Origin of the sequence: Exiguobacterium sp. s40 (genome assembly GCF_018617905.1) — a bacterium.
Classification (GTDB): domain Bacteria; phylum Bacillota; class Bacilli; order Exiguobacteriales; family Exiguobacteriaceae; genus Exiguobacterium; species Exiguobacterium mexicanum_A.
In genome coordinates, this window is sequence record NZ_JACSLC010000001.1 from 56,490 (window position 1) to 287,175 (window position 230,686).

The 230,686-nt window shown below is 52.5% G+C and carries 224 protein-coding genes, 2 tRNA genes, 2 pseudogenes, 1 riboswitch and 2 other annotated features (2 of these 231 only partly in view); of the genes and pseudogenes, 47 read left to right on the forward strand and 181 right to left on the reverse strand.

All coding sequences use genetic code 11. The annotated features are described in order from the left end of the window. The 9 genes in view from KNP02_RS00305 to KNP02_RS00345 are tightly spaced (at most 58 nt apart) and all read right to left on the reverse strand, a layout consistent with a single transcriptional unit that may run on beyond the window. On the reverse strand, positions 1 to 19 hold the start of the coding sequence (locus KNP02_RS00305; RefSeq protein ID WP_233004372.1) for a shikimate kinase. It extends 467 nt beyond the left edge of the window; only the first 19 of its 486 coding nucleotides appear in the window; its start codon is at positions 17 to 19; its stop codon lies beyond the left edge, outside the window. Then, a complete protein-coding gene (locus KNP02_RS00310) occupies positions 12 to 290 on the reverse strand; it encodes a hypothetical protein (protein WP_034778012.1) in 279 nt (92 codons plus the stop codon). Before KNP02_RS00310 ends, KNP02_RS00305 begins: the two co-directional genes overlap by 8 nt. Further along, on the reverse strand, positions 290 to 772 hold the full coding sequence (locus KNP02_RS00315) for a prepilin-type N-terminal cleavage/methylation domain-containing protein (protein ID WP_138859261.1): 483 nt from the start codon (positions 770 to 772) through the stop codon (positions 290 to 292). The genes KNP02_RS00310 and KNP02_RS00315 overlap by 1 nt, the downstream gene beginning before the upstream one ends. After that, a complete protein-coding gene (locus KNP02_RS00320; protein ID WP_214706160.1) occupies positions 708 to 944 on the reverse strand; it encodes a hypothetical protein in 237 nt (78 codons plus the stop codon). The genes KNP02_RS00315 and KNP02_RS00320 overlap by 65 nt, the downstream gene beginning before the upstream one ends. Beyond that, complete coding sequence (locus tag KNP02_RS00325; protein WP_138859259.1) at positions 931 to 1,368, reverse strand: prepilin-type N-terminal cleavage/methylation domain-containing protein; 438 nt, start codon at positions 1,366 to 1,368, stop codon at positions 931 to 933. Before KNP02_RS00325 ends, KNP02_RS00320 begins: the two co-directional genes overlap by 14 nt. Then, positions 1,365 to 1,676 (reverse strand): prepilin-type N-terminal cleavage/methylation domain-containing protein, encoded by a 312-nt coding sequence (locus tag KNP02_RS00330; RefSeq protein ID WP_034778021.1) that lies wholly within the window; start codon positions 1,674 to 1,676, stop codon positions 1,365 to 1,367. Before KNP02_RS00330 ends, KNP02_RS00325 begins: the two co-directional genes overlap by 4 nt. A 17-nt stretch (positions 1,677 to 1,693) precedes the next feature. Further along, positions 1,694 to 2,671, reverse strand: coding sequence for a type II secretion system F family protein (locus tag KNP02_RS00335; protein ID WP_034778022.1), 978 nt, complete (start codon positions 2,669 to 2,671; stop codon positions 1,694 to 1,696). After that, positions 2,653 to 3,459, reverse strand: a complete 807-nt coding sequence (locus KNP02_RS00340; protein ID WP_214706164.1) for an ATPase, T2SS/T4P/T4SS family — start codon at positions 3,457 to 3,459, stop codon at positions 2,653 to 2,655. Before KNP02_RS00340 ends, KNP02_RS00335 begins: the two co-directional genes overlap by 19 nt. Positions 3,460 to 3,517: 58 nt before the next feature. Next, the gene (locus KNP02_RS00345; RefSeq protein WP_052090134.1) at positions 3,518 to 3,904 is read right to left on the reverse strand and encodes a Spx/MgsR family RNA polymerase-binding regulatory protein; all 387 of its coding nucleotides are present in this window, start codon (positions 3,902 to 3,904) and stop codon (positions 3,518 to 3,520) included. 249 nt (positions 3,905 to 4,153) lie between these two features. Between KNP02_RS00345 and KNP02_RS00350 the strand changes: the two genes are divergently transcribed. Continuing rightward, on the forward strand, positions 4,154 to 4,417 hold the full coding sequence (locus KNP02_RS00350; protein WP_021067727.1) for a DUF2626 domain-containing protein: 264 nt from the start codon (positions 4,154 to 4,156) through the stop codon (positions 4,415 to 4,417). Positions 4,418 to 4,455: 38 nt separating this feature from the next. Here KNP02_RS00350 and KNP02_RS00355 read toward each other — a convergent pair whose 3' ends face one another. After that, positions 4,456 to 5,076: an MBL fold metallo-hydrolase gene (locus KNP02_RS00355; RefSeq protein WP_034778027.1), complete on the reverse strand. Its 621-nt coding sequence runs from the start codon at positions 5,074 to 5,076 to the stop codon at positions 4,456 to 4,458. A 158-nt stretch (positions 5,077 to 5,234) separates the two neighbouring features. Here KNP02_RS00355 and KNP02_RS00360 point away from each other — a divergent pair, with 158 nt between their 5' ends. Continuing rightward, positions 5,235 to 5,414 (forward strand): DUF2759 domain-containing protein, encoded by a 180-nt coding sequence (locus tag KNP02_RS00360; RefSeq protein ID WP_029595254.1) that lies wholly within the window; start codon positions 5,235 to 5,237, stop codon positions 5,412 to 5,414. An 80-nt stretch (positions 5,415 to 5,494) separates the two neighbouring features. On the opposite strand, the gene KNP02_RS00365 is transcribed toward KNP02_RS00360, so the two are convergent. The 22 genes from KNP02_RS00365 to KNP02_RS00470 all read right to left on the reverse strand — a co-directional run bounded on the left by KNP02_RS00365 (position 5,495) and on the right by KNP02_RS00470 (position 27,969). After that, positions 5,495 to 7,411: an LTA synthase family protein gene (locus tag KNP02_RS00365; RefSeq protein ID WP_214706166.1), complete on the reverse strand. Its 1,917-nt coding sequence runs from the start codon at positions 7,409 to 7,411 to the stop codon at positions 5,495 to 5,497. Positions 7,412 to 7,653: 242 nt separating this feature from the next. Further along, positions 7,654 to 8,616, reverse strand: coding sequence for an ROK family glucokinase (locus tag KNP02_RS00370; RefSeq protein ID WP_214706168.1), 963 nt, complete (start codon positions 8,614 to 8,616; stop codon positions 7,654 to 7,656). A 93-nt stretch (positions 8,617 to 8,709) separates the two neighbouring features. Then, positions 8,710 to 8,904: a YqgQ family protein gene (locus KNP02_RS00375; protein ID WP_034778034.1), complete on the reverse strand. Its 195-nt coding sequence runs from the start codon at positions 8,902 to 8,904 to the stop codon at positions 8,710 to 8,712. Next, complete coding sequence (locus KNP02_RS00380; protein WP_214706170.1) at positions 8,901 to 9,923, reverse strand: M42 family metallopeptidase; 1,023 nt, start codon at positions 9,921 to 9,923, stop codon at positions 8,901 to 8,903. Before KNP02_RS00380 ends, KNP02_RS00375 begins: the two co-directional genes overlap by 4 nt. 15 nt (positions 9,924 to 9,938) lie before the next feature. Next, positions 9,939 to 10,991 carry a rhomboid family intramembrane serine protease gene (locus KNP02_RS00385; RefSeq protein ID WP_214706171.1) on the reverse strand — a complete coding sequence of 351 codons (1,053 nt, stop codon included), beginning with the start codon at positions 10,989 to 10,991 and terminating at the stop codon, positions 9,939 to 9,941. 151 nt (positions 10,992 to 11,142) lie between these two features. Further along, positions 11,143 to 12,099 (reverse strand): L-lactate dehydrogenase, encoded by a 957-nt coding sequence (locus KNP02_RS00390; RefSeq protein WP_034778040.1) that lies wholly within the window; start codon positions 12,097 to 12,099, stop codon positions 11,143 to 11,145. A gap of 169 nt (positions 12,100 to 12,268) precedes the next feature. Further along, the gene (locus KNP02_RS00395; RefSeq protein ID WP_214706172.1) at positions 12,269 to 13,039 is read right to left on the reverse strand and encodes a DUF92 domain-containing protein; all 771 of its coding nucleotides are present in this window, start codon (positions 13,037 to 13,039) and stop codon (positions 12,269 to 12,271) included. Continuing rightward, positions 13,018 to 13,572: a 5-formyltetrahydrofolate cyclo-ligase gene (locus tag KNP02_RS00400; RefSeq protein ID WP_214706174.1), complete on the reverse strand. Its 555-nt coding sequence runs from the start codon at positions 13,570 to 13,572 to the stop codon at positions 13,018 to 13,020. Before KNP02_RS00400 ends, KNP02_RS00395 begins: the two co-directional genes overlap by 22 nt. A 54-nt stretch (positions 13,573 to 13,626) precedes the next feature. After that, positions 13,627 to 13,791 (reverse strand): 50S ribosomal protein L33, encoded by a 165-nt coding sequence (gene rpmG, locus KNP02_RS00405; protein ID WP_255313299.1) that lies wholly within the window; start codon positions 13,789 to 13,791, stop codon positions 13,627 to 13,629. 84 nt (positions 13,792 to 13,875) lie between these two features. Next, positions 13,876 to 16,077 carry a 1,4-alpha-glucan branching protein domain-containing protein gene (locus KNP02_RS00410; protein WP_214706176.1) on the reverse strand — a complete coding sequence of 734 codons (2,202 nt, stop codon included), beginning with the start codon at positions 16,075 to 16,077 and terminating at the stop codon, positions 13,876 to 13,878. Positions 16,078 to 16,091: 14 nt separating this feature from the next. Then, entirely contained in the window at positions 16,092 to 16,859 is a 768-nt protein-coding gene (locus tag KNP02_RS00415; protein ID WP_214706178.1) for a DUF4912 domain-containing protein, read from the reverse strand. Positions 16,860 to 16,976: 117 nt separating this feature from the next. After that, positions 16,977 to 17,639: a phosphate signaling complex protein PhoU gene (gene phoU / locus KNP02_RS00420; RefSeq protein WP_034778050.1), complete on the reverse strand. Its 663-nt coding sequence runs from the start codon at positions 17,637 to 17,639 to the stop codon at positions 16,977 to 16,979. Between the two features lie 15 nt (positions 17,640 to 17,654). Further along, entirely contained in the window at positions 17,655 to 18,416 is a 762-nt protein-coding gene (gene pstB, locus KNP02_RS00425) for a phosphate ABC transporter ATP-binding protein PstB (protein ID WP_052090224.1), read from the reverse strand. A 103-nt stretch (positions 18,417 to 18,519) separates the two neighbouring features. Then, the gene (gene pstA / locus KNP02_RS00430) at positions 18,520 to 19,431 is read right to left on the reverse strand and encodes a phosphate ABC transporter permease PstA (protein ID WP_214706180.1); all 912 of its coding nucleotides are present in this window, start codon (positions 19,429 to 19,431) and stop codon (positions 18,520 to 18,522) included. 1 nt (position 19,432) lies between these two features. Beyond that, positions 19,433 to 20,377 carry a phosphate ABC transporter permease subunit PstC gene (gene pstC, locus KNP02_RS00435; protein ID WP_138859246.1) on the reverse strand — a complete coding sequence of 315 codons (945 nt, stop codon included), beginning with the start codon at positions 20,375 to 20,377 and terminating at the stop codon, positions 19,433 to 19,435. 83 nt (positions 20,378 to 20,460) lie between these two features. After that, on the reverse strand, positions 20,461 to 21,399 hold the full coding sequence (locus tag KNP02_RS00440; protein ID WP_214706183.1) for a PstS family phosphate ABC transporter substrate-binding protein: 939 nt from the start codon (positions 21,397 to 21,399) through the stop codon (positions 20,461 to 20,463). 152 nt (positions 21,400 to 21,551) lie between these two features. Further along, positions 21,552 to 23,609, reverse strand: coding sequence for a peptidoglycan D,D-transpeptidase FtsI family protein (locus tag KNP02_RS00445; RefSeq protein ID WP_214706184.1), 2,058 nt, complete (start codon positions 23,607 to 23,609; stop codon positions 21,552 to 21,554). 165 nt (positions 23,610 to 23,774) lie between these two features. After that, positions 23,775 to 24,383: a superoxide dismutase gene (locus tag KNP02_RS00450; protein ID WP_034778058.1), complete on the reverse strand. Its 609-nt coding sequence runs from the start codon at positions 24,381 to 24,383 to the stop codon at positions 23,775 to 23,777. Positions 24,384 to 24,467: 84 nt separating this feature from the next. Further along, positions 24,468 to 25,937 carry an alpha-amylase gene (locus tag KNP02_RS00455; RefSeq protein ID WP_214706185.1) on the reverse strand — a complete coding sequence of 490 codons (1,470 nt, stop codon included), beginning with the start codon at positions 25,935 to 25,937 and terminating at the stop codon, positions 24,468 to 24,470. Positions 25,938 to 26,062: 125 nt separating this feature from the next. Next, a tRNA-Ile gene (locus tag KNP02_RS00460) sits at positions 26,063 to 26,136 on the reverse strand. Between the two features lie 4 nt (positions 26,137 to 26,140). Further along, positions 26,141 to 26,217 (reverse strand) — tRNA-Met (locus tag KNP02_RS00465). 108 nt (positions 26,218 to 26,325) lie between these two features. Continuing rightward, positions 26,326 to 27,969, reverse strand: a complete 1,644-nt coding sequence (locus tag KNP02_RS00470; RefSeq protein WP_214706187.1) for a Na/Pi cotransporter family protein — start codon at positions 27,967 to 27,969, stop codon at positions 26,326 to 26,328. Positions 27,970 to 28,150: 181 nt separating this feature from the next. Here KNP02_RS00470 and KNP02_RS00475 point away from each other — a divergent pair, with 181 nt between their 5' ends. Continuing rightward, entirely contained in the window at positions 28,151 to 28,627 is a 477-nt protein-coding gene (locus KNP02_RS00475) for a hypothetical protein (protein ID WP_251129077.1), read from the forward strand. Between the two features lie 15 nt (positions 28,628 to 28,642). Here KNP02_RS00475 and KNP02_RS00480 read toward each other — a convergent pair whose 3' ends face one another. After that, positions 28,643 to 30,328, reverse strand: coding sequence for a methyl-accepting chemotaxis protein (locus KNP02_RS00480; RefSeq protein ID WP_214706189.1), 1,686 nt, complete (start codon positions 30,326 to 30,328; stop codon positions 28,643 to 28,645). 217 nt (positions 30,329 to 30,545) lie between these two features. Between KNP02_RS00480 and ispG the strand changes: the two genes are divergently transcribed. Both ispG and KNP02_RS00490 read left to right on the forward strand, forming a co-directional pair. Further along, on the forward strand, positions 30,546 to 31,667 hold the full coding sequence (gene ispG, locus KNP02_RS00485; protein ID WP_021065716.1) for a flavodoxin-dependent (E)-4-hydroxy-3-methylbut-2-enyl-diphosphate synthase: 1,122 nt from the start codon (positions 30,546 to 30,548) through the stop codon (positions 31,665 to 31,667). A 71-nt stretch (positions 31,668 to 31,738) separates the two neighbouring features. Beyond that, positions 31,739 to 32,320, forward strand: a complete 582-nt coding sequence (locus KNP02_RS00490; protein WP_233004382.1) for a hypothetical protein — start codon at positions 31,739 to 31,741, stop codon at positions 32,318 to 32,320. A 36-nt stretch (positions 32,321 to 32,356) separates the two neighbouring features. Here KNP02_RS00490 and KNP02_RS00495 read toward each other — a convergent pair whose 3' ends face one another. The 4 genes from KNP02_RS00495 to KNP02_RS00510 are packed head-to-tail and all read right to left on the reverse strand — an operon-like array spanning position 32,357 to position 35,829. Then, positions 32,357 to 33,754: an NAD(P)H-hydrate dehydratase gene (locus KNP02_RS00495; RefSeq protein ID WP_214706191.1), complete on the reverse strand. Its 1,398-nt coding sequence runs from the start codon at positions 33,752 to 33,754 to the stop codon at positions 32,357 to 32,359. Between the two features lie 59 nt (positions 33,755 to 33,813). Continuing rightward, complete coding sequence (locus tag KNP02_RS00500) at positions 33,814 to 34,224, reverse strand: Fur family transcriptional regulator (protein WP_034778069.1); 411 nt, start codon at positions 34,222 to 34,224, stop codon at positions 33,814 to 33,816. After that, a complete protein-coding gene (locus KNP02_RS00505) occupies positions 34,211 to 35,074 on the reverse strand; it encodes a metal ABC transporter permease (RefSeq protein WP_214706193.1) in 864 nt (287 codons plus the stop codon). The genes KNP02_RS00500 and KNP02_RS00505 overlap by 14 nt, the downstream gene beginning before the upstream one ends. Continuing rightward, on the reverse strand, positions 35,071 to 35,829 hold the full coding sequence (locus tag KNP02_RS00510) for a metal ABC transporter ATP-binding protein (RefSeq protein ID WP_034778073.1): 759 nt from the start codon (positions 35,827 to 35,829) through the stop codon (positions 35,071 to 35,073). Before KNP02_RS00510 ends, KNP02_RS00505 begins: the two co-directional genes overlap by 4 nt. Positions 35,830 to 36,018: 189 nt before the next feature. Between KNP02_RS00510 and KNP02_RS00515 the strand changes: the two genes are divergently transcribed. The 3 genes from KNP02_RS00515 (at position 36,019) to KNP02_RS00525 (ending at position 39,976) form a co-directional block, all read left to right on the forward strand. Further along, a complete protein-coding gene (locus tag KNP02_RS00515; protein ID WP_214706195.1) occupies positions 36,019 to 37,551 on the forward strand; it encodes a Ppx/GppA phosphatase family protein in 1,533 nt (510 codons plus the stop codon). Beyond that, entirely contained in the window at positions 37,548 to 39,713 is a 2,166-nt protein-coding gene (locus KNP02_RS00520) for an RNA degradosome polyphosphate kinase (protein WP_214706197.1), read from the forward strand. The genes KNP02_RS00515 and KNP02_RS00520 overlap by 4 nt, the downstream gene beginning before the upstream one ends. A 92-nt stretch (positions 39,714 to 39,805) precedes the next feature. Beyond that, positions 39,806 to 39,976 (forward strand): DUF1427 family protein, encoded by a 171-nt coding sequence (locus KNP02_RS00525; protein ID WP_021065708.1) that lies wholly within the window; start codon positions 39,806 to 39,808, stop codon positions 39,974 to 39,976. 33 nt (positions 39,977 to 40,009) lie between these two features. Here KNP02_RS00525 and KNP02_RS00530 read toward each other — a convergent pair whose 3' ends face one another. The 5 genes from KNP02_RS00530 to KNP02_RS00550 all read right to left on the reverse strand — a co-directional run bounded on the left by KNP02_RS00530 (position 40,010) and on the right by KNP02_RS00550 (position 45,662). Next, positions 40,010 to 40,615, reverse strand: a complete 606-nt coding sequence (locus tag KNP02_RS00530; RefSeq protein ID WP_251130725.1) for a hypothetical protein — start codon at positions 40,613 to 40,615, stop codon at positions 40,010 to 40,012. Further along, positions 40,575 to 41,477 carry a deoxyribonuclease IV gene (locus KNP02_RS00535; RefSeq protein WP_214706199.1) on the reverse strand — a complete coding sequence of 301 codons (903 nt, stop codon included), beginning with the start codon at positions 41,475 to 41,477 and terminating at the stop codon, positions 40,575 to 40,577. Before KNP02_RS00535 ends, KNP02_RS00530 begins: the two co-directional genes overlap by 41 nt. Before the next feature lie 81 nt (positions 41,478 to 41,558). Next, positions 41,559 to 42,911, reverse strand: coding sequence for a DEAD/DEAH box helicase (locus KNP02_RS00540; RefSeq protein WP_353047329.1), 1,353 nt, complete (start codon positions 42,909 to 42,911; stop codon positions 41,559 to 41,561). Between the two features lie 52 nt (positions 42,912 to 42,963). Next, entirely contained in the window at positions 42,964 to 43,902 is a 939-nt protein-coding gene (locus KNP02_RS00545) for a sugar ABC transporter substrate-binding protein (protein WP_214706206.1), read from the reverse strand. Continuing rightward, the gene (locus KNP02_RS00550) at positions 43,899 to 45,662 is read right to left on the reverse strand and encodes an ATP-binding protein (RefSeq protein ID WP_214706208.1); all 1,764 of its coding nucleotides are present in this window, start codon (positions 45,660 to 45,662) and stop codon (positions 43,899 to 43,901) included. The genes KNP02_RS00545 and KNP02_RS00550 overlap by 4 nt, the downstream gene beginning before the upstream one ends. A gap of 120 nt (positions 45,663 to 45,782) precedes the next feature. On the opposite strand from KNP02_RS00550, the gene KNP02_RS00555 reads away from it, so the two are divergent. Next, positions 45,783 to 46,736, forward strand: coding sequence for a 4-hydroxy-3-methylbut-2-enyl diphosphate reductase (locus tag KNP02_RS00555; protein WP_214706210.1), 954 nt, complete (start codon positions 45,783 to 45,785; stop codon positions 46,734 to 46,736). Positions 46,737 to 46,783: 47 nt separating this feature from the next. On the opposite strand, the gene KNP02_RS00560 is transcribed toward KNP02_RS00555, so the two are convergent. The 26 genes from KNP02_RS00560 to KNP02_RS00685 form a co-directional block, all read right to left on the reverse strand. Next, the gene (locus KNP02_RS00560; protein WP_214706222.1) at positions 46,784 to 47,896 is read right to left on the reverse strand and encodes a Nif3-like dinuclear metal center hexameric protein; all 1,113 of its coding nucleotides are present in this window, start codon (positions 47,894 to 47,896) and stop codon (positions 46,784 to 46,786) included. Next, the gene (locus tag KNP02_RS00565; RefSeq protein ID WP_034778092.1) at positions 47,896 to 48,612 is read right to left on the reverse strand and encodes a tRNA (adenine(22)-N(1))-methyltransferase; all 717 of its coding nucleotides are present in this window, start codon (positions 48,610 to 48,612) and stop codon (positions 47,896 to 47,898) included. Before KNP02_RS00565 ends, KNP02_RS00560 begins: the two co-directional genes overlap by 1 nt. 97 nt (positions 48,613 to 48,709) lie before the next feature. After that, the gene (gene cccA, locus KNP02_RS00570) at positions 48,710 to 49,048 is read right to left on the reverse strand and encodes a cytochrome c550 (RefSeq protein WP_021065699.1); all 339 of its coding nucleotides are present in this window, start codon (positions 49,046 to 49,048) and stop codon (positions 48,710 to 48,712) included. A gap of 132 nt (positions 49,049 to 49,180) precedes the next feature. Next, positions 49,181 to 50,275 carry an RNA polymerase sigma factor RpoD gene (gene rpoD / locus KNP02_RS00575; RefSeq protein ID WP_034778096.1) on the reverse strand — a complete coding sequence of 365 codons (1,095 nt, stop codon included), beginning with the start codon at positions 50,273 to 50,275 and terminating at the stop codon, positions 49,181 to 49,183. Positions 50,276 to 50,310: 35 nt separating this feature from the next. After that, the gene (gene dnaG, locus KNP02_RS00580; RefSeq protein ID WP_233004389.1) at positions 50,311 to 52,131 is read right to left on the reverse strand and encodes a DNA primase; all 1,821 of its coding nucleotides are present in this window, start codon (positions 52,129 to 52,131) and stop codon (positions 50,311 to 50,313) included. A 107-nt stretch (positions 52,132 to 52,238) separates the two neighbouring features. Further along, positions 52,239 to 53,087 (reverse strand): pyruvate, water dikinase regulatory protein, encoded by an 849-nt coding sequence (locus tag KNP02_RS00585; protein ID WP_052090136.1) that lies wholly within the window; start codon positions 53,085 to 53,087, stop codon positions 52,239 to 52,241. Beyond that, positions 53,074 to 53,703 (reverse strand): transcriptional regulator CcpN, encoded by a 630-nt coding sequence (gene ccpN, locus KNP02_RS00590; protein WP_214706224.1) that lies wholly within the window; start codon positions 53,701 to 53,703, stop codon positions 53,074 to 53,076. Before ccpN ends, KNP02_RS00585 begins: the two co-directional genes overlap by 14 nt. 21 nt (positions 53,704 to 53,724) lie before the next feature. Next, the gene (gene glyS / locus KNP02_RS00595) at positions 53,725 to 55,779 is read right to left on the reverse strand and encodes a glycine--tRNA ligase subunit beta (RefSeq protein WP_214706230.1); all 2,055 of its coding nucleotides are present in this window, start codon (positions 55,777 to 55,779) and stop codon (positions 53,725 to 53,727) included. Then, a complete protein-coding gene (glyQ, locus tag KNP02_RS00600; protein WP_371743415.1) occupies positions 55,772 to 56,665 on the reverse strand; it encodes a glycine--tRNA ligase subunit alpha in 894 nt (297 codons plus the stop codon). The genes glyS and glyQ overlap by 8 nt, the downstream gene beginning before the upstream one ends. A 287-nt stretch (positions 56,666 to 56,952) precedes the next feature. Further along, positions 56,953 to 57,702, reverse strand: coding sequence for a DNA repair protein RecO (recO, locus tag KNP02_RS00605; protein WP_034778111.1), 750 nt, complete (start codon positions 57,700 to 57,702; stop codon positions 56,953 to 56,955). 3 nt (positions 57,703 to 57,705) lie between these two features. Next, positions 57,706 to 58,614, reverse strand: coding sequence for a GTPase Era (era, locus tag KNP02_RS00610; protein WP_029595225.1), 909 nt, complete (start codon positions 58,612 to 58,614; stop codon positions 57,706 to 57,708). Positions 58,615 to 58,649: 35 nt separating this feature from the next. Next, positions 58,650 to 59,000, reverse strand: a complete 351-nt coding sequence (locus KNP02_RS00615; RefSeq protein WP_034778113.1) for a diacylglycerol kinase family protein — start codon at positions 58,998 to 59,000, stop codon at positions 58,650 to 58,652. Then, positions 58,997 to 59,473, reverse strand: a complete 477-nt coding sequence (gene ybeY, locus KNP02_RS00620) for an rRNA maturation RNase YbeY (protein ID WP_034778115.1) — start codon at positions 59,471 to 59,473, stop codon at positions 58,997 to 58,999. The genes KNP02_RS00615 and ybeY overlap by 4 nt, the downstream gene beginning before the upstream one ends. Beyond that, positions 59,451 to 61,532 (reverse strand): HD family phosphohydrolase, encoded by a 2,082-nt coding sequence (locus KNP02_RS00625; protein WP_214706238.1) that lies wholly within the window; start codon positions 61,530 to 61,532, stop codon positions 59,451 to 59,453. Before KNP02_RS00625 ends, ybeY begins: the two co-directional genes overlap by 23 nt. 18 nt (positions 61,533 to 61,550) lie before the next feature. Next, positions 61,551 to 62,507, reverse strand: a complete 957-nt coding sequence (locus KNP02_RS00630) for a PhoH family protein (RefSeq protein ID WP_034779973.1) — start codon at positions 62,505 to 62,507, stop codon at positions 61,551 to 61,553. Between the two features lie 134 nt (positions 62,508 to 62,641). Next, positions 62,642 to 63,082 carry a hypothetical protein gene (locus KNP02_RS00635; RefSeq protein ID WP_214706245.1) on the reverse strand — a complete coding sequence of 147 codons (441 nt, stop codon included), beginning with the start codon at positions 63,080 to 63,082 and terminating at the stop codon, positions 62,642 to 62,644. 5 nt (positions 63,083 to 63,087) lie between these two features. After that, positions 63,088 to 64,068 carry a flotillin-like protein FloA gene (gene floA, locus KNP02_RS00640; protein ID WP_034778121.1) on the reverse strand — a complete coding sequence of 327 codons (981 nt, stop codon included), beginning with the start codon at positions 64,066 to 64,068 and terminating at the stop codon, positions 63,088 to 63,090. Further along, positions 64,065 to 64,577, reverse strand: a complete 513-nt coding sequence (locus KNP02_RS00645) for an NfeD family protein (RefSeq protein WP_214706247.1) — start codon at positions 64,575 to 64,577, stop codon at positions 64,065 to 64,067. Before KNP02_RS00645 ends, floA begins: the two co-directional genes overlap by 4 nt. Positions 64,578 to 64,713: 136 nt before the next feature. Next, on the reverse strand, positions 64,714 to 65,163 hold the full coding sequence (locus KNP02_RS00650) for a GatB/YqeY domain-containing protein (protein ID WP_021065683.1): 450 nt from the start codon (positions 65,161 to 65,163) through the stop codon (positions 64,714 to 64,716). A 33-nt stretch (positions 65,164 to 65,196) separates the two neighbouring features. Then, the gene (gene rpsU / locus KNP02_RS00655) at positions 65,197 to 65,391 is read right to left on the reverse strand and encodes a 30S ribosomal protein S21 (RefSeq protein WP_029334745.1); all 195 of its coding nucleotides are present in this window, start codon (positions 65,389 to 65,391) and stop codon (positions 65,197 to 65,199) included. Positions 65,392 to 65,468: 77 nt separating this feature from the next. Continuing rightward, complete coding sequence (gene deoC, locus KNP02_RS00660) at positions 65,469 to 66,134, reverse strand: deoxyribose-phosphate aldolase (protein ID WP_029595219.1); 666 nt, start codon at positions 66,132 to 66,134, stop codon at positions 65,469 to 65,471. Positions 66,135 to 66,225: 91 nt separating this feature from the next. After that, positions 66,226 to 67,104 carry an EamA family transporter RarD gene (gene rarD / locus KNP02_RS00665; RefSeq protein ID WP_233004393.1) on the reverse strand — a complete coding sequence of 293 codons (879 nt, stop codon included), beginning with the start codon at positions 67,102 to 67,104 and terminating at the stop codon, positions 66,226 to 66,228. Between the two features lie 131 nt (positions 67,105 to 67,235). Next, the gene (locus KNP02_RS00670) at positions 67,236 to 68,393 is read right to left on the reverse strand and encodes a bifunctional cystathionine gamma-lyase/homocysteine desulfhydrase (protein ID WP_214706251.1); all 1,158 of its coding nucleotides are present in this window, start codon (positions 68,391 to 68,393) and stop codon (positions 67,236 to 67,238) included. Next, the gene (locus KNP02_RS00675) at positions 68,359 to 69,297 is read right to left on the reverse strand and encodes a PLP-dependent cysteine synthase family protein (protein ID WP_214706253.1); all 939 of its coding nucleotides are present in this window, start codon (positions 69,295 to 69,297) and stop codon (positions 68,359 to 68,361) included. The genes KNP02_RS00670 and KNP02_RS00675 overlap by 35 nt, the downstream gene beginning before the upstream one ends. Continuing rightward, entirely contained in the window at positions 69,298 to 69,765 is a 468-nt protein-coding gene (locus KNP02_RS00680) for an S-ribosylhomocysteine lyase (protein ID WP_021065678.1), read from the reverse strand. Continuing rightward, positions 69,762 to 70,406 (reverse strand): class I SAM-dependent methyltransferase, encoded by a 645-nt coding sequence (locus KNP02_RS00685; protein ID WP_034778130.1) that lies wholly within the window; start codon positions 70,404 to 70,406, stop codon positions 69,762 to 69,764. Before KNP02_RS00685 ends, KNP02_RS00680 begins: the two co-directional genes overlap by 4 nt. A gap of 329 nt (positions 70,407 to 70,735) precedes the next feature. On the opposite strand from KNP02_RS00685, the gene KNP02_RS00690 reads away from it, so the two are divergent. Then, a complete protein-coding gene (locus KNP02_RS00690; RefSeq protein ID WP_214706255.1) occupies positions 70,736 to 74,398 on the forward strand; it encodes a S8 family serine peptidase in 3,663 nt (1,220 codons plus the stop codon). Between the two features lie 87 nt (positions 74,399 to 74,485). On the opposite strand, the gene KNP02_RS00695 is transcribed toward KNP02_RS00690, so the two are convergent. The 6 genes from KNP02_RS00695 to hrcA all read right to left on the reverse strand — a co-directional run bounded on the left by KNP02_RS00695 (position 74,486) and on the right by hrcA (position 80,873). Further along, the gene (locus tag KNP02_RS00695) at positions 74,486 to 75,232 is read right to left on the reverse strand and encodes an RsmE family RNA methyltransferase (RefSeq protein ID WP_214706257.1); all 747 of its coding nucleotides are present in this window, start codon (positions 75,230 to 75,232) and stop codon (positions 74,486 to 74,488) included. Between the two features lie 3 nt (positions 75,233 to 75,235). Further along, on the reverse strand, positions 75,236 to 76,174 hold the full coding sequence (prmA, locus tag KNP02_RS00700) for a 50S ribosomal protein L11 methyltransferase (protein WP_214706264.1): 939 nt from the start codon (positions 76,172 to 76,174) through the stop codon (positions 75,236 to 75,238). A 17-nt stretch (positions 76,175 to 76,191) separates the two neighbouring features. Further along, a complete protein-coding gene (gene dnaJ / locus KNP02_RS00705) occupies positions 76,192 to 77,298 on the reverse strand; it encodes a molecular chaperone DnaJ (RefSeq protein WP_034778138.1) in 1,107 nt (368 codons plus the stop codon). Between the two features lie 109 nt (positions 77,299 to 77,407). Further along, complete coding sequence (dnaK, locus tag KNP02_RS00710) at positions 77,408 to 79,231, reverse strand: molecular chaperone DnaK (RefSeq protein ID WP_138859216.1); 1,824 nt, start codon at positions 79,229 to 79,231, stop codon at positions 77,408 to 77,410. 29 nt (positions 79,232 to 79,260) lie between these two features. Then, positions 79,261 to 79,833, reverse strand: a complete 573-nt coding sequence (gene grpE, locus KNP02_RS00715) for a nucleotide exchange factor GrpE (protein WP_214706271.1) — start codon at positions 79,831 to 79,833, stop codon at positions 79,261 to 79,263. A gap of 17 nt (positions 79,834 to 79,850) precedes the next feature. Further along, positions 79,851 to 80,873 (reverse strand): heat-inducible transcriptional repressor HrcA, encoded by a 1,023-nt coding sequence (hrcA, locus tag KNP02_RS00720; protein ID WP_034778141.1) that lies wholly within the window; start codon positions 80,871 to 80,873, stop codon positions 79,851 to 79,853. Between the two features lie 191 nt (positions 80,874 to 81,064). Here hrcA and KNP02_RS00725 point away from each other — a divergent pair, with 191 nt between their 5' ends. After that, a complete protein-coding gene (locus KNP02_RS00725) occupies positions 81,065 to 81,670 on the forward strand; it encodes a DUF1054 domain-containing protein (RefSeq protein ID WP_034778142.1) in 606 nt (201 codons plus the stop codon). 41 nt (positions 81,671 to 81,711) lie between these two features. On the opposite strand, the gene hemW is transcribed toward KNP02_RS00725, so the two are convergent. From hemW to lepA, 5 genes are all read right to left on the reverse strand, one after another. Next, entirely contained in the window at positions 81,712 to 82,881 is a 1,170-nt protein-coding gene (hemW, locus tag KNP02_RS00730; protein WP_214706278.1) for a radical SAM family heme chaperone HemW, read from the reverse strand. A 65-nt stretch (positions 82,882 to 82,946) separates the two neighbouring features. Then, positions 82,947 to 84,131 carry a DUF1015 domain-containing protein gene (locus KNP02_RS00735; protein WP_214706280.1) on the reverse strand — a complete coding sequence of 395 codons (1,185 nt, stop codon included), beginning with the start codon at positions 84,129 to 84,131 and terminating at the stop codon, positions 82,947 to 82,949. A gap of 12 nt (positions 84,132 to 84,143) precedes the next feature. Then, positions 84,144 to 85,307 (reverse strand): 3-phosphoglycerate dehydrogenase family protein, encoded by a 1,164-nt coding sequence (locus tag KNP02_RS00740; protein WP_214706282.1) that lies wholly within the window; start codon positions 85,305 to 85,307, stop codon positions 84,144 to 84,146. Further along, complete coding sequence (gene serC / locus KNP02_RS00745) at positions 85,285 to 86,358, reverse strand: 3-phosphoserine/phosphohydroxythreonine transaminase (protein ID WP_214706284.1); 1,074 nt, start codon at positions 86,356 to 86,358, stop codon at positions 85,285 to 85,287. The genes KNP02_RS00740 and serC overlap by 23 nt, the downstream gene beginning before the upstream one ends. 107 nt (positions 86,359 to 86,465) lie before the next feature. After that, positions 86,466 to 88,289: a translation elongation factor 4 gene (gene lepA / locus KNP02_RS00750; RefSeq protein WP_034778150.1), complete on the reverse strand. Its 1,824-nt coding sequence runs from the start codon at positions 88,287 to 88,289 to the stop codon at positions 86,466 to 86,468. 219 nt (positions 88,290 to 88,508) lie between these two features. On the opposite strand from lepA, the gene rpsT reads away from it, so the two are divergent. Further along, positions 88,509 to 88,769 (forward strand): 30S ribosomal protein S20, encoded by a 261-nt coding sequence (gene rpsT, locus KNP02_RS00755; protein ID WP_034778152.1) that lies wholly within the window; start codon positions 88,509 to 88,511, stop codon positions 88,767 to 88,769. 30 nt (positions 88,770 to 88,799) lie between these two features. On the opposite strand, the gene KNP02_RS00760 is transcribed toward rpsT, so the two are convergent. Both KNP02_RS00760 and holA read right to left on the reverse strand, forming a co-directional pair. Beyond that, a complete protein-coding gene (locus KNP02_RS00760; RefSeq protein ID WP_034778154.1) occupies positions 88,800 to 89,234 on the reverse strand; it encodes a GNAT family N-acetyltransferase in 435 nt (144 codons plus the stop codon). 9 nt (positions 89,235 to 89,243) lie between these two features. Then, on the reverse strand, positions 89,244 to 90,254 hold the full coding sequence (gene holA, locus KNP02_RS00765; RefSeq protein WP_353047330.1) for a DNA polymerase III subunit delta: 1,011 nt from the start codon (positions 90,252 to 90,254) through the stop codon (positions 89,244 to 89,246). Positions 90,255 to 90,344: 90 nt separating this feature from the next. On the opposite strand from holA, the gene KNP02_RS00770 reads away from it, so the two are divergent. After that, positions 90,345 to 90,509 (forward strand): YqzM family protein, encoded by a 165-nt coding sequence (locus KNP02_RS00770; protein ID WP_016508105.1) that lies wholly within the window; start codon positions 90,345 to 90,347, stop codon positions 90,507 to 90,509. A 58-nt stretch (positions 90,510 to 90,567) separates the two neighbouring features. Here KNP02_RS00770 and KNP02_RS00775 read toward each other — a convergent pair whose 3' ends face one another. The 7 genes from KNP02_RS00775 to KNP02_RS00805 all read right to left on the reverse strand — a co-directional run bounded on the left by KNP02_RS00775 (position 90,568) and on the right by KNP02_RS00805 (position 98,614). Beyond that, positions 90,568 to 92,700: a ComEC/Rec2 family competence protein gene (locus tag KNP02_RS00775; RefSeq protein ID WP_214706294.1), complete on the reverse strand. Its 2,133-nt coding sequence runs from the start codon at positions 92,698 to 92,700 to the stop codon at positions 90,568 to 90,570. 1 nt (position 92,701) lies between these two features. After that, positions 92,702 to 93,271 carry a helix-hairpin-helix domain-containing protein gene (locus KNP02_RS00780; RefSeq protein ID WP_034778163.1) on the reverse strand — a complete coding sequence of 190 codons (570 nt, stop codon included), beginning with the start codon at positions 93,269 to 93,271 and terminating at the stop codon, positions 92,702 to 92,704. 155 nt (positions 93,272 to 93,426) lie between these two features. Beyond that, positions 93,427 to 95,070 (reverse strand): methyl-accepting chemotaxis protein, encoded by a 1,644-nt coding sequence (locus KNP02_RS00785; protein ID WP_214706296.1) that lies wholly within the window; start codon positions 95,068 to 95,070, stop codon positions 93,427 to 93,429. Beyond that, the gene (locus KNP02_RS00790) at positions 95,067 to 96,038 is read right to left on the reverse strand and encodes a BMP family lipoprotein (RefSeq protein ID WP_214706304.1); all 972 of its coding nucleotides are present in this window, start codon (positions 96,036 to 96,038) and stop codon (positions 95,067 to 95,069) included. The genes KNP02_RS00785 and KNP02_RS00790 overlap by 4 nt, the downstream gene beginning before the upstream one ends. Before the next feature lie 135 nt (positions 96,039 to 96,173). Further along, complete coding sequence (locus KNP02_RS00795) at positions 96,174 to 97,688, reverse strand: flotillin lipid rafts scaffold protein FloT (protein WP_114166093.1); 1,515 nt, start codon at positions 97,686 to 97,688, stop codon at positions 96,174 to 96,176. A 3-nt stretch (positions 97,689 to 97,691) separates the two neighbouring features. After that, on the reverse strand, positions 97,692 to 98,213 hold the full coding sequence (locus KNP02_RS00800; protein WP_214706306.1) for an NfeD family membrane protein: 522 nt from the start codon (positions 98,211 to 98,213) through the stop codon (positions 97,692 to 97,694). Continuing rightward, a complete protein-coding gene (locus KNP02_RS00805) occupies positions 98,213 to 98,614 on the reverse strand; it encodes a hypothetical protein (RefSeq protein ID WP_034778175.1) in 402 nt (133 codons plus the stop codon). Before KNP02_RS00805 ends, KNP02_RS00800 begins: the two co-directional genes overlap by 1 nt. Before the next feature lie 123 nt (positions 98,615 to 98,737). On the opposite strand from KNP02_RS00805, the gene rnhC reads away from it, so the two are divergent. From rnhC to KNP02_RS00820, 3 genes are all read left to right on the forward strand, one after another. Continuing rightward, positions 98,738 to 99,649, forward strand: coding sequence for a ribonuclease HIII (gene rnhC / locus KNP02_RS00810; protein WP_214706308.1), 912 nt, complete (start codon positions 98,738 to 98,740; stop codon positions 99,647 to 99,649). A 72-nt stretch (positions 99,650 to 99,721) separates the two neighbouring features. Continuing rightward, the gene (locus tag KNP02_RS00815; RefSeq protein ID WP_214706310.1) at positions 99,722 to 100,534 is read left to right on the forward strand and encodes an alpha/beta fold hydrolase; all 813 of its coding nucleotides are present in this window, start codon (positions 99,722 to 99,724) and stop codon (positions 100,532 to 100,534) included. 326 nt (positions 100,535 to 100,860) lie between these two features. After that, positions 100,861 to 101,883 carry a PTS sugar transporter subunit IIC gene (locus tag KNP02_RS00820; RefSeq protein WP_214706312.1) on the forward strand — a complete coding sequence of 341 codons (1,023 nt, stop codon included), beginning with the start codon at positions 100,861 to 100,863 and terminating at the stop codon, positions 101,881 to 101,883. 42 nt (positions 101,884 to 101,925) lie between these two features. Here KNP02_RS00820 and pheT read toward each other — a convergent pair whose 3' ends face one another. The 9 genes from pheT to infC all read right to left on the reverse strand — a co-directional run bounded on the left by pheT (position 101,926) and on the right by infC (position 109,481). Further along, positions 101,926 to 104,301, reverse strand: coding sequence for a phenylalanine--tRNA ligase subunit beta (gene pheT, locus KNP02_RS00825; protein WP_214706314.1), 2,376 nt, complete (start codon positions 104,299 to 104,301; stop codon positions 101,926 to 101,928). Between the two features lie 12 nt (positions 104,302 to 104,313). Beyond that, entirely contained in the window at positions 104,314 to 105,336 is a 1,023-nt protein-coding gene (pheS, locus tag KNP02_RS00830) for a phenylalanine--tRNA ligase subunit alpha (protein ID WP_034778187.1), read from the reverse strand. A 301-nt stretch (positions 105,337 to 105,637) separates the two neighbouring features. Beyond that, complete coding sequence (locus KNP02_RS00835; RefSeq protein ID WP_034778188.1) at positions 105,638 to 106,384, reverse strand: TrmH family RNA methyltransferase; 747 nt, start codon at positions 106,382 to 106,384, stop codon at positions 105,638 to 105,640. Between the two features lies 1 nt (position 106,385). Next, complete coding sequence (locus tag KNP02_RS00840; protein WP_034778191.1) at positions 106,386 to 107,465, reverse strand: M42 family metallopeptidase; 1,080 nt, start codon at positions 107,463 to 107,465, stop codon at positions 106,386 to 106,388. Between the two features lie 25 nt (positions 107,466 to 107,490). Then, a complete protein-coding gene (locus tag KNP02_RS00845; protein ID WP_029595195.1) occupies positions 107,491 to 107,973 on the reverse strand; it encodes a dUTP diphosphatase in 483 nt (160 codons plus the stop codon). A gap of 23 nt (positions 107,974 to 107,996) precedes the next feature. After that, entirely contained in the window at positions 107,997 to 108,251 is a 255-nt protein-coding gene (locus tag KNP02_RS00850) for a hypothetical protein (protein WP_034778195.1), read from the reverse strand. 86 nt (positions 108,252 to 108,337) lie between these two features. Further along, positions 108,338 to 108,697 carry a 50S ribosomal protein L20 gene (gene rplT, locus KNP02_RS00855; protein ID WP_021065642.1) on the reverse strand — a complete coding sequence of 120 codons (360 nt, stop codon included), beginning with the start codon at positions 108,695 to 108,697 and terminating at the stop codon, positions 108,338 to 108,340. Positions 108,698 to 108,725: 28 nt separating this feature from the next. Next, complete coding sequence (gene rpmI, locus KNP02_RS00860; protein WP_021065641.1) at positions 108,726 to 108,920, reverse strand: 50S ribosomal protein L35; 195 nt, start codon at positions 108,918 to 108,920, stop codon at positions 108,726 to 108,728. A gap of 30 nt (positions 108,921 to 108,950) precedes the next feature. Next, positions 108,951 to 109,481 (reverse strand): translation initiation factor IF-3, encoded by a 531-nt coding sequence (gene infC / locus KNP02_RS00865; RefSeq protein WP_021065640.1) that lies wholly within the window; start codon positions 109,479 to 109,481, stop codon positions 108,951 to 108,953. A gap of 339 nt (positions 109,482 to 109,820) precedes the next feature. Between infC and KNP02_RS00870 the strand changes: the two genes are divergently transcribed. Beyond that, on the forward strand, positions 109,821 to 110,030 hold the full coding sequence (locus tag KNP02_RS00870; RefSeq protein WP_034778198.1) for a hypothetical protein: 210 nt from the start codon (positions 109,821 to 109,823) through the stop codon (positions 110,028 to 110,030). A gap of 53 nt (positions 110,031 to 110,083) precedes the next feature. On the opposite strand, the gene KNP02_RS00875 is transcribed toward KNP02_RS00870, so the two are convergent. The 8 genes from KNP02_RS00875 to KNP02_RS00910 form a co-directional block, all read right to left on the reverse strand. Beyond that, on the reverse strand, positions 110,084 to 110,947 hold the full coding sequence (locus KNP02_RS00875) for a DUF1002 domain-containing protein (protein ID WP_214706316.1): 864 nt from the start codon (positions 110,945 to 110,947) through the stop codon (positions 110,084 to 110,086). 113 nt (positions 110,948 to 111,060) lie between these two features. After that, on the reverse strand, positions 111,061 to 112,998 hold the full coding sequence (gene thrS, locus KNP02_RS00880; RefSeq protein WP_214706323.1) for a threonine--tRNA ligase: 1,938 nt from the start codon (positions 112,996 to 112,998) through the stop codon (positions 111,061 to 111,063). Between the two features lie 312 nt (positions 112,999 to 113,310). Beyond that, positions 113,311 to 114,225, reverse strand: a complete 915-nt coding sequence (gene dnaI / locus KNP02_RS00885) for a primosomal protein DnaI (RefSeq protein WP_029595191.1) — start codon at positions 114,223 to 114,225, stop codon at positions 113,311 to 113,313. A 5-nt stretch (positions 114,226 to 114,230) separates the two neighbouring features. Next, on the reverse strand, positions 114,231 to 115,583 hold the full coding sequence (locus KNP02_RS00890) for a DnaD domain protein (protein WP_034778203.1): 1,353 nt from the start codon (positions 115,581 to 115,583) through the stop codon (positions 114,231 to 114,233). A 42-nt stretch (positions 115,584 to 115,625) separates the two neighbouring features. Continuing rightward, positions 115,626 to 116,093, reverse strand: a complete 468-nt coding sequence (gene nrdR / locus KNP02_RS00895) for a transcriptional regulator NrdR (protein WP_021065634.1) — start codon at positions 116,091 to 116,093, stop codon at positions 115,626 to 115,628. Between the two features lie 12 nt (positions 116,094 to 116,105). Continuing rightward, positions 116,106 to 116,477 (reverse strand): hypothetical protein, encoded by a 372-nt coding sequence (locus KNP02_RS00900; protein ID WP_214706325.1) that lies wholly within the window; start codon positions 116,475 to 116,477, stop codon positions 116,106 to 116,108. Between the two features lie 111 nt (positions 116,478 to 116,588). Next, entirely contained in the window at positions 116,589 to 116,975 is a 387-nt protein-coding gene (speD, locus tag KNP02_RS00905; RefSeq protein WP_029595188.1) for an adenosylmethionine decarboxylase, read from the reverse strand. A 231-nt stretch (positions 116,976 to 117,206) separates the two neighbouring features. After that, on the reverse strand, positions 117,207 to 118,238 hold the full coding sequence (locus KNP02_RS00910) for a glyceraldehyde-3-phosphate dehydrogenase (protein ID WP_214706332.1): 1,032 nt from the start codon (positions 118,236 to 118,238) through the stop codon (positions 117,207 to 117,209). Positions 118,239 to 118,393: 155 nt separating this feature from the next. On the opposite strand from KNP02_RS00910, the gene KNP02_RS00915 reads away from it, so the two are divergent. Continuing rightward, positions 118,394 to 118,876, forward strand: coding sequence for a hypothetical protein (locus KNP02_RS00915; protein ID WP_214706334.1), 483 nt, complete (start codon positions 118,394 to 118,396; stop codon positions 118,874 to 118,876). 19 nt (positions 118,877 to 118,895) lie between these two features. Here the strand turns inward: KNP02_RS00915 and coaE are convergent, their stop codons facing one another. The 15 genes from coaE to dnaE form a co-directional block, all read right to left on the reverse strand. After that, positions 118,896 to 119,501 carry a dephospho-CoA kinase gene (coaE, locus tag KNP02_RS00920; RefSeq protein WP_214706342.1) on the reverse strand — a complete coding sequence of 202 codons (606 nt, stop codon included), beginning with the start codon at positions 119,499 to 119,501 and terminating at the stop codon, positions 118,896 to 118,898. Between the two features lie 12 nt (positions 119,502 to 119,513). After that, positions 119,514 to 120,338: a DNA-formamidopyrimidine glycosylase gene (gene mutM, locus KNP02_RS00925; RefSeq protein WP_138859199.1), complete on the reverse strand. Its 825-nt coding sequence runs from the start codon at positions 120,336 to 120,338 to the stop codon at positions 119,514 to 119,516. 20 nt (positions 120,339 to 120,358) lie between these two features. After that, positions 120,359 to 122,956 (reverse strand): DNA polymerase I, encoded by a 2,598-nt coding sequence (gene polA / locus KNP02_RS00930; protein ID WP_214706344.1) that lies wholly within the window; start codon positions 122,954 to 122,956, stop codon positions 120,359 to 120,361. Positions 122,957 to 123,163: 207 nt separating this feature from the next. Then, a complete protein-coding gene (gene pnpS, locus KNP02_RS00935; protein WP_214706346.1) occupies positions 123,164 to 124,891 on the reverse strand; it encodes a two-component system histidine kinase PnpS in 1,728 nt (575 codons plus the stop codon). Beyond that, positions 124,888 to 125,592, reverse strand: a complete 705-nt coding sequence (locus KNP02_RS00940) for a response regulator transcription factor (protein ID WP_214706348.1) — start codon at positions 125,590 to 125,592, stop codon at positions 124,888 to 124,890. Before KNP02_RS00940 ends, pnpS begins: the two co-directional genes overlap by 4 nt. Positions 125,593 to 125,787: 195 nt before the next feature. Beyond that, the gene (gene mdh / locus KNP02_RS00945) at positions 125,788 to 126,723 is read right to left on the reverse strand and encodes a malate dehydrogenase (RefSeq protein ID WP_214706350.1); all 936 of its coding nucleotides are present in this window, start codon (positions 126,721 to 126,723) and stop codon (positions 125,788 to 125,790) included. Positions 126,724 to 126,753: 30 nt separating this feature from the next. Then, positions 126,754 to 128,022 carry an NADP-dependent isocitrate dehydrogenase gene (icd, locus tag KNP02_RS00950; RefSeq protein ID WP_034779982.1) on the reverse strand — a complete coding sequence of 423 codons (1,269 nt, stop codon included), beginning with the start codon at positions 128,020 to 128,022 and terminating at the stop codon, positions 126,754 to 126,756. Between the two features lie 118 nt (positions 128,023 to 128,140). Continuing rightward, on the reverse strand, positions 128,141 to 129,253 hold the full coding sequence (gene citZ, locus KNP02_RS00955) for a citrate synthase (protein ID WP_214706352.1): 1,113 nt from the start codon (positions 129,251 to 129,253) through the stop codon (positions 128,141 to 128,143). A gap of 185 nt (positions 129,254 to 129,438) precedes the next feature. Then, positions 129,439 to 129,903 carry a DUF441 domain-containing protein gene (locus KNP02_RS00960; RefSeq protein ID WP_138859195.1) on the reverse strand — a complete coding sequence of 155 codons (465 nt, stop codon included), beginning with the start codon at positions 129,901 to 129,903 and terminating at the stop codon, positions 129,439 to 129,441. A gap of 66 nt (positions 129,904 to 129,969) precedes the next feature. Next, positions 129,970 to 131,712: a pyruvate kinase gene (gene pyk / locus KNP02_RS00965; RefSeq protein ID WP_214706354.1), complete on the reverse strand. Its 1,743-nt coding sequence runs from the start codon at positions 131,710 to 131,712 to the stop codon at positions 129,970 to 129,972. A gap of 95 nt (positions 131,713 to 131,807) precedes the next feature. Continuing rightward, positions 131,808 to 132,776, reverse strand: a complete 969-nt coding sequence (gene pfkA / locus KNP02_RS00970; protein ID WP_214706362.1) for a 6-phosphofructokinase — start codon at positions 132,774 to 132,776, stop codon at positions 131,808 to 131,810. Positions 132,777 to 132,936: 160 nt separating this feature from the next. Next, positions 132,937 to 133,872: an acetyl-CoA carboxylase carboxyltransferase subunit alpha gene (locus KNP02_RS00975; protein ID WP_034778229.1), complete on the reverse strand. Its 936-nt coding sequence runs from the start codon at positions 133,870 to 133,872 to the stop codon at positions 132,937 to 132,939. Next, positions 133,865 to 134,719, reverse strand: a complete 855-nt coding sequence (gene accD / locus KNP02_RS00980; protein ID WP_034779984.1) for an acetyl-CoA carboxylase, carboxyltransferase subunit beta — start codon at positions 134,717 to 134,719, stop codon at positions 133,865 to 133,867. Before accD ends, KNP02_RS00975 begins: the two co-directional genes overlap by 8 nt. 15 nt (positions 134,720 to 134,734) lie before the next feature. After that, a complete protein-coding gene (locus tag KNP02_RS00985; RefSeq protein ID WP_214706370.1) occupies positions 134,735 to 135,289 on the reverse strand; it encodes a FadR/GntR family transcriptional regulator in 555 nt (184 codons plus the stop codon). Between the two features lie 75 nt (positions 135,290 to 135,364). Beyond that, the gene (dnaE, locus tag KNP02_RS00990) at positions 135,365 to 138,535 is read right to left on the reverse strand and encodes a DNA polymerase III subunit alpha (RefSeq protein WP_214706372.1); all 3,171 of its coding nucleotides are present in this window, start codon (positions 138,533 to 138,535) and stop codon (positions 135,365 to 135,367) included. Between the two features lie 103 nt (positions 138,536 to 138,638). Here dnaE and KNP02_RS00995 point away from each other — a divergent pair, with 103 nt between their 5' ends. Then, complete coding sequence (locus KNP02_RS00995; protein ID WP_214706379.1) at positions 138,639 to 138,830, forward strand: YtzJ family protein; 192 nt, start codon at positions 138,639 to 138,641, stop codon at positions 138,828 to 138,830. An 18-nt stretch (positions 138,831 to 138,848) separates the two neighbouring features. On the opposite strand, the gene KNP02_RS01000 is transcribed toward KNP02_RS00995, so the two are convergent. Next, complete coding sequence (locus KNP02_RS01000) at positions 138,849 to 139,814, reverse strand: DHH family phosphoesterase (RefSeq protein ID WP_214706652.1); 966 nt, start codon at positions 139,812 to 139,814, stop codon at positions 138,849 to 138,851. 77 nt (positions 139,815 to 139,891) lie between these two features. Here KNP02_RS01000 and KNP02_RS01005 point away from each other — a divergent pair, with 77 nt between their 5' ends. Beyond that, complete coding sequence (locus tag KNP02_RS01005) at positions 139,892 to 140,206, forward strand: YtpI family protein (RefSeq protein WP_233004412.1); 315 nt, start codon at positions 139,892 to 139,894, stop codon at positions 140,204 to 140,206. A 45-nt stretch (positions 140,207 to 140,251) separates the two neighbouring features. Here the strand turns inward: KNP02_RS01005 and KNP02_RS01010 are convergent, their stop codons facing one another. Next, entirely contained in the window at positions 140,252 to 141,562 is a 1,311-nt protein-coding gene (locus tag KNP02_RS01010) for a DRTGG domain-containing protein (protein WP_034778238.1), read from the reverse strand. 161 nt (positions 141,563 to 141,723) lie between these two features. Here KNP02_RS01010 and KNP02_RS01015 point away from each other — a divergent pair, with 161 nt between their 5' ends. Next, on the forward strand, positions 141,724 to 142,821 hold the full coding sequence (locus KNP02_RS01015; RefSeq protein ID WP_214706381.1) for a M24 family metallopeptidase: 1,098 nt from the start codon (positions 141,724 to 141,726) through the stop codon (positions 142,819 to 142,821). A gap of 44 nt (positions 142,822 to 142,865) precedes the next feature. Here the strand turns inward: KNP02_RS01015 and KNP02_RS01020 are convergent, their stop codons facing one another. Together KNP02_RS01020 and KNP02_RS01025 are read right to left on the reverse strand one after the other, a co-directional pair. After that, positions 142,866 to 143,588: a metallophosphoesterase family protein gene (locus KNP02_RS01020; RefSeq protein ID WP_214706383.1), complete on the reverse strand. Its 723-nt coding sequence runs from the start codon at positions 143,586 to 143,588 to the stop codon at positions 142,866 to 142,868. A gap of 12 nt (positions 143,589 to 143,600) precedes the next feature. Then, entirely contained in the window at positions 143,601 to 144,326 is a 726-nt protein-coding gene (locus KNP02_RS01025; RefSeq protein ID WP_214706391.1) for an SDR family oxidoreductase, read from the reverse strand. Between the two features lie 183 nt (positions 144,327 to 144,509). Between KNP02_RS01025 and KNP02_RS01030 the strand changes: the two genes are divergently transcribed. After that, complete coding sequence (locus KNP02_RS01030) at positions 144,510 to 144,947, forward strand: universal stress protein (protein ID WP_021065608.1); 438 nt, start codon at positions 144,510 to 144,512, stop codon at positions 144,945 to 144,947. Between the two features lie 159 nt (positions 144,948 to 145,106). On the opposite strand, the gene KNP02_RS01035 is transcribed toward KNP02_RS01030, so the two are convergent. From KNP02_RS01035 to tpx, 4 genes are all read right to left on the reverse strand, one after another. Then, positions 145,107 to 145,715, reverse strand: coding sequence for a 3D domain-containing protein (locus KNP02_RS01035; RefSeq protein ID WP_214706393.1), 609 nt, complete (start codon positions 145,713 to 145,715; stop codon positions 145,107 to 145,109). A gap of 431 nt (positions 145,716 to 146,146) precedes the next feature. Next, positions 146,147 to 147,358 carry an acetate kinase gene (locus KNP02_RS01040; protein ID WP_214706401.1) on the reverse strand — a complete coding sequence of 404 codons (1,212 nt, stop codon included), beginning with the start codon at positions 147,356 to 147,358 and terminating at the stop codon, positions 146,147 to 146,149. 126 nt (positions 147,359 to 147,484) lie between these two features. After that, positions 147,485 to 148,372 (reverse strand): class I SAM-dependent methyltransferase, encoded by an 888-nt coding sequence (locus tag KNP02_RS01045; RefSeq protein WP_214706403.1) that lies wholly within the window; start codon positions 148,370 to 148,372, stop codon positions 147,485 to 147,487. 99 nt (positions 148,373 to 148,471) lie between these two features. Beyond that, entirely contained in the window at positions 148,472 to 148,960 is a 489-nt protein-coding gene (gene tpx, locus KNP02_RS01050; RefSeq protein WP_214706405.1) for a thiol peroxidase, read from the reverse strand. Between the two features lie 155 nt (positions 148,961 to 149,115). On the opposite strand from tpx, the gene KNP02_RS01055 reads away from it, so the two are divergent. Beyond that, complete coding sequence (locus KNP02_RS01055; protein ID WP_034778250.1) at positions 149,116 to 149,934, forward strand: NAD kinase; 819 nt, start codon at positions 149,116 to 149,118, stop codon at positions 149,932 to 149,934. A 48-nt stretch (positions 149,935 to 149,982) separates the two neighbouring features. Here KNP02_RS01055 and KNP02_RS01060 read toward each other — a convergent pair whose 3' ends face one another. Continuing rightward, positions 149,983 to 151,563 (reverse strand): amidohydrolase, encoded by a 1,581-nt coding sequence (locus tag KNP02_RS01060; protein ID WP_214706412.1) that lies wholly within the window; start codon positions 151,561 to 151,563, stop codon positions 149,983 to 149,985. A 74-nt stretch (positions 151,564 to 151,637) separates the two neighbouring features. Further along, entirely contained in the window at positions 151,638 to 153,368 is a 1,731-nt protein-coding gene (gene ezrA, locus KNP02_RS01065) for a septation ring formation regulator EzrA (RefSeq protein WP_214706414.1), read from the reverse strand. Between the two features lie 236 nt (positions 153,369 to 153,604). On the opposite strand from ezrA, the gene KNP02_RS01070 reads away from it, so the two are divergent. Together KNP02_RS01070 and rpsD are read left to right on the forward strand one after the other, a co-directional pair. Next, positions 153,605 to 154,087 (forward strand): GAF domain-containing protein, encoded by a 483-nt coding sequence (locus tag KNP02_RS01070; protein WP_138859180.1) that lies wholly within the window; start codon positions 153,605 to 153,607, stop codon positions 154,085 to 154,087. A 223-nt stretch (positions 154,088 to 154,310) separates the two neighbouring features. Further along, entirely contained in the window at positions 154,311 to 154,910 is a 600-nt protein-coding gene (gene rpsD / locus KNP02_RS01075; RefSeq protein ID WP_029595169.1) for a 30S ribosomal protein S4, read from the forward strand. Positions 154,911 to 154,954: 44 nt separating this feature from the next. Here rpsD and KNP02_RS01080 read toward each other — a convergent pair whose 3' ends face one another. Then, the gene (locus KNP02_RS01080; RefSeq protein WP_214706416.1) at positions 154,955 to 155,578 is read right to left on the reverse strand and encodes a GTP pyrophosphokinase; all 624 of its coding nucleotides are present in this window, start codon (positions 155,576 to 155,578) and stop codon (positions 154,955 to 154,957) included. Between the two features lie 106 nt (positions 155,579 to 155,684). Further along, on the reverse strand, positions 155,685 to 156,932 hold the full coding sequence (gene tyrS / locus KNP02_RS01085) for a tyrosine--tRNA ligase (RefSeq protein ID WP_214706418.1): 1,248 nt from the start codon (positions 156,930 to 156,932) through the stop codon (positions 155,685 to 155,687). 47 nt (positions 156,933 to 156,979) lie between these two features. Then, positions 156,980 to 157,177, reverse strand: a binding site (T-box leader). A gap of 169 nt (positions 157,178 to 157,346) precedes the next feature. On the opposite strand from tyrS, the gene KNP02_RS01090 reads away from it, so the two are divergent. Then, positions 157,347 to 159,845 (forward strand): transglycosylase domain-containing protein, encoded by a 2,499-nt coding sequence (locus KNP02_RS01090; protein ID WP_214706420.1) that lies wholly within the window; start codon positions 157,347 to 157,349, stop codon positions 159,843 to 159,845. Positions 159,846 to 159,889: 44 nt separating this feature from the next. Here KNP02_RS01090 and acsA read toward each other — a convergent pair whose 3' ends face one another. Continuing rightward, positions 159,890 to 161,596, reverse strand: coding sequence for an acetate--CoA ligase (gene acsA / locus KNP02_RS01095; protein WP_214706428.1), 1,707 nt, complete (start codon positions 161,594 to 161,596; stop codon positions 159,890 to 159,892). A gap of 155 nt (positions 161,597 to 161,751) precedes the next feature. Here acsA and KNP02_RS01100 point away from each other — a divergent pair, with 155 nt between their 5' ends. Genes KNP02_RS01100 through KNP02_RS01110 form a run of 3 tightly spaced genes read left to right on the forward strand, consistent with a single transcriptional unit; the run spans position 161,752 to position 164,192 of the window. Continuing rightward, entirely contained in the window at positions 161,752 to 162,381 is a 630-nt protein-coding gene (locus tag KNP02_RS01100) for a GNAT family N-acetyltransferase (protein ID WP_214706431.1), read from the forward strand. A 12-nt stretch (positions 162,382 to 162,393) separates the two neighbouring features. Continuing rightward, on the forward strand, positions 162,394 to 163,026 hold the full coding sequence (locus KNP02_RS01105) for an acetoin utilization AcuB family protein (protein WP_138859175.1): 633 nt from the start codon (positions 162,394 to 162,396) through the stop codon (positions 163,024 to 163,026). Continuing rightward, entirely contained in the window at positions 163,023 to 164,192 is a 1,170-nt protein-coding gene (locus KNP02_RS01110) for an acetoin utilization protein AcuC (protein WP_214706433.1), read from the forward strand. The genes KNP02_RS01105 and KNP02_RS01110 overlap by 4 nt, the downstream gene beginning before the upstream one ends. 50 nt (positions 164,193 to 164,242) lie before the next feature. Here KNP02_RS01110 and ccpA read toward each other — a convergent pair whose 3' ends face one another. The 4 genes from ccpA to KNP02_RS01130 all read right to left on the reverse strand — a co-directional run bounded on the left by ccpA (position 164,243) and on the right by KNP02_RS01130 (position 167,869). After that, positions 164,243 to 165,256, reverse strand: a complete 1,014-nt coding sequence (ccpA, locus tag KNP02_RS01115; RefSeq protein ID WP_034778263.1) for a catabolite control protein A — start codon at positions 165,254 to 165,256, stop codon at positions 164,243 to 164,245. Between the two features lie 126 nt (positions 165,257 to 165,382). Beyond that, positions 165,383 to 166,474, reverse strand: a complete 1,092-nt coding sequence (locus KNP02_RS01120; protein ID WP_034778264.1) for a bifunctional 3-deoxy-7-phosphoheptulonate synthase/chorismate mutase — start codon at positions 166,472 to 166,474, stop codon at positions 165,383 to 165,385. Between the two features lie 137 nt (positions 166,475 to 166,611). Further along, a complete protein-coding gene (locus tag KNP02_RS01125) occupies positions 166,612 to 167,322 on the reverse strand; it encodes a YtxH domain-containing protein (protein WP_214706435.1) in 711 nt (236 codons plus the stop codon). 22 nt (positions 167,323 to 167,344) lie between these two features. Next, positions 167,345 to 167,869: a DUF948 domain-containing protein gene (locus KNP02_RS01130; RefSeq protein ID WP_034778266.1), complete on the reverse strand. Its 525-nt coding sequence runs from the start codon at positions 167,867 to 167,869 to the stop codon at positions 167,345 to 167,347. Positions 167,870 to 168,041: 172 nt separating this feature from the next. On the opposite strand from KNP02_RS01130, the gene KNP02_RS01135 reads away from it, so the two are divergent. Further along, positions 168,042 to 169,154, forward strand: a complete 1,113-nt coding sequence (locus KNP02_RS01135; protein WP_214706437.1) for an aminopeptidase — start codon at positions 168,042 to 168,044, stop codon at positions 169,152 to 169,154. 39 nt (positions 169,155 to 169,193) lie between these two features. On the opposite strand, the gene KNP02_RS01140 is transcribed toward KNP02_RS01135, so the two are convergent. The 6 genes from KNP02_RS01140 to KNP02_RS01165 all read right to left on the reverse strand — a co-directional run bounded on the left by KNP02_RS01140 (position 169,194) and on the right by KNP02_RS01165 (position 173,902). Further along, on the reverse strand, positions 169,194 to 169,646 hold the full coding sequence (locus KNP02_RS01140) for a Dps family protein (protein ID WP_034778268.1): 453 nt from the start codon (positions 169,644 to 169,646) through the stop codon (positions 169,194 to 169,196). A 102-nt stretch (positions 169,647 to 169,748) separates the two neighbouring features. Continuing rightward, a complete protein-coding gene (gene murC / locus KNP02_RS01145) occupies positions 169,749 to 171,056 on the reverse strand; it encodes a UDP-N-acetylmuramate--L-alanine ligase (protein WP_214706440.1) in 1,308 nt (435 codons plus the stop codon). 88 nt (positions 171,057 to 171,144) lie between these two features. Further along, positions 171,145 to 172,071 carry a hypothetical protein gene (locus KNP02_RS01150; protein ID WP_214706442.1) on the reverse strand — a complete coding sequence of 309 codons (927 nt, stop codon included), beginning with the start codon at positions 172,069 to 172,071 and terminating at the stop codon, positions 171,145 to 171,147. A gap of 53 nt (positions 172,072 to 172,124) precedes the next feature. After that, positions 172,125 to 172,745 carry a YtpR family tRNA-binding protein gene (gene ytpR, locus KNP02_RS01155; protein ID WP_138859168.1) on the reverse strand — a complete coding sequence of 207 codons (621 nt, stop codon included), beginning with the start codon at positions 172,743 to 172,745 and terminating at the stop codon, positions 172,125 to 172,127. Between the two features lie 48 nt (positions 172,746 to 172,793). Further along, positions 172,794 to 173,585: a DUF1444 family protein gene (locus KNP02_RS01160; protein ID WP_214706444.1), complete on the reverse strand. Its 792-nt coding sequence runs from the start codon at positions 173,583 to 173,585 to the stop codon at positions 172,794 to 172,796. Between the two features lie 5 nt (positions 173,586 to 173,590). Continuing rightward, entirely contained in the window at positions 173,591 to 173,902 is a 312-nt protein-coding gene (locus tag KNP02_RS01165) for a thioredoxin family protein (RefSeq protein WP_034778277.1), read from the reverse strand. Positions 173,903 to 174,016: 114 nt separating this feature from the next. Here KNP02_RS01165 and KNP02_RS01170 point away from each other — a divergent pair, with 114 nt between their 5' ends. Next, positions 174,017 to 174,349, forward strand: coding sequence for a hypothetical protein (locus tag KNP02_RS01170; protein ID WP_138859166.1), 333 nt, complete (start codon positions 174,017 to 174,019; stop codon positions 174,347 to 174,349). A 50-nt stretch (positions 174,350 to 174,399) separates the two neighbouring features. On the opposite strand, the gene KNP02_RS01175 is transcribed toward KNP02_RS01170, so the two are convergent. Together KNP02_RS01175 and KNP02_RS01180 are read right to left on the reverse strand one after the other, a co-directional pair. Then, positions 174,400 to 175,416: a PTS sugar transporter subunit IIC gene (locus KNP02_RS01175; RefSeq protein WP_214706447.1), complete on the reverse strand. Its 1,017-nt coding sequence runs from the start codon at positions 175,414 to 175,416 to the stop codon at positions 174,400 to 174,402. A 125-nt stretch (positions 175,417 to 175,541) separates the two neighbouring features. Next, a complete protein-coding gene (locus KNP02_RS01180; RefSeq protein ID WP_034778279.1) occupies positions 175,542 to 176,615 on the reverse strand; it encodes a M42 family metallopeptidase in 1,074 nt (357 codons plus the stop codon). Between the two features lie 136 nt (positions 176,616 to 176,751). Here KNP02_RS01180 and KNP02_RS01185 point away from each other — a divergent pair, with 136 nt between their 5' ends. From KNP02_RS01185 to dhaM, 4 genes are all read left to right on the forward strand, one after another. Next, complete coding sequence (locus tag KNP02_RS01185; RefSeq protein ID WP_214706457.1) at positions 176,752 to 177,054, forward strand: PepSY domain-containing protein; 303 nt, start codon at positions 176,752 to 176,754, stop codon at positions 177,052 to 177,054. 104 nt (positions 177,055 to 177,158) lie between these two features. Next, on the forward strand, positions 177,159 to 178,136 hold the full coding sequence (gene dhaK, locus KNP02_RS01190; RefSeq protein WP_138859164.1) for a dihydroxyacetone kinase subunit DhaK: 978 nt from the start codon (positions 177,159 to 177,161) through the stop codon (positions 178,134 to 178,136). 24 nt (positions 178,137 to 178,160) lie between these two features. Then, positions 178,161 to 178,751: a dihydroxyacetone kinase subunit DhaL gene (gene dhaL, locus KNP02_RS01195; RefSeq protein WP_138859163.1), complete on the forward strand. Its 591-nt coding sequence runs from the start codon at positions 178,161 to 178,163 to the stop codon at positions 178,749 to 178,751. Then, a complete protein-coding gene (gene dhaM, locus KNP02_RS01200) occupies positions 178,744 to 179,112 on the forward strand; it encodes a dihydroxyacetone kinase phosphoryl donor subunit DhaM (protein ID WP_256440833.1) in 369 nt (122 codons plus the stop codon). The genes dhaL and dhaM overlap by 8 nt, the downstream gene beginning before the upstream one ends. A gap of 24 nt (positions 179,113 to 179,136) precedes the next feature. On the opposite strand, the gene KNP02_RS01205 is transcribed toward dhaM, so the two are convergent. Continuing rightward, positions 179,137 to 179,646 (reverse strand): hypothetical protein, encoded by a 510-nt coding sequence (locus tag KNP02_RS01205; RefSeq protein ID WP_233004420.1) that lies wholly within the window; start codon positions 179,644 to 179,646, stop codon positions 179,137 to 179,139. 105 nt (positions 179,647 to 179,751) lie between these two features. After that, positions 179,752 to 180,399, reverse strand: coding sequence for a tRNA (guanosine(46)-N7)-methyltransferase TrmB (gene trmB, locus KNP02_RS01210; RefSeq protein ID WP_138859161.1), 648 nt, complete (start codon positions 180,397 to 180,399; stop codon positions 179,752 to 179,754). Between the two features lie 135 nt (positions 180,400 to 180,534). On the opposite strand from trmB, the gene cydS reads away from it, so the two are divergent. Further along, the gene (gene cydS, locus KNP02_RS15025; RefSeq protein WP_021065570.1) at positions 180,535 to 180,645 is read left to right on the forward strand and encodes a cytochrome bd oxidase small subunit CydS family protein; all 111 of its coding nucleotides are present in this window, start codon (positions 180,535 to 180,537) and stop codon (positions 180,643 to 180,645) included. 45 nt (positions 180,646 to 180,690) lie between these two features. Here cydS and KNP02_RS01215 read toward each other — a convergent pair whose 3' ends face one another. From KNP02_RS01215 to pepV, 6 genes are read right to left on the reverse strand one after another with little or no spacing between them, the layout of a single operon-like run. Further along, positions 180,691 to 181,485 carry a phosphotransferase family protein gene (locus KNP02_RS01215; protein WP_034779996.1) on the reverse strand — a complete coding sequence of 265 codons (795 nt, stop codon included), beginning with the start codon at positions 181,483 to 181,485 and terminating at the stop codon, positions 180,691 to 180,693. A gap of 50 nt (positions 181,486 to 181,535) precedes the next feature. After that, complete coding sequence (gene pulA, locus KNP02_RS01220; protein ID WP_214706461.1) at positions 181,536 to 183,701, reverse strand: type I pullulanase; 2,166 nt, start codon at positions 183,699 to 183,701, stop codon at positions 181,536 to 181,538. 21 nt (positions 183,702 to 183,722) lie between these two features. Next, positions 183,723 to 184,562, reverse strand: a complete 840-nt coding sequence (locus KNP02_RS01225) for an NERD domain-containing protein (protein WP_214706463.1) — start codon at positions 184,560 to 184,562, stop codon at positions 183,723 to 183,725. Next, positions 184,532 to 185,107, reverse strand: coding sequence for an RNA 2',3'-cyclic phosphodiesterase (gene thpR / locus KNP02_RS01230; protein WP_214706465.1), 576 nt, complete (start codon positions 185,105 to 185,107; stop codon positions 184,532 to 184,534). Before thpR ends, KNP02_RS01225 begins: the two co-directional genes overlap by 31 nt. Before the next feature lie 5 nt (positions 185,108 to 185,112). After that, positions 185,113 to 186,264, reverse strand: a complete 1,152-nt coding sequence (locus tag KNP02_RS01235) for an MFS transporter (protein WP_084592834.1) — start codon at positions 186,262 to 186,264, stop codon at positions 185,113 to 185,115. Between the two features lie 59 nt (positions 186,265 to 186,323). Beyond that, entirely contained in the window at positions 186,324 to 187,709 is a 1,386-nt protein-coding gene (gene pepV / locus KNP02_RS01240) for a dipeptidase PepV (RefSeq protein ID WP_214706482.1), read from the reverse strand. 306 nt (positions 187,710 to 188,015) lie between these two features. On the opposite strand from pepV, the gene KNP02_RS01245 reads away from it, so the two are divergent. After that, a complete protein-coding gene (locus tag KNP02_RS01245) occupies positions 188,016 to 188,237 on the forward strand; it encodes a DeoR family transcriptional regulator (protein ID WP_081637897.1) in 222 nt (73 codons plus the stop codon). 83 nt (positions 188,238 to 188,320) lie between these two features. Here the strand turns inward: KNP02_RS01245 and KNP02_RS01250 are convergent, their stop codons facing one another. Continuing rightward, positions 188,321 to 189,031, reverse strand: a complete 711-nt coding sequence (locus tag KNP02_RS01250; RefSeq protein ID WP_034778298.1) for a pseudouridine synthase — start codon at positions 189,029 to 189,031, stop codon at positions 188,321 to 188,323. Continuing rightward, the gene (locus KNP02_RS01255; RefSeq protein ID WP_214706493.1) at positions 189,031 to 190,728 is read right to left on the reverse strand and encodes a putative polysaccharide biosynthesis protein; all 1,698 of its coding nucleotides are present in this window, start codon (positions 190,726 to 190,728) and stop codon (positions 189,031 to 189,033) included. The genes KNP02_RS01250 and KNP02_RS01255 overlap by 1 nt, the downstream gene beginning before the upstream one ends. Positions 190,729 to 190,866: 138 nt before the next feature. Here KNP02_RS01255 and KNP02_RS01260 point away from each other — a divergent pair, with 138 nt between their 5' ends. After that, the gene (locus KNP02_RS01260; RefSeq protein WP_034778302.1) at positions 190,867 to 192,141 is read left to right on the forward strand and encodes a BaiN/RdsA family NAD(P)/FAD-dependent oxidoreductase; all 1,275 of its coding nucleotides are present in this window, start codon (positions 190,867 to 190,869) and stop codon (positions 192,139 to 192,141) included. A gap of 41 nt (positions 192,142 to 192,182) precedes the next feature. Here KNP02_RS01260 and KNP02_RS01265 read toward each other — a convergent pair whose 3' ends face one another. From KNP02_RS01265 to KNP02_RS01280, 4 genes are all read right to left on the reverse strand, one after another. Then, entirely contained in the window at positions 192,183 to 192,695 is a 513-nt protein-coding gene (locus KNP02_RS01265; protein WP_214706495.1) for a pyrophosphohydrolase domain-containing protein, read from the reverse strand. A gap of 14 nt (positions 192,696 to 192,709) precedes the next feature. Continuing rightward, the gene (locus KNP02_RS01270; protein ID WP_214706497.1) at positions 192,710 to 193,783 is read right to left on the reverse strand and encodes a hypothetical protein; all 1,074 of its coding nucleotides are present in this window, start codon (positions 193,781 to 193,783) and stop codon (positions 192,710 to 192,712) included. Positions 193,784 to 193,900: 117 nt separating this feature from the next. Further along, complete coding sequence (gene leuS, locus KNP02_RS01275) at positions 193,901 to 196,303, reverse strand: leucine--tRNA ligase (RefSeq protein WP_214706500.1); 2,403 nt, start codon at positions 196,301 to 196,303, stop codon at positions 193,901 to 193,903. Between the two features lie 41 nt (positions 196,304 to 196,344). Next, positions 196,345 to 196,563, reverse strand: a binding site (T-box leader). A gap of 42 nt (positions 196,564 to 196,605) precedes the next feature. Beyond that, positions 196,606 to 197,796, reverse strand: coding sequence for an MDR family MFS transporter (locus KNP02_RS01280; RefSeq protein ID WP_138859151.1), 1,191 nt, complete (start codon positions 197,794 to 197,796; stop codon positions 196,606 to 196,608). A gap of 176 nt (positions 197,797 to 197,972) precedes the next feature. On the opposite strand from KNP02_RS01280, the gene mnmL reads away from it, so the two are divergent. Together mnmL and mnmM are read left to right on the forward strand one after the other, a co-directional pair. After that, the gene (mnmL, locus tag KNP02_RS01285) at positions 197,973 to 198,950 is read left to right on the forward strand and encodes a tRNA modification radical SAM protein MnmL/YtqA (protein WP_138859150.1); all 978 of its coding nucleotides are present in this window, start codon (positions 197,973 to 197,975) and stop codon (positions 198,948 to 198,950) included. Beyond that, positions 198,904 to 199,476: a tRNA 5-(aminomethyl)-2-thiouridylate-methyltransferase MnmM gene (mnmM, locus tag KNP02_RS01290; RefSeq protein WP_034778311.1), complete on the forward strand. Its 573-nt coding sequence runs from the start codon at positions 198,904 to 198,906 to the stop codon at positions 199,474 to 199,476. Before mnmL ends, mnmM begins: the two co-directional genes overlap by 47 nt. 32 nt (positions 199,477 to 199,508) lie before the next feature. Here mnmM and KNP02_RS01295 read toward each other — a convergent pair whose 3' ends face one another. Further along, positions 199,509 to 200,225: an alpha/beta fold hydrolase gene (locus KNP02_RS01295; RefSeq protein ID WP_034778316.1), complete on the reverse strand. Its 717-nt coding sequence runs from the start codon at positions 200,223 to 200,225 to the stop codon at positions 199,509 to 199,511. 90 nt (positions 200,226 to 200,315) lie between these two features. Continuing rightward, complete coding sequence (locus KNP02_RS01300; RefSeq protein ID WP_034778317.1) at positions 200,316 to 200,786, reverse strand: GNAT family N-acetyltransferase; 471 nt, start codon at positions 200,784 to 200,786, stop codon at positions 200,316 to 200,318. Positions 200,787 to 200,950: 164 nt separating this feature from the next. On the opposite strand from KNP02_RS01300, the gene KNP02_RS01305 reads away from it, so the two are divergent. After that, a complete protein-coding gene (locus KNP02_RS01305; RefSeq protein WP_214706502.1) occupies positions 200,951 to 201,475 on the forward strand; it encodes a hypothetical protein in 525 nt (174 codons plus the stop codon). 44 nt (positions 201,476 to 201,519) lie between these two features. On the opposite strand, the gene metK is transcribed toward KNP02_RS01305, so the two are convergent. After that, positions 201,520 to 202,728, reverse strand: a complete 1,209-nt coding sequence (gene metK, locus KNP02_RS01310) for a methionine adenosyltransferase (protein ID WP_138859148.1) — start codon at positions 202,726 to 202,728, stop codon at positions 201,520 to 201,522. 130 nt (positions 202,729 to 202,858) lie between these two features. Further along, positions 202,859 to 202,978, reverse strand: a riboswitch (SAM riboswitch). Between the two features lie 313 nt (positions 202,979 to 203,291). On the opposite strand from metK, the gene pckA reads away from it, so the two are divergent. Then, entirely contained in the window at positions 203,292 to 204,863 is a 1,572-nt protein-coding gene (pckA, locus tag KNP02_RS01315; protein WP_034778322.1) for a phosphoenolpyruvate carboxykinase (ATP), read from the forward strand. A 33-nt stretch (positions 204,864 to 204,896) separates the two neighbouring features. Here the strand turns inward: pckA and KNP02_RS01320 are convergent, their stop codons facing one another. From KNP02_RS01320 to KNP02_RS01375, 12 genes are all read right to left on the reverse strand, one after another. After that, positions 204,897 to 205,655 (reverse strand): alpha/beta hydrolase family protein, encoded by a 759-nt coding sequence (locus KNP02_RS01320; RefSeq protein WP_214706503.1) that lies wholly within the window; start codon positions 205,653 to 205,655, stop codon positions 204,897 to 204,899. Then, positions 205,636 to 206,109, reverse strand: coding sequence for an RNA deprotection pyrophosphohydrolase (gene ytkD, locus KNP02_RS01325; RefSeq protein WP_034778327.1), 474 nt, complete (start codon positions 206,107 to 206,109; stop codon positions 205,636 to 205,638). Before ytkD ends, KNP02_RS01320 begins: the two co-directional genes overlap by 20 nt. Positions 206,110 to 206,207: 98 nt before the next feature. Further along, complete coding sequence (locus KNP02_RS01330; RefSeq protein WP_214706504.1) at positions 206,208 to 207,560, reverse strand: glucose-6-phosphate isomerase; 1,353 nt, start codon at positions 207,558 to 207,560, stop codon at positions 206,208 to 206,210. Between the two features lie 106 nt (positions 207,561 to 207,666). Beyond that, on the reverse strand, positions 207,667 to 208,830 hold the full coding sequence (locus KNP02_RS01335) for an iron-containing alcohol dehydrogenase (protein WP_214706507.1): 1,164 nt from the start codon (positions 208,828 to 208,830) through the stop codon (positions 207,667 to 207,669). A 68-nt stretch (positions 208,831 to 208,898) separates the two neighbouring features. Further along, entirely contained in the window at positions 208,899 to 209,897 is a 999-nt protein-coding gene (locus KNP02_RS01340; protein WP_214706509.1) for a Gfo/Idh/MocA family protein, read from the reverse strand. 94 nt (positions 209,898 to 209,991) lie between these two features. Further along, on the reverse strand, positions 209,992 to 210,384 hold the full coding sequence (gene yugI, locus KNP02_RS01345) for a S1 domain-containing post-transcriptional regulator GSP13 (protein ID WP_016509788.1): 393 nt from the start codon (positions 210,382 to 210,384) through the stop codon (positions 209,992 to 209,994). Between the two features lie 193 nt (positions 210,385 to 210,577). Continuing rightward, positions 210,578 to 211,813, reverse strand: coding sequence for a lysine N(6)-hydroxylase/L-ornithine N(5)-oxygenase family protein (locus tag KNP02_RS01350; RefSeq protein WP_214706511.1), 1,236 nt, complete (start codon positions 211,811 to 211,813; stop codon positions 210,578 to 210,580). Between the two features lie 68 nt (positions 211,814 to 211,881). After that, positions 211,882 to 213,069 carry an aminotransferase gene (locus KNP02_RS01355; RefSeq protein WP_138859141.1) on the reverse strand — a complete coding sequence of 396 codons (1,188 nt, stop codon included), beginning with the start codon at positions 213,067 to 213,069 and terminating at the stop codon, positions 211,882 to 211,884. Then, entirely contained in the window at positions 213,066 to 213,560 is a 495-nt protein-coding gene (locus KNP02_RS01360; RefSeq protein WP_021065542.1) for an Lrp/AsnC family transcriptional regulator, read from the reverse strand. The genes KNP02_RS01355 and KNP02_RS01360 overlap by 4 nt, the downstream gene beginning before the upstream one ends. Before the next feature lie 2 nt (positions 213,561 to 213,562). Further along, the gene (locus tag KNP02_RS01365; protein WP_138859140.1) at positions 213,563 to 214,363 is read right to left on the reverse strand and encodes a glycosyltransferase family 2 protein; all 801 of its coding nucleotides are present in this window, start codon (positions 214,361 to 214,363) and stop codon (positions 213,563 to 213,565) included. Then, positions 214,360 to 214,608, reverse strand: a complete 249-nt coding sequence (locus KNP02_RS01370; protein ID WP_034778343.1) for a NifU N-terminal domain-containing protein — start codon at positions 214,606 to 214,608, stop codon at positions 214,360 to 214,362. Before KNP02_RS01370 ends, KNP02_RS01365 begins: the two co-directional genes overlap by 4 nt. Positions 214,609 to 214,620: 12 nt before the next feature. Continuing rightward, complete coding sequence (locus KNP02_RS01375) at positions 214,621 to 214,854, reverse strand: DUF1871 family protein (RefSeq protein ID WP_034778345.1); 234 nt, start codon at positions 214,852 to 214,854, stop codon at positions 214,621 to 214,623. A gap of 508 nt (positions 214,855 to 215,362) precedes the next feature. Here KNP02_RS01375 and KNP02_RS01380 point away from each other — a divergent pair. Genes KNP02_RS01380 through KNP02_RS01390 form a run of 3 tightly spaced genes read left to right on the forward strand, consistent with a single transcriptional unit; the run spans position 215,363 to position 219,163 of the window. Beyond that, a complete protein-coding gene (locus KNP02_RS01380; RefSeq protein WP_256441012.1) occupies positions 215,363 to 217,630 on the forward strand; it encodes a ribonucleoside-diphosphate reductase subunit alpha in 2,268 nt (755 codons plus the stop codon). 29 nt (positions 217,631 to 217,659) lie between these two features. Then, on the forward strand, positions 217,660 to 218,166 hold the full coding sequence (locus tag KNP02_RS01385) for a flavodoxin domain-containing protein (protein WP_214706524.1): 507 nt from the start codon (positions 217,660 to 217,662) through the stop codon (positions 218,164 to 218,166). Next, positions 218,123 to 219,163 (forward strand): ribonucleotide-diphosphate reductase subunit beta, encoded by a 1,041-nt coding sequence (locus tag KNP02_RS01390; RefSeq protein WP_214706533.1) that lies wholly within the window; start codon positions 218,123 to 218,125, stop codon positions 219,161 to 219,163. The genes KNP02_RS01385 and KNP02_RS01390 overlap by 44 nt, the downstream gene beginning before the upstream one ends. Positions 219,164 to 219,215: 52 nt before the next feature. Here KNP02_RS01390 and KNP02_RS01395 read toward each other — a convergent pair whose 3' ends face one another. After that, on the reverse strand, positions 219,216 to 221,357 hold the full coding sequence (locus KNP02_RS01395) for an N-acetylmuramoyl-L-alanine amidase (protein ID WP_214706542.1): 2,142 nt from the start codon (positions 221,355 to 221,357) through the stop codon (positions 219,216 to 219,218). A 127-nt stretch (positions 221,358 to 221,484) separates the two neighbouring features. Beyond that, entirely contained in the window at positions 221,485 to 222,273 is a 789-nt protein-coding gene (locus KNP02_RS01400; RefSeq protein ID WP_214706545.1) for a MazG nucleotide pyrophosphohydrolase domain-containing protein, read from the reverse strand. An 85-nt stretch (positions 222,274 to 222,358) separates the two neighbouring features. On the opposite strand from KNP02_RS01400, the gene ytvI reads away from it, so the two are divergent. Further along, positions 222,359 to 223,486, forward strand: coding sequence for a sporulation integral membrane protein YtvI (ytvI, locus tag KNP02_RS01405; protein WP_214706568.1), 1,128 nt, complete (start codon positions 222,359 to 222,361; stop codon positions 223,484 to 223,486). Between the two features lie 4 nt (positions 223,487 to 223,490). On the opposite strand, the gene KNP02_RS01410 is transcribed toward ytvI, so the two are convergent. The 3 genes from KNP02_RS01410 to KNP02_RS01420 are packed head-to-tail and all read right to left on the reverse strand — an operon-like array spanning position 223,491 to position 225,728. Beyond that, a complete protein-coding gene (locus KNP02_RS01410) occupies positions 223,491 to 224,150 on the reverse strand; it encodes a DUF429 domain-containing protein (RefSeq protein ID WP_214706570.1) in 660 nt (219 codons plus the stop codon). After that, a complete protein-coding gene (locus KNP02_RS01415; RefSeq protein ID WP_161787546.1) occupies positions 224,131 to 224,289 on the reverse strand; it encodes a hypothetical protein in 159 nt (52 codons plus the stop codon). The genes KNP02_RS01410 and KNP02_RS01415 overlap by 20 nt, the downstream gene beginning before the upstream one ends. Continuing rightward, complete coding sequence (locus KNP02_RS01420) at positions 224,286 to 225,728, reverse strand: leucyl aminopeptidase (protein WP_034778358.1); 1,443 nt, start codon at positions 225,726 to 225,728, stop codon at positions 224,286 to 224,288. Before KNP02_RS01420 ends, KNP02_RS01415 begins: the two co-directional genes overlap by 4 nt. 329 nt (positions 225,729 to 226,057) lie before the next feature. Between KNP02_RS01420 and ptsP the strand changes: the two genes are divergently transcribed. Then, positions 226,058 to 227,776: a phosphoenolpyruvate--protein phosphotransferase gene (ptsP, locus tag KNP02_RS01425; RefSeq protein WP_034778360.1), complete on the forward strand. Its 1,719-nt coding sequence runs from the start codon at positions 226,058 to 226,060 to the stop codon at positions 227,774 to 227,776. Positions 227,777 to 227,911: 135 nt separating this feature from the next. On the opposite strand, the pseudogene ptsG (KNP02_RS01430) reads toward ptsP, so the two are convergent. After that, positions 227,912 to 229,849: pseudogene (ptsG, locus tag KNP02_RS01430) on the reverse strand (glucose-specific PTS transporter subunit IIBC); the annotation flags it as partial. A 140-nt stretch (positions 229,850 to 229,989) separates the two neighbouring features. Beyond that, positions 229,990 to 230,686, reverse strand: a pseudogene (gene ptsG / locus KNP02_RS01435) (glucose-specific PTS transporter subunit IIBC) (its annotated part continues 803 nt past the right edge of the window); the annotation flags it as partial.

Below are 230,686 nucleotides of genomic sequence, written 5' to 3' on the forward strand. Positions count from 1 at the left end.
TGTAAAACGGTTTAGTCATCGAAATAAATCACCTCTTTATGTCGTTCTCCGGTCTCAAGGCGAATCTCGACCTCGACCGTCCCGCTGCCGAGCGGTCGACAGTTAATCGTCCCGGTCGGTTTTGTCACCGTGACGGCGGACGGACCACAGGACCGTTTGGCGACCATGACGTGTGATTCGAAGCGGATCGCCAAAATATCGAGCGCCAGTCGGTCGGTCGTTCGTTCCATATCAGTATACCAAAACATCGCTCCGCCGAGTAACCACGTCAACACGATTAACGTCGACATCACAAAGTATCCGCGCGCATGCACATCACGCTCTTCTCGCGGGGGCCGGTCGCGTCGGTCCACCGGATGCGAAAACCCTCTCCTACAGGTTCGACCTGATACGTCTCGATTCCTCTTAAAAATAGTAAATTCCCTCCCTCGTCTCCGACCATGACCAAATTACGATTGATCTGTTTGAGCGTCCACGACCACGTTGTGTCGTCCGGGCGCACGTATGTGCCGATAAGACGTCCCGATTCGACAACGCAATCCCGGCTATCGAAAAGTTTTCGCACGATCAGTTGGGGCGTCGTCGGCACCATGTCACGTGGTTGCTCATAAAACGCCTGGCCGAGTGCCAACAAGTGAACCGTGAGTCCAACGAACAGCGGGATCAACAGCAACGTGAAGCTCACTTCAAGTAACGTGAACCCCCGCTCAAAGCGTCGGGAGACATAGGTCGCCATCACAGATTTCCGTACGTCCGCTCGGTTCGACCGCATCGTGCAACACCTCCCCTTGAAGCCGCTCATAACGCCGAACGGTCGTTTCGAGACGGTCGATCCGTTCCGTCGCGCCCTCGACAAAAGGTGCCACGACCCCGACCCACGCCAGGAGGAGCGCCAGGCTAAGGCAGATTTCCCAAAACGTGATACCTTGCTCATCGCCCTTCAACGCGAAGCACCTCCGGCTCATACGTCCCCATTCTAAACTTCAACGTCACCATCGTCGGTCCCGTATAAAATTTCCACTGCCCTGCATACGTCGCCGCTGTACGTGAGAAGACGATCTCACTTGTGGCCGGGAGGCTCATCTCGACCCCATCGGGTACAACACGCGATGCGATCGGCGTCATCCCACAGGCAATTTGATAGCGCCGTTCTTTTATGTACCACCGTAGACGCGGCACACATGATTCATCGGCGGCAACGTATGGATATTGGCCAACCTCGTTGATATCGCTCACAAGCGCCTCGGTGAAATCAAACAAGGCCAATCGATCCATCGAACGGACGACCGGGGTCGTCATCAACAGCAAGAGCGACAAGATGACGAGGACGGATGCCATCTCGACGAACGTATATCCGTCTTGCCTCATTGTTTTGTCAACGTACCGGTCGTCGGGGCGTACGTGTAGACCATCGATTGACAACTATACTCGAGCGGACTCTCCGTCGAGGCCCGTTCGATGACCGCCAACGTCTCCGGATAGGATTTGTGTTCCGCATAATACAAGTTGATTTCCGACTCGACAATGCGCACACTCCCCTCACAACTGACACTATCTGCCCGGGATTTCCCGTCTGACATCGAGGGAACGAGCAGTAACAGTAAGACCGAGATGATGAGTAAGACGGCAGCCATTTCGACGAGCGTGAACCCTTGTTCTGATTTGAATCGTGTCATGTTGTTGTTCCTCCTTGTTATAGTTGGGCCATGATCAATTTGACCGGCAAATAAATCGTGTAAAAAATCATTGTCACCATCATCGTCAAAAATCCGTATAATACCGGCTCGGCCTTGGTGATTAGTTGTTTCCAATACAATTCCATCTCTTCAAACACGAGATCACGATGCAACGTCATGATCGACCCCAGCTCACCACTCACCGTACCGACGCCGAAGAGACTGACGACCTCATGCTCGAGCAACCGTTCTTGCCGGGCCGCCTCTTCGAGTTCAAGACCGTCCGACATACGCTCATGGATCCGTCTCGCGATGGCCGCGACTTCCCCGTCACCCCGAGACAAACGCTCGATGATATGACGGACCGAACCTTGCCCTTCACTTAAGAGCGAGAGCTCACTGACGAACAAATACGTGACGTACAGCCGCCTGCCCCGTTCGACGACACGTAGCGGCACGAGCCGACCGCGTCTCCCGTTCCAGTAGAGGGCCGCCCCGGTCACGAGCAAGCCGATGAATAGACCCGGGAAAAACCAACGGGACAACAGAATTGCGTTTACCCCATCTAGCGCCTCGACGTCCACCATCGACAGCAATTTCGGGAAAATATAGAGCGCATAAATCGCCCCGAGTCCGAGCAGCATCGTCAAAATCACGAGCGGATACCGCGCTAGCTGCTTGAGCTCTTGCTGCAGGTTTCGGCGCATCGTCGACAAGACGAGCACTTGCTCGAGCCCTTCTAAAAAGTGATGGCCCCGCTCCGCCGTGACGAGCATCTCACGCATTCTTGGGTCGGTGACGAGTCCCGAGAACACTTCGGCGAGCGGCCGACCTTGCTCGAGTTGAAGCCGCATGTCCCGAATCACTTGTTTTGCTCTGCCTCGTTCATGAAGCTCAAGTGTTTCGAACGTCTTTTTCAATCCGACACCACGGGCCTGCAGCCTGAGAAAGCGACGGATCGTGAATAAGTCTTTACTCATCTGGTCTCGGACCATGAACAGCTTACCTCCTCTTCGCGGTGCAGGATGCACCAATGACGGGCGACCTCCATCTTGCCGACGAGCTGTTCGAGCCGATGTTCGCCGTCCTCGACACTCGCCGTATGGAACGTCGCGATCGTCAAATGGCCACTGAGCGCCGCGTCGTGTGCCACCCGCAACTCCTCGCTCGTTCGGATCTCTCCGATGACGATGACGTCTGGGTCGGCCCGAAGTGTCTCTTTCAATAGACTGCGATGGTCAAGTCCCGCTTTCGGATTGACCTCGAGTTGAATCACTCCCGGCACCTGCTTCTCCGGAGGGTTCTCGATCGTCACGATTCGGCGGCCGCCCAAACTTTGCAAAAATGCGTAGAGGACCGTCGTCTTACCTGCCCCCGTCGCGCCGCCAATCAATAACAATCCTTGCCGGAGCATAGCCAACTTCAAAAAGCGGTTCACATCCTCATCGTCTAGCAACTCGGACAACTGAAACGAGGCGTTCGGAAGTCGCCACGACATAAGCGTATGGTCGAATGAAGGTAAAAACGTGACCCGGATCGCGTCCTCCGTCCCGACGTACATACCAGACTGAGGCACGCGATGATCCGTTTCCGTTAGCGAGCACCAATATTTCATATGTAACGTCAACCGTTCGTAGTCAAAGCGTGTCATCGACTCCAGTCGATGCAAGAGCGTCCCGTGGCGAACTTGAATCATCACCTCGTCTCCGTATGGCATAAAATGGACATCGCTCGCATTCAAATTTCGCGCCGCTCCCACGACACGCTCGATCACTCGTTTCATCTCCACCACCTCAATAAGAGCATAAAAAAAAGCCCACTCCTTGGAAAGTGGACTTCTGTCAGGATACGTTTGCAGTTGTTGATTCGAAACGACGGGCATACGCCTCGATTGTGGCTTTGTCATAGCCGACAATGACTTCGTTGCCATCCGTCAAGATTGGACGTTTCAATAGTTTCGGGTTGTCGCTCATCAATTTGAGCAATTCACTTAGCTTCAAATCTTCGACGTCGATGTCGAGTTGTTTGAACGCCTGACTTCTCGTCGCAAGAAGCGAGTCGACACCGTTTTCACTGAGCGCTAACAGCGTCATCAACTCATCTACCGTCGGGGCGTTCCGGAAGATATGGCGCTCGCTCACCTCGAGGTGTTGCTCTTGTAAAAACGCTTTCGTCTTACGGCATGAGGTACAGCTCGGATACGTATAGAACATCAATTCATTTGCCATTTTAATACCTCCTTTGAAGTTGAGAACCAATTCGTTCGATATGTGTAAATCGATTATACAACCTTATACCCGTTTTGTACATAGTTTGTACAAGTTTTTTTATTTTTTTGTACAAGTTTGTACAACCTAATTATTTCACATATTTTTCACGATTATTTTGCTCAATTCACACGTTTCCATAGCATTTTTCTGAATGTGTTGGTAAAATAGTGAATGAGAATGGAATAATGCACGTATGGGGGGATTAACATGGCGAGAATGTTCCGTGTCCTAGGCTTTTGGACTGGGTTGATCGCGGCGCTTGCTTTCGTAGGCGCACTCGGTGGAGATCAAAGCAGTAGCGAACATAGTGGTGACTTCGTCGTAATGGGTCTTGTCTTTTTAGCTCAAACTATTTTCTTCGTCGCACTAGGCTACTTGAAACTCACTGAAAAAACGTATGTATACGTGTTCGGCGCGTATTTGACTGTCTTCTTCGTTGTCTTCACGTATTGGAGTAACTTCCAAATGTAAAAAAAGATTGTCTCCTCGTGAGACAATCTTTTTTTGATTCATCGCTCGAAAAATGGATTCGTCCGAATTTCGGCCTCGAGCGTCGTCTTCGGCCCGTGTCCAGAATAGAGCACGGTCTCGCCTGGTAACAGCTGTCGCATCCGATCGATCGATCCGAGCAAAGTGGCCTGGTCGCCACCGTATAAATCGGTCCGTCCGACCGACTGTTTGAAAATCAAATCCCCACAGAAGGCGATGCGTTCAGTCGGGATGTGGAGCGTGACGCTGCCCGGCGAATGACCAGGCGTGTGATGCAACTCAATCGTGAAGGCACCGATTTCGAGCGTTTTACCTTGATAGACCCGTTCGGCTGGACGCATCGATGCGCTCGGCAGATGGAACTTCGCCGCCCCGTTCTTCTCGTCGTCCATCAGCCACGTCCGTTCCGCTTCATGGACGTACACCGGTACGGCGTAACGATCACGAAGGGCATCGATGCCACCGATATGATCGAAATGGGCGTGTGTCAACAAGATGGCGTTCAAGCCACCGAAGCGTTCGACCGCCTCAAAGAATTTCGGATCGTCCGTACCTGGGTCGACGATGAGGACCGTCCCGTCTTTCTCGAGCACGTATCCGTTCTCTTGGGCCAAGCCCGATGTGATTTTTACAATATTCATTCAGAACACCTCCACATCCCATTCTAATCGATATTGTGGCAAAATTGTAGCGGAGGCTTTCTTTGCTCGACAGCGTGTACATTATCGGATAAAATAATAATGATATTTCAGTGAAATTTTTATGAATTTCATGACGTATAATAAAGGGGGAACTCGTCATGCATTTGTATGAACCATTTGGATGGATCTCGCTCATCGTTGCACTCGTTGCAATCTGGGGAATGGCCCGTTCGTTTAAGAAACGCCAATTCTTTCCACTGGCTTTCGCCGCGGTCACTGTACTCGTATTTGGATTCTTCGGCGTCGCGACATTGATTTACGGTGGAATCCCAGGCTAATGAGCATGAAGACGACCTCGGTCGTCTTTTTTTGTATAACAAACAGCGCCATCCCGGCTTAGCCGGGATGGCGCTGTTTGTTACTGTTCGGTCTGTTCTTTAAAACGAAGCAGATCCGAATAAATCAAGTCATCATTCATTTGGAGAATCTTCTCTGCTTCTTCACTATCCGGTCCACAAAGTGAAACGTCCTCAACGACTTCACCACTCGAGGCGTCATAGCATGTCGATTGCGTCCAGACATACTCCTCAGTGATAACGGTGCCGTCACGGAAGATGGCGCGGCTCGTCCGGTCTTCCGATAACAAGTCGCTACCGAATCCGACCGTGTCCGACGTGTCGATTCCGAGCAAGTGAAGGATCGTCGGTTTCATGTCGACATGACTGCCGATCGTGTCATGTACTTCGCCCTTGGCTTGTCCTGGTAAGTGGACCGCGAACGGGACCGCTTGGAGCTTGGCGACGTCGTATGGCGTCAACTCGTCTTTCCCGAGCAGGTCGGCCATCGCGTCGTTATGGTTCGTCGAGATGCCATAATGGTCACCGTAGACGACGAAGATCGTGTCATCCCACATACCGTTCGCCTTCAACTCATCGATGAACAACCCGAGCGCGTAATCCTGATACGCGAGCGCCTGCGGGAAGTTGTTGAGCGTCGTCGAGTTCGTCTCGAATTTCGGGACGAGCTCATAGTCTTCGCTCGGCATCGTGTACGGGAAGTGGTTCGTGAGCGTGATGAACTTCGCGTAGAACGGCTCCGGCAACTCTTCGAGCATCGGGATCGACTGTTCGAAGAAACTGTCGTCGAGAAGTCCCCACTCCGTCATATCCTCGGGGTTCCCGAGGTCATAACTTTTCTCGTCGAAGAATTGATCGACGCCGATATTTTTATACATCAAGTCCCGGTTCCAGAACGACTTGTTGTTGGCGTGGAACACGGCCGAGTAGTAGTTGTCTTCCTTGATCAATTCAGGAAGCGCCTGATACTCGTTGTCGGAGTTCGTGAAGTAGACGGCACCGCGCGGGAGGCCGTAGAGCGAGTTATCGAGTGCGAACTCGGCGTCTGACGTCTTCCCTTGTCCGACCGTATGGTAATAATTCGGCCAGTAGTGTGACTCTTCGATCAATTTGTTCAAGTTCGGCGTGATGTATTCTCCGTTCGAGGCCTTCATGTTGTGCGTGAAGTTTTGGGCCGACTCGAACGAGACGACGATCACATTTTTGCCTTTATATTTCCCGAAGTAGTCCGGGTTCGGTGCCGCGTAATGTTGACGGGTATATTGCTCAACTTTCGCCAGTTCCGATCCATCGGCCATCGCTTTCTGGGCCGATGTCTTCGTTTGAAGCATCGCGTCATAGACGTGGAAGTTGAACGTCCCAATATTTTTGACCAACAGCTCCCGGTCGAACGAACGTGTCAATAGTTCAGGGCGTTCCGTTTCGGCGAGGGATAAGTTGAACAAGAAAACGACGACCGCTGTTGCGAACGTCACGAGCGCTCTCTGATGAGAGGCCGCCGTCGCCTTCGCATTGATGCGTCGTAAGATGAACGGCAAGGCGAGCACATCCCCGAGGATGATCAAGTCCTTCCATTCCAACAATGAGGTGAACGAGGTCGACAACGTCTCCATGTTCGAAGGTTGCAAGATGACCGGCATCGTCAAGTAGTCGGTGAACTCGCGGTAATAGACGGCGTCAGCGAACAAGATGAATGACGCCGCGGCATAGAGCATGTACAATACCCACTTCTGCTTATTTCCTTTAAAGAAGAAACTAAAGGCGAATAAGAATAGTGTGGAGCTGATCGGGCTGATCAGCAAGATGAATGCCTGGGCGGTGTTTTCAATCGGGATATTGAAGAAAAATTGGTAAACTACGTACGTCTTCGTCCAAAGTAATAGCGTGAAAATCCAAAATAACCGATATTCTTGAAACGAAGCGCGGACCGTATCATTCAGTCGCATAGTAAGCTTCGAAAAGCTCTGAGATGACTTCATCTGACGGCCTCCTCCTCTGTTCAACGGGCGACGAGATCAAACGAACTCGCTCCCCCTATTTTTTTATAAGTTCAATTGGCTTGTTATCCATTTCACGTACGATAACAGTCCGGTATCAAGTCCAAATCTTACCCCTTTTTTAACAAAAAATCAACTCTGTCATTACAAATTTTACATTATCCCATACCCGTTCCATATGAAAAACACGCCTGCGTCAAGACGCAGACGTGCATGGACAATTATTAGACACGGGTTGGCAAGAAATGTTTGCGAGCGAGCCAAGCACACCCGATGACACCGGCGTCGTTCTCGAGTTCCGCAATTTTGAACGTGGTCGAGGCGTAGACGCGTTCGAGGGCGAACCGTTTGAACTGCTCATCGAGCGGTTCAAGGAGCGCTTCACGCGCTTTCGAGACCCCTCCTCCGATGACGATCATCTTTGGATTCAACGTGTTGGCGATATTTGAAATCGTTAGGCCGAGATATTCGGTCATCTCTTCGACGACTTCTGTGGCGACGGGATCATTCGCCTTGAACGCTTCAAACACGTCACGTGCCGTCACTTCTTTCAACTCGTTCAACGACGTCGTCCGATTTTTTCGTTTTTGGAGTGCCAAGCGGGCGACACCTGTCGCCGAAGCGATCGTCTCGATGCAACCTTTGCGTCCGCAACCGCACATCACGGCTTTCGACTCGTCACGTTCAACAGTGATGTGACCAATCTCCCCAGCCATCCCTGCTGCCCCGTGGACGATGTTCCCATTCGTGATGACACCGCCACCGACGCCCGTGCCGAGTGTAATGGCAAGGAGTTCTGACGCGCCTTCACCGGCACCTTTCCACATCTCACCGAGTGCGGCGGAGTTCGCGTCGTTCTCTAGGACGGCCGGCAATCCCACGGCTTTCTCAAACTCGCTGACGAGCGCAAAGTTTTTCCAACCGATGTTCGGCGAGTATTCGACGACACCCTCGGAGAAGTTGATGAATCCAGGTGCCCCGATTCCCGCACCGGCGAACTCCTCTTTCGCTTTGCCCGATTTTTCTAGATAAGCCTCGAATGAAGCAGCGATGTCAGTCGGAATATGTACCCCGTTTTCTCGAATGTCCGTCGTGATCTCCCATTTGTCAGAAATGATCCCGTTCATATCTAAGACGGCCATTTTCACCGTCGTCCCACCAATGTCGATTCCTAATAACCACTTCATCTGTTCCACTCCTCATCTCGATTAAATCGCTTTCATCCCATAGTTTACACTATTAAACCCCTAGTGCAAACCTTTGCACTAGGGGTTTTTCTGTCAATCTATTGAATTTTTCAATTCATGCGTTAAAATGATCTTGGCCGTGTCATACTCTCGTTGTTCAATCATCCCGCCGGCATGCAACTCGTCGAGTTCCATCATCATGAGGCCAATCTCGGCATCGCGTTCGCCGATATAAATGATCGTCCCGAATGATTTCAAGAATTGTTGGACATCATAAAAATTTCTCATCGTCCGTCTCCCATCGTCGTGAGCACATAACGATAGAGCAGTTCCCGTGTCGCTTCGAGCGATTTTGTATGCGTCCGCTCATAGCTATGGCTCGACTCAATGCCTGGTCCGAGGAGTGCATGGCGTACATCGTAGCCGGCACTGATTGCTGCCGAGGCATCGGATCCATAATACGGATAAATATCGACTTTATGGGCGATACCGTGTTCCCGGCACAACGCGGTGAACTGACGGCGTAATCCAAGATCGTACGGACCTGATGAATCTTTCGCGCAGATTGAAACCGTATATTCGTCCGAGTGCTGGCCGTCCCCGAGCGCTCCCATATCGACGGCGATATATTCGGTCACCGCTTCCGGGATCCCGGCGTTGCCCCCGAACCCGACCTCTTCATAGTTGGAGATCAAGTAATGGACCGGATGTGGCAAGTCGGCGCCGACGAGGTCTTTTGCCAAGTCGAGCAAAATGGCGACGGACGCCTTGTCGTCGAGGTGTCGAGATTTGATATAACCCGCGTTCGTCTGGCGAAAGCGTGGATCGAACGAGACAAAGTCCCCGACCTCGATGCCTAGGGCACGCACGTCTTCAGCCGAATGAACGTCAGCGTCCAGTCGTACCTCGATATTTGATGCCGTCCGTTCGGCACTGTTCGTGTCTTTATACACATGGACGCTTGATTGATGGATAAGAATCGTTCCTTCGACAGGTTCACCCGCCTCCGCATGGACCAAACAGTTCTCCCCTTCAATGGCGGTCCAGGCGTAGCCGCCGACTTGTGTCAACCGTAGACGGCCACTCGGCAAAATCTCTTTCACCATCGCCCCGAGCGTGTCGACGTGAGCCGTCAACAGGCGCGCCCGATTCGATTTCCCGTCAAACGTCGCAAGGAGCGCTCCTTTATTCAAGCGTTTCGTGGCGACGCCGAGATTCGTGAGTTCTTGCTCCACGAAGCCGATCGCCTCATCCGTCATGCCGGACGGACTCGGAATTTCAACCAGTTGCTTCAACGTATTAATCATATCCTTACTCCTTTGTCATCGATTATAGCCGAACCAGAATAACGCTCCAGATGCCACGAGTACGATCACCGCAAACAACAGGCGGCGCTTCTTCGTATGCTCATCCGGCAAGCCGACCACTCCCGCCATCAGAAAGCCCCCGACCAGCCCCCCCGCATGTGCGGAATGGTCCAAACTAGCGCCAAGGACGAAAGCGAGTCCTACGTTTAATCCTAACATAATAAACAGCGGCGGACCGAGCGTCTTCATAAATAAGGAACGGTCTCGGAGGCCAAAATAGAGGAGTGCCCCGACGAGCCCGAACAGCGCCCCCGAGGCCCCGGCCGATATGGCTTCACTGAACGCGTAAGAGGCGACTGTGGCGATGACGCCGGCTAACAAATAAATGGTGACGAAGCGTGACGAACCGTACATCCGTTCAACGAGCGGACCGAGCGACCAAAGTGCGAACATATTGATTGCGAAATGGAACCAGCCGATATGGAGAAACATCGGTGTGACCAGGCGCCACCATTCCCCTTCGTCGATGAGTGGATTCACTTTCGCCCCGAAGCGGATGAGCGTATTCGGGTCGAGCGTCGACCCGATCGATTCGGCGAACCACATGACAAGAAACGTCACGAACATGAGTCCATAGACGAATTGTGGTTTCCCGAAGGAGAACCGTTGCTTTAGTTCGTTCTTCCGTTGTTGATCGAGCGCGACAGCCCGTGGTCGGTACGACTCTTCTGTTTGCCCACACGGTCTCATGCCGAGCTTCACTTTCGCCGCAATCGGGAACGTGAGGGACGATAGGCGCTCCTCATCGACAAGCGGATCGCCGTAAATGTGGACGTGTAACTTCTCACGACCGATGCGGGCCAATCGAAACGAGTTCATGACCGCCTCGACGTCCATGCCGACATGGTTCGCCCAGGCTTTGTCCGTCCGTATGTAGAGGTGATAGACGTCCCCCGCTTTCGTGTCGAACAATAAAAGTGCCCGCGACGGCTCTAAGACGCCCTCGATGCGTCCTCCTGCTTCGACGGCACGATATACGTCTTCCCAAAAACAAGCTGGCTCTGACATCGATGGTCACCTCCTTCTATACTTTTATTTTAAAGGAAATTATAGTTGGCGACAAAAGAGAGCCTCTATGCAACGTGTCGAGAAGAGCGGATGACAAAAAAACCGTAGCCGCGTTAGCCGGCTACGGTGATGAGCGAAGGATTGCTCGGTTTTACAAGACAGGTTGCATCGTTTTCAAGAGTACTTCTGCCGAATGATGCATCTTTTGTTTTTCTTCTTCTGATAACTCGATTTCCACGACTTGACGGACACCTTGACGGTTGATGATCGCTGGTACACCGATGTGGATGTCGTTCAAACCGTACTCACCGTCCAAGTGCGCGCCGACCGTCAATAACGTGTTCTCGTTGCGAAGCACGGCTTTGACAAGACGAAGGAGACCAAGACCGATGGCGTAGTACGTCGCCCCTTTACGTTCGATGATATGGTAGGCTGCGTCACGAACGTTGACGTAGATATCTTCGAGGTCTTCCCATGTGTACTCGTCATTCTCTTCAAGCAACTGTTCGACCGATTTTCCGTAAATACGGGCGTTGCTCCATGCCGCGAACTCTGTGTCACCATGCTCGCCCATAATGTAAGCGTGGCAGTTACGTGGATCGACGTTGAAGTAATCACCGAGCATGTAGCGAAGACGTGACGTATCGAGTACCGTTCCTGAACCGAACACCCGATGCTTCGGTAATCCTGAATATTTCCAAGCCAAGTGGGTCATGATGTCGACCGGGTTTGAGGCGATGATGATGATGCCATCAAAACCAGATGCCATGATGTCCCCAATCATCGACTTCATGATTTTGGCGTTCTTTTCGACGAGGTCGAGACGTGTTTCACCTGGTTTTTGCGGTGCGCCGGCAGTGATGACGACGATATCTGCTGCACCACAGTCTGTGTAGTCTCCTGCCCAGACGCGCATCGGTGAAGAGGCGAACGAGACACCGTGATTCAAGTCCATTGCTTCCCCTTCAGCCTTCGATTTGTTGATATCGATGATCACAAGTTCCTCACAGAGACTAGCTGTCGTCAATTGGTAAGCAAAGCTGGCACCGACCGCTCCGGCCCCGACGAGCGCGACGCGTGTTACTTTAGCATGATTTAATGTTTCCATATTGATTCTCCACCCTTCGAACAATCTGTTTCATGTTTTTGTTTTGTCTGTTACATAAAGATTGTAACATCATTCACAAATACTCACTACAAGGGAAACCGTTTTCAGTTTGGCAATATTGTGACAATATTCACATTCATTTGAAACATCTTCACTGACTGTACTACCCTCATCGCAGCAAGAGGAAACTAATCGCCGCCGCCGAGGCGATCGCCAAAAAGTTGATGGCGTCATTGCCGAGAAAGCTCCAGCCTGAAACGTAAGTCGTCGGCTCGTGATGATGGACTTTCTTCTCGGTCAGCTTACCGCATACACGACAACGAAACTTGCGTTGAACTGTCGCCCCAAGGAGAGTGTCGACAACGCTTCCGGTCAACCCGAGAACAATCAACAAGCCGGCGAACCGTAAGCTGATATCGATAAATGGCAACGAAGCGACGATAATGACCGTTGCCCCCGCGACCGACATGAACGTCCCGAACGGAGACACCCCGCCACTCGTTCCCGGTTCCACTTCGCGGAACGTCAAAATGGAGCGCGGTTTTTGTTTGGCGAGCACCCCGAACTCGGAGCCCCATGTGTCGCTCGTCGCCGCCGCAATCGAAGCGATGTACGCGAATAACCAGGCATCGTTCGGTGTAAGCAACATGCCGAGCGCCGTCGCCATCCCGATACCACCGTTGGCGAGCACTTGAGCGAAGTCACGAGGTCCCGATTTTTCAACGATTTCATCGACAGGCTCTTTGTCGCGGGAACGGTATTTCGAGGCGAGCGATGACGTCGAAAAGAAGACACCGAGCAAATAGAGCCCGAACCAACCAAATCCGTACCCAATGACCGTACCCGTCACGACCGTCAAGACAGCCCCAGAACGGGTCAGTGAGCGCAGACGATAGCCGGCGAAGGCTACCAGACAAGTTACGAGAAAGATGGCGAGCATAGAACCGTTTCCCTTTCCGTCACGATAAAGTCGACAGGAATGTCGTGTGGCTCGACCGGGATGTCATCGAGCAGTTGGACGTCATAGGCTAACGAGATGGTGACACCTTCATACGTCGCTAAAAAACGGTCGTAATACCCCCCACCCCAGCCAATCCGATACCCGGACCGGTCAAAGACACGTCCCGGGACGATACAGACGTCAATCGTCCGCGTCGTCGCGGCCGTCGTCGGCTCTAAAATACCCATGACGCCCGGCTCAAGGTCTTCGAACGAATGAATTTCATGGAACGTAAGTCCCTGTTTTGTAACTTTCGGCACGAACACCGATTTTCCTGCCTGCCAAGCTAAGCGAATGAGTGGCAACGTATCAATCTCCAAATCGAGGGCGAGCGTGACGGCCACCGTGTCTGCCTCTCGCCACGCTTTCAGTTCGGTCAATGTATGTATGATGACGCGGTCCCGGTCCGGTCGGTCGTCGAGTTCACGGATTTGACGATGTACATTTTGCCGGAGTAGTTTCTTTTCAATCACTTCAATTCCCCCTTGTTCAAAAAAAGGCCGCCACATGAGTGACGGCCAGTCTCATTATTTCACTTCGCGGTAAAGCGTGTGACGACGGAGACGTGGGTTGTATTTGCGCAATTCGAGGCGCTCTGGGTTGTTACGTTTGTTTTTCTTCGTGATGTACGTGCGATCGCCTGTTTCTGTGCAAGCTAGTGTGATTTTAACGCGCATTTCTTTCACTCCCATCTTACTGATGTTGTATCAAGTGCTTTTGCTTTACAGTCTAAGCATACTCAATTATCCTACCAAGTTTTATTTGAAAAAGCAAGGTTATTTCGTGTTCTTTTTCAAACGTTTCTGCCCGTATGGCGAAGCATCGAGCGGCAGGCAGGTTTTTACGTTATCGCCAATCGGATAGCGCATTCCGACTTCCTCGGTCGACAGTTGTTCGCAAATAAAGACCGTATCGGCTTCAGCGAGGAGGCTGCTCTCGATTCGATGGATTGCGTCGAACAGTCCGCCGTGTCCATGCGGATTGCGAGTCGTTTCAAATGACAACATAGTTGAGTATAACGGAACTTGTAGTGCTTTCGCAAGTGAACGTGCCGCTGTAATCGTCATCCAATCGAATTGATGGATCGCTTTGAAGGTGACTTTCGAGACAAGCTCATGTGCAAGTTTGACGTAGGCCACGTTTTGAGCCGCAACTTGGTTCATCACATGCTCCAAGAACGGGCTCGTCAGGCGAACGCGGTACACGTGAACACGGTTGTGGCGTTCATATTCCGGCAACCCTTCTTTGAACGGTGTCAAGACGTACACTGTCTCCCCGTCCGCTGCTCGTGCCTCGACCTCGTCGATGACGCGACGACCGAGGTCCCCGACGACGTTGCCTGTATATTCAGGCGTCAAGACGAGGATTGCCTCGTCCTCTTGGCCACGCTCCGTAGTCACATAATAGTCGTGTGGCGACAAGAACGTGTCGATGTCGATGTCCACATCGTCAAGGAACGGATACGCGCGATAATGTTCAGCGAGCAACTCGTCCGATAGCTTGTCTTGATAAAGTGCCGTCTCGAGCTCGGCGAACAATCGCGTATGCTCGCGGAACCGTTCTGCCGCATATTGGGCCGTAGTCTGCCCGTCGAGGATAAACGCCCAGTCACTCGACACAGCGAGTACGTAATGGCGAATGAGTTGGATCAGTGTCCGGTCGACGAGTGGCGACTTGTGGCGATAGTCGGCCACGTCTTTGACGAGTTGCGTCTCCATCATGTGTAAGTGACGTAGCATCCATTCGTTACGTTCGTTGATCCAGACGTCGCCGTACCCTTTACGTCCCCACGTGTTCATCGATACGTGGACCGTCTCGAGGTCTTGGAAGTGACGCTCGAGGAACAAGGCTGGCGTGATTGTCTCGATGCCAAACTCTTCGAGCCGTTCGGCGACTTTCCCGAGGAACTCGGGTCCTTCAAACCACCAGTGTCCGAACAGCTCAGCATCGAACGGTGCCGTCACGAGGAACGGCGGGAACATCTGTCCACCGTGGGCCTCGAGATGCCCTTCGAGCGTCTGTGCGAAATCGAGGGCGTGGTTGTCGATTTGATGTTCGGCCCAGGCGCGGACATAATAGTCTTTCTCATCCGAGTCGCCCGTGATGCGGTGCATCTTCAAGCCCGTATCGAAGCGAATTCCTTCCGGATGCATGAACTTTTCAATATACTCCCAGTCGCGATCGTAGGCGAGGTCACGATAAAACTCGCGATAGTCCGGATGGCCCGGATACCCGATCATCGAGCTCCAGATTTTTCCGGAGATGATTTGGTCACGCGGGAACAAGGCGACGCCATGTGGCGAGTAGACCGGAGCGCCAATGCCTTTCTCCGGCGTCGGATCAGCTTCGAGCAAGGCGTGCTCATCGACGAACGTATAGCGAATCCCTTCTTCATAAAGGATACGGTCGACACCTGGTGTGTAGGCGCATTCCGGTAACCAAATGCCGGTCGGACGGAACCCGTAATGACGTTCGAAACAGTTCAGTCCCGTCCGGATTTCAGCGCGAGCCGCCTGCTCAGTGAACAAGTGTGGGTTGAAGCCGTGCGTCGCCGTACACGTGACCATATCGATGAACCCTTGCTCACGATATGTACGGAACGCATGGTTCAAGTTCTTTTCCCAATGCAGGAACGTTGTTTTCAAATCGTTGTAGCGCCCGCGATAAAAATGGAGCGTCTCAACTTCCTGTTCGCTCCGTCCTTCGGCGAGCTCGATCTCAATCAATTCGAGCATCTCATCTAAATGTTCCACGTAACGGTCCTGGACGAGCGGGTCGGCGAGCATCTCGACGACGGGCGGTGAGATGCTGACCGTCCAATGGAGCGGTTTTTGTAGACGGTCGACTTGCCAAAGAATCGGGATATATGTCTCGGAGATGGCTTCATACACCCATCTCTCTTCTAGGCGGTGTTTCTCTTCATGTCTTACGTACGGAAGGTGGGCATGAAGGACGAGTGAAAAATAACCTGGTTTCATCTAAAAAATCCTCCTCAGCGCACGAATCGATATGCGGAATATTTTGGTAACGTGTCGAGTAGTTCAGGAGCCTCGACTTCCCCGTATTGCCAGCGTCGCACCGGTTCGGCGAAACGACCGTGCCCGGCCGGCTCTGCCCGTGGCGTATCAATCGGTGACGATGCGAGCAACGGCAGGAATTCCCCTTCCATCGTCCGAATCCCAAACTCAAAGACGTATGTCGTATTCGGGTCGAGCGGACGGACGAACCAACTGTTCGTCATCTCCGGCAATTCGAACGTATACGCCCGGTTCGCATGCCCGCTCGCGTAATCAAGCAATGTGATGTCAAGGATGCGGAACGCTTTCGGCAAGTCTTCCCACGGACGCATAAATTGCATCGAGAGCGTCTCTTTGACGCTGTCCGACACTTCCCAGAAGACGTAGACGGCGTTCGGTGATTGGACGACCGCATGCATCAAATCTTGATCGTAGCGGTCCGGGAGCTTCCAGAACCCTTCTGGACCTTTGTCAAGAAGCGGTGATTGGGCAGGCTCCTCGTGTTGCAGCGTCGAAGCGACCTGCTTCACAGACGAGGCGGGTACTTGCTTCGATTTAGATGTCATTGCTTTCTTCCCTTCAGTCTTTCGTTTTGGTGCGGCTACCGGCTTCGCCGGCTCCCCGTGTTGGGAACGCCATTTACGCCAAGCGTATTGAACTTTCCCGATTGGCATATCTAATTGTTCTGCAATCTGTTTTAACGTCAGTCCTTGTTGTTTCAAGGAAACGATTTTCTCTTCCATATATGTGTGGCTCCCTTCCTAAAAAAAATCCATGTGTTCTACTATTCGCTCCTTATCCGTGAATTCCTGCACAAAAAAAGTAAAGAACAACTGGTCTGTTGTTCTTTACCACTCTTGTCACTGATTTAAATCATAATGTTTCCCTTTTTCAAGGAAAATGAGATGTTCTCCGAAATTGGTCACGTGATCACCCATCCGTTCTAAATAACGGGCGATGTTCGAAAACTCATACACGTCGTTCGTCCCAACCGTCATGTTCGGAACGAATCCCATGTATTGTTTGATTGTCTGTAAGTTCAAATCATCGATGACTTTATCCATCTCATTCAATTCACGCACCCGGCTGACCTCACCCTTCCGGTAAGCGCGCGTCGCGAGCTCGAGCATGTCGATCAACTGCTCGGCCATCTGTTTGAGCGGTTTGATGTCGAGGACGTACGGGACGTGCTCGATACGGCCGACGGCTTTGGCGATGTTCGTCGCATAGTCCGCAATCCGCTCAAGGTCCGTCGCCGATTTCATCGTCACGATCAAGCGGCGGAGGTCGGTTGCGACCGGTTGCTGTTTCGCGATCAATAGAATGGCCTCGTCGTTGATTTCGAGCTCGAGGTCGTCAAGCTCATTATCGTTGTCGATGACCGTCTGGGCGAGCTCGAGGTCACGTTTCTCGAGCACCTCGATGGCGGTCGCCGTTTGGCGCATCGTCAAGTTTGCCAAGCGAACGACTTTATCTTCTAATTCGTTTAACTTCATATCAAAGAATGTGCGATTTTGTGCCATGATTGTCTCCCCTTCTTAACCAAACCGGCCAGAAATATAATCTTCAGTCCGTTTATCAGTTGGATTCGAGAAGATTTTGTCGGTCGCATCGAACTCGACAACTTCTCCGTTCAAGAAGAACGCCGTCTTATCCGATACACGAGCCGCTTGTTGCATGTTGTGTGTGACGATGATGATCGAGTACTGCTCTTTCAACTCTTGGACGAGCTCTTCGACTTTAAGCGTCGAAATCGGGTCAAGCGCTGACGTCGGTTCATCCATGAGGATGACGTCCGGTTCGATGGCGAGCGTACGCGCGATACAGAGACGTTGTTGTTGACCACCCGAGAGGCCATAGGCGTTCTCGTTCAAACGATCTTTCACTTCATCCCAGATCGCCGCGCCGCGAAGCGAACGTTCGACAATTTCATCGAGCACTTTCTTGTTTTTGATTCCGTGTGTGCGCGGCCCGTATGCCACGTTGTCATACACTGATTTCGGGAACGGGTTCGGCTGTTGGAATACCATACCGACCGACGTCCGAAGATCTTCGACCCGATAGTCGCGGTCAAAGATGTTGCGGCCGTGATAAAGAATCTCACCGTTCGTACGCACCGAAGGCACGAGCTCGACCATCCGGTTCAACGTCTTGATGAACGTCGACTTCCCGCAACCCGACGGACCGATGATGGCCGTCACTTCGTTTTGCTTGATGTCGAGATTGACGTCAATCAACGCCTGATCGTCACCATACCATAAGTTCAAGTTGTTCACGACATAGGCACTGTCTTTCTGCATCACCGTTTCGTTCGGTTGGGTCGTCGTTGTATTCACTTCATGATCTCCTTTGAGTTCTTTTTGTTTCATCATCTCGAAAGTCCTCCTCGTTTACTGCTACGACTTAATGTCGGTTCGTATATTTGTTACGGATATAGATGGCGGCCGAGTTCATGATGATCAACATCGTCATCAAAACGATGATACCGGCAGCGGCCAAGTTTTGGAATTCCGCTTGCGGACGGCTCGTCCAGTTATAGATTTGAATCGGGAGCGCTGTGAAGTCCGAGAACACGCTGCTCGGCGTCGTCGAAATAAACGTCGCCGCTCCGACCATGATCAATGGAGCCGTCTCGCCAATCGCACGTGATACGGCCAAGATGATCCCTGTGATAATCCCTGGAATCGCCGACGGCAAGACGACGTTGAACGTCGTCTGCCATTTCGAGGCTCCGAGCGCGAGCGATGCGTGACGCAACTCCATTTTGACCGAGCGGAGCGCTTCTTGCGACGCGACGATGACAATCGGTAGACTCATCAGTCCGAGCGTCAAGGCTCCGGCCATAATCGAATTCCCGAGTTCCATGACACGTACAAAAATGGTCAATCCGAGCAAACCGAACACGATTGACGGCACGCCGGCCAAGTTCGAAATGTTCACTTCGATAAACGACGTGATGCGGTTCTTCGGTGCGTACTCTTCAAGATAAATCGCGGCACCGACACCGATGACAAACACCATCGGGACGATGAGAAGCATCAACCAAAACGTCCCAATCAAGGCAGGGTACAGCCCGGCCTGTTCAGGACGACGGGATGGGAAGTTGCGGAGAAAATCCAAATTCACCCAGCCGCCACCTTTAGAAACGACGTCATAAATCAACGTCGACAAGACGAGCAGGGCGAAAACGAGCCCCGCTAAGAAGAGATATTTAAAAATCTCATTCAATTGAAGACGGCGTTTGATTCGTTGTGAAACCGAATCACGATCCATCAAGTTCTTCGTATTCTTGAACTCACTGTTCGGCAATGCCATATTAGTACTCCTCTCTGAAGCGGCGCGTCACCCAGTTCGCGAATAGGTTCATCACAAGGGTGAAGACGAACAATAGCGCACCAACCGCATAGATACTGTAGTATTCGATTGTCCCGTATCCTGCATCACCTTTGGCGATTTGGACAATATACGCCGTCATCGTTTGAATCGCGTTGAGCGGGTTGAACTCGAAGTTCGGCTGCGACCCACCAGCGATCGTTACGATCATCGTCTCACCGATGGCACGGCTCATCCCGAGGACGATCGAGGCGATAATCCCTGAGAGCGCGGCTGGCATGACGACTTTGATGGCGACTTCGAGACGTGTCGCGCCAAGACCGAGGGCTCCATCCCGAATCTTTTTCGGTACGGCGCTCATCGAGTCTTCCGAAATAGAAGCGATCATCGGAATAATCATGATTCCGACAACGATCCCCGGGCTGAGTGCGTTATAGATTTGAAGCCCCGGAATCAACGCTTGCAAAATCGGTGTAACGAACGACAAAGCGAAGAATCCGAAGACAATCGTTGGAACGCCAGCGAGCACTTCAAGAATCGGCTTCAAAATGGTGCGGGCACGCTCAGATGCGTACTCGCTCAAATAAATCGCCGATGCCAAACCGAGCGGGACAGCGACAATCATGGCAATGACGGTGATCTGGAGTGTTCCCATGACGAGGGCCCAGACGCCGAACCGTTGATCGGCACTAAGCGGGTACCATTCGGTCGAGCCTAAAAACTCGGCGACCGGTACGCGCTCGAAAAACTTGAACAGTTCAAAACCGAGTGTGAACGCGATGCCGACCGTCGTGACGACCGAAACGAATGCGCTCAAGAATAATAAGAACGGCATGACTTTATCAAACACGTTCGTCGTACTATATTTCTTTTTCTTATTGGCTTCAATCATCTCTCGAATTGACAGCCCTTTGTTTGGTTGATTCATCTCGTGTATCGCTCCCTACCTCTTCATACTAGAAAGCACGGCGAGAAGGCGAGAGCGACTCTCACCTTCTGCCTTCTGCGCTATTACTCGCCAGCGATTTCGTCGATCACTTCAGCGTTCTCATCGTATCGTGCTTGTTCCATACCGACATATCCGACTTCTTCTGAAAGGGCTGCTGCATTTTCATTCAAGAAGCGCGTGTAGTCAGCGACTTGCGGCTTATCTTTCAACGACGCGTTGTTCACGTATGTGTAGATTTCACGTGAGAGCGGGTATGAAAGATCATTGATTGTGTCAGTCGTCGGTTCAATGCCTTCGACGTTCAATGCGCGAAGCGTATCTTTGTTTTCAATGTAATACGCATATCCGAAGAATCCGATCGCACCTTTCGTACCGGCAACACCTGTTACGAGAACGTTATCGTCTTCTGACAATTGTGCGTCTTCGCGGATGTCTGTATCTTCAAGGACTGCTTCGTTGAAGAAGTCATACGTTCCTGAATCTTTACCAGGTGAGAAGAATGAGATTTCTTCATCCGGCCAATCTGAACGGACGTCCTTCCATGTCTTTACGTTCGGATCAGTCCACATTTTGTTCAATTCATCAATCGTGATATCTTGGGCCCAATCATTCTCTGGGTTGACGACGAGCGAGAGACCGTCAAGCGCTACAGCGAGTTGTGTGTACTCAACGCCATTCTTCTCGGCTTCAGCCGCTTCTTCTTCTTTGATTTCACGTGATGCGTTCGAGAAGTCTGTCTCACCAGTGACGAAACGTTTGAATCCGCCACCTGTTCCTGAAACCCCGACCGTCACTTCAACGTCTGGCTGTTCAGCTGAGTATTCTTCCGCTACAGCTTCCATGATTGGGAATACGGTAGACGAACCATCCATGACGACTTTACCTGAAAGTCCTTCACCTTCGGCTGCGCCGTTTCCTTCTTCATTGTTTCCACACGCGGCACCGATGATGGCCACCGAAGTGAGTGAAGCGACTAAAGCTGATTTTTTCATCCAAGACATTTCTGACGTCCTCCTTGAGTTTGCTTTGATTTGTGTTGTAGCTTCCTTGCTCTGTCCTACAATTAACATCCTAATAAACTACTATTAACGAGAAATAAACGGAACGTAAAAGAATTGTAAAGACAAAAAAAGAAGCCACCGAAGTGACTTCTTTACTGGAGCTGTGCTTGGACGTCTTCTAAATCAAAGTACGCCTTCATGATGTCGTGCGCGACACGGGTGTTGATCCCTTCCGCCTCGAGCCCTGGCATGATGATGGCCCAGGCGATTTCCGGGTCATCATACGGCGCCCAGCCGACGTGGTTCGAGTTGAGCGTCTTGATCGGTTCCCCGTTCGCGTTGCGCTTCGCTTGACCATCCGGCCCTTCTGCGATCGCTTGAGCGGTACCGGTCTTACCGGCCGCCGTGATTCCTGTCTGTTGCAGGATACGAGACGTTCCGCTCTCGACCCCTTGTCGGAAGCCTTGGCGCGCCCGTTGAATGAATTCATCACGGATGTCGACTTTATTGAGCGCATTCGGTTGGAACGTGCTGACGACTTGCTTGTTCGACTCGTCGAGCGAACCCGGTTCGATGATTTCTTTCAATAGGTGCGGTTGAATCCGGTAGCCGCCGTTCGCGAGCGTCGACGTATACTGCGCCAATTGAATCGGCGTGTACGAGATGAACTGACCGATCGACATGTCCATGAGGAGCGTGACACGGTCCGGTACACTACGGAATCCGATTGATTCGTACGGGAGGTCGATCCCTGTCTCGATTCCGAGCCCAAACTGTTTGTAGTAATGTTCCATCGTATTGAACGCCTCGGTCACGTTGTCGCCGACGATTTGGCCGGTCGAGTAATAATCGGCGAGCCGCAGGGCAATTTGGAACATATAAATGTTCGATGACAAAGCGAGGGCATCAAGGTCGTTGATGTTCCCCATGTTTCGGTACGACGACTTGAGTGACGAGCCGATGCGAATCGGCGTGTCATAAATGTATTCACCCGGTTGGATGACTTCTTCTTCAAGGCCGAAAGCGACCGTCGCTCCCTTGATCGTCGAGCCGATTTGACTCGCTCGCAGGACCGTCCCGGTCGAGACATCTTTGAATTCGTTCGTTTCATAGTCGAGCTCTTGTCCCGATAGGGCGAGCAGTTCACCCGTCCGCGGGTTCATGACGACGACGAAAGCACGGTCAAAGTGTGGGCTTCCCGAACGGCCGGCTCGAATCGCTTTCTTCAAAATCTCATCGATTTCTTTTTGGAACTCGATGTCGGTCGACAAGATGATATCTTTCCCTGGGTTCCCGCTGACACGAGTCGGTTCTCCGACCGGTTCCCCTTTATACGTTGTAAAGACGTCATAGGCCGGGGTTCCGCGTAGCACGTCCTCATACTGTTGTTCGAGATAAGATGTGCCGACGCGGTCGTTCAAGCCATAGCCTTTCGCTTGATATGAGGCGCGTTGCTCGGCCGGGATTTGACGATAACTTCCGAGGAAACTTTGGAACGTCTCACCGAACGGATAATCCCGCTGATAATACGGTTCGACGCTGACGCCAGGGAGCAGTTCCAAGTTTTCTTCAATCAGTGCCATCTCTTTCGGAGATGCCCCGATTTTGATGACTTGCGGGTCGAGGGCGTAACCCGACTCCATGTTATGTTTGATGGCGATGATTTCCTCGGTCGCATCATCGAACGTGATTTCCGCATCTGTGATCGAATCGAGCAGCAGTTGGTCGACGTCTTGGTTCGACAAGGCGGCCCGCTCTTCTTCCGGGAGATCGGCCAATAGCTTTTGGACGCGTTCTTGCGAGCGCTCAGGATCGATGGCGATCCAATAATCCTTGCGGTCCCGCTCCGTCACTTTGCGGTCTTTCTCTGGGACGTCGACGATCTCAGCGAGCTTGATGGCGACATCGAGCCGTTCTTCCGTCTTTGTCACTTGCGAACGACGGTACATGACCGAATAGTTTGAGATAGTATCGGCGAGCACTTGCCCGTTCCGGTCGTAAATCTTGCCACGCGGCACCTCGTATTTGATTTTGCTCGATTCCGTCTTTTGCACTTCACGGGCGATCAACTCGCCGTTGACGATTTGAACGACGCCTAAACGAAAAATGAGCGTCGCGAACAAGATGAACACGATGAAAAACAATAAGTTCAATCGCAAGGGCAGGTGGTTGCGCCGTTTCTTCGGCACTTTCACACGGTGTCTGGCCAATTCAGTTGTCTCCTTCCTGACTCGTTCTTTCTATAAGTATAGGTGACATATATGTCGATGATATTTCTATTTTTAGACTCGATTTTCACTATATCATAATTTGTTTACAAAATAATGAAATGTAGAAAAAATCCCGAGATTCAATAGAATCCCGGGACAGTGGCATTATTTTGCGTCTGCGTAGAGCTTCGCGACGTAATCCCAGTCGATGACATGGAAGAACGCTTGGATGTAATCCGGACGACGGTTTTGGTAGTTCAAGTAGTACGCATGCTCCCAAACGTCAAGACCGAGGATTGGCTGAACGCCTTCCATGATCGGTGAATCTTGGTTTGGTGTCGATGTGACTTCGAGCTTACCATTTTTCACGACGAGCCAAGCCCAACCAGAGCCGAAGCGAGTTGTTGCTGCTTTCGTGAACTCATCTTTGAAGGCATCAAAGCTACCGAACGCCTCATCGATGGCAGAAGCGAGTTCGCCTGTCGGTGCGCCGTTCTCGTTTTTCTTCAACAATTTCCAGAAGAATGAGTGGTTCCAGTGACCGCCACCGTTGTTGCGGACCGCTGTTTGAATGTCAGCAGGAAGCGAATCGATTTTTTGGAGCAAGTCTTCGAGCGAAGAGTATTCCACATCTTTTCCTTCGAGTGCATTGTTCACGTTCGTGACGTAAGTGTTGTGGTGTTTCGTGTGGTGGATTTCCATCGTGCGTGCGTCAATGTGTGGTTCAAGTGCATCGTATGCGTAATCAAGTTGTGGTAATTCAAATTTAGCCATAACTAAAATCCCCCTTAAAATTGTTTTGAACAACGTTCGTTTTAAATGTAACAGATTTGTGACGGCTGACTCAATTGTAATGCCTCACTCGACGTCTTGTTCCGGCAACGCCCATACGGAAATCGACCCTGCCGCCACTTTAAATACCCCTTTTCCGTCTTCGTCAATCTCGATGACCTCATCGACGGTCTGCGTCAAATCGACCCATTTCTCACCGGCTCGTTGTTTCCCGACGAACATCTGCTTCTCAGCCGCTTCGCTGTTTGAAATCACAACAGCACATCCTGAGCGCTCGATCTCTTCACTGCCGTGACGGACCCAACCGATGACGTGCTCGTCATCGAAGTAGTCATCTTGCTGGCCGTATGCCTTTTCACGACGGGCATAAAGAAGCGGATCGATCGCCGGTTTTTTCCCTTCGGCCGGATGCGGACCGTTGATCCCGTAATAGTCACCGTAGAACACACACGGATAACCGTCTTGGCGAAGCAAGATCAACCCGTAAGCAATCTGTTTGAACCAATCCTCGACCCATGACTCGAGCGCCTCTTCCGGCTGTGAATCGTGGTTGTCGACGAACGTCACCGAATGGAGCGGGTGGGACTGGACGAGCGTGTCGTCAAAGATGGTCCGCATATCGAACGATTCTCCTTCGATTGAGGCGCGTTGCAAGTTGTAATGGAGCGGCACGTCGAACAAGTCGACATGATAGTCAATGTTGTCGAGGAACTCACGGCATGCCTCGAGCTCTGACTTCCAAAACTCACCGACCAAATAGAAGTTCTCACCTTTTTCAGCTTTCATCGTCTGACTGAACTCTTTGACGAAATCATAGTTGATGTGTTTAATCGCGTCGAGTCGGAACCCGTCACACTTCGTCTCTTCGATAAACCATTTTCCCCAGCTGAGTACTTCTTCCTTCACTTCTGGGTGATGATAGTCGATATTGGCGAACATCAAATAGTCATAGACGCCGAACTCGTCGTCGACGTTATCGTTCCACTTCTTATTCTCACCCATGATGAAGAAGATGCCGCTCTTGTCGTTCGCAGCGTCATAATCCGTCCCGTTGAAATGATGGAAGTTCCATTTAAATGAAGAATATTTATCTTTGCGGCCTTCAAAATCGAATTTCGTCCATCCTTCGATCTCGAACGGCTCTTCTGAAAGTACGTTCGTACGGTCCTCCGGGTCGACCTCGAGCACATCGAACTTCTCGGTCGCATCGGCACCGGCTTTGTGGTTCAAGACGACATCCATATAAATCTGCATGCCGAGCTCTTGTGCGTATTTTGTCGCCTCGAGCAGTTCTTGTTTCGTCCCGTATTTAGTCGCGACGGTTCCTTTTTGGTCAAACTCTCCTAAATCATACAAATCGTACACGCCATATCCCGTATCCTCGTCGCTCTGGCCTTTCGTGACCGGCGGCAACCATAATGCGGTGATTCCAGCTTCATTCAACTCGGAAGCCCGTTCTTTCAATCGCTTCCAATGCTTCTGGTCAGCCGGGACGTGCCATTCAAAAAATTGCATCATCGTATGATTTCGTTCCATCTCGCTTCGCCTCATTTCATATTTTTCAAAAAACAAAATGCTAACGGATATTTACCCAGGACTTCGGATTTGAAAACTAAAAATGAAAACAAAAAAACAGCTTTCATCTGAAAGCTGTTCACAAATGGACCCTGTAGGACTTGAACCTACGACCGGACGGTTATGAGCCGTCTGCTCTAACCAGCTGAGCTAAGGGTCCTAATTGGTAGCGGCGGAGGGAGTCGAACCCACGACCTCACGGGTATGAACCGTACGCTCTAGCCAGCTGAGCTACACCGCCACGTTGTTATACAGTAATAATATACTGAATGCAGGCGTGACTGTCAATCAAAAGTCACATCTATACAAAAAGTCCCTCTGGCTCAACCGAGCCAGAGGGACCGTTTGATTAAACGATTCCTTCGTTTGCATCTTCAAGCGTGATTTCTGTGATGTTCATCGCGTGGTCACCGATGCGCTCCAAGTTCGAGAGCATATCGACGAAGAACATCCCCGCTTGACCGTCACACTCGCCTGTGTTCAAGCGGACGACGTGATTTTTACGGAATTGACGTTCCAACATGTCGAGTTTCGCTTCCATCTCGATGACTTGACGCGCTTCGACCATATCGCCGCTCGCAAGCGTTTGAAGCGACTTCTCAAGCGTGGAACGAGTCAAATCGTACATCTCCGTCAACTCTTTTTGAGCGTCGGCCGAGAGATTGACGCGCGTTGCCGTCTTATAGTCGATCAACTCGATGATGTTCTCGACGTGATCACCGATTCGTTCAATATCATTGATCGCATGCATGAGTGTCTTGTGTTCTTGTGATTCTTGTTCTGTCAAATCGACAGCGGCAAGCTTCACGAGGTAATCCGTGATTTTTGAGTTGAGTGAGTTGAGCGCGTCTTCGATGTGCGCCGACTTCTCAGCATGTTTCTTATCACCAGTTGCCATATATTTGCGTGCTTCATCGAGACCAAGTTTCGCGAAATCGCCCATGCGGATGACTTCATATTTAGCTTGCTCGACAGCAATTGATGGCGACTGTTGGATGAAGATTGGATCCAAGTGCTGTGCTTTCGTATCGACGATTGAATCTTCACCTGGTACGAATTTCGTCACGATCCATGCGATCGTTCCGATGAACCAGAACTGGATGAACGTGTTGACGACGTTGAACGTCCCGTGAGCGAAAGCGATTTGCATCTTGTCTTCGATTGCTAAAAGATTTGTGATCCAGTAAATATATTGTGTGAACGGAATCAACAAAATCATGAAGATCGTTGTTCCGATCAAGTTAAAGATGACGTGGGCTGCTGCCGCACGACGCGCTGCGACCGAAGCACCGATTGAAGCGAGTACCGCTGTAATCGTTGTCCCGATGTTGTCTCCGAATAATACCGGAAGTGCCGCGTCCAAGTCGATTGATCCACCGGCATACAACTCTTGCAAAATTCCGATTGTCGCAGAAGACGACTGGACGATGACCGTGAAGACCGTACCGACGATGACACCGAGGAACGGGTTGTCACTCATCGATTGCGTCAAGTCGATGAAGTATTCGCTTGAACGGAGCGGCTTCATCCCGCCTCCCATGAGTTCAAGACCATAAAACAGCATCCCGAATCCGAAGAAGATTTGACCTAAATGTTGCAACTTCTCTTTTTTAAAGAAGAACAGGAGAATTGCACCAATCGCGATAATCGGCAACGCGTAGGCACCGACGTCGAAACCGATGATGAACGCCGTCACCGTCGTACCGATGTTTGCTCCCATGATGACCCCGATTGCTTGACGAAGTGTCATGAAGCCGGCACTGACGAGACCGACCGTGATGACCGTCGTACCTGACGATGATTGAATTAAGACCGTTACAATAATCCCGGCTAGTACCCCGAGGAACGGATTCGATGTATACTTATCAAGGATGTCGCGCAGACGGTTACCTGCTGACTTTTGGAGGCCGTCTCCCATCGATTTGATACCGAAGAGGAAGATCCCTAATCCTCCAAAAAACATGAATAACATTTCTTGCAAATTGTATTCCACGATTTTTGTACTCCTTTTGATTGTGAATTAGTTGTGTTTGCTTGGTTTTTATTGCCCTACTCATTATGCCCGCATCAGCCATTCGATGTAAACAAGTTTAATGTTAAGGTTTTATTAAACCACTGTATGATTTTTGTTTGTTTTTCTAGTTTTGTACTATAACAGATTGGAGTTCCTTTTTATGTTCAAGACAACGATTCAGTTTATCCGCCATAGCCTTTACCCGTCCAAGCAAGCGTTACGTCTCCGCTTGGCACCGCTCCACGCCTATATGTTGGCGAGTCTAATATTGACGTTGACCGTCACGGTGCTCGATTACATCGTATTACAACCCGATTTCTTTTGGCCGATGTGGCTCTTTTTACACGGCTTCGCCATCTTCTTCTTCTATATGGGGTTCGTCGCGTTCAGCGCCATCCTCGTCCAACTCGTCACGAGATGGCTCACGAAACGAACATGGCCGTATCGCCAGGCTTGGCCGTACGCAGTCGCGATGACACTTGTTCCAGTCCTTTCCCTGATTGTCTTGTACCACATCGCTCCTTCGTTGACTTGGGTCGGAGTTCTCTTATCCCTCGTCTATTTGATTGTTCCGTTGCGTCATATCCCCGTCAAATCGAAGTCATCAAACAAGCCGGACAACGCACGTTTGCGTTGAACCGGCTTTCTATCGTTATAACGTCGGTGCCAAATCAGATAATACGGTTTGAAGCCGTTGACTTTGCTTGCCTAAGTCGACCCCAGCGCCTTGTAACGTCTGTTGCACGTCCGACCAACCCTCGACGCCTTCATATAATTCGTCTAATTTGCGTTCGAGTGCCACGCCGACTTCTTTTAATTGCTCATTTGCTTCCGCCATATGTAGTAATTGATGTCCGGTGGCCGTCGTTTGCTCGGTGATGGATTGGAACTGCGTCATTTGTCTTCTCATTTCCTGGTCAATGGTTTCAATCCCGCCTTCAACCCGGCGCAACGTCTCGCCTAAATAAAAGATATCTTCTTCGAAGCGTTTCATCTCATTGAAAATCTCGTCCCGCTCCAATCGAATGGCTTCGATGGCAGCCACGGCCGACAGTGTCGATTCGTTCGTTACTTTCGCCAACTGGCCGACCTCATGGGCGACGACGGAAAATCCTTTGCCGTGTTCTCCAGCCCGTGCCGCTTCAATCGAGGCATTGAGTGCCAACATCTTCGTCGCAGCCGCGACAGACAAAATCTTCTGAAGTGCGTCATCCGCCTGTTCAGACGTCGCTTCACTTTCTAGCAACCGGTTCTGAACCGCACTCGCTTTTCTTGCGAATCGCTCGCTGGCTCCTTTGACAGTCGAGAATGATTCAATCTCTGTCTTAATCGTCTGTTTCAACGCCTCAGCCCGCTGATCAACCGAACCGATCTCTTGTTCGAGCGAACGGACGTGTCCCGCCAAATCTGAAAAGCGGTGCGTCGATTCGTTCGTGAACGACTGATAAGACTGACTCGTCGACGCGACGGTCGCGGCAACTTGTTTGAACCCCGTCACTTGCTCTTGATTCGCTTCAAGTTGTCGCATAAAGACCGGTAGACTCGATTCAAAAGCGGTCGAGGTCTCGAGCATCGTCAACAACGAACGTTTCCATAGCCCGATAAACGTGTTGTACTCTCGTTCCAAACTTCGCATTTCAAACGATTTTGCGTGAAGTTCAACCTCTGAGAACGAACGCGTGGCGACTGATTCGCGAAGCCGGACCGCAAATGCCGTCAACGGCTTGATTTCACGCCGAATCATGAACGAGAATAAGCCAATCATCATAACGAGCATGACCGTGATTGCGACGAAAACAAGTTCTCTTAAATTCCACATCGTGCCGAGCACCGACTGTTTCATGACGACAATCGCATAATGGGCTTTCAACTCGGGAATCGGTGCCGTAACGATAAACACGTCTTTTTGTTCGCTGACACTCACATCGTTCGATATGATGTCGGTCATACGATTCATAAACCGCTCCTCGACTTGTCGACCGCTCAATTGCTCGACTTGTGTGTCGCGCAATAAATATTGACTCGCTTCTAGACCATCCGCCGATAGAATGGAAGCTTGTTGCATATACATCGACTTCAAAGCCCGAGTCAACACTTTTTCATTCGCGACGTACGCCCCATACGTCGTCTTGACCGTTTCTCGAACGACGGTCGCTTCCCGATGTAGCCGTTTCTCAACCTCGTTCGTCAACAACTGCTCCGCTTTCAAAGCGAACCAGCCGAACACGGTTAAAAACAGGACGAGCATGACCGGCATCAACGTCCATAGCAAGCGATGGCTCATCGTCTTCTCCGCCTGTTGCTTCCTACTCCATATTCGTTTCAATCGTTCCAACATCATACATTCCACCTTTTCAGACGTCATTTCTTTGAATATATCGGTCCTGAGACGGTGGAAAATTATGAAGCATCTGTTAAGATAACGTTAGCGTTTTGTAAGAGCACACCGATCAAGCGCTTGCTGGGTGCTTTTTCACAAACATTTCGTTATGATAATAAGGAAACCACTCATCTGAAATCGATTGGAACCTTTCCAAAAGAAGGAGATTACGTATATGTCAGAAATTTTGCATCGTTCATTAACCCGTCCGATCCGTGTCGGCAACCTCATCATCGGTGGATCCAATGAAGTCGTCATCCAGTCAATGACGACAACAAAAACTCATGACGTCGAAGCAACCGTCGCTGAGATTTTACGTCTCGAAGAAGCGGGTTGCCAAGTCGTCCGCGTCGCTTGTCCTGACGAGCGTGCGGCTGACGCCCTCGCTGAAATCAAGAGCCGCATCAACATCCCGCTCGTCGTCGATATTCACTTCGACTACAAATTGGCGCTCAAAGCCATCGAGAGCGGTGTCGATAAGATCCGCATCAACCCGGGTAACATCGGTCGTCGCGAGAAAGTCGAAGCGGTCGTCAACGCCGCTAAAGCGAAAGGCATCCCGATTCGCATCGGTGTCAACGCCGGCTCACTCGAAAAGCAGTTCCTTGAAAAGTACGGTTATCCGACGGCTCAAGGAATGGTCGAGAGTGCCATGCACCACGTCAAGATTTTGGAAGATCTCGGTTTCTATAACACGATCATCTCGCTTAAGGCATCTGACGTAAACCTCGCCCTCGAAGCATATACGCTCGCAGCCAAGACGTTTGATTACCCGCTCCACGTCGGAATCACGGAATCAGGCCCGCTCTTCTCAGGATCACTCAAGTCTGCTGCCGGCCTCGGGGCAATCCTTTCGCTCGGTATCGGTTCGACGGTCCGTGTCTCACTATCTGACGACCCGGTCGAAGAAATCAAAGTCGCCAAAGAAGTGCTCAAATCGTTCGGTCTTGCGGCTAACGCAGCGACACTCATCTCATGCCCAACATGTGGACGCATTGAGATCGACTTGATTTCGATCGCCAAAGAAGTCGAGGAGTATATCCAAAACATCAACGTCAACATTAAAGTTGCCGTTCTCGGCTGTGCAGTAAACGGACCAGGGGAAGCCCGTGAAGCTGATATCGGTATCGCCGGCGCCCGCAACGAAGGCCTTCTCTTCCGTCATGGGAAAATCATCCGGAAAGTACCGGAAGCCACGATGGTCGAAGAATTGAAAAAAGAAATCGACGCCATCGTCGCCGAAAAATTGGCCGCACGTGAACTTGAAGAGCAAGAGCTCGCCAACCAATCTAACTAATCCTTTGCCCGCTCGGTTGCAACCGAGCGGGCTTTTGGTACAATAAGGGTTATGAGCAAGGAGGGACGAATATGCACATTGGAATTGACCTCGACGGAACCGTCACGGATCCGCAAAGTTGTTTTCATTATATGAACGATGCGCTCGGATACGCCATCGATTATCATCAGGCGACCGAATACGAGTTGCATACTTATACAGATATGACACAAGAAGCGTTTTGGCGCTTCATGATTGAACAAGGTCATGAGGAAGCGATTTATCGTCGCTCACTTCCGCATTCCGAAGTGAACGCCGTCTTATGGAATATGCGCAAGTCGCACCGCCTCCATTACGTCACGGCTCGGAGCGAGGCCGTGCGCGCCGTCACCGAGGAGTGGATTCGACAGCATGAACTCCCACTCGACTCCCTCATCATGACGGGGAGTCATGACAAGGTCGGTGTCGTCAAACAGCTCGACCTCGACTTGTTTATGGAAGACCGCTATGAGAACGCGATCTCCATCCATGAACAAACGTCGATTCCGGTGCTGTTGTTCGACGCCCCGTATAATCGTAAGCCGTTGCCGACCGGCGTGAAACGGATCTCCACGTGGAGCGAGGCCCAACACATCGTGCGTCACATCGAGACGACGAATTCGATCACCATCTAAACTAAAAAAGAGGAATCCCGAGTGGGTTCCTCTTTTTTAGATGCGTCCGATCGCTTCGATGACATCGGTCGCGAGCACGCTCGCCGGATGAACCTGTTCGCTCGCCTTTCTCGCCGCGAGCGCATGCCAGAGAACCGCTTGCTCATTCGGTGACTTGTCGGTTTGTAAGCGGTCCGTTCTCGCCCATAACGCGAGCAACATCCCCGTCAACACGTCCCCACTACCACCTTTCGCGAGCGCTGAAGCCTCGACCGTATTGACCGCCCCGGTACCATCCGGATTGACGATGAGGGTAAACGTCCCTTTCAAGATGAGATGGACCCCGTGCGTCATCGCAAATTCTGAGGCAACCTGAAATCGATTCGCTTCGATTTCGTCGACTGATTTATCGATCAAGCGCGCCAGTTCACCCGGATGCGGAGTCAGCGTGAGCGGGCCAGATGCCTCGAGGCGCTCTTTCGTCAGCGCTCCGGCATCGACGATGAGTGGCGCGCTCACGTTGCTGATGAGTGTCCACACTCGCTTGAGACGCTCGTCATCGATGAGGCCAGGACCGATCGCCGTGGCAGCGTAGTCCTTGTCCGGTAACTCGTCGATGTCGTAATACATTGCCTCCGGCAAACTCGAGGCGAGCGCGAGCGCCTCATACGGGATGGCCAGATCGAGCAGACCGACTCCCGTCCGGAGCGCCGACCGCGCCGCCAAGAACGGGGCGCCGATCAAATGACGACTTCCGCCAATCAAGCGACCGTGCCCATACGTATTTTTATGACTATAGGAATCCCGTTCGAGTAGGTTACGGTCAAAGTCTGATTCCGTCAGCACGCGCCATCTTGACGTATGCGGCAGTCCGATCTCAACGACCTCGACCTTGCCGTAATACGGCGCAGTCCGTTTTAAAAACGCGCTTCGCTTATAGCCGTGGAGCGAAAACGTCATCTCCGCCTCAACGGCGTGACCGTCAAAGTTGATTGCGTCGTCACTCGGGACTCCGGACGGGACATCGATTGCCACGACGGGTGCTTGTTGCTTGCGTATCCATGTGATCACGTCACGGGCCTTACCCGTGACCGGACCATGGAAACCGACTCCGAACAATGCATCGATGACGTGATCGGCGTCTTGCGGCTCATCGCTGACCGTGACAAACTGTCGCGCATACTGTGCATGCCTGCTGCCTTCTGTCGATTTCGGTTCACCGAACGGGGCATAGACAGTGACGGCATGACCTCGTTGCGCCAATTCGCGCGCCACGACCCAACCGTCTCCCCCATTGTTGCCCGCTCCACAGACGATGAGGACGGACGTTCTCAATTTGAAGGTAAGACGTGCCGCCAAGGCCGAGGCCGCCCGCTCCATCAAGACGTCAGCCGGCATGCCATGTCGGAGCGCTGTCTCGTCGGCCTGCTTGATTTCAGCTGCCGTATAAATCATTCCGACTCCCCCTTTCGTGATTCGACAAAAAAGGGATTGCATGAACAATCCCTTTTTGGTCACTTACATTGTTTACAATACCCATAAATTTCGAATTTATGATCGACGACTTCAAAATCAGGGTCGAGCGTCTCGACGTAGCGCATCGGACAGAGTTCGAGCAACTTCGTCTTGCCACAACCTCGACAAATGAGATGGTGATGGTGATGATTCGATCCGCAGGTGACACGGAACGCTTTTTCTCCGTTCAACTCGGTCGCCTCGAGCAGACCTTCTTCGGCGAACGATTTCAAGTTGCGGTACACCGTGTCAAAACTCATCGTCGGATGCTTTGAGCGCATATAATCGAGGACGTCTTTCGCACTGACATAGCGTTCTTCCGCTGCGAGAAAGGCAAACATCTCGATCCGTTTCGGCGTCACTTTGAGAGACGAGGACTGCAAGCGGGCCAACTGTTCAGTTTCCTTCATAGCGAACCTCCTTTTTCCGAGCGATCCCGAATCGCTCAGCCAACATGACGACGGCCAAAATCAAGACGGCGAGCAAAACGATGACACCGCCTGGGGCGACATCAAGTTCATAGGCGAGCACGAGCCCACCGATTGTCGCGACCTCACCGAAGACGATCGACCAAAGAATCGTCTGTTTAAAGCTGTTTGTGAACCGGAGTGCAGCCGCGACCGGCAGCGTAATGAGACTCGATACGAGAAGCGTACCGACAATGCGCATGCTGACGGCGATGACGAGTGCGACGACGAACATGAACAACACATGCAACATCGTGCTCGGCAAGCCGGACACTTTGGCTTGTTCCTCATCGAACGACAAGAACAACAGCTGTTTATAAAACATGACGATGACGAGCAAGGTGATACCGGCCACCGCCAAAATCAACCAAATATCCGACAGACTGACCGCAGAAATCGATCCGAACAACAGCGTCGATAAATCAATTGAAAATCCACGCGATAGCGAGATGAAGATGGCACTAAGCCCCATCCCTGCCGACATCATGATGGGAATCGACAACTCTTGGAAGTGCACATATTTCCCGCGAAGCCAGTTCAGCCCGAGTGCTGCGAGGACGGATACGAGCGTCCCGAGGTAAAGCGGGTTCAACTCGTTGAACAGTAAAACGTACTGTCCGAGAAATAGACTGAACGATATTCCGGCAAGCGTCATGTGGGATAGCGCGTCGGCAATCAGGCTCATCCGTCTGACGACGACAAATGAGCCGATGAGCGGTGCGGTGAACCCGATGACGACGGCTGCGATGAACGCATAACGTAAAAAGCTGTACGTAAACAGATTCGCAATCATGACGTACCTTCATGGACGAGCACTTTGACCGGATATGGCTTGATCGCGGTCAATTCGCCGAGTTCACTATATTCTTTCAATCCACAGTTGCACGCCATCCGTCCGTGGTCGAGATGGACGACTTTCGTGACGAGGTCGGTGACGACGTTCAAGTCATGGGTGACCAGAATGAACGTACATGTCGTATGTTCACGCAACAGATGAAGCACTTCGTAGAAGTCGCGCAAATGCTTCTGGTCGACGCCGACCGTCGGCTCATCCAAGATCAGCAGGTCCGGCTGATTGACGATGGCCCGGGCGATAAAGACACGCTGTTGTTGCCCACCAGACAAGCTACCGATCTTCCGATGCCGGAACTGCCACATGTTGACTGTCTCAAGGGCATTTTGAATGGCCGCCTTATCCTCGATGTTCAAACGCTTGAACAAACCGAGCCGTCCATAGCGGCCCATGGCAACGACTTCCTCGACCGTCACCGGAAAACCCGAGTTAAACGATGCCGCTTTTTGGGAAACGTAACTGATACGGGACTTGTCTTTGAACTGGCCTTGAGGGCGTCCAAACAGTTCCACTGTCCCGGTTTGTGGGGATAACAGTCCGAGAATCGTTCGAATCAATGTCGATTTCCCGGATCCGTTCTCCCCGACGACAGCAACGAAGTCGCCTTGTTTGATATCGATGGACACGTCCTGTAGCGCGGCGGTCCCATCGTAGTGATAGGAAACATGATTTAATTTTACGACGGATGTCGTCATAAGTTACCCTTCTCTCGTGTTATAAATCGTAATCATTTCTACTTGCTTGGCGTCTGTATTATACAGAATATCAGGCGAGGCTTCAAGTATGAGGCGATGAGAGAGGATGGTCGGTCCGTCCGTATGAAATGCATATGTCTTTTCAGGATCTTCGGTGTACACTAGAGATAACGCAGAGGGGGTTTTTCCGTGGAGAAAAAGCTAGCAGTCATCGATATCGGATCGAACTCGATTCGAAACGTCATCTTTGAAGTGAACGGGCACGGCCAATATTTCGAACGGCTGAACGTAAAAGAAGTGGCCCGGTTATCGAGTCATATTACCGACGACAATGAACTGTCCGAGTCCGGCATCGAGGCGCTCATCGAGACGCTCAACCATTTCCGCAGGTTGAACGATCATCATGGAGTGAAAGAAGTACTGCCGGTCGCGACAGCCGCCATCCGTAACGCCAGCAATTCTGAAGCCATCTTAGAGGAAGTGCGACAAGCGACAGGGATGAGGATTCGACTGTTGAGCGATTATGAAGAAGCCTTTTACGGCTATTCAGCCATCGTCAATTCGACGTATATCGAGGATGGCTATTCGGTCGACATCGGCGGCGGTTCGATGGAAGTGACGTACTTCAAAGACCGTGAACTCGTCTTCTATCACAGTTTTCCATTCGGCGCCGTCACGTTGACTGAAGACTTCATGAAAGGTGACACGCTCTCAAAAGACGAGCGCAAGCAACTGACGTCGTTTTTGAAGAAGTCGTTCAAAGACATCGACTGGCTCGTGCCGCACGGCATTCCGCTCGTCGGAGTCGGAGGGACCGCTCGAAACCTCGTCCGGGTCGAACAGTCGCTGTCGTTGTTCCCGCTCGAAGGCATCCATCAATACACGATCGGAGCTGACCGCTTGCATGAAGTCGTCGATGAGCTCATCGATATGTCGAGTAAACAGTTGGGCCGGCTTGACGGATTGTCGAAAGACCGAATCGATATCATCGCCCCGGCTGTGACCGCCATCGATGAACTGGCGAAATATTTGAAAGTGCCCGAGTTCATGATGAGCAACAACGGGTTGCGCGAGGGATTATTCTACGAATATTACTTAAAAGAAAACAACCGTGTCCGCTTCGGCGACGTCAAAGAGGAAAGTTTCCGTCACTTCGAGAAACAGTATGACGTCGACCCAATCCGGCACAAACATTTGATTCACTTGGCCCGTCAAATTTATACCGGCCTGATTGAAACAAAGACGATCAAACCGAAACCGTTCGAACCCGGCCTGTTAGAAGGGGCCTGTCGCCTCGCCTACGTCGGGGAATACATCGACCATAACAACAAGAGTGACCATACGTTCCACTTGATCACGACGAACGACTTTAAAGGGATGAACAATGAGGACCGGCTCGCACTCGCCTTGGTGACGTCATATAAATCGCGCCGCCTGCTCGAACAACACATCGAGGGCTTCCCGGAATGGTTCGACTCGAAGATGTTGAAGAGCTTAGAGCTGCTCGGCTCGATCGTCAAACTCGTCGATGCGCTCGATTTGACCGAACGTCAAGTCGTCGAGGACATCGACGTCGACTCGACAGACGACGGGCTCGTCTTCACGCTTCATACGCACAGCTCGCCGCGTTTTGAAGTCCAGCGCGGCATCCGTCATAAAAAACATTTGGAACGTGCCATCGACCAAACCATCGAGTTACGTGTAGAGGAGAGAGATTCATGACCATCTACTTACCCGAACATTTCAATAACCGCGAGCTCAGTTGGCTGAGCTTCAACGAACGCGTCCTCCAAGAAGCGATGGACGCACGCAACCCACTCATGGAACGGTTGAAGTTTCTCGGCATCTTCAGTTCGAACCTCGACGAGTTTTACATGGTCCGTTTCGGCGGATTGAAAGATGAAGTGCTCGCCGGCTTCAACCGTCCGGAAGACAAGGCCGGATTGACACCGAAACAGCAAATCAAAGCCATCTCTATCAAAGCTCAGGAACTCGTGGAGGTCCAGTACGCGACATATAAGAAAATCGTCAAACAGCTCGCCTCGGAGAACGTCCGCTTCCTACGCCCGAAACATTTGAACAAAGAACAGCTCGACTTCGTCAAGTTATACTTCCGGACTCACGTCTTCCCGGTGTTGACGCCGATTGCCGTCGACGCTTATCGACCGTTCCCGATGCTGTTGTCCAAATCACTCAATATCGCCGTCGAGATCGCCTCGACCGATGAAGGCAAAAAACGGCTCGCCCTCGTCCAGGTACCTGCCGTGTTGCCGCGTTATCTCGAATTGCCGACAGAGGACGAGGACCATACCGATTTGATTTTGCTCGAGGACGTCATCATTCAGTTCATCGACTCGTTGTTCAAAGGATTTGAAGTCGAGTCGACGATGCCGTTCCGAATTACACGAAACGCCGATATGCCGTTTCACGAGGAAGGCAGCCGCGACGTTCTGAAACAGATTGAAAAAGAGTTGAAGAAACGGCGTTATGGTGTCGCGATTCGCCTTGAGGTTCAGCAACGGTCGCTCAGTAAACAGCTATTGTTCATGCTACAGGACGTGCTCGATTTGCACGAGCGCGACATCTTCCTCGTCGACGGCCCAATCGATTTAACGTTCCTGTTTGGAGTGTATAACAAGATTGGCATCGAGTATGACGACATGATTAACGAGACGCTCATCCCGTTCGTCCCAGAAGGACTTGAGCCGGGGAAAGACTTGTTCCAAGCGCTCCTCAAACGCGATTACTTGCTCCATCACCCGTACCATTCGTTCGATCCGATCGTCCGCTTTATCGCTCAAGCTGCCAAAGATCCGAACGTACTCGCCATCAAACAGACGCTTTACCGAGTCTCCGGCGACTCACCGATTATCAAAGCGTTAACCGACGCCGCTGAGAGCGGGAAGCAAGTGACCGTCCTCGTCGAATTGAAGGCCCGATTCGATGAGGAGAAGAACATCCAATGGGCGAAACAACTTGAAAAGGCCGGCGCCCACGTCATTTATGGTTATAAAGAACTAAAGACTCACTCGAAAATCACACTCGTCGTCCGGATTTTAGAGGGCGGGGTCTTACAGCGCTTCCTCCATCTCGGCACCGGTAATTATAACGACTCGACCGCCAAATTGTACACGGATATCGGTTTGTTGACGACGAACGAAGAGCTCGCCGAAGATGCGACCAACTTCTTCAATTGGCTTTCCGGTTACGGTGAACGCCCATCATGGCACAAGTTTGAAACGTCACCAGACGACATGCATGATTTCTTCCTTCAAAAGATTGACGAAGAGATTAAACTGCATGAGAAATACGGAAACGGCCGCATCGTCGCCAAAATGAACTCGATTACCGACAAACCGATTATTACGAAACTATATGACGCCTCACAGGCTGGGGTCAAAATCGATTTAATTGTCCGCGGCATCTGTTGTTTGCGTCCCGGAATCAAAGGCATCTCCGATAATATCCGGGTCATCTCCATCATCGACCGGTATTTGGAGCACTCGCGTATCTTCTATTTCTATCAAAATGGGAAAGAAGATTTATATTGCTCATCAGCCGATTGGATGACGCGCAACATGCGGAAACGAATCGAGATTCTCTTCCCGATCCTCGACGCGAGCCATAAATCCTACATTAAAGACATGCTCGCCCTGCAACTCGTCGATAACGTGAAAGCCCGAATCCAACGTGCTGACGGGAGTTACGTCTATATAAAACAAGAGGCCGGACAAGAGCAGATTCAATCACAAATCATCATCCATCAATATACGGGCGGTCGCTGGAACAACATTCCGAGCGTGTTTGAGCGCGAACCGTCGAACTGGGCTGAACGGGAAGTCCTTCGCTTACGAGCTGAAAACGAGAAAATGACAGATGACTGATGTTAGACTTCTCAAACGAGAATGAACATTGTATAATGAATTCGGTCACCTGTTAATAAAGCGTTTTCATTTCGATTATGGAGGAATCATTCATGCAAGAAATCCTATTGTCATTGCTTGCCGGTCTCATTTGTGGCATGATTTTCACGGCCTTGAAGTTGCCGCTCCCTGCCCCGCCGGTCTTACCAGGCGTCATCGGCATCTTCGGTGTGTTTCTTGGGATGAAAGTATATCAATTCGCACTCGCGAACTGGCCCTTTTAATTCAAAAAACGAAGCCCGCGGGCTTCGTTTTTTTTATAGATTATAATGTCTCGCTTTGTGACACGTCGGGCAGAGCCACGTGCCGCTCCCTGCTTCGAGATGATACTCCATCAAACGAATCCCGGTCGGCCCGAAACGGTTCATGTCATCCCCGCACGCTTCACAGATGGCCGTCGGGGCGAGCTGTGACACTGCCTGCTCTTCGGTCAAGTGAGCAGTGAACGTCTCCCGGGTCCACTTGGCAGACGGGACGCGGTACCCTTGCTCCCATTTGGTACGGATGACGGCGTCCGTGTCTTCCTCGTACATACCTGATTGAAGCAACGGATGATGGAAATCAAGACCGACCACGTCGACGAGGCTATACGCCTTCGCCTCTGGTACCGCCTCCGTCCGCCAATAGCGGTCGGCCGGGCGCTTGGTCATCTCGACGAGCATGACTTCGACTTCAGCCACGATACCGTATCCGAGAATCTCAATCCAAGCTGTCCCCTCTTCGAGCCGGCCTTCCACATAGAACGGGCTCGCTTCCTGAAAGTAGATCGGGAGCGCGGACCAGACATCATACTCGTTCGGATCGATTCGGATGATGTTCATCTTACTGGTGCGCGAGCGTGAACTGTTCGCGCCATTCGACATCGAATCGGTTCGCCCGGAACATCTCGATCTCTTGTTTGTACGGTGCCACTTTCGTTTTCTCACTGATCGGGATATACGGCGTCTCCAAAATTTTTGGCAAGTGGGTGAACGCCTCGTGGTGGATGATCCGGTTCAACGTGTCGAAGCCGATTTCGCCATAGCCGATATTCTCGTGACGGTCTTTTTTCGCGCCGCGCACGTTCTTCGAATCGTTGACGTGGATGACGCCGAGACGGTCCAGTCCGACGATTTGGTCGAACTGTTCAATGACACCGTCCAAATCGCCGACGAGGTCATAACCCGCGTCATGAACGTGACATGTGTCGAAACAGACCGAGAGCCGGTCGTTGTGCGTCACCCCGTCGATGATCGTTGCCAGTTCTTCGAACGTCTTGCCGAGTTCGCTGCCTTTTCCAGCCATCGTCTCAAGTGCGATTTTCACGGTCTCGTCACCGGTGAGCACCTCGTTCAAGCCTTCGATGATGCGGGCCAAGCCGACGTCTTCCCCTGCACCGACATGCGCGCCCGGGTGAAGGACGACGTGACGTGCGACTTGGAGCGCTTCGGCCCGTTTGATTTCGGCGGCCAAAAACGAGACGGCGAGTTCGAACGTCTCCGGTTTCGTCGTGTTGCCCAAGTTAATGATATACGGGGCATGGACGACGATCTCGTCGATGTCGTGCGCCGCCATATGGGCGAGCGCCGCCTCGATATTCAAATCCTCGATTGGCTTGCGCCGTGTGTTTTGGGGCGCACCCGTATATACCATCATCGTGTTAGCGCCGTATGAGACGGCTTCTTCACTGCCAGCGAGCAACATTTTCTTACCGGATACAGAAACGTGGGAACCAATTTTTAACATAGTCATTTCTCCTTCATTCTCATCTGTCCTTAGTGTACACAAAAAGAAGAATCGACTCCACGAAGTCGATTCTTCTTTTGCTTAGCGTCGGTTCTTTTTACGAACTTCGCGACGTTCCTTACGTTGGCTCTGCATATGCTCACGTGAGGCAGTCTCTTTCAATTTATACTTGAACTTCTTCTTGTAACCAGGTTTGACCTTTTTCTTCGCCTTCTTGATTTCGCCCGCCATCCGGCTGTGCGCCGTTTGCGAGACTTTCATCTTCCGGTCGGTCGTGCGGCGTTTGCGTGTCTTGATCTCTTGAAGCGATCCGTTCTTCAAATCGACGTGCTTGAACGTGAATCCACGCTCTTCGAGTCGATTGATTGGACCGTTCTCGTGATCTTCATACAGCGTGTACGCTTCGCCAGTCTCACCAGCGCGGCCCGTCCGGCCGACACGGTGCGTATAGAAGTCGAGGTCTTTCGGAATGCCGAAGTTGATGATGTGCGACACACCTTTAATATCGATGCCGCGCGCCGCCAAGTCGGTAGCAATCACGAACTGATATTTCGCGTCGTTGATGTCTTTGATCGCTTGCTTCCGGCGACGGGCTTGCATGTCCCCATGAAGCGTGCCGACGTTGAGTCCCGCCTCGCGGAACGACGTCTCCAACTCATCCGCATCTTGTTTCGTGTTCGTGAACACGAGACAGACGAACGGGTTGATTGCTTTTGCGATGTCAACCGTCAATGCCTTGCGGTCCCGGTGACGGACCGGGATGACGTGATGCTTGATTTTCGGAACGACGCGGTGCTCTTCACTCGCTTCCGCGTAACGCGGGTCATGCAAATATTTCTTCAAGAACGGTTGTAGCTTCTCAGGAATCGTCGCTGAGAAGACCATCGTTTGAAGTTTCTCTGGCAACGACTGCGCGATGCGGTCGACTTCAGGCAAGAAGCCCATGTCGAGCATTTGGTCGGCTTCATCGACGACGAAATGCGTGACTTTGTGCGGGAATAACGCTTGGACTTTCATCAAGTCTAGTAGACGACCTGGTGTCCCGATGATCAGTTGTGGTGGGTTTTTCATCTTGTCGATTTGTCGTTCCCGGTCAGTTCCTCCGACAATCAGACTTGTTTTAATGTAGTCCGGCTGTTTGACGAGGAGCGTTTTCAACTCTTCGTGAATCTGCCATGCGAGTTCGCGCGTCGGTGCGACGACGATGGCTTGGACCGATTCTTCTTTCGGATCGATTGCTTCTAAAATAGGTAAGAGGAACGCAAGCGTCTTCCCCGTCCCGGTTTGTGATTTCCCAATGATATCGCGGCCATTCATCGCAGCCGGAATGATCCGGGCTTGAATGTCCGTCGGTACTGTGATGCGCTTTTCTGTCAAGGCATCGACGATAAACGGTAACAATTTGAACTGTTGGAAGCTGTTCAATCGATACACCTCCTGTTTCTTTCCACTTTTCCTAGCATAGCGGAATCTAATCATTTGTCAATTAATCTTTTGCGAGCCCCTCGTACAAATAGCTCGACGAATAGTAGTGTGACGCAATTTTCTTGCCGTTCAAATGATGTTCGAGCGCCTTGAATCCGACCTCGATCATTTCGTTCGGTGATTGGACGACGGTCGCATCGACTTTCCCGCTATGAATCAGCGGATAAATGCCGGTCACACCGTCGACCGATACGAGCGTTTTGTCACTGAGGCCATGGCTTTCGAGGGCCCGGACGACACCGAACGTATTGTCATCATTGTGAGAAAAGACGGCATCGAACGGAATACCGGCATCGAGCCACCGAGACATCTCGATCTCGGCTTGGAACGTGTCGTAATTACCCGTGATCGAGGCGACGACTTGCAGGTTGTCGTTGGCCTTGTCATATTCCGTCAACCCGAGGCTCCGATCGATCGTCGAACGAACTTTGGCGGTCCCTCTCACTTCGACGACACGAATCGGACGGTCGAGCCCGGCGTGTTGGGCGGCGATATGGTTCGCTGCCATCCGGCCGATCTCGACGTTATCGGACATGACCGACGTCAAGACGCTGTCATGGTCGATCATCCGATCGATGGCGATAATCGGAATACCCTCCCGTTCGGCCCGTTCGAGCGATGGCCGAATGAATGCTTCATCGAGCGTTGTCACGAAAATCGCTTCGACCCCGCGGTCGATCAGCGCGTCCAATTTTTCTTTCTCCACGACACGGGAATCCTCACTCGTCGTCGGGACAGGGATAAAGCCTTTTTGATTCGCCGTCCGGACGAACGCGGCCAACAGTTTATTGGCATGCTCATGCTTTTCACTGACGAATACGAAACCGACTTCATTATTTTCTCTCGCCCGTTCCGGTAATTGGATTGACGTAATCAATAGAATCGATAGCGCCCAGACGATCGGAAGCCAAAGCCAGTAATGTTTGAACCCTTTCGTCATGGATGCGACCGCCTTGGGATTTTAATCATCATGGCCGTACCTTCTCCTTCAACACTTTCAATTTCCATGTGACCGTTCACGGCTTTCAAGTATTCCCGAATCATGTAGATCCCTAAGCCGTTGCCGTTCTCTTTCGTTGTATAAAACGCGGACCCGACCGACTTGACTTGAGATTCGGTCATCCCGATCCCATTGTCTTCGATCAAGAAGTGGTAGTCCCGTTCCGTAAATTGAATCGTGACCGTCACGACGCCGTCGGCACCTTTCGTATCGACGGCCTCGACCGCGTTTTTGAACAAGTTATAGATGATTTGGACGAGCATGTCGTTCGAACAGTAAAACGGCGGCATGTCGTTCGGGACGTTCAACTCCCAGTTCGTGACCCGCTTATAGCATTCGGCGTCGAGCAAGAATTCGAGGCGTTTCGCAAACTCGGTCATGTCGAGCCACTCTTCTTGTAGCTTCGCCTGGTCGGGCTTCGCGAGCGTGAGCATCGTCGTGATCAAATGGTTGGCCCGATCAAGTTCTGAAAGCGCGAGATCGAGCATGTCGCTGCTACTGTGTCCTTCTTTCACCATCTGCAACGTGATTTGGACCGGCGTGAGCGGATTGCGAATCTCGTGGGCAATCCCTGCCGCGAGCTGTCCGAGCGAGGCGAGCTTCTCTTGCTGCAACAATAGTTGCTGTTGACTGAGCTGTTCGCGTCGGGCCGTCTCCATGCGGCGGGAATAATCGTTATACGTATCGAGCAACGTCTCGACTTCTTTGGAGCCGGTCCGTTCGAGTTGGATCGGTTCGAGCGACTGTTGTTTCTTGATGTTTTGCACAAGTTCGAGCAGCGGACTTGTCAACGTCTTCGACAACAGTAGACCGACCATGATACTCAAGAAGAATGTCACGAGCGTAATCATCAAGTATTGCCAACGCGTCGCGTACACCGCTTCGTAGACCGAATCGGTACTATGCTTTGCGAGGACGCTCCATCCGTTGACACGCGCATCGGGCTCAAACATGAGGACATCGTCTTTCGTGCTGAACACCGAACGGACGTCGTAGGCGTCCGTCGCTTCGATGATGGACCGGGACAAACGCCGTTCTGCGTCCGTGACGAGATTGAACGAGGTCGACAATACTTCGCCCCGTTCATTCAACAAGTAGAGAATCATGTCATCATTTGCCGATTCGAGCATCCGACGATATAAATCTGAATTGAGCACGCTGATACTACCGCCGAACATCCCGATCATCCGGTTGTCTTCAAGCACCGGTACGTATAAATATGTCCCAACGTCACCCGAAATCGAAATCGGGTCACTCATAAACAAGTCGTTCCTGCCGCCGGTGAGCACCTCTTTAAATTTCGGATCACTCTTGAGCGTCAGCGCCGGTACTTGGCGTTGCGAGTACCACGTGAACGCATCGCCTTCTAAATCGTAATAAAAAATCGAGGTGAAGCTCGTCCGCTGATTCAAATAACCGGTGCGGATCCGCTCTTCGATATACGTCTCATTCCCGACGTAAGCACCGAGATAGACCAAGTCTTCGTATAGTTTACCGAGTCGCGTCTCCAGGTTTTCGATACTCCCGTCAATCGCGTAGTCGAATTGTTCTTTCGCCAGTTCTTCCGCGCGGGACACCGTCACGCGGTCGGCAGAGAAGGCTAATGAAGAGATGACAAGTCCTAGTATAATGAAGATAATAAATGTAATCTGAAAGAAGTACGATTTTCGAACTTCAAGCAATGTTCTTAGGCGTTCCACGGTGTCCCTCCTTTCTAACCTTAAGATTATAGCATGAATACACGGAAATCTTTTCGTATTTTCGAAACAATGTTAGACTAATACGTATGAAAGCATCGCGAAAGGAGCGTTCCTTACAAAATGAAAGTTAAAAAAATTAGTCCACGCGGATATTGCTACGGCGTCGTCGATGCCATGAAGCTCGCCAACGAAGCTGTGGCCAACCCAGATTTACCGCGTCCTATCCATATACTTGGCATGATTGTCCATAACCGTCATGTCACCCAAGCATTCGAGGAACTCGGCGTCAAGACGGTCGACGGTGAGGATCGAATGAAAGCGCTCGAGACAATTGATCGTGGAACGGTCGTCTTTACCGCCCACGGCATCTCGCCGCTCGTGCGTAAGCGTGCCATTGAGAAAGGCTTGACGATTGTCGATGCCTCGTGCCCGGATGTACTGGTCACCCACGATTTGATTCGCGAAAAGACAGCTGTCGGTTATGAAGTCATCTACATCGGCAAGCATGGCCACCCGGAACCGGAAGGCGCGATGGGCGTCGCTCCAGGAAAAGTTCATCTCGTCCAATACGAGAGTGACTTCGAGGCGCTCCCGGCTCACCTGTATGATGCAAAAATTCTCGTCACGAACCAGACGACGATGAGCCAATGGGACGTCTCGGCCTTGATTGAGATGATTCAAGAACGGTATCCTCATGTCGAGGTCCACAACGAAATCTGTAACGCGACCCAAGTCCGGCAAGAAGCTGTCGCTGAACAAGCCGGTGACTGTGAACTATTGATCGTCGTCGGTGACCCGAAGTCGAACAACTCGAACCGTTTAGCCCAGGTATCGAAAGAGATTGCAGGCACGAACGCCTACCGCATCGGCGACTTGAGCGAACTCGACCTGGATTGGCTCGAAGGTGTCGAAACGGTCGCCGTCACGTCAGGCGCGTCGACACCGACACCAATCACAAAAAAAGTCATCGACTTCTTGACCCAATATGACCCGCTCGATTTGAGCACGCACGATAAGACGCCATATCTTGAACTGCGCAGCATTCTTCCGAAAGTGAAGGCGCTCCGTAAATGACATGAACCCCCGTCCTCTACCGAGGACGGGGGTTTTTCGTTTAATCATCAGTAGAAGCGGAACGGGTTTGTATCGGCTTCCGAAACAAACAATTCGACATCGAGTTTCGCACGTTCACACTTCTCGCGCATCACGTCGACGACGCCTTGCTTCATCACGCTCTCCACGTGATGACCCGGGTCGACGACAGAAAGTCCGAGCGCCATTGCATCGTGGGCCACATGGAAGTACAGGTCGCCCGTCACGTACGCATCCGCACCTTTGAAATGGGCTGCCGATACGTATTTATTCCCGTCCCCGCCGAGCACCGCCACTTTCTCGATGATCCGGTTCGGATCGCCGACGACACGGACGGCTTCGACGTCAAAGCTCGTCTTGACGTGTTCTGCGAACGCGGCGAGTGTGAGAGGCACCTCGAGACGTCCGATACGACCGAGGCCGAACACGGGCCCGTCAATGTCGTCACGAATCAAATCGTAGGCCACCTCTTCGTATGGATGCGCGTCCGTCATCGCCTTAAGCACTCTTTTCTTTTGGCTCTCCGTGACAATCGTCTCGATTTTCACTTCCTCGACATGTTCCGTCTTGCCGTGTTGGCCTAGATACGGGTCCGACCCTTCGAGTGGTGTGAACTGACCTTCTCCCGAGACGGTGAACTGACAGTCCTCATAATCTCCGAGACGACCGGCTCCGGCCCGGCCGAGCGCCTCCGACACGGCTTGCCGATGCGTCGTCGGGACGAAGACGGACAGTTTATACACCGGTTCTTCATACGTTGGAATGAGCACCGTCGGATCGACCAACCCGAGTGCCTGACTCATCCAGTCGTTGACCCCGCCCTGACAGACGTCCAAGTTCGTATGGGCGACATAGACGGCAATGTCATGCCGAATGCATTTCATAACGATCCGGCCAGCGGCACTGCGATCGTTCACTTGCGCAAGCGCGCTGAAAATGGGTGGGTGATGGGCGATAATCAAGTCGACGTCTCGCTCGATTGCTTCATCAACGACCGACTCGAGCACGTCTAGCGTCACCATGACTCGTCGTACCGGTTTATTCAACGTACCGATTTGAAGACCAATTTTATCGCCCTCGACCGCGAGATGTTTCGGGGCGAACTCCTCAAACAATTGAATGACATGATTTCCGTTCGCCATCAGTTGCTCACCTCTCTCATTTTGTCACGCAACGTCTTGAACTCCTCCTGTTTGCGGATGAGCGCTTCGGTTTGGGCACCTGCCGCCATCTGACCGAGCACATAATCGAGCTTGTCCGCCTCGCGGCCCCATTTCATTTTGAACGCCTCTGGGCGTGTCGTGAGCAAGTACGGTCCGAACATGAGCTGCCACGCGCGTTCTGTGTCATCTAGGCTATAGCACGTCTCCGTGCCACGTTCTCCGACGAGAATCTCGTATACTTTGTCATTCTCTTCAACGATTGATTCCGCGACTAGGACGAATCCTGCGTCGAGCAACCATTCGCGGACATGTTGTCCATCCACGTTCGGTTGCAGGACGAGCCGTTCGACGGCACCTAACTTGTCACGGCCGCTCTCTAAAATCGACCGAATCAAACTTCCGCCCATCCCGCAAATTGAGATGCATGTCGCCTCATCTGCTTCGAGGACGGCGAGCCCGTCACCGAGACGGACGTCGATGTTTTCGGTCGCTCCGATGAGCTCGACTTGAGCTTTGGCCGCTTCCATCGGTCCACGGTTCACTTCGCCTGCGATGGCGCGGTCGACGATGCCTTGCTGAACGAGATAGCATGGCACGTAGGCGTGGTCAGAGCCGATGTCCGCCACTACACTGCCTTTCGGAATGAAATCGACGACTTGCTTCAGTCGGCGGTCTAACGTCACTTGTTCTTGCATAGGGACAACTCCTTTTTCTACTTCTTCACTATTAGGGTAACGAATATTTATATCCAGGACAATAAAAAACGTACCCCAGAAGGAGTACGTTTCACCCTTATTGTTCGAGCAACCAAGTCGCGAGTACGTCTGCTTCTTCGGCAGTCGCGAGACCGGCTGGCATTGCACCTTTACCGTTGACGATGATGTTTGTGATCTCTTCCGCCGATAAACGTTCGCCGACGCCTGTCAACGCAGGACCGACGCCACCTTCGAGATTTCCACCGTGGCAACCTGTGCAGCCTTTCGCCGCATACAAGTCTTCCGGGTTCATCTCAGTGACCGACGGACCTTCAGCAGCCTGCTGAGCTTGGTTCACGCCAAAATACGATAATGAGACCATGGCAATGATTGCGACGATCGCGATCGCTGCAAACGGTAACAATGGATTACGCATTGTATTTCCCCCTCATGTTCATTCCAAATTTCTACCCATCACTATTTTACTCAAAAAATAATAAAGAAGGAAGGAAAATCACTCATTTTCCTTCCTTTCTTCTAAAACTTCACATTTTATTCAAAAACACAATTAATCAAGGAAGTCTTTCAAGCGTTTCGAACGGCTCGGGTGACGGAGCTTCCGGAGCGCCTTCGCCTCGATTTGACGAATCCGCTCGCGGGTGACGCCGAACACTTTCCCGACTTCTTCGAGCGTGCGCGTACGGCCATCATCGAGACCGAAACGGAGACGGAGCACGTTTTCTTCGCGGTCCGTGAGCGTGTCGAGCACGTCTTCGAGCTGTTCTTTGAGTAGCTCATAGGCAGCGGCGTCTTGGGGTGCCATCGCATCTTGGTCTTCGATGAAGTCGCCGAGGTGCGAATCATCCTCTTCCCCAATCGGTGTCTCGAGCGAGACAGGCTCTTGGGCGATTTTCAAGATCTCACGCACTTTTTCAGGTGTGAGTTCCATCTCTTTGGCGATTTCTTCAGGTGCCGGTTCGCGCCCGAGGTCTTGCAACAGTTGACGTTGAACACGAATCAACTTGTTGATCGTCTCGACCATGTGGACCGGGATCCGGATTGTCCGAGCTTGGTCGGCAATGGCGCGAGTGATTGCTTGACGAATCCACCACGTCGCGTACGTCGAGAACTTGAACCCTTTCATGTAGTCGAACTTCTCGACGGCTTTAATGAGGCCCATGTTTCCTTCTTGAATCAAGTCAAGGAAGAGCATACCGCGCCCGACATAACGTTTCGCGATTGAGACGACGAGACGGAGGTTGGCTTCGGCAAGACGTTTCTTCGCCTCTTCGTCCCCTTGTTCAATCCGTTTCGCGAGTTCGGTCTCATCTTTCGCACTGAGGAGATCGACGCGGCCGATCTCTTTCAAATACATGCGGACCGGGTCGTTGATCTTAATACCTGGCGGGACGGACAAGTCGTTCAAATCGACCTCTTCGTCCTCTTTTTTGGTTGGTGTTTCTTCGGCATCGGCCGCATCTTCTGTGACGCGGATATCTTTACCTTCTAAGTCTTCAATGAAGTTATCGATAAAGTCCGAATCCACCTCGAAATGGCTGAGGCGATCTTGGATTGCTTGCATGGATACGACGCCTTTTTTCTTACCTAATTTCTCGAGTTCGTCTATGGCGTTAAATAAATCCTCTTTTTTCTTCTCTGCCATCTAGCAGTTCAACTCCTTCCAAACTTCCTTCACGTTCATCGTTCACGAAGACGACGACTCCGGGTAATCAATTCTTGTAACTTGGATGCCTGGTCTACTATACTTTCGGCATCTTGTCCGATTTCCCTTTTCGCTCGTTCGATTTGACGCTGTTCCTCATAACTGTTTATGACCTTAATGTATTCATCTAAAACCTCTTCGGTCAGTTCGTCCGGTGCGGACATGAGCCGAATCTCGGCATACCGATTCGCATAGTCCGGACGTTGGTCACAATAGCGCTCCATGAACGGGGGCGCCACTTGTTCGAATTCTTCATGCGTCATGTCCTCCGAGACGATCTCATAGAGGGCCGTCGCCAGCATGCGATGCACTTCGTCCTGATAGGCTAGCCCGAGGCGGTCCCTGACGAAGCGGACCCGCTCCGGACCACTCAGCATGGCCCGAAGCAACAGCTTTTCGGCTTTGACATAACGCGGTTCATTCGTCTTAGATGAACGCCGGCGAACCGGTTCAGCCTCCGGCACTCGTTGGGGTGCGATTTCTTTCGGTCTTGTCGAGGGCATCCGTGACAACAATGTCTCGACTGGAATCTCAAATTCGTCGGCCAACTTTCTCACATATAAATCACGTCGAATCGAATTGTCCGTTTTACTGATTTCCACAAGCATAGATTCAATAAAACGAATCCGTTCTCCTTCTCGATTCATATTTTTCCCACGCCGTAGCGTCCGGTTCATGAAATCGAGGACGGATAAACGCTCCGATTCGACAAGTCTGTGCCACTGCTCCGCCCCGTTCGTCCGAATATAATCATCCGGGTCGGTCTTCTCAGGTAACATCAGCACCTGGACATCGAGCGGATAGCCCTCGAGCAAGCGGACGACTTTCATCGTCGCTTCCTGTCCGGCCGTATCACCGTCATAACAGATGATCACTTCTTCGACCATGCGTGCTAACGCACGGGCATGCTGCGTCGAAAACGCCGTCCCGAGCGACGCGACGACTTCCTTCGTCCCGGCTTGCGCGACTTGCAAGACGTCGACGTTCCCTTCCACGAGCACGACCCGTTTTTGCTTTCGCATCGTGGCCCGTGCCTGTGAAAAGCCGAAGAGGAGTTCACTCTTGTTGAACAAGGGCGTATCCGCCGTGTTGACGTACTTTGGCTGTCGCTCATCGATCGCCCGTCCGCTAAATCCGACGATGGTGCCGTCTCGATCCGCAATCGGAAAGACGACTCTGCCTTCAAACCGGTCAAAATATTCACCGGACCTCGACTTAGAAATCAACCCCGCCTCCACCATGACCTCGAGGTCGAAACCTCTTCGTTCCAGTGAATCAACGGTAAAACGGCGATGATCAGGCGCATAACCGATCTTATACTGTCCGATCGTCGTCTCCTGTAGACCGCGCGCTTGCAAATACGTCAATCCGACTTCGCCCGCTTCGGTCTTCATCAACACTTCATGATACAAATCCGCCACGACACGATGGGCATCGCGCATCTGTTTACGAATGACTTGGTCTCGTGACAACTCCTCATCGCCAGACACCCCGCCCTCGATGGCGATGTTCGCCCGCGTCGCGAGACGTTCAATCGTCTCTGGAAACGATAGTCCTTCCGTCTCCATAACGAACGTGAACACGTTCCCGCCGGCGCCGCACCCGAAACAATGGTACATCCCTTTTTCCGGGGACACGGAGAACGATGGACTGTTCTCCGAGTGGAACGGACAGAGACCGACGAGGCGATGGCCTTGCTTCTTCAATTCAACGCGTTCACTGATTAAATCAACGATATCTGTGGCTTGTTTCACTTCCGCAATGACTTCATCCGGTATTCGCGGCAACTCGACCACTCCCTATCCAAACTCGCAACGAAACGGAACGTTCACCACGTTCCGTTTCACTGTAATGTCAGTACTCTATTATACCGTTAACACCAGTCGATTACTAATCCGAGTACTCAATCGTCTTTCGATTGGTCGAGCATCCGTAAAATGATGCCTGCCGTCTCTTCGACGGCTTTGTTCGTCACGTCGATGACCTCGCAACCGATTCGTTCGTAAATCCCTCGGGCATACTCGAGTTCACGATTGATGCGTTCGAGTTGGGCGTAGTCGGCCTCCGGTTTCAAACCGAGCGACTTCAACCGTTCCATCCGAATCGAAATCAACTTATCCGGCGAGATGATCAACCCGACGCACTTGTCAGGCGGCAAATCGAACAGTTCTTCCGGCGGGCGTGATTCCGGCACGAGCGGTACGTTGGCGACCTTATACCGCTTCAACGCCAAATATTGTGAGAGTGGCGTCTTGGATGTGCGTGATACGCCGACGAGGACGATATCAGCTTTTTTCAAGCCTCTTGGGTCACGTCCGTCGTCGTACTTGACCGCGAACTCCATCGCTTCGATTTTCCGGAAGTAATCCTCATCGAGACGATAGATGAGTCCCGGTTTCTCGCGCGGACTCTCTCCGAGTTGACCGGCGAGCACGTCGAGTAAGTCGCCGAGCAAGTCGACAGTCTTCACGTCATGCGCTCGTCCGAGTTGGACGAGGAGGGCCCGATGCTCTTCGTTGACCAACGTGAAGGCGATGACCGCTCCTTGGGCACGCGCTTGTGTCACGACATCGTGAATCGTCTGTTCATCTTCCACGAACGGAATTCTAAGCGTCTCAATCGCATTCTCGTGAAACTGGATGCTCGCGGCGCGGACGACGAGTTCACACGTCTCCCCGACCGAATCGCTCACGACAAATACGAGTTGTTTTTGTGTCAGTGTCAAACCAGATTCCTCCTCAGAACGACTCATCGTTGGCGAGTGCGATCAATACTTTCGTCATGTTCGTCTTCGTCATGCGACCGTGCACAATCAGCTTGCCGTCTTTCTCTTCGACGACTGGCATGGCATCGATTTGTTTCTCGATCAGCTTCATCCCGGCCCGAATCAACGTCTCACTCTTCTCGCACACCGTGATGTTCGGCATGCGGGTCATGATGACGTTGACCGGCAATTGATCCAAGTCTTGATTGCCGATGGCGGCCCGAAGTAAGTCTTTACGTGACAAGACACCGACGAGCTCATTGTCCTTGCCGACGACGAACAGCGAACCGACGTCTTCTAAAAACAAGGTCACGACGGCGTCATACACCGTCATCTCGTCACTGACGACTTTCGCGGACGACATGAAGTCGCCGACCGTCAATGAATCCAATTTTTCCCGAAGCAGGGATGAGTTTCGTTTGCCGACGAACGTGTAGCCGACACGTGGCCGGGCTTCTAGTATTCCAGTCATCGTCAAGATGGCCAGGTCCGGGCGGAGCGTGGCGCGAGTGAGCGACAGCTCTTGCGCGATCTGCTCACCCGTGATCGGTCCGTTGACCCTGACGATCTCAACGATCTTCTGTTGGCGCTCATTCAGCTGCATAGCCAACCCCCTCAAGTTTGGTCAGAGTACGAGCGCGCTAAAGTCGGCGACGCTCTCGATTGTCATGGCGAGTCGTTTTATCTCGCGCAGACGGTTCTCGCGAATCGCTTCAACGTCGCTCATGACCATTGTATTTTCAAAATAAGCGCTAATCGGTTGTTCCAATACGCGCAATGACGCGATCGCTTGATGATAATCCCCATCCGCGACGGCTCGCTCCGTTTCTGGTAGCGTCGTTTCGATGGCGACATGGAGTTCGTTCTCTTCTTTGTTTTCGAACAATGCCGGATCGACCTCTCCAGCCTCACCTTTCTTGGCGATATTGACGACACGCGTCAATTGCTCAATGAGTAGTTTCGCATCGTTTGCGAGCATGGCTTGAACCGCATCCGCTCGGGCATCGAGCCGGTTGATGGCGAGCTCTGTCGTCAATACGGCGTCGATGACGTCATAACGGACTTGCCGTTCTTGGAGACGATACTTCAGGCGAAGCATGAAGAAGTCTTTTAGTTGCGCCTTGACTTGTTCTTTATCGGCATCATAAAGTCCTGCCTGAAGTTGCGAATCGACAACTTGTGAAAGTAATTTGTCGAGTGGGAGCGCAATCTTCCAATCCGCTAGAATTTGGACGACCCCTTGGGCTTGACGACGAAGCGCGAACGGGTCTTGCGAACCGCTCGGAATCATGCCGATTCCGAAGAATGCAGCGATCGAATCCAATTTATCGGCGAGTGCGAGAACCGCACCCGTTGGCGTCGATGGTGACGCGTCGCCCGCAAAGCGTGGCATATAGTGTTCACGGATGGCTGCGGCCACTTCTTTGTCCTCACCTTGTTGGAGCGCATACTTCTCACCCATCACCCCTTGGAGTTCTGTGAACTCATACACCATTTGGCTGACGAGGTCGAACTTATGGATGGCACCAGCACGCGCCACTTTGGCTGCATCCGCATTGAACAATGGCGCCAGCGTTCCGGCGAGTTGTTCCACCCGACGGACCTTGTCTCCCGTCGTCCCCAACTTCTCATGGAAGACGATGCGGTCGAGACGGACGAGTTGATCGTCAATCTTCGTCTTTTGGTCTTCCTCATAGAAGAAGACGGCATCTGCCAAGCGAGCCCGGATGACCTTCTCGTTCCCTTTGGCAACGTTTTGAAGATGGTCCGCGTTCCCGTTACGGACGGTCACGAAATAGTTTTTAAGCGTTTCACCGATATAGACCGGGAAATAGCGTTGATGTTCTTTCATCGTCGTGATCAATACTTCTTCCGGAAGTTCGAGATAGCTTGCATCGAATTCACCGAACAGCGCAGTCGGCCATTCGACGAGGTTCGTCACTTCCTCGAGCAACGACGCGTCGAGCGGAACCGTCCACCCTTGCTCAGAAGCCAACTCGTCGATTTGACGTTCGATGCGGGCCTTACGGTCTTCATATGACGCGACGACGAATTCGCGTTCGAGCGTCTCGGCGTAGGCGGCCGGCTCGGCGATCGTGACGTCACCTTTACTCAAGAAGCGGTGACCACGTGTCACGTTTCCTGTCTTTACGCCTTCGATTTCAAAATCGATTTGCTCGGCACCGAACAACGCGACGAGCCAACGAATCGGACGCATGTAGCGGAGACTGCTCGTGCCCCACTTCATGTTTTTAGGGAACGTCATACCACGGACGACGTCTTCGAGTGCCGGAAGCAGCGTGCTCGTCGCCTGTCCTGACTCGTGACGGTCTGCGAACACGTACTCGACACCTTTCTCTTCAGCGAAGTACAAGTCGTCGACCGAGAGACCGCGGCCACGGGCAAACCCAGCGGCTGCTTTCGACCAGTTTCCTTCAGCGTCTTGAGCGATCTTTTTCGCCGGTCCGCGAAGCGTCTCCGTCAAGTCTTGTTGCTTCTCTTCGACGTCTTTGACAAGAACGGCGAGACGGCGCGGTGTTGAATAGACGGTCAATGTCCCGAACTGGACACGGGCGTCCGTCAAGAAGGCGGTCACACGCTCTGCCAATTGTTTCTCCGAACGGAGGACATATTGCGCTGGTAATTCTTCAAGTCCGATTTCTAATAAAAGGTCACGCATCAAGGGCACCTGCTTTCTCTTGGTTCAAAAGTGGGAAACCGAGACGTTCCCGCTCTTCGATAAATTTGGCAGCACACGCACGGGACATGTTGCGGACACGTTGGATGAAACCGGTCCGTTCCGTCACCGAGATGGCGCCTTTCGCATCGAGTAGGTTGAACGTATGCGAACATTTGAGGATATAGTCGTAAGCCGGGAAGACGAGGTTCTCGTCAAGGGCACGCTTCGCTTCTTTTTCGTACGTATCGAACAACGTGAACAACATGTCGACGTCTGAAAGTTCGAACGTATATTTTGAGTGTTCATACTCGGGCTGGTAGAAGATGTCCCCATACTTGAATCCGTCCGTCCAGACGAGGTCAAACACGCTCTCGACTTCTTGGATGTACGACGCGAGACGTTCGAGACCGTATGTGATCTCGACGGCGATCGGGTCACACTCGATGCCACCGACTTGTTGGAAATACGTGAACTGGGTGATCTCCATCCCGTTCAACCAAACTTCCCAACCTAGACCGGCCGCGCCGAACGTCGGGTTTTCCCAGTTGTCTTCGACGAAACGGATATCGTGCTCGAGCGGGTTGATTCCGATCAACTCTAAACTTTCTAAGTAAAGCTCTTGGATGTTGCTCGGTGACGGCTTCATGATGACTTGGAACTGATGATGCTGATACAAACGGTTCGGGTTTTCACCGTACCGTCCATCCGCCGGACGACGTGATGGCTCCGTGTAACAGACGTTCCACGGCTCTGGTCCGAGACTCCGTAAGAACGTCATCGGGTTCATCGTACCGGCCCCTTTCTCAACGTCATACGCTTGCATTGTCAAGCAGCCTTTCGACGCCCAGAAATTTTGTAACGTCAAAATAATTTCTTGCACGGTCATGTGCTTCATATGTGACACCTCCAAAAGTATTGAAACGACAAAAAACGCCCCTATGTGCCATGCACATAGGGACGGGATTACCCGCGGTTCCACCCTACTTGCCTCGAGATGAGGCCACTCTTTGGATTGTGGGCGCTCCGGAATTGCCATTCACTTCCCCCTGGCGTTCGGCTCCCACCTCCCCGAACTCGCTGTACCCATGGCGTAAAAGCTACTCGTTTCCTTCATTGCGCACGCTATTTCATTTGTCTAATCGTAGATTATGGTATCGAATCTTGTCGAAAAAGTCAATCGTCGTTCAAGTAAAGGCGCTGCATTTGATCGAGGACACGTTTCGTCTTCAGCCGCAAGCCACTGTATGATTCCATATAGGCGTCGAACAGCTGCCTGAGCAGAATCCGCGTCTCTTTTGTGAGCGGGACGTTACTGAATTCGGACAGCTCGTGTCGGCTCATCAAATAGAGGAGCTTCGCTAGACGTTCGCTCATGCGGGCCGACCCTTCTTCTTGGTGACGCGAGCAAAGAAAACCACCGGCCGCCACTGAAAAATACATCGGGTCGGTCACATCGTTGCAACGGATGCACCCGGTCAAAACGGGTGCGACCCCGAGCAAGTGCAAAATGCGCAGTTCAAAGTGGTGCGTGATCACATCCGGGTCCATCCCTGCATTGAGCGCCTGCAGGGCGTCGTTCAAGATGCGATAGAGCGGGCGGTTCGGCACCCGGTCCTCGACGGTGCGGTCGACGAGCTCGAGCCAGTACATGGCGTACGCCATGCGCTCGACGTCTTTCCGGATTTCCGGATAGGACGTGATCACATCCGACGACTTCAGTTGACCGAGGCCACGGCTCGCCGGGAAAATATACACCGCCTCGACGAAAGGCTGGCTCGACGCATGCAAGCGACTGCCCGGCTTTTTCGCACCGCGCGCCATGACGGCGACTTTCCCGAGTTCTTCGGTGAACAACGTGACGACTTTGTTCGACTCCCCGTAATTGACCGTCCGAATGACGATTCCCGTGACCTTTTGCAACATGGCTTAATACTCGTCGTCGCGGAAACCGAGGTCGCGGAGTTGGCCCATCTTGTTACGCCAATCTTTTTGCACTTTCACCCATAGGTTCAAATACACTTTTGTCCCGAGGAGCGCCTCGATGTCGTGGCGTGCTTCTGTCCCGATTTCGCGGAGCATCGCACCTTTTTTGCCGATGACGATTCCTTTTTGCGAATCACGCTCGACCATGATTACGGCCTCGACATCAATCATTTCCGAGTTTTCCCGTTTCTTGATCGATTCGATGGCGACCGCGATTGAGTGCGGCACTTCATCACGCGTCTTATGGAGCACTTTCTCGCGAATCAATTCAGAGATGATGAACCGTTCCGGGTGGTCTGTCACTTGGTCGGCCGGGTAATACATCGGTCCTTCCGGGAGCAACTTTTTGATTTCTTTAAGGAGCGGTTCGACGTTATTGCCTTGAAGTGCCGAGATCGGGACGTACGCCGCGAAATCGAGTTGGTTCGTATACTGCTCGATGACAGCCGGAATCTCGTCCGGATGAATCAAATCGATTTTGTTCATGACGAGGATGATTGGCGTATCGAGCCCTTTTAACTTCTCGATGATGAACTCATCGCCGGCGCCGCGCGGTTCCGTGACGTTGACCATGAAGAGGATCGCGTCGACTTCACGGAGTGCGTTCGTCGCGACTTTCATCATGAAATCGCCGAGGCGGTGTTTCGGCTTATGAATCCCTGGCGTGTCGATAAAGATGATTTGCGAATCATCCGTCGTATATACACCTTGGACCTTGTTGCGCGTCGTCTGCGGCTTGTCTGACATGATGGCAATCTTTTGTCCGATGACCCGATTCAAGAACGTCGATTTCCCGACGTTTGGACGACCGATGATGGACACAAACCCTGATTTAAAATCTTCTTGATACATAGTGCACCTGCTTTCTAAATTTCCAATACGTTCAATCATATAACGAATTTGTCGATTACATAAGGGCCAAAAATGAAAAGTGCCGTGATGGCGGCCCCGATGGCGGCAACGAGCACTGATCCGGCTGCGACGTCTTTCGCTTGCTTCGCTAACGGTTTGATGTCTTTCGTGACGAGGTCGACCGTGCGCTCGACTGCCGTGTTCATCAGCTCGAGCGCGATGACGAGTACGACCCAACCGAACAGAATCAAGTTCTCGAGTTTCGTCGTTGGGAGCCACCAGGCAAATACGACGACGAGCAGGCTCGATGCGAGATGAATCAGCATGTTGCGTTCGGTCCGCACTGCGTGCACGATGCCGTGCACGGCGAACCAGAACGGTTTCACACTTCGCCTCGTTTCAGCTCGAAGTGAGCGAGCACTTGTTCTTGGCGCGCCGTCATCTCCGCTTCTTCCTCAGGCGTCATGTGATCATAGCCGAGGAGATGTAAGAAGCCATGAATGGCCAAAAATCCGAGTTCTCGTTCGAACGAGTGGCCATAGTCGGCCGCCTGTTCGCGGCAACGCTCGACCGAGATGAGTAAATCGCCAAGGAGACGAGGCTCGTCTTCATCGAGCATGAAATCCATCTCTTCTTCGCCCATCTCGTCAAAAGCAAAACTGATCACGTCGGTCGGCGCATCTTTCCCGCGCCATTCCCGATTGATTGCTTGAATCTCGTCGTTCGTCAAAAAGGTGACCGACAGTTCGCTCGGTTCTTCAATGTCCTCTTCGAGCGCTGCGTGCATCAAAATAGATTCGACGAGCTCGACTTGAGCATCGGTCAACAACCCGTGCTCATCGTTCGAAATGATTTGCATGTAATTCGCCTTCTTTCTTCAGTTCTGGGTACTCGATCCGTTCATGGAACAAGCCGGTCAACGTCTCACACGCGCTCTCCCCGACCCGCCATACTTCTTTCGTCGTCAACTCGCAGTCTTCGAACTGTCCGTCTTGCAACTTGTCACGGATGATCGCGCTGACGAGCTGCCGGATCCGTTCTGGTGTCGGCTGCTTCTGTGACCTTACCGCCGCCTCAATCGAATCGACGATCATGACGACCGCCGCCTCGCGTGTCTGCGGTTTCGGTCCCGGGTAACGGAAGCGCGACTCAGTGACATCTCGTGTCTCTTTCGCTTTCACATAAAAGAACTTCAACAATGACGTGCCGTGATGTTGCTCGGCGATATCGATGATTTCTTTCGGTAGCTTGTAGCGGCGCAACAGATCAGCACCGTCATACGGATGGGCCATGATGATGTCGGCCGATTCTTCCGGCGTGAGCCGGTCGTGCGGGTTGACGCCGCTCTGTTGGTTCTCGATGAAGTGGAGCGGCCGCTCGGTCTTCCCAAGATCATGGTAATAACTAGCGACCCGTGCGAGCAGTCCGTCGGCGCCGATCGCCTCGCAAGCCGATTCAGCCAGGTTGGCGACCATCATGCTGTGATGATACGTACCCGGTGCCTCCATCAACAATTTCCGCAACAGCGGGTGCGTCGGGCTCATCAATTCGATTAAGCGACCCGATGACAAGACGCCGAACCACGGCTCGAGGAACGGCAGGAAGCCGAACGTGAGCACGATTGATAACAGGGCACTCGTGATCGCGAAGCCTGACAGATACGCGACCATCTCCCATGTCACTACCGTGTTACGCAGGAACAAGAGCGCGAGCACCATAATGATGTTGATGATGCCGAGCAAGACACCTGACAAGAATAACCGTTTCCGCTGAATCTTTGGTTCGACGAGGAAGACAGCCAGGAAACTACCGGTCGCAAAATAGACGACCGTCATGAAGCTCGTGTTTTGCCCGAAACTCGCCACGATCGATCCGGCGATCATCGTAATGAGTGCCGAGGCGAGCGCGACCCGCTCATCGACAAGGATACGGAGCAAGAGGACAACGAACGCCGTCGGGGCGAGCACGTATGCGTACGTCGTAAACTCGATGCCGATATAGCCGACCCCGAAAAAGATGCCGAGTTGAAGCAGTAACAACCCGTACACGGTAATCAAAATTTTAGGACGAAGCAACAACTGTTGAATCTTCGACCGGATCAACATGAACAGAAATCCGGTCGTCAACAGTCCGCTCAGTAAGTAAGCCCCGAACAGCGGTGCGAACGAACGGTTCGGGTCGATCGCACCGGTCAATTCGAGCTTCCGATAAATCTCACGTGTCACGACCTCGCCTTGATTGACGAGCAATTGTCCTTCTTGGATGATGACCGGCTCGACCGCGTCGAGCGCCTGTTGTTCTTTCTCGCGCGTCGCCTCAGAGTCGAACACGTAGTTCGGGACGATCAATTGATCGCTCAGGCTGTTGGCGATGGCCCGGAACTCGAGTGAGAGCGGGGATTGGTCGACGAGCGTCTCGGCCCGGTCTCTCGCTTCTGAGATCGACTGTGAGCTCGTCTCGATGCGGTTGCCCATTACTTCTTGGAGCGCCGTCACGGTGACGTCTTCGACCGTACGACGCGTGTTCTCAGTCGCCTCGAGCAACAGATTCAACTCGTCGTCACCGAGAAAGCCATTCACTTCGGTCGAGTTCAACCGGTTCTTAATATCCGAGAGTTCGGTCTCTTCTCCCGTCTCCTCGAACGCCGCGAACAATTGCTCGACTTTGGCGATTTGTTGATCGGCAAACTCGCGTCGGAGCGAAAATTGACTACCGACGCCATTGACGGCTTCTTGTTGCAACCGTTCCGTCGCCGTTCGGTCCTCGACCGTGATGGGCGAGCGGATATCCTGTTCGGCAATCCCGAGCGGTTCGACGCTAATAATCGATGGGCGCACCGTAAAATAGAGAATCGCGCCTAGAATGAGAAAAAAGAGGACGGAGATTGTCGCGACCGTCCAATGACGTGCTTGCTGCATCAGTGCCCCCCCTTTTTGTTATGTGAGTTCGGTACTATAGGCGTTAATAATTTTCTTGACGAGCGGATGTCGAACGACATCGGACGACGTGAAGTGTTCGAAATGAATCCCTTCGACTCGCTCGAGCAGGTGTAACGCCTCTTGAAGACCTGACGCCTTCCCTTTAGGTAAATCCACTTGCGTCAAGTCGCCGGTGACGACCATTTTCGACCCGAAACCGAGTCGCGTCAAGAACATTTTCATCTGCTCTTTCGTCGTGTTCTGCGCCTCATCTAAAATGACGAACGCATCTTCAAGCGTGCGTCCTCGCATATAGGCGAGCGGGGCGACTTCGATTGTGCCACGTTCGAGCAACCGATTCGTCTGCTCGACGCCATAGACGTCAAACAAGGCGTCATAGAGCGGACGTAAGTATGGATCGACTTTCTCTTTCAAGTCACCTGGCAAGAAACCCAAGTTTTCCCCTGCTTCGACGGCTGGACGCGTCAAAATAATACGTTTGACTTGTCCTTCTTTCAATGCCCGTGCTGCCAAAACGACGGCCAGATAGGTCTTTCCGGTCCCGGCCGGCCCGATTCCGAAGACAAGATCGCGTTTTTCAATGGCACGAACGTAGCGGCTTTGTCCGACTGTCTTCGCCCGGATCGGTTTGCCTTTGTTCGTCGTGAAGACGACCCGCTCATAATGCTCGAGCAGTTCATCGCCTTTGCCGACCTTGATATGTTGAATCACGCTGATGGCATCACTCTCGTTCAAGCGAGCCCCTTTTTTGACAAGCTGTTGTAGCGTCTTGATGACGGTTTTCGTCAATTCAAGTGTGTCAGCAGTATCGGCCTGAATGATCAATTCTTCTCCACGAGGAGTGAGTGCGACCGCGAGTTCTGCCTCGATAGCGTGAAAGACCTCGTCTTTCGGCCCGAGGAGTGCCTGTGCTTCGTTCGCATGTTCCATGACGAACGGTATCTTATCAGTCATAATCAATGGTTGTTTCTCCTCCCCATCAGTAGATTGTTCCTTCTTTACTTTAGCACTATCAAGCCGTTCGTGAAAGAAAGACCGTCCGTTTTGGCCACAAAAAGAAGCAGTGACTCAATGTCACTGCTTCAGGCTTAGCGACGGCGTTTCGACACCGGCGGCTGCAAAATTTCACTCCAAACGACAGCTTGCCGAACTTGCTTCATCGACATGCGCGGTTGCGGTTGCGGCCGCGACTCGGTTGCCTCCGAAATCGGCGGAATCTTGACCGTCTGTTCGAACTGCGCACTCACGTGCGGTAATTCTTCCCGCCGACGCGGCGGTTGAGACTCTCTTGATTCAGCTGGGGCAGCGACACGACGACGCAGTTTTTGCGGCGTCGGTTTTTCCTTGCCATCGCGCGGCTCGTCAAATGTCGCCTCGACTTCTTTCATCATGTCACCGACCGTATCGAGATAGCGTTTCAAATCCGTACTCGGCGGCCGTTCTCCAGTAGAAGATGATTTCTCCATCCGCTTCATGACCGCCGAAGCGATCCCGAATGCGGCGAGGAGTAGTACCCAAAGTCCATCCATCCCGATCACTCTTTGTCAGATTCGACTGGGTGACCGATCGCTTTACGCATTTCTGTATCGGCTTGGACGTTCAAGTAGTTGACGTAGTCCATGACACCGAGCTTACCGTGGCGAAGCGCATCTGCCATCGCAAGCGGGACTTCAGCCTCGGCTGCGACAACTTTCGCGCGCATCTCTTCGACTGATGACTTCATCTCTTGCTCACGGGCGATCGCCATCGCGCGGCGTTCCTCCGCTTTCGCTTGCGCGATTTTCTTATCAGCCTCGGCTTGGTCTGTCTGAAGGACCGCTCCGATGTTTTTACCGATATCAATGTCGGCGATATCGATGGACAAGATTTCAAACGCGGTCCCTGAATCAAGACCTTTCGTCAATACGGTACGTGAAATCATATCCGGATTTTCCAAAACGTGTTTATGGTTATGTTGCGAACCGATCGTCGAGACGACCCCTTCACCTACACGGGCGATAATCGTTTCTTCTCCGGCACCCCCGACAAGACGGTCGATGTTGGCACGAACCGTGATCCGGGCTTTCGCTTTCACTTCAATCCCGTCCATGGCCACACCGGCGATGAACGGCGTTTCGATGACTTTCGGGTTGACGGACATTTGAACAGCCTCTAACACGTTTCGGCCGGCAAGGTCGATTGCTGCGGCACGTTCAAACGACAATTCGATATCGGCACGGTGGGCCGCAATCAAGGCGTTGACGACACGGTCAACGTTACCCCCAGCCAAGAAGTGACTCTCGAGCTGGTTCGTATTTAAGCCAATACCGGCTTTGACCGCTTTGATGAGCGGGTTGACGATTTTCGATGGGACGACGCGACGGAGTCGCATCCCGATCAATGTGAAAATCGAGACGTGGACGCCAGCGGCGAACGAGCTGATCCACAGCCCGACCGGGACGAACGTGAAGAATACGGCGAGCGCAATCAATCCTCCACCTGAGATGAGTAACGTGGTCAATAGTTCTGGTGTCATTCTGTTACATCCTCCTTCGGCTCTATAAAGCTACGGACGACAACGCGCCCTGAATCGACTTTATACACCTGAATTTTCGTTTGCGAATCGAGATAGCTACCTTCTGTCACGACATCAATCCGTTCTCCGTCAATCTCAGCGGTACCCGCCGGGCGCAGCGGCGTCAATGTGACCCCGACTTTCCCGAGCAACCGTTTGCGGTCATCGTGTGACAGATACCCTTTGTCTGATGACGTCGAATCGGTCAAAATCAACCCTTTATACATGAGCGAACGATTGGACTGCAGGCGACGATATGCCCAAAATCCGAGTCCAGCGACGATGGCCGTGGCTAAACCGAGCGACAACCATAGTTGCCCGATCGTGGCGCCCGCCATAATCAAACTGGCGACGACCGCCCCGATCCCTAGCACGCCGAAAAATCCAAAACCGGCAACGAACACTTCAATTCCTAGAAGGACGATCCCGACAAAAAACACCGTCAGAATCACTCCGAGACCAAATGTCATCGTATTGCAACCCCCTTCCGAGTTCACAAGCTACCTCTTATCTCTAGTGTATACGAAACAAGTTTGCTTGTGGTTTCAGAATACGCAAAAAAAGACAGAAACTTTTGGTTTGACCCAAAAGCTCCTGTCTCTTTCATTAATTCGTCAATTGTTGTTTGACAATGCGGTTCACAAGACCACCGTCTGCCTTGCCTTTAACTTGAGGCATGACGACGCCCATCACCTTACCCATATCTGACGGGCCTGTGGCATTCGTTTGAGCAATAGCTGCTTTCACGATCGCCGTGACTTCATCTTCAGAAAGTTGTTCAGGCATATAGGCCTCTAGTACGACAATCTCGTCAGCTACTTTAGATGCAAGGTCTTCACGACCAGCGCTTTCGAATTCTCGGAGGGAGTCTCTGCGCTGTTTCATCTCTCGGTTGAGCACCGTGAGTTCCTCTTCCTCAGTAAGATCTTGTCGACCAAATTTGATGGCCTCATTTTGGAGCGACGCTTTGACCATTCGGATCGTCGTAAGACGATCTTTCTGTTTTGCGCGCATGGCTTGCTTCATGTCGTCCGTCAAGCGTTCTTGAAGACTCATGAGCTAACACCCTCTCTACAAATGAAACTGAAATTAGAATTTCTTACGCTTACGCGCAGCTTCTGATTTCAATTTGCGTTTTACGCTTGGCTTTTCGTAGTGACGACGTTTGCGAACTTCGGCAAGAGTGCCATCTTTCGAAACACCGCGTTTGAAACGACGAAGAGCGTCTTCAAGCGATTCGTTTTTACGGACACGAGTTTCCACTAGTTTTCCCTCCCTCCGAATTACACGACTAAGGAAACGTGTTTCACACGTCATAACATATTATAGTGAAAGTAAGTCGTGCGGTCAACCACTAGTTATTAATAGTCGCTATCTGAACGTCCGCCTGTGACGATGGCGATTCCAGCTGATGCGCCGATGCGCGTCGCGCCGGCATCGATCATCGCTTGTGCGCCTTCGAAATCACGTACGCCGCCTGAAGCTTTGACACCGAGATCTGGTCCGACCGTCTCACGCATGAGGCGGATATCTTCTACCGTCGCGCCGCCTGTTGAGAAGCCAGTCGACGTTTTCACGAAGTCTGCACCTGCTTTGACTGAAAGTTCAGCCGCTTTTTTGATTTCTTCTTTTGTAAGGAGGCACGTCTCAAAGATGACTTTGACGAGCGTCCCGTTTGCCGCTTCGACGACAGCGCGGATATCGCGTTCGACGAGATCGAAGTCGCCGTCTTTCATGGCGCCGATGTTGATGACCATGTCAATTTCATCTGCACCGTTGGCAATCGCGTCTTTTGTTTCGAACGCTTTCACTTCTGGCGTGTTGGCTCCGAGTGGGAACCCGATGACCGTACATACTTTGACGTCGTCATCTGATTTGAGTTGTTCCGCCGCGTACTTCACCCATGTCGGGTTGACACAGACGCTTGCGAATTTGTATTCGAGCGCCTCGGCACAAAGTTTCGTGACTTGATCTTTCGTTGTTTCTGCCTTCAAGGCTGTGTGGTCGATATAACGTGCTAATTCCATCGTAAAATTCCTCCTCTGATGTATCGGTCTGACATATAGGTCTGACATCTAACATATTATCATGTTTTCTTGAAATGTAACAGCTTTCAATTCAGACGAGTTGACGACGTTTTCGTGTCTGAATCCAGCTGTTCCAACTAAAGAAGAAAATCGCAATCCAGATGCACGTGAACGCAAAAATGTGATAACCCGTGAACGGCTCATTATAGAGGATGACCCCGATCGCGAGACTGAGCGTCGGTGCGATGAATTGAAGAAACCCGACAAGCGTGAACGGGATATGTTGCGCCCCGTACCCGAACAAAAGAAGCGGCAACGCCGTCATCACGCCTGTCCCGATCAAGGCGACCCAAATGACCGGTTCGGTCGTCATCGTCAATCCGCCCTGTGACGTCTGCCAACCTAAGAAAATGATAGCGACCGGCACGACCGCGAGCGTCTCAATCCCGAGACTGACCGTCGAGGCAAGCGGTCGGCGTTTCTTCACCATGCCGTAAAATCCGAACGTACTGGCCAGAATGAAGGCGATCCACGGGAACGACCCATACCCGAACGTCAAAACGAGCACACCGATCGCCGCCACCGTCACCGCGAGCCATTGGACTCGGTTTAATGATTCCCGAAAAACAAGCACACCTAACACCATGCTGACGAGCGGATTGATGTAATAGCCAAGTGACGCCTCGATGATATAGCCGTGATTGACCGCCCATATGTACACGAACCAGTTGGCGCTGACGATGAAGCCGTTCAACATGAAGGCGTTCCGCGTCGCCCGGTGCCGGAGCGCATAGTTGAACTCGGTCCACTGCTTCGTCCATTTCAAGACGAGTAAGATGAAGAGAAACGACCAGACGATTCGATGGGCCAAGATTTGTCCGCTCGGTATCTCCTGTAAAAACTTCCAATAAATCGGTAGGACGCCCCACATGACGTAGGCTCCGACCGTCGGCATGACGCCTTTGTTCACTCCGTTCACCCGCTCTCGTAATCAATTATCGTCAGTGTAGTCGATGCGATTAGGACATTCAAGCGAATTCTTTCGCCATGCCCACGACAAAAGAGGTGCGCTCGCAAGCGCACCTCGCATCACTATGAATGTTAGTTCGGAATCGTCGCCACGGTCGCGAGCGCTTGCTCCAAATCTTCAATCAAATCTTGTACATCTTCGAGACCGACGGAGATGCGGACGAGTCCGTCCGTAATTCCGAGCTCGAGACGGCGTTCCGCCGGGATTGACGCATGCGTCATCCGGGCCGGGACGCTAATCAAGCTCTCGACCGCGCCGAGACTCTCGGCGAGCGTGAAGAACTTCGTCTTCGCGACGACGAGTTCGGCCGCTTCGGCTGAACCGACATCGAAGGCGATCATCCCACCGAAGCCGCGTGCCTGCGACAAGTGGACCCGCTTCGCTTCTTCGCTGCCGACACTCGGATGTAGGACACGGCTGACGGCTTCATGCTTCGTCAAGTAGTCGACGAGCGCGAGCGCGTTTGACTCGATCGCTTCCATACGGACCGCGAGCGTCTTGATGCCACGGACGACGAGGAAGCTGTCTTGCGGCCCGAGTACCGCGCCGACTGAATTTTGAAGGAATGCGAGACGCTCTCCGAGTTCTTCCGTCCGAGCGACGACGAGACCAGCGACGACGTCGCTATGGCCACCCAAATATTTCGTGGCGCTATGAAGCACGTAGTCCGCCCCCAATTCAATCGGATTTTGGAAGTACGGGGTCATGAACGTGTTGTCGACGACGAACAGGACGTCCGCCTCGTCAGCGATGGCGCGAATCAGGCGCATGTCGGTCACGTTCAACAGCGGGTTTGTCGGTGTCTCGACGTAAATCATTTTCGTGTTCGGTTGGAGCGCTTCACGGACCGCTTGCGTATCGGCCGTATCGACAAAAGATGCCTCCAAGCCAAGTGATTGAAATACTCGATTGAATACACGGTACGTTCCCCCATATACGTCAGAACCGACGATGACGTGGTCCCCTGATTTCATTAACATTAAAATCGTCGAGATGGCTGCCATCCCGGAGCCGAACGCGAATCCACGAGCACCGCCCTCGATATCGGCGATGAGCGTCTCGAGTGCCGTCCGCGTCGGGTTGGCCGTCCGCGAATACTCATATCCGTCCCGGAGATTGCCGATGCCGTCTTGCTTGTACGTGCTCGTCTGATAAATCGGTGGCGTGACGGCTCCCGTTAACGGATCCGTCGTTTTACCGCCATGAATGAGTGCTGTTTTTGTACGCATATTCTGCCTCCTTGACTATTCCTTGACTTAAATACCGTTCGACACTGTCCGGTAAAATCGTGACGATGACACCTTCCGTCATCTTCGCCGCTTCTTGAACACATGCCGCGATGGCCGCTCCGGATGAACTTCCGACGAGCAAGCCTTCTTGTTTAGCGAGATGAGCGACATAATAAAACGCCTCTTCGTCCGTAATCGTGTAAATCCCGTCGACGAGGTCGTGCGGCAAGAACGCCGGCCACGCCTCGACCCCAATTCCTTCTGTCTTATGGGGGCCAGGAGCTCCCCCGTTCATAATCGACCCAACCGGTTCGACGACGATCGCCTTCGTCCCGTTCGGCCGCAATTTGCTCGCGACACCGGTAAACGTCCCCCCTGAGCCGGCTCCGGCGATGAACACATCGATGTTCGGAAGGTCGGCCTGAAGCTCGAGCGCGAGCGTGTCGACGTAGGCGTCCGGGTTATCCGGGTTCGAGAACTGTTCCGGCACATAGGCGTCATGTTCGATGGCGAGTTCTTTCGCCCGCGCGATGGCGCCTTTCATCCCAAGTTCGGTCGGCGTGTTGACGACGGTCGCCCCGAAAAGCGTCATGAGCGCCTGCTTCTCTTGACTGAACTTCTCCGGGGTGACGGTCATCAACTTGATGCCGTGTCGTTGACAGGCGAGCGCGAGCCCGATTCCGGTGTTCCCAGCCGTCGGTTCGACGACCGTTCCCCCGCGTTCAAGTTGTCCACGTTCAAGCGCCCGTTCAATCAATTGCAGACCGAGCCGGTCCTTGACGCTACCGCCCGGATTCATCATCTCGAGCTTGCCGTATACTTTGACGCCCGCAGGTACCGGCAACGTCCGTAACTCAAGCAGAGGCGTCTCACCAATCAATTCATAGACGCTATGGACAATCATTTACGCTTCGTCCTTGAAGATGATGTGCCACTCGTCACGCTTGGCAAGCATATCGGCCGCGAGCTTCTTCGCGCCTTCGAAATCGTGATGGTTCGCGCTCCCGCATTGAATTGGGTTTTGTGCCGGCAACTCCGTCGCATTTGCTGCGTCGCGGAGTGTCGCTTCGACGAGGTCGAGCATCGCTTCGTAATCCCCATCGTTCAACATCGTCCAATAGAAGCCTGTCTGGCAACCCATCGGCGAGACGTCGATGATTTGATTCGAATGGCTGCGGCTGTTCTCGGCGATCAAATGCTCGAGCGAGTGGACGGCCCGCATTGGCATGAGCCCTTCGTTCGGTTGAATGAAGCGAATGTCATATTTATAAATCGTATCGGCCGTCCCTTTCTTCACTCCGGCTAAACGGACGTAAGGCGCTTGTACTTTTGTATGGTCTAAATTGAAGCTCTCGACTTTATAACTTTTCATGATTGAGTTCCTCCTGATTGTTTCGTGGCCACGACGAGCCAGACGAATTTATTTTTTTGCGTGAGCGTAACCGTATAGCCGTTTGCTTCGAGCATCGCTTGAATCGTCTGGGTATACGGATAAAACTCTCGATTCAAATCCTCGAGTAAATCGGTATAGCCGTTCGCTTCGGCCCAGTCCAAGATGCCCCGTTTCGCTGTTTGCGAGGCGAACATCGTATCAAGCAAGACGAAGCGCGGGGCGTCGAGGTGTTCGACGTAACTTCGAATCGCCGTCCGTTTCTCGTCATCCGTCAAATGATGGAACGCATACGACGACACGATCGTATCGACGGACTTGTCCGTCGGATAGTTGAGAAAATCACCGTCAATGATATCGAGCTGTAACTTCTCAGCCGCGACGGCCCGCATCTCTGGCGACGGTTCGACAGGGATGAGGTCGTGCCTCTCTAGAATTCTTGCGCTTAAGTTCCCCGTCCCAATCCCGAACTCCATCACTCGGCCTTCTAACTGGTCGACGACCTCGCCGAGCATCGTCTCGTACCCCGCGAATACTTCGCGATATTGTTCGTCGTGTCCGGTCACGGCCGCGTCATATTCCGACGCCCACTCCTTAAAAATGTCCATGAACTGTAATCCCATTCTGTCACCCCATCATCTTTATTCCGACTATATCGATAAGTTTTATATGATTTATCTACTACAGACTGTATCAACTTACGCTAGAAATCTCAAGTAAATTGTTCATTTCGTTTTAGAGACTTCATTTTTTTGAGAATTGGAGGCCTACACTGGAAAAAGACCTATATGCCAATTTGAGCACATAGGTCCAAAGTAATTGTCAGAATCTTTTAATTTGTTAAAATTCATTACCCTTCCGTTTAAAAAACAGGAGGATTTTTAGATTTAAATCCGCTATCATTTTCCACAAATGGATTTATTTTTTCAAAAAACGATTGGAGGATACTAAATTGCCACAACCAAAATTTTATTTGAACGTCTCCCTCGCGACATGTCTCGCGTTGACCCCTGGCCTGCTCGGTCTCGGTGCCGAACCGGTCTTGGCCAAACCGTCCGTCAAACAAAGCGTGAACACGACGGACAAACACGAGAAGTTACGTGTCGTCGTCGAACTCGTCGGTGCCCCGGCAATCGATCAAGCGAAAAAGAAAGGCAAGAAATTCAATGAATTGACGAAGACCGAGAAAGATGGCGCCCAAAAGGTCGTCAAAGCCGAACAAAAGAAAGCAAAAGCGGCCATCTCGAAAAAAGGCGTTAAAGCCGTGACGCTTGAAGAGTTCACAACCGTCTTCAACGGGTTCAGTACGATGCTCACAGCGACAGATGTCAAAAAAGTCGAGGCGTTACCTGAAGTTGCGCACGTCCACGTCGTCAATGAGTACGAACGTCCAGAAGTCAAACCGGATATGGTCACGAGCAACGGCATGGTCCAATCGCAACAGACGTGGGGCGACTATGGCTTCACGGGCGAAGGCACGATCGTCGCCGTCATCGATACAGGCGTCGACGCCGACCATCGCGACTTCCGTCTTACGGATGATTCGAAGGCTGAGTTATCGCAAACCGAAGTCGAGACGGCCGTCAGCACGTTCGGCATGCCAGGAGCCTACATAAACGAGAAAGTCCCTTATGCCTATAACTATTATGATGAGAACGATGACATCCGTGACGATTCGCCTGGCGCCTCGATGCACGGCATGCACGTCTCCGGTACCGTCGCTGCTAACGGTGATGAAGCCGCGGGTGGATTGAAAGGTGTCGCTCCTGAGGCACAAGTGCTTGGGCTCAAAGTATTTAGTAACGACCCGAACTACGCTTCGACATATGGCGATATTTACATTAAAGCCATCGATGACGCCATCAAACTTGGGGCGGACGTCATCAACATGAGTCTCGGATCAACGGCCGGATTCGTCGACGCCGACTCACCGGAACAACAAGCCGTCCAACGTGCCGTCGACAACGGTGTCTTCATGTCGATTTCGGCTGGGAACTCGGCCTACTTCGGGAACGGTTATGACCTTCCATACGCCAACAACCCGGACACGGGCGTCGTCGGTGCCCCGAGTGTCAGCTCGGCATCGACATCGGTTGCATCGCTTGAGAACGATCAAATCCAATTGGACGCGTTCTCGGTCAAGTCAGGCGACAACACCGATAAAATCGGTTGGAAAAAACAAGACGGTCCCGCCTTTACACAAGGAGACTATGAACTCGTTTACGTCGGCGACGGGCAACCGAGCCAGTACGTCGGAAAAGATGTCAAAGGGAAAATCGTCCTCGCCGTCCGTGACGGCAGTTACTTCTATTCGAACATTCAGCAGACGGCCGAAGCGAACGGCGCGGCCGGTGTCATCGTCCGCGGTGCTGTCGGTCACGGCGACTACGTGAGTATGGCCTTGTCAAACCCGCAAGTCCCGATGGCCTCGCTCAGCATCAAGGACGGAAACGCCTTGCAACAACGTCTCCTTGCGGGCGAACAGATGACAATCGGCTTTGCCGGCGATCGACTCAGCGTCGTCAACGGTGCGGCCGGTCAGCTCTCGAACTTCACATCATGGGGCATGACGCCAAACCTTGACTTCAAACCAGAGATCTCGGCACCAGGCGGACAGATCTTCTCGACGTTGAACGATAACCAGTACGGCTTGATGAGCGGTACATCGATGGCTGCACCACACGTTGCCGGTGGAGCCGCCCTCGTCCTCGAACGCGTTGACCGCGACTTCAACTTGACAGGCACGGCACGTGTCACGATGGCGAAGAACTTGCTTATCAACACGTCAAAAGCTGTCACGGATATCGGACCGCTCAACAAACAGTTGCAACAAAACCTTCCGTACACGCCACGTCGCGGTGGAGCAGGTCTCATGCAATTGCATGCTGCCGTTTCGACACCAGCGATCGCGTACGAGAAGAAAACGAAAGAAGCAAAAGTCGCGCTCAAGGAATTGAACCGCAGCAAAGCCACGTTCACACTCGTCGTCGAGAACTTGTCGGATAAGGCCGTGTCGTATAACGTGTCTTCGTCACTCCAGACCGACCTCGCCATCGAACAGACAGCTGGACTCGTTCAGAACGCGATGGAAGCACAAGCACTCGAGAATGCAAAAGTGACGGTGAATGGCAAAAAAGTTCACACGGTCAAAGTGAAACCAAATCAAAAAGTTGAATTGAAAATCGCGCTCGACGTCTCGAAAGCGAAAGTGCTCAATCCGAAAACGCTCGACGGCCTCGTACCGGCGAAAGACGTCTTCGAGAACGGTTACTTCGTCGATGGATTCGTCCGCTTGACGGACGTCAACGGTCCTGAGGGCAACCCGTCACTCGTCGTACCGTTCGTCGGTTTCGAAGGAGACTGGGGCAAGGCACCGATCTTCGATGCCTCCATCTATGAAGACGGCTCGTTCTATGAAGTATCAGGCATGGTCGACCAGACAGGAAACTATCTCGGTTCGAACCTTGACAAGTCTGTCGATGCCGACGCGATCGCCTTCTCACCAGACAAAGATGGCTCGAAAGATGCTGCCGTTCCGGTGTTCTCGTTGCTCCGTAACGCCAAGGACGTCAAGTATCGCATCGTCGACGAGTCAGGTAATGTCGTCCGGACGTTGTTCCAAGATGAAGAGCTTCGTAAAAACTACTTTGACGGCGGTGCCAACACGCCTTATTACTACTCGGCCGCTTACACATGGGATGGTCAGTTGAACGGCAAACCAGCCCCGGCCGGCAAATACTTCTATGAAATCGAAGGCAGCATCGACTACATGAAGAAACAAGCACAGACGCTTCGCTTCCCGGTCAAAGTCGATTATACGGATCCGACGTTCACGACGAAATGGCAAGGGGACAGCTTGGCCGTCCAAGCGAAAGATGAATTCTCTGGAATCCATTCGGTCGAGTACTTCTTGAACGGGAAATCTGTCGCCAAGCAAACTGATGGCAAAGCCTATACGTTCACAGGCGTCAGTGACGCCGATCAAGTCAGCGTTCGCGTCGTCGATCACGCCGGCAACAGCACAACGAAGACGGTCGCTTACTCGACAGACGCGGATAAGCCTGGCGTGTTCGTGAACGCCCCGCTCGCTTTGACGCCATACGCGACATCGGTCGTCCCGGTCGCTGGAACGATTCAAGACGCATCTGCGATCCAGTCGTTCCAAGTCGACGGTGTTGACGTGCCGCTCACATGGGACGATGCGAAGAAAGAACACGTCTTCAACACGACGCGGACGTTCGCGGACGGTGTCCATAAGTTGCGGTTCGTCGCGGAAGATGCGGCAGGCAACGTCGCCAACTTCCAACGCGCGATTTTCGTGGATACGACACCAGCCAGCATCGAACTTGGAAAACTGCCGAAAAAGATCGGTAAAAAACAAACGTCGGTCGACGTCGCTGTGACGGTGAAAGACAACTTCGACGAAGTGAAACTCGTCGTCAACGGTGACTTGAAATTCAGCCAGGCGCTGAAAGCCCCGTATGAGATGCGTTCATTCGCGAAAACACAGACGGTCACACTTCCTGTGACGTCAGGTGAGAACACGTTCACGTTCGAGGCGACCGACCTCGCCGGTAACGTGACGACGAAGACGATCACACTCGTCAAAAAATAAGTGGAAGGGCTCGCGTCTTGGATGCGAGCCCTTTATCTTTCCACAAAAGATAGCTCTCGCATGTGCGAGAGCTATCTGTATGGTGTATCAATTCAATTCAAGGGCGAAGGAAATAGCTGAGAGCGCATAGAGCGGAGCCGTTTCCGAACGCAAGATACGCGGACCGAACGCACAAGGTACGGCACCCGCCTCGATCCAACCGGCCACTTCCGCTTCATCGAAGCCGCCTTCTGGACCAACGAGAAGCAGGAGCTTCGAGCCCGGTCGAGCGGATGTCAACACCGTCGCAAACGCGGAACCCTCTCCGTGTTTGGCCACCTCTTCGTACGCGAGAACGACCGCATCATATGCATTGAAACGAGCCGTTAGCTCTTTTGGGGTGAGATAAGCACATGTCGGGACGACGGCGCGGTACGACTGTTCGGCCGCCTCCTGCATGATTTTTTGGAGCCGTTCCAGCTTTTTCGGCACCTTCTTGGCGTCCCATTTGGCGACCGAGCGCTTCGACTCGAACACCAACAGATGATGCATACCGAGCTCGGTGCCTTTTTGGGCAACGAGTTCGACTTTATCCCCTTTCGGGATCGCGTAGGCGAGCGTCACGTCAACCGGCAGTTCGGTCGTCGCTTCCCGCTTCTCGACGACGCGTGCCGTACCGGACTTCTTATCGAGCGTCACCACTTCGGCCACGTATTCAAATCCGGTCCCGTCCAAGAGCACGAGTTGATACCCAGGACCTCCCCGAAGCACTGTGCCGATGTGATGCACGACGTCGGACGGCAATTCGACGAGATCGCTTCCAAACGCTTCACGTTGTAAAAAGTATCGTTGCATGGCTTACCCTTTCTTCGCGATGATGGCGACCCAATCTTCCATGACCCGTGTCTCTTCAATCGCGAATCCAGACGCCTTGAGCGCTTCCGTCACTTCGGCGCGCTTCTGTCCGATGATGCCCGACGTGATGAAGTAACCGCCCGACTTGACGCGTGCGTACGCGTCATCGATGAACAGCATGATGACGTCGGCCAAAATGTTGGCGACGACGAGGTCGTACTCGCCCGTCATCCCTTTCAGCAGATCTCCCGTCTTCACGTCGACGACGTCTTGGGCATCATTCGTCTCGACGTTTTGACGCGCCGATTCGACGGCGACCGCATCCAAATCAAGCGCCTCGACACGTTCGGCGCCAAGCTTCGCCGCGGCGATGGCGAGTACACCGGATCCGGTACCGACATCGATCAAGCGGTCACCCGGCTCAATATAATTCTCGATTGCTTGAATACACAGCATCGTCGTCGGATGCGTGCCCGTCCCGAACGCCATGCCCGGGTCAAGCAAGATGACGTTCTCTTCAGGTTGCGGCTCATAATCTTCCCAGAGCGGGACGATCGTGAGATGTTGCGAGATTTTGACGGGCTTGTAGTATTGCTTCCACGAATGGGCCCAGTCCTCTTCGTCCATCTCGACGACCGTCACTTCGCCGGTGCCGATGTCGAGCATATGACGCAACCCGTCCACTTCTTTTTTGAACGCGGCGAGGGTGTCTTGGAAATCACCCGACGCCGGGACGTACGCTTTCACGTAGACGCCGGACGTCGGATACGATTCGCGTCCCGAAACGTCCCAAATCTCTCCGAAATGGTCTTCGGCCATCATCTGGTCGTAGTCCTCGACGTCCTCGATGACGACCCCTTGTGCCCCCACTTCATGTAATAAGTTCGATACGGCTTCGACTGCCTGCTGTGTCGTGTGGACACAAATTTCAGACCATTTCATCGTTTCACACGCTCCTTTTACTGGCTAAAAAACTTCTTCATTTTTTGGAACAGGCCGTGCTGTTCTTCGACGCCTGCTTCCCCGCTAATCTCTTCGAACTCACGAAGCAGTTCTTTTTGACGGTCGGTCATGTTCGTCGGCGTCATGACGACAATATTGACGTACTGGTCGCCGTTGCCGCCGCCGCGGACGCTCGGCATCCCTTTGCCGCGCAAGCGGAATTTCGACCCGGTCTGCGTGCCGGCTGGTACTTTTAGGCTCACCTTGCCGTGGACGGTTGGCACTTCTAGCTCGGCACCGAGTGCTGCTTGTGCGTATGTGACCGGCATCTCCATCGTGATGTGTTGGTCGACCCGTTCAAAGATCTCGTGGGCCCGGACGCGGACGACGATGTATAGGTCACCGGCTGGCCCGCCGTTATAACCTGGGCCGCCTTTACCGGAGAGACGGATTTGTTGGCCGTTGTCAATCCCGGCTGGAATCTTGACTTCGACTTGCTTCTGTTTCTTGACGTGGCCAGAACCATGGCACGTTTCACATTTTTCTTTGATCGTCTTCCCGCTGCCGTGACATTGGCTACACGTCCGCTGGTTGACCATCCGCCCGAGAATCGTGTTCTGTTCAACCGTCTCGACGCCGCTACCGCCACAACGGCCACACGTCTCTGGTTTCGTCCCTGGTTTGGCACCGCTGCCCATGCACGTGTCACATTCCACTTCGATCTCGAGGTCGATTGTTTCCGTCTTACCGGTCACGCTCTCCATGAAATCGAGATCGACGACGTATTGATAATCTTCGCCGCGACGTGGAGCGTTCGGGTCTTGACGACGTCCGCCGCCACCGAAGAACATGTCAAAGATGTCACCAAAGCCACCTTGGAAGTCGCCACCGCCACCGAATTGGCTGGCCCCTTCAAAACCGAAGCGGTCATACTGGGCCCGTTTCTGCTCGTCTGACAGCACTTCATACGCTTCTCCGAGCTCTTTAAATTTATCGGCCGCATCCGGCTCTTGGTTGATGTCTGGGTGATATTGTCGTGCGAGCTTACGATATGCCCGCTTGATGTCTTGTGCCGAGGCCGATTTATCCAGGCCAAGCACTTCATAATAATCTCGTTTCGCCACGTTACTCTCTCCTCTACACTGTCTAAACTAAGATTCTACCGAATCTACCTTAACATGGAAAGAGCCAAAGCAGAAACCTGCTTTGGCGCTCTCCTATCTATCGGTTGCCTTATTTACGATCGTCGAGGTCTTCAAACTCCGCGTCGACGACGTTGTCGTCTTTCGCTTCCGTCTGTGTCTCGGCACCTTCAGCACCTTGCTCTTCAGCCATGTTCGCATATACTTTTTGCGTCAATTCTTGAACGACGTTTGACAATTCGTCTTTCGCCGTACGGATTGCTTCGAGGTCTGTGCCTTCGAGTGCTGACTTGGCTTTTTCTTTCGCCGCTTCAGCACGTTCTTTGTCAGCCGCATCGACTTTGTCGCCAAGGTCTTTGATCGCTTTGTCTGTCGCGAAGACGAGTTGGTCCGTTTCGTTGCGGAGTTCGGCTTCTTCTTTACGCTGTTTGTCCGCTTCTGCGTTCGCTTCCGCTTCTTTTACCATGCGCTCGATTTCAGCCTCATCGATACCTGAAGACGATTGGATCGTGATCGACTGCTCTTTGTTCGTACCGAGGTCTTTCGCCGATACGTGAACGATTCCGTTCGCATCGATGTCGAATTTGACTTCGATTTGCGGCACACCGCGTGGTGCCGGCGGGATGTCCGTCAATTGGAAGCGGCCGAGCGTCTTGTTATCCGGCGCCATCGGGCGTTCCCCTTGGAGGACGTGGATGTCTACGGCCGGCTGGTTGTCAGCTGCCGTCGAGAAGACTTGTGATTTCGAAGTCGGGATCGTCGTGTTACGGTCAATCAACTTCGTCATCACGCCACCCATCGTCTCGATACCGAGCGAGAGCGGAGTCACGTCGAGAAGGACGACGTCTTTGACGTCACCAGCGAGGACACCACCTTGGATGGCTGCACCGAGAGCAACAACTTCATCCGGGTTGACACCTTTGAACGGCTCTTTTTTCGTGAAGTCGTGAATTGCTTTTTGGACCGCTGGGATACGTGTCGAACCACCGACGAGGATGATCTTGTCGAGGTCAGATGGTGTGAGCCCAGAGTCTTTCAAGGCACGGCGTGTCGGTTCCATCGTGCGCTCGACGAGGTCGGCTGTCAACTCATCGAATTTCGCACGCGTGAGCGTCGTTTCAAGGTGAAGCGGACCAGCAGCTCCGGCCGTGATGAACGGAAGGCTGATGTGTGCGCTTGTCACGCCTGAAAGGTCTTTCTTCGCTTTTTCAGCTGCGTCTTTTAGACGTTGGAGCGCCATCTTGTCTTGTGCGAGGTCGATGCCGTTCTCTTTTTTGAATTCAGCTACGAGGTAGTCGATGACTTTTTGGTCAAAGTCGTCACCGCCGAGACGGTTGTCCCCTGCAGTAGCCACAACTTCGAAGACACCATCGCCAAGTTCGAGGATCGACACGTCGAACGTACCGCCACCGAGGTCATAAATCAAGATTGTGTGGTCTTCACCTTTGTCGAGTCCGTAAGCGAGTGCTGCTGCCGTCGGCTCGTTGATGATCCGCTTGACATCAAGTCCAGCGATTTTCCCTGCGTCTTTCGTCGCTTGACGCTCGGCATCGTTGAAGTAGGCAGGAACAGTGATGACCGCTTCTGTTACTGACTCACCGAGGTAGTCTTCTGCATCTTTTTTCAATTTTTGTAAGATAATCGCCGAAATTTCTTGCGGCGTGAACTTCTTGCCATCGACTTCTACTGTATGAGCCGTACCCATGTGACGTTTGATCGACTGGATCGTGTTCGGGTTTGTGATCGCTTGACGTTTCGCGACTTCTCCGACTTGACGTTCTTCCCCTTTGAAGGCGACGACAGATGGTGTCGTACGGTTCCCTTCCGCGTTCGAGATGACGACCGCTTCGCCACCTTCCATCACTGCCACACATGAGTTCGTTGTCCCTAAGTCAATTCCGATAATTTTACCCATTGTCTATTCCTCCATCTAATTAAGTAATGTTATTCTGAGACTTTTACCATGCTCGGACGAATGACGCGCCCGTGCATCGTGTATCCTTTTTGAAGCTCCATCGTCACGATCCCTGATTCGAACTCATCGCTCGGCTCTTGCATGACCGCTTGATGATAGTTCGGGTCAAACGGCTGTCCGACCGCTTCGATCGCTTCGACGTTCTCACCGTTCAAGACGTCGAGCAATTGGCGGTGAATCATGTCGACACCGGCTTGAATCTGCTTGGCGTCGTCCGAATTCGCTTCGACTTGGAGCGCACGCTCAAAGTTGTCGATGAGCGGGATCAATTTCTCGACGACCGTCTGCGACGCGAATTTCACGCGTTTCGCGTTCTCTTCGTTCGTCCGGCGTCGGAAGTTGTCAAAATCCGCACGGATGCGGAGCTCGCTCGCCTTGAGCGCGTCGATTTCTTTTTGTAAATCCGTCCCCTCAGAAGTTTCTTCCACAAACTCATCATTTGAAACCTCTTCAGCTTCGACTGTTTCCGTCTGTTTCGGATCAAAATCTTTTTCTTCGAGCACTTCTTCTGGCTCTGGCCCATTCTGTTTGTCAGTTGTCATAATGAGGCTCCTTTCCATCACTCTTCTAATTTCGTTCGCCTGAGCGCCTCAATGATTTGTCCCATCATCTGAACCCCGTGTCGATAATCCATCCGGGTCGGTCCGATCATCGCGATCGTCCCGAACGTCTGACCGTCGAGCGTATAGTCGGACGTGATGACGCTACAATTTTGAAGCGCGACGATGCCATTCTCGCTTCCAATGCTCACATAAATCTCGCGGTTTGGCAACGATTCGAGCCAGTCGGTCAACCGCTCCTGCTCGTCGATCCATTCAAGGAACGGACGCAACGTATCAAGCGTCTGGAACTCAGGTTGGTTGAAGATGTTCTTCTTCCCGCCTAAGTAGAGCGAAGCAGGATGTTGGACGCCGACGGTCGATTGAATGAGTTGCATCATGAACTCGAATTGTTCCTGATGCGCGAGTCGAAGCTTGGACACTTCTTCTCCGATCCGGAACTTCAGCTGACCGAGTGGAGTTCCTTTCAGACGATCGTTCAAGAAGCGGATCGTCTGTTCGACCAGGTCCGGCGCCATCGGAGAGTCGAATACGACCGTCCGATGTTCGACGTGGCCCTGGTCGGTCACGATCAAGACAACGCCACGCCTTTCGTCGAGCGGCATCAAATCGATCCGGGCCAGCCGATTCATCTGGCTGTTCGGACCGAGCGCCACCGTCGTATAATTGGTCAGGTCAGAGAGTAGGTCGGCGGCTTGACGGATGAGCACTTCCGACTCTTGGGCCGAGGCACGTAGCCGCTCGCCAAGGCGATACGTCTCCCGCTCGTCGATGATTTTCGTCTCGACGAGATGGTCGACATAATACCGATAGCCGACTTCGGACGGGATGCGTCCGGCCGACGTATGCGGCTTTTCAATCAGACCCATATCTTCTAAATCAGCCATGTCGTTCCGAATCGTCGCCGAACTGAATGACAAGTCATCCCGCTTCGATAACGTCCGCGAACCGACTGGTTGGGCCGTTTGAATATAATCATCAATGATGGCTCGTAAAATGAGCAATTGTCTCTCTGTCAGCACAACGTCACTCCTCTCTGAAGGATTGGCCTCGCTTTATTAGCACTCATATTTACTGAGTGCTAATTACACTTCAAATATTATCATGTTCTCCATATTTGTCAATTCATTCGCATCATTTTTTCCAGTCCCATAGAGCCTTCCGGTATGCATGTTTCTTCAAGTTTCGGTATGATACGAATTGAGGTGATTAGATGTTTACAACACAACAATTTAACGTATTCACGCAAGACGGACTCGATGCCCGCATGGCAGGCATCCGCTCTGAGATTCAACCGCTGTTCCATCGTATCTATGAAGAGGTCGGTCCCCAACTCGAGGCCGATGTCGGTGTCCCGCTTTACTTGCATGTCGCCAAACATGCCCGTCGGACGGTCAATCCACCGAAAGACACGTGGATGGCGATCGGCCATGACAAACGCGGCTATAAGAAGCATCCCCATTTCCAAGTCGGATTATTCGACGACCGGGTCTTCATCTGGCTCGCGTTCATCTATGAGATGCCGAACAAAGAAGCGATCGGCCGTCGACTCATGACGATCGACTTCAAATCAGAGTTCCCGGACTTCCATATCGCCGGGGATCATATGAAAAAAGACGCGTTCTTAGTCGAGGAGTCGTCAGCTGAATCGATCGAGGCGATCACAGAACGGTTCGCGACGGTGAAGAAAGCGGACTTCTTGATCGGTCGTCAACTTCCGGCCGATGCGTCGATTCTGCAAAACGAAGCCGCGTTCCTAGCGCTCGTCGAGGATACGTTCAGCCGGCTCATGCCGATTTACCGCGATCTTGTCTTATAACCAAAACAAGGGCGAACCCAATCCGGGTTCGCCCTTGTTTGTTATGACATCGATGTCTGTTCCGGTGAGTCGCTCATCCGTGCCTCGCCGATGAAGGCAGCGAACGCCTCGTTGGCGAGCGGGAGCCCAGATTCGGTCAAGCGGACGTGTGTGTCCGTCGTCTCGATCAACCGTTTTGCCTCGAGTTCCGACAAGACATGCCCGAATACCGAACGCATCGACACACCATACTTCGACTCGAACGTCGCAAACGACACGCCTTGGCGCATCCGGAGTCCGAGGAACAGTTCCTCTTCCATCTTCTCGACCGTCTCGAGCATCGTCGTATTGCGAACCGGCAGCCCTTCCGCCTTGATATAGTGCGGAATCGGCGCGATGTTCGCTCGACGCTCCCCGTTCAAATAACTGTGCGCCCCGGCCCCGAAGCCATAATACTCTTCGTTGCGCCAGTACACTTGGTTATGACGGCTCTCCCGTCCTTTGAGGCTATAGTTCGAAATCTCATACTGTTTCAAGCCTCGACGTTCGAGCGTCTCCATCACTTTCAAGTACATCTCGACTTCGATGTCCTCGCCCGGGAGGCGCAACTTCCCTTTCCGCTCTTGAATCGCGAACACGGTGTGCGGCTCGAGAATCAACGAATAGGAAGACACGTGTTGGATTGGGAGCTTGAACGCCAAATCGAGGTCGCGCTCGATCTGTTCGAGCGTCTGTTCCGGCAAGCCGAACATCAAGTCGATCGAGATGTTATCGAATCGCTTCGCCGCTTCCGTCACGGTCGCGAACACGTCATTGGCCCGGTGTGTCCGTCCGATTCGTTCGAGTCCACCGTCATCGAACGTCTGGACGCCGAAACTGACGCGGTTGACCCCTCCTTGTTTCATCGTATCGAGCTTCTCGGCGCTCACGAAGTTCGGATTTGCCTCGACAGAGTATTCGAGGTCCGGCGACGCGAGCGGGAGCAAGTGACGCGCGACCATGTCCATGAGTCGTTTCATCTGCGCCTCATTGAGGGCGGTCGGTGTCCCGCCGCCGATAAAGATCGTCTCAATCGTATCGGTCGGGTATTGTTCGAGCGAGAGTTTGATTTCTCGTTCTAATGCATCTAAATAGTCATCAACCGGTTGGTTCTTCAAGAACACCTTGTTGAAATCACAGTAATAACAAATATGTTCACAAAATGGAATGTGAAGATATACGGCTTTAGCCATGGCGGCCACCCCTTTCTTCTCTTCCATTTATAACGCTTTTCACGCCGGGACGCCACTCTGCACGTTCAATCGAACCGATGAATGAACAGACCGCTCTTCAATTTCGGTTCGAACCACGTCGATTTCGGCGGCATTTGACCGCTCTCGTCGGCGACGCGCATCAGCTCTTCCATCGCCGTGGCGTGACACGTCAACACGACGACGTCATCACGTTCAGCCAAGTCGGCGAGGCGCGCCGTGGCATCTTTGCCGCCGATGAAATCGATTCGTTTGTCCGTCCGTACGTCTTTGACATGGAAATACGGCTCGAGCACATCCCGTTGCAACGTCGCGACGTCGAGTGCCGTCGTCGTCTGCCGTTTTTTGAGCATAAAATGCTCGCCCCGGTAAGACAAACCGAACGTGCCCCGTTCGTTCGGGACGTGTAAGGCAGGCACCGATTCAATCTCATACGAGAAAGCTAAACCGTCAAGCAACGCTCTGACTTCTTCTGGCGCCACATCGTTCAAAATACGATGGTACGGCAAAATCGTCAGCTCATCGCTCGGGAACAAGACGCCGAGGAAGTGGTCCCGCTCTTGTTTCGATTCCCCTTCATGGATCGGGCTCCGTGCGACGACAGCTGCGGCTTTGGCCCGGTGATGTCCATCGGCGATATAGATGGCCGGAATGCTGGCCCCGAGCATGATGACGCGTGCTTGATGCTTGGATGGCACGGCATAGCCTTCATGGATGACGCCTTCACTGTCCTTGAAGGCGAACAACGCCTCTCCTGTCGTCGCGTCGTCCAAGATGCGACGCAACCCTTCGTCCGGGACGTGGCTCATCAAAATCGGGCCAGTGTGCGCTTTCGTCGCCGATACGTGCTCGACGCGTTCGCGTTCTTTCGCGGCACGGGTGTGTTCATGAATCTTGATGCGACCGGCCTCATAATCGGTCACCGAGAACGTGGCGACGAGCCCTGTCTGGACACGCCCTTGATCGGTGAGCCGGTAAACATAAAACCCATGTGTCCGCTCGGTCAATTCTGATTCATAGAGCCGTTCGAGCTCATGACGGGCTCTGCGTCCCCAGGCGTCGAGTGGCATGTCCGCCTTGAACAGTTCTGGTTTATCGACCGAAAGAAAAGAATCGGGACGCTGTTCGACGTCTTCACGCGCCTGTTCGACAGTGACGATATCGTACGGGGCGGCAGCGACCGCCTCGGGGTGTTTCGGCATATACGGGGCAAACGGTTTAAATACGACCATGGTCATTCCTCCTTAAAATTCGCGGACGCGCATGACACCCTCGATGTCATATAGGGCATGCACGGATAACGTCTCATGTTTATGGTTGTCGATGTCGATCAACGTATAGGCCACATCGTTGCGGCTTCGGTTGACCATATTATCGATATTGATGCCGTTTTCGGCGAGCCGGCTCGCGATTTGACCGACCATGTTCGGGACGTTCAAATGGAGCACGGCCAAACGCCGCTTGCCGACATACGGGAGCTCCGCGTTCGGGAAGTTGGCCGAGTTACGGATGTTACCGGTCTCTAAGTACAGTTTGAGCGTATCGACGGCTTGAATCGCACAGTTCACCTCAGACTCGTGCGTCGACGCCCCGAGATGCGGGAAGGCGACGACTTGCGGATGTCCGAGCAGCGCCTGTTTCGGGAAGTCGGTGATGTACGTCGCCACGTTCTCATCGAGCGCCTCGAGCAAATCGGAATCGTTCACGAGCTCACCACGGGCGAAATTTAAGATGGTGGCGCCCGGTTTCATCTGTTTGAACCACGTCGCGTCGATCATGTGACGCGTGTCATCGGTGAGCGGCATATGAATCGACAGGATATCGACATCGGCGAGCAATTCGCTCAACTGCTTCGCCCGCTTCACTTGTTGCGAGATGTTCCACGCCGCGTCGACCGATAAATGCGGGTCGTAGCCGACGACGTCGATACCGAGGTGGAGCAAGTCGTTGGCGAGCGACGCGCCGATCGCACCGAGACCGATGATCCCGACTCGCTTGCCTCTTAGCTCAGACCCGACAAAGCGCCGTTTCTCGTCTTCCATCGCCTGCTCGAGCGACGCCTGATCGGAAAACGTATGACCGTTGACCCAGTTCGCCCCTTCTAAAATCGGTCGGACCGACAACAGCATGCTGGCGAGCACGAGTTCCTTGACGGCATTCGCATTCGCACCCGGTGTATGAAACACGACGACGCCTTGACGAGCCAACCGTTCGAGCGGAATGTTGTTCACACCGGCACCGGCCCGGGCGATGGCCAGCAAATAGGGCGGGATGTCCGCGCCATGGACATCGTGACTCCGAATGATCCAGGCGTCGGCTTGCTCCGCATCATTGACGGCGTACTCGCTCGGTTCGAAGCGTCTTAGCCCGTCTTTGGCGATTTGGTTATACGTTTTTATATGAAACATCTTGTCCCTCCTGTTCAAACTCGTGCATCACGTCAATGAGACGCGTCACACCTTCAAGTGGCATCGCATTATAAAGGCTCGCTCGAAGACCCCCGACCGACCGATGACCCCCGAGCTCGATCAATCCGCGCATCTCCGCAAACTGCCGGAACGCTTCATCCGTCGCGTCATTTCCGCTCGTGAACGGGATATTCGTCAGCGACCGGTCCTTGCCGGAGACGAGCGCGTGAAATACCGGTGACGTATCCAAGGCGTCATATAACAGCTTACTCTTCTTTTCGTTACGGCGTTCCATCTCGTCGATGCCCCCTTCGGTCTCGACCCAAGCGAGAACCCGCTCAGCGACATATAAACTGAACGTCGACGGGGTGTTGAGTAGCGTGTCGACATGCTTGCTGTAAGCCAGATACGACGGCAAATCGCGCTCGGTGACCAAGTCACGACGGATGATGACAATCGTCAATCCGGCCGGACCGATATTTTTTTGGGCACCTGCGTACAAGAGACCATAGCGCTGTACATCGATCGCTTCCGCTAAAATGTTCGACGAGATGTCGGCGACGAGCGGGACGTTCGTATCCGGCAACGTCGTATAGCGCGTCCCTTCGATCGTATTGTTCAACGTCACGTGAAGATAATCCACATCCTGAATATGTTCCGGCCACTCCGGGATTGCGTCGTAGTTGGATGACGCTGAACTACCGACGACGATGACGTCACCGAAGTGTTTTGCGTCATTGATCGCTTTCTTCGACCATGTCCCACTGTCGAGATAGGCGAAGCGACCCGATTCCCGCAGGTTCATCGGCACCATTGAAAATTGAAGCGTCGCCCCACCTTGAAGGAACAGGACGGCGTAATCGTATGGAATCTGCATCAATCGCCGCAGTCTCGTCTCGAGCTGCTCGACGATCGTCGCGAACGTGTCGGAGCGGTGGCTCATCTCGACGATGGACACCCCATGTTTATAGGAAAGAAACTCGGCTTGCACTTCTCGTAAGACAGGTTCTGGCAATACGCCCGGCCCTGCTGAAAAATTATATATCGGCACCGCCACTCCTCCTCTATTTATCTGTAAGTGGGACTATTCCGTACCTGGCCCACCGAATCCTGCCAAATACGAAAAAAACGCCCTCATCCGTAGATAAGGGCGAACGATTATTCTTCGTCCATCGACAAGACGGACATGAACGCTTCTTGCGGCACTTCGACAGAACCAACCATCTTCATGCGCTTTTTACCTTCTTTTTGTTTCTCGAGCAATTTACGTTTCCGTGAGATATCGCCGCCGTAACATTTGGCGAGGACGTTTTTACGGAGCGCCTTGATTGTCGAACGGGCCACGATCTTCGTTCCGACCGCTGCCTGAATCGGCACTTCGAACTGCATACGCGGAATGAGCGCCTTCAATTTCTCAACGATGACCTTCCCACGTTCGTAGGCGAAATCGCGGTGCACGATGAAGCTGAGCGCATCGACAAGTTCGTTGTTGAGGAGGATATCCATCTTGACGAGGCGTGACGGGCGATAACCAATCAAGTCGTAATCAAGCGACGCATATCCTTTCGTGCTCGACTTCAACTGGTCGAAGAAGTCATAGACGATTTCACTGAGCGGGATGTCATACGTGATTTTGACACGCGTCGTATCGATATATTGCATGTCGATGAAGCTGCCGCGCTTCTTCTGACAAAGTTCCATGATGGCACCGACATAGTCGTTCGGTGTCATGATGGCCGCTTTGACGTAAGGCTCTTCAATCGACTCGACTTTTTGTTGTTCCGGCATTTTCGACGGGTTATCGACATGGATGACGTCGCCGGCCGTCGTTGTGACGTGATAGATAACCGATGGCGCCGTCGTGATCAAGTCGATCCCGAACTCACGCTCGATTCGCTCTTGAATGATTTCCATGTGAAGCATGCCGAGGAATCCGCTGCGGAATCCGAAACCAAGTGCTTGTGACGTCTCCGGCTCGAATTCGAGCGCCGCATCCGATAACTGAAGCCGTTCGAGCGCTTCACGTAAATCGTTATATTTGGCTGCATCGATCGGATACAGACCACAGTACACCATCGGGTTCATTTTCCGGTAGCCCGGGAGCTGTTCCGTCGATGGATTTTTAGCGAGCGTGATCGTATCACCGACGCGGACGTCGCCGACCGTCTTGATTGACGCCGATAACGTACCGACATCACCGACGTTCAGTTCCTTCACCGAGACCGGTTTCGGTGTCGAGACGCCGAGATCCGTCACGTCGAACGATTTGCCGGTCGACATCATTTGGACTTTGTCCCCGACTTTGACCGAACCGTTGACGATTCGGATCGAGGCGACGACGCCACGATAGGCGTCATAATACGAGTCGAAGATAAGTGCTTGGAGCGGTGCCGACGGGTCACCAGTCGGTGGTGGAACGAGTTCGACGACTTGCTCGAGAATCTCTTCAATCCCGATTCCCGCCTTGGCAGAAGCCGGCACAGCGTCACTAGCGTCAAGTCCGATCACATCCTCAATTTCTTGACGGACGCGTTCGACGTCAGCCGATGGCAAGTCGATCTTGTTGATGACCGGGATGATTTCAAGGTCGTTATCAAGCGCGAGATAAACGTTCGCGAGTGTCTGAGCTTCAATCCCTTGAGCCGCATCGACGACAAGGACCGCCCCTTCACAGGCTGCGAGCGAACGCGACACTTCATATGTGAAGTCGACGTGTCCCGGTGTATCGATCAAATGAAGGATGTACTCTTCGCCATCTTTTGCGGTATAGTTCAATTTAACGGCGTTCAATTTGATTGTGATCCCACGTTCCCGTTCGAGATCCATCGCATCAAGCGTCTGTTCTTTCATTTCACGCGCTGTGAGCGCACCAGTTCTCTCGAGAATCCGGTCAGCGAGTGTCGACTTCCCATGGTCGATGTGGGCGATGATGGAAAAGTTCCGTATTCTCTTCTGACGATTCTCTAATTCTTGTTTGTTCATATATGGGTTCACCTATCCTTCTCATGCATACCGTGTCATTATATCAAAATCCTAAGTTAATGTGTACGACCTACTACAACAATACCACATATAGTTTTCAGAATAATCATCAAGTGGTTGCTTTTCGAATAACCGTTTGCTACAATTGTGCTTGTTCTGTTGAATGATTACTTGAAGTAATGAGAACATACACTTTCTTGTTTCAGGAGGTGAAATAACATGGCAAATATCAAATCAGCAATCAAACGTGCAAAAACTTCTGAAAAGCGTCGCGTAGCGAACTCGCAAGAGAAAGCAGCAATGCGTACAGCAGTAAAACGTGTTGATACTCTCGTTGTAGAAGGTAACAAAGAAGCGGCTCAAGAAGCTTTCGTCCTCGCTACGAAGAAAATCGACAAGGCTGCAGCAAAAGGTCTAATCCACCAAAACAAAGCAGGTCGTGACAAATCACGTCTCGCAGCTCGCATCGCAGCTCTCTAATTAGAGACTAAAACGAAACAGCCGCCTCCATTAGGAGCCGGCTGTTTTTTCGTATTTCATCACATAATGGGGTCCAATCCCTGGAATGTCGAACGCGTCACCGACCGTCACCAATCCGTTCCGTTCATAGAACCGGACGGCGATCGCTCGAGCGTTGCACCACCACGAATCACTGACCGCTTCATGCAACGCCTGTAAAAAGGACGAGCCAATTCCTTGGCCAGCAAATGCCGGGTCCGTTGCCATCCCTCTGAGCTGATACGGCACCGTCTGGCCGTCGAAGTCACGCCCCACTTCCATCACGGTCGCAATCGACACGACACGACCGTCTTCGACCCAGGCATAGTGGCGTGTCGTCTCGGCGTCATCCCCTTCAAAATAACATGTCTCGACTGCCTGTCCCGGCCGTAACACTTCATGCCGGAGCGGAATCACGTCCACGAGTCTCACTTCCTGTAATCCCATGTCTTCACCTCACAGTAACGTTAATTGGCAGACGAGTGTGTCAAAGACGATTTGCTTGTCGCCCCGTCCCGTCTTCATCGCCTCGTCCGCATCGGCAATCATCGTCAGCGCCCGGGCGAGCTGGGCCTCTGAGAAATTCCGGCTCGCTTGTGAGGCGAGTTTTACCGTATATGGATGCGCCCCGATTTTCGAGGCGATCTGCTTCTCGCCATAACCTTTCTCCGTCAACTGTTTGGCCAGATACATATTCCGGTACTGCCGGGCGAGGAGCGACAACAGACCGATCAATTCCTGCCCCTGTTTCTCCAAATCCCGTACAAGCCGAAGCGCAGCATCCGCACGTCGGGCCACTAAAAACTCGGATAGCTGGAATACGTTATCCTCGAGCGTCCGCGGGACCAAGTCGTTGACAATCTCCATCGGGATGTCGGCGCCTTCACTCGCATAAAGTTGTAACTTCTCAAGCTCGCGCACGAGTTTTCCCCAATCGTCCTGACAGAGGAACAACAGACGCTCGACGGTCGCCCGCTCCATCTTTTGACCACGACGATTCAATTCGTCGCCGACGTAACGCATTAATTCGGATTGGCTCGGTTTTTTTGCTTCGAGGACGATGGCCCGTTCTTTCAGGCGTTTGACAACTTTTTTTCGTTCATCGAGTTTTTCCGCTTCAATGACAAAGACGAGCACAGAGTAAGGCGCCGGTTGTAAGACGTATTCCGTCAAGCGCTCAACGTTTTGTTTCTGCTTTTCTTTCGCCCCCGTCAAAAACTGGGCATGTTTGACGATGACGGTCCGATACTCACTGAAAAAAGGTACCGTCTCCGCTTCATCAAGCGCCGTATCGAGTGACGTCTCGTGCAAGTCGAGCTGCATGACATCAAATTGATCACCAGACGGGTTGGCGGCTTTGATGACCGCCCGTTCCCACGTCTCTAGTAAATATTTCTCTGTCCCAAATAGGACGTACACGTTCGACAACTTTCCGTTATGCAGCCACGGTTCATTCAAAACACACACCACTTTCACAATTTATTCTTATCTAAACATAGATTATCCTTCACTGATTCGCTATACTTAGGACGGAACCATTTCAAGGAGGGACTCACTATGCATATTAACTCTGTTCGCCCACAAAGCGAAAACCCGTTCGAGAACGACGTGCAGTGCAAACGTAACGATGCCATCGATTCAGCAATCGGCTTCATCGTCCCGTTCGGCTTTTTCTTCACCATCTTCGCGATCGGTGTCCTCATCAAGTTCTTGAGCTTATAAGTCAGTCAGAAAGCGATTGCCCGGGGGAGCAATCGCTTTTTTAGTTTATCATAGTTTTTCATGGCGGTACTGCCTTCGTCACAATCCCGCGACAGCGATTTCGTTCACAGACGACCATACCGTCCTCATCGGTCCGCAATAACCGTCTGCCTTCGATTCGCTCTAATGTGTCGGGGTGGGGGTGACCGTAGCGATTGTTCGCTCCAACACTGACGACAATCCATTCCGGGTCGACCCGCTCGATCAACTCATGACTCGAGGACGACTCCGCCCCGTGATGCCCGAGCTTGAACACATCGACGTCAACGGTCGGAATCATCTCTTCCCGCGTGTCCGGCAAATCCCCGGTCAATAAATACGATAGGCCCCCTACTTTCATGAACAGTGACACCGAGTTCGCATTCTCATCCTCTCCTGACTCGTCCGGGGCGACGACCCACATCCACGGGTACGGCCTGTCCCCGCTCGACAGGAGCCGGATCGGGACTTGATAAGCCGCCAGCTCGGCCAGTAACTCGTCTCGTTTGCCTTGATCCGCTACTTCCGCCGAGAGCCACACCTCATCGACTTCGATGGACGAGAGCAAACCGGACAGTCCACCGACATGATCATGATCGGCATGGGTAAGCAGCAAGAAATCGAGACGCGTCTCCCCTCGCTTCCATATGTACGGGGCGACGACATCCGCTCCCGGATCATACGTAGACCGTTTCGATTCCTTCGGGTCTTGAAACACTCCGCCGACATCGATGACCCCGGTCACATCACCATACTCGACGACGATGGCATCGCCCTGTCCGACATCTAGAAACGTGACGCGTGGCTGTTCGGTCCATTCCAACGAGACGTGAAGGAAGAAAAGGGAACTGATGGCCAGCGCCCAGCCCGTCCAGCGCTTCCATTCGAGTAAGATCAACCCACCCCACAGCACGGCAGCGAGCGTTACAGCGTGCCAAAACGTGAACTCGTGCAACGGGAGCCACGGCTGCCAGTCATGGTGCAGTTGGAACGTCCCGTTCAACCCGTCGAGGACCGGATAGAGGAGTGGTTCGGCCGTCGGTACGAGGTACGAGAGCAGTGTGATCGGGATGATGAACCAAGAGATCAACAGCCCGACGAGCACGTTATATACCGGTGCCAACATCGATAGAATTGGTTGCACGGGCCATAGGAAGATGAGACCGAACCATTGCGCATAGATGGCCAATCCAAACGGCCCCTTCCAAATCGACCGGGTCACGAGCAAAAATAGCGTCATCGCGACCGTCAATTGAAACCCTAGATTCCAGAACAGATAAGGTTGCACGGCGAGTAGCATCGCGGCACACCAACTCAGTAACCGAATCGGGTCACGGACACGGTAGCCGAACAGCGACAACCCGAGCAACAGATCGGCGACTAGAACGGCCCGTGCGACCGGTGGCGAAAACCCGGTCAGCCAGCCGAACAGCGTGACCGCGGCGATGATGAGTTGCGTCTTCGTCTCCTGACGAAACGGCAAACCGCGCATCAGCCAACGGAACGCCAAAACGAGGAGCGCGATATGTGACCCGGAGATGACGAGCAGATGAAGCAGACCCGTGACCCGGTAAGAGAACGAGGTGTCCTCATCGAGCAATCGGCTCTCCCCAAACAATAACGCCTCCATATATAGCGCCACATCTGGTCGATACGTTGCCTCGATTCTCGCGAGCTGCCGTTCTTTCCAGCGGAGCATCCGCCCAGCTATCCCGTCACTCGGACGACACGCCTCGATGGTGACGTCACTCCCTTTGAACGTCAGACCGGCTCCGAGCGCCCACGCCGACTCATTGAATCCGCCCGTATTACGCAGCGGTGCGAACGGGATGTGCGTGAACGTGACGAGGCACGTCTCTCCGGGACGACCGAGTGCGAGGTCACGACCGGTCAACACACCTTCCGTCCCGTCGATTTGTCCATACAGCCGCGCTGATAGTCCGTTGTCCCGCCGGCTCTCGATGGCGAACAGATAGGGCCCCTCCTCCGGCAACGGTTCGGCGTCAGGACGTACGAACACGAACAGAACGAGCAGGACGGCGCCGATATGCGCATAGACGGATTGACCGCGACAGGTGAACGCGATGGCGACAGTCAACAGGAGGCAGAGGGCGACCGACCCGTACATCCCGGCAATGAATAGGCTGATCGGCAATAGTGGATACAGCGGCATGTCACGGGACCAATAAATAACCTTCCATGCTTTCTAACGTCTTCTCCCCGAATCCTTTGACGTTGCCAATCTCTTCGTATGACTTGAACGGCCCATGTTGTTTCAAATGATTGAGAATCGCCTCGGCTTTGGCCGGGCCGATGCCCGGTACGGTCATCAGTTCGTCCTTCGTCGCACTGTTAACATGGACCCCGTTCGTCCCCCCGCTCGCCTCTTCAGCGGCCGGCACAACGACCGTCTCTCCTTTTTTCGGGACGCTCACTTTCGTTCCATCGACGAGCAATTGGGCCAAGTTCAATTGTTCGGGGTCGGCCTCATCCGTCAAGACAGCGAGTGACAACACGTCACCGACACGCGCCCCTTGTGGCATCGTATACATGTCCGGTGCCTCGACCGCCCCGGTCACATAGACGACGATTTCGGTCGGGACGCTCGGCTCGACTTCCGGTTCGGGTGTCGCAACGAACTGTTCGACCATCGGCGTCTCCGGTTCTTTCGAATAAAACATATAGCCCACCCCGATAAACAGTCCGATCAGCAGCACGACGACATATCGTTTCCACTTCTCCATACGTCCCCTCCTCGAGCGAGTCTTTTCTATAGTATGAAGAAACGTTGCCATCTGTGCCGAGGCCGAACTCGTCGTTTTCCACGCGCCTATCGGACGAAAGCATCCGCTTCCTGTACATAGCGAGACGACAAAAAAGAGACAAGCCGAAACTTGTCTCAGTGCTCTTCAAAATGTTGGACTTGGCTAGCGAGTGCCGCGGCTTGCCCTTCTAACTCTTGCATCAAAGCGAAAATCTGATCGAAGCTCGCTTGCTGCTCTTTCATCGAGGCTGCGACTTCTTCGTTCCCCGCCGCAAGTTCCTCGGTTACACCGCTCACTTCCTCGACCCGTTTCAAGACGTTCGTCACTTCCGAACTCGACGCGACCATCTCGCGTTCAATCGTACTGACAAACGAGGCGACGTGGTCCGTGCGGTCATGGATTCGGTTGAACGCCTGCTTCGTCATTCCGAACGCCTCGAGCTGTGCCGTCTGTTCCCGACTCGACTCTTCGACCATGTCCGTCAAGCGGACGACCTCGTCCCGGATCGTCTGGACGACACCAAAGATGGAACGTGTCGCCACGTTACTCTCCTCGGCCAATTTCTTCACTTCGCTGGCGACGACTGCAAAACCTCGTCCTGCCTCCCCTGCCCGTGCAGCCTCGATGGCCGCATTCAAGGCGAGCAAGTTCGTCTGGGCGGCGACATCTTCCACGAGCTTCGCCATTTTTTTGATTTCTTCTGTTTTCCGGGCAAAATCATCCATCCGGTTGACGAGCGATGCGTTACGTTCGCTCGAACGTGCTAAAATCGCTTCCTGGTCCGTCAACGTCTCGATGCCGGCTGCGACTTCGCGTGTCATCTCAGACGTCTGTTCGGTCGTCTGCTTCGTCTGGTTCAAACTTGTCTCGAACGAGGTCGCCATGATGCCGACCGATTCAAGTGTCTCTTGCAGTTCGGTCGCAATCGACTGGGCCCCGTTCGCCATCTCATCGACCGCATTCGTGATGTTCGATGTCGTACTGACCACGGCCTCGTTTTCGGCGGCCGCCGTCTCTGTCATATCGTTCACTTTCATCGACGTGACACGGATGGAACCGATGACCGTCTGGAGCGACATCGTCATTTCCCGCATCGCTCGTTCTAAGCGTCCGATTTCATCACGTCGCGTCGAATCCGGCAGCGTGATCAATCGTCCGGCCGCGATTGCTTCCGCTGCCTCGACGTTGCGTTCGAGCGGGTGGGTGATCGAGCGGGCGAAGAAGAAGTTGTATACACTGAGTGCGACGATGACAAAGACCGTCAACAATACGGACACGAGCAGGAGACGTTTTGTCTCACTCGCCGCCTCGGCTTGTAACGCCTCGTAGAATGTTCCATTTTTCAAGAGGAGCGTATTCACATCGTTCAATACCCCTTCAAGCTTCGCCGCTTGAATCCGGGCGGCGATTCCGCCGGCCTCGGCCGCCTCGACCTCGGCTCCGATTCGCTCATACTTCATCGTCGCACGTTCGAGGTGGTTCGCAAATTCAGGAATAAGATACGTCTGTTTCAATGTCGTAAACGTCTCCGTGTTTGTCGTCCGAATCCGCTCGAGCTGCGTGAGCGTCGATTGGCTCATCTGCTCACCGAGCGAGGTCCAAAGGGACTGCTCCTGCAAGAGGGACGTCTCGAGCTGGGACAGTTCAATCATCTGAGTGCCGTACTGCTCGTTATATGTCTGCAGACGATTGAGCGTCAATAAGACATAACCCATCATCAAGACAATCAATAAGACCGTGAACACGGTCGAAAAGAGAAACCGTTTCCGTAAGCTCATTTTAGCATCCCCTCCATCAACTGTTTCTGAAACGCCTCGAACCGTTTCGTCTCATCGTCATCCCACTGGACACGACGAAGAGCGGCCAACCCGACACCGCCTTGATCGATTCCGAGTTCGACATGGGCGTTGAACGCCTCTGCTTCGACCCGGTCCGCAATCTCGACGATGGCCAAATCGACTTGTTTCAACATCGATGTGATGACCGCGTCCGGTGCGATCATCGATTGGTCGCTATCGACGCCAATCGCTTTCACGCCGTTCCGTTCCGCTGCTTCTAAGACACCGACCCCTGTCAGTCCTGCAGCGGCGTACAGCACGTCCGCTCCGGCTTCAATCTGTTTCTCGGCCAACTGGCGGCCGATTTCTGGCGAGGCGAAATCATTGGCGAAATCGACGAGCATCGTCACATCTTCATTCACGTTCTTTGCCCCGAGTTCGAAGCCGGTCTCGAACTTTTGAATCAACTCATTGTCGATGCCTCCGATAAAGCCGATTTTGTTCGATTCGGTCTCAAGTCCCGCGACTGCCCCGGCGAGTGCGCTCCCTTCCATCTCTTGGAACGTCACCGACATGACGTTTGGTAACGTCGAGACCGCATCAATCAACGCGAACTGTTGCTCTGGATGTTCGGCTGCCACCGCCTCCAAATCCGTCTGACAGGCGAAACCGAGACCGATGATGACATCATGTCCGTCGGCGACGAGCTGTTCGAACCCTGCTTTATATGTTTCCGTCTCGGCAAGTTCGCGATAATCGACGAACCATTCCCCCGTCTCACGGAGTTGTCCCATGCCGCGCATCGCCGCATCACTGAATGATTGGTCCCCGAGACCAACATCGGACAAGACAACACCCATCGATTGGCGAGTTTCAACGGTTTGTTCTGGCTGGTCAATGACAGACTGACAACCCGGCAACCAAGTCACACATGCGGCCAACAAGCCGATAATGAGTGATTTCTTCATAATAGCTACTTCCTCTCTCTAATGGTCTGACATCTCCTTATCGTCAGAAACCGATTGAGTTTGAAGCCTTTCTTTTTAATTTTAGGTGAATCCGTGTAAAAACAAAAAAGCCACAGACGATCTGTGGCTTCACACTTATTCTTCCGTCGCGGCGAATGTCGAATCACTCAATTCGCGATCCGCACTCGGTTGAACGTTGCCTTTTCCGGCAAAGTTGTCGAGTAAGTCTTTCATATCGATTCCTGACGACGCTTTGAGCGTCTGTTGCAGCGATGCCATCAAATCTGTGGCATACCCCGTGACTTTGCCGGCACCTCCATCTTTACCGCTACCCGTATCGACGACCGTGATCTTGTCGATATTGCCAAGCGGTGCCGCAATCTGTTTCGCGTAATCCGGAAGCATCTTGACGACCATGTCGAGAATGGCGGCCTGTCCGTACTGTTCGAACGCTTCCGCGATCTTTTGTTTCGCTTCGGCTTCGGCAAGACCCGTCAAGCGGATAATCTCGGCTTCCGCTTCCCCTTTGGCCCGTTCCGAATCGGCTTCGGCCACACCGGCGAGACGGACACGTTCGGCGTCGGCTTTCGCTTCTGCTTCAATGCGGTACTTCTCGGCATCGGCCGCGGCGATTTGACGCGCCTTGTCGGCTTCGGCTGACTGCTCGATTGCGTAGCGGTCGGCATCGGCTTTCTTCTTCACTTCAGAATCGTATTGTTTCTCGCGACGCATGATTTCTTTCTCTTCGAGCTCGATTTGCTTTTGACGCTCGATGATTTGGACTTGCATCTGTTGCTCCGTGACTTCTTGTTTGGCGCGGGCTTCCTCTAGTTCATACGCTTGGTCGGCACGAGCCTTTGCGACGTCTTGCTCGCGGCGATAGGCGGCGATGCGAAGCTGATTCTCTTTCTCGGCTTCCGCGATTTCTGAGGCGCGTTCGAGTTCTGCTTTCTTCGCGTCCTTCATCGCTTCTGCTTGTTTGATCCGCGTCTCTTTGTCCGCTTCGGCCGTTGCGATATCGGCATCACGCTTCACTTGCGCGATTCGCGGTTTCCCGAGCGATTCGAGATAGCCGTTCTTGTCGCGGACATCTTTGATGGTGAACGAGACGATAACGAGACCCATCTTGGCCAAATCTTGTGAGGCGACGCGCTGCACTTCTTGGGAGAACTTGTCGCGGTTTTTATAGATTTCTTCGACCGTCATCGAACCGAGGATTGAACGCAGGTGACCTTCGAGCACTTCTTTCGCCTCGTTCTCGCGTTCGATTTTCGGTTTGCCGAGAAATTGTTCGGCCGCCGTGGCAATTTCGCTGATGGAGCCGCCGATTTTGATGATGGCCGTTCCGTCCGCCATGACCGGTACACCTTGCTCGGTATACACTTCCGGTGTCGTCACTTCAAGTTTGCTCGAGAGAAGACTGAGTGGCTCTGCCTGCTGGAACACCGGCAAGACGAATGTCCCGCCCCCGCGAATAATTTTTACGCGATTGCCTGACGCATCGCTATGGACGTTCTTTTTCCCTAAATAGCTGCCGGTGACGATGAGCGCCTCATCTGGTCCGACCGTGCGATACTTCAACACGAAGACGAAAATCAAGGCGAGCAAGATCACCCCGACGATAATACTGGCTAAAATAGCTGTGTTCATACGTTAAAACTCCTTTCGGATTGTCGGCTCGTCATACTCCATGACGACCGCAATGTTTCGTTCGACTTCGATGATGACGACGCGTTGTGTCGTATCGATGGCTTTTCCGTCGACACTCTTGGCCGTTTTTAATACGGATCCCGTCACCGATTCGACGAGCACTTCGCCAAACCCGCCTTCCGGGACCGGGACCGTCAAACGACCGATGAGGCCGACGAGGGATTCGTCGGTCATGCCGATCGATTCTTCCGCGTTCGACAGCGGCAAGAGGACGAATAAGTACAGGAGCGTCGTGAGCGCGAACGATCCGACGAGTGCGACGGCGAGCCCGATCATCGGGGACACATGGGCGAGCGCGTTCAAAATGAGGCCGATGCCCGCACCGAGTGCTAAAAATGACAGGATGACCGCTGGATTGAACCAACCATCGAATAAATCAAACGCATCTGAAAATAACATGTACAAAAATGTACCGAGACCGGCGATGATGAGTACCCACCAATACAGCTGATCTAACGATTCCATTACCACTCCTCCTCGGCGCGACGCTGTCGTTCATAGGAAAGAACACGACGCAAATGTTCGACTTCGAGTGCGAGTGCTTGCTCGATCGTGTCCCATTCGGACAAAGGCCGGGTCGGTTGATCGACCACCTGCCGCACACGTCCTAACGTCTGTTCGAGACGCAAGCGGTCGTAGCGATCGACCGCTTCCGCTCGCTCTTGTCGCAATAGCGATAAAAAATGATCGACTTCCGCTTGCAGCGCAATGATTTGTTCGGTCGCCGCGGCCGACGATTCTTGCATCAGCAGGCGACGCACCCTGACTTGATGGGCGATCAGCTTCGCAATCCTAGCCTCTAGCTCGAGAATATGTTTATAGAGAGATCCCGCCTCATCTTCATCCGTGTCATCGCGCCACCACATCTCCGACTCACCTCACTTCTTTCTTTACTCACTTGTCTATACGTTTAGAGCGAAACTTTGGTTTCAAAATATCTAAAAAAAATGTAAGATTGATTTGCTAGAGTTAGAAAGGAAGTGCTCACGTTGGGCAATCAAGTCATCAAATTGTCGACCGCAGCCCAAGAAGAACTTATCGCGAGTTATCGGGCCCACGCGGTCAATCCACCGCCCCATGCACGATTCAGTGCCAAAACACCTCAGTGTGTGATTACGGTCTACAATTCGGGTAAAGTCATGTTCCAAGGACGCGATGCCGACAGCGAGGCCGCAAAATGGGGAACGAGTATAAAGAAAGAACCAAGTGTGCCTAAAACCGTTCTACCGGAAGGCTTTTCGGACTGGTCTGTCGTCGGGAGCGATGAAGTCGGAAAAGGAGATTATTTCGGACCGCTCGTCGTCGTCGCCGCCTATGTGCCGAAAGAGAAAATCGCCCTTGTCAAAGAGCTCGGGGTCAAAGACTCAAAACTGTTGTCCGATACAGAGATCGTCCGCATCGCCAAAGATTTACATGTTACCATCACCTATCAGAAAGCGACGCTGCACAATCCGGCGTATAATAAGATGCAGCGAACGATGACACAAGGTAAAATGACGGCCATCGCTCATAATGCCGCCTTGTCGGCCTTATTACAGAAGCTCGATGCGACACCGGACGCGATTTTAATCGATCAGTTCGCTGAAAAGAACGTCTATTACAATCATTTGCGATCTGAAAAGGCGGTCGTCAAAGACGACGTCTATTTCTCGACGAAAGCGGAGGGACTGCACGTCGCCGTGGCCGCCGCCTCGATTCTCGCCCGGGCCTTGTTCTTAAAAGAAATGGACAAGTTAAGCGCGACACTCGGGGTCACGTTACCGAAAGGGGCCGGTGCCAAAGTCGATCAAGTCGCTGCCGAGTTGATCATCCGTTACGGTCAAGAACGTTTGAACGAAGTGGCGAAAGTCCACTTTGCCAACACGAAGAAAGCAATCCGTTTGAGTGAGCTGAAACGATAGTCCTCACTTCGAAGATATGGTATATTAATTTTAGGGTTTAATGAACTTAAAAATTTTTGGAGGATAGCGTTCATGTTGCATTATAAAACGTACACTTTAAGCGACGACCATCCTTGGGTCATCTTCATCCATGGCGCCGGTGGAAGTCTGTCGCATTGGTATCGTCAAATTCGGCCGTTCAAAAAAAAATATAACGTGCTCTTGCTCGATCTCCGTGGACACGGCGGCTCGTACAACGAAGAACAGTCGTTGAACCAACCGCTGAACGCATATACGCTCGACGTCGTCGTCGAAGACGTCGTCGAAGTCATGGATCATTTGAAGATTGAAAAAGGACATATGGTCGGCCTGTCGCTCGGGACAATCGTCATCCAGGCGATGTTCGAGCACTATCCGGAACGAATCGCTTCCGTCGTGCTCGGTGGGGCCATCGTCAAGTTCAACGTCCGCTCGACGTTGTTGATTCGACTTGGCAGTCTCGTGCAGAGCTTCGTGCCGTACATGTGGCTGTATCAGTTGTTCGCGTGGATCTTGCTACCAAAAAAACGTCATAAAAAATCACGGATGATGTTCGTCCGCGACGCGGCCAACCTATGCCAGCGCGAGTTCATCCGCTGGTTTAAGATGACCGAGAATATGAATCCGTTGCTTCGTCACTTCTCGTCAATCGAGACGAACGTACCGATTCTCTATATTATGGGTGATGAGGACTACATGTTCCTCGAAGCTGTCGAACGGACCGCGAAACATCAACCGACGGCTCGCGTCCAGGTCGTCTCGGACTCGGGTCACGTCGTCAACGTCGACCAACCCGATCACTTCAATTCGATCTCGATGGCGTTCATCGATCAACAAGTCGGCTCACTCGCCGCCAGCACATCTTAAAGAAAGACGGTCCTGCAAGGGGCGTCTTTCTTTTTGAGCGGTTTTCAATTTTTTTCAAACGAATTTTCAGAAAATATTGATTATTGAAAAATATCGTGTTACTCTTAGACAAATCTTAACAAACGGAGGAGCTGGCACTGATGAAAACCCATGCACAACACGGCCTACTGATTATTATTCGACTGAGGGACTGAAAATCGACTCGATGACCGAGACGAATTTTTGGGCCCTTGTTTCGATGGTTTCGGACGAGGCGCTCATGGTTTGACCGACGCGCCTATCCAATCTGGATAGGTTTTTTTATTGGAACGATACACATAGAGGAGATGATGGAAGTGAAACAGTACGCAATGGATCGGATGATCAAAATATCAGCAGGAATGGCAAGCGCCGTCCTCGTCACGCTCGGGGTCGGCCTCTTGATTGAAACGATTGGGAAGATGGCCGGAATCGAGACACTCGTCTTGATCGGGCAAGTCGCGAAATCGTTGCTCGCCCCGGCACTCGGTGCCGGTGTCGCCTACCAGCTCGGCGGCAATACCCTCGTTTTGTTCAGTGCGATGATTGCGGCAACCGTCGGTGGTGCGGCGCTCCAACCGACCGAGAGCGGGCTCGTGCTCGTACCTGGTCAACCGATCAGTGCTTTAATCGCGGCCGCGGCTGCGGTTTGGCTTGGTAAACGTGTCCTCGGCAAGACGAAGTTCGACATGATGGTCGTCCCGGTCACAGCCGTCCTCGGCGGCGGGATCGTCGGAGTCGGGGCAGCAGCCGTCACGACACCGCTCATCAACTCGATCAGTGCGAGCATCACCGCTTCGGTCAATACATCGCCAATCGCGACATCGCTCGTCATCGCGCTCGTCTTTAGCGTCATGCTCATGTCGCCTGCTTCATCGGCCGCACTCGCCATCGCGCTCCAGCTCGACCCGGTCGCCAGCGCCGCCGCGTTGATCGGATGTACGGCCCAGTTCGTCGGCTTCACCCTCATGGCGTATCGCCAAACGGATCCGGGCGGGTTGGTCGCCTCGTTCTTCGTCACACCGAAAGTGCAGTTCCCGAACGTCGTCAAAAACCCTCGCGTCGTCACGCCACCTTTTATCGCGGCGATGATCAGCGCTCCGATCGCGACGCTCGTCTTCTCGCTCGAGGTCCCATATGAGATCGCAGGGCTCGGCCTCAACTCGTTGATCGCCCCGCTCAACATCCTTGCCGCGCAAGGAATGGACGCGTTCCTCATCTTCGTCGGAACGGGTGTCGTCCTCCCGGCCGTCATCACGCTCCTGTTGTATAAAGTGACATGCCTCGTCGGTTGGACGAAGTTCGGCGACTTGGCTCTCGAGGTCCAGTAAACTCAAAAAAGGTGTCCACACGTGGTGGACACCTTTTTTAGGTTAGGCGCGAACTTCTGCGCCGTGGGCCGCTTGAACGGCCGCAAGGATTGCTTCATACGACGCGGTCACTTCTTCATCCTGAAGCGTGCGCGTCGGGTCTTGGTATTTGAGCGAGAAGGCGATCGATTTTTCATCGTCTCCTACGTTCTCCCCGACATAGACATCGAACAAGGCGAGGTCGATCAAGAGCGGTCCGGCAGCCTGTTTGATCGTTGCTTCGACTTGACCCGCCGGGATATCCCGCTTCAAGACGAGTGCCAAGTCGCGTGAGATCGATGGGAAACGTGGCACATCTTCGTAGACGAGTTGTGCCGTCTGATGCAACACATCCAAGTCGAGCTCGAATACGTACACTTCTTTCAAACCGTACGCTTCTTTTGACACGCCCGGATGGACTTGTCCGACATAGCCGATGACACGTCCGTCCACGAGGACGTTCGCAGTCCGGCCCGGATGCATATCCGCAATCGTCGCCGCCTCATACGTCGCGTCGATGCGAAGTGCATGCAACAGCGTATCGACGATGCCTTTGGCGACAAAATAGTCGACCGGGACACGTGTGCCTTGCGAGCGATGGTCGTACCAAAGCCCCGTCAATACACCGGCGACGCGTTCCGTTTCGCGTGGTAACGTCTCGCCTTCTTCCACGTAGACGCGCCCTGTTTCATACAAGCGCACATTCGCTTGTTGGCGTGACGTGTTGTATCGCGCCGCTTCGAGGAGACCTGGGACGAGTGAGGTCCGGAGCACTGAGCGCTCTTCGCTCATCGGCATCGCCAAGTTAACTTTGTCCGAGCCTTCCCCACTGAAGCGTGCGGCGTGTCCGACGCTCGTGAGCGAGTACGTGATCGCTTGCGACAATCCTGTCCCTTGAAGGACACGACGAACTCGGCGACGTAACACGTTCTCTCGTGGGAGGTACCCTTTTGAACGCGACGCCGGGAGTGTCGACGGCAGACTGTCATACCCATAGAGGCGCGCCACTTCTTCCGTGATGTCGGCCGGTAGTTCCAAGTCAGGCCGGCGTGACGGTACGTGGACCGTCAACGTCTCGTCTCCGGTCACGTCGAGACCGAGCCGCTCCAAAATGCGGACGATCGTCGCTTGTTCGAGATCCATCCCGAGTCGATGGTTGATATAAGCGATCGAGACGTCAATCGTCCGGGCCGCTGAAGCTTTGTCCCCAGCGACGACGATGTCGCTGATCGTGCCACCGCTCACTTCGACGATGAGCTCGGCGGCACGGTCGAGGGCCAGTTGCAACCGTTCCGGGTCGACTCCTTTTTCAAAGCGGGCACTCGAATCCGAACGCAATCCGAGCGTACGGCTCGTCTTCCGGACCGATGCCGGTGCGAAGTAGGCCGACTCGAGGATGATACTCGACGTCGTCGCATCAACTTCTGTGTTCGCACCGCCCATGACGCCGGCAATGGCGACAGGACGTTCACCGTCCGTGATGACCATCATCGAGGCATCGAGCGTGCGCGTCACGTCATCGAGCGTGACGATTTCTTCGCCGTCATGCGCTTGACGGACAGCAATCGTCGTCCCGAGTTTTGCCGTATCGAACGCATGTAGCGGCTGGCCGAGCTCGAGCATGACGTAGTTCGTCACATCGACGACGTTGTTGATTGGGCGGACGCCTTCTGCGATCAAGATGTTTTTCAACCATTGCGGCGAGTCACCGATGACGACGCCGTCGACGCGGCGTGTCGCATAGTACGGACAGTTATCTGTCTCGAGACGAACGCTGACCGTGTTCGCGACATTTGTCGTCACGTCAGCAGTCGGTAATGTGTATGGACGCTCGAGGATGGCCGCAACTTCATGAATGATTCCATAAAGGCTCAAGCAATCCGAACGGTTCGGTGTCAATCCGAGCTCGATCACTTCATCGTCGAGGTCTAACAGACGGATGACGTCCGCACCGACTTCGACCGGTTCGCGGAACGTATGGATGCCATCCTGCTCGTCTTCACGAATTTGTTTCTTCTCGAACCCGAGTTCCTCGAGCGAGCAGATCATGCCTTGTGAATCGACACCACGCAGTTTCGCTTTCTTAATTTTGAGTCCCGGGAGACGAGCTCCGACCGTCGCCACGATGACGTGCTGTCCGGTCGCGACGTTCGGTGCGCCGCAGACGATTTGCACCGGGCTGTCCGCACCGATATCGACCGTCGTCACGTTCAACTTGTCCGCTTCGGGATGTTTCTCGCACGAGAGGACGTGACCAACGACGAGTCCTGACAATCCTTCAGCGCGGCTGATGACGCTCTCGACTTCGATTCCGTTCTTCGTGATCAAGTCTCCGAGTTCTTGCCCGCTCAAGTCTGATACATCAATATATTGATTCAACCATTTTTTCGATAATAACATATGTGTTCCCCCTTAGAATTGCTCGATGAAACGTAGATCGTTTGTATAGAAGTGACGGATATCGTCTACTCCATGTTTTAACATCGCCATCCGTTCGACGCCGATCCCGAATGCGAATCCAGACATCTTCGTGGCGTCATAGCCAGCCATCTCGAGAACGCGTGGATGGACCATGCCGCCTCCGAGAATCTCGATCCAGCCTGTTCCCTTACAGACGTTGCAGCCTTTACCGCCGCATTTGAAGCAAGAGATATCAACTTCGACCGACGGTTCCGTAAACGGGAAGAAGCTCGGGCGAAGACGAATTTCACGCGTCTCACCGAACAATTGCTTGACGAACACTTCGAGCGTGCCTTTCAAATCAGCCATCGAGATGTGCTCATCAACGACAAGCCCCTCGATTTGCATGAACTGGTGTGAGTGTGTCGCGTCATCTTCGTCGCGGCGGTACACTTTCCCCGGGCAGATGATTCGAATCGGCTTCCCGTCGGCTTGGAGCATCGTCCGGGCCTGAACTGGTGACGTGTGTGTCCGGAGAAGCGTCTCATCCGTGATATAGAACGAGTCTTGCATATCACGTGCCGGATGGTCTTTCGGCAAGTTGAGCATCTCAAAGTTGTAGAGGTCTGTCTCGACTTCCGGGCCTTCGGCGATTGTATAGCCGAGCCCGACGAACAAGTCTTCCATCTCATCGACGATTTGTTGAAGTAAATGGGTATGGCCCGGCAGCGCCGTCCGACCCGGTAGTGTGACGTCGATTGTCTCAGCCGCGAGTTTCGCTTCAAGTTCGACCGCCTTCACTTCCTCGATCCGTGCCTCTAACGTGTCTTGGATCGTCGTCCGGACCGTGTTGACCAACTCTCCGACGACCGGACGTTCTTCAGGAGAAAGTTTCCCCATCCCACGAAGCACCTCGGTCATCGGACCTTTCTTCCCTAAATATTTGATGCGGACATCGTTCAATTCTTTTTGCGACGAAGCCGCCTGAATCTCATGCAATGCCTCTTGCTGTAATTGTTCTAACTGTTCTTTCATCCTTATTTCCTCCTCTACAAAAAAAGTCCCTCCAGTCGATGACTGAAGGGACGAATAATCGCGGTACCACCCTACTTGGCCGAAATCGGCCCACTTGAGAGCATCGATATCGGGATGCTACCCCGGTGTTGTCTCCAACACGACTCGAGAGTGAATTCGGCGCCGATCAAGGCATCGGCTCGCAGTCTCGGCCCATGCTCCCTGTACTCGTTCGGTAGTTCGCGTACTATGCTCTTTCAACGTCTATTCGGTATGTTGTTCGATGTTATAAACCTATCACGATTTTTCAGTGCTGACAAGATTATTGTAATGCGATCCGGTACATGAGGATGCCCGCCGCAACAGCCGCGTTCAATGATTCGGCATCGCCGAGAACCGGGATATGAACGCGCGTGTCACATAAATCAAGCACGTCGTTATGGACGCCTTGCGCCTCATTGCCGATGACGAGCGCGACTTTGTCTTTGAAGTCAACTTGTTCGTAAGATGTCGCTTTCGCGAGTGCGGTCCCATACACATGGAAGCCTTCGCTCTTCAGTTCTGGTAGCGTCTCGAGCAAATCGACCGAGCGCACGTTCACGTGGAACAACGAACCTTGCGTCGCCCGGACGACCTTGGCGTTGAACGGGTCGACCGTCCCTTTGCCGAGGAGGACCGTGTCAAATCCGGCCGCATCGGCCGTGCGAATCATCGTCCCGAGGTTACCTGGGTCTTGAATCCGGTCGAGGACGAGGACGTGCTTCATCTTCCGTTCGACCGGGGCCATCTTGACGACGGCGAAGACACCTTGCGTCTTCTCTGTTTCAGATAACAGGTCGGCCACATGGTCCGATAGTTCGAGGACCGGCATCTCATCTAGGCGCCACGATCCTTTCGGGGTATACGATTCCCCCATGATCAGCTGAACGAGTCGTCCGGCACGAATCGCCTCGTCGACCAAATGCTCGCCTTCGACTAAAAATTGCCCGGACTCTTGTCTGCCTTTTTTCGTCATCAATCGCTTTAAGCGTTTGATCGTCTCACTTTTCGTAGACGTGATTTTCGTCATATTATCCCTCTTTCAACCATTGAACCGTTTCTTGGTCGAGTCGTTTCGTGAGCGCTACGACCAAATCGACGGCTGCTTCATAATCTGCTTTGTGAATGATCGAGACATTCGTATGCAAATAACGGACCGGCACCGTGAGCGCGACGGCCGGCATCCCGACTCCAGACAAATGGAACCGACCTGCGTCTGTCCCGCCGCCCGGCGTCAAATCCAATTGGTACTTGATATCGTTCTCTTTGGCCACGTCGACAATCAAATCGATGAGGCGTGGGTTCGTGACGGTCGTCGCATCAAAGAAGATGACTTGGACCCCTTCCCCGAGTTTCGACAATCCTTCTGCCGGTGTCATTCCTGGCGTATCTCCAGGAATGCCTGTATCGACGGCGATGGCGACGTCTGGTTTGACCAAGTTGGCGGCCGTGACGGCGCCACGCAACCCGACTTCTTCTTGGACCGTCGCTCCGGTATAGACGACACCTGGCACTTGTTCGTTCTTCAAACGTTTCGCCGCCTCGATCGCGATGGCACAACCGATTCGGTTATCCCATGCTTTCGCCATCAAGAAATCTTCGTTCTTCATGACCGTGAACTCACAATGCGGGACGACCGTATCGCCCGGACGAATGCCCCACTCGGCCACTTGTTCTTTCGACGTTGCACCGATATCAAGGAACATGTCTTTGATCTCAACCGGCTTCTTGCGTGCCTCGACCGGAAGGACGTGAGGTGGTTTGGCACCGATGACGCCTGGGATTTTCTCTCCCGAGCGTGTGACGACGTCCATGCGCTGTGCGAGGAGAACTTGGTTCCACCAGCCGCCGAGTGCTTGGAAGCGGAGGAAACCGCCCTCTTCAACGCGCGTGACCATGAACCCGACTTCGTCCATATGACCGGCAATCATGACACGCGGACCTTCCGCATCGCCCGTCACTCGACCAAACAGACTGCCGAGCCCATCCTGTTCGAACGTTTCGACGTGAGGTTCTAAATACTCACGCATGAGTGAGCGGACTTCACCTTCATTTCCAGGGACACCTGTGGCATCCGTCAAGCGTTTCAACATATGTAATGATTCGTTCATGGGGCATCGCTCCTTCGATTTTTGATTAGTAACCTTGATTTTGTCGCTCATGGTTCTTTTCATTTTTCGCCATATACGCCATCACCATCAACTCTTCATTGATCCCGAGCGTATAGCCAAGTTCGAGATAAGCCGCCATCAGCGTCTCGTACATCGGTTCCGTTTTCGACAAACCAAAGTTCGTCACTTTGCGGAACACGTCTAAAAAAGCGTCAGTCGCGTCAAGATACGAGCTACCTGCCGGGAACGAATCACGTTCATACCCGAGGGCAAGTCCGAGCGACAATAAGAAATGAATGCCGTCGACATACTCTTCTAAGATCACGTCTTGAGGCGACGGGCCCTTCGTTGACCAAAATTTAAAACTACGGGTCTCATTGGCGAGTTCACCAAGCTCGACGAGCAAAGCAAGCAAACGCTCATCAAATTGGTTCCCGGATAATTGATGTTCTTCTTTGATCCGCTCATCTAATTCACGCTGCCGATCAAACAATGTTGTCCAGTTCACCGGTTGCTCCTCCTATTCTCCATTCAAAGCAGTACTAAAATCATTAAAGACCAGCCGACTGCCAAAATCAATACTTGTATTTGAACACGTTTTGGGGCATGAACCGCCTTTTTACGCGTCAAATGAAGTCCGAACAGGGCACCGATTGCACCGCCTGCGTACGCATACAAGACGTTGAAATCACCTTCTCCGAGCGTATAACGTTTCGCCTGCAAATAGGTGTAGACGTTCAAGACGATGAGCGCCAATGCGACGATGGCTAAGACTGATTGATCCATGGGACGTCCTCCTTATCTTAAGTTTAAGGAAAAAATCTGAAAAAAGAAAGCGCCGAGATAAGGTCTCGGCGCTGTCGATTGAACGATTACGCGTTCAATTTTGATTTAGCTGTATCAGCAAGTGACGCGAATGCTTGTGCGTCTGTCACAGCAAGCTCAGCAAGCATCTTACGGTTGATGTCGATCCCTGCGAGCTTGAGGCCGTGCATCATACGGCTGTATGAGAGGCCGTTTGTGCGTGCTGCCGCATTGATACGTGTGATCCAAAGACGACGGAAATCACGTTTCTTTTGACGACGGTCACGGTAAGCGTACATGAGTGACTTCATGACTTGTTGTTTTGCTACTTTAAATAGAATGTGTTTTGAGCCAAAATAACCTTTGGCAAGCTTGATTTGCTTTTTACGACGTTGACGAGTCGTATAACCGCCTTTTACGCGTGGCATATGGTTTCCCTCCTAAATTCTTTCTGTATTACTTCGCGATCATGTTGCGAATGCGTTTGAAGTCTCCAGCTGATACGATAGCACCTTTACGGAGCTTACGTTTCGCTTTAGTCGATTTGTTACCAAACAAGTGACTTGTGTAAGCGTGTGAACGCTTGAGTTTACCTGATGCAGTACGTTTGAAACGTTTAGAAGCACCACGGTGCGATTTCATTTTCGGCATGAGTATTTCCTCCCCACTATGACTCGATGATTAATCTTCTTTCTTCGGAGCCAGCACTAAGAACATGCTGCGTCCTTCCATCTTCGGCTTTTGCTCAACTGTTGCCAAGTCGGCACATTCCGCCGCCAATTTTTCCATAACGCGTCGGCCGATTTCCGAGTGTGTGATGGCGCGTCCGCGGAAACGGATCGACGCTTTCACTTTGTTTCCATTTTCAAGGAATTTGCGAGCGTTACGCAATTTCGTTTGGAAATCGTTTTCCTCGATTGTCGGGCTGAGGCGTACTTCTTTCAATTGGATGACTTTTTGGTTTTTACGCGCTTCTTTCTCCTTTTTCTGGAGTTCGAAACGGTATTTCCCATAGTCCATGATTTTAGCGACCGGTGGGTTAGCTTTATCGGCGACCAAGACGAGATCGAGTTCAGCCTCTTCTGCTAAACGTAATGCTTCATTACGCGATTGCACACCGAGTTGTGCACCGTCCGCTCCAATTAAGCGAACTTCACGGGCACGAATGTTTTCGTTGATAAAGAGCTCTTTGCTAATGGTTAGCACCTCCATCGTGCGATTGCACGAGTTTTAGATTGATAAGACAACATGGCAATAAAAAAAGCGTCGGCAGTTTCCCGCCCACACATCATTTCGGAGTCAGCAGAGACCAAGGCTCAACTGCTTCACGTACATGATGGACCTGACCGAAGCTGTTCGGACGAGGTGAGAAGCGGGCGCTTCTGCTTTGTTGTATTTAATCACTATGTCATCTTAACACCAATAGGATTAAGATGTCAAGAATTCGCGCATGAATAATTGGTAGCTCACACTTTTATGATGATAACAGTCATTTCGCTGTTTCGCAATACCTTTTCCGAGGGAATAAAATAAAAAAAGGAGGGATGGGCCGTGTCTTGGAGACAGCAAGTGAAAGGTGACCATGATTATCACGACCAAATCAAACACATCGTACAAGAGACGATGCGCCACCATGACGTGAGTGATGCCAAGCTCGAAGCGGTATTGACAGACCTTTTAGAAGAGATGAACCGAATCACGTTGAAGATTGTGGACGACCACGAGTCTGCTCGCGACTATATCCATAAACGATGGTATTGAAAAAGGGCCGAGGCCCTTTTTTCAATACCATTTGTCATGTACTCAAAGCCCGTTCAATTCGTCAACGACTTGAAGAAGTTGCTGAGCGCTTCGAACAAACGGGCGAAGAAGCCTTGGACTTCCTCGGTCTCGAGAAACGCCTGAACGTCTTGACCGGCCCCTTGTAACCCATTGCTGATTGCACCCCAGTCGAGGTTCGCCTGCTGCATGTTCTCGAACAACGTCGTCAATTGCGTCAACTGCGTATCAGACAGTTGGACGTTGTTTTGATTCAATACTTGGATGACGATATCTCGAATCTCAATGTTCGTCTCCGGTGCCTTGTTCGCAATTTCCGCTTTAATCTCGTTCATGAGTCCGGCCACGTCCTCTTGCCCGACCGTCTTCCCGATCTCAGAGGTGACCGCGAGCTCTTCTTGCGCCAAGTCTTTCCGTTCCTCGCTCAATTGAATGCCTGTCTCCGCGGCCGTCTGATCATAGGCTTTCATGATGCCCGTCAACGCCGACGTCCCGGTGACGCGAATCGGCGACGTGATATAAATATCGGCATCCGTGACGCCTGCCGTCACGAGAGCATTCGCATACATATCTTCGGTCACCCATGTCACGTTTTCCGTTTTGATATCGAGCCCGGTCCCGTCGGTCAGTTTGATGCGGGCTGATGAATACATCCCCCCGCCGCGCTGCGCTTGCGGGACGGCATCCCCTAAGTATTTATCTTCATCGGCTGAGGTCGTGATGATCGGCTCAATCCCCGCCGGTGCCTCAACCCGTTCGAGCACCCAGTCCCGTTGGCTCGCCGATAACGACTCCCCGAGTGTGACAATCGTATCATCGACGATGGCTTCTGCGTTTACTTTTGGAATCATGCTTGTCGCGACGACCGAACCGATCGTCAACGCCACTAATGGTTTCATATAATTCAAAATGAATCACTCCTTTCTTCTACCATACGTGTTTGGTGAAGTCTTCCGCATCCGTCTCAAGACCGAAAAAACGACCACCCTTCCAATGAAGGATGGTCGACATATTAACGTGAACGGTTGGCGATCTCTGCTGTAAGTGACGACAAGAATTCATCGAGCGTGGCCGATACTTGTTCTTGTTGTCCATAACGACGGATGTTGACTGCACGCTCATCACGTTCTTTATCTCCGAGGACGAGCGTCATCGGGATTTTCTTCATCTGTGCTTCCCGAATCTTGTAGCCGAGTTTCTCATCACGAAGGTCCGTTTCGACGCGGACACCGCGCTTGACGAGCTCTGCTTTCACTTCCGCGACGTATTCGTCGTGGACGTGTGAGACCGGGATCAATTTGACTTGGACCGGGGCGAGCCATGTCGGGAACGCGCCTTTATACTCTTCAATCAAGTAGGCGACGAAACGTTCCATCGTCGAGACGACACCACGGTGAAGGACGATTGGGCGATGGTCTTTGCCGTCTGGTCCTGTGTACGTCAAGTCGAACCGCTCAGGGAGCAAGAAGTCGAGTTGGACCGTCGACAACGTCTCTTCTTTGCCGAGCGCCGTGCGGACTTGGACGTCGAGTTTCGGTCCGTAAAATGCCGCTTCGCCTTCGGCTTCGAAATACGGGAGACCGAGCTCATCCATCGTCTCTTTCAATTGACGTTGGGCTGTTTCCCAAATTGCGTCGTTGTCGAAGTATTTCTCTTTGTCGGCCGGGTCACGGTACGACAAGCGGAAACGATAGTCTTTAATGCCGAAGTCAGCGTACACTTCTTGAATCAAGTGGACGATATCTTTGAATTCTTGCTTCATCTGTTCCGGCGTGACGAACGTGTGCCCGTCGTTCAACACCATGTAACGGACGCGTTGGAGGCCTGTGAGCGCACCTGACATCTCGTAACGGTGCATACCGCCGAGCTCGGCGATGCGAAGCGGGAGTTCGCGATATGAGCGCGGCTCATGTTTATAAATCGTCATGTGGTGCGGACAGTTCATCGGACGAAGGACGAGTTCCTCGTTGTCCATCTCCATTTTCGGGAACATATCGTCTTGATAGTGATCCCAGTGACCAGACGTCTTATACAATTCGACCGAACCGAGGACCGGTGTGTAGACGTGCTGATACCCGAGCTCGAGCTCTTTGTCGACGATATAACGTTCGACCGTCCGACGGATCGAGGCACCTTTCGGGAGCCACATCGGCAAACCTTGGCCGACTTCTTGCGACACGAAGAAGAGATCGAGTTCTTTCCCGAGCTTGCGGTGATCGCGCTCTTTCGCTTCTTCCAATAGACGCAAGTGTTCCGCGAGTTGTTCTTTCGTCGCGAACGCCGTTCCGTAAATGCGTTGGAGCATCTTATTGTCCGAGTCGCCGCGCCAGTATGCCCCGGCCACGCTCATCAACTTGAACACTTTCAACTTCGATGTCGACGGGACGTGCGGCCCACGGCATAAGTCGAAAAATTCGCCTTGATGGTAAATCGTGAGCGTCTCGCTCGACGGGATATCTTCAATCAATTCGATTTTGAGCGGGTCTCCGAGCGCCTTGTAGCGTTCGAGCGCCTCGTCGCGCGACACGACTTCACGTGTGATGTCCAAGTTCTCGTCGACGATCCGCTTCATCATTTTCTCGATTTCCGGGAGATCTTCTTCGTTGATGCGGCGATCCATCTCGATATCATAATAAAAACCGTTCTCGATTGTCGGTCCGATCCCGAGGTAGATGCTGCCTTCTTCCCCGTATAACCGTTTGATGGCTTGGGCCATCAAGTGGGCTGACGAGTGGCGCATCAAATCGATGCCCTCTTCCGAATCCGGCATTACGAGCTCGATTTTACCGTCCTGTTCAATCGGACGACGATAATCGATCATCTCACCATCGATTTTGGCGGCGATTGCTTTTTTTCGGAGTCCTGGACTAATCGAACCTGCTACTTCTTCTGCTGTGATGCCGGCCTCAAACTCTTTGACGGCCCCATCTGGAAATGTCAATTGAATCATGTGTCAACTTCCCCTCTCTACATTTAAAAATAAATAAAAAAAGCCCATCCCTATGAAAGGGACGAGCTTTGATTCTCGTGGTACCACCCTCGTTCCCAAGCGTAACGCTTGGCTCGAACACACGATAACGAGTGTGAATCGCCGCACGATTGGCCCGTACGGTGCTCTGAGGGAGTAAGGCGATCGGCGTGTTTAGGAAGCTCTCACCAGTCTTCCCTCGCTTTGAAACCCGTGACGACGTCTCATGTCCTCTTCGATGCATCGGTTATATGATTATTAGTATAGTCAACTCGTTCAAGAAATACAATCCCTTTACCGACGTCGGTTCTCACCTTTTAATTCGATTTGTGTCGTCGTCGTCGAGATGCGCTGCATGAGCCGCTGGGCTTTCATTTTGTTCTGCGGCGAACCGTCGATCGAGAAGTGCGTCTCGAGCTCTTCACCGCTGAAGTTCGAACTGTAAAGTGTCGGTAAGCGATGCATCATGCGATATTGCAAGATGATCCCGAACAGCTCATCGCGTACCCACGGACTGATCGCCTCGGCACCGATGTCATCGATCAGTAACACCGGTACGTGTTGGAACGACGTCAAAAATGAGTCGAACGAATCGGTCCGGATCTTCCGTTTCGCTTCCGAGACGAATCCCGGGGCGTGGACGAGAATCGTCTCGATGTCCGCCACTTTCAGTTCGTTGGCGATCGCCGCAAGCAAATACGTCTTCCCGACCCCGAAGCTGCCGTGTAAGTACAGGCCGTTCACTTTTTGGCGGGTCTTCATGCCCGAGACGAACCGCATCGATTCACGGAGTGCGATTTTACGGGCGTCATCCGACCAGTCGAACGATTCAAAGCTCGCCTCTCGCACTTCTTCCGGCAAGAATAAGCTCTTAAACTTTCGGTCCATCTCTTTTTGGCGCCGTGCTTGACGATGCTTGACCGTCTCTTCATAACGAATCGCGATTTGACCGAGGTCGACATAGAGCACCGGCTGATGGCCCGGGATGACGGCTTGCTCCTCGATGAGCTTCTTGCCGTCCATCTGTTCTGCATATTCACTGAGCTTCGTAAAGCCGACCTCGACCGCCGTCTCGTCTAACTCCGGATGCGCCTTTAAAAAAGCGACGACTTCTGGATGTTCGAGGGTGCGCCGGCGAATCGATTCGTACGCTTCCCGCACTTCTTTCCGGTTCATCATTTGGGCGAGCGTTTGATTGATGCGTTCCATGTCCCTCATCCTTTCTCTTTCAATTCATTTAACAACTTGACGAGTTCCGCGTCGTCTGGGACCGATGCCTCGAGCTCTTGTTTTCGTTTTTGATCGTACGTCCGTTGCTCTTTCGCCTCGTCCTCGAGCCATTTTGGCATCTCGGTCTTGTCTTTGCGTCTCGAGCCGACGGTCGTCCGCTGTTGCACGTTCTCCCGCTTCTGCTGTTTCTTCTCGATGAGCGCGTCTTGCGTCGCTTCTTGTTCCAACGCGTCTTTGGCGTTCAAATAGCCTGCCGTCTTCCAACTCGTCGCGATTCGCATGACGTAGTTCTCACTGAGCCGAGTCTGCTTCTTCACTTCGATACAGTAATAGAACAACGCGTTGATGACACTTGGCGCGAGTCCGAGCGTATCGACGAGGTCGATGATGAGTTGCTCGTCGCTCTTCGACAACTGTGGCGTCTTCCGTAACGTCGACACGTACTGATGCGGATGCGCTTCTTCCATGACAGTCACGTCATGCAAATCACCGATTTCTGCCTTCTCCGTCTCATCCGACTTCACTTTCCGATGGCGCGTCTGTTTTTTCTTCAACTGCAACACCATCTGACGGCAGCCGTCGCGTTTCTCTTGCTCGCTGAGCGGTAGATACGCCTCGTGGACGAAGTACTCCTTCAACATCTCGGCCATCGTCTCTTCATCGATTTGGGAGACGTAGGCAAGCTTCGTGATCGTCTCATCGAGCTTCTTCGTGAAGAAGCCGACGGGGAAGTTCGTCAACTTTTTGACGATTTCCATATCGAACGTATAGTTGATCTCGATTTTGGCGCGGTCAGGTTTCTCGTAGTTCTTTTGTGTGAACGCCATATGATTGACCCCTTTGACGTCGAACACTTCATTGAAGTCTTTTGTCACTTCAATGATCCCGGCCGGCAACGGATCAATCGTGAATCGACCTTGTAACTGTTTGAAGCGGACTTCCCCGACTTTATAGAAGAGGAAACTCGACAACAGCCCGTCATTCAAGAACGTATGGGGTGCGAGCGGGACCCGCAGTTGATACACGTACTGGGTCAAGCGCTCGTCTTTCGTCTTATACGTCCGGACGAGACCGATCGCTTCGAGCCGGAACAGACAGTCCGTCAGCTCGTTGATCGAGTAATCGAGCATCTCACAAAGCGCGCTGTGTGACATATAGTTCGATTTCATTTTCCCGGGCTTCAGCTCGCTCCAAAGCGTCTGATACATTGCGAGCGCCTTCACTCCGATGACCGGCTGATACAAATGGTACAGCGACTGATACGACTCGCGATCGATGAGTCCGGTGCTCATGATCAACAGTTCGTCAGTTCCGTACAGGATGCGTTCTTTTTCCATGGTAGGTCTCCCTTGAAAAAAGGCGACCAGCAGGCCGCCCGTTTAGTTGGTCGATTTTTCTTGCTTCATTAAATCTTCTAGTTCTTTAAAGAACACAGAGATATCTTTGAACTGGCGATAGACGGACGCGAAGCGGACGTATGCCACTTCGTCGACCCGCGCGAGCTCGTTCATGACGAGCTCCCCAACCTGTTCACTCGGAATCTCGGACTGGCCGAGGGCGCGTAACTGTTGTTCGACTTTCGTGACCACACCTTCGAGTTGCTCCAGCGTGACCGGACGTTTCTCGCACGCCCGAATAATCCCGCGAAGCACTTTCTCACGGCTGAACTCTTCCCGATTCCCGTCTTTTTTGACGATGATGAGCGGTGTCTGTTCGACCGTTTCAAACGTGGTAAAGCGATAGCCGCACTCCTCGCATTCGCGACGGCGACGAATCGAATAGAAATCTTGTACTGGCCGGGAGTCGAGCACTCTCGTTCCATTATGATCGCATTTAGGACAACGCATGCTCAGCCCTCCTTATCGTTCGACAGATTGATTCCCGATGGCGCGGAGCGGGAACTTCACGGATAGCGCCTCATAATATGTGGTGACGATTTGACCGAGGTCTGGTCCGAGCATCCGGTCACGGTTCAATGTAAAATCGACGGCCGTGCGTCCGCCGTCCACTTGGACGATGGTCGCCAATGCGTCCCATCCGTCTCCATGAAACGCCACTTCGCCCCGGTCTGCATCGACCCGGCGAACCGTTTGACCTTCTGCTTGAATCCGTTCGCGGAGCCATGTGAGCACGGCGCTTGGCGATGCCGCCACGTAACGCGTCCGTAACGCCTCATTTTTATGCGAATCGTCCGTTTGGACATGTGTTTGAAACTTATCAAATAATCCCATTATCCACCTCGACACCTTATTTATATAGGTTAAGCATATCAAAATTAAGCGGTTAACAAAACAATTAAAAGGGCTGACCGAAAATCGGCCAGCCTCATAAGGTCAGTCTGATTATTTGCTGATTGCCACTTGCGCTTCAGGAACACGAATCGGTCCCATCCCACGGTCAAGTTTCACATCTTCACGAACTTTTGCTTCCAAGCCTTCTGCAATGTATTGCGAGGCTGTAGCTGGATCGATTCGATCCCCACATGTGAACACATCGACTGATGCGTAGCCATGCTCTGGGAAACTGTGAATCGTTAAGTGTGATTCTGAAATGATAACGACTCCACTTACACCGTGCGGCGCAAATTTGTGGAAAGCGACTTCGCGGACTTCAGCGCCCGAACGAAGTGCTGCATCGACGAACAAGCGCTCGATGTAGTCGATATCGTTTAATTTGTCGGGATTGCACTCCCAAAGTTCTGTAATAATGTGACGTCCCATAGTATCCATATTAGTGGATCCCCCTTTACATCAATGGTCTCAAAGTAGTTGATGATCACTCACTTTGTGCCTGAATCGCCCACAACCACGGGGGCAAGTTAGTCCTAAGAGGTCCTAACCCTTTAAGTTGCGTTTGTCAGACCAATTGAAGTTCACGAGTTAGAGTGTATCTTGTTTAGGACGTCCTTACAAGACATTTGTTTCAATTCTTTAAAAATATTTTTAGATAAATATATTTTTTCAGACGTGGGTTTCTTGTTGTCCGATTTGCAGGTAGCTCGCGACCATGTCCAACAAGTCGACGACGCGGCACGAATAGCCCCATTCGTTGTCGTACCAAGCGAGCACTTTGACATGATTGCCCCCGAGCACCATCGTCGAATCGGCATCAATGATTGACGAACGCTCATCTCCATTGAAGTCGATCGAGACGAGCGGTTCGTTCGAGACGCCGAGAACGCCCGTCATTTCCCCGTGTGCAGCACGCTCGAACGCCTGATTCACTTCATCGACCGTCACATCTCGACGCAACTCGACGACGAGATCGACGAGCGAGACGTTCGGCGTCGGCACTCGTAGCGCCATCCCGTTCAATTTGCCCTGAAGTTCCGGCAAGACGAGCCCGATGGCTTTCGCAGCACCAGTCGAAGTCGGTATAATGGAACTGCCACAAGCACGGGCACGACGCAAATCTTTATGCGGATTGTCGATATTGTTTTGATCGTTCGTATAGGCATGCACCGTCGTCACGAGCCCCGTTTCAATCCCGAACGTCGAATCCAATACTTTGACGACCGGGCCGAGACAGTTCGTCGTACACGAGGCGTTCGAAATGACGTGATCGTGCTCCGGTAAATAATCCCGATCGTTCACCCCCATGACAATCGTCCGCAACTCGCCTTTTCCTGGTGCCGTCAAAATGACTTTTTTCGCACCGGCCGTCAAATGTTTTTTCGCCCCGACATCTGAATTGAATTTCCCCGTCGCCTCGATGACAATCTCGACACCGAGTTCAGCCCACGGCAATCGCTCTGGGTCTCGCTCAGATACGAGCATGATCCGTTTCCCATCGACTTCGAGCGCATCCCCATGCGCTCGGACTGTCAGTGCGAACGGTCCATGGACCGTGTCGTGTTTGATCAAGTGCGCGAGCGTTTCCGCCGGATAACTCGCATTGATGGCGACCACGTCGTGACGCCCTTCGAGCATCAACTTCCGAAATACCATTCTGCCGATTCGACCAAATCCATTGATTGCAACTTTCGTCCCCATTCTGAATCCCCCTTTTTTCTGCGTTACGACACCATTATAACGGAAAATTGGAAGCGTTTTCACTATGAATCGTCACATTTCTTTCACTTTTTCACAGTTTTATATTTAAAAAAGAGGGGAATTTGGTGTAGAGCTTTGAAAGGAGTTAGAACAGCATGTTTGATTGGACCGATTTAGATAAATTTATCGTATCGTTTTTTATTATTTTGCCGATTGTGACGATCATCCACCAGTTCGGTCACTTCTTCTTCGCGAAACTGTTCGGGGGTTCGCTTGACATGGAGATTGGGACGGGGAAAAGATTGTTCAAAGTCGGGCGCCTGCAATTCAACCGCGTCTACTTCTATGACGCCTGGTGCCAATTCAGCGACTTGAAATATAGTAATCGTTTGACAAGGACGCTTGTGTACGGCGGTGGAGCCATTTTTAATTTAGGGAGTATATTTATAATCAACGGTATGATTACGACTCAATTGATTGAGGCTTCAATTATGACCTATCAATTTGCTTACTTCTCGTTTTATTACGTCTTTTTCTCACTCTATCCGATTTACTATTCGAACGGCCATCCGAGCGACGGACGCGCCATCTTTGACACGTGGAAAAAAGGGAAGCCTGACTCAGACCCACTCAACTGAACAAAAAAAGAAGGCGTCGTCAGTCGCCTTCTTTTTTCATGTCTTCAAATTGTTCGACGAGGCGGACCACTTGGGCCGACAAGTCGCCTAACGCACCGTTGTTGTTGATTAAAAAATCAGCCTGTTGTTTCTTCTCTTCGATCGGCATTTGCGCATGGATCCGAGCGAGCGCTTCTTCTTTCGTCAACCCGTTGCGCTCCATGAGACGCATCAGCTGAATCTCTTCACGGCAATAGACGACGACCGTATAATCGACGAGGTCCCGCATCGTTCCCTCGAACAAGAGCGGGATATCGAATATGACGACCGTCTCCCCTGCAGCCTCGTATCCGCGCATCTCCTCGAGCATCTCTTCCCGGATGGCCGGATGCATGAGCTGATTCAGCAACTGACGTTTGGCATCATCATGAAAGATTTCTCGTCCGAGCGCCTGGCGGTTCAACTCGTCGCCCGTGAAACATTGCGAGAACGCCTCGCGGACGCCCGCGAACGCTTTGCCGCCTGGCTCGATGACGATCCGTGCCATTTTGTCGGCGTCGATGATCGGGATGCCCTGCTTTCGAAACAGTCTGGATACGGTCGACTTCCCTGTCGCAATTCCACCTGTCAAACCAATCTTCAACATCATGTCCACCTCTTACTGTTGGCAGTGCGGACAGTAATGTGTGCCCCGTCCGCCTAATTTCATCTTTTCAATCGGTCGGCCGCATCGCTTACATGGCTCCCCGGTCTGTCCATATACGTACAGTGTCTCTTGATACGTCCCGCTCGCCCCATCCGGATTCGTATAGCTCCGAATCGTGCTTCCGCCTCGTTCAATCGCTTCCGTCAATACGGCCACAGCCTCTTGATGCACCCGACGGACCTCGTCAAGCGAGAGTGTCGCTGCCGGACGGGTCGGATGGACACCGGACCGATATAACGTCTCATCGACATAAATATTGCCGAGCCCGACGAAAATCGATTGATCGAGCAGCGCCGTCTTGATTGCACGAACGTTCATCCGCTTCAGACGGCTGTGAAGCGTCTCCGCTGTCACTTCAGGATCGAACGGTTCGAGGGCGAGCAGCGACAATGGCGGTGTCACAAACAACTCTTCATTCGTCTTCAACTCCATCGTCCCGAACTTCCTGACATCGTTATAATGAAGCGTAGTCCCGTCCGTGAAGGTGAAGACGACATGCGTATGCTTGACCGGACTGACCATTTCGTCATGCGGGAAGAATTTTCCTTCCATTCGCAGATGCGAAACGAGATAGCCGTTCGTCAATTTGAACAAAATGAACTTGCCGCGTCGCTCCACGTCTTGAATCGTCTCGTCGAGCAACTGTTGTTTCCAAATCTCCGGTTCGTGACCTCGAATGATTTTTGCGTCGAGCACCTCGACATTTGCAATTGTTTTTCCCGAGACGAATGGCCGCAATCGGCGACAGACCGTCTCCACTTCTGGTAATTCTGGCATATCGATTTCCTTTCTCGTCTTTATTTCGTGTCGAACCATGTCTCACCGAACGAACCGTCTGCGCGGAGCGGCACGTCCAAGGTGACCGTGTGTTCCATCGCTTGTTTGACGATCGTCTCGAGCGAGTCCATTTCTTCTTTAGGTCCTTCAAAGATGAGTTCATCGTGGACTTGAAGCAATAACTTCGATTGAAGTCCTGACTCACGAAGTGCCACGTCGACATCAATCATCGCTTTTTTGATAATATCGGCGGCCGTCCCTTGAATCGGCGTGTTGATCGCTGTACGTTCCGCAAAACCGCGCAAGTTGAAGTTGCGGGAATGGATGTCCGGGATATTGCGGCGACGCTTCAGCATCGTCTCAACATAACCGTGTTCCCGCGCCCGTTCGATTGCGGCATCCATGAACCGTTTCACACCCGGGAACTGCTCGAAATACGTATCGATGAACGTCTGTGCTTCTTTTCGGCTAATGCCGAGGTTTTGCGACAGCCCATAGTCGCTAATGCCGTAAATGATGCCGAAGTTGACGGCTTTGGCTTGGCGACGCATGAGCGATGTCACTTCTTCTTTGGTGACTCGGAACACGTTGGCCGCCGTCGACGTATGGATATCCTCATCATGGAGGAACGCCTCGAGCATCTTCTCATCTTGCGACATGTGGGCCATAATCCGAAGTTCGATTTGCGAATAGTCGACCGCATACAGCATCCAGTCGGCCTCACTCGCGGTGAACGCCTTGCGAATGCGCCGCCCTTCTTCCAAGCGGATTGGGATGTTCTGTAAGTTCGGGTTGACCGAGGACAACCGTCCGGTCTGCGTCAACGTCTGCGTATAGCGGGTATGGATCTTCCCGTCGTCTTTGATGACTTTTTGCAAGCCTTCGACATATGTCGATTGCAACTTGCCGAGCTCACGGTAATGCATAATATGTTCGACGATCGGATGCAGCGGCGCGAGTTTCTCGAGCACGTCCGCTGCCGTCGAGTAACCGGTCTTCGTCTTTTTGACCGGTGGCAACGCCAACTTCTCGAACAGGATGACGCCGAGCTGTTTCGGCGAGTTGATGTTGAACTCCTCACCGGCGAGACTGTGAATCTCCGCCTCGAGTTGGAGCAACCGTTCCCGCAAATCGTCTTCCATCACTTTCAGCGTCGCCACGTCGACGTGAATCCCGGCCCACTCCATCTCTGCAAGCACCGAGGCGAGCGGACGTTCCAAATCTTCATACAGCGACGTCTGTTCGTTTTGGTCGAGTTCTTTGCCGACGTTTACGAACAGCGTCAAGATCGCCATCGCCTTCTCTCCGAGATGTTGCTCGAGCACGTCCTGTTCCGGGACGTGCAGCTTCGCACCCTTACCATAAACCGCCTCGTCTTCCGGTAACGTGTAATCGAAATGAGCGGCAATCGAATCGAGTGTCGTCCCGCCCGACAGGTTCAGCAAATATCCGGCGACGAGCAAATCGTCATAGCCTCGGAGCGTCACACCATGTCGCTTCAATTGAATGATCGTCTGTTTCGCATCGAGACAAATCGTGGCTCGGTTCTCGTCGGCCAACCAGTCTCGTACTGCCGGGACGTCTAAAAGCGACACATCGCCGACCGTCACGCCGGCTTTCGAGGCGATGGCCACACCGATGACCGGTTCTTCGAAATAGTCGTCACGGAGTTGCTCGAGGATGAGGACCGCTTCTGTCAAATCTTGCTCGTCAATCGCGATATGATTCACCTCACGCGCTTCGACCGCTTCCTCGCTCGACGCTTCAAGGTTCAGTTTGCTCAGAAGCGATTTGAACTGAAGGCTCATGAACAACGGCTTCACTTTTCCGGCGTCATACGGATGGAACGTAAGGTCGTCCATGCTTATATCGATTGGGACGTCCGTATAGATCGTCGCCAATTGTTTCGACATGCGTGCTTCCCGCTCGTTCGCCTCGACTTTCTCTTTTTGTTTCCCTTTTAATTCATGTGTATGTTCATATAGTCCTTCGACAGATCCGTAAGCCGTGAGCAGTTTAAGCGCCGTCTTCTCACCAACCCCCGGGATTCCGGGGATATTATCGGACTTATCCCCCATTAAGCCTTTCAAATCGATCATTTGAAGCGGGGTGAGACCGTCATAGCGCTCTTTGAACGCCGCCGCGTCCATCGTCTCCACATCGGTGATCCCACGTTTCGTCAAATAGACTGTGACGCGATCGTCAATCAGTTGCAGTAAATCTTTATCCCCGGTGACGACCGTCACTTGATCGAACGCCTCATTTTTTGAGAGCGTCCCGATAATATCGTCGGCCTCGTACTGGTCGAGTTCGAGCACTTTGATCCCGAACGCCTCACAAATCTCACGGACGATTGGGAACTGTTCCCGGAGTTCCCCTGGGGTCTTCTGCCGTCCCCCCTTATAGTCAGCATACGTGTCGTGCCGGAACGTCTTCTTCGACGCATCAAATGCGACCGCGAAATGCGTCGGTTGCTCGTCTTCCATCAATTTTAACAACATCATGGTGAACCCGTACACGGCGTTCGTATTTCGACCGCTCGCATCCGTCATCGGAGGCAGCGCGAAAAACGCACGATATGTGAGTGAGTTTCCATCAAGAAGTAGTAGTTTATTCATTGGTCAACCTCCATTCTATCTGATTCCATCATATCATACGGGCACATGCGTTCGAAAAAAAAGACCCTTTTCTAGTAGCTAGAAAAGGGTCAATCTTCCTGACCGAGTGGAGATGAGCACCGGCCGGGACACGAGATGATGAAGAGGTCTCATCTATAGAGTAGCATCGCTTTGTAAAGCCGGTATGAACCCGACATGAATTCCATGTTAAGTGATTGGGAATTTGATTGTGAACGTTGTCCCAGCACCTTCGACACTATCCACGTGAATCGTCGCGTGATGAAGGTCGATGATATGTTTGACGATGGCAAGGCCGAGACCTGTCCCGCCGGAGTTCCGGCTCCGTGCTTTATCGACCCGGTAGAATCGTTCAAAGATTCGGCTCACTTCTTTCGGCGCGATGCCAATCCCGTTGTCTTTGACAATCAAATATGATCCGTCCGTTCTCTTTTCGACCGCGATTTCGACACGGCTGCCTTCCGGCGAGTAGTTGATGGCGTTGGCGACAAGGTTCAAGATGACTTGCTTGATTCGGTTCATGTCCGCCTGCAAGACGACTTCCCCGTCGTGGCGCGACTCCAAGTGAATCGATTTGCCTTCCGCTTTCTGGCTCAACACGAGACACACTTCCTCAACGAGCTGATTGAGCTGGACCGGGGTGAAGTCCAAATGGAAATCTTCACGTTCAAGCCGTGACAGCTCGAGTAAGTCTTCAACGAGCATCTGCATGCGCGTCGCTTCTTTTTGAATGATATCCAAAAATTGATCGCGCAACTCGGGCACTTCTTTTGCCCCGTCAAGGAGTGTCTCACTGAAACCTCGGATCGATGTGAGCGGCGTCTTCAACTCATGGCTGACGTTCGCGACGAAATCTTTCCGCATCTTCTCGAGTCGTTTCAATTCAGAAATATCGTTAAACAGGAGCGTCGTCCCGCGCAACATGCCTGTATCACTGAAGATCGGTGCGGCCGACACCATATACGTCTTTTGGTTGAATCCAGTTCGAATCGACAATTGACGGCGGTGGGGCTCTTCGGTCAAATAGACGTCCTCGATCAACGTCTCGACGTCCGGACTCGGTAAAATGCCGTGATAAAATTGACCAATCATCAAGTCGTCGTATTGGAACATGTCACGATACGAGCGGTTGACGAGCGTCACGATGCCACGTTCGTCGACCAAAAGCAACCCTGCCCCCATGTATTCGATGAGTGACTCGAGCCTTGCCCGTTGCACGGATTCACCAAGTGAGATCGTCTCCAAGTTACGGGCGAGAACGTTGATCGACCCGGCCAGACTGCCCGTTTCTTCATCATTGCGCAATTCGTACACACGGGCCCGATAGTTTCCGTCGGCAAGTTCACGTAACACGATTGTCGCCTCATCGATCGGTCGGATAAACTGATTCGTCAAATTATGCAACACGAACAAAATCAAGAAGAATGAGAAAATCAAGGCCAAGGCAATCGTCAGCCAAATCCGGTCATACACCCCTTCTAGATCAGAGACGTAGCGGATGAAACTGAGATACACCGTATCACCCGAGGAGAGTTCGATCGGTTTTGTGAACTGAATCAAATCCTCACGCGTCTCGTTCCCAAACGTCCCGTCGTCTGGGATTGAAGCAGCGTCCATCCGAAAATCGAACGAACCGACCCGAAACGGTGTCCCGGCGATCACTTCCATCCGGCGATTGAGGAGCAGAATGTCAAAACTACTCTCGTCATCGATTTGCCGGACATAGTCTTGAATCGCCTCGAGGTCGCCCCCTTCTAAATATAAGGCGGCGAGCTCCGTGTCCTCTTTCAAACGATCGCGTTCGGAGTCCAAATAGAAGTCTTTGAACAATTGACCAAGCACAATCCCGAGGGTCAACAAGACGCCCGTCACGAGCAGGATGAGCGTCGTCAAAAAACGCGAGCGGTACGTCTTCATTCGGGCATCGGCTCTTCCATCTTATAGCCGAGACCGCGAATCGTTTTGATATATGTCGGTTTTTTCGTCATCGGTTCAATCTTTTCCCGAAGGTGGCTAATATGGACATCAACGATGCGCGTATCGCCGACGAAGTCGTAATTCCAAATAGCCGATAAGAGTTGATCACGCGTCAAGACACGGCCTTTGTTTTTAGCCAGATAAGCCAACAGTTCGAACTCTTTTGGGGTCAACTCAAGCCGCTCCCCGTTTTTGAACACTTCATAGTTCGAAGCGATAATTTTTACGTCGCCGATTTCAATGACGTCCGCGTCCACCGCCGGCACCTCTTGTGGAGCCGAACGCCGTAAGATCGCTTTGACCCGGGCCACGACTTCACGCGGACTGAACGGTTTCGTCAAATAATCATCTGCCCCTAGTTCGAGTCCGAGCACTTTATCGAACTCATCGTCTTTTGCCGTCAACATCAGGATCGGCGTATTCACTTTCTGTTGGCGGAGTCGCTTACAAACTTCGAGACCATCCATCTCGGGCAACATCAAATCGAGGACGATCAATACCGCATCCTGCTTCTCGGCGAGTTCGAGACCGGTCTTCCCATCATGGGCCGTCTCAACCTCAAAACCGGCTTGCTCCAAATTGAATTTCAATAACGTCGCAATCGAAACCTCGTCATCGACAACAATCACTTTTTCGGCCACGCTTAGTTCCTCCTCTAATCTATCTGTTCTGTCACGTACACTACCTATTTTACAAATCAATGTCACGTCCGACCAACATCAAAGCAAATCTTTACAAAAACAAAACAAATCCACGTTCTTCTTTCAGTGTAGCACGCGACCCTCAAAAACCAAGCGTACAAAAAACCTCGCCTGCTCAGCAGACGAGGTGACGAATCAGTTAAGGACGTTCAAGACGGAGCGGACCGATTCAGCCGAGCGCTCAAGCGCGGCCGTCTCCTCTTCCGTCAATTCAAGTTCGAGCACACGTTCAATCCCGTTCGCGCCAAGTATCGTCGGGACACCGAGATACAAGTCGTGGAAGCCGTACTCACCGTCGAGATACGCGATGGCCGGTAAAATACGTCGTTGATCTTTCAAGATCGCTTCGACCATCTCGACGATGGCCGCTGCCGGCGCATAGTAGGCCGATCCGTTCCCGAGCAGCTGGACGATTTCGCCGCCACCTTTACGGGTCCGATTGACGATCGCATCGATTCGGTCGCTCGGCAATAGCTTCTCGAGTGGGATGCCTCCCGCGTACGAGTAACGAATGAGCGGGACCATGTCATCCCCGTGCCCGCCGAGCACGAATCCAGAGACGTCCTTCACGGAGATATTCAACTCCGCAGCGACGAACGTCCGGAACCGGGCCGTATCAAGCACGCCAGATTGACCAATCACGCGCTCTTTCGGGAAGCCTGACTCTTTGAAGGCGGCATACGTCATCGCGTCGACCGGGTTCGTCAAGACGATGATAATCGCATTCGGTGAGTAACGGGCCACTTCTTTCGTGACCGCCCGCATCACTTTGGCGTTCGTCGAGACGAGGTCGTCCCGGCTCATGCCTGGCTTGCGCGCGATTCCCGCTGTGATGACGACGATATCCGAGTCCGCCGTTTCGGTATAGTCCGACGTCCCTGTAATCCACGAGTCAAACCCTTGAATCGGCGCCGTCTCTTGCATATCGAGCGCTTTCCCTTTCGTCGGGTTCTCGTTCTCTTTGATATCGAGCAGCACGACGTTACCGAGTTCTTTTTGAGCCAAATACAGTGCCGTCGTGGCCCCCGTGAATCCGCTACCGATCACCGAGATTTTATTGCGACGAATCATTGTGCTCTCCCCCTTGGTTTAACTGATGAATTACATGTTTTTGATTAGTTCATCTGCAAACTCTGAACACTTCACTTCTGTCGCGCCGTCCATAAGGCGGGCGAAATCGTATGTGACGACTTTCGAGGCAATCGTCTTCTCCATCGAGTTGATGATGAGGTCAGCCGCTTCGTTCCAGTTCATGTGACGAAGCATCATCTCACCTGACAAGATGACTGATGACGGGTTGACCTTGTCAAGACCTGCATATTTTGGTGCCGTACCGTGTGTCGCCTCAAAAATCGCATGGCCCGTCACGTAGTTGATGTTCGCTCCTGGCGCGATCCCGATTCCGCCGACTTGGGCAGCGAGTGCATCCGAGATGTAGTCCCCGTTTAAGTTCATCGTTGCCACGACATCGAATTCACGTGGACGTGTCAAAATCTGTTGCAAGAAGATATCGGCGATCGAATCTTTTACGATGATTTTGCCTTCCGCTTCTGCTTTCGATTGAGCTTCGTTTGCAGCCGCTTCGCCTGACTCTTCTTTGATGCGGTCGTACTGTGCCCATGTGAAGACTTTGTCGCCGTATTCTTCTTCTGCGAGCTCATAGCCCCAGTTTTTGAAGGCGCCTTCTGTGAACTTCATGATGTTCCCTTTATGGACGAGCGTGAGCGATTTACGGTTGTTCGCGATCGCGTACTCGAGAGCCGCGCGAACAAGGCGTTTTGTTCCTTCAGACGAGATCGGTTTGATGCCGATTCCAGACGTTTCTGGGAAACGTATTTTGTTGACGTTCATCTCTTCTTTTAAGAATGAGATCAATTTTTTCACTTCGTCGCTGCCTGACGCGTACTCAATCCCAGCGTAGATATCTTCTGTGTTTTCACGGAAAATGACCATGTCTGTATCTTCTGGGCGCTTGACCGGTGATGGGACGCCTGTGAAGTAACGGACCGGACGCAAGCACGTGTACAAGTCAAGTTCTTGACGGAGTGCTACGTTGAGTGAACGGATTCCTCCGCCGACCGGTGTCGTCAATGGACCTTTGATGGCAATCAAATATTCACGGATTTGATCGAGTGTCTCGTTTGGAAGCCATTCGCCTTTTTGGTTGAAAGCCTTCTCCCCAGCGTACACTTCCATCCATTCGATTTTCTTCTCGCCGCCGTATGCTTTTTCGACAGCCGCATCAAAGACGCGCACCGATGCGTTCCAGATGTCTGGTCCTGTGCCGTCACCGATGATAAATGGAATCGTCGGTACGTTCGGTACGTTTAATACACCGTTTTCAACTGTTATTTTTTCGTTTTGTGTCAACATAATGAATCCCCCTAAGTACATTTATGTAGGCCGACGCGAACGCCGACCTACGTCAATTGTTAGTTTACCAAAGTTTATGTCTAAATTGTGACTCGATCTTCTCGTGTCGCGTCAATTAACGCTCATTCACCGGGACGTATGAGCGGTTCGTCTCGCCAACGTACTCAGCGCGTGGACGGATCAAGCGGTTGTCCGCATACTGTTCGAGAATGTGGGCGATCCAGCCCGACATGCGTGAGACGGCGAAAATCGGTGTGAACAACTCTTCATCGAGACCAAGCGCATAATAAGTCGATGCTGAGTAGAAATCAACGTTCGGCTTCAAGCCTTTCTCTGTCTCGACGAGGTGATCGATCTTCTCAGACATCTCGTACCATTCCGGCTCGCCGATTTGGGCCGTCAGTTGGCGGCTCATCTCTTTCAAATGTTTCGCACGCGGGTCGCCGTCCTTATAGACACGGTGACCGAAGCCCATGATTTTTTCACGACGCTCGAACTTGCCGCGAACGTAGTCTTCGACTTTGTCGACCGAACCAATCTCGTGGAGCATTTTCATGACCGCCTCATTCGCACCGCCGTGAAGCGGGCCTTTGAGCGCTCCCATCGCTGCCGTCACGCCTGAGTAAATATCAGACAACGTGGCAACGCAGACGCGGGCCGTGAACGTCGAAGCGTTCAATTCATGGTCGGCGTGAAGGATGAGTGCCTTATCAATCGTCTTCTCGGCTACCTCACTTGGTTCTTCTCCGTTCAACATGTATTGGAAATTGGCCGCATACGACAAGCCAGGTTTCGGCGCAACCGGTTGTTCGCCTTTACGAAGACGAGCGAACGCCGTTACAATCGTCGCAATTTGAGCTTGGAGACGAATCGCTTTGCGCATGTTCGCTTCTGTACTCATATCTTCAGCCTCTTCATCATAAAGCGCGAGCTGTGAAAGGGCCGTCCGAATCGTCGCCATCGCATTGGCCGATTTCGGCGCCCGTTCGAGCGTCGCGATGACTTCTTCTGGTAATTTGGCTTCTTTCACGAGCGCTTCAGAGAGCTCAGTTAATTCATCTGCTTTTGGAAGACGGTCGTTCCATAATAGGAAAACAACCTCTTCAAAAGTGGCGTGGTCCGCCAAATCGTCGATTGTGTATCCTCCGTAAGTCAATTGTCCGTCGATGATCGAACTGACTTTTGAGGCCGCTGCCACAATTCCTTCTAATCCTTTTGTCGTTGACATCAATAACTCCCCCTCAGTCTTTAAAAGTGATCGACCGCATCATACAGTCTGTTGTGTAGGGAATAAGGGCGGGAAGTCGAACACTTTCCCCAATCCGTTTCGAGCTCGCTCCACCCTGTCCTTTATCTAGTATAAACAATTTACTGAAAAAAAGAAATGTAAGCGTATCCAACCGTCAAAAAATGTCAGAACCATTTTTCTAACAGGCTAAATCCACCTAAAATCAAAGCGGCGATCCCGGCTCCAATCAGCGGTCCAACCGGCACGCCTTTCATGAAACCGACGGCTAGGATGGTACCGGCGAGGAGTGCCGTCGTCACGACTGGTTCGATTCGCATCAGTTGAACGCCCTGGGCCGCGGCGAGCGCGACGAAGATTCCTGAGCCGAAAGCGATGATGCCGACCGGCCCTTTAATACTATTCCACAATTCCCTAAACCCGATGTCACCGGTCGCAATCGGGACGAGCACGGCAATCGTGATAATCGTCACGCCCCAATGGATACCTTTTGAGGCGAGCGTCGGGAACAGTTGGTCGCCGAACCCAACGGCTTTAATAATCAATAGGACGCTGCTGGCGATGATGACCGACTGGTTATGGGAGATAACCCCGATCAACACGAGCAGCAATAAGAATAAATACGCACTCATCATAGACTCTCTTTCTGAATGGAAAAAGAACCGACTCATGAGAGAGTCGGTTCGATTGGCATTCGATTACGCGTTGTAGATTTTACCAGTAAGTGGGTCGATCGAAATCATCTGTCCGTCACGGAACGTTGATGTCGCTGATTCGACACCGACGATGACCGGTTTACGGAGTGATGGCCCGACGATACCAGCATGGCTCGTCAATCCGCCGTCTTCAGTGATGATTCCAGCCGCTTTTTCAATCGCTGGCATCATTTCTTTATCTGTGAATGGTGCGACGAGGATCATGCCGTCTTTCGCTTTCGCATTCGCTTCGTCTGCATTGTTCGCAATGACGACTTCACCGACGAGACCGCGCTCACCGATCCCGCGTCCGTTTGCGAGGGCGTGACCGACGATATGAACTTTCATCATGTTTGTCGTACCCGCAGTCGCAGCCGGGATACCTGCCGAGATGACGACGAGGTCACCATCTGTGACGAATCCAGCGTGACGAGCCGCTTCTGAAGCTTGTACCAACATCTCATCCGTGTTGTTCGGCATCGTGTCAGCGACGATCGGGTACACGCCCCAAACGAGGTTCAATTGACGTGCCACACGCTCTGACTCTGTGACCGCGATGATGTTCGCCTCTGGACGATACTTCGCTGTACGAGCAGCCGTGTAACCTGATTGTGTCGGTGTCAAGATCGCTTTTGCGTTCAAGTTGATTGCCGTGTGGGCAACCGCTTGTGAGATTGCATCCGTGACCGTGTGCTCACTGCGCTTCTGACGATCTTTGAGCAAGTTTTTGTAGTCGAGCATTTGCTCAGTACGAACAGCGATTGCTGCTTGCATTTGAACTGACTCGATTGGGTAGTCCCCTGCTGCCGTCTCACCTGAAAGCATGACCGCATCCGTACCATCGAGGATGGCGTTGGCAACGTCAGATGCTTCCGCACGTGTTGGACGCGGGTTGCGTTGCATTGAATCAAGCATTTGTGTAGCCGTGATGACCGGTTTCCCGAGGTCGTTACACTTCTTGATCAATTCTTTTTGAACTGGTGTGACTTCTTCCGTTGGGATCTCGATTCCGAGGTCACCACGAGCGACCATCAAACCGTCAGAAATCGCCAAGATTTCGTCGATATTGTCGACACCTTCTTGGTTCTCGATTTTCGGATAGATTTTGATGTGTGACGCGTTGTTGCGTTCAAGAAGTTGACGAATCTCAACGACGTCAGACGCACGGCGGACGAACGATGCCGCGATGACATCGATGTCTTGTGAAATCCCGAACTCGATGTCAGCGATGTCTTTGTCTGTAAGGGCAGGAAGGTTTACCTTGACGTTAGGCAAGTTGACACCTTTCTTCGTCTTGATAACGCCTTCGTTTTCGATGACGCAGCGAAGATCACGGTTCGGGAGCTTCTCAACGACAAGGAGACCGATGAGTCCGTCATCGAGCATGATGCGTGACCCAACTTCAACGTCTTCGTAGAGACCTTCGTACGTGACCGAGAAACGATCTTTCGTTCCGACGATTTCTTCTGTCGAGACGACGATGACTTCTTTGCCTTTTTCGAGGAGTGCTTTTCCGTCTTCAAACGTATGTGTACGGATTTCAGGACCTTTTGTGTCAAGAAGAACCGTCACGACTTTGCCGGCAGCTTTTGCTGCTTCGCGGATGTCGCGGATACGTGCGCCGTGCTCTTCATAGTCACCGTGTGAGAAGTTGAGACGGGCGACGTTCATACCGGCTTCAATCATTTCCGGAAGACGTTTCTCTGAAGCTGGTCCAATCGTACATACAATTTTCGTTCTACGCATAAATAAAAACCTCCTAGGGGATGTATTACATTTACACACAGAAAACGGGGGGTCAACCGACCTGATCCCGTCTCTGTGGAGTTCACTGGTACTCGTTAAATCGAAAGTTGGTTCGAAAGATCGATCAACTGCATATCGAGCGTGTGCTTGTTGTGGTCGAGCGCTTCGTCGATATCGAGATCTATCATCTTACCGGCACGAATACCGACGACACGTCCTGCCTTGCCTTCGAGTAAAATCTCGACAGCGTAAGCACCCATGCGGCTCGCAAGCACGCGGTCCGCAGCAGTCGGGGAACCGCCACGTTGAATGTGTCCAAGAATCGTCACGCGTGTATCTGAGTTTGTCTTCTCAGCGATCATTTTTCCGATCTCTTCCGCACTGCCGGCGCCTTCAGCGACGACGACGATCGAGTGTTTCTTACCGCGAGCCACACCATGGTTGATGCGTTCCACGATCGCACTCAAGTCTTCTGGACGTTCTGGGACGAGGATTGACTCGGCACCACCGGCAAGACCGGCATAAAGTGCGATATCACCTGCGTCACGGCCCATCACTTCAATGACATACGTCCGTTCATGCGACGACGCCGTGTCACGGATTTTGTCAATCGCGTCAAGCGCCGTGTTGAGCGCTGTGTCGAATCCGATTGTCGCATCTGTACCCGGGATATCGTTGTCGATCGTTCCCGGCAGACCAATTGTTGGGAAACCGAGTTCTGTCAACTTTTGGGCGCCACGGTATGAACCGTCTCCACCAATTACTACGAGCGCGTCGATGTCGAATTTCTTCAACTGCTCGACCGCTTTCGCACGACCCTCTTCCGTTCTAAACTCAGGGCAACGGGCCGAACGTAAGAATGTTCCTCCGCGTTGAATGATATCGCCGACCGAACCGAGGTTCAATTCGACGAGATCTCCTTCGATTAGACCTTGATAGCCGTTATACACACCGTACACTTCTAGACCTTCGAAAATTGCTTTTCGGGTCACGGCACGGACTGCAGCGTTCATTCCAGGGGCGTCTCCCCCACTTGTCAATACCGCAATACGTTTTAAATTCACGTCACTCACCTCTTATGTGTTTTAACGAAATCTGAAAATAAAATACCATGTATGACCTTTGTTTTACAACACAAGTATGTGAAAAAAAAGCATGGGGTGTGCTCAAAACCAGTCATCTCGTGAGTGAATGAACGTGAACCCGAAGCGGTTGTAAACGTTTTCACGAGCCAATTGTGCCAATTTGATGATATTTGGCGGCCCGCCCTTGCAACAACTCATTTTGAGTCCGGCCTCGCAACTCCGTCATGTGTTGTGCTAATACAGGCTTTAAGAGTGATGACTGTAATGACACATCGATGTGGGCGCCGCCGAATACCTCGGTGACGACTTCATCGACAATCCCTAAATTCAGCAAATCTTGTGCTGTGATCTTCATCGTTTCCGCTGCGCGTTCTGCGAGCTTCGCGTCTTTCCACAAGAGCGCGGCGGCGCCTTCTGGTGAAATGACCGAATACGTGCTGTTCTCTAACATGAGCAGACGGTCACAGACACCAATCCCGAGCGCTCCGCCCGACCCGCCTTCTCCGATGACGATCGAGATAATCGGCACTTTCAACGTCGCCATCTCGAACAAGTTGCGCGCAATCGCCTCGCTTTGTCCACGCTCTTCGGCGGCTTTCCCAGGGTAAGCGCCTTTCGTATCGATGAACGTGATGACAGGACGATTGAACTTTTCCGCTTGCTTCATAAAGCGAAGCGCTTTGCGATAGCCTTCTGGATGCGGCATTCCAAAGTTACGTTTCATGTTCTCTTTCGTGTTACGACCTCGTTGATGGCCGATAATTGTCACCGCTGTCCCGTCGAGTGTGGCCAATCCCGTTACGATGGCAGCATCATCATAGCCGTGACGGTCACCGTGCAACTCGATGAAATCTGGAAACAGTTGGGTGATATAATCGAGCGTCGTCGGCCGTTTCGGGTTACGCGCCAGTTGCACGCGATCCCACGGTTTCATATTCCCATAAATGTCTTTTTCTAATCGATGAAGCTTTGCTTCAAGATGACGGATTTCTCGAGATAAGTCGATGCCTTTCGTCTCTGCCGTCTCGCGCAGCTTCCCGAGCTGTTCGTTTACTTCTTTGATTGGATCAAACATGATGGACCTCCCCGCCGTGTAACTCGATCATCTTCTTCAAGAACGAACGCATCTGTTCACGGTGAACGACGGCGTCCAGTTGCCCCGCTTCTAACAAGAACTCGGCAGTTTGGAAGTTGTCTGGCAATTTCTCACGAATCGTCTGTTCGATGATGCGGCGCCCGGCGAAGCCGATCAACGCCCCAGGTTCGGCGACGTTCACATCCCCGAGCATCGCGAAACTGGCTGATACGCCACCTGTCGTCGGGTGCGTCAAGTAGGCGACGTACAGGAGACCGGCTTCGTCATGTTGTTTCAACGCAATCGACGTATTGGCCATCTGCATCAAGCTGACCATGCCTTCTTGCATGCGCGCTCCGCCTGAAGCGGTGAACAGGACGACCGGCAATCGTTCTTTCGTCGCGGTCCGGACGGCCGAGGCGATCGCTTCTCCGACATACGCCCCCATCGATCCCATACGGAAGCGGGCATCCATGACGCAGACGACGACCGGGAGCCCATCGATCGTGGCGCGGCCACAGACGATGGCTTCTTCAATCCCAGTTCGCTCCCTGTCTTTTTTCAATTTATCTTCATAATCTGGAAAATCAAGCGGGTTCTCTTTGACGAGCGGTCCCGCAAATTTTTCAAACGATTGACCGTCGACCAACATGTGAATCCGCTCATCTGCACTGAGCGGGAAATGGTAGCCGCAATCACACACTTTATGATTTTCGTTTAACTGTTTCGTGTAATGCATATATTTACAGGATGGACATTTTGTCATCAAGCCTTGTGGTGCGTCAATTTTTGGTTCTCGTTGACGCAAAGGCATATATCGTTTCGGTTTCTTGAAAAAAGCAGTCATCGCTTCCCCCCTCGTTCATTCCGGCATCCCCGCCTCACGCCACATCTCCAACAATCGTCTACGTTCATCTTCAGTATACAAGTCGCCCGCGTCCGTCCCGTCATAAAATCGGTTTACTTCACTCCAAATTCGAATGAACAGTTCATTCTTCAACCCGAAGATGAGATGCTGCCGGAAGGCACGGTCCGTCTCCACACTCCCCTCGAGCAACGCGATGCGTTCCGGAGTCGGTTCGACTTCCGTCAACGCCAAGCGTTCGAGCAGTCGCAACATATCGACAATGTCTGACGCCTTCGTCTGTTTCGTGACGATAAATTCAGACAAAATCTCAATATACCGATGGCGATCTTGCTCACATAAAAACGTGCCGCCGCCATGTCTCGTCTCAACGATTCCAAGGAAGCTGAGTGCTCGTAACGCTTCACGGACCGAGGCACGGCTGATGGATAGGTTCTCGGCGAGTTCCCGTTCTGACGGGAGACGGTCGCCTGGCTCGAGTGAGGCCTGGACGATCAACGTTCTAATTTTAGAAATATTTTCGTGAAATGAGGATGCGTGTTTTCCATGCATCTGACCGTTCAACTCCCTTTTTGGATGGTATTTTCTCTAAAGTGGTCAGACCAATTAATCAGATTATACCACTTTTTATGACTTGGTACTAGTTTTCGTACCGGGCAATTTCGAGTCGACCCGCTTCAACACGACATCCGTTTCACCAAACCGTTGTTTCAACGCCAAGAGCAATGACTCCGTCGGATTGATCGCATACGCCGAGGCAAGTTGCTTCACTTCCTTTGAATCCGAGAACCGACAAATAACCGGCACATCCCCTTTGGACGTATGGAGCAACTCTTCGAGGTCCGCGAACGACTCCAAGCGCAGACGGACAAAGAGCGCTTGTCCATGGAGCGGCCGGACCCGCTCGACGACGAGTTGACGCCGTCCGTCCCGTTCATTTGGATGAACCTCGAGCAAGAGGACGTTCCCGACGTAAAGCGAGCGCGAAAATTGCGCGAACACCCGCGGGAAGATGACGACCTCATCTTGCGACACACCGTCATCGACCATGACGACACCCATCTCTTCGTTCTTCTTCGTCTTGAACGTACGAATCGCGTCCACATAGACGACGATGAATCCGCGTTCGCCATGGAGCACTTCATCAATCGTCACCGTCTCGATCGAGAGCGGCGCGACCGTCGTCAATGGCGAATGGACGATCCACGTCCCGAGCGCCTCTCGTTCTTCCTCGGACCAATTCGGCTCAATCGGCGCGGATCGTTTTAATCCGAGCGCGGACAATTCGTCCGGGAGCAGATGCGTCTCCGTCTCCTCGCGAAGCCGTTCGACCGCTTCAAAGGCACGTCGACGCTCACCATGGTACATCCGATCCAACGCCCCAGCACCGAGCAGGCGTCGCAGTTTCATATGGTCTTTCGTTCCCCAGTCCATGAGTTCAAGCAGACGCTTCACATCCGTGAACTCGGCATGATGCTCAATCAACCGCTCGACATCGCGTTTCGTCAACCCTTGGACCGCCTTCAGTCCGAGACGCACGCCGGGCCCTTCTAAAAAGGCGGCGGCTTGTCCGTGCAGAACGTCGGGCGGATAGACAGGGATTTTTCCTTTCCGCAACATGCGGACGAGCTGATTCGTCTTGTCGTACGTCACGAGGTAGAAGATTCGTTCAAAGTGCGCCTTCACATAAGCTAGACGGTAACTGATCAAACTGTAGGCGACGGCGTGGGAACGGTTGAAGCCGTAACCAGCGAACTTCTCGATCCACGAGAACACTTGCCGCATCGAGTCACTGTCGAACCGCTCCGACGAACGTTCTAAGAAGCGGGCTTTCTCGACGTCAATCGCTGCCACGTCTTTTTTGGCGATGGCGCGGCGTATCAAATCCGCCTCGGCGTATGAATACCCCGCAAGCTCCCGCAACAAGCGCATGACTTGTTCCTGATAGACGAGCACGCCGTTCGTCGTCCGCATGATGTCGCCGACGACCGGATGGACCGCTTGATAAGGCATCCCATGCTTGCGCTTCGCATACGTATCGATGAACTGCATCGGCCCCGGACGATAGAGCGACATCGTGACAACGATATCCTCGAACTCGGTCGGCTTCACTTGCCGAAGTGCTTGTTTCATCCCTTCCGACTCAAATTGGAAGATCCCGTCCGTGTCACCCCGGGCGAGCACGCGGAACGTCTTGGCGTCATTCAATGGGATCGTCTTCAGCGAAAACAGCTCATCCGTCTCCCGAATCAGCGCCTCCATCTGCCGGAGCCTCGTCAAGTTGCGCAGGCCGAGCACATCGATTTTCAACAGACCGAGCGCTTCGAGATCCTTCATATTATATTGGGTCACTTGCTCCCCTGTCGTCGGCTGCAACGGTGTGATCGCATCAAGCGCCTCCCGACTGAGCACAAGGCCGGCCGCATGGACCGAAGCTTGGCGCGGTAACCCTTCCAACTCGGAGGCGATTTTCAAGAGCTGCGAGCGCTTTTGACTGCCGGCGAACCATTTCACTTTCGAAGGGTTGGCCAAAATCCCGGCCAGCCCGTCATCTTTTACTTGTTTGCTGGCCGCTTGTCCTTCTTCAAGCGTCAGACCGAGCGCCCGCGCGACATCCCGTAACGCCGCCTTTGCACCGAACGTGGCGAGCGTACCGATTTGGGCCGCATGGTTTTCACCATACTTCTCCAACACGTAGCGAACGACCTCATCGCGTCGTTCATCCTCGAAGTCCAAGTCGATATCCGGCATCGTGATTCGTTCCGGATTCAAAAATCGTTCGAACAAGAGACCGAACCGGACTGGGTCGACCTCGGTGATGTGAAGCGCGAAACTGACGAGCGACCCGGCCGCGGAACCACGACCCGGACCGACCTCGATTCCTTGTTCCTTCGCATAGCGAACGATATCTTCGACGATGAGGAAGTAAGAGGCGAAACCCGTCCGCGCGATGATATCGAGTTCATAGCGGGCCCGTTCGATGTAATCTTCTTGGAATAGGTCGAGCGCCTTTAAGCGGTCGGCAACGAGTCGCTTCAACCGGTCGATGGCACCTTCGAATTCTGGGATGGATGTTGTCGCTTGCGGCAACCGAGTGACGGACACGAGAGATTCAAATCGGTCGAGTGCCTCGAGTTCGATCGGTTCAAACCAATCGTTCATCTCACTCGGTAGGCGGACGTATTTCCCTTTCTGGTGAACGTCTTCTTGCGAGATGAGCTCTCCTTCGCCGATGGCGACGATGGCACGATACGCCTCGAAATCTTCTGGGCGCATGTAACACGTCTCGGGGGCCGGCACGAGCTTCGTGCCGAGCTCCTCCCGCATCTCGCGGAGCTGTCTGAGCATCAACGTCTGCTCCGTCGTTTGGGGCGCCGGCAATCCGAGCCATAGTTTCTCCTCGTTCACGTAACCGAGCAGATGGTTATACAAGCGCCTGCGGTGAACTGGGTCGTTCGTCTTCCAATTCTCCGGTAAGACGACTACCGCCAGTTCGGTCGTCTCGGTCACTCCATCGGCCTGCACAAGGCGATACAGTTCCGGCAACTGCTCCTCGGTCAACGCGTAGACGAGGACAGACACGTCAAACCCGTCCATCCGCAACGTGGTCCGCAACCCGATGACAGGTTTGACCGCATAGCGTTCGCACAATCGGACGAACTGCGGCAAGCCGTATAATGCATCGTCAGCGAGCGCGACGGCCCGACTCCCTCTCTCAGCCATCAGCGCGACGTATTGTTCAAGTCGAATCGTGCTCTGCATCAAACTAAAAGCCGATCGTACATTCAAGTGGATCACAAGATCCCCCCTTTCTTTTTTTCACAATTGTCAAACTCATTCCGGCACTTGTCTGATACAATAATTATAGACAAAACTTCTCCTAAAAGGGGGTATAAACCGTATGATTATTAATCGGGGCAAAATCGCACGTGACAAGCTCGAAAATTTACAGAACGGCCAGACCGTCTTTGCCGATAGCCCGGAGATTATCGACCGACTCCGCCGCTATATCGCCGAGTATCAACTCGACGTCGTCGAGGACGTGACCGACCGCGGCACATGGTTCATCCCACAAAATCAGGACAAAAGCTGAAGAGAGCTGACCAACGGGTCAGCTCTCTTCTGTTTCGAACGTGAACGGTGCCGCGACTTCATCGAGTGCCGCGATCACTTCGTCCATCTCTTCCCATGTATCGATCGTGGCACCGGCTGCCATCGGATGGCCGCCACCGCGATAGCGTTTCGCCACTTCATTGATAACCGGCCCTTTCGAACGGATTCGCACCCGAATCTCATCTTTGTTCTCGACGAACATGACCCAGCACTTCAATCCTTCGAGTCCTGAGAAACTGTTGACGAGCAACGATGCCGCTTCCGGTGTCGCGTGGAACGTCCGCAAGACGTCCGCATCGATTTTGACGTAGCCGACACCCGCTTCTGTCACGTTGACGTTTTGAAGCACATAGCCTTGGAGTTGTAACGTCGCCAAGTTCGTCTTATACATTTGACGATACAACCGATTCGTATCGATGCCGTAGTTGATCAATTCGGCGGCGACCTCAAACGTGCGCGGCGTCGCATTGCGGAACTGGAACCGTCCCGTGTCGCCGACAATCCCGGCGAACAACAAGAATGCGGACGCCTCGTCAAGGGCAAGCCCCCAGATTCCCGCAAGTTCAGCAATCATCTCCGACGTCGAACTGACCGTCGTGTCGACGATTTGATGGGTCGCATACGCGTCCTCATCAGGGTGGTGATCGATTTTGACGACCGTCTTGCCTGTTAAGGCGTGCGGCCCATCGATTCGTTCGTGGTTAGCCGTGTCGAGCACAATGACGAGCGCATCTTTGTACATGTCGGCTTCAACATGCTCCATCTTGCCTAAAAATTCTAAGTCGCGGACGATGCCGCCGACGACGTAAATCCTTTTTTCCGGATAAGCGACCTCTAACATCCGCTTCAACCCTAGCTGACTGCCGAGCGCGTCAGGGTCAGGACGGACGTGTCGGTGGATCATGATCGTATCCGCCGCTTCAATCAATTTCAATATCGTTGCTGCCTCTGGCCAGTGTGCCATCGCCATTCCTCGCTTTCTTGAACACTATTCTATGGTATGATGATAACAGATTACACGTCTGAAAGGGGTTTCTTCACTTGGGTCAATTAATTATGATCGGACTCATTTTGTTTTCGTTAGGTGCCTATTTCGTTTCTAAACGACGCGCCTATTTGACGAAGACACCATACCGGAAAGCGCTCTTTAACACGCAAGCGCTCATCTGGTTGAGCCTGTTCCTCGCACTTTTCGCCGTCAACCAAATGATCGGCGGCCTCGGGCTCGGCTCGACGATCGGTTGGATCGTCAGCATCGCCATGCTCGTCCTAGGGCTAGGCAATGCCGTCGTCGGGTTCATCCGGTACCGTAAAATCTATCCGCTCGCGAACGAAGAGCCGATCAAACAAGCATAAGGGCAGACAGAAACGAGCTGATGACATCATCAGCTCGTTTTTTAGTTAACGGTCGATCAATTGCGCCGTAACGAGCGCTTTGGCAACGAGTTGCGTGCCTTGCGTCATCTCGACGTCGACTTTCCCGAACTTCCGGCCAAGGTCGAACACGTTGGCCGAGACTCGGATTTGGCTCTCGATTTGAATCGGTTTCATGAAATAGACCGTGATATTCTCGACGACGAGGTCGCCTTTTTTCATATGACGCAGACTCCGGGTCGCCCCTTCGACAAGTAACGTCGTCAAGACACCTGACGACGCCGTCCCCATGTGGCTCGTCATTTGCGGCGCGACCTCGACGGTGAACGCGGTCCCGTTCGAGTTCGGATCTTCTTTCAATTGGTTCGTGATCATATTGTCGAACGTCTCGCCGACTTGCGGTTGGCGGTTGGCGAGTTGGAGCGCCTTCAAGACGTCTTGGCGGCTGATGATTCCGAGCAGACGGCCGTAGTTGTCGACAACCGGCAACATCTCGATACCTTCCCATACCATTTGGTGGGCGGCATTGGTGACGCTCGTCTGAACGCCGACCGTGATCGGGCTCTTCGTCATCACTTTCTCGATTTCGGTGTCATGTGGGCGGTCAATCAAGTCTTTCGCCGTGATGACCCCGACGACTTTCATCTGTTCGTCGATGACGGGATAGCGATTATGTTTCGTCCGTTCATTCAGCTCGTGCCAACGTTTGACCGTATCGTCCACTTTTAAATAGAACGTGTCGTGGAGCGGAATGACGATATCCGATACGAGTAGAATCTCTTTTTTGATTAAACGGTCATAGATGGCACGGTTGATCATCGTCGCGACGGTGAAACTATCATAGGAAGTCGAGATGACCGGCATGTGGTATTTATCCGCCATCCGCTTCACTTCGTCGGTCGTATCGAATCCACCTGTGATTAAGACGGCACCGCCAGACTGGAGCACGAGCTCATGCGCCTTTTCCCGGTTTCCGATGATGACGAGCGAGTCGACATCGATGTAACGCATCATCGCTTCGAGCTTCATCGCCCCGATGACGAACTTCGAGAGCGTCTTATGCAGCCCGTCACGGCCGCCGAGCACTTGTCCGTCCACGATATTGACGACTTCAGCGAACGTCAGTTTTTCGATATTCTCTTTGTGCTTACGCTTGATCCGGATCGTCCCGACCCGTTCGATCGTCGACACAAATCCTAAGTTCTCTGCTTCTTTGATGGCCCGATACGCCGTTCCTTCTGATACCGCCAACTCTTTTGCGATTTGGCGGACCGAAATTTTGGATCCGACATCGAGCGACTCGATATGTGCTATGATCTGTTCATGTTTTGTTGTCATGTCACGAGTCCCTTTCCTCAATACATTTTCTGTCATCCTCAGTATACTGTATCAGTCGTTCTTCTTCAAACTGTACTACTGAAATGGTGACATTTCCTTTCCGTTTTGGAAAACGTTATAATGAGAAAGAACGCCAATGAACGAGAAGGAAGGGAAACGAGTTGAATCAACGAACCAACCATATTGCACAATCTTTGGCCACTAAAGGGTTAGACGCTGCTTTTGTCACGTCGAAAGCATCGGTCTTCTACTTTTCAGGAGTATACGCCGAGGCTCATGAGCGGCTCATCGCCATACTTGTCTTGAAGAACGGCACGACCGCGATCGTCTGTCCAGCACTTGAAAAAGGAATCGTCGAAGCGAGCGAGTGGAACGGCGACATCGTCACGTACATGGATCACGAAAACCCATGGGACAAAGTCGTCAAACTGTTCCTCGACCAACAGATCATCCCCGAGCGAATCGGAGTAGAAGGCGAGCATTTGACGTACAATCGCGCCGAGCAACTCCGCGCCGGCTTTGCCGGTCTCTCAATTATCGACTTGACCGAAGAGCTTCAGGCGCTTCGCATGATTAAGTCACCGGATGAGGTCCACTTGATGAAACGCGCTGCCGAACTCGCCGATATGGCGATCGAGGCAGGGATTCGCGCATTGCGTGAAGGCGTGACCGAGCTCGAGGTCATCGCGGAAATCGAGTATGCGATGAAGAAGCAAGGCGTCCGGGAGATGTCGTTCGACACACTTGTGTTGTTCGGTGAGAATAGCGCCGACCCGCACGGTGTACCCGGCAACAACCGCTTGAAGAAAGGCGATTTCGCTTTGTTCGACCTCGGTGTCATTTGGCAAGGATACGCCTCTGACATCACTCGCACCGTCGTCTATGGAGAGGCGAGCACGAAACAACGAGAAATTTACGAGACCGTCCTCAAGGCCGAAGAAGCTGCGATCGAGATGGCGAACGTCGGGACGACGCTCGGCTCAATCGATCTCGCGGCCCGTCAAGTCATCACGACGGCTGGCTACGGGGAATACTTCACGCATCGTGTCGGACACGGTATCGGCATCGAAGTACACGAATTCCCGTCAATGGCCGCCAATAACGACATGACGGCCCAAGTCGGGATGACGTTCACCGTCGAACCGGGGATTTATCTCCCTCGCGTCGGCGGCGTCCGCATAGAGGACGACATCGTCATGACCGAGAGTGGCCCGATTCTGTTGACGAGTTATCCGAAAACGCTCCAAGAAATCGATTGAGTCACAAACAAAGACCAGCCGCGCGCGGCTGGTCTTTTTCACGGTCAATAAAAGAGTCGGAACATGACGTCTCGTTGTGGCACGTCACGGCGTTCCATCGTCTCAAGGAACGAGCGTTTGTCATACGGCACGGCTTGTGGGTGAATCGAGAAGCCGGCCTCACCCCACTCGAGGATGCCGTAACGGGCCAAGTCGTCACGGGCGACACCGAGCGCTCCCGGATTGAAATAATGTTTCGCGTCATCCCGAAACATGTGCTCCGGATGATGATGCCCGAAGCAGATGACATCCGCCTCATACGCCGCGTAAAGCGACTGCATGTTCGAAAGTGTCGCCTCGACGATGTCGTGGAACGGTTCCTCGGTGATCGGCGTCTCCCGTTTCTCGGTCGGGATATGGTAATGGATGCCGTTTACGCGAGTCCCTTCGACAACACGTACAATCGTGCGCGGCAGCTTGAAGAGCGCCTCCGCATAGGCAGGTTTCAACGTACGCGCCACCCACTCATGATGCGGGCGCGTGTGTGCGTAGCTTTCGGGATGCCCCGTCCCAGCCATGAGCGACAACACGGCCTCGTCATGGTTGCCCGTAATCATGTGCACGCCGCGGTCGAGCAGTCGCGCTATCACTTCGTTCGAATCGGGTCCCATCGCAATCATGTCCCCTAAACTCCAGATTTGATCGATCCGTTGCCGGTCCAGTTCGGCAAGCACCGCATCGAGCGCTTGGACGTTGCCATGGATATCAGTCAATATGGCCAACTTCATGCAGACCCCTCCTTATTTCCGGTATTGATGGACGACGTTGACACCGCCGGTCACATCAATGACAGCACCCGTGATCATGTCAGAATCGCGAGCGAGCAAGAACAGAATCATTCGCGCGATATCTTCACCTGTCCCGTGACGGCCGACCGGTGTCTGGTCATCCGGTTCGGCCGCTTCGATTCGCATCTCTTTTTGTGCCCCGACAATATTGCCTGGATTGATCATATTGGCCGTGATGCCGTAGGCCGCCTCTTCAAGCGCGACCGATTTCGTCAAACTGACAAGTCCCGTTTTCGCTGCGGCAAACGCCGACCGGTGAATCCAGCCTGGTGCCGTCGCACTTTCCGGGAAGCCGTACGTGATGATGCGGCCGAACTGTTTCGACCGCATGCTCGGGATGGCTCGGCGCATCAACCAAAACGAGGCTGACAAGTTACCCGTGATCACCTCGTCCCATTCCTCGTCAGACAAGTCGACGAGACATTTCCGTTCAAAGATATACGGCCCGGCATTCAAGATGAGCGCGTCCGGTTCTCCGAACTTGGCCACTGCCTCTTCATAGGCACTCAAGACGGCCTGGCGGTCCGTCAACGGCGTCTCAATCATATGTAACCGCTCGTGGTTCCAATTGATCGGCTTCCGTTGCAATACGCTGACGTGCCAACCTTCTTCTAACAGTCGTTCCGTCACAATGCGGCCGATCCCTTTCGCACCGGCCGTGATGACTACGTGTTTCATCGTCATCCCTCCTCTGTATCATCTTACCCGTTCCGTCTGCTCATTTCCAAACTTCAACCTGTTCGGTGAGAAAGTTGTGAATATTTCACACATTTCTGAAAGAACCGGGCGTGAATTTAGGCAGAAGTGGTATACTATACATGTAAGCCGCACGTACATTTCAAGCGAAAGGTTGGGATTTACATGGCAATTGTCTACAAACATATTCTATCTGCCGTCGACGGCTCGAAAGAGGCGGAACGCGCATTTGAAACAGCAATCGACGTCGCCCTTCGAAACGATGGCAAGCTGTATATCGGTCACGTCATCGATACACGGACGTTCGCCACGGTCGAAGCATATGACCGGACGATTACCGAGCGTGCTGAAACGTATGCGAAGGAATTGCTCGAGGACTACGTCAATCGCGCGAAAGAACGTGGGGTCAAAGAAGTCGAGACGGTCATCGAGTACGGCTCTCCAAAAGTGACGATCGCTAAAAAAATCGCACCGAATCACGACATTGACCTCATCATCTGTGGAGCGACCGGCTTGAACGCCGTCGAACGCTTCTTCATCGGTAGCGTCTCTGAAAGCATCGTCCGCTATTCGAAGTGTGACGTGCTCATCGTCCGCCAATAACGTATTAACCAAGGGCCATCGCAATCGCGGTGGCCCTTGTCTGTGGTTAATTCACTTACGACCTTGATTTGATTGTGGAGCGAACCGTTTAAGCCACCATCGTTTTCATACGCGAACGAAGGGCCACCGCAGATGCGATGGCCCTTTCTCGTTCACCTATTATAACACTTTGACAGTAACCGTTTTGCGGCCAAATTTGAGGGCCGCACTTTGTGAGTACATCAAGATGTCGATTTTGTTGCCTTTGATGGCGCCGCCTGTATCAGCCGCTGTGTATGTGCCCGTCAACTTCCCGCCGACGTACACTTGTACTTTCTTACCGAGCGGGATGACGCGCGGGTCGACAGCGACGACGTTACGTTTTTGGGCCCGGACGTTCCAGCCTAATGCCGTCACACCTGAACATCCTTTGCAATACGGTGTGTAGGCCGAGGCATTCATTTTATAAGTTTTCGCCTTCAAACTTGTTTTTGTTACCGACTTTGAAGCTTTTTTAACTGACTTCAAGTACTTAGCAGCGATCCAACCTGCTTTTCCTTTGTAGTTGACGCGAATCCAAGCCCCTTTTGAGCCGGTACGCTGTAATTGTTGTCCTTTGTTGATCTTGCCGATGACTTTTCCGTTGAGTGAACCTGCCGAGCGGACGTTCAATCCGTTGACTTGGCTTTGAACGTAAACTTTTGAAGATGCCTCAACTTGTTGTTGTGGTAAGAGCATAGCGAGTGTCATGACCGTCAGTAGTAAGACCGTTCCAATTTTTTTGAGCATGTGGTTTGTCCTCTCCTAGTCGGTTTGTGAGTTGTAAGTTCATGGTGTCGAATCTGTGGTGCCGTATTCACTGTCACATTTCGCGTTTATTGCTGAATGTTTCGTCCAGATAACTATATGACGAAACATGACGACGTGCGTTTACAACTAAAATTCATTTGAGTGTCATCAAAGTTACGGTTAGATTACAAAACCGCCATCCTTTAAAGAAAGATGACGGTTTTAATAATAATCTTTAGTTTTTGTCACATTAATTTCCATTTAAAGGAATTAATATATCTGGACTATTACGAAAACCTGCTTTTCTTACGTCGAATGTTACAAACGAGATGGATTCATTCGGTCCATTGTCACAATCCCTTCCCTTTTCATGCGTCAAAAGCACTAAAAAAGTCCGTCTCGCAAGGTTGCGGGACGGACTTTGTAATAACTTAAACGTGTGACTCAAAGAGGTTGGCGATGCGTACGGTATCGCGTGCGATGACCAACTCTTCGTTCGTTGGGATGATGATGACTTTGACTGGTGAGTGCGGGTAGTTGATGAACAACTCTTTACCGCGTGCTCCGTTGTTGAGTGATGGATCCCAGTAGACGCCCATGAACTCAAGGCCACGAAGGATGCGCTCACGGATGACGTCAGAGTTTTCTCCGACACCAGCTGTGAAGATGATCGCATCGACACCGTTCATCTCTGCCGCATATTGACCGATATAACCGTGGATGCGGTTCGAGAAGATTTTGAGCGAGACTTCGGCACGGTGGTTGCCTTCAGCAGCAGCTTGCTCGATGTCACGCAAGTCACTCGAGATACCCGAGAGACCGTAGACGCCTGACTCTTTGTTCATGACGTTCAATACATCTTCAGCCGACTTGCCTGTCTTTTGCATCAAGAACGGGATGAGAGCCGGGTCAAGTGATCCTGAACGTGTGCCCATCGTGATTCCTTCGAGTGGCGTGAAGCCCATCGTCGTGTCGATCGAACGACCGCCGGCAACCGCTGCGATTGATGCACCGCTACCGAGGTGGCACGAGATTAAACGAAGGTCTTCAAGCGGACGACCGAGAAGCTCTGCCGCACGTTGCGTGACGTACTTGTGGCTCGTTCCGTGGAAACCGTACTTCCGGACGCCGTGCTCCGTGTAGTACTCGTACGGAAGGCTGTACAAGAAGTTCTCTTCCGGCATCGACTGGTGGAACGCCGTGTCGAAGACCGCGACTTGCGGTACGTTCGGTAAAATCGTTTGGAACGCACGAATCCCCGTTAAGTTTGGCGGGATGTGGAGCGGTCCGAGTTCGACGAACGATTCGATGTTCTTCATGACTTCATCGTCGATGACGACCGAATCCGCGTACAACTCTTTCCCGTGAAGGACACGGTGACCGACGCCTGCGATTTCGTCGAACGACTGAATGATATCAAGGTCGATCAATTTTTCGAGCGAGAGCTCGACCGCTTCTTTATGTGAATGAAGCGGTGTGACGATATGGAACTTTTGTCCTTCGCCATATTTAATCGTGAAGATCGCATCTTCTTTTCCGACACGCTCGACGAGCCCGACGGCGAGCATCTTCTCAGATGGCATCTCGAGAAGCTGGAACTTTAATGACGAACTACCTGCGTTGACTGCCATAATTTTTGTCATGTCATACACCTCTTACCTTTCGATTTAAACACGAGTCTTTATCTGTTCTCTTAAAAACCGATAACTGTATCATAATGAAGATACTTGATATGGCATATGTTTTTCAAGTCTTTTGCCCAATAAAAATTATGTTGTTTTAAACCAATCGTCAATCTGTTTCACAATATTGGCAACCGCACGTACGTCCGTGAACGACGGCAATTCGACGAGGAGCGCTTGTTTCGGGCGTTTGACGCCTTCCCCGAGCTTTTGTAACATCAATAGGCTCTTCGCATATCGCTCATCTTTGAACATCGTCGTCGGGAGTTGCAGAACTCCTTTGACGACGGCCTCACGGTCCATCCACTGTTTTAATTTCCCTTCGTCATCCTGTTCAAACAAATTGTTCGGGATGACGAAGATGCCATGCGCGCCCGGTTTCAGGTGGCGCATCGCTTGTTCGATCAACAAGAAGTGGGAATAGGAATGGCCTTCCTCACGTTTTAAGGCGTAGCCTGACGCCACCTCATCGTTCGGATAGTAGCCGATCGGCAAATCGACGAGCGCTAAATCGCTCGGCTCGACGAACAACGGTGCGAGCGCGTCCTGGTGGAAATACGACACCGGTTTCCCGAGTAAGTTACTGATCGCGTAAGACAGACGTAGCATCGTCTCATCGACTTCGACGGCTTGTGCGGTGGCGTCTTTCAATTGTGTCAACACGGTATGCACGAGTGTCCCCGTCCCGCTTCCAAGTTCGAGCACGCTCGCCCCGTCTTTGACGAGCTTCGTTGCCAAGTACCCGATGAACAGGCTGACAGCGTCCGGTGTCGGTTGGTGGTTCGGCGGGAGTGTCGTCGTCTCCTCGAGCACGAGCAGACTGACGGCTTTGCGGACATCATCCGTCTTCTCTTGTTCGACATCGACCCGTTCAAATACTTCAATCAACGCCTCGAGCGGTAACAAATCAAGGTCGGTCGTCAGCTTCTTCGCCTCTTTCTTCCAATCCCGATACAATTGTTCAAATCGTTCCATCTTCGATCATCCTTTCCATACAAAACCGGCCCTCTGATGGAGAGCCGGTCGGTTCACTTCTATTAGTGTAAGCGATTCGTGGTCATTTCGCCAAGCGAATCAGTTCGCTTTATCAAACGCCTCGAGCGCCGCATCGAAATCGACCTCGTCTGTCATCTCATCCATGTACTGGACGTATTGGACCGTACCTTCTGAGTCGATGACGAACACCGAGCGTGCGAGGAGACGGAGCTCTTCCATCAACACGCCGTAAGATTTCGCGAACGATTGGTCGCGGTGGTCCGATAACATGATGACGTTATCGAGTCCCGAGGCCGCACACCAGCGACGTTGTGCGAATGGCAAGTCGTTCGACACAGTCAAGATTGTCCCTCCAAGCGTTGCCGCTTTCTCGTTGAACGCACGCGTTTGTGCATCACAGACGCCTGTATCAATCGACGGGACGACACTAATCAATTTTTTCCCTGGGTATGACGCGAGCGTCACCTCTTCAAGTGCCGTCGTGAGCGCTGTAAAGTCCGGTGCAGCATCTCCGACTTTGACCGGATTCCCTTGCAGTGTAACGGTATTGCCTTTAAATGTTGGCATCGTTTCATCCCCTTTGGTTTGATTTATACTTCTTCATCATATCGATGGTGCCGTCTCGATGACAAACTTCCTGCCTCAGACGGCCTGATTGTGATTTTCCCTATATCGAGCGTCTAAAACGCTGTATAATGAAAGAGACTCAATTGACAAAGGGGATGACATGGATGAGAAACAACGTTTATTTGTACCATCGTAACGTCAACGACTTTACTAAAGAGGTAAAGAAACTAATCGAGATCGGTGAGAAGCATGGCTTCAACGTCGTGAATCGTCCGGAAGACGCCAACATCATCGTCGCCATCGGGGGAGATGGCGCGTTCTTACAGGCCGTCCGTTATACAGGCTTCCGTCAAGACGCCATCTACGTCGGGTTCGGACGCGGATTGAATGAGTTTTATTGCGACTTCGACATACATAAGCTCGACGAAGTCGATCGTTTATTCTCAGATAACTCTGCTCGGATCGAAGCCGGGCTCGAGGTACGGAAATATCCGCTCTTATCGGCTTCAATCAATGAATCGACACCGATGCTTTGTTTGAACGAAGCTTCGATCAAATCGAGTATCATCAAATCACTCGCCATTGAGGTATACATCGACGATCTTCACTTCGAGACGTTCCGCGGCGACGGGATGGTCGTCTCGACGCCGACCGGCTCGACGGCTTATAATAAATCACTCGACGGCGCGATCGTCGACCCGCTCATCCCATGCATGCAAGTGAGCGAAATCGCTTCGGTGAACAATAACCGTTACCGTACACTCGGTTCCTCGTTCATCGTCCATGATTCACGCAAACTGTCGCTTCGCATCGTCGAAGACGGGAACGACTATCCGATCATCGGGATGGATAACGAGGCGCTCAGCCTCAAATATACCGACCGAATCGATATCGAGCTCTCTGACCAAGTCGTCAAAACGGTCAAGTTGAAAAACAACTCGTTCTGGCACAAAGTACAACGCTCATTCTTCTAAACGACAAAAGGCTAGCCGTCCATTTTACTTAGACGGCTAGCCTTTTTATTATGCGTTGACGACGTCGGCCTCATACACCGGCGACCCTTCGACGACCGTCATGACGAGTCGGTTGTCGAGGATGTCGCGCCCGCGAAGTTCGAAGAAGTCTTCTTCCCACACCGTGAACGTGGCGTTATAACTTTGAATCAACAAGCCGTCACGTCCGTGCGTGCCTGTGGCGACACGCGGGGCATACGTGAAGCTACGGAGCGCTTCATACATCGACAGGCGTTCCGTCGGATTGAGCGCGCCCGACTCCTCGAACGATTGACGGGTGACGGCACCATACAGGCCTTTTCGCACATCGACCGAAGAAATCGGGGCGTCACTGCCCCCGAGGACGAGCGCTCCCGTGTCGAGCATCGATTTGAAGCGGTAGGCGTTATCAACCCGGTCGTTTCCGAGCCGGTCGAACAACAAGTTCATGTCGTCCGACAAGAAGATCGGCTGCGCATCAATCAATACCGGCAGCGCCTGGATCCGTTTCAACAATGCATCGTTCAAGAGCGAGGCATGGATGATTCGGTCCCGCGTCCCGCGCTTGGCCGGATACTTCTCGAGCAACGTGATGAACTGTTCGGCGGCGGCATCCCCGATGACGTGAGCTGCCACGTTCATACCATACGACCGCGCCTTTTTGACGAGCGCCTCGAGATGGTCTGGACGATGGACCTCGATTCCGCGCTGACCCGGTTCGTCCGTATACGGTTCCGATAAGAGTGCCGTCCGTCCCCCGAACGACCCGTCGATGAACAGTTTCATCGCCCCGAAATCGAAACGTGGTCGTTTCGCGAGCGCATCGTGACGGATTAATTGATCGACGACTTGTTCATGGACGAGCAGATGGGCGTGGAACGGGAGATCTGCTAACACGTCCTCATACGCTTGAATCGTCTCGAGCGGGTCGCCATGATAGAACAGGTCTTCCGTATGGGCGCCGACAATCCCGTGGGCGAAAAGCGAGTCGATGGCCCGGTGGAGTGAGGCGACATTTTTCTCGCGATTCCCCCCCAGTTCTTTATGGAGCAAATCGAGCGCCGCATCGTATAGCACCCCGTTCAGTTTTCCTTCCGCGTCGCGTCCGAGCTTTCCGCCTTCGATGACGGTATGGTGAATCAAGCCAAGTCGTTCCAATCCTTTCGAGTTGACGACGGCGACGTGGCGACAGACCCGCTTCAAGACGACGGGCCGGTCTGGGATGACGGCATCAATCATCTCACGCGTCGGCATCTCTCCGAGCAGACGGTCATTGAACCCTTCCGCGACGAGCCAATCGTCACTTCTGTCACTGCCGTCCTTTTGTTTCATCGACTCGAGCAGAGCTTGCAAATCCGTCGTCTCGGTCGCATCGATGCGGTCGAGCGCTTCCCCGTATCCGATCAAATGGATGTGTGAGTCGGTGAACGCCGGATAAACGCTCTTCCCTTCAAGGTTCACAATCTGTTTGATCCTTCCGGCGTATGTACGACGAAGGTGGCCTTCCTCACCTAGCTTCAGAATGCGACCGTGCTCGACATACATGGCGCGAGCCTGTTCATGCTCTTTATTCATCGTATAGATCTTTCCGTTTACCCATAGCGTTCCCATCACAAAATTCCTCCTCGATTCAAAAAAGATTGACGTCTACGTTAATTCCCGTTTACGTCAATCTTCATGCATCATTATTTTCGTAATAGCTCTTGTTGCTCCAAACCTTTTTCGACACGCTGACGAATCTCGCGGGCCGCGCCTTCATCGAAGCGCCCGAGGACACGTTCACCGATTTCGACGGCCGTGCCGTACTCTCCGTGTAAAAACTTGTTCTCGGCGAGCGTCAAGGCGATATGGACCTCGTTGTCACGCCGGCGATAGCGGTTCGCATATTGCAGCAGCTGCTCGGCGTACGTGACTTGGCGTAAGAGCGCTTTGACCCGGTCGCGGAAGTTGTCCATCGTCTCTTCGACGTCGTGGCTGAGTCCGACGATATACGTCATATTGAACGGCGCCTTCTCGAACTGTTCGTCCAACGATTGAACGCCTTTTTGCAATTGGCGCATATCGCTCGTCAAATCCGTCGGGACGACCGGCATGGCGCTCTTCGTAAGGAGTCGGCGATGGGCCGACAATTCCTTCTTCCAAGACTCGAGCTTGTTACGAACCTCGAGCTCTTCTTTACGGAGCGAGTTCGTATTTTCGATGAAGCGTTCATGCATGGCACTAAACTGGTCGAGCGACCGTTTTGCTTCTTGCACTTTTGACTTGATCATGCTGAACGGGATCATCTGGGCGACGAGCGCCTGTTCGATATCGAGCACGTTCGCCGTGAGCGTCGCCCGCTCACGTTCAAGCTGTTCAAATTCTTCACCGACTCGAGCGTTGATCTCATAGTTGCTGACGAGTCGAGTCATCTCTTGATGGAGTCGCGCCATGACTTCGCTCGTCTGGCGGTCACGGTCTTTCACACTCGCGAATTCTTTCTTCACGTATTGGCGCGCGTCGACTTCGGTTCGGAACGCTTCGAACAACTGGTCGATGTCCGAACTGAGCTGTTGCATGTCCATCTCGAAATGATCGAAGTCGAGCTGTTCGATGCGGTCCATAAGAGCCGATCGGCGATCTTCCGCCTGCTCGATTTCTTCCATTAAACCGAGCGGTTCGAGCGCGTAGCCGTCCATTTGCATCTCTTTATGCCCCGAACGCAACTGGTTGAGCTGTTGTTTCAAGTCAACCTGCACCGTGCGGACGAACTGAGGGATGACACTGACGAGTTCACGAATCTTCGTCACTTTCTCAGACAAGACTTGGCCGGCGACATACGCCTCCGATACTTGGCCTTCTTGCTTCAACGTGATCATCTCGGTCCGTTTTGCTTCCGCTGCCGCAATCTCAGATTCGACGAGTTCATACGTCGGGCCGAACGCACTGTTTTGCGCGACGAGTGTCTTCCGGAATTGGTACAGCTCTTTCTCGTCTTTTTTGACGATATCGAGGAGCGACGAATGATGCTGATTAAACTCATCCATCTCGTCGAGCATGGCGTGTACCATCGACTCGAGCTCTTGAATCAACTGTTCCGTCGCATTCAAATCCGACTTGACTTTGAGAAAGCGATATTTGTCCAAATCTTCTTCGGCATGATAGAGCGCCTCATCGATTTGCCCGGTATGTACACTGACGAGTTCGTCCCATGACTGATGCCAACGCTCGAACTTTTCTTTCGTCTCGCCCTCCATCGGCCACTGTTTGAACTTCTGCAGTTCGGCCGGGACGCTTGCGCTGAGCACGCTTTGTTTGCGCATGTCTAAATCATCAATTTTCTGGTAAAAATTCCTTCGCACGAGCATGCTTCCCAGCATCGCCCCTAATGCGATGACAATGATTCCAATTAAAATTCCATAGATTCCGTAATCCATCTCTGTCACAACCTCCAAGCCGCTTTCGTGGACTTATGTATCTGAATGAATAAATGAAGTATTTTATGGTATAGATAATACTAATCATATTATAGAACCAATGATTTGCATAGGTTTTCCAACGGTTTAGGGAGAGAATGTTATTTTTCACATGAATCTTTTAAGAAGACAAAATAAAAAAATGCGTGTACCATAATGCTAATCAATCTTGCTTTCATTCATTAGGAGGGAATCCCATGTTCCAAACGACTACTTACTCTGGCGACTTGGCCGCCGGTTACGACCTACTAAACAAACAACTCGCCGCGCTACTCGAAGGCGAGACGAACCGTGTCGCGAACCTTTCAAACGCGAGCGCGTTGCTCAACCAATTCCTCGACCGGATCAACTGGGTCGGCTTCTATTTAACAGAAGGCGAAGACGCCCTTATCCTCGGACCGTTCCAAGGTCTGCCGGCTTGCGTCCATATCGCGTTCGGCAAAGGAGTCTGCGGGACAGCTGCCTCGACGCAAGAGACACAACTAATCGCAGACGTTCATCAATTCCCGGGCCATATCGCTTGTGACGCGGCTTCGAACTCGGAAATCGTCGTCCCGCTCGTCCGTGACGGTAAGACCATCGGCGTGCTCGATATCGACAGCCCTGAGTTCGACCGCTTCTCGGATGTCGACCGTCAAGGGTTGGAGCAATTCTGTCAGACATTACTTCGCTTCATCTGATTGACAAGCGAATCATTTCGTCGTATACTGATTTTTGTGCATGAAATGACGATAGCAGTCATTGACAGACGTATCCACCTTTCGGGCCTCGACTGAGTCGGAGGAGCATCTCGTAGCTTCGCTATCAAGTGAAGGTGCTTGAACCTATGAAAGGGGCGTCACCAGTCTTTGACACCGTTGTTCTTTTGTGCAAAATACATGAACAACAAGGAGGAGTCCAAACATGGCTCGTTACACAGGTCCAGCTTGGAAACTCTCGCGTCGCTTAGGCATCTCGCTTAGCGAAACGGGTAAAGAATTAGCAAAACGTCCTTACGCACCAGGTCAACACGGAAATGGTCGTCGTAAAATCTCTGAATACGGTCTTCAGCTTCAAGCGAAGCAAGCACTTCGTCATATGTACGGAATCAACGAGAAGCAATTCCGTCGCATCTTCAACGATGCTGGGAAAATGCAAGGTATCCACGGTGAGAACTTCATGTTCTTGCTCGAGTCACGCCTTGACAACCTCGTTTACCGTATGGGTCTCGCTCGCACACGTCGTGGAGCGCGCCAACTCGTCAACCACGGTCACATCCAAGTTGACGGTTCACGTGTAGACATCGCGTCTTACCGTGTAAAACCAGGTCAAGTCATCTCAGTCCGCGAGAAGTCTAAAAACTTCAAAGCGATCGCTGAAGCTCTCGAAGTAGCACCAGCTACAAAAGACTACGTAACATTCGACGCTGAGAAGCTCGAAGGTACATTCGTACGTCTTCCTGAGCGTGCTGAATTGAACGACCAAATCAAAGAGCAACTCATCGTTGAGTACTACTCACGTTAATGCTTTTATCCCCTTCCCTGCCTCAGCAGGAAAGGGGATTTTTTTTACTTTAATATTTGTTCACGAATCCGGCCCATCTGCGTATCGAGCGCGTCCGCCATCTTGGCCGCTTCCATCAACTCGAGTTTCGACGCCTCCGGGACGACGTGCTGGTATTTATAATGAAGCTTATGCTCCGTCGCCGCCCAAAAGTCCATGGCGAGCGTGCGGATCTGAATCTCAGCCGGCACCCAAATGACGCGTTCCGCCAAATAAACTTTCGTCCGGACGATGAGATGCAGGCTCCGATAACCGCTCGGCTTTGGATCTTTGATGTAGTCTTTGATCTCATCGATTTGTAAATCGTCCCGCTTCTTCAAATGATCGAGGATGGCGTAAATGTCATCGCGGAAACTCGTGACGATCCGGACTCCTGCGACGTCGTAAATATTGTCCCAAAGTGCTTCCACTTCAAGTGGGAGCCCTTTTTGGTTCATCTTCTTGATAATTGACGGCAACGTCTTCATCCTCGTCTTCACATGTTCGATCGGAGAGTAACCGAGCCGAGTCTGCCAATCGAGGTCGATGATGCCGAGGTCGCTCTCAAGCTCGGTGATCGCCATCTCATAGTAGCGGAACCGCTCCCGCCATTGGTGGAACTGTTCGCCAAAAAACTCTTCAATTTCCATAGGAAAGCCTCCTTATCGTCTATACTTGCCATCGTATCAGACCGAAACCAATTTGAGATATAAAAAAACGTCCATGTCCGCAACATTTGGGACATGGACGAATGCATCAGACGTGACGGATCACGAAGTATTTTTTCTTGCCTCGGCGGATGACCGTGAACTCACCAAGTGTATCGGCACGTGTCACCGTCTTATCGAGCGCTTGTTCGCGCTCCCCATTCAAGTAGATCGCCCCGTTTTGAACGTCTTCGCGGGCTTGACGTTTTGATGGCGCAATCTTCGCTTCGACGAGAAGATCGACGAGGTTACGTTCGCCGTCAAGTTCGAACTGAGGCATGCCTTTGAATGCAGCATCCATATCTTCTGGCTTGAGCGTCTTCAAATCACCGCTGAAGAATGCCGCCGTGATGCGGAGCGCTTGATCGAGGCCTGCTTCACCGTGCACGAGTTTCGTCATCTCTTCGGCGAGGCGACGTTGAGCGACACGTTTTTCCGGTGCAGACGCCACTTCGCTTTCAAGCGCCAAGATGTCGTCATGCGACAAGAATGTGAAGTATTTGATGAACTTGATGACGTCGGCGTCGTCGACGTTGATCCAGAACTGGTAGAACTCGTAGGGTGTCGTCTTATCGGCGTCGAGCCAGACCGCACCACCGGCCGTCTTACCGAATTTTTGTCCATCCGACTTCGTCACGAGCGGTACCGTCAAACCGAACGCCTTCTCCGAGTGACCAAAGCGACGAATCAGTTCGAGACCGGCCGTGATGTTGCCCCACTGGTCGCTGCCCCCAACTTGAAGACGGCAGTTCTCATTTTCGTACAACTTCAAGAAGTCGAACGATTGCAAGAGCATGTACGAGAATTCCGTGTACGAGATCCCGTTCTCCAAACGCGAGTCGACCGAGTCTTTGGCGAGCATGTAACTGATTGGGAAGTGTTTGCCGATGTCGCGCAAGAAGTCGATGATCGACAACTCTTCCGTCCACTCGTAGTTGTTGCGGATTGAGATTGGATTCTCTCCTTCAAGCGGCAAGAAGCGGCTCAATTGGTCTTTGATTCGATCCGAGAATTGTTTGACCGTGTCGAGCGTGTTGAGCGAACGCTCGTCCGAACGACCTGACGGGTCACCGATCATGCCGGTCGCCCCACCGACGAGGGCGATGACGTGGTGTCCCGCCTCTTGGAAACGTTTGAGTGTTAAAATCGGGAGCAAGTGCCCGATATGAAGCGAGTCCGCCGTCGGGTCGAACCCGGTGTAAAGCGTCGTCGGTTTGTTCAACTGTTCTTTCAATCCTGCTTCGTCCGTCATTTGGTTGACGAGACCTCGAAATTCTAAATCCTTCAATAATTCCATCTGTTCCACTCCTTCGATTGACATAAAAAAACGTCCCTTCTCATATGAGAAGGGACGGAGATTCCGCGGTACCACCCTAATTGCCACAGCTGTGGCCACTTGTAGCGAGAGATAACGGTCTCGACCCGGCCGAACGGCACGCTCCAAAAGTGTAATTCATCGGCTGACATTGGCTAGTTCACAGCACCCACTAGCTTTCTGGACAAGCGGTCAGTCGACTACTTCGCTTTCTTCATAGCATCTTTGTTTATGGACTATGCTTTACATTTTATAAGTTCCATTTCCAAATTGTCAACCGAGAATATGGAAACTTGCATCCGGTAGTCGATTCGGGGGTAAGGTCAGGAAGGACTTGTGCTATAATCGTATATATTACTGTCAAAAATAGTTTTACACCATATTAAGGAGGCTGTCATGCTGCAAAAGATTCGAGACACATGGAACCAACCAAAGTCCTTGAAAGCCCGCCGTTATGCCAATGTATTTTACGATGTATCGTGGAACGTACTGCTCCTAACGATTATATCGGTCGTTCTCATTGGATTTTTAGGCGCCGGGATCGGAGCGGGTTATTTCGCTTCCCTCGTCAAGGATATGCCGGCACCCGCATATAAGACGATGACGTCGCAAATCAACACCTACTCATCGACTTCTGACATTTATTTTGGAAGCGGTGAACGCATCGGAAACTATACGACGGATGAAGTCCGCGTTCCCGTCGCCGTCGAGAAAGTCTCTCCGTTCGTCGTCGACGCGTTACTCGCCACAGAGGACGTCGAGTTTTACGAACACGATGGTGTCGTGCCGAAAGCGACGCTCCGTGCCATCTTACAGGAAGCGACCGGATCGGAAGACCGGACCGGCGGTTCTACGCTCACACAACAGCTCATCAAAAACCAAATGCTGACGAACGAAGTGTCGTTCGAACGAAAAGCGAAAGAGATTTTACTCGCCCTTCGCCTCGAAAAAGCAATGAACAAAGATGAGATCTTGAACGCGTACTTGAACGTCGTCTCATTCGGACGAAACTCGATGGGACGCAACATCTCAGGGATTGAAGCAGCCGCTCGCGGTGTCTTCAATACATCGGCTGAGAAGTTGACGTTGCCACAAGCCGCTTTCCTCGCCGGGATCCCGAAAAACCCGTTCCTGTATACACCGTATTATCAAGGCGGTGTCATTAAAGAGGACGTGTCACCAGCCATCAACCGGATGAAAACGGTACTCAACCGGATGTACGTTGCTGGGAAAATCACAAAAGAAGACTATGACGCTGCATACAACTACGACATCACAAAAGACTTCATGAAGACGCAATCGAAGCCGCGTGATCGCTATCCGTATGTTGTGCAATGGGCTGAAGAAGATGCCCTCATTATCGTTCGGGATCATATGCTTAAACAAGACGGCGTTAACTTGAACGAATTGAGCGCAGATGACCGAAAAGAGATTTTAAACACATACGGACGTCGCGCCCACAACGCACTCCGTCAAGGTGGCTACAAGATTCATTTGTCCCTCGATAAAGAAGTGCACGAATCGATGCAACAACCGGCCCGGAACGTCAATAACTTCGGACCAAATAACTCACCAAAAGTCGACCCTGAGCAAGGTCCGGAGCAAACCGCCGCCATCATGCTCGACAACAAGACCGGTCGCATCCTCGGATTCGTTGGTGGTCGTTATGTGAACGGAAAAGCTGATGACTTCAACCGAGCGCGTCAAATGGAGCGCCAAATCGGATCGACGGCAAAACCGCTTCTCGTTTATGCTAACGCGATCGAGAAAGGCCTCATTACTACCGATACGGTTATCATTGATGAAAAATATAAATATCAAAATGGATCAAACCCAAACACCGTTGAAATCAACAATGAAGATTTAACATTCCGAGGGCCGATGACGGCGCGTGATGCGTTGAAACAATCTCGAAACGTACCGGCTGTGAAAATCTACGAGGAACAGGCTGACTTTAGAAGTGACACAGAGAAACTTCTTCAAATGGGGATGAACGTCCCAGACGATACACGTGATGCGCCATCGATGGCACTCGGTGTAAGTTCAGTAAAGCTAGCAGCACTTGCATCAGGTTACGCGATGCTCGCCAACGGTGGCGAACACGTCGAACCGTATATCATTGACCGCGTCGAATATCAAGACGAGGTGATTTACGAGAAGAATCCGAAGAAGACACGCATCTATTCAGATCGTACCGCTTACTTGATTGTCGATATGCTCCGCGACGTTTACACGTCAGGAACAGCGACATACGCCAAATCACTCTTGAACGTCCCTGGCGACTGGATGGGGAAAACCGGTACGACTCAGTATATTCGTGACTCGTATTTGGTCGGCTCGACCCCAGGCATCACGCTCGCCGTCTGGACAGGATATGACAAAGAAAATGGTCTAGTCGATGGACAAGGATATGGACGATACTATCAACGGACACAAGGCATGTGGTCTAAAATTGCTAACAATGTCTACCTCGACAGCCCAGAAGTATTCAACTCGAACGCCCGCTTTGTGCAACCAGCTAGTGTAAGAGCAAGCGACTTTGGTGACTCTGGCTCATTCTCTGAGAAGAAGAAAGTCGAAGAGAAGAAGAAGAAAGAAGAGGAAGCCAAGAAGAAAGCCGAAGAAGAGGCGAAGAAGAAAGAAGAAGCTGAAGAAAAACAAGAAGCCGAAGAGAAGAAACAAGAGGCTGAAGAAAAACAAGAAGCTGACGCTGCTGCGAAAGAAAAGGCAGACGCTGAGGCTAAAGCGAAAGCGAAAGCTGAAGCGGAAGCGAAGAAAAAAGCTGAAGCCGATAAGAAGAAAGCTGAAGAAGAAGCCAAGAAGAAAGCCGAGGCCGAGAAAAAGGCTGAGGAAGACAAGAAGAAAGAAGACGCCGAAGCTGCAGACGGCGCCTAACTCGACAAGAAAGGTCGACACATCGCGTGTCGACCTTTTGTCGTTCAATCTTCCATTGTCGATAAGTCACCTGTCTCAAGGTTCAATTCCCAAGCTTTCAAGACGCGACGCATGATCTTCCCGCTTCGTGTTTTCGGCAGCTTGTCTTTAAATTCAATCTCACGCGGGGCCGCATGGGCCGCGAGCCCTTCTTTGACGAACTTTTGAATCTCCGTCTTCAGCTCGTCTGACGGCTCATAGCCTTTACGGAGCGCGATGAACGCCTTGATAATCTCTCCACGGACTGGATCCGGTTTCCCGATGACACCGGCCTCGGCAACTGCCGGGTGCTCGACGAGACGACTCTCGACTTCGAACGGACCGACCCGTTCGCCTGCCGTCATGATGACATCATCAACGCGGCCTTGGAACCAGAAGTAACCATCCTCGTCCATATAGGCCGAGTCGCCTGAGACGTACCAATCACCCCAGAAATAGCTCTCATACTTGGCGTCGTTCTTCCAAATCTTCCGCATCATCGACGGCCACGGCGTCTTGAGTGCCAAGTTTCCCATCCGATGCGGTGGGAGCGGTTGACCGCGGTCGTCTAAGATGGCTGCTTCACAACCCGGGATGGCTTTCCCCATCGAACCCGGTTTGATATCCATCGTCGGATAGTTACAAATCATCATCGCACCCGTCTCTGTCATCCACCACGTATCATGAATCCGTAACCCAAACGATTCGTTCCCCCAACGAATGACTTCCGGGTTGAGCGGTTCACCGACCGAGAGGATATGGCGGAGAGATGATAGATCATATTTCTCGAACGCTTCTTCGCCGGCACCCATGAGCATCCGGAACGCCGTCGGCGCGCTGTACCAGACGGTGACCCCGAACCGTTCAATGACCGAATACCAGAACTCCGGATTGAATCGTCCCCCGACGATCACATTCGTCGCCCCGTTCAAGAACGGAGCGAAAATCCCGTAGCTCGTGCCCGTCACCCAGCCTGGATCGGCCGTGCACCAGTAAATATCATCCGGTTGCAAGTCGAGCACCCATTTCCCGGTCATCAAGTGCTGCACCATGGCGTTATGGACGTGCAGGACGCCTTTAGGCTTCCCGGTCGACCCTGACGTATAATGCAAGATCATACCGTCCTCACGGTCGACCCATGTGATGTCGAGGTCAGTCGAAGCTTCAGCCGCCAATTTGCGATAGTCGATGATTTCCCCGGCTTCTTCTACCCCGTCGCCGACGATCAAAATCGTCTCCAAGTGTGGGAGCTGATCGACCGGGATGCGCGGCAAGAGCGCCTCGGTCGTCACGATGACTTTCGCTTCCGAGTCGAGCAGACGGTCATGAACGGCTTGTTCCATGAACGCCTCGAACAACGGACCGACGATGGCGCCCAATTTAAGTGTGCCGAGCAAAATAAAATAAAGTTCTGGACTCCGCGGCATGAAGATGAAGACGCGGTCGCCTTTCTCCACTCCAACCGATTTCAGAACGTTTCCGGACCGATTGCTTTCTCGTTTCATTTCTTCATACGTATAGCGCTCTTCTCGTTCCCCATCGAAATAGAGCAATGCCAGTTTTGTGGCCAGTTCACCTTCGGCGTGACGGTCGATCGCTTCGTACGCCATGTTGATATTCCCCGTCAAATTCCAAGAAAATAGTGCTTCTGCTTGAGTCCACTCGAACGACTGACAAGCCTCTTCATACGACGCCAATTGATGTTCCCCTGATAACGCTTTCAATTTTTCCATCGCTAAAGATTCGCCTCCCCTGTAATGAATGGTATAACCACTTTCAGTATAGTGTTAATATTGTGACAAATCAATGAATTTCCAAAATCTCCAAAAGAGCGTGAAAGAAGTAGAATGAAAGCGCTATAATAGAAGGTGGAAAAGGTGGTGACTCCATGGAAAAACAATATCATTCAAAGGTGTGGGAAACCTCACTCGGAGCCGTAATCATCGATGGACCCATCGAAAGCGATGTACTGGCGACGTATCGCCTTGATGAGGGATTGACCGCATTTCGTGAACCAGAGGACCAACATAAGGCCCTCGTCGAAATCGCTGACTTGAAAGAAGGTCGCATTATCGTGGCCCGCGTCGACGATCTCGTCATCGGCTACGTGACGTATTTATATCCAGACCCGTATGAACGTTGGAGCGAAGGAAACGACCCTTACATTCTCGAGCTCGGCGCCATCGAAGTGAGTCCGCGCTTCCGCGGTCAACGGATCGGCAAACAGCTGCTCGAAGTGTCGATGATGGATCCACATATGGACGACTTTTTGATTTTGACGACGGAATATTATTGGCACTGGGATCTAAAAGGAAGCGGACTCTCCATTTGGGATTATCGGAAAGTGATGGAGAAGATGATGAACCACGGCGGGCTCGTCTTCTTCCCGACCGACGACCCGGAGATCGCTTCGCACCCGGCCAACTGTCTCATGGCACGGATTGGCAAGAACGTCCGGCAAGAGACGATTGACCACTTCGATTCACTCCGGCTGCGACGCCGGTTCATGTATGACTGAGGAGGGATCTGGATGCTGATTGAACAAATGATGAATCGTCATGTCGTGACGATTCAACCGACCAATACGATTGCCCATGCGGCCAAGCTCATGCGCGACCACAAAGTACGCCATCTCATCGTCACAAATCCGGCCCGTCAAGTCGTCGGAATCGTCGGCCAGTTCGAGATGAGCGGTGCGACGAGTGTGTTCCACCCGGAAAGCGAGAGCGCTGACTTTAAAAACCCCGTCTCGAGCATCATGCGTCAAGATGTGACGACGGCGCACCCGTACGATTTTTTCGAAGACGCGGCCGCCTTGTTTTATGAATATCGTTTGACGTGTCTTCCAATCGTCGAACAAGGAAAGCTCGTCGGCGTGTTGACCGAGACAGATTTATTGCGTTATTTCGTCCAATTGACCGGTGCACTCGAGCCGAGTTCACAAATTGAAATCTTAGTCGAGAATACGACCGGCACGCTTGAGAAAGTGACACGGCTCCTCGCCAAGACGAACGTGAATATCATCAACGTGTTCGTCCATCCGACGGCCGACCCATATAAACGGATCATCTCGTTCCGCGTGCAGACGATGAATCCGCTCCGCATCATCGAACGGTTGAAGCGTGAGGGCTTCGACGTGCTCGGTCCGGAGATGTCCCCATGAGACCGGCCTACATATTCGGCGAGAACGAGAACTCGTACCGCTTTCACGAAGATCATCCGTTCAATCCGATTCGCCTGGAGCTGACGACGTCTCTCCTGATCGCCTCAGGCAAGCTTCAGGCCTCCGAGTGTATCGCTCCTCCCCTCGCCTCAGTCGAGTCGCTGGCGCTCGTGCACGACCTCGATTATATCGAGGCGGTCCAAGCGGCTGCCGCAGGTGAGCTGTCGACGTTGAAAGCGAACAAATTTGGGCTCGGTACTGAAGACACTCCGATTTTCCCAACCATCCATGAAGGGGCGGCCCGGCTGGTCGGGGGGACGATGCACGCCCTTGACTTGGTCGCGAGCGGAAAAGTCGAGCGTGCGTTTCACGTCGGGGGCGGTCTGCATCACGGGATGAGACGAAAAGCGTCAGGTTTTTGTGTCTATAACGATGCGGCCGTCGCCATCGCTCACGTCCGTCAGACGTACGGGTCGCGTGTCTTGTACGTCGATACCGATGCCCATCACGGTGACGGCGTCCAATGGCTGTTTTATGACGATGCGGATGTGATGACCTTATCCATCCATGAGACCGGCCGCTACTTGTTTCCTGGGACAGGATCGGTCACGGAGCGTGGTAACGGGAACGGCTATGGATACAGTTGGAACGTCCCGGTCGATGCGTTCACCCAAGATGATTCCTTCCTGCGCTGTTACGAGACCGTGTTCCGGGAAGCGTGCGAGTGGTTCAAACCCGATATCATCCTGACACAGAACGGCGCCGACGCCCATGCGTTCGACCCGCTGACACACCTCGCCTCGACGATTCGGACGTTCGAACAGATTCCACAAATCGCCTCTCGACTCGCCGATGAGTACACGGAAGGTCGCCTCGTCGCCCTTGGCGGCGGCGGGTATGACTGGTATCGGACGGTGCCGCGCGCCTGGTCCCAAGTATGGGCCGGTCTGACGCGTGAGGCACCGTATCGTGGTGACATCCCGGTCGAATGGATTGAACAATGGCAGGCCAAAGCCGATCAAACGTTGCCGACGCGGTGGGATGACCACGCGTACACGTTCCAACACATTCCACGAAAGCAACAAATCGAGGAGAAGAATTGGGAAGTGTCGAAACGCGCCTTTTGGCCGTTCATCTCGAACGATCGCAAATCATTATATGTCTAAAAAAATCCCCTCGCCTGCGGAGTGACTCCGACAGGCAAGGGGATTTTTATTCAGTCTTGACGTACCGAATCGCGACGTTCGATGCGGTGCGGCAAGACGACGTTTTTCTCTTCGATTTCTTCAGCGTTCAAGATTTTCGTCAAGAGACGCATGGCAACGGCACCGATGTCATACATCGGTTGGACGACCGTCGTCAATTTCGGACGAATCATCGTCGCGAGACGCGTGTTATCATGGCCGACGACTTCAAAATCGTTCGGGACCGAAAAACCGGCGTCTTGAATCGCGTGAATGACACCGAGTGCCATCTCATCCGTACCGGCGAAAATCGCTTTCGGGCAATCGTCACGTTCGAGCATCTTCTGCATCGCCTCAAGGCCTGATGCGTACGTGTAATTCCCGAGGACGACGTCACTCTCACGGAACGGGAGTCCGGCGTCGTCAAGGGCACGGCGGTAACCAGAGAATTTCTTCTCGCCATTGATTTGTTGCTCGAGTGGTCCTGTGATGAAGCCAACTTGTTTGTGGCCGTGGCCGATCAACATTTCGGTCGCATCGTACGCTGCCTGCTCGTAATCGATGTTGACCGCCGGAAGGTCATATCCTTGGTTGAGCGTCGCCGCAAGGACGATTGGCACCGGCGACTTCTTGAACTCGTTGACGAGATCTTCATGCAGACGTCCACCCATGAAGATGATGCCGTCGACTTGTTTGCCGAGCAACGTGTTCAACAAATGGATCTCTTTGTCACGGTTCGAGTCCGAGTTTCCGAGAATGATGTTGTACTTGTACATCGTCGCCACGTCTTCAATCCCACGCGCGAGGTCTGCGAAAAAGATGTTCGAGATATCAGGGACGATGACGCCGACCGTCGTCGTCTTCTTGCTGGCGAGTCCGCGGGCGACGGCGTTCGGACGATAACCAAGACGGTCGATGGCGTCCTGAACTTTTTTACGGGTCGTCGGTTTGACGTTCGGGTTTCCGTTGACGACGCGTGAGACGGTTGCCATCGACACCCCGGCTTCTCGTGCGACATCATAGATGGTTACATTATTACTATTCATTAAAACTCCTCCTACAAGCAATGATTTTCAAACGATTTTCAAAAAACGTGTCAAAAAAGGAAGACAGGTATCTGTCATCATTTTACCCTGTCTTCACGCTATATAAAACGTTTCCAATTGGAAAGCTTACTTTTTCACCAAATCAAGTTGAGGGAACTGGGCCGTAAGCCCGTCCACGAATTGATCGAATTGGTCGAAATCGAGTTGTTGCTGGGCATCCGACAAGGCAATCGCCGGATTCGGGTGCACTTCGACCATGACGCCATCGGCTCCGACCGCAAGCGCCGCCTTGGCCGCCGGCAGTAACAAATCACGTCGTCCCGTCGAATGGGTGACATCGACCATGACCGGTAAATGCGTCTCTTGCTTCAAAATCGGTACCGCCGTAATATCGAGCGTGTTGCGTGTCGCCCGCTCATACGTCCGAATCCCGCGTTCGCACAAGATGACTTGGCTATTCCCGCTCGCCATGATGTACTCCGCCGCATAGATGAACTCCTCGATTGTCGCCGCGAGACCGCGTTTCAACAAGACCGGTTTCGAGGTCTTCCCGACTTCTTTCAACAAATCGAAGTTTTGCATGTTACGCGCGCCGACTTGGATGATGTCTACATAAGGGAGTGCCGACTCGACCGCACCTGGTGTCATGATTTCCGAGATGACCCGCAAGTCGTGGCGATCCGCTGCTTGTTTCAACAGCTGCAATCCATCAAACCCAAGTCCTTGGAAATCATATGGGGAGGTGCGAGGCTTATACGCCCCGCCGCGCAAGATTTTGACACCAGACAACGCTAACTTTTCAGCGACAGCATTCACTTGTTCGAACGATTCAACCGCACACGGTCCCGCAATCAATTGCGGACGTCCGTTACCAATCGTGACATCGTCGAGCGTGACAATCGTATCTTCGGCTTGACGCTTACGCGAGACGAGCAACGTCTTATCACGGTCTTCTCCTTGAAGCTCGGCCGAGGCTTTGAACATTTCTTTGAACAAGTGCTGCAAGCGAGCCGTCTCGAAAGGACCAGGATTCGATGCCGCAATAAAGTCTAACATTTCTCGTTCGCGGACTGGGTCGTACCGTTCGACGCCTTGCAGACGTTTCACTTTACCGATCTCGACAGCGAGCGTGCCGCGGCGGCTGAGCAAGTCGAGCATCTCACGATTCAACTCATCCATCTCGCGACGTAAACGATTCAATTGATCTTGTGGACTCATAATTACCCTCTCATTTCTAAGCCGTTCTTTCCAGAAACCTAATTATATCGAACTTTAACCGCTTTGTCATAGGGAAATGGGCTAGCGACACAAAATCAACAAAAAAAAGCGTCCGGATGGTCCGGACGCTCGATGCATTACTTGTTGCCGTTTTTAAGATTGTTTTTCAAGTCCTTTAATTCTTGTTTCGACTCATCGTCGAGCAAGTCTTTTACAGGGGCTTCGAAATCCGATTCATAGCCTTCTGACTGATCACGGCTGCTTGATACTTCTTGTTTGTTCGCTGCCGATTTGTTTGTGTTTGCTTTGTTCGCGTTCGGCTTGCTTTCTGATGACTTCGGTTTATCAGATGAGGCATCCGTTTTAGCGTCTGCTTTCGATGAATCGTTTGAGTCGTTCGATTTTTTGGTTTCGCTCGACTGATCTTCTGAAGCGCGGTCGAGTTGTTCTTTCACTTCAGCTTCTGCCTCGGCTACGAGTTGATCGGCTTTCTCCATCGCTTCTTCGATTGACAACTCGTCTTCGTCGACTTGTTGCTTCAATTCGGCTGCTTCACGGGCCTTGTCTTTGACGAGGTTCAAGACAGGCGCTGCTTTATCGCTCGCCACTTTGATCCATTCACCAACGACCGGCTCTGCTTTCTCACGTACTTCTTTCGATTTGACCGTCAATCGCTCACGCGACGTCGCCGTCTTCTCGTCTAAATACGTACGCACTTCACGACCGCTCTTCGGTGATGTGAGGAGTGCCACGGCCGCGCCGATTACGCCGCCAAGAACGACACCTGCCAAAAATCCACCGCTCGGTTGTTGTTCGTTGTTATATGTTTTGTTCTTGTCGTATGTCATCGTTACTTCCTCCTTATGATGGTTATGATTTGATTGTATCGTCTGTCGCAATCAACCCTGGTGAGACCGTTGTCGGTTCTTGTTCTTGTTTCCGGTCTCGACGTCCGCGACGACGTGATGGTCGTTCGTCAGAAGAGGTCTCTGTTTTATTTTTCTTAAATAATTCTACAGCGACAGATCCCCATCGTACCGCTTGGGCGATCTGTTCTTTATTTTCGTCTGCTGCCACGTGAACAGAAGAAGAAACCGTCCGTACCGACTCCGTCACTTCGTTGAGCGACGTGCCGAGCTCATCAAGCGCGTGAGCCACTGGTGCGAGCAATTCTGTTTTCTCTTCGACGTTATCTACAAGACGGTTCGTCTTATGTAAGAGCGCCGTCACTTCCATTGTGATTCCGTCTAATTGACGTTCTAAGTTTTCAGTCGTGTTGGCGACGCTGCCGAGTGTCCGATTGACGTTCGACAAGACACGTGCCAAGAAAAATACGAGTACGACAAATGCGAGTGCCGCGATGAGCCCTGCAATGCCTCCTAATGTGATTTCCATGCATCCATTCCTCCTGTTCGATAATATGGTGTTTTCATTATAGCACCATTATGACTGAAAAGATTTGTCACAACCTTTTTCGCCATCCGGTCTGATTATTCCTTTACCCGTTTTTATGTTTTCGATTACACTAAAATAGAAATAAATTTAAAAAAGTTAAAGGGGTGGACGTATGAGAGATCCAAGAATCACGCAACTCGCCGACGGATTGATCAATTATTCGGTCGAATTGAAGTCAGGGGAACGCGTTCTAATCGAAAATTTTGGTGTCGAGGAGTCGCTCGTCGAAGCGCTTGTCGAGAAGGCGTACGAAGCCGGGGGGCATCCGTTCGTCTTGTTGAAAGAGAGCCGTATTTTGCGTAAGCTCTACAGCGGAGCAAGCCGAGAGCAACTTGAGCTCATGGCCGACATCGAGCGCAAACAAATGCAGGCCATGGACGCCTATATCGGACTTCGGGCCGGTGACAACATTAACGAGTTATCAGACGTTCCGGCCGAGCAACAAAAACTCGTCGGGGCCACCATCGGTAAAATGCATACCGAGGACCGCGTCAAAGGAACGAAATGGGTCGTGCTGCGTTACCCGTCCCCATCGATGGCGCAACTCGCCGGCAAATCGACCGAGGCGTTTGAGGACTTCTACTTCAACGTCTGCACGCTCGATTACGGCAAGATGGACCGGGCCATGGACGCACTCGTCACGCTCATGAACGAGACCGACCGTGTCACGATCAAAGGGCCAGGAACGGATCTCAGCTTCTCGATCAAAGATATCCCGGCCATCAAGTGTTCGGGTCAGATGAACATTCCGGACGGTGAAGTGTTCACTGCGCCGGTCAAAGACTCGATCAACGGCGTCATCACATATAACACGCCATCTCCATATCACGGCTTCACCTTCGAGAACGTGTCGTTGACGTTCCAAGACGGAAAAATTGTCAACGCGACGGCGAATGACACCGACCGAATCAATGACGTGTTCAATACGGATGAAGGCGCACGCTACGTCGGCGAATTCGCCATCGGCGTCAACCCGTACATCCAACACCCGATGAAAGATATCTTGTTCGATGAGAAAATTGACGGCAGCTTCCACTTCACACCAGGCCAGGCATATGACGACGCCTATAACGGGAACGACTCTTCAATCCACTGGGATCTCGTCAACATCCAACGTCCTGATTATGGCGGCGGCGAGATTTGGTTCGATGACGTATTGATTCGCAAGGACGGACGCTTTGTCGTCGACTCGCTCTTGCCACTCAATCCAGAAAATTTAAAATAACAAAAAACAAGCGTGCCGCAATCGGCACGCTTGTTTTCATTATAGCTTCGTCTTTTTGCCGAGCGCTGCCGACATCATCCAAATCTCTTTCTCGAGTCGCTCGATATGAGAGACGAACGTGTCTTCGATTGCTTCGTCCCCGTCTTCGAAGTTTTCCATCGCGTCTTGCATCTCTTGACGGATCTGTTTGAAGTCACTGATCACGTCCTTGATCATTTGATCGGTATCCGCATGGCGATCCCCTTCTTGCAACGTCGAATGTTCGAGATATTCTTTCATCGTCGCATACGGTTCGCCGTCATTCATCAAGAGCCGCTCCGCCACGTCATCGTACAGTTCAGCGACGAGGTTATACAGTTCCTCCAACTTTTCATGGTACGTGAAGAAGTGAGGTCCGCTAATGTACCAGTGGTAGTTATGCAGTTTGACGAATAAGAGGCCATAGTTGGCCACCTCTTTGTTCAATGTGCTCAATGCGCCTTGGCTTGCCATCCTTAACATCTCCTTTTCCAAATTCAGTCGCTAATACTATTACCGTCTTGACTTGATGTTAAACACAAAAAAAGCGAACGGCATCAGCCATTCGCTCTCGATTCACGCTTCGAGTTGGACGTGATTCTCGTATTCACGTTGGTACGTTTGAATGTCTCCGGCTCCCATGAACAGGAGAACCGCGTCTTTATGTTGACTTAAGACACTGACCCCGCCCTGCTTCAAGACGTTCGCGCCTTCGATACGCGATTGCAAGTCTTCGATCGTAACAGTACCTTCTTGTTCGCGAGCCGAACCGAAGATGTCACACAAGTACACCGCGTCCGCTTCGGCTAATGCCCCAGCAAAATCATCCATGAATGACTTCAGGCGTGTATACGTGTGTGGTTGGAAGATGGCTACAACTTCACGGCCGGCGTATTTTTTACGTGCCGCTTCGACTGTCGCGCTGATTTCCCGTGGATGGTGGGCATAATCATCCACTAGCACTTGGTTTCCGAGCGTCGATTCGCTGAAACGACGTTTCACGCCGTTAAACGTCTCGAGGCGGTCTTTAACCAATTCTTTCGGTAAGTTCTCATAGTCACACGTCGCGATGACGGCAAGGGCATTCAAGACGCTGTGGTTGCCATATCCCGGAATGCGGAACGTCCCATAGAAGTCGTCACGCAAGTAAACGTCAAACGTTGTTCCGTTGTCCGTCGAGTTCACGTTCTCGGCACGGAAGTCGTTATGGGCACCGAAACCGTAATAGACGATTGGCACGTTTGCTTGAATGTGTTGCAGGTTCTCATCATCGCCACAAGCGATGATGCCTTTTTTCACTTGCTTCGCCATTTCTTGGAACGCATCGATGACGTCATCGAGACCCGAGAAATAATCCGAGTGATCGAAGTCGATGTTCGTCATGATAGCGTAGTCTGGACGATAGTATAAGAAGTGACGCTTGTACTCACATGCTTCGAAGACAAAATTCTTCGAGTCTTCGACCCCTTCTCCTGTGCCATCGCCAATCAAGAACGACGTCGGCTCGATGCCGCGCATGACGTGAGCCAACAGACCTGTCGTCGATGTCTTACCATGAGATCCCGTAATGGCGACACTCGTGTAGTGGTCGGCCAATTCGCCGAGAAACTCATAGTATTTGTATATCGTCAATCCGAGCTCGCGCGCTCGAACGACTTCAGGGTGATCGTCAGCGAAGGCGTTGCCCTGTACGACGATTTGCCCTTCGGTAATATTTTCAGGATCAAACGGAAGGATTTCAATTCCTTTGCGATTCAATGCTTCTTCAGTAAAAAATGCTTTGTCAACGTCCGAACCTCGGACCTCATTGTTCATGTCATTTAAAATTTGAGCTAAAGGACTCATGCCCGTTCCTTTAATTCCGACGAAGTGATAACGGTTCATCTGTAAATAGCCCCCCTAATTCATTGCGGTCTGTTGAAAAAATGCGACAAACCTTTGTCATTATAGCAAAACTCCAGGAGTCATGCTATTACAGATTATTGTTTTTTTTCGCCAAACGACGACTCTTATACATCGCCATCCGGTCTTGCGGTGTCATCATGACATTGAGCGGAGGGCCTTCCGCTTTATACGAGACGCTCATCGCAGGCGTCAACTCTTCTTCGTCAGGCACTTCAATCAGTTCATCAGTCTGTAATGTTTTCGCAACATCTTCGACAACTGGGGCCACCGTCTCAACCGGTGCATCGAGCGAAACGTCCTCTTCGGTCACGTCTTGCTTTTCTTCCCGGACGGCAATCTTCGATGATTTTAAATCGGTCGAACCCATGAACACAGAGGCGAACCCGCTCTCTACAATCGAGACTTCCCCGAGGAGCGGTTTAGTATCTTGTTCAGCTGTCTCGTCTTCAGAGACGAACGGGCTTTCCTCGATCGTTTCCGTGGAAATAATCGTCTCTTCGCTTGGCGTATCCGCGTGCTCGGACACCATTTCCTCAAGCGTCTCCGCTGATGGCGATTCGTTCGCTGCGACATCGAGGTCAGGCTGTGACGTCGGCGCATCAACGACGGTCGGCACGGATTTGTCTACTGAATCAACTACAGCTTCATCCACTGACTCCATCACCGGTTCATCTACGGGATCAATTACCGGTTCGTTCTTAGGCTCAGCCTCTACGCTTGGCGGCACCGCTTCTGACACTTCCTCTACCGGGACGGCCACTCGCTTTGCTTGGCGGATCGCTGAATCGTCACGCGTCTCCGGAGAATGTTCAGTCGGCAGAATGATTTTTGGTTTCGGTCGGGCGTATCCATAAATCGGAGATGGCACATCCGACGGTACAAATTCATCCTTCGGCTCGGGCTTCGGTGCAGGCGCACCTTTCTTACCTTCCTGGGATAGTTCGCGTCGAATTCGGTCTGCTTGTTGTTTTAATGAACGTTCATATGCATCCATACTTGATTCCTCGCTTTTTCACTCAATCCTATTTAGCAAAAAATCGGTCGAATTTAGCGACCGATTTCAAATGCTTTCCCTACTTCATATTCGTCATCCAATACGAGAATCCCTTTTTCTTGCGGTGCATCAGGTAAGTTCAATTCTCGCGCTGAACAAATCATCCCGTGTGAACTTTCACCTCGTAACTTCGATGGACGAATGATCAAACCAGACGGCATGACCGCTCCAGGTTTCGCGACGACGACTTTTTGGCCGGCCGCGACGTTCGGTGCGCCGCAGACAATCTGGACATCACCTTGATCGGTCTCAACTTGACAGATCGACAATTTGTCCGCATCCGGGTGCTTCTCAGCTTCTTTGACGTAGCCAACGACAAATTTCGGGGTGAAGTCCACGCCCGAAAGCTCGGCTTCGATATTTTGTTTACGCAAGATGACACCGAGCGTCTCAATCAACTCGGCCGTCAACTCGACCGGCCCGTGCCAGTCGCTGACGTCAAAATAATTACTGGCATTGAAGATGTTATAGCCATTGACTTTTCCCGTCGTCGATTTGACGATGGCGACATCATCTTTCCGTTCAACGACTTGGTGGTGGCGATCGCCTTCTCTTAACAAGACCATGAGGACATCGCCGATTCCTTCACGGTTATAAAAAGCATTGATTTGCATACATAAAAACGCCCCTTCTTTCAAACTAGACACAACTAGTTTAGCAGATTATGCGTCCGTTGGTGGGTTCTTTTTTCCGACAATGAAAATTGGTTCGAGAACGCCGTCCTCATAATGGAAAGAAAGAGCCGTCACCGGAATCCGCCCATTCGTGAAAAAGTCGAACATGAGCTGTTGCATCGCATCATAACCTTGATCGTTGCGGATGTCCGCGATGATCATCACGTCCTGATGCGGTACCCCGACGAGCATATCGCCATCGATACGGCGCTCCATGACCCGCAAAAACTCATCATTTAAAATCCGTGACGCTTCATACCCGTCCCGAGCAGCCAGAAAATAGAACGTATTCCCGGCCACGGTATCTTCTTTTAAATCGGTCGGCAACTTCATAACGTTGTCCCGTGCCAATTCGTCAAGACGCGTCAAAGGCATCCCGTCCAAATGCCGCTCTTCGATCAAGCGATAGCCGTTGCCCAAATCGAGTGCATAAAAGACAGCCGTCTCAGCTGTATGTGGCGTCATCGCGAGTGCTTCCCCACGCTTCGTCTCCGTCGAGAACGAGGCCGAACGAATGACGGGATAAATGTTCGCTTCATTGCCAGCAAGTGTGACCGCATCGTCGGCCGAGAGCGCTGTCTTGATGTAGTCGACGACCTCTTCAATGGCGACTTCTCCCCGGACTTTCGCTTTCGCTACGAGCGGGGCGAGACGGATGTTGACGCCGAACCGGTCCGTGGACCGCTCGATGCGCAACACCTCGTTCTCACGGTCATACGAGGTCCGGTACCCTTCCGTAAACCGGCGTTCGAGATGGCGACGTAATTCATTCCGTTCCATCTAGCTCACCCTAACCCATGAAGGAAGGCTTCGACTTGCTCAGGAGTCTTCCGTTCGCGTCCGACATAGCGGTCGACTTCTTGTCCGCCATTGAAGGCGACAAAGCTCGGAATCCCAAAAATGTCGAGCTCTTGTGCGAGCTCCATCCAGTCGTCACGATCGACGTAGTAAAATGTCCAATCCTCGAACTTCGCTTCGATGTCTGGCATGAACGGATCGAGGAAACGGCAATCACCGCACCACGTCGCTGAAAACATCAAGATGCTCTTCCCTTGTTTTGCTTCTGTATACTCGTTCATCGTTGTCAATTGTTTCATGTTCACCACTCCTGTTCTTTTTTCCCCATTCATGATAGCATAAGTCCGTTGTCACATTCCGCTCTCATGTTTTATGATCATCGGGAGCGAAGACTACGTGAAAAAGGTGAAGTCATGACAAAATGGACACGTGAACAGTTGAATCCAGAAATGAAACATCCGCTCGAGCAACTCGTCGGCGTCATCGGCATGCTGGCGATTCTGCGCTACGGCTACTTGTTCATCGATACGGACAAGACGCGAGGCGAGATTTTAGTATGGCTCGTCGTCGGGTTCGCCGTGATTTACATACTCGAACGGGTCGGCAAACGTCTTGTGCGCAGGCTGCCCATCATTCGAAAACGGTTTTTACTCCCCGTCTATGTCGTCTTGCTCGTCTTATTCTTGGCGAGCTTCCGCGTCCCTCGTGAAACCGTCGAGACCGTCCGAACTCTTTTCGGTTGGTGAACGAAAGAGAGCGTCCCGCTTATTCGCCGGGACGCTCTCTTTCGTGTCGCTCAATATTCGATTTTCATATCGTTCGGCCGAATCCGATTGATCCGGACCAACACTTGATAGACCGCATAACTGAGCACTGCCGGACCGACAATCAAAAAGCCGAAGACGACGATGAACATGTGCCAACTGAAGCCCATCGTCTCGAGCATGACAATCGGACCGACGAGTCCGCTTGTCCCCATCCCGGCACCAGCCGCGACGCTCTCGAGCTCGAACAACAGAATCGCGATCGGGGCGAGCACCGCCCCCGCTATCGTCGGCGGCAACAAGATCCAAGGATTCTTCACGATATTGCCGACTTGAAGCATCGAAGTACCAATCCCTTGGGCGATTGCACCGCCGATGCCATTGTCCCGATAACTCGTGATTGCAAAGCCAACCATCTGGGCGGCGCAGCCAACCGTCGCCGCGCCTGCCGCGATGCCACTCAAGCCGAGCATGAGCGCGATGGCCGCACTCGAGATCGGTGCCGTGAGCGCGAGTCCCATCAGTGTCGCGACGACGACGCCCATGAACAAAGGCTGTTGTTCCGTGCCCCACTCGATCCACGTCCCGAGCTGTGTCATGAACAAGCCGACATACTTACCGATATACGTTGCAGCCAAATAACCGACGCCAATGGTCGTGAACGGTGTGACCAAAATATCAAGTTTCGTCGATTTCGAGACGAGTTTGGATACCTCGACAGCGAGCAACGTCGCCACATAACTGCCGGCTGGCCCGAACTCGTAACCGAACGCCCCGACGACGAGCGCCGAGAACAAGATGAGCGGCGGTGCTTGAAGCGCATAGGCGATTGCAACCCCGATGGCCGGACCGGTCAAGCTGATGGCCACATCACCAATCTCGATGAGCGTCGACCCGAAACCGGACAGACTCGTTTCGAGCAATTGCCCACCCGCCGTCTTCATGATCAAGCCGATGATGAGCGTACTGAATAAGCCGAGTGCCATATAACTGAGTGCCGTCACAAAATAAAGCGACGGACTGAGCGTGATCCCTTTTTTCTTAAACATGGAAATCCCTCTTTCCTGTCTTGTCAGTCGTAAAGTTTCTGTCTTCACACTTTTATCAGTATAAGCGTTTCTCGGGAAATTTCAATATAAAAAACGCCACTACACGAGTGACGTTCTCCCTACCTTTAGCGTGAAGCTCGAAGCGTCTCCATCGTCGAACGATCGAGTCGTTTGACGAGCGCCTTGAGTAGCGCTTTCGCCGCATCATAGTCGTCCGTATGCAGAATCGAGGCGTGTGTATGGATGTAACGCGCTGCGACACCGATCACGGCCGTCGGGACCCCTTCCCCGCTCATATGGATGCGGCCTGCGTCCGTTCCACCTGGCGAGACGAAGTACTGCGTTTTGATGTTTTCATCAGACGCCGTGTCGAGTAAGAAGTCACGCATCTCTGGAGACATGACCATGACCCGGTCAAGGATTCGGATGAGCGCCCCTTCCCCGAGTTGGCCGAACTCCGTCTTATTGCCAGACGCATCGTTAGCCGGTGACGCATCGAGAACGAGCGCGACGTCCGGACGAATCATTTCGGCTGCCGTTTGCGCTCCACGGAGTCCGACTTCTTCTTGGACAGTCGCACCCGAGAACAAGATGTTCGGATGATCGGCTTTTGTCGTCTCTTCGAGCAACTCGACCGCCAGACCAACCCCATAACGGTTATCCCATGCTTTGGCCATAATCTTTTTCGGATGTTTGAGCGGCGTGAAGTCGCTTGTCGGCACAGCCGGAAGACCCGGACGGACACCCCATGACTCGGCTTCTTCTTTCGTATCGGCGCCAATGTCGATAAACATCTGTTTCATGTCCATCGGTTTACTCATTGCGTCCGGTCCGAGCAGGTGCGGAGGTGTCGATGCGACGACGCCCGGAATCAATCCATCGTTCGTCACGATATCAAACCGTTGCGCCATGAGCACTTGGCTCCACCATCCACCGAGCGGCTGTATGTATAGCATCCCGTTTTCTGTGATCCGGGTGACCATGAACGCGACTTCGTCCATATGTCCAGCGACCATGATGCGTGGTCCCGCCTCGTCCCCGACCCGTTTCCCAAAGATTGAGCCGATACCGTCCGTCATGACTTCATCGACATGCGGTGTGATTCGGTCACGAACAAACTGACGAACCTCTGATTCGAATCCAGGTGCGCCCGGAAGTTCTGTCAACGTCTTGAATAAGTCTCTCGTTTTTTGTTCCATTTCCATCCATCCCTTCAACCGTTCTTGTTTCATTATATACAGAACTTTTCGGCAGATGCGAATGGTTTTCGTTCCAATGGGGTACAGGTTTTGGTACGATGTACATGATAGCCATAGTTCAAGGGGAGGTAGTCATATGAAGAAAAGGTATTGGTTAATTGGGATCGGGGTTGCCATCGCGGCCGCACTTATGACGAAAAAAGTGTTAGATGAACGAAGCTTATCGGCCGAGGACGCGCTCGAGTACACGAAACGGGCATTCTCAGCCAAAGGTCACGTTCAAGGCGCATGGATCTCGGCATCACCTGAGATTTACACGTATGACGGACGTGAGTATGACGTCTTTAAAGGCGGCATCTCGGTTCTCGAGAACGACGAAGAGAAGACGTACCAATTTACAGTCGATTCAGAGACTGGCGCTTTACTTGAATATGCATGATGTGGGGTCGGCGATGACATTCGCCGACTTTTTTTGTTTAATCTGGGCGAAAGAGTGGAAAATTGAATATGGTACTTTTCAAACTCAAAAAGGAGTGATCCCACGTGAAGAAACTGATCGGTGAAGCAACCGAGCTCGTGTCACAAATGGTCGAAGGAATGGTCCATGCCCATCCTGAACTGTACGGTCGTGTGGAAGGTTTCAACGTCATCTGTCGTGCTGACGGGGCCAAGTCCGGAAAAGTCGGACTCGTCTCGGGTGGAGGCAGCGGTCATGAACCGGCCCACGCTGGTTATGTAGGTGACGGGATGCTCGATGCCGCTGTATGCGGTGAAGTGTTCACGTCCCCGACCCCGGACATGGTGCTCGAAGGCATCAAGGCGGCCGATGGAGGAAACGGGGTATTACTCGTCGTCAAAAACTATGCCGGTGACGTCATGAACTTCGAGCTCGCCGCCGAACTTGCGGACGCCGAAGGAATTAAAGTCGACCACGTCGTCGTCGCAGACGATGTCGCCATCTCGAACAAGGAAGACCGCCGCGGTGTTGCCGGTACCGTGTTTGTGCATAAAATCGCCGGTGCGGCCGCAGCGAGCGGGAAATCACTCGCCGAAGTGAAAGCGCTTGCGGAGAAGGTCGCGGCAAACGTTCGCTCGATGGGTATGGCTGTCGAACCTTGTTACATGCCGGTGAGCGGCAAGCCAGGTTTTGATTTGAATGAAGAAGAGATGGAAATCGGCATCGGGATTCACGGGGAGCGCGGCGTCGAACGGAAGTCGACGACGAACGTCGATGCCATCGTGGATGACCTGCTCGACCACTTGAAAAAAGAAGTGAGTCCTGGCGAAGTTGCCGTTATGGTCAACGGTATGGGCGGTACGCCCTTGTCTGAATTGTACGTGACGTATCACTTTGTCGCGAAAAAATTAGAAGATGCCGGCTACACGTTGAAACGGAAATACGTCGGCAACTATATGACATCCCTCGAGATGCACGGGTTCTCAATCACGCTCTTGCCGCTCGACGAAGAAATGACGGGTTATCTCGATGCACCGTCGGCGGCACTAGGTTTCAAACTCTAATCCAATGAATGAGGTGTTTATGCAATGTTGACGATTGATGGGTTCAAGCAAGCATTACGACACGCCCAATCCGAGATTGAGGCGAACAAGGATACACTGACCGACCTCGACCGCGCCATTGGTGACGGAGACCACGGTATCAATATGTCGCGCGGCTTTGAAGCGGTCGTCGCCGTACTCGATGACGACTATGCCAGCCTTGGCGACTTGAGCAAGAAAGTCGGGATGACGCTCATGTCGAAAGTCGGCGGCGCAGCCGGTCCACTATACGGGTCGGCATTCGTCAAGGCTGCACCTAAGTTTGGTGACGCGACTGAGGCCGATTTCACGCTCGTTAAAGAAGCGCTTCTTGAGGCGTCGACAGCGATCAAGGCGCGCGGGAAGTCAGAAGTTGGCCAGAAGACAATGGTCGATGTGTGGGAACCGTTCTTGTCTGACTTGAGCGAGGCTGACGATTTTGATGCCAAACTCGACCGCCTCGTCGGCGAGACCGAAGATATGATCGCCACGAAAGGACGGGCATCTTATTTCGGTGAAAACTCACGCGGCACGGTCGACCCTGGCGCACTCTCGAGTTCCATCGTGTTGAAAGCGATTATGAAGGAGGTTGAGTGACATCGTAGAGCTCATCATCGTATCCCATAGCGCTAAAATCGCTGAAGGGATTCAAGACTTGATGAAAGAGATGGCCCCCGCCGTTCCGATCCATTTAGCGAGCGGGCTTGAGGACGGCAGCATCGGGACAGATGTGACCCGTATCCTCGAGGCAATCGAGGCCGTCGACAAAGAAGCGCTCATCTTATCCGATATCGGTTCGGCCACGATGAACGCAGAACTCGCTGTCGATATGTATGAAGGCGATAAAACGATTCAGTTCTATGACGGTCCGATCGTCGAGAGTGCCTTCGTCGCTTCCGTCTCATCCGGTAACGGCATGGATGTCGCTCAAATCGTCGAACAATTGAAAATGGCATAAAAAAAGAGCCTCGCGGCTCTTTTTTTAACGTGGGTTATCGTTTTTCTCATAAATCGGGTTCATGAACTCGGTCGTCGAGTAGAAACGTGGAACAACCACGAACAAGATGACTACCGGGATCGCGATTAAGAGTAGCAAAATCAACACAGGCAACCAATAGACAATTTGTTGTCCGAGCATGTCGATGTTCGCATCCGCAAATTCAGTCGCGCCTTCGACTTCTGCGAGGTCAGCTGTTGCGAGGATTTTGTTGTCCGTCGCATCATAGTAATGGAACTCGGTCTTACGTGTGATGAAGATGCCGTCACGGACCGTATCAATTTCAACGACCGCCGCAATGACTTCATTGCCATTCGAATGACGGAGCGTCTCTTCTTTTACGATTTCAGCCGTTCCTTCTTTGTAGTCATAATGCGTGGCTTTCAGATCCTCTTCAAGGGCGTCCAAGAACGCCTCGTTTGCCGAGGTATTAAGTGGTGCGATTGTTAGAATGAAGATTAGTGCAAGCAGGCTTGCCCATGCTTTTTTCAACATCCCCATGTTCCCCCTTCTCTAATTCCAGTTTAGCGTCATTCCTATTGTACCAAGAAGAAAGAAAAAAGTGTGAAGAAAATGCTATTAAAATAAGAAAAAAGCGTGTCAAATTTTCGGACGGAAAGCTGCCTCCATCCGGTAAATCGGTTGTCCCATGGCGCTGAAGCGCTCTTCGTACTCGGTGCGCACGTTATCCGCCGGCTCGTTCGCATGAAGATCAAGTGAAATATCTGTGAAGTACATGCCGTATTGGCTCATGCTTTCGAGCGAATATTCGAATAACCCCCGGTTATCCGTCTTGAAATGAATCTCGCCTCCGCGTGGCAACACAGCCTCGTATGTGGCGAGGAACGTTTTATACGTCAAACGACGTTTCGCATGGCGTGTCTTCGGCCATGGATCGGAGAAATTCAAATAGACGCGATCGACTTCACCGGCTTCGAAGTAGTCGACGAGTTGCTTGGCATCAACAGTCAACACGCGGACGTTTGGCATCGGTGTCTCGACAAGCTTTTGCACGATCGATACGGCGACGCTCTCGAATAACTCGATGGCGATGAAGTTGACGTCCGGGAACTGTTGGGCCATCCCTAAAATGAATTGCCCTTTCCCCGAACCGACCTCGATGAAGAGCGGATTGTCGTTCTTAAATTCTGCTTTCCAGTTCCCTTTTAACGTTTCGGGATGAGTGATAAAGACGTGTTCTTGAGCTTCCATATATTCTTTGGCCCAAGGTTTGTGACGTAAACGCATGTTTTTCCAACCTTTCGTTCAAGAAATGTTCAAGTTTATGCTGACTAGCCGCTTCGTGCGAGCAGTCCCCTTGCGATTATACACGAAATCATTGTTTAATGAACATGAATCATCCTTCACAAGGAGGTTATATCGATGAGCACGTTGGATCAATTTTTAATCTTTTATGCGGCCCCGCTGACGTTTTTCGGCGCCGTCATCGCCACGTTCGTTTGGGCGTATTTCATGAAACCTGATGATGTCTAATGCATATGGAAAGGGATGGCTCACACTCGTGATCCATCCCTTTTTTCATTGTGTCCGTTCATCTGCCTCATCGAGCAGTTCACGGAGCACGGTCAATCCTTCTGCCCGGGCGATACCGTTCTGTTCCCCATACAACGTGAGAACCGTCTGGGCAATCGCATACCAGTGCATCCGGTAATGGAGCTCTGACGTGTAACGGATGCCGTAATGGCTAAACCACGTCTCCCACTCCGCCTCATCGACATAACTGTAAACGACCATCGCCAAGTCAAAGGCACGGTCGGCGATGATGGCGTCATCCCAGTCGGTCAAATACAATAGACCCGTCTCGTCCTCGATCCAGTTATTATGGTTAAGGTCCGAATGGCAGACGACAAGTTCACGTTCGTCATCAATCGGTTGATGCATAGTGAGCCAACGGACCGCTTCATCAATCGTCACATCCGCCTCGTCTTGCTCATAGGCGGCACATTGCCGAAGCAATAGCGTCGACGTGACCGGTGTATGATTCAATTGCTGCAGCATGAATAATAGCTCTTTCGAATGATGAATCTTCCCAAGCTGTGCCGCCACATCAGACCGTTTCATATCGGTTGGCGATAGCTCACGACCTTCGATGAACTGTTGGGCACTGAGGACGTCGCCGTTGAACATCCGCTTCGTCCACAGCAATTTGGGGACGATGCCTTCGGCGGAAAGAATGGCTAAAAACGGGGACGAGTTCCGTTTGACAAAGATTTTTTGTTGGCGCGTCGTCGCTACGTACGCTTCGCCTGTAATCCCGCCTGCGGAAGCCACCGTCCACTCTTCACCGAGCGCACCGATTATATCTGAATACATATTCATCACGCTCAAATCTCATTAAGAATTACAAAGATACAATCACCATATTAACACGCGATAATCGTCATTGACAACGACTCGACTTGAATCTCACGCGGATTTCGTGCAATCGGGACGAGGCTCGCCGTTTCCCCTTGCACATAAACGTTCCAGTCTCCGTCGGCATGAAACGTCACGTCACCGAATGTTCCGTTCAAATAGACACGGACGCGTTGCCACGCATCGTAGGAATGGCTCGCCGTTAACTCATAGGCAATCACGCCTGGAGGCGACGGAAGGAACTTGAATTGCTCCACGACTTTCTGCCGACTATCGTAACGGAAACACGTATGACGGCGTCGCAATTTCAACAGCGTCTTCACAAATTCGACTTCACTCTGACGCTCGTCCCGCAAATCCCAATCGAAGTGATTGATTCGGTCCGGTGCGTTGTAACTATTTTCGACCCCTTGTTTCGTCCGACCAAACTCCTGGCCTGCATGGAGGAACGGGACGCCTTGCGACGTGATGACGATGGCCGTGGCGAATCGTTGCATCCGTAATCGCACCACCTCGTCCATATCCTCACACGATAAGAGCAATTTATCGTAGGTCGTGTAATTGTCATGCGCCTCGACGTAATTGATTGTATATTGCGGGCTCGGGAATCGTCCGACGGTGACGTTCGGGATTTGAACCGCTCCCGTGATGCACTCGCGAAGCTCCCATTCCCGCCATTCGTTACCAGAGACGAAACCGCGTTCGCGGTCATTGAACGTCGACCCCTTTAACGCGTCCCGCATCATGTCATTGAAGTGCCCGATTCGAGGCATAAAGGCGGCGTTATGGGACGAGGCTTTCAACGATGGGCTGAGCGGTGTCGCCAAATCCCATCCTTCCCCGTAAATCAAGATTGAACGATCAATCTTATCAAGCGAAGCCCGGACTTGATTCATCGTCTCGACATCATGGATTCCCATCAAGTCGAACCGGAAGCCGTCAACGTGATACGCCTCGGCAAAGAAAGTCACACAATCGACAATCATCCGCCGCATCATGTACCGTTCCGAGGCCGTGTCATTCCCAACCCCAGTCCCGTTCGCGACCGTCCCGTCATGTTCATAACGGAAATAGTAGTAAGGGACGAGCGCTTCGAGCGAGGATTGTTCACGGATAAAGACATGGTTCATGACGACATCGACGACGACCCGCATCCCGTGACGATGCAGTTCCTCGACCATATGAGCATATTCTAGAATTCTCGATAACGGCTCGGCTGGGTCTGAGGCGTAACTCCCTTCTAATCCGAACCAATGAATCGGGTCGTATCCCCAATTGTATGGCATCCGGGTCGCCTCATCGACGCTGCCGAAGTCATGGACAGGCAACAGTTGCAGATGGGTGACCCCGAGTTCTTTCAAATAATCGAAGCCGGCACTGTTTTCGCCGCTCGTTCTCACTCCGGTCTCGACGATGCTACCATACAAACCTCGCATCTGACTCATCGAGGACGGATGGCTCGTGAAGTCCCGGATGTTCAGTTCATAGATGACCGCATCGGTCGCTTTCCGAAGTGGCGGCCGTTCCGTCGGCGTGACATCGGCGGCGACATGCGCCTCGACATCGATCAATACGCCAAATTCGCCATTCAGGCTGACGGCTTTCGCGTAAGGATCGACGACCTCGTTCGTTTCGACCGGCGTCTTGACGTACAGTCGATAATAGTGACCTTCATAAAACCGAGGCACGTCGGCATGCCAGACACCACGGCTCTCTTTAGACATACGAAACCGCTCGATTTCACGATGTGTCGTCGAGTCATGGATGACGAGCCAAATCGAGAACGCGACGGGAGACCAAACGTATGCCTCGATCGAGTGTTCGGAAAAAGTGAGGCCGAGCGGTCCGTCATAGGCATAACGGCGTTCGAACTCGTCCGTATGCACGATTTCACGTGGCACGACGACAATCGTTTTATGTCCGGGGTGAAATACAGTATAGACCGCTTCAAGCGTGACCGGTCGCGCCAATCGGATATCTCGCTCAATCGTACCGGCCTCTGTCGTCCATTCATTGAGCACCACATAGTCGACCGGTCGACCGTTCTGTTCAATCTGTACCGGAACGGATTCATATTCGGCGATGACTTCCAGTCGAATCGTCTCGAACGAGAGCAAAGATGCCCGTTCAATCGTCACATGTGACGTCGTTTGCTGCTCTGGTGTGTGATGCATACGCGTTCCATCCTCTCCAACCTACTGGTCCAAAAATTGTCGAAACGGCATCTGGGCTGTCGCATCTAGTAGTTTCGACACATCTCGAATTTGTTGGGCTTTGACGATCGGTGCCCTCGTGTTCACTTGTTTCAGCCACGACTCATAATCAGAGCGTGAAATGAACTGAGTCGACCGTGTCTCGGGCACGTGATCGAAATAGCCTTCTGGGGCCACCGTGACTTTTTGGATGACCCCGTCATAGGACGGAAGAAACTGTCGAATGATTTCTTCAGTGCGCGTCAATGCAATGAGCGGATTGACTACACGTTTATTTTCCCCTTTGAGCGGTTGATGAATCCATGTCTTCTGCTTTGAGATGTGATAGATGCTCCGATCCCCGTCAAGCCATTCGACCAAATACAGATGTGACGGTCCGATGATAAGATGGCTCAATTCGACAGTTGCCCCGTTCCATTCGACAACTGGACGATACATGAAGAAGTGTTGGTCGTTCCATTCGGTCACCATCTTGCGATAACCGTATTCACGAAGGAACGGCAAGAACGGCATGTCTGCTTCGGTCGCCCCTTCACACGCGAACTGCAACTTCTGGATGTGGCGACGGTTCGCGAGGAGCGCCTGGAACTGCGTTTCCGAGAGCGGGGTCGGTTCGAGCTCGATACGTTCCGTTCGACGCCAAAATTTCCACCACGGGTTCTCAAACTCCATGATCTCGGGTGGATTCAACCGATTGGACTCATGCAGGCGGCGCATACGGGCGATATCGGACTCGACGTATTCTTGGAAACGATTGAACTGATCGAGCATATTTCGTTCATATTTAGATGTCACGTCAAAAATTTTAATCGGGATCGCCATGTGTCCTCCTCTGACCGCTGTAACGGAAATACTTCAACTGCCTCATAGGCAGGGGTGTGGTTCGGATTGATTCGATAAAGGATGACGGCTTCAATCGACTCTTCGATCTTGAACGTCGGGGGAATATATGAACTGATCGACCCGGTGTCCCACTTTTTGGCGAGCGTGACGTGCGGGACGAACGGTTTCCGGTCGAGTGACGCAATCTCTTCAGACAGCTTGCGCCGGAGCGTCCCGGTGAGCGCCGTCAATTCTGCAGACGAGTCCGGGACGATCGTCAACACTCGAGGACGATCTGGTCTCCCGAAGTGATCAATTTGTTGGAACGTCAGTGAAAACGGAGCCGTCACTTCCGTCACGTCACGCGTGATCTCTTTGACCGCCTCGACTTCATCATCGTCCAATGCGCCAAGAAACTGAAGCGTCAAATGGAATTCTTCCGGCCGATACGTCCGGCGATACGAATAAAACGGCAAGATGGCCCGTTGAACGCGTTCGAACTCCGCCTCATCCATCGGTAGCGCTATAAAGTAATGTGTCGACATCGGAATCATCCTTTCTCACGAAACCGTCTCAACCCTAAGAATAAAATCGCGCCAATCACACTGACGACTGTGTACATCCAAAATACACCGATAATGCTGTTCACTTCAATGATGATTCCGCTCAACTGATTGAACGCGGCCGTCGCCAAACCTGAAGTAACTGCCATATAGACGCCAATCGCCGTCGAGGTGACGTTTCGGCTGACAAGGCTTCGCACAAACTGAAGCGCGACCGGAATGAGCAGGCCGACGACGAGCCCTTGGACGATGGCGAGCAGCCAGACGACCCACAGTTCTGGTTCGAGTGCGAGCCAACCGTTGCGGAGCGCTGAAACTAACGCCGCTCCCGCAAGTACGTTGACCGTCCCAAGACGTTCAACGATTTGATACGCCACTTTCATGAACGGGATCTCACAAAGCACGGCCACTAAAAACAACGTCCCGACGAGCGTCGTCGAGCCGCCGATACTCGTCACGTATATCCCGAAGTAATAGTTGTTCGCATAGATTGGACCGAAGACGAGCATGCCCCCAATCAAAAAGGCGATGAACGGGGCGTTCCAGACGGCCGACCAAGCGAACGGGGCGACCGTCGTCGCGCGCGTTGCCACCGGTTCGGCAATCGTCCTTAGCACGATGCTACCGGCCACGAGTACGATGGCGCTGAGCAAAAATGTGCTCGCAAGCCCCCACGTCGTATCCGCGATTCGTCCCATCATGAAAACAGCGATAGCGAAACCGGCCGATCCGAATAGACGGATGGCTCCATAATCAATTTTGACACGGGCCGTATAATCGAGCGTCATCATATCGATAAGCGGGATATGCGCGCATTGGAACACCGACCAGGCGACCATCAAGAGCACGATCCAAACGTAATCGGTCGCGAACAAGAACGTGATGGAAAGGGCGGCCGCCCCGATCATGGCGATACCGAGCCACGCCCGGACACGGCCCGTCCGATCGGCAAGCATGCCCCATAACGGCTGGACACCAATCGAGAGGATCGGCATGATGGCGACAATCGTCCCGACCTGACCCGGAGACAAATCAAAGCGTGCCTGCGAGAAGAAAAGTGCCATGTAAGGAATGAGGGCCCCTTGTGCGAAAAAGATAGCGACATACATTGATTGAAACGATAGTTTTTGTTGGTTCACTGTAAACTTCCTTCCTAACAGACAGAGAGCCGACCGAATCAGTCAGCTCTCACGGATTATTATTTAGCGAGCTCATAAATCGCTTCCGCATAGATGGCGGCGGCGCGAAGTAAATCTTCAATTTCCATGTATTCATCGACTTGGTGCGCGACATCTTTCGCTCCTGGGAACAATGCGCCGAAGGCCACACCAGCCTCGAGCGAACGGGCATACGTTCCTCCGCCGATGGCCATCAAGTGTGCCGATTCGCCGGTTTGACGCTCATACACATCCGCCAACGTTTTCACGAGCGGATGGTCTTCGGCCACGTGGTGCGGCGGCATGTGGTGACGCGTCGACAGTTCGAACCCGAACGACAAGGCGATCTCTTTCAAGTTTTGCAATCGTTCTTCAAACTTCGCGGTATACGGATAACGGATATTGACCGTCGCCGTCCGCTCTTCGCCCTGATAGTGGAACACGCCACCGTTAATCGTCAAGTCACCGGTCTCGTCGGTCGCTTCGATGCCGAGCGAAATCCCGCGTGAGTCAGCAAAGACGTGGCGGATGAACTCGATGTAGCGCTCCCCTTGAATATCGAGTGGAAGCGTCAGTAGGAACCCGGCAAGTACGTAGGCCGCGTTCACACCATTATCCGGCTCCATCGCATGGGCGGCGACACCTTTCATCGTGAACGTATACGTCCCCGCGTCCCATGTGCACGTCCCGTCGGCCTCATATTTCGCAAGGTAGGCCTCAAATTTTTCTTCGAGCACATCTTCTGTCTCGAGTACCGCGGTCGCGAAATCTGGGACCATGTTCGGACGTTCTCCGCTCACGAACGAGACCAAGTGATGTTTCGAGCCGGGTACGCGCTGAATTGGGAGTTGCTTCAAGACACCGTCATACAAACCTTTTTCCGCGTTAATAATCGGGAAATCAGCATCCGGTGCGAAACCGTATGTAGGCATCGCTTCCTGCTTAAAATATTCACGGACACAGCGCCATTCGCTCTCCTCGTCACAACCGGCGATGAGTCGGACACGTTTCGATAGCGGCAACCCGAGTTCTTTCACGATGCGCAACCCGTAATAAGCAGCCATCGTCGGACCCTTATCGTCATTGCTGCCGCGGGCGTACAGTTTCCCGTCCGCGACCGTCGGATTGAACGCCCCATACGTCCATCCGTCTCCGGCCGGCACCACGTCTAAGTGGCAGAGGATCCCAACGATTTCTTCGCCTGACCCGTACTCCAAATGGCCAGCGTAACCGCCGACATCTTTCGTCACGAATCCGTCACGCTCTCCTAACGCAAACATATAATCGAGGGCACGGCGGACTTCAGGACCAAACGGCTCGTTCGGTCCGGCCTTGTCTTCATCGAGGACGCTCGGGATTTGTAACAACCCTTTTAAATCTTCTAAAAACGCGTCTGTTCGTGCGTCGACTTCTTGTCTCCAATTCATCTCAATCTCCCCTTTGCGAATGTTCTCTCCCTTATTAGTATATCCAAATGTTAGAAAGACGAACATTCATTTCGAAATTATTTTTTCGTTCGTCTTTTAGAAGTTTTATTATCCATTTACACGATGTTCATTCGATATTTACGTTCCTAACATGTTCTTTACATTTCGATTGTTCGTTCTTTTCACTTGCAATTCTATTTGAGAGCGGTATACTAAAGGTGTAATTTTAGAAAATAACAATTTCATATTTCATTTGTCGTCCGTAGGTTTTGTCTTTCATCATTCTACGCATTGGGAGGTCATCCAATGAAAGGTTCAACAGATCGTATGCTAACCCGCATCAAGTCCATTTATTTGTTCATTAACGAAAGGGAATGCGTCACCACTTCAGAACTAGTAGAGGAGTTTGGGATCACGTCACGCACCGTACAACGTGATTTGAACGTTCTTGAATACAACAATCTGGTTGAAAGTCCGAGTCGGGGCACGTGGACGTCATCGAAACGTTCGCTCAAGACGGCAAATTGAATAACAAGTTACAAGGGATTCCGCACGCGGGTCCCTTTTTTTTTGCACAAAAAAGTACGTGCCGATTGACACGTACTTCCGAATCATATGAGGAACAAGTCGACTTCCGTTTCTGTCAACTCACGGTATGCACCAGGTTCAAGCGTCGGATCGAGTTCGAGGCCACCGATTTGGACGCGCTCGAGCCGCTCCACATGTTTTCCGACCGCGGCGACCATCCGTTTCACTTGATGATACTTCCCTTCCGAGAGCGTCAAGCGAATCGTCGAGCGGCGACCGGACTTGCTGAGCAGTTCAAGTCGTGCCGGTTTCGTCGTGTAGCCGTCCTCGAGTTCGACGCCTTCGGCGAAGCGACGGACATCATCTGCCGTCATCTCCCCATCGACTTCGGCGATATATACTTTGTCGACGTGTTTACGAGGCGACATGAGCGCGTGATTGAACGCCCCATCGTTCGTCAATAGCAACAGGCCGGTCGTATCTTTGTCGAGGCGTCCGACCGGGAACAAATCGTAATGGGCATAGGCCGGGTCGATTAAATCGACGACCGTCGACTCGACTTTGTCCTCGGTCGCACTGATGACACCAGCCGGCTTGTTCATCATCAAATAGACGAACGGTTTGTACTCGACGACTTCCCCGTGCACGGTCACACGTTCCGCCTCTAAGTTGATTTGTCGTTTCGCATCTTTGACGGGCTGGTCATCGATCCGGACGGCCCCTTGTTTCAATAAAATCTTGACGTCTTTACGCGAACCATATCCCATGTTCGCCAATAATTTATCAATTCGCATTATGCTTTCCTCCGATATTGGAATCGTTTCCCTAGTAGTTTTCCGGCCAAGTGACTTCTCCAACCGAGATAGCCGTATACGACGAGGCCGATTCCGAAACCGACAATCGTAGCCAATATATCGTTCCCCCAGCTCGGCTCATCTCGGAGCGTGACGAACAACGAGCCGTATACCGCGATAAACATCGCCCCACCCATGGCAAACATGAGCATCGTCCGACGCAACAATTGCTTATACGGGAACTGGAGCGTCCGTTGAATTTTCCACACCATGAGGATGATCGCGACAATATAGCCGGCGATCGTCGCGTAACCGGCGCCGATGCCGCCGAGCGCATAGACGAACGGTACGTTGAGTGCAGCTTTCGTCAATAGTCCCATCGCCGTCGCGAAAATCGTGAAGTACTGACGATTGATCCCTTGCAGGATGGCCGCTGCCACCGAGTAATAGGCCAGGAAGAACGCACTCGGCGCATAGTGGAGCAAGTAGACCCACCCTTCCCGGTCACCCGGGAACAGTGTCCCGAACAACGGCTCGGAAAGGGCGACCAACCCGATGACGGCCGGGATGGTGACAAAGAACGACACTTGGAAGATGTGGTTCACTTGATTACGGACTTTATTCATGTCGCCGTGCGTGAACGATTTCGTGACGAGCGGAATCGTCGCCATCGACACACTTGCCGCGATCGAGACCGGAATCAAGACGATCTTATGGGCGTTCCCGGTCAAGAATCCAAAAGCGGACGTCGCTTCAGCGACTGACTTGCCCGAGTTGAGCAACGTGTTGACCATCGTCAACTGGTCGACGAACTGATAGAGCGGCGTCGACAAGCCGACCATGACGATCGGGATCGAGTAACTGAGCAACTCGAGCAAGAGCGATTTCATCGAACGGACTGGCGTACCGGCCGGATTATCCGTCTGACGATGGATGTCTTTCCGTTTGCGCCAATACATGGCGAGCACGACGATACTTCCGATCGCCCCGATAAAGGCGCTGAACGTCGCGATCGTCACGGCGAGTACTTTCAACCCGTTCAACTCGGTCGTCGCCACGGCAGCGGTCCCACCGAGCGAGTCGGCGAGCGGACGAATGAGTGCCGAGTCCGAGAAGACGAACAAGACGAGCATCGTTCCGCTGAGCAGGAACATGATGCGGACGATCTGTTCGATGACTTGCGAGATGGCCGTCGGGGCCATGTCCTGATGTCCTTGGAAATAGCCGCGCACCATGCTCATCGCTGGGATGAGCAGGAGTGCGAAACTGACGCTACGCGTGACGAGCGTCAACGAGTCGATATATTGCTGATTGTTCTCCGAGTTGCGGACCATGAGTTCTGATAACCACGGTGCTGAGAAAAACAGTAATAAAAAAGCGACGACTCCGGTCACGAGCATCAGCTTCATCCCTTGACGGAACAAGCGCTGACTCGTGCCATATTCACCGAGCGCGTTATACTTGGCGATAAATTTTGAGACGGCGACAGGAATCCCCGCCGTCGAAATGGCGATCATGAGCGCATAATAGGTGTAGGCCGCCTGATAGAGCGTGACGCCGGCAATCCCGACCATCGCTTGGAAGGGAAACGTATAGAGCAGTCCGAGCGCACGCGAGATCAAATTTCCGGCTGATAAGAGCAGCGTGCCTTTGACGAAGGACTCCCGTCCTGAATCTTGTTTGACACTTGATGACATGAGATACCTCCATCTATTCTTCCACAACTAATGTACCTAGTTTTACAAAACAACCGTTTCTCATTATACTCTTACTGTTGCAGATAATAAAGTTACGAACCGTTAAAGTTTAGATTGAGAAGAGAAACGAGGGATACCATGATGAAAGATGTCATCGTCATCGGAGGAGGCCCAAGCGGCCTGATGGCGACCTACGCCGCCGCCAAAGCCGGAGCGAACACGCTCCTGATTGATAAAGGTTCGAAGCTCGGACGCAAGCTCGCCATTTCTGGCGGCGGGCGCTGTAACGTCACGAACCGCAAGCCCGTCGACGAACTGATTCAGTTCATTCCGGGGAACGGACGCTTCTTATATAGCGCCCTCGCCCAGTTCGACAACCAGTCGATTATCGACTTGTTCACCGGGTTCGGCATCCCATTAAAAGAAGAAGACAACGGCCGGATGTTCCCAGTGACGGACAAAGCGCAAGATGTCGTCAACACGCTCCTCGGCGCCATCGACGCACTCGGTGTCGAGATTCGCAAAAACGCGAAAGTGAAGACGCTCCATTTTAATGAAGCAAACGAGTTTGAAGCGGTCGAACTGGAGGACGGCGAACGCATCGAAGCAGGCGCCTGTGTCATCGCTGTCGGCGGACAATCTGTCCCCCACACCGGCTCGACCGGCGACGGATATCCGTGGGCCGAGAAAGCCGGGCACACGATCACGGAACTGTTCCCGACCGAGGTGCCGATTTTGTTGAACGATGCCTTTATCGGCACGAAACAGCTTCAAGGGCTGTCGCTCCGGGACGTCGCCCTCACCGTCCACGGTAAAAAAGGCAAACCGATCAAGACACACCGTGGCGATATGATATTCACGCACTTCGGCATCTCGGGCCCGATCGCCCTCCGTTGCAGCCAATATACGATCAAAGAGCGCAAACGCAGCAAAGAGCGTGTCGTCGCCCTCTCGCTCGACTTGTTCCCGGACATGGCACGTGACGAGCTGTATCAAGAACTGTGGAACCAAGTCCAAGAACAACCGAAACGGGCCGTCAAGAACGTCTGGAAAGGGTTTATCCCGGAACGGATGCTCGACCTGTTGTTGGCCGACCTCGCTTTCGGTGAAGAAGACGCGAGTCAGTTGAAGAAACAATCGGTCATCGATTTTGCGACACGACTGAAGACGTTTGAGCTACATGCGACCGGGACGCTCGATTTCGACAAAGCGTTCGTCACCGGCGGCGGCGTCTCTGTCAAAGAGATCGCCCCGCAGACGATGATGTCGAAGAAAGCGGACGGCCTGTTCTTCGCCGGCGAGGTGCTCGACATTCACGGCTATACAGGTGGTTATAATATCACGGCCGCCTTCACGACCGGGCATTGTGCCGGGTCGCACGCCGCAGAATTTGCTGTACGTACAACCGTATAAGAAAGAGAGCCTATCGCGCGCGATAGGCTCTCTTTCTGGTGTCACTGTTTCGCTTCAAGTTGGCGTCGCACTTCCGCCTCGAGCTCTGGCTCGGGTGGCAACCAGCCTTCCGGCTTCATGACCTTATTGTCTGACGCGCGCAGGATCGGCTTACCATCCGGACCGAGCTTCGCCATATTGGCGCGCTGCACGATCTCGAACAACGGCACCGGGTCGAGCCCGAGCTCGACGAAACTGCCCATCACGAAATAGAGGGCGTCCGTGAGCGCATCACCTTGTCCGACGAGTCGCTCGACGTCATTTGTCGGTGGGGCGTCCTGGAGCGATTTCTGAACCGCCTGTTCGAATCCTTGTTGGAACGTGGCGACGGCTTGCAGGAACTCTTCCTCGTTCCGTGCCGATTGATGTAAAAATTCGACGACGGCCTCTTCTGCCGTCCAGACCGAACGTTTGACGGCCCGCTCTAACTCGAGCGGCTGTGGTGCACTCGCTTCCGGGTGCCCGAACGTCTCATGGAATTGGCGAACTTCTTCATAGAAATAGCGTTTGCTCATATGATCCTCTCCTATCAGTCGACCGAGACGAAGTCGTCAAGGTCGAACACATCTGGTCGCACGATGGCGAAAATTTCATTGTCTTGTAAAAACATACCGGTCGACCCGTACACACGAGGAGTGACCATCTGTCCGTTCATCGTCCCTTCATCCGGGTTGATCGTGTAGAGGACGAGTTCTTCTGAATCGAGGACGTAAATGCGTCCCTGGCGTTCGACGAGGCCGACACCGCGGAAGTTCTCGAACTTCTGTTGAATCGAGGCGCTCATCCCTTCGGTCGTGAGCGGTTTTCTCGACTCGATGGCCCACTCCGTCTCAGGCGCTGGCGTTTCTTCGGCGTCTGCCTCATCAGCCGTGGTCGCCGTATCGGCGTCTGAATCCACTTCGGTCGTCGCATCCGTCTCGGTCGCATCGGCTGTTTCTTCTGTCTCTGGCTTCGCTTCAGCGTCGGTGGCCGTCTCATCCTCGAGCGTCCGTTCTTGGACGTATAACAGTTCCACATCCGGCGTGTCCGCCAAACGGCTCATGATGATCAGTCGTTTCGTCTCCTCGTCATAACCGAGGCCGAACAATCGGTCTGTCGAGGCGATTCCTTTAATCAATTTGCGTCGTTGTTCCGTCCACCGGCCTTCTTCACGCTCGATTGTCACGAGAACCCCATTCGCCGTGACGGCATAAATCTTGTCCTCGGAAATCATGCGCATACCGATGAACTCGCCGAACCGGTAGGGCTGTCCTTCGTTGCTGAGGATGAGTGACGCGTTCACGCGATTGGCGTTCCCGCTCACTTCGAAAAACTCTTTATTTTTCGTCAAGACGAGATATGACCCGATCGTGTCACTATAGTACACTTCATCGAGCTGTTGAATCTGTTCGAGGGCATCGGTCGTATCGATATCCTCCTCGTCCGGCGAAGCTTCGACGGGAGGTACAGATGTCGCTTGGTGACTCGTTTGAATCTCTATTTTTTCAAACGTCGAGGCGATTTGGCTTTGAATATCCTCGTCCGAAAAGACGAACACATAGCACAAAATCACGCCGACGACGACGGCAAACAGCGTCGTATATAGTACGTAAGAACGTTTCATGGACGTTTCGTCCCCTTTACATGCAGTATCGCCCTTTAGTGTAACAAACCCGCCCCGAAAAGAAAACGACATCATACAAAAGAAAGGAACGTGTGACAATGTCACACATTCCTTTGCTTATCCAACGACGATATTGACGAGCTTACCTGGAACGACGATCACTTTGCGGACCGTCTTCCCTTCCGTGAACTCTTGAACGCGTTCGTTCGCGAGCGCATCGGCCTCGAGCGCTTCTTTCGAAGCGTCGCGGGCCACGTGCATCTTCGCACGAAGCTTGCCGTTCACTTGGATGACGACTTCAATCGTGTCGCTGACGAGTTTCGACTCATCAAACTTCGGCCATGCCGCATACGTCAAGTCTTCCGTCATGCCGAGACGCTCCCACAACTCTTCGGCCAAGTGTGGCGCGACCGGGGCGAGCATCTTAACGAAGTTGATCATTTCCTGTTTCGGAAGCGTGTCTTGTTTGTACGCTTCGTTGATGAAGACCATGAGTTGCGAAATCGCCGTGTTGAAACGGAGCGCCTCATAATCTTCTGTCACTTTCTTCACCGTCTGATGGTACGTCCGTTCGAAGTCGGCAGTCGGTGCGACGTCTTGAAGCTCTGTCTGATCGAACAAACGCCAGACACGGTCAAGGAAGCGACGAGCGCCGTCGAGACCGTTCGTCGACCAAGCGATGGCCGCATCGAGTGGTCCCATGAACATCTCGTAAAGACGAAGCGTGTCGGCTCCGTGCGACTTGATGATGTCATCCGGGTTGACGACGTTCCCTTTCGATTTCGACATCTTCTCGTTGTTCTCACCAAGGATCATCCCTTGGTTATAGAGTTTTTGGAACGGCTCTTTCGTCGGGACGATGCCGATATCGTAGAGCACTTTGTGCCAGAAACGAGCGTAGAGCAAGTGTAGGACCGCGTGCTCCGTACCACCGATATACAAATCGACCGGAAGCCAACGCTTCAACTTCTCTGGGTCCGCGATCATGTCTTCATTGTGCGGATCGATGAAGCGAATGTAGTACCAGCAGCTGCCGGCCCATTGTGGCATCGTGTTCGTCTCGCGACGACCCTTCTCACCCGTCACTGGATCCGTGTACGTCAACCACTCGTCTGCGTTCGCAAGCGGCGATTCACCCGTACCCGACGGTTTGATTTCATCGATGATCGGGAGTTCGAGCGGGAGGTCTTCGACCGGGACCGTCTTGAGCGTGCCATCTTCCATATGAACGATTGGAATCGGCTCGCCCCAATAGCGCTGACGGCTGAACAACCAGTCGCGGAGACGATACGTCGTCTTCGCACGGCCAGTGCCGGCAAGTTCAAGCTCTTCGATGATCTTGGCGATCGCGTCGGCTTTATTGAGACCGTCCAAGCTACCTGAGTTGACGTGGACGCCATCCTCGACGTAAGCCGCCTCATCCAAGTTGCCGCCGGTGACGACTTCACGGATTGGAAGGTCAAACGTCTTCGCGAACTCATAGTCGCGCTCATCATGTCCAGGAACGGCCATGACCGCACCTGTACCATACGTTGACAACACGTAGTCAGCAATCCAGATTGGAAGCTTCTCACCATTGACCGGGTTGATCGCGTAAGCGCCAGTAAACACGCCTGTTTTCTCTTTAGCAAGATCGGTCCGTTCGAGATCTGTCTTTTTCGAGACTTCTTCGACGTACGCCTCGATGGCGACGGTTTGTTCCGGTGTCGCGATTGCTTTCACGAACGGGTGCTCCGGTGCGAGCGTGACGTATGTCGCGCCGTAAAGTGTGTCAGGACGTGTCGTGAACACCGTGACGACTTTTTCGTGACCGTCGACTTTGAAATCGACTTCGGCCCCGACCGACTTGCCGATCCAGTTGCGTTGCATCTCTTTGACGCTGTCTGGCCAGTCAAGCCCTTCTAAATCATCGAGCAACCGCTCTGCGTATTCCGTGATGCGGAGCACCCACTGCTTCATCGGGACACGGTAAACCGGATGGCTGCCGCGCTCTGACAAGCCGTCGATGACTTCTTCGTTGGCGAGTACCGTCCCGAGAGCCGGGCACCAGTTGACGGCGACTTCATCGACGTAGGCGAGTCCGCGGTCATGGAGCTGTGTGAAAATCCATTGCGTCCACTTGTAGTATTTCGGGTCGGTCGTGCTGATTTCACGATCCCAATCGTATGAGAAACCGAGCTCTTTCAACTGGCGGCGGAACGTGCCGATGTTGCGCTCTGTGAACTCGCGCGGGTCATTCCCTGTGTCGAGGGCATATTGCTCGGCCGGAAGACCGAACGCGTCCCACCCCATTGGATGGAGGACGTTGAAGCCTTGCATCCGTTTCATGCGGGCGATGATGTCCGTCGCCGTGTAACCTTCCGGGTGACCGACGTGAAGGCCGGCTCCTGATGGATATGGGAACATGTCAAGGACGTAGAAACACTCCTTGTCCGGGTCTTCTGTCGTCCGGAACGCATCTTTCTCGTCCCAACGCTTTTGCCATTTCGGCTCGATGTCTTGATGTTTAAAATAATCCAAAATTCATCCTCCTCTGCATAATAAAAAGCCTTCCGCCCCGGTAATGGGACGAAAGGCTTGAAAGCTTTCCGCGGTACCACCCATGTTGCATTTCTGCCACTTGAGACGCCGGTAACGAGGCGTAACTCCGGTTCACCCTACTATTCGTTCAGGCGAACTGCTCCAAGGCGAGTTCTCGCAGTCCATATACCGGTTCACACCACCCACCGGCTCTCTACAAATACAGACGTCACGATACTATTCCTCTTCTACGCATGTGTATGATCTCACTCGTTCATTTTAGCCCAATCTGTTTTAGAGCGTCAACTTGATTTTTCAGGCACTCGGATGTCTTTCATGAAAATGAAGAACGCGAGCGCGATGGCCGTGAGCAAGAATAGCATTGTGAAGACGGCACCGATGCCGAATACGTCATAGACGAGGCCCGATAAGGTCGGGCCGATCATCCGACCGACCGAGGCCGCGATATTGACGAGCCCTTGGAACTGTCCTGCTTTCCCCGGCGGTGCGAGTTTCGCGGCAATCGTCGGAACGGCCGGCCAAATGAACATCTCCCCGATCGTCATGACGACCATCGCGACCATGAACATCGTAAAGCCCCCCGCGAACGGAACGACCGCGAAGGCGGCGAGGAAAATAACGGCGCCAACGATGAGTTGCTTCTTCAAATCGTCTTCAAAGTAACGAAGGGCCCGGTTGAGGAGCGGTTGAGCGAACACGATCAAGGCGCCGTTCACCGTCCAAAGGAGCGAATACTGGCTGATTGTCACGCCGAGGTCTTTCGAATGGACAGCGATCGTGCCTTGCCACTGCACGTAAACGAACCAAAGGGCCGCGTAACCGATGGCGACGAACCACATCGATTTCATCGTCGCGCCGGACAACGTCGTCGCCGCAGCCTCAAGCTGCGATTGGACGACAGGACGGGCCGGGTCTTTCAAATAACGGAGCCCGAACAAGAGGACGACGACGAACAAGACCGATAAGAAGAAGTTCGCGTAAAAGATCCACTCGATGTCGATGCGCGCGATTTGCCCGCTCATCGCTGTCCCGAGGGCGACCCCGACGTTTTGGGCGACATAAATCGCGTTGAACGATCGTCGCCCCCCTTCCGGCCAAATCAAGCCAGCAAAAGCGTATACTGTCGGGAAGACGAGGCCACCCGAAAACCCAATCAATCCAAGCCAGCCCAAGTAACCGAGGAATGTGGCATGAAACAACAAGAAGCCGAGCGAGCTCGCGAGCAACAGCCCGACCGAGAGGATGAGCGTCCGTTTCCCGCCGATCCGGTCAAACAGCGTGCCCCCGATATAGTTCCCAGCGATGGCGAGCGCCGAGTTGACGAGGAGGGCAATCCCTGCGAGCGTCATCGATTCGCCTAAATATCCATTTATATAGAGTGTGTTAAATGGCCATAAAAAAGACGCCGCCGTTGTATTGAGCGCCATCGCAATGACCAAAATCCATACCGAAATCGGCATTTTATTGTTCATACCAGTTACTCCTTTCATTCCCGTTTAACGATAAAAATTCGGCACGACGGCCGAATCAAGAATAAGTCCTTCTCCAAGCTAACGGAACGCCCCATAACTGTCAAGAAAAATTACTTATTATGAAGTAAACACGAGGAGAGCTTGTGATAGCATGAGCAAAGAAGGAGAGGATATTCATGCAACATCCATTTGGTGATGCCAGATACCATAAATTAAATGAAGCATATCGCCGTGAGTTCGGCGGGAAAGTATTCAAGGTACCGCTCGACGGCGGTTTCACTTGTCCGAACCGGGACGGGCTCGTCTCGAAGGGCGGCTGTACGTTCTGTTCGGACGACGGCAGCGGTGATTTTGCCGGCAACGCCTGCGATCCGATCCCGGTCCAATTTGCCGAAGTGAAGGCACGGTTGCATCGGAAGTGGAAAGAAGCCCGCTACATCGCTTACTTCCAAGCGTTCAGCAACACGTATGCCCCCGTCGCCCGGCTCCGGGAATTGTTCGAGCCTGCCCTTAAAGAGGAAGGTGTCGTCGGTCTATCGATCGCGACCCGACCGGACTGTCTGCCGGACGACGTCGTCGACTATCTCGCCGAGTTGAATGAGCGGACGTCCCTCACGATCGAACTCGGCCTACAGACGATTCACGATGTGACAGCGAAAAAAATCAATCGTGGCCATGACTACAAGACGTTCCTCGAAGGTCTCGCCAAGCTCCGCCGACGCAATATAAACGTGGTTGTCCATATCATTAACGGTCTCCCTGGCGAGACGACAGAGATGATGCTCGACACGGCGCGAGAAGTTGCTAAAATGGACATACAAGGAATCAAGATCCATTTGCTCCACGTCTTGAAGCACACGCCGCTCGCCCGTCAGTACGAAAAAGGATTGCTCGAGCTCATGGACGAGACGACTTACGTCTCCCTCGTCTGCGACCAGCTTGAGACGTTACCGCCCGAGATCGTCATCCATCGGTTGACCGGTGACGGGCCACCGGATCTGTTGATCGGTCCGACGTGGAGCCGGCACAAGATGGCCGTCTTGAACGCCATCGATGCCGAACTGGTGCGTCGTGATTCCTTCCAAGGAAAAAAGAAGGATGAGAGCCATGGGATTAATGAGAGTCTTACCGTTCGCGAAGTACCTACTCCGTGAACACGTCACACCTGGTGCCGTCGCCATCGATATGACGGCCGGCAACGGGCACGATACATTGTTTTTAGCCGAACTCGTCGAGGCGACGGGACACGTCTACGCGTTTGATGTCCAAGCAGCGGCGGTCGAGGCGACACGCATTCGCATCGAGGAAGCAGCATTGACGGACCGCGTCACTGTCATCCACGACAGCCACGACACCGTCCGAGAAATTGTAGCTGACGAGACACGCCCGATCACAGCCGCCGTGTTCAACCTCGGTTATTTACCGGGAAGCGACAAGTCGGTCACGACGACGGGCAATACGACCATCGACGCCCTCGAGCAACTGCTCGACGTCATGGCCGTCGGTGGTGTCATCGTCGTCGTCATCTATCATGGCCATGATAGCGGCAAAATCGAGCGCGACGAGGTGCTCGCCTACGTCGAGGCACTCGATCAAAAGCGGGCCGGCGTCCTCCGTTACGGCTTCATCAATCAAATCAATCATCCCCCGTTCATCGTGGCGATTGAAAAACGTGCATGAAAACAGGCGACTCGAGCGAGTCGCCTGTTTTGTCATTCTCGAATCAATTCATAAAACGTGATGAGCGTCTCCGCGAACTTCGTGTTCAGTCGTTCATAGCCGAAATGCGGGAAGCCTTCGAGCCGGCGAATGTACACTTGATCGCCGCCGATTTTTCGACAGACGTTGAGCGTCAGTTTCACATCGGCGAAGCGGTCGTCCGGCGCATAGAAGCAAGCGAGTGGAAGGCGCGGCAAATGTTTCTTCTCTTCTTGATGCTCGACGATCTCTTCCTCGATTTCCCGGTATTGCCCGTACGTGATCTCACCGAAGCGGGACGACTCTTCGCCTGCACCCATGAACGTCATCATGCCGAGCGGCAAATCCGGACGGAAACGGTCGACCGCACTCGCGACGACTTGTTTCAATCCGCCGATTTGGCGGGACGGATGCCAATCGAACAAGGGTGAGATATACGTCAAACTGCCGAGCGGCACATCGTATTCCTGGAGCAATCGGTTCGTTAACAATGCCCCGAGACTGAAGGCGATGACGTGAATCGGCAGTTTGTACTGGCTCGCCTCGCGTAGCGTGTTCTTGATTAACAGCTTATGGTCTTCCGCGGTCAAGCCGACCGTCTGTCCGGTCACGACGAGAACTTCATATTCGTCGCGTAACCGTCCTAAAAACGCCTCGCTCAAGCGTGACGTGAACTGGAGCGGATAGACGATCACGATAACCCCTTTTCGTGATTCTTCTTCGTATGTCATACTGTCACCTCATTTTATTATGTCCATGTTTTTATACTAACAAAAAACATCAGCCGAGACTGATGTTTGTCAGAAAATCCGTCTAGGGTCTTAGCTCGGGTCATAGCGCAAATGAATCAGTTCCATCGGTTGGTCGTACACTTCCTCTTGAATCCGATTCAATTCGATGAACGCCTCATGGTTCAAAAAGGCAATCGCCTGCTCGTTCGAACTCTCAACGTACAGTTCGATCGGTTGAACTTTACGTTCGCGCAGATGAGACAATAAGGCCGTTCCGAGACCTTGTCGGTGATGGGTCGGATGAAGATAGAGTCGGAGCACTTCCCACGTATCCCCGCGGTCGATCGCATGATAGAACCCGATGACGTCGCCTTCGGCTTCACCGACAATGAACAACTGCTCTTTCGCTTCCTCGCTTGAACTGATGGCGCGGACGATCTCTTCTTGCTGATAAGCCCGTTCCATTACTTTTGAACGAACCTCGTCTTGTTCACTGACCGTTGCGAGCGCAATATCGCGGATGGTGGCGGCATCTTCTGGTACGGCTTCCCTGATCTTCATAACGGCATCCCCCTTTTGGCCAATCTAGTAGTATAATTCCCCATCAGCAAAAAAATATCCTGCCCGCTCATTACTTTTTGATGTCGAAATGAAAGAAGACGTTATTTTCCATTTTGACTCGGGTATAAGAGTATCAATGCCATCTTACAAAAAGGAGTGTTATTATGGAACCGAAATTACAACATGATCCACAAGCAGAGCAAGCCAATCATCCGAATCGCCAATTTGACTCTGAAGAGTCAAATGGCCCCCGCATCACATTGATGAAAGGGATTCTTTTAGGGGCTGTAGTTGGAGGTGCTCTTGCTCTCCTGAGTTCATCGAATCGTCAAAATACGAAACAATCCCTCTCTACCGCCAAATCGTCTGTCGGTGGGTTAGTAAGTGAAGTCGCCAAAGATCCAAGTGGAAAAGCATCACAAGTAATCGACCAAGTGAAGTCGGCTTCTGGTGTTATCCAAGAGGTGGTCACCGACGTTCAAAATGTCTATGAAAAAGTCGCTGGAGAAGTGGATACGGTGAAACAAGACTTAACGCAAGTTGCCGGCACCGCTATGGAAGCAAAATCAGACTTACAATCGATTGGCGAGAAAGTGGTCGAGGCAAAAGACACCGCGCTAGGCCAAGAAACGTCATCTGATTCTTCTTCTAACGATGATACATCTAAGCAGGATAAAAACCAATCTTAACAAGAAAAAACGACCTTTCTCAGCGAAAGGTCGTTTTTACTGTCTTATGCGAAGCGTTTCGCGCCTTCTTCAAGCACTGCCGCTTTATCCGTTTGCTCCCATGGGAGTTCAACGTCTGTACGACCGAAGTGGCCGTAAGCTGCTGTCTGCTTGTAGATTGGACGGCGAAGGTCGAGCATCTTGATGATGCCGGCCGGACGAAGGTCGAAGTTCTCGCGAACGAGTTCGACGAGCTCAGTCTCGCTCAATTTGCCTGTGCCGAACGTGTCGACTGCGATCGATACCGGGTGGGCAACGCCGATCGCGTAAGCAAGTTGAACTTCTGCTTTGTCAGCAAGTCCCGCTGCAACGAGGTTTTTCGCTACGTAACGAGCCGCGTACGCCGCTGAACGGTCAACTTTGGTTGGGTCTTTACCTGAGAACGCGCCGCCGCCGTGGCGAGCGTAACCACCGTACGTATCGACGATGATCTTACGTCCTGTAAGGCCTGCATCCCCTTGTGGTCCACCGATGACGAAACGGCCAGTCGGGTTGATGAAGTATTTTGTATCCGCGTCGATGAGTTCAGACGGGATGACCGCGTCGATGACGTGCTCTTTCAAATCAGCTTGGATTTGTTCGAGTGTGATGTCTTCGGCGTGTTGCGTCGAGATGACGATTGTGTCGATGCGAACTGGGTTGTTCGCTTCGTCGTATTCGACCGTCACTTGTGTCTTACCATCAGGACGAAGGTAAGCGAGCGTGCCGTTCTTACGAACTTCTGCCAAACGACGTGACAATTTGTGCGCGAGTGAAATCGGGAGCGGCATGAGTTCTGGTGTCTCTTTTGTTGCGTAACCGAACATGAGACCTTGGTCACCAGCGCCGATCGCATCGATTTCTTCTTCAGTCATTTGTCCTTCACGAGCTTCAAGCGCTTGGTCGACACCTTGGGCGATGTCTACCGATTGCTCATCAATCGATGTGAGGACAGCACAAGTCTCTGCATCAAAACCATATTTTGCACGTGTGTAGCCGATCTCACGAACTGTTTCACGAACAACTTTCGGGATATCCACGTAAGTTGATGTTGTGATCTCACCTGCTACGAGCACGAGACCTGTCGTGACAGATGTCTCAGCCGCAACGCGGGCGTTTGGATCTTCAGCTAAAATCGCATCCAAAATCGCATCTGAGATTTGGTCACAAATTTTATCCGGATGTCCTTCCGTGACGGACTCCGAAGTGAAAAGTCGACGGTTCAAGTTTGCCATTTCGAAAAACCTCCTATAATAAGGGTGATGTGTGGACGGTACTCGTTCCCCTTACGCGTTGCTTTGGGACGGTAATGAAAAAAACCTTTCGCCATGTTCAATGGGAAAGGTTGAATCGTTCTTCCTTACCCTCTTATCGTTCGAAGCTTGCGCTTCGCTTCAGGATAGCACCTTTTCCGAATAACAATGATAAATCGGACGGTTGCTGGGCTTCGTAGGGCCTTGTTCCCTCCACCGCTCAGAATAAGAGTATCCGTTACGAAGACCATCATATAAATGACACCCCGTTCTGTCAAGCGTATCGACTGAATTCGTAAAACTTTTCACGAACTCGCAATAGTTATGTTTGTGAAATATCAAACATTTTTTTGTCGGTATTCGATTTTGTACTATGACCTGGTACAGAATATGTTAGAATGACAGTGTAAGAAAGCGCTTACTTTAAAGGGTAAAAAGGGTTGTTTTTGATTAGTATGTCACATATAATAAAAACGTCATACTAATAAAACGCGGAAGTATGCGGATTTCATCCACATCTATTTAGGGGAAAGGTGGGATTCAGGATGGCGACAACGCTCCTGAAAATCGAAGAATTAATTAAAGGTGCCGACATGATGCGGAACTTAACGGTTCCAGAATTGGTGGAAGAAGCCATTCGCAACGGGGAAGGCGTACTGACGAAAGACGGAGCTTTATCGGTCAGTACAGGTAAATTCACAGGACGGTCACCGAAAGACAAATTCGTCGTGCAAGATGAAGTCAGCAATCATTTAGTAGACTGGGGTCCGGTCAACCAACCGATCGCAGAAGAGAAGTTCACGGCACTGCTCGATAAAGTGCTCACGCATCTCGAGACGAAAGACAAGCTCTACTATCTCGAGGCGTCTGCCGGGGCTGACGAGCATTATACGCTTCCAGTGCGGGCCATCACAGAATACGCGTGGCACAACTTGTTCGCGAAACAGTTGTTCTTGCGCGAATGGCCGACACAAGGTGCCTTTGATCCGTTCACGGTCATCTATGCACCGAGCTATAAGGCCGATCCGGAAGTCGACGGGACGAACTCCGAAACGTTCATTCTCGTTTCATTCGCCAAACGGACCATTCTGATCGGGGGAACAGAATACGGCGGCGAAATTAAAAAATCGATTTTCTCAGTCATGAACTTCTTGTTACCGGAACAGCACGTCTTGTCGATGCATTGCTCGGCGAACGTATCGGACGCCGGCGAGACGGCTCTCTTCTTCGGGCTATCGGGTACCGGAAAGACGACGCTATCGGCCGACACAGAACGTCATTTAATCGGGGACGACGAGCATGGTTGGTCTCCTGACGGCGTCTTCAACATTGAAGGCGGTTGCTACGCGAAGACGATCAACTTGTCGCGTGAGAACGAACCTCAAATCTACGATGCCATTCGATTTGGCTCGTTGATTGAGAACGTCGTCTTGGACGAGGAACGGGCACCAGACTACAAGAACATCTCACTCACTGAGAACACACGGGCCGCCTACCCGATTCAATTTATCGATAACGCGATGCTTCCGTCACGAGCCGGGCATCCGAACACGATCGTCTTCTTGACGGCCGACGCATACGGCGTCCTGCCTCCAATCAGCAAATTGACGAAGGAGCAGGCGATGTATCACTTCTTGTCAGGCTATACGTCGAAGCTAGCCGGCACGGAGCGCGGCGTGACGGAGCCGCAGGCGACCTTCTCGACATGTTTTGGGTCACCGTTCTTGCCGCTCGCACCGGAACGCTACGCTGACATGCTCGGCACGTTGATCGAGAAACATGACGTCGACGTCTATCTCGTCAATACCGGTTGGACCGGCGGAGCTTACGGCGAAGGATCGCGGATGAAGCTCGCCTATACACGGGCGATGGTGAACGCGGCCGTCAACGGGAAACTCCGTGACGTCGAGACGACGCGCCATGACATCTTCAACGTCGAGATCCCACGCCACATCGACGGGGTGCCAGACGACGTGCTCAACCCACGGGGCACATGGAAAGACGGGGCCCGCTACGACGCCGAGGCGGCAGCGCTCGCCCGTAAGTTCCAAGACAACTTCAAACGATTCACGAAAGCGAGTGAGGCGGTCGTCGCGGCCGGCCCAATCATCGTTTAATAAAAAATGACTAGCGCCTGGTTTAGGCGCTAGTCATTTTTTTGGTGCGACGGCTAACATCCAGTCCATCGCCTCATCGGTCGTCTTCCACTTTTCCCAAAACGGGAGTTGATGAGCGAACGGGACGATCCAAAGTTCGGCCCGCTCCCCCATCCGTTCGGCCACGGCTGTCGCATGGCGGAGCCGCACTTGCTCGTCGTCTGTCCCGTGAATCAATAACGTCGGGGCCTCCCAGTCCTTGTAGAGGGGTGAACGCTCCACGTACGCCTCAAGAGCCGCTTCCGGGTCACCCCCGGTCATACGGCGGAGCATTTTCCGCATCGAGCGTTGCTCTTCGTACGTCCATTCCAAATTGGTGACACCCGCCCATGAGGTCACGGACGTGAGCGGCCGCTCCGCGGCGAGCGACAACGCCATCATGCCCCCGCGCGAGAAGCCAAGGGCATGAATGAGCGTGTCCGTTCGATGGACGCGATCATAAAGAGACAAGACATCCTCTAAATCGGCCCCGCCGAAGTCTTCTTTCCCGCTCCCCCCATGGTTACCACGGTAAACAGGCGCCACGACGTGGAAGCCTTTGGCCGCGAACTGCATCAACCGAGGCAAGCGCACGTCCCCGATGCGTCCTGTTCCGCCGCGCAAATAAAACAGGACGTGCCCGTTCGGTCGCGTCGGCGTGATCGTATAGGCGACGACATCCTCACCATCGCGCGTAGCGTACCAGCCACGGTGGACCGCATAACCGGCATATGGAGGGAGGACCTCGATCCGGTCAAACCATTCGTTTTTCATGGAGCACCTTCATCGTTTCCGGGAGCACCCGGTCTTTCATCATGAAACTGTACCGGTTGTTCCGGAGCAGATTCGTTGGCAGTTCTTTCATGAGCACGGCGCCGTCGGTCTCATCAACGGCCGGATGGTCATCGAAGCGCTCGATCTCGGCAAAGTAAATATTTTTGATGACCGTGTCCCCGCGCCCGAGCACGCGGTATTGTCCGAGATAGTGCAGCGTCTTCACGACACCGCCCGTCTCTTCATACACTTCCCGAATCGCGGCATCATCCTCATGTTCGCCGGGCTCAACTTTTCCACCCGGAAACTCGAGTCCGCGTTGCTTATGCTTCGTCAGCACCCATTGATTCTCGTAGCGAGCGACGACCCAGACGTGGAGCGGCGTATCCGAAAATGGATAGTGCGCGAAGCTTAACTCGACTTTATTGTGATAGTAGTCCGTGAATGTCAACATAGTCCATCCCTTTCTTTCCCCTGTCTACTCTCACTTTACCTTGTCTTCCCCCAGTTTCAAACAAAAAAATAGGCCCGCCGGAGCGGACCTACTCAAAATTATTGGTTCAAGCGCTTTTCAAGCTCAGCTTTTTGTTCTTCGTAACCTGGTTTTCCAAGCAACGCGAACATGTTCGCTTTATACGCTTCGACGCCCGGTTGGTTGAACGGGTTCACCCCGAGAATGTATCCGCTCATCGCGCATGCCTTCTCGAAGAAGTAGAACAAGTAACCGAGGTGGTACGGCGTCATCTCTGGCAATTCGACAACGAGGTTCGGTACTTCTCCGTCCGTGTGGGCAAGGAGTGTTCCTTCAGCCGCTTTGTCGTTCACGAATTGAATCGTTTCGCCAGCGAGGAAGTTCAAGCCGTCGAGGTCTTGCGCGTCTTCTGGCACGTTCATCGCGTGACGGACGTTCGTGACACGGATGACCGTCTCGAACAAGTCACGACGACCTTCTTGGATGTATTGTCCCATCGAGTGGAGGTCGGTTGAGAAGTCGACAGCCGCCGGGAAAATCCCTTTGTTGTCTTTTCCTTCTGATTCGCCGTAAAGCTGTTTCCACCACTCCGAGACGTAGTGCAAGGCCGGTTCGTAGTTGACGAGCAACTCGATCGACTTGCCTTTCGCATACAAGGCGTTACGGACGACCGCATATTGGTACGCCTCATTCTCAGAGAGCTCTGGTGACGAATAGGCGTTTTGTGCGTCGCGTGCACCTTCCATGAGGGCATCGATGTCGATGCCTGCCGCAGCGATCGGAAGGAGTCCGACCGGTGTGAGGACCGAGAAGCGGCCTCCGACGTCATCCGGGATGACGAACGTTTCGTAGCCTTCCGCATCCGCAAGCGTCTTCAAGGCGCCACGGGCACGGTCTGTCGTCGCATAGATGCGCTCACGAGCACCGTCTTGACCATACTTTTCTTCCATGAATTGTTTCAAGACACGGAACGCGATCGCCGGCTCTGTCGTCGTTCCCGATTTCGAGATGACGTTGACCGAGACGTCTTTGCCTTCGAGCACCTGGAGCAACTCCGTCAAATAAGTAGACGAGATGTTGTGACCGGCGAAGAAGACTTGTGGCGCGTTGCGCTCTTCTTTTGACAATACGTTGAAGAATGAATGTTGAAGCATCTCGATGGCCGCGCGTGCGCCGAGGTATGATCCGCCGATCCCGACGACGACGAGGACGTCCGAGTTCTCACGGATTCGTTCCGCGGCCGCTTTGATGCGGGCAAACTCATCCGTATCGTAGTTTGTTGGGAGGTCGACCCACCCAAGGAAATCGCTACCTGCCCCGCTGCGGTCATGGATGACCGAATGCATTGCTTTCACGGTTTCTTGTAATTGGTCGACTTCATGTTCCCCAACGAAAGACAGGGCCTTTGAATAATCGAAACGTACAGTTGACATGTCATTTCCTCCTTTAATTCGCTCATTAAAGAGCCATACATGACCCATCATAAACGGAAACGTCGGATTCGTTCAATCATTATTGCGAAATAGGCATGAAATCGCCTTATTTACTCAGTTCAAGAATGGCAGCCACGTCTTCTCGTTCGAGTGTGCGGAAGCGACCGAACGCCCCGCGTTTCATCGCCGAATCCAAGATGGCGTCGAACGTCGACTCGTCGATGTCATAGTCACGGAGCGAGTTTGGCGCGCCGAGCTCATCGAAGAAGGCACGAACGGCTGCAATCGTACGCTTCGCCGTTTCCAAGTCCGTGTCAGCCGGTTCGACGTTGAACACTTCTGTGCCTAAGCGTGCGAAACGTGCTGCATTGTCTTCATCGAGTACATGTTCCATCCAGCGCGGGAACAGGATCGCGAGTCCGCCTGCATGCGGGATGTCATGGACAGCCGAGACCGCATGTTCGATGTTGTGCGATGCCCAGTCGCCCGAGGCACCCATTTGGAGCACACCGTTCAAGGCGATCGTACCTGAGAACAAGATGATGGCGCGCAAGTCGACATTTTCTAAATCGTCGACGAGTTTCGGTGCCGATTCGACGACCGCTTTCAACACGCCTTCCGTCATCCGCTCTTGAACCGGCGCATGGTTCGGGTGGAAGTACTGCTCGAAACAGTGGCTCATCATGTCGACGATGCCGTAAATCGTTTGGTCTTTTGGCACTGATACCGTGTAACGTGGGTCGAGGATCGAGAACGTCGGATAGACGAGCGGGTGACCCCAGCCGTACTTCTCTTGTGTCTCCCAGTTCGTGATGACCGAACCTGAGTTCATCTCAGAACCGGTCGCCGCGAGCGTGAGCACCGTACCGAACGGGATCGCTTCCGTCGGGATGTGGTCACGGAGCACGATGTCCCAAGCGTCGCCTTCATACGGGATGGCCGCCGAGATGAGTTTCGTGCAATCGATGACCGAGCCGCCGCCGACCGCGAGCAATGCGTCGATGTTTTCTTCACGCGCTTGTTTGACGGCACGACGTACCGTCTCGATGCGCGGGTTCGGTTCGACGCCTGAGAAGTCGACGAAATCGATCGAGGCATTGTTCAGTTCCGCCACGACTTCATCGTACGTGCCGTTCTTCTTGATGCTCCCGCCTCCATAGACGAGCATCACTTTCTTGGCGTCAAGCGCCTTCAACTCGCTCGCGAGTTTTTCAATCTGATGTGTCCCGAAAATAAGTTTCGTCGGGTTCTTGTATTCAAAGTTGTGCATGTCTCATCCTCCTTCGAAAATATGTAGCACCTACACTATATACCCTGTTTTTTATGATTGAAAAGCAATCAGGCCTGAGCGTAGATGCGGTCAATGATCGTATGGAGCGTCACCGCCTGTTCCGCTTGCTCGTACGATGGCTCGTGCCGGCACGCCTCGAGGAACGTGTGAATCTGACTGGCGTACGGATCTTCGAGCGTCAGATGAGCCGGTGATTTATCGAATAAGGCGCCATGCTCTTCCGTATGGAGTTGAAGTGGAAAGAGCGATGCGCCACCGTTCGTCCCACGCAGTTCGACCCGCATCGTGTCCGCCGCGTCGACATTGGCCATGAAACTCGCGTCTAAAAACAAAGATGCTCCGTTGTCGAACGTGACCATCGCCCGGGCCGTGTCTTCGACCGAGAACGACTCCGCGTCCCAATCACCCATCAGCCCGACACCAGGCCGTGTGCCGAGGTATTGACCGACGTGACCGATGACATCGACCGACTTCGGATAATCCATCAAATACAAGGCGAGGTCGAGCATATGTACCCCGATATCGAGCAGTGCACCGCCTCCTTGCAGTTCCTTATCCGTGAACACGCCCCATCCCGGGATGCCACGACGCCGCAGGGCAAGGGCCGTCGCCGCATAGACGTGACCGAGTTCCCCGGCATCGATCATCCGTTTCAATAGTTGTGTGTCCGACCGGTGCCGGTAATGGAATCCGTAATGCAGCGTCCGCTCTGCCTTCCGGGCCGCTGCTAGCATCTCGTTCGCCTCACGGGCCGAGATGGCCGGCGGCTTCTCACAGAGGACGTGGCATCCTGCCTCGAGTGCGGCGATGACTTGCGCTTTGTGGAGCGCGTTCGGCGTACATACACTGACCGCATCGAGTTGTTCTGTGACGAGCATCTCTTCGACCGTCTCGTACACCCGTTCGATTCCAAACTGTTCAGCCACCGCTTCCCCGCGCTCTCGCGTCCGATTCATGACGGCGACGACGTCAGCCCCTGCCGCGATGTATTGCGGGATATGGGCAGTCTTGGCAATCCCACCCGTACCGATGATTCCGATCCTCATGGTCCTCACTCCTTTTCTGTACTGTTCGTGAACGAGCGGGACATTTCCTGTACAAAAAAAAGACGACCTGCACATGGCAGGTCGTCTCAATCACTTACTTCTTGAAGTTCGTGTTTTTGATCCAGTCTTCGAGCTTGTCCTTGAGGACAGTGAATCCTGGAGCTTCTTCTTGCTTGAAGTTTGAAGCTTCGTTGCGGCGTGGTGCGCCACGACGAGCTGGCTTAGCCGACTTCTCGCGTTTTGGAGCTTCTTGTGTCGCTTTCATTGAAAGCTTGATTTTCTTAGATGCTTCATCAACATCAAGAATTTTCACTTCAACTTCTTGACCGACTTGAACGTACTCGTTCACGTCTTTCACGTAGTCGTGTGAGATTTCAGAGATGTGGACGAGACCTTGAGTCTCGTCGTCGAGTGCGACGAACGCACCGAAAGGTTGGATTCCTGTTACTTTACCTTTTAAAACTTGATCTTTTTCGTATTTTGCCATTACAAACACTCCTATGCTAAATTCATCAACTTACTATAACATACTTTTTTCGATAAAGTGTACAAATTAGTAAAAAAGATTATTTGGGATTATTTTCGTGTTTCAAAGTCGACGGGTCGGGTAAATACAAATCAAGCAAGACTTCAAGTATTCCCCCCTGATTCCGCTAGGTTAACGCCTAGCCCTTTTTTGTTCAAAAGCTTGTAAATGGTCGCTGTGCGGCCACCTCAAACACCGTCTCCCCTACCATTTCATTCAACATAATCGCGTTCCGATACACGGCCATCCCTAAATTCGTTGCCGCCGGCCCGTGCGAATGTTCCAAATTCGTATGGGTGAACAGACTGCCGGTCAACCTAGTCTCCGTCGCGATTTGATAGCGGTTGTTGACGCGCCATAGTCGTTCCGCTTCCCATTCGATGTCAAATCGTTCGACCCACTCCGGAATCCGCGGTCGATACCCGGTCGCCGCCACGACCGCATCATACTCGTTCGTGAACGATTCACCGCTATGCTGCTGAGTCCCTTCGATCATATAGCTCGATGAGTGCGATACGCGCTCGATTTCGATTTGGGTAAACAAGTTCGTCGCTTGGTCCGTCCCGTCCGCCGTCCGATGATATAACGCCCCATAGATGGCACGGAGCGTCTCTGGGTTGACGCCATTGCGGAATCGTTCGAACGACTTCCCAAGTTGCTCACGTTCCGCGTACGGTAATCGATTGAAATACTCGACGTACGACAAGCTGAAGATCTCTTCCCCGAGTTTGCCGCTCTCGAGCGACTCGAACACGTCCGAGCGCGTCACCCAATCGATTTGTTGCCGCGTTTTATCGGATCGACTCAATAAATCGAGATACACCTCCGCCGCGCTCTGCCCGCTGCCGATGACAACGATGCGGTCCTTTTCAAGCAATCGTTCCCGCTCCATTCGATACGAGCTCGTATGAATGACATCTTGGAATGCCTCTGGGATGAGCGGTTCTGCCCCCGTCCCGATGACGACGTGTCGCGTCGATAGCGTCTCTTCGCCTTTAGGCGTCGCGACCGTGACGAGGAAGCCGTCCTGTGCCGGACGGACGTCGACGACCCGGTGCGAGAACTTGATTGTGTCGAGCGAGGCAGCGATCGCCTGCAAATAGCGATTGAACTCTGTCCGGGGAATCGTCGGGCTCTCTTGGACGATGAACGTCTGCAGTCGGCCCGCCTGCTTCAAATAGTTCAAATAGCTGTGCCGGCTCGTCGGGTCGGCGAGCGTCACAAGGTCATATAAATAATGCGTCTGCATCGTCGCCGCTTCGAGCAACATTCCTTCATGCCAATTGAAGTCGGCCCGCTCTTCAAAACATATCCCCGTCAATTTGGTCGATTCGCTGAGCGCCATCAAGCCGAGATTGTACGGGCCACATCCGATTGCTACAAAATCCACTCGTTCCAATGACCTCACCTCGCTCGTCTTTTCCCATCTATTATACCACTAAAACGTAAAACAGACCCTCATCGCTGAGAGTCTGTCACTGTCGTCGTCACTTCGAACTGTTTCATGAACCGATCGATGCGACGAATCGCTTCTTGTAATTGTTCGACCGACGTCGCGTAACTAGCCCGGACGAAGCCTTCACCGCTCGCGCCGAAGGCGTTGCCCGGCACGACCGCGACCCGTTCCTCGAGCAAGAGACGCTCGGCGAACTCTTCGCTCGTCAATCCGGTGTGGCGAATCGATGGGAAGGCGTAGAACGCCCCACCCGGTACGTGCGTCGGTAACCCGGCGTCATTGAGGGCCTGGATGAAGTAGTTACGGCGCTGCCGATAGCTCTTCACCATCTTCGGTACATGCTGGTCACGGCTCTTCAGTGCCTCGAGACCGCCGAACTGAACGAGCGTCGGGGCACACATCATGCCGTACTGATGAACTTTGAGCATCTCCCGTGTCACGACTTCCGGCGCACATGTGAACCCGAGCCGCCAGCCTGTCATCGCGAACGCCTTCGAGAACCCATTGACGACGATCGTCCGCTCGCGCATATCATGAAGCGTCGCAAAGCTTGTGAACGGCTCGTCATATGACAGTTCGGCATAAATTTCATCACTGACGACCCAAAGGTCATGTTTCGTCGCGAGTTCCGCGATTTCGGTGAGTTCTTCACCCGTCATCGTCGCTCCGGTCGGGTTTGACGGGAAGCAGAGGAGCATCGCTTTCGTGCGCTCCGTGATCGCCGCTTCGACGTCTTCCCGGTTCAGACGGAACCCGTTCTCCGGACGACAGGCGACCGGGACGACCGTCCCGCCGGCGAGCTCGATGAGCGGCCCGTACGAGACGAAAGCCGGTTCAACGACGATGACCTCGTCACCCGGGTTGAGGAGAGCCCGGAAGGCGATATCGAGCGCCTGCGACGCGCCCGTCGTGACGATCAGTTCCGTCGCCGGGTCATATGTCGCCCCGAACCGGTCCGCCATGTAACCAGCGATTTCTTGACGTAACTCGAGGAGACCGGCGTTCGCGCTATAGGCCGTGTAGCCTTGCTCGAGCGCCGCATAGCTCGCCTCGCGCACGTTCCACGGCGTGATGAAATCCGGCTCTCCCACCCCGAGAGAGACGACGTTTTCCATCGTTTGCGCCAAATCGAAGAATCGGCGAATGCCGGACGGCTTCATTGAGACGACTTGTTGGGATAGTGACTTCATGGCGTAATATTCAACCGTTTGTCTTCGACTTGTGGGGTGAATAAAATGCCATCATGCTTATACGTCTTCAATTTGAAGTGCGTCGTCGTCGAGACGACCGAGTCAAGCGGTGACAATTTGTCCGAAACGAACGACGCGACGTCTTGAAGCGAGTTCGCCCGAATGACGACTTGCAGGTCGTAAGCCCCTGACATCAAATAGAGTGCCGTCACTTCCGGGAAGCGATAAATGCGTTCCGCGACCTCATCGAAACCACGACCCCGTTTCGGAGTGACTTTGACGTCGATGAACGCCGTGACATCGTGGCGATTGATTTTTTGCCAGTTGACCATCGCCCGGAAGCCGAGCAAGATGCCGTCCGCCTTGAACTTTTCGAGCATTGCCTCGACAGTCGCCTCGTCGGTCGCGAGCAAGTTCGCCAACAGTTTCGTCTCGAGGTAGCCTTTCTCTTCGAGCAGCTCGAGCAATTCTAGTTCTTTCGATGTATACATAGTTATTCTCCTTCCGTTCTACCGGGGAACGCCCCTGTGAACGTTCTCTCTGTCTGTCTCACATAGTCCCGTCGTTCGGCTTGGACGATATGGAAGTTCTTCATTTCCATATTGACCAAACCGTGCTTGTGACAGAACCGATCAAAGTAACGACGGCGCGTCTCGTCTTGTTTGGCCGACAAGTTGTCGGTGCCATTGAACGCATAGAGCACCGTCGCGCGGGCCGGATGACGAATCGTCCCGACCTCACTGACACGTAGAATGAAATCCCAATCCCAGTAGTTATAAACGTCCTCATCGAACGATCCAATCGTCTCGTGGAGCTGTTTTCGATAGAGCGTACCGGACGGGATAAACGTCGAGTCTTGGCGAAGTCGCTCCAAATCGAGGGCATAGGCGAATGCCTCCCAGTCGGTGACGCGACGGCGCCCATCTTCCCACGTAAAGCGGAACAGTTCCGCGTCCGTGAAGACGAGGTCGGCCGAACGGATGTCCTCGAGCGCTTGTTCGATATGGGTCGGCATGAGCAAATCATCATCGTCGAGCAACAGGATATAGTCGCCGCTCGCTTCCTGTACGCCGCGATTGCGGGCTTTGACGTGATGATTCTCGCCAAGCTCGATATATCGAATCGATAATCGATTCAAAAAAGGCGCCAAAAGATGCTGTTTTGGCGGCCCGTCATTATTGATCACAAGTACTTCAAACTCCCCGAACGTCTGGACGACCAGACATTCGAGCAGTTCCGTCAGTTCCGTCTCCCGCGAATGGACCGGGATGACGATGGAAACGAGCGGGTTCATCCGCGGTAAGCAGTTTCGACGTGCGGCAAAATGGCTTCCCAGCTGACGCCGTTTTCTTTCGATACCGTGACGAAATCGCCATAGGCGAATACGCTCTCGACGCCTTCGATGGCGACGAGTTTCGCGAGAAGCGGTTGGTCCGTCTCTTCGCCGGCTTTCACGCTTTGGCTTTTCGCACCGAAGACGTTCTCAGGAAGTGTAATTTTCATTGCATTTGGATTCGGTGTTGGATCGATACGTAACATCGTGGTTCCCCCTTATAGTTGACAAGATTCTGAAGACGCGAGTAGTCGTGCCGCCATGGCCCGTGTTTCTGGTTCACTTGGACAGTCGCCAAAAGCGTCTGTCAAGATTTGTCGAATCACGTCATCCAATTGATCGATCGAATCGACGTGAATGAGCGCCAAGGCGATATCGTCAAACTCTGGTCCATACGACCCAAGCCCGTAACCGAGTGGGTCCCATGCTAATAATAAGTCTTCTGCTCTCATTTGTTAAACCCTTCTTTTTACCTTGATTTCAAATCGTACTCCCTCAATCTACCTCACTTTTCAGTTCGATGCTAGTGAGCGTTCGAATTTCCCTCGTTTTGAAAAAGCAGTCGTCACTATATATAGTAATCGCTCAAATCGTAAATTGAATAGAAGATAGGACGAAATCCAATGAATTTATCGTTTATTTGGACATCCGGTTCATGATTGACCGCTTACATAAAATTGCACGCGTTCTCACGCAAACGTCAATTTAATTTTTTTCTATCTCATATCTCATCTCAAATCGGATGATAGCGCCGTTTTTGAGTAAAAGTAATCTAGGCGTCGACAGTTTGCCGAATGTCAAGATTGCAAAACTAAATATAGGTGATTTATGATTAAAAAGACAAGAAAACGTCAATATATAGTTAATGGATATTTATCACGTTCATCCATCATTGACGTCGAATCGGACAAGTTCCGCTATACCTTTATAATATCTACATCCGAAGAAGGAGTGATCGTTTTGACATCCCCTATCCATCACGAGACGATGTTGGCCGCTGCGCCAACACTTACTGACGTCTCGACATTGATCCAATCATTAAAACAACGCTACCCACAGCTTAGTGTCGAACGATACGAAGAACGAGCCGTCCGGGCGCTCGAAGGAAAGACACTGACGCAAGATGTAGTATATGAACTCTTGACGATGCACGCCCTCGATATGTTGAAGGCTGAAGAGCCGGACTGGACGTTCGTCGCCACAGAAATGTACTTAAATCGCCTCTATTTAGAAGCGGCCCGTAACCGCGGTTATGACGCCTCGATGCGTTACGGCGCTCTCTATCCAATGATTGAGACGCTCACGACAAAAGGCATCTTCACCTCGGCACTACTCGATACGTACTCGAAAGAAGACATCGCCTATTTGGAGACGTTGATTGACCCGTCACGTGACCGCATGTTCACATACATCGGTCTCCGGACGTTAGCAGACCGTTACCTCGGCCGCGACCACGTCAAAAACTTGTACGAGTTGCCGCAAGAGCGGTTCATGGTCATCGCCATGACACTCATGCAAAAAGAGAACGCTGACCAACGTGTGAAACTCGTCGAAGAAGCGTATTGGGCATTATCGAACCTCTATATGACGGTTGCTACACCGACGCTCTCGAACGCCGGGAAATCGTACGGGCAGCTCAGCTCATGTTTCATCGACACGGTCGACGACTCGCTCCGCGGCATCTACGACTCGAACACAGATGTGGCCACGCTCTCGAAAGGCGGCGGCGGAATCGGCGTCTATCTCGGCAAGATCCGCTCACGCGGCAGCGACATCAAAGGCTTCAAAGGCGTCTCGAGCGGCGCGCTCCCTTGGATGAAGCAACTGAACAACACGGCCGTCTCGGTCGACCAGCTCGGCATGCGCCAAGGCTCGATTGCCGTCTACCTCGACATTTGGCATAAGGACATTTTTGAGTTCCTCGATGCGAAATTGAACAACGGGGACGAGCGCCTTCGGACTCACGACTTGTTCACAGGCGTCTGCTTGCCCGACTTGTTCATGCGTACGGTCGAAGCACGTGGCGACTGGCACTTGTTCGACCCACACGAGATTCGTACGGTCATGGGCTTCAGCCTTGAAGACTTCTACGATGAGACGGAAAATGGCGGTTCGTTCACCGAGAAATACTTAGCGTGCGTCAATATGCCGGAGCTTTCGCGCGTAACGGTACCAGCCATCGACCTCGTCAAACGGTACATGCGCTCACAGCTCGAGACAGGAACGCCTTACATGTTTTTCCGCGACGCCGTGAACCGTGCCAACCCGAACAAACACGCGGGCATGATTTACAGCTCGAACCTCTGCTCAGAGATCGCGCAAAACATGTCGCCGACGACAATCGACGAAGAGTACACAGCGGACGGAAAGATCGTCATCACGAAGACACCTGGTGACTTCGTCGTCTGTAACTTGAGCTCAATCGCCCTCGCCCGAGCCGTCAAATCGGACGTCCTCGAGCGACTCATCCCGATTCAAATGCGGATGCTCGACAACGTCATCGACTTGAACACGATTGAAGTGCCACAAGCGATGATCACGAACCAGAAATACCGCGCCGTCGGACTCGGAACGTTCGGTTGGCATCACCTGCTCGCCCTCGAAGGCATCCGTTGGGAATCGGTCGATGCCGTCCAGTACGCGGAAAAGCTGTATGAGAAGATTGCTTACCTTACGATTCAAGCGTCAATGGAATTAGCCAAAGAAAAAGGCGCATTCGGCGTCTTCGAAGGATCGGAGTGGCATACGGGTGAGTACTTCAAACGCCGTAACTACCGCTCACACGATGAACTCGATTGGGACGGCCTCGCGGAAGCGGTTCATCAAAACGGTGTCCGCAACGCCTACATGATGGCGGTCGCACCGAACTCGTCGACAGCGATCATCGCGGGTAGCACGGCTTCGATCGATCCGGTCTATAAGAAGGTCTACTCGGAAGAGAAGAAAAACTATAAGATCCCGGTGACGGTCCCTGACCTCAACCCGGAGACGAACTGGTTCTATAAATCAGCGTTCGAAGTCGACCAACTCTGGAGCATCCGTCAAAACGCGGCCCGCCAGCGTCACATCGACCAAGCGATCAGCTTCAACCTTTACGTCAAAAATGACGTGAAAGCGACCGAGCTCCTCTCGATGCATCTCGAGGCCTGGTCACTCGGAATGAAATCAATTTACTACACGCGTTCGACGACTGTTGAAGTCGACGAATGTGAATCGTGTGCTTCGTAACGTCACGTAACAGAAAGGTGGGACCAACCATGAACGTCGCAATCGTCTATAGTTCGATGAGCGGAAATACAGAAGAGGTCGCCGAACTGATTCAGGCGACCCACGTCCATCGGGGCGACCGCGTCGCCCTGTATGAAGCGGACCGCATCGGCCATCGCGAAGCCCAAGCACTCGCCACGTACGACCTCGTTTACTTCGGGTCGTATACGTGGGCGGACGGCGTCTTACCGGACGAGATGAAAGATACGTTTCGTCTCGTCTTGAAAGAACTTAATGTGCCGCTTCGCCAAGCCGCCGTGTTTGGGACAGGTGACAAGATGTTCGTCCACTTCTGCCGAGCGGTCGACGAGATGGCCTACCACCTTTCGAAATACGGAATTCCTCTCGCCGGTGAGACATTGAAAATCGAGCAGTCACCGCGCAATCAACCGTACAACGTCCGTCACTGGGCCGAACGGTTGGCTAGAAACACCGAAGAAGGAGTATATGTCCATGACCATTCAAAAGATCAAACTACTATCGCCCAAACATCCTAACCGGGCGACTGCCATTATCGGGGGCGAGACGAGTTCCATCGTCAATTGGAACGACATCGCCTATCCGCAGTTTTACACCATCTATAAACAACTGCTCTCAAACTTCTGGATCCCGGATGAGATCTCGATGTCGAAAGACATGCAGCAATGGCCGCAGTTGAGCGAGCGTGAACAAGACGCCTTCAAACGGATCATCGGGTTGTTGTCGATCCTCGACTCGGTACAGACACGCTATATCCTCGAGTCATCGATGTTCTCATCAGACTCGTCGGTGCACGCCGTGCTCGCCGTCATCGCTCAACAAGAAGTCGTCCATAACCAATCATATAGCTACGTCCTCTCGAGCCTCGTCCCGCTCAGCGAGCAAAATCGCATCTTCGATATCGCCAAGGACGACGAGATGGTCATGAAACGGAATCAGTTCATCTTAGACTTATACGAGGACTTCCGGGCCGACCAGACGGCCGAGACGTTCGCCAAGTCGCTCGTCGCCTCGATTATTCTCGAAGGCATCAACTTCTATTCCGGTTTCGCCTACTTCTACAACTTGGCCCGTCACCAGAAGATGGTCGGCACGTCGACGATGATCAGCTACATCCAGCGTGACGAGATGCAACACTCGTATTTCGTCAGCCAGTTGCTCCGGGCCGTCTTGACGGAAAACCCGGAGATCGACGCCGACGGCAGCTTCAGCCAGTTCGTCTATGACACGATGGGGGAAGCCGTCGACCTCGAGGTCGAATGGTGCGAATACGTCCTTCGAGACCTCGACGGGCTCGACGTCAGCGAGATGCGCGATTACGTCAAATACCTCGCCAACAAGCGCCTCCGCGTCATCGGCTTGAACGATCTGTATGAAGGGTTCAACGAAGACGTCATGCCGTGGATTCGTGCGTACTCAGACGATTCATTGAATGCCACGAAATCCGACTTCTTCGAACAGAAGTCACGCTCGTACGCAAAAGTCACCGACGCCAACGGCTTCGACGACCTATAAGCACAAAATGCCCCGACTCATAGTGAGTCGGGGCATTTTTAATGGATGAAATTTAATGATAAGCGCGTACGTACTGAGCGATCCCTTCAGCGACACCTTCCGCCATCCGTTGACGAGAAGCGTTGCTCCGTAAGTGGGTGACGTCTTGCGGCGAAGAGATGAAACCGAGTTCGACGAGGGCCGATGGCATCGTATTATAACGAATCACATAATAGTTCGCCGTCTTCACACCGCGGTTCGTCATCCCGGACGTCTTGCCCATCAAATTGGATTGAATGTTCGTCGCCAGCACACGGCTCTTCGAACTGTGGGCTGAATAAGACGAATAGAACGTCTCGACACCTTTAGCATACTGAGTCGTCGCAGCATTCGTGTGCAAGCTGACGAACAAGTTGCCGCGAAGCGTTTTTGCCGTCTGAACGCGTTGGTCAAGCGTCAAGTAGACATCCGTCGAGCGCGTCAACCGGACTTGGTAATCATACTTCGAACGAAGATACGCCTCGACTCGTTTCGTCACATCGAGAACGATCGCCTTCTCATAGAGCGATCCATTCACCGCTCCCGGGTCACCGCCTCCATGGCCCGCATCGAGGACGATGACGGCGTTGCTCGTCGCGCTCGGCTTGAGCGTCATCGCGTAAGCCGTCGAGATGTAGCCGTCGCGACCGTTGTACTTGATTTCATAAAAGCCGTTCGTCGAGCCGTAATGGTCGACTTGAGTGCCATGGGCGAGTCGGCCGAGAATCGTCGAGCTCGCCGAGGCGCTCGCCCGGACGTTCAAGACGTCCCCTGGTGTGTTCGTGTACACTTTCCCTTTAGGCGTCGCCGCAGGGGCGTCCGGGGCCTTCCCGGCCGACAACCAAGCTGTCGGGGTATAGAACGTGTCTGACCCGATATAGACGACCGACCAGCTCGAGTTATGTTTGCTGTACGTCACCGGCGTATACTTCGGCAACACACGAGCGACCGGTGATGATTGAAGCGTCTTCTTGAACAGGTTGGCATTTCGGTTCGCATATCCTGTTACTTTTTGAATGACCGGCGGTTTCGTCGTCGGCGGTTTCGTTACCGGCGGCGCTCCTAGTGTGATCCATGCCGTCGGCGTGTAATACGTTTTGCTGCCGATGTAGACGATCGACCAACTCGAGTTATATTTGCTCGAGACGACCGCCGACTTGGCCGGCAACACTTTCAACACCGTCGAACGTAGGTTGCGCGCGCCGAACAGTTTCAACTCGCGGTTGGCATGACCATCGACTTTTACGACTGGCGGTTTCGTCGTCGGCGGAGGCATCGTCGGTGCCCCAGGCGTAATCCAAGCCGTCAGCGCATAATACGTTTCGCTTCCGACATAGACGACCGACCAGCTTGAGTTATATTTGCTCGAGACGACTTCCGTCGTGACCGGCAATACTTTCAACACTTTCGAACGCTGATTGCGCTCGCCAAACAACTTCAACTCACGGTTGGCATGACCGTTTACTTTTGCCGCGCTCGGTTTCAACGTTCCCGGCGTGATCCATGCCGTCGGCGTATAATATGTGCTACTGCCAACGTAGACAACCGACCAGCTCGAGTTATATTTGCTCGAGACGACCGCTGACTTGGCCGGCAATACCTTCAACACCGACGAACGCTGATTCCGTTCGCCAAACAACTTCAAATCACGTTTCGTATAGCCTGTTTCACGGGCTGGTGTCGATGCGACGGCTTTCGGGGCAATATATGCCTTGGCCGCATAATACGTCTTCCCGTTCAAGTACACTTTCGCCCAAGACGAGTTATGCACGGCATATTGAACGGTCGTGCCTTTTTTAAGCGTCCGGTACACGGTCGCCTTGCTATGGGCCGACACACGGATGTTCAAGTTGACGGTCGTCACACCCGTCGAAGTGGCAGCTTGCTTCGTGACCGTCGTGGATTGGGACGGGATTCGCTTGATGTACTGGGCGGAAGCATAGTACGTTCGATTGTTTAAATATATCTTACTCCACGATTTGTTATAAATTACATACTTTACTTTTGTTCCCTTTTTTAGCGTTTGTATCAATTTTCCGTTCGTACTTGGTGCAGAGCGAACGTTCAAGTTGACTGTCGTCTCTCCGTCCAAAGTAGCGGCTTCCACCGCGGGTATTTGGATTGAAAACAAGACAATGGTTATGATGAGGGCAAGTTTAAAAAGCTTCATATTCATCCAAAATATTCCTTTCTTCATACGCACATCGCGACTGACAACACCTTCATAGTAGCACATTGCTTTTATTGAAAAAGTAAATATTTGAAAAAATGATGAATACTTTTTCCAAAAAAGGTGAATGTTTTTACCCTTTTTTTCGCACAATCCAAAACGTATCAGTGCCATGTCGCTCGATCTCGACGGCGAAAGGGGCCGCTAGTTGCAAATCAGTCTCGATGGAGCGATCGATTTGGAAAGGCGGCTCAGGTTGTCGAATGACAAACCCATCGAGTCCCTCGACTTCGGCGATTTTTAAAAACCGCGCCAAGTGCCCTTCCCGCTCTCTATATCGGCTCACTTCTTCGAAAGGTTTAGCCTTCACCCCTCCCCAATATCGTCCTTCCACATAAGAACGATACGCGCGGACCGAATCTTCTGTAATCGGGTCGGGGGTATGGTCGAAGCGTCCGAAATCTCGGGACGACTTGTCTTCGATTAACGAGGCGATTTCCGCGAATAGGTCAAATCCATTCATGTCGGCAAGTTCCATGACCGCCTGTTGAACGGCCTCGATGTGTCGTTGCAGCGATCCCGGCGTCGCGGACGCCTTCAATTTTTTATCGCCTTCGTAGGCATTTAATATGCGGCCAACTTCCCCCGCCTCGCGCACGAGGCGGTAGTAGCTACGTTCTTCTTTCGTCTCGTCACGGTCTGTCGTTTGATTCGTGAGGATGATGGCATATTGATTCGCCAGACACGTCGAAATAACGAAGACGTCCATCAGCTCTTCTCGCAGGGCGACTCGGTCGTCGGCATAGAGCGCGCCACCAATTTCGCCCACTTCTTCTAACAGCCGGGCCAACCCCGACAGCGGCCGCCAGTAGCCGCCTAAATGAATAATCATCCGATCGATTCGTCGTTGTAATTCCTTCATGTTTAATCACCTATCCATCCTCTATATTTACCGGTTGCGTGGTATACTATGCTCAATCCAATCGTTAGGAAAGGGGCCATGTGTCGTGTCGCCAGCCAGGCTTTGGCAGTTACTTCGTTTCCTGCTCGTCATTATCGGGCTCGTCTTCGTCATTTGGGGACTGAGCGTCCTCTTTACGTACACGTATCCTTTCGTGTTCGCCTTCTTGTTATCCTTGTTGACCGTCCCGCTCGTCAATTGGTTCGAGCGCGAGACCAAATTGCCCCGGGCTCTTGGGACGCTCGCTTCCTTGTTGATCGTCATGAGTGTCGTCAGCGGTGTGATTGCCATCGTGGTGACTCAACTCATCCGTTACTTGACGATCGCCGCCGAGAAACTTCCCGACCAGATTGAAACGTTCACCGAATACATACAACGCATATTCAACGAAAAGATTGCCCCGTTCGTCAATGATGCGTATGACAGCGTCCAGCGGCTCAATCCGGGACAGACGAGCTCGCTCGAAGGCGGGATCACCGAGATCGGGGTCCAGCTCGGAGCCGCGATCGGCGTCTTGTCACGAGGGGTCGCCGGTTTACTGCAAGATATCCTCAGCGCCTTACCGCTCGTCTTGCTCTTGTTCATCGTTATCGTGCTCGCCTGGTTCTTCATCACGAAAGACTGGAACGTCTACATGCGGTCCATCGCGCGCTTGAATGAGCGAAAAGGCTTTAAGGAATTTGAATTGGTCATGACCAATTTGCGCTCGGCCCTGTTCGGTTACGTCCGGGCCCAATTGACGCTTATCTCCATCACGTTCGGGATCGTCCTTGTCGGCATGTTCATCCTGCGGGTCGACAATCCATTCTCTTTCGCTCTTTTAGCGGCCATCTTCGACTTGTTGCCGTACCTAGGCGTCGGGACGCTGTTATTGCCATGGGCCGCCTATGCCGCCGTGAGCGGCGACTGGTTCCTCGCCATCGGCCTCGTCATCTTGTATATCGTCGTCATCGTCCAACGTAACTTGGCTGAACCGAAAATCGTTGGTTCTCACATTGGACTTGACCCGCTCGCCGCCCTCATCTCGATTTTTGTCGGTTTGCAACTGTTCGGGGTGCTCGGCTTCATTTTAGGACCGGTCTTGGCCGTTCTGCTCAAGGCGCTCTATAACGCCCAAGTGTTTCACTATATGTGGAGATTCGTCCTCGGGCCGACGACACCAAAAGAGCGATGACGCGTCATCGCTCTTTTGGTGTCGGTACCGCTACGAACGGCGCTCCTTCAGTTTGGTCCGGATGCGTCACCATCCCAGTCGTTCCCGCCTCATAGGCGGCCACGGCCAAAATACAGGCGTCGATAATATCATCGACTTGTACGTTCGACATCTTCCACTTCCAGGGCGAGCTTTTTGAATAGCGGCGCAACAACTCGATCCGTTCGAGTTCTCCCGCCTCGGTCTTCTTACTGAAACGCGCCTCGTTCCCGGTCATGACGGCGAAGCACACTTCCGGGTGTGACTCATAGACGTCCATTTCAGCGATCGTTTGAAACTCTCGAATCCGAGGCACAAGGTTCCACGCTTGTTTGCTGATTCCTTTTCCGACTAGTTCGCGACTTCTCGCGTTGGCCGTCTCATACGATGCTTCTGTTACCACTTCTTGAATCGGTGGTGTGAAGATCGATGACTTCCGCTCTTTTAGTTGTGACCGCATCCACGCGTCACACGTTCGGTCCGGCTTGTCGATCGACCCTAAGTCTTTCGGCATATCGACAAAATGCACGGCCCCTTCGATCAATAAATCTTCCAACTTCTCTGAGATGGTCAAACAGAGCGAGATGCTGTCGTACGTGATTCGTACCCAACCCCCGCGCGCGCCATCAATTCCTACTCCGACCACGGCGTCCCTCCTGCATCAAAAACAACACTCCGAGCACCGCGCAAAAGACGGTCACTCCTAACAACCAACGGCTTGGCCAAGCCGTGTATCCGAAACCGGAGACGACGGCCAAACCGATTAATACAAATCCAATTTTCAACGTTTCCATCCTTCGAGCATCGAGGCGAGTGTGCGCACCATGACGCCAGTCGGTCCTTTTGGTCCGAGGTCGCTCGCCGACGAACGTTCGCTCGTCCCAGCGATGTCGAGATGGAGCCAAGGCGTGTCCCCGACGAACTCACCGACAAAAGCGCCGCCGAAAATCATATGACCGTAACGGCCCGGTGAGTTGTTCAAGTCGGCGACTTCCGACTTACGCACTTGGTTGATGAAGACATCGAAGTATGGCATCTGCCAGACGAGTTCGTTCGTGTCACGGCTCGCAGCTTCTAAGGCGCCGTAGAGCGACGCATCGTTCGTCAGGCAACCAGTCACTTCCGTACCGAGTGCGACGAGCACACCGCCCGTGAGCGTGGCCACATCGATGATGGCTTGCGGTTCATACGTCTTGGCAAAGGTAACGGCGTCGGCGAGGACGAGACGACCTTCCGCATCCGTGTTAAGCACTTCAATCGTCTTCCCGTTCATCGCCGTGATGACATCGTCCGGCTTGAATGCGTCCCCTGAGATCATGTTGTCCGTCGATGGGATGACACCGATGACGTTCACGTTCGGTTTCGTCGTCGCGAGCGTCTCGAATAAACCAAGTACCGTCGCGGCGCCGCCCATATCCCCTTTCATACCGACGATGCCGTCTTTCGGCTTGATCGAGTAACCGCCCGTATCAAACGTGATTCCTTTTCCGACGACAGCGACAGGCGCCTCGTCTCCAGCTCCGCGATATTCGAGCACGATCAACTTCGGCGGGATCGTCGACCCTTGGTTGACGGCGAGAAGCGCGCCCATTCCGAGCCCTTCCATCTCTTCTTTTTCAATGATGCGATGTTCAAAGCCGTGACGTTCGGCCAACTCGACCGCATAGTCCGCGAGCGTTTCCGACGTCAAAATATTGGCTGGCATCATCGTGAGCGACCGCGCCACATTCACCCCACGTCCGTAAGCTGCACCTGCTAGCGCCTCTTCCTCTGCATCAGCTCCGAGCAACGTGATCGTTACGTCGGGTTTCGCCGGTTTCGGCTCTGATTTGTATGTAGGATGCTCATACGTCGCCATCTCATACGCTTCAGCAAACAGTTTCGCCGTATTCGGTCCGAACGTGTCGAGGGCGACCGCAACGTCCGTGAAGGCACGGGCTTTGATGTGTTTGGCGACTTTCCCGAACCAATTGCGCACATTTTCAACCGTATTTTCGTTCCGTTGTCCGAGACCGACGAATAGGATCCGTTTAACCGTTCCCTCAAACGTCGGGACGATGGAGACTTCACCTGTTTTCGTTGAAATATCTGCCGATTGAATCAATGCTTTGACGCGTCCATTAAACAATGAATCGAGTCCTTCCTCAATCGTGTCGGCAGCGCCGATCCCCACGACGATTGTGTCATATGAGCCGTTCCAATCTAAGTCTTTCACTTGATACATGTTTGCCACTTCCCTTCTTTATATATGGTTAGCATAACGAACTTCTGCCAAATAATGAAACAGTATGCGCAAGAGTCAATAAATCTTCGAATTCAGGCGTTAACTCCTCGTTGTGACGATGATTTATTTTATGATAGGATAAGAAAGTACGCAATCAGGCATCCCTCCCTGTTGAGGTGAGGCCATTTTGTTCGGTCGAGGCTTCCCCTAGTAGTAGACCGTTGCTACTTTAATCTTCCAGGTTTTCGTTAGTTCCTTTTTCATTTCGGGTAAGAACTAACGAGATAACGTTGGAAACCACTATTTCTTTGAAGAGAGGGACTACGCTTATGTCACACATTAAAGGTATTGGCGCATCTGCAGGAATCGCAGTTGCGAAAGCATTCGTCATGGAGACACCTTCATTTGACATCCCGACAAACAAAATCGAGGACGTAGCAGCTGAGAAAGCCCGTTTCCAAGCGGCGATCGCTCAGTCGAAGACAGAACTCGAAGAAATTCGCGAGATCACACTTCGTGAACTCGGCGAAGACAAGGCAGAGATTTTCTCGGCACACTTGCTCATCGTCGAAGATCCAGAGATCGTCTCACAAGTGAACGACAAAATTGAAAGCGAACACATGAACGCTGCGAAAGCGCTCGATGAAGTCGCTCAAATGATGGTCATGATCTTTGAATCGATGGATAACGAGTACATGCGTGAACGCGCTGCCGACGTTCGTGACGTCACAAAACGCGTCATGGCGCATATCCTCGGTGTCACATTCATGACGCCTGCGTCGATTTCTGAAGAAGTCATCATCATCGCTGAAGATTTGACACCGTCTGACACGGCGCAACTCAACCGTAAATACGTCAAAGGTTTCGCGACAAACATTGGTGGACGTACGTCTCACTCAGCGATCATGTCTCGCTCACTCGAGATTCCTGCTGTCGTCGGAACAAAAGTAGCGCTCGAAGAAATCAAGAACGGCGACCTCGTCGTCATCGACGGAACAGAAGGCGACGTCTTCGTCAACCCGTCTGAAGAACTCGTCAATGAATACGTTGAAAAACGTGCTTCATTCGAAGCTTACAAAGAAGAGTTGAAACAGCTCGTCAACGAAGAGTCAGTCACAGCCGACGGCCATAAAGTCAAACTTGCGGCAAACATCGGTACACCGAACGACCTCGAAGGCGTGTTGAAAAACGGCGCTGACGCCATCGGCCTTTACCGGACCGAGTTCCTCTACATGGACTCAGAAACGTTCCCGACGGAAGAAGAGCAATATACAGCCTATAAATCAGTACTCGAAGGTATGGACGGCAAACAAGTCGTCATCCGTACGCTCGATATCGGTGGAGATAAAGAATTGTCTTACCTCGACCTTCCAAAAGAAATGAACCCGTTCCTCGGCTATCGCGCGATTCGCCTTTGCCTCGAAGAGACGGACTTGTTCCGCACACAACTTCGCGCCCTTCTCCGTGCCTCAGCGCACGGTGACCTCGCCATCATGTTCCCAATGATTGCGACACTTGAAGAGTTCCGCGCGGCGAAAGCGCTCCTTCTCGAAGAAGAAGCGAAGTTGAAAGCAGAAGGCATCGCTGTCGGTAACTACGAGACAGGGATGATGGTCGAGATTCCATCGACTGCCGTCATGGCGAAGCAATTCGCGAAAGAAGTCGACTTCTTCTCAGTCGGCACGAACGACTTGATTCAATACACGATGGCAGCGGACCGCATGAACGAGAAAGTCTCGTACTTGTACCAACCGTTCAACCCGGCCATCTTGAACCTTCTCCACAACGTCATCACAGAAGCACATAAAGCTGGCAAATGGGTCGGCATGTGTGGAGAGATGGCTGGAGAAGAGCTCGCGATTCCAATCCTTCTCGGACTTGGCCTTGACGAGTTCTCGATGTCAGCTTCAAGCGTCCTTCGCGCACGTAGCCTCGTGAAGCGTTTGACGAAGTCAGAAACAGAAGCGATCGTCAACGACGTCCTCAACATGGATACAGCTGAAGAAGTCGTGAACTTCCTCAGTGAAAAATTCGATATTAAGAAGTAACAAAAAAAGAAGTTCTCGCAGCTGCGAGAGCTTCTTTTTTGTTTACTCGGCTCCTTTATCATCCGTTCTGAAGTCGAGCGCTTCACCGGCGACGACCGTCTCTCCGAATGGGACGACGACGATTTTACCGTCTCCGTTCGTCCAAATGATCGGCGTGATGAGCGATGGGACTTTGTCACGAATCAAATTGAGGTCAACGTCGAGCAAGACATCCCCCGCTTCGACGCGGTCGCCTTCTTTCACTTTGGCGACGAAACCTTCGCCTTTCAGATTGACCGTATCGAGTCCGACATGGATAAGAATCTCGCGTCCATCGTCCGCAAGTAGACCGATCGCATGTTTCGTCGGGAAGAACGTCGTGATTTGTCCCGTGACCGGCGCAACGACTTGTCCTGAACTCGGTTCGATGGCAAACCCTTCACCCATCATGCGGCCCGAGAAGACTTGGTCCGGAACGTCATCGAGTGACAAGATGACACCCGACATCGGGGCGAGGAAGCGATGATCGGCATGTTCGGCCGCTTCTGGTGTGATGACGGCTTTTTCTTTCGGTTTGTATTCGCCGCCCTCGATGATGGTCGCGATTTGCGATTTGAGCGTATCCGATTTCGGTCCGAAGATGGCTTGAATATTATCTCCGACTTCGAGTACTCCGGCCGCTCCCAAATCTTTGAGCAAGTCTTTATCGACTTGTTTCACATCGTTCACGGTGACGCGAAGACGCGTGATACAGGCGTCGAGGTGTTTGACGTTTTCAGGTCCGTCGAGACCGACGAGCACTTCGTACGGTAAATCGTCTCCGACGACGGCACGGGCGCCTTTGCCTTCGGCGACGGTTTCACGTCCCGGCACTTTCAAGTCGAACTTCGTAATGGCGAAGCGGAACCCGAAGTAATAAATGACCGCGAAGACGAGGCCGACTGGAATGACGAGCCACCAGGCTGTCCGGTTCGGCAACACTCCGAACAATAGATAGTCGATGAGTCCGCCCGAGAACGTCATCCCGATTTTTACGTTAAGCAAGTGCATGGTCATAAAGGATAGTCCAGCAAAGACGGCGTGAATACCAAAGAGTAGAGGTGCAACGAAGACGAACGAGAATTCGACCGGCTCGGTGATTCCCGTTAAGAATGAGGTGAGGGCTGCTGAGAAGTAAAGTCCTTCGACGTCTTTGCGACGCTCTTTCGGGACCGTGTGGAACATGGCGAGACAAGCGGCAGGCAATCCGAACATCATGAACGGGAACTTCCCGGTCATATACGTACCGGCCGTAAACTCGACTCCATCACGTAATTGTGCGAAGAAGATCCGTTGGTCCCCTTGGACGAGGTCTCCCGCCTGGTTCGTATATTCCCCGAACTGGAACCAAAACGGAGAGTACCAGATGTGGTGCAGACCGAACGGGATCAAGGAACGCTCGACCAAACCGAAGACGAAGGCGGAGACCGCGACGTTCGCTTCAATGATCGTGCTCGAGAACGTGTTGATCGCTGAACCGATTGGCGGCCAAATGTAGGCGAGCGCAATCCCGATCACCAAGCTGAACGCGGCGGTCGCGATCGGCACGAACCGTTTCCCTGCAAAGAACCCTAAGAAATCCGGCAACTTGATGTTGAAGTACTTGTTGTACGCGAATGCGGCAATGAGACCTGCGATAATACCCCCGAATACCCCCATTTGGAGCGTCGGGATCCCGAGTACCGTGGCATAGGCCGGGTCTCCCTGGGCGATTTCCGCGGTAATACCGTTCCACGTGCTGATAACCTTGTTCATAATCAAATAACCAACGATAGCTGCTAACCCGGCAACACCGTCCCCGTTGGCTAGCCCGATGGCGACACCGACGGCGAACAATAGACCTAGATTGGCAAACACGATATCCCCAGCATCTGTCATAACTTGCCAGACGAGGACGAGTGAATCGTTTGCCAAGAAAGGCAAGAGCGAAACGAGATCAGGGTTTTGGAACGCGGTACCAAATGCGAGTAATAGACCGGCTGCCGGTAGAATCGCAACCGGAAGCATAAGTGCCTTCCCGATTCGTTGCAAAACACCAAACACTTTCTTCCACATCATGGTTCCCTCTTTTTGTCAGAATACTTACTTTTCCCCATCTGCCAGTAAGCTGAAACCGTTTCACCCATACAAAAAAAGCCAATCCATAATGGATTGGCTTATAGCTTCATTCAGTTTGCTTTCTTTTCGTTACCTGAAGCGATGACCGCTTGCATTTCTGATTTCAATGCATCCGAACGTGGTCCGAAGATGGCTTGAACGTTGTTACCGACTTCAAGGACACCAGCTGCCCCGAGGCGTTTCAACTCTTCTTTGTTGACTTGGCTCTTATCTTTTACTTCGACGCGGAGACGTGTGATACATGCGTCAAGGTGTTTGATGTTTTGTGAACCACCGAAACCAACGAGGATATCTTGTGCAAGTTCCGAACCTGTAGCAGTTGATTGCTCAACGACTTCATCTTCACGGCCCGGTGTTTTAAGGTTGAACTTACGGATAACGAAGCGGAATCCGAAGTAGTAAACGACTGCGAACACGAGACCGACTGGAATGACGAGCCACCAGTCTGTACGGTTAGGAAGTACACCGAAGAGAAGGTAGTCGATCAAACCGCCCGAGAACGTCATCCCGATTTTGACGTTCAAGATGTGCATGACCATGAACGAAAGGCCAGCGAAGACTGCGTGTACTGCGAACAAGAGTGGAGCAACGAACAAGAATGAGAACTCGATCGGCTCAGTGATACCAGTCAAGAACGATGTAAGTGCTGCCGAAGCCAAGAGACCACCGACGACTGCTTTACGTTCAGGACGTGCTTCGTGGTACATTGCGAGTGCTGCTGCTGGAAGACCGAACATCATGAACGGGTACTTACCAGTCATGAATGTACCGGCT

Bases quoted from the DNA above. Each gene is read 5' to 3' on its own strand.
- KNP02_RS00310 (WP_034778012.1), bottom strand. From the start codon at position 290: ATGTCGACGTTAATCGTGTTGACGTGGTTACTCGGCGGAGCGATGTTT.
- KNP02_RS00315 (WP_138859261.1), bottom strand. From the start codon at position 772: ATGCGGTCGAACCGAGCGGACGTACGGAAATCTGTGATGGCGACCTAT.
- KNP02_RS00325 (WP_138859259.1), bottom strand. From the start codon at position 1,368: ATGAGGCAAGACGGATATACGTTCGTCGAGATGGCATCCGTCCTCGTC.
- KNP02_RS00330 (WP_034778021.1), bottom strand. From the start codon at position 1,676: ATGACACGATTCAAATCAGAACAAGGGTTCACGCTCGTCGAAATGGCT.
- KNP02_RS00335 (WP_034778022.1), bottom strand. From the start codon at position 2,671: ATGGTCCGAGACCAGATGAGTAAAGACTTATTCACGATCCGTCGCTTT.
- KNP02_RS00340 (WP_214706164.1), bottom strand. From the start codon at position 3,459: ATGAAACGAGTGATCGAGCGTGTCGTGGGAGCGGCGCGAAATTTGAAT.
- KNP02_RS00345 (WP_052090134.1), bottom strand. From the start codon at position 3,904: ATGGCAAATGAATTGATGTTCTATACGTATCCGAGCTGTACCTCATGC.
- KNP02_RS00350 (WP_021067727.1), top strand. From the start codon at position 4,154: ATGGCGAGAATGTTCCGTGTCCTAGGCTTTTGGACTGGGTTGATCGCG.
- KNP02_RS00355 (WP_034778027.1), bottom strand. From the start codon at position 5,076: ATGAATATTGTAAAAATCACATCGGGCTTGGCCCAAGAGAACGGATAC.
- KNP02_RS00360 (WP_029595254.1), top strand. From the start codon at position 5,235: ATGCATTTGTATGAACCATTTGGATGGATCTCGCTCATCGTTGCACTC.
- KNP02_RS00365 (WP_214706166.1), bottom strand. From the start codon at position 7,411: ATGAAGTCATCTCAGAGCTTTTCGAAGCTTACTATGCGACTGAATGAT.
- KNP02_RS00370 (WP_214706168.1), bottom strand. From the start codon at position 8,616: ATGAAGTGGTTATTAGGAATCGACATTGGTGGGACGACGGTGAAAATG.
- KNP02_RS00375 (WP_034778034.1), bottom strand. From the start codon at position 8,904: ATGAGAAATTTTTATGATGTCCAACAATTCTTGAAATCATTCGGGACG.
- KNP02_RS00380 (WP_214706170.1), bottom strand. From the start codon at position 9,923: ATGATTAATACGTTGAAGCAACTGGTTGAAATTCCGAGTCCGTCCGGC.
- KNP02_RS00385 (WP_214706171.1), bottom strand. From the start codon at position 10,991: ATGTCAGAGCCAGCTTGTTTTTGGGAAGACGTATATCGTGCCGTCGAA.
- KNP02_RS00390 (WP_034778040.1), bottom strand. From the start codon at position 12,099: ATGGAAACATTAAATCATGCTAAAGTAACACGCGTCGCGCTCGTCGGG.
- KNP02_RS00395 (WP_214706172.1), bottom strand. From the start codon at position 13,039: ATGCTCGCCATCTTTCTCGTAACTTGTCTGGTAGCCTTCGCCGGCTAT.
- rpmG (WP_255313299.1), bottom strand. From the start codon at position 13,791: ATGGGAGTGAAAGAAATGCGCGTTAAAATCACACTAGCTTGCACAGAA.
- KNP02_RS00410 (WP_214706176.1), bottom strand. From the start codon at position 16,077: ATGAAACCAGGTTATTTTTCACTCGTCCTTCATGCCCACCTTCCGTAC.
- KNP02_RS00415 (WP_214706178.1), bottom strand. From the start codon at position 16,859: ATGGAAGAGAAAATCGTTTCCTTGAAACAACAAGGACTGACGTTAAAA.
- phoU (WP_034778050.1), bottom strand. From the start codon at position 17,639: ATGGCACAAAATCGCACATTCTTTGATATGAAGTTAAACGAATTAGAA.
- pstB (WP_052090224.1), bottom strand. From the start codon at position 18,416: ATGCAGAAAGACAGTGCCTATGTCGTGAACAACTTGAACTTATGGTAT.
- pstA (WP_214706180.1), bottom strand. From the start codon at position 19,431: ATGGCATTGCCGAACAGTGAGTTCAAGAATACGAAGAACTTGATGGAT.
- pstC (WP_138859246.1), bottom strand. From the start codon at position 20,377: ATGAATCAACCAAACAAAGGGCTGTCAATTCGAGAGATGATTGAAGCC.
- KNP02_RS00440 (WP_214706183.1), bottom strand. From the start codon at position 21,399: ATGTCTTGGATGAAAAAATCAGCTTTAGTCGCTTCACTCACTTCGGTG.
- KNP02_RS00450 (WP_034778058.1), bottom strand. From the start codon at position 24,383: ATGGCTAAATTTGAATTACCACAACTTGATTACGCATACGATGCACTT.
- KNP02_RS00455 (WP_214706185.1), bottom strand. From the start codon at position 25,937: ATGGAACGAAATCATACGATGATGCAATTTTTTGAATGGCACGTCCCG.
- KNP02_RS00475 (WP_251129077.1), top strand. From the start codon at position 28,151: ATGTTCAAGACAACGATTCAGTTTATCCGCCATAGCCTTTACCCGTCC.
- KNP02_RS00480 (WP_214706189.1), bottom strand. From the start codon at position 30,328: ATGTTGGAACGATTGAAACGAATATGGAGTAGGAAGCAACAGGCGGAG.
- ispG (WP_021065716.1), top strand. From the start codon at position 30,546: ATGTCAGAAATTTTGCATCGTTCATTAACCCGTCCGATCCGTGTCGGC.
- KNP02_RS00490 (WP_233004382.1), top strand. From the start codon at position 31,739: ATGCACATTGGAATTGACCTCGACGGAACCGTCACGGATCCGCAAAGT.
- KNP02_RS00495 (WP_214706191.1), bottom strand. From the start codon at position 33,754: ATGATTTATACGGCAGCTGAAATCAAGCAGGCCGACGAGACAGCGCTC.
- KNP02_RS00500 (WP_034778069.1), bottom strand. From the start codon at position 34,224: ATGAAGGAAACTGAACAGTTGGCCCGCTTGCAGTCCTCGTCTCTCAAA.
- KNP02_RS00505 (WP_214706193.1), bottom strand. From the start codon at position 35,074: ATGATTGCGAATCTGTTTACGTACAGCTTTTTACGTTATGCGTTCATC.
- KNP02_RS00510 (WP_034778073.1), bottom strand. From the start codon at position 35,829: ATGACGACATCCGTCGTAAAATTAAATCATGTTTCCTATCACTACGAT.
- KNP02_RS00520 (WP_214706197.1), top strand. From the start codon at position 37,548: ATGACCATCTACTTACCCGAACATTTCAATAACCGCGAGCTCAGTTGG.
- KNP02_RS00525 (WP_021065708.1), top strand. From the start codon at position 39,806: ATGCAAGAAATCCTATTGTCATTGCTTGCCGGTCTCATTTGTGGCATG.
- KNP02_RS00530 (WP_251130725.1), bottom strand. From the start codon at position 40,615: ATGTCGAATGGCGCGAACAGTTCACGCTCGCGCACCAGTAAGATGAAC.
- KNP02_RS00535 (WP_214706199.1), bottom strand. From the start codon at position 41,477: ATGTTAAAAATTGGTTCCCACGTTTCTGTATCCGGTAAGAAAATGTTG.
- KNP02_RS00545 (WP_214706206.1), bottom strand. From the start codon at position 43,902: ATGACGAAAGGGTTCAAACATTACTGGCTTTGGCTTCCGATCGTCTGG.
- KNP02_RS00555 (WP_214706210.1), top strand. From the start codon at position 45,783: ATGAAAGTTAAAAAAATTAGTCCACGCGGATATTGCTACGGCGTCGTC.
- KNP02_RS00560 (WP_214706222.1), bottom strand. From the start codon at position 47,896: ATGGCGAACGGAAATCATGTCATTCAATTGTTTGAGGAGTTCGCCCCG.
- KNP02_RS00565 (WP_034778092.1), bottom strand. From the start codon at position 48,612: ATGCAAGAACAAGTGACGTTAGACCGCCGACTGAAGCAAGTCGTCGAT.
- cccA (WP_021065699.1), bottom strand. From the start codon at position 49,048: ATGCGTAATCCATTGTTACCGTTTGCAGCGATCGCGATCGTCGCAATC.
- rpoD (WP_034778096.1), bottom strand. From the start codon at position 50,275: ATGGCAGAGAAGAAAAAAGAGGATTTATTTAACGCCATAGACGAACTC.
- KNP02_RS00585 (WP_052090136.1), bottom strand. From the start codon at position 53,087: ATGAGTCGTTCTGAGGAGGAATCTGGTTTGACACTGACACAAAAACAA.
- ccpN (WP_214706224.1), bottom strand. From the start codon at position 53,703: ATGCAGCTGAATGAGCGCCAACAGAAGATCGTTGAGATCGTCAGGGTC.
- glyS (WP_214706230.1), bottom strand. From the start codon at position 55,779: ATGCGTGACCTTTTATTAGAAATCGGACTTGAAGAATTACCAGCGCAA.
- glyQ (WP_371743415.1), bottom strand. From the start codon at position 56,665: ATGACCGTGCAAGAAATTATTTTGACGTTACAAAATTTCTGGGCGTCG.
- recO (WP_034778111.1), bottom strand. From the start codon at position 57,702: ATGTTGCAAAAGGTCACGGGAATCGTCATTCGGACGGTCAATTACGGG.
- era (WP_029595225.1), bottom strand. From the start codon at position 58,614: ATGTATCAAGAAGATTTTAAATCAGGGTTTGTGTCCATCATCGGTCGT.
- ybeY (WP_034778115.1), bottom strand. From the start codon at position 59,473: ATGCAAATCATTTCGAACGATGAGCACGGGTTGTTGACCGATGCTCAA.
- KNP02_RS00625 (WP_214706238.1), bottom strand. From the start codon at position 61,532: ATGCAGCAAGCACGTCATTGGACGGTCGCGACAATCTCCGTCCTCTTT.
- KNP02_RS00630 (WP_034779973.1), bottom strand. From the start codon at position 62,507: ATGACTGATAAGATACCGTTCGTCATGGAACATGCGAACGAAGCACAG.
- KNP02_RS00635 (WP_214706245.1), bottom strand. From the start codon at position 63,082: ATGGATGGACTTTGGGTACTACTCCTCGCCGCATTCGGGATCGCTTCG.
- floA (WP_034778121.1), bottom strand. From the start codon at position 64,068: ATGACACCAGAACTATTGACCACGTTACTCATCTCAGGTGGAGGATTG.
- KNP02_RS00645 (WP_214706247.1), bottom strand. From the start codon at position 64,577: ATGACATTTGGTCTCGGAGTGATTCTGACGGTGTTTTTTGTCGGGATC.
- KNP02_RS00650 (WP_021065683.1), bottom strand. From the start codon at position 65,163: ATGAGTCTTCAAGAACGCTTGACGGACGACATGAAGCAAGCCATGCGC.
- deoC (WP_029595219.1), bottom strand. From the start codon at position 66,134: ATGGAATTAGCACGTTATATCGACCACACAGCCTTGAAGGCAGAAACA.
- KNP02_RS00670 (WP_214706251.1), bottom strand. From the start codon at position 68,393: ATGCGTACAAAAACAGCACTCATTCATGGCGGTAAAACGACGGATCCG.
- KNP02_RS00675 (WP_214706253.1), bottom strand. From the start codon at position 69,297: ATGATTGTCCATAGCGTCTATGAATTGATTGGTGAGACGCCTCTGCTT.
- KNP02_RS00680 (WP_021065678.1), bottom strand. From the start codon at position 69,765: ATGAAAAGTTATAAAGTCGAGAGCTTCAATTTAGACCATACAAAAGTA.
- KNP02_RS00685 (WP_034778130.1), bottom strand. From the start codon at position 70,406: ATGGGATTACAGTTCATGGACATTTTTAAGGAGTGGGCGTCGGAATAT.
- KNP02_RS00695 (WP_214706257.1), bottom strand. From the start codon at position 75,232: ATGCAACGATACTTTTTACAACGTGAAGCGTTTGGAAGCGATCTCGTC.
- prmA (WP_214706264.1), bottom strand. From the start codon at position 76,174: ATGAAATGGTCTGAAATTTGTGTCCACACGACACAGCAGGCAGTCGAA.
- dnaK (WP_138859216.1), bottom strand. From the start codon at position 79,231: ATGGGTAAAATTATCGGAATTGACTTAGGGACAACGAACTCATGTGTG.
- grpE (WP_214706271.1), bottom strand. From the start codon at position 79,833: ATGACAACTGACAAACAGAATGGGCCAGAGCCAGAAGAAGTGCTCGAA.
- KNP02_RS00725 (WP_034778142.1), top strand. From the start codon at position 81,065: ATGTTTACAACACAACAATTTAACGTATTCACGCAAGACGGACTCGAT.
- hemW (WP_214706278.1), bottom strand. From the start codon at position 82,881: ATGGCTAAAGCCGTATATCTTCACATTCCATTTTGTGAACATATTTGT.
- KNP02_RS00735 (WP_214706280.1), bottom strand. From the start codon at position 84,131: ATGGTCGTATTTAAACCGTTTGCCCCGTATATGCCGAAACACCCCGAG.
- KNP02_RS00740 (WP_214706282.1), bottom strand. From the start codon at position 85,307: ATGTTTCATATAAAAACGTATAACCAAATCGCCAAAGACGGGCTAAGA.
- lepA (WP_034778150.1), bottom strand. From the start codon at position 88,289: ATGAACAAACAAGAATTAGAGAATCGTCAGAAGAGAATACGGAACTTT.
- rpsT (WP_034778152.1), top strand. From the start codon at position 88,509: ATGGCAAATATCAAATCAGCAATCAAACGTGCAAAAACTTCTGAAAAG.
- KNP02_RS00760 (WP_034778154.1), bottom strand. From the start codon at position 89,234: ATGGGATTACAGGAAGTGAGACTCGTGGACGTGATTCCGCTCCGGCAT.
- KNP02_RS00770 (WP_016508105.1), top strand. From the start codon at position 90,345: ATGCATATTAACTCTGTTCGCCCACAAAGCGAAAACCCGTTCGAGAAC.
- KNP02_RS00775 (WP_214706294.1), bottom strand. From the start codon at position 92,700: ATGCCGCTGTATCCACTATTGCCGATCAGCCTATTCATTGCCGGGATG.
- KNP02_RS00780 (WP_034778163.1), bottom strand. From the start codon at position 93,271: ATGGAGAAGTGGAAACGATATGTCGTCGTGCTGCTGATCGGACTGTTT.
- KNP02_RS00785 (WP_214706296.1), bottom strand. From the start codon at position 95,070: ATGAGCTTACGGAAACGGTTTCTCTTTTCGACCGTGTTCACGGTCTTA.
- KNP02_RS00790 (WP_214706304.1), bottom strand. From the start codon at position 96,038: ATGAAGAAATCACTCATTATCGGCTTGTTGGCCGCATGTGTGACTTGG.
- KNP02_RS00795 (WP_114166093.1), bottom strand. From the start codon at position 97,688: ATGAACACAGCTATTTTAGCCAGTATTATCGTCGGGGTGATCTTGCTC.
- KNP02_RS00800 (WP_214706306.1), bottom strand. From the start codon at position 98,213: ATGGAATCGTTAGATCAGCTGTATTGGTGGGTACTCATCATCGCCGGT.
- KNP02_RS00805 (WP_034778175.1), bottom strand. From the start codon at position 98,614: ATGTGGTGGCGCGATGACACGGATGAAGATGAGGCGGGATCTCTCTAT.
- KNP02_RS00815 (WP_214706310.1), top strand. From the start codon at position 99,722: ATGTTGCATTATAAAACGTACACTTTAAGCGACGACCATCCTTGGGTC.
- KNP02_RS00820 (WP_214706312.1), top strand. From the start codon at position 100,861: ATGATGGAAGTGAAACAGTACGCAATGGATCGGATGATCAAAATATCA.
- pheT (WP_214706314.1), bottom strand. From the start codon at position 104,301: ATGTTATTATCGAAAAAATGGTTGAATCAATATATTGATGTATCAGAC.
- pheS (WP_034778187.1), bottom strand. From the start codon at position 105,336: ATGAAAGAACAGTTAGAACAATTACAGCAAGAGGCATTGCATGAGATT.
- KNP02_RS00835 (WP_034778188.1), bottom strand. From the start codon at position 106,384: ATGACGAAAATCACGTCTACGAAAAGTGAGACGATCAAACGCTTAAAG.
- KNP02_RS00840 (WP_034778191.1), bottom strand. From the start codon at position 107,465: ATGAACGAATCATTACATATGTTGAAACGCTTGACGGATGCCACAGGT.
- KNP02_RS00850 (WP_034778195.1), bottom strand. From the start codon at position 108,251: ATGGATCAATCAGTCTTAGCCATCGTCGCATTGGCGCTCATCGTCTTG.
- rplT (WP_021065642.1), bottom strand. From the start codon at position 108,697: ATGCCACGCGTAAAAGGCGGTTATACGACTCGTCAACGTCGTAAAAAG.
- rpmI (WP_021065641.1), bottom strand. From the start codon at position 108,920: ATGCCGAAAATGAAATCGCACCGTGGTGCTTCTAAACGTTTCAAACGT.
- infC (WP_021065640.1), bottom strand. From the start codon at position 109,481: ATGGAGGTGCTAACCATTAGCAAAGAGCTCTTTATCAACGAAAACATT.
- KNP02_RS00875 (WP_214706316.1), bottom strand. From the start codon at position 110,947: ATGAAACCATTAGTGGCGTTGACGATCGGTTCGGTCGTCGCGACAAGC.
- thrS (WP_214706323.1), bottom strand. From the start codon at position 112,998: ATGATTCAATTGACATTTCCAGATGGGGCCGTCAAAGAGTTTGAGGCC.
- dnaI (WP_029595191.1), bottom strand. From the start codon at position 114,225: ATGGAACGCATCAATCAAACGCTCGCCCAAATGATGAACCGGAAAGAA.
- KNP02_RS00890 (WP_034778203.1), bottom strand. From the start codon at position 115,583: ATGGAAAAAGAACGCATCCTGTACGGAACTGACGAACTGTTGATCATG.
- nrdR (WP_021065634.1), bottom strand. From the start codon at position 116,093: ATGCGTTGTCCTAAATGCGATCATAATGGAACGAGAGTGCTCGACTCC.
- KNP02_RS00900 (WP_214706325.1), bottom strand. From the start codon at position 116,477: ATGGGATTATTTGATAAGTTTCAAACACATGTCCAAACGGACGATTCG.
- speD (WP_029595188.1), bottom strand. From the start codon at position 116,975: ATGGATACTATGGGACGTCACATTATTACAGAACTTTGGGAGTGCAAT.
- KNP02_RS00910 (WP_214706332.1), bottom strand. From the start codon at position 118,238: ATGGGGACGAAAGTTGCAATCAATGGATTTGGTCGAATCGGCAGAATG.
- KNP02_RS00915 (WP_214706334.1), top strand. From the start codon at position 118,394: ATGTTTGATTGGACCGATTTAGATAAATTTATCGTATCGTTTTTTATT.
- coaE (WP_214706342.1), bottom strand. From the start codon at position 119,501: ATGTTGAAGATTGGTTTGACAGGTGGAATTGCGACAGGGAAGTCGACC.
- mutM (WP_138859199.1), bottom strand. From the start codon at position 120,338: ATGCCAGAATTACCAGAAGTGGAGACGGTCTGTCGCCGATTGCGGCCA.
- polA (WP_214706344.1), bottom strand. From the start codon at position 122,956: ATGAATAAACTACTACTTCTTGATGGAAACTCACTCACATATCGTGCG.
- pnpS (WP_214706346.1), bottom strand. From the start codon at position 124,891: ATGAAGACGTACCGCTCGCGTTTTTTGACGACGCTCATCCTGCTCGTG.
- mdh (WP_214706350.1), bottom strand. From the start codon at position 126,723: ATGATTCGTCGCAATAAAATCTCGGTGATCGGTAGCGGATTCACGGGG.
- citZ (WP_214706352.1), bottom strand. From the start codon at position 129,253: ATGTCAACGACAAAAGGATTAGAAGGAATTGTGGCAGCGGCCTCAAAA.
- KNP02_RS00960 (WP_138859195.1), bottom strand. From the start codon at position 129,903: ATGAGTGCGTATTTATTCTTATTGCTGCTCGTGTTGATCGGGGTTATC.
- pyk (WP_214706354.1), bottom strand. From the start codon at position 131,712: ATGCGTAGAACGAAAATTGTATGTACGATTGGACCAGCTTCAGAGAAA.
- KNP02_RS00975 (WP_034778229.1), bottom strand. From the start codon at position 133,872: ATGTTTGATCCAATCAAAGAAGTAAACGAACAGCTCGGGAAGCTGCGC.
- accD (WP_034779984.1), bottom strand. From the start codon at position 134,719: ATGACTGCTTTTTTCAAGAAACCGAAACGATATATGCCTTTGCGTCAA.
- KNP02_RS00985 (WP_214706370.1), bottom strand. From the start codon at position 135,289: ATGCATGGAAAACACGCATCCTCATTTCACGAAAATATTTCTAAAATT.
- KNP02_RS00995 (WP_214706379.1), top strand. From the start codon at position 138,639: ATGATTATTAATCGGGGCAAAATCGCACGTGACAAGCTCGAAAATTTA.
- KNP02_RS01000 (WP_214706652.1), bottom strand. From the start codon at position 139,814: ATGGCACACTGGCCAGAGGCAGCAACGATATTGAAATTGATTGAAGCG.
- KNP02_RS01010 (WP_034778238.1), bottom strand. From the start codon at position 141,562: ATGACAACAAAACATGAACAGATCATAGCACATATCGAGTCGCTCGAT.
- KNP02_RS01020 (WP_214706383.1), bottom strand. From the start codon at position 143,588: ATGAAGTTGGCCATATTGACTGATATCCATGGCAACGTCCAAGCGCTC.
- KNP02_RS01025 (WP_214706391.1), bottom strand. From the start codon at position 144,326: ATGAAACACGTAGTCATCACGGCCGGTGCGAAAGGGATCGGCCGCATT.
- KNP02_RS01030 (WP_021065608.1), top strand. From the start codon at position 144,510: ATGGCAATTGTCTACAAACATATTCTATCTGCCGTCGACGGCTCGAAA.
- KNP02_RS01035 (WP_214706393.1), bottom strand. From the start codon at position 145,715: ATGCTCAAAAAAATTGGAACGGTCTTACTACTGACGGTCATGACACTC.
- KNP02_RS01040 (WP_214706401.1), bottom strand. From the start codon at position 147,358: ATGACAAAAATTATGGCAGTCAACGCAGGTAGTTCGTCATTAAAGTTC.
- KNP02_RS01045 (WP_214706403.1), bottom strand. From the start codon at position 148,372: ATGGAACGATTTGAACAATTGTATCGGGATTGGAAGAAAGAGGCGAAG.
- tpx (WP_214706405.1), bottom strand. From the start codon at position 148,960: ATGCCAACATTTAAAGGCAATACCGTTACACTGCAAGGGAATCCGGTC.
- KNP02_RS01055 (WP_034778250.1), top strand. From the start codon at position 149,116: ATGACATGGATGAGAAACAACGTTTATTTGTACCATCGTAACGTCAAC.
- KNP02_RS01060 (WP_214706412.1), bottom strand. From the start codon at position 151,563: ATGGGAACGCTATGGGTAAACGGAAAGATCTATACGATGAATAAAGAG.
- ezrA (WP_214706414.1), bottom strand. From the start codon at position 153,368: ATGGATTACGGAATCTATGGAATTTTAATTGGAATCATTGTCATCGCA.
- KNP02_RS01070 (WP_138859180.1), top strand. From the start codon at position 153,605: ATGTTCCAAACGACTACTTACTCTGGCGACTTGGCCGCCGGTTACGAC.
- rpsD (WP_029595169.1), top strand. From the start codon at position 154,311: ATGGCTCGTTACACAGGTCCAGCTTGGAAACTCTCGCGTCGCTTAGGC.
- KNP02_RS01080 (WP_214706416.1), bottom strand. From the start codon at position 155,578: ATGGAAATTGAAGAGTTTTTTGGCGAACAGTTCCACCAATGGCGGGAG.
- tyrS (WP_214706418.1), bottom strand. From the start codon at position 156,932: ATGGAATTATTGAAGGATTTAGAATTTCGAGGTCTCGTCAACCAAATG.
- KNP02_RS01090 (WP_214706420.1), top strand. From the start codon at position 157,347: ATGCTGCAAAAGATTCGAGACACATGGAACCAACCAAAGTCCTTGAAA.
- acsA (WP_214706428.1), bottom strand. From the start codon at position 161,596: ATGGAAAAATTGAAAGCGTTATCAGGGGAACATCAATTGGCGTCGTAT.
- KNP02_RS01100 (WP_214706431.1), top strand. From the start codon at position 161,752: ATGGAAAAACAATATCATTCAAAGGTGTGGGAAACCTCACTCGGAGCC.
- KNP02_RS01105 (WP_138859175.1), top strand. From the start codon at position 162,394: ATGCTGATTGAACAAATGATGAATCGTCATGTCGTGACGATTCAACCG.
- KNP02_RS01110 (WP_214706433.1), top strand. From the start codon at position 163,023: ATGAGACCGGCCTACATATTCGGCGAGAACGAGAACTCGTACCGCTTT.
- ccpA (WP_034778263.1), bottom strand. From the start codon at position 165,256: ATGAATAGTAATAATGTAACCATCTATGATGTCGCACGAGAAGCCGGG.
- KNP02_RS01120 (WP_034778264.1), bottom strand. From the start codon at position 166,474: ATGAGTCCACAAGATCAATTGAATCGTTTACGTCGCGAGATGGATGAG.
- KNP02_RS01125 (WP_214706435.1), bottom strand. From the start codon at position 167,322: ATGACATACGACAAGAACAAAACATATAACAACGAACAACAACCGAGC.
- KNP02_RS01130 (WP_034778266.1), bottom strand. From the start codon at position 167,869: ATGGAAATCACATTAGGAGGCATTGCAGGGCTCATCGCGGCACTCGCA.
- KNP02_RS01135 (WP_214706437.1), top strand. From the start codon at position 168,042: ATGAGAGATCCAAGAATCACGCAACTCGCCGACGGATTGATCAATTAT.
- KNP02_RS01140 (WP_034778268.1), bottom strand. From the start codon at position 169,646: ATGGCAAGCCAAGGCGCATTGAGCACATTGAACAAAGAGGTGGCCAAC.
- murC (WP_214706440.1), bottom strand. From the start codon at position 171,056: ATGAACCGTTATCACTTCGTCGGAATTAAAGGAACGGGCATGAGTCCT.
- KNP02_RS01150 (WP_214706442.1), bottom strand. From the start codon at position 172,071: ATGGATGCATATGAACGTTCATTAAAACAACAAGCAGACCGAATTCGA.
- ytpR (WP_138859168.1), bottom strand. From the start codon at position 172,745: ATGCAAATCAATGCTTTTTATAACCGTGAAGGAATCGGCGATGTCCTC.
- KNP02_RS01160 (WP_214706444.1), bottom strand. From the start codon at position 173,585: ATGGAACGGAATGAATTACGTCGCCATCTCGAACGCCGGTTTACGGAA.
- KNP02_RS01165 (WP_034778277.1), bottom strand. From the start codon at position 173,902: ATGAAACAATTGACAACGATGAACGAGTATACAGAAGCAAAACAAGGG.
- KNP02_RS01170 (WP_138859166.1), top strand. From the start codon at position 174,017: ATGACAAAATGGACACGTGAACAGTTGAATCCAGAAATGAAACATCCG.
- KNP02_RS01175 (WP_214706447.1), bottom strand. From the start codon at position 175,416: ATGTTTAAGAAAAAAGGGATCACGCTCAGTCCGTCGCTTTATTTTGTG.
- KNP02_RS01180 (WP_034778279.1), bottom strand. From the start codon at position 176,615: ATGGAACAAAAAACGAGAGACTTATTCAAGACGTTGACAGAACTTCCG.
- KNP02_RS01185 (WP_214706457.1), top strand. From the start codon at position 176,752: ATGAAGAAAAGGTATTGGTTAATTGGGATCGGGGTTGCCATCGCGGCC.
- dhaL (WP_138859163.1), top strand. From the start codon at position 178,161: ATGTTGACGATTGATGGGTTCAAGCAAGCATTACGACACGCCCAATCC.
- KNP02_RS01205 (WP_233004420.1), bottom strand. From the start codon at position 179,646: ATGTTGAAAAAAGCATGGGCAAGCCTGCTTGCACTAATCTTCATTCTA.
- trmB (WP_138859161.1), bottom strand. From the start codon at position 180,399: ATGCGTTTACGTCACAAACCTTGGGCCAAAGAATATATGGAAGCTCAA.
- cydS (WP_021065570.1), top strand. From the start codon at position 180,535: ATGAGCACGTTGGATCAATTTTTAATCTTTTATGCGGCCCCGCTGACG.
- KNP02_RS01215 (WP_034779996.1), bottom strand. From the start codon at position 181,485: ATGTATTCAGATATAATCGGTGCGCTCGGTGAAGAGTGGACGGTGGCT.
- pulA (WP_214706461.1), bottom strand. From the start codon at position 183,701: ATGCATCACACACCAGAGCAGCAAACGACGTCACATGTGACGATTGAA.
- KNP02_RS01225 (WP_214706463.1), bottom strand. From the start codon at position 184,562: ATGGCGATCCCGATTAAAATTTTTGACGTGACATCTAAATATGAACGA.
- thpR (WP_214706465.1), bottom strand. From the start codon at position 185,107: ATGTCGACACATTACTTTATAGCGCTACCGATGGATGAGGCGGAGTTC.
- pepV (WP_214706482.1), bottom strand. From the start codon at position 187,709: ATGAATTGGAGACAAGAAGTCGACGCACGAACAGACGCGTTTTTAGAA.
- KNP02_RS01245 (WP_081637897.1), top strand. From the start codon at position 188,016: ATGAAAGGTTCAACAGATCGTATGCTAACCCGCATCAAGTCCATTTAT.
- KNP02_RS01250 (WP_034778298.1), bottom strand. From the start codon at position 189,031: ATGCGAATTGATAAATTATTGGCGAACATGGGATATGGTTCGCGTAAA.
- KNP02_RS01255 (WP_214706493.1), bottom strand. From the start codon at position 190,728: ATGTCATCAAGTGTCAAACAAGATTCAGGACGGGAGTCCTTCGTCAAA.
- KNP02_RS01260 (WP_034778302.1), top strand. From the start codon at position 190,867: ATGATGAAAGATGTCATCGTCATCGGAGGAGGCCCAAGCGGCCTGATG.
- KNP02_RS01265 (WP_214706495.1), bottom strand. From the start codon at position 192,695: ATGAGCAAACGCTATTTCTATGAAGAAGTTCGCCAATTCCATGAGACG.
- KNP02_RS01270 (WP_214706497.1), bottom strand. From the start codon at position 193,783: ATGAAACGTTCTTACGTACTATATACGACGCTGTTTGCCGTCGTCGTC.
- KNP02_RS01280 (WP_138859151.1), bottom strand. From the start codon at position 197,796: ATGAACAATAAAATGCCGATTTCGGTATGGATTTTGGTCATTGCGATG.
- mnmL (WP_138859150.1), top strand. From the start codon at position 197,973: ATGCAACATCCATTTGGTGATGCCAGATACCATAAATTAAATGAAGCA.
- mnmM (WP_034778311.1), top strand. From the start codon at position 198,904: ATGGGATTAATGAGAGTCTTACCGTTCGCGAAGTACCTACTCCGTGAA.
- KNP02_RS01295 (WP_034778316.1), bottom strand. From the start codon at position 200,225: ATGACATACGAAGAAGAATCACGAAAAGGGGTTATCGTGATCGTCTAT.
- KNP02_RS01300 (WP_034778317.1), bottom strand. From the start codon at position 200,786: ATGAAGATCAGGGAAGCCGTACCAGAAGATGCCGCCACCATCCGCGAT.
- KNP02_RS01305 (WP_214706502.1), top strand. From the start codon at position 200,951: ATGGAACCGAAATTACAACATGATCCACAAGCAGAGCAAGCCAATCAT.
- metK (WP_138859148.1), bottom strand. From the start codon at position 202,728: ATGGCAAACTTGAACCGTCGACTTTTCACTTCGGAGTCCGTCACGGAA.
- pckA (WP_034778322.1), top strand. From the start codon at position 203,292: ATGGCGACAACGCTCCTGAAAATCGAAGAATTAATTAAAGGTGCCGAC.
- KNP02_RS01320 (WP_214706503.1), bottom strand. From the start codon at position 205,655: ATGAAAAACGAATGGTTTGACCGGATCGAGGTCCTCCCTCCATATGCC.
- ytkD (WP_034778327.1), bottom strand. From the start codon at position 206,109: ATGTTGACATTCACGGACTACTATCACAATAAAGTCGAGTTAAGCTTC.
- KNP02_RS01330 (WP_214706504.1), bottom strand. From the start codon at position 207,560: ATGTCAACTGTACGTTTCGATTATTCAAAGGCCCTGTCTTTCGTTGGG.
- KNP02_RS01335 (WP_214706507.1), bottom strand. From the start codon at position 208,830: ATGCACAACTTTGAATACAAGAACCCGACGAAACTTATTTTCGGGACA.
- KNP02_RS01340 (WP_214706509.1), bottom strand. From the start codon at position 209,897: ATGAGGATCGGAATCATCGGTACGGGTGGGATTGCCAAGACTGCCCAT.
- yugI (WP_016509788.1), bottom strand. From the start codon at position 210,384: ATGGCAAAATACGAAAAAGATCAAGTTTTAAAAGGTAAAGTAACAGGA.
- KNP02_RS01355 (WP_138859141.1), bottom strand. From the start codon at position 213,069: ATGAAGTCACTATCCCAACAAGTCGTCTCAATGAAGCCGTCCGGCATT.
- KNP02_RS01360 (WP_021065542.1), bottom strand. From the start codon at position 213,560: ATGTATACATCGAAAGAACTAGAATTGCTCGAGCTGCTCGAAGAGAAA.
- KNP02_RS01365 (WP_138859140.1), bottom strand. From the start codon at position 214,363: ATGAACCCGCTCGTTTCCATCGTCATCCCGGTCCATTCGCGGGAGACG.
- KNP02_RS01370 (WP_034778343.1), bottom strand. From the start codon at position 214,608: ATGTTACGTATCGATCCAACACCGAATCCAAATGCAATGAAAATTACA.
- KNP02_RS01375 (WP_034778345.1), bottom strand. From the start codon at position 214,854: ATGAGAGCAGAAGACTTATTATTAGCATGGGACCCACTCGGTTACGGG.
- KNP02_RS01385 (WP_214706524.1), top strand. From the start codon at position 217,660: ATGAACGTCGCAATCGTCTATAGTTCGATGAGCGGAAATACAGAAGAG.
- KNP02_RS01390 (WP_214706533.1), top strand. From the start codon at position 218,123: ATGACCATTCAAAAGATCAAACTACTATCGCCCAAACATCCTAACCGG.
- KNP02_RS01395 (WP_214706542.1), bottom strand. From the start codon at position 221,357: ATGAATATGAAGCTTTTTAAACTTGCCCTCATCATAACCATTGTCTTG.
- KNP02_RS01400 (WP_214706545.1), bottom strand. From the start codon at position 222,273: ATGAAGGAATTACAACGACGAATCGATCGGATGATTATTCATTTAGGC.
- KNP02_RS01420 (WP_034778358.1), bottom strand. From the start codon at position 225,728: ATGTATCAAGTGAAAGACTTAGATTGGAACGGCTCATATGACACAATC.
- ptsP (WP_034778360.1), top strand. From the start codon at position 226,058: ATGTCACACATTAAAGGTATTGGCGCATCTGCAGGAATCGCAGTTGCG.